General features: G+C 61.6%; 206 protein-coding genes, 1 tRNA gene and 7 pseudogenes (1 of these 214 cut by a window edge). 119 read left to right on the forward strand and 95 right to left on the reverse strand.

Translation table 11 applies throughout. The annotated features are described in order from the left end of the window. On the reverse strand, nt 1-94 hold a 94-nt coding region (locus P3T22_RS15595; RefSeq protein ID WP_429324700.1), incomplete at its 3' end, for a P-II family nitrogen regulator. A 400-nt stretch (nt 95-494) separates the two neighbouring features. On the opposite strand from P3T22_RS15595, the gene P3T22_RS15600 reads away from it, so the two are divergent. The 5 genes and pseudogenes from P3T22_RS15600 (at nt 495) to P3T22_RS15620 (ending at nt 4,112) form a co-directional block, all read left to right on the forward strand. Continuing rightward, complete coding sequence (locus tag P3T22_RS15600) at nt 495-752, forward strand: accessory factor UbiK family protein (protein ID WP_063494636.1); 258 nt, start codon at nt 495-497, stop codon at nt 750-752. A gap of 121 nt (nt 753-873) precedes the next feature. Continuing rightward, nucleotides 874-1,626 (forward strand): annotated as a pseudogene (locus P3T22_RS15605) (magnesium chelatase domain-containing protein); the annotation flags it as partial. A 255-nt stretch (nt 1,627-1,881) separates the two neighbouring features. Then, a complete protein-coding gene (locus P3T22_RS15610; RefSeq protein ID WP_429325398.1) occupies nt 1,882-2,907 on the forward strand; it encodes a hypothetical protein in 1,026 nt (341 codons plus the stop codon). Further along, nucleotides 2,864-3,229, forward strand: a complete 366-nt coding sequence (locus P3T22_RS15615; protein ID WP_429325399.1) for a hypothetical protein — start codon at nt 2,864-2,866, stop codon at nt 3,227-3,229. Before P3T22_RS15610 ends, P3T22_RS15615 begins: the two co-directional genes overlap by 44 nt. Then, a complete protein-coding gene (locus tag P3T22_RS15620; protein ID WP_429325400.1) occupies nt 3,219-4,112 on the forward strand; it encodes a hypothetical protein in 894 nt (297 codons plus the stop codon). Before P3T22_RS15615 ends, P3T22_RS15620 begins: the two co-directional genes overlap by 11 nt. Before the next feature lie 59 nt (nt 4,113-4,171). Here the strand turns inward: P3T22_RS15620 and P3T22_RS15625 are convergent, their stop codons facing one another. After that, nucleotides 4,172-4,519: a helix-turn-helix domain-containing protein gene (locus tag P3T22_RS15625; protein WP_429325401.1), complete on the reverse strand. Its 348-nt coding sequence runs from the start codon at nt 4,517-4,519 to the stop codon at nt 4,172-4,174. A 274-nt stretch (nt 4,520-4,793) separates the two neighbouring features. On the opposite strand from P3T22_RS15625, the gene P3T22_RS15630 reads away from it, so the two are divergent. Then, the gene (locus P3T22_RS15630; protein WP_429325402.1) at nt 4,794-5,132 is read left to right on the forward strand and encodes a hypothetical protein; all 339 of its coding nucleotides are present in this window, start codon (nt 4,794-4,796) and stop codon (nt 5,130-5,132) included. Nucleotides 5,133-5,304: 172 nt separating this feature from the next. Here the strand turns inward: P3T22_RS15630 and P3T22_RS15635 are convergent, their stop codons facing one another. After that, a complete protein-coding gene (locus tag P3T22_RS15635) occupies nt 5,305-5,487 on the reverse strand; it encodes a hypothetical protein (protein ID WP_429325403.1) in 183 nt (60 codons plus the stop codon). A gap of 133 nt (nt 5,488-5,620) precedes the next feature. On the opposite strand from P3T22_RS15635, the gene P3T22_RS15640 reads away from it, so the two are divergent. From P3T22_RS15640 to P3T22_RS15655, 4 genes are all read left to right on the forward strand, one after another. Continuing rightward, entirely contained in the window at nt 5,621-6,556 is a 936-nt protein-coding gene (locus P3T22_RS15640) for an FG-GAP repeat domain-containing protein (RefSeq protein WP_429325404.1), read from the forward strand. A 182-nt stretch (nt 6,557-6,738) separates the two neighbouring features. Further along, a complete protein-coding gene (locus tag P3T22_RS15645) occupies nt 6,739-6,927 on the forward strand; it encodes a hypothetical protein (RefSeq protein ID WP_429325405.1) in 189 nt (62 codons plus the stop codon). A gap of 222 nt (nt 6,928-7,149) precedes the next feature. Next, nucleotides 7,150-7,479 carry a hypothetical protein gene (locus P3T22_RS15650; RefSeq protein WP_429325406.1) on the forward strand — a complete coding sequence of 110 codons (330 nt, stop codon included), beginning with the start codon at nt 7,150-7,152 and terminating at the stop codon, nt 7,477-7,479. A gap of 19 nt (nt 7,480-7,498) precedes the next feature. After that, complete coding sequence (locus P3T22_RS15655; protein ID WP_429325407.1) at nt 7,499-8,317, forward strand: SIR2 family NAD-dependent protein deacylase; 819 nt, start codon at nt 7,499-7,501, stop codon at nt 8,315-8,317. 41 nt (nt 8,318-8,358) lie between these two features. Here P3T22_RS15655 and P3T22_RS15660 read toward each other — a convergent pair whose 3' ends face one another. The 8 genes from P3T22_RS15660 to P3T22_RS15695 all read right to left on the reverse strand — a co-directional run bounded on the left by P3T22_RS15660 (nt 8,359) and on the right by P3T22_RS15695 (nt 18,185). Further along, a complete protein-coding gene (locus P3T22_RS15660) occupies nt 8,359-8,700 on the reverse strand; it encodes a hypothetical protein (protein ID WP_429325408.1) in 342 nt (113 codons plus the stop codon). Nucleotides 8,701-8,775: 75 nt separating this feature from the next. Beyond that, nucleotides 8,776-9,588, reverse strand: coding sequence for a hypothetical protein (locus P3T22_RS15665; RefSeq protein WP_429325409.1), 813 nt, complete (start codon nt 9,586-9,588; stop codon nt 8,776-8,778). Nucleotides 9,589-9,624: 36 nt separating this feature from the next. Further along, a complete protein-coding gene (locus tag P3T22_RS15670) occupies nt 9,625-10,380 on the reverse strand; it encodes a DUF4145 domain-containing protein (RefSeq protein WP_429325410.1) in 756 nt (251 codons plus the stop codon). Between the two features lie 137 nt (nt 10,381-10,517). Continuing rightward, nucleotides 10,518-11,597: a PIN domain-containing protein gene (locus P3T22_RS15675; RefSeq protein ID WP_429325411.1), complete on the reverse strand. Its 1,080-nt coding sequence runs from the start codon at nt 11,595-11,597 to the stop codon at nt 10,518-10,520. Between the two features lie 331 nt (nt 11,598-11,928). Further along, nucleotides 11,929-12,522, reverse strand: coding sequence for a tyrosine-type recombinase/integrase (locus tag P3T22_RS15680; RefSeq protein ID WP_429325412.1), 594 nt, complete (start codon nt 12,520-12,522; stop codon nt 11,929-11,931). Between the two features lie 594 nt (nt 12,523-13,116). Further along, entirely contained in the window at nt 13,117-16,026 is a 2,910-nt protein-coding gene (locus P3T22_RS15685; protein ID WP_429325413.1) for a plasmid replication protein, CyRepA1 family, read from the reverse strand. 192 nt (nt 16,027-16,218) lie between these two features. Beyond that, complete coding sequence (locus P3T22_RS15690) at nt 16,219-16,821, reverse strand: phage replication initiation protein, NGO0469 family (protein ID WP_429325414.1); 603 nt, start codon at nt 16,819-16,821, stop codon at nt 16,219-16,221. A gap of 593 nt (nt 16,822-17,414) precedes the next feature. After that, nucleotides 17,415-18,185 (reverse strand): hypothetical protein, encoded by a 771-nt coding sequence (locus tag P3T22_RS15695; RefSeq protein ID WP_429325415.1) that lies wholly within the window; start codon nt 18,183-18,185, stop codon nt 17,415-17,417. 545 nt (nt 18,186-18,730) lie between these two features. Here P3T22_RS15695 and P3T22_RS15700 point away from each other — a divergent pair. After that, nucleotides 18,731-18,961 (forward strand): hypothetical protein, encoded by a 231-nt coding sequence (locus P3T22_RS15700; RefSeq protein WP_429325416.1) that lies wholly within the window; start codon nt 18,731-18,733, stop codon nt 18,959-18,961. Nucleotides 18,962-19,204: 243 nt separating this feature from the next. Here P3T22_RS15700 and P3T22_RS15705 read toward each other — a convergent pair whose 3' ends face one another. Further along, nucleotides 19,205-20,596 carry an SIR2 family protein gene (locus P3T22_RS15705; RefSeq protein WP_429325417.1) on the reverse strand — a complete coding sequence of 464 codons (1,392 nt, stop codon included), beginning with the start codon at nt 20,594-20,596 and terminating at the stop codon, nt 19,205-19,207. 337 nt (nt 20,597-20,933) lie between these two features. On the opposite strand from P3T22_RS15705, the gene P3T22_RS15710 reads away from it, so the two are divergent. After that, nucleotides 20,934-21,440 carry a hypothetical protein gene (locus tag P3T22_RS15710; RefSeq protein WP_429325418.1) on the forward strand — a complete coding sequence of 169 codons (507 nt, stop codon included), beginning with the start codon at nt 20,934-20,936 and terminating at the stop codon, nt 21,438-21,440. A 29-nt stretch (nt 21,441-21,469) separates the two neighbouring features. On the opposite strand, the gene P3T22_RS15715 is transcribed toward P3T22_RS15710, so the two are convergent. Together P3T22_RS15715 and P3T22_RS15720 are read right to left on the reverse strand one after the other, a co-directional pair. Further along, nucleotides 21,470-21,682 carry a hypothetical protein gene (locus tag P3T22_RS15715; protein ID WP_429325419.1) on the reverse strand — a complete coding sequence of 71 codons (213 nt, stop codon included), beginning with the start codon at nt 21,680-21,682 and terminating at the stop codon, nt 21,470-21,472. Nucleotides 21,683-21,855: 173 nt separating this feature from the next. After that, a complete protein-coding gene (locus P3T22_RS15720) occupies nt 21,856-23,673 on the reverse strand; it encodes a recombinase family protein (RefSeq protein ID WP_429325420.1) in 1,818 nt (605 codons plus the stop codon). A gap of 383 nt (nt 23,674-24,056) precedes the next feature. Between P3T22_RS15720 and P3T22_RS15725 the strand changes: the two genes are divergently transcribed. The 3 genes and pseudogenes from P3T22_RS15725 to P3T22_RS15735 form a co-directional block, all read left to right on the forward strand. Continuing rightward, nucleotides 24,057-24,545 carry a hypothetical protein gene (locus P3T22_RS15725; RefSeq protein ID WP_429325421.1) on the forward strand — a complete coding sequence of 163 codons (489 nt, stop codon included), beginning with the start codon at nt 24,057-24,059 and terminating at the stop codon, nt 24,543-24,545. Nucleotides 24,546-24,771: 226 nt separating this feature from the next. Continuing rightward, nucleotides 24,772-25,431: a hypothetical protein gene (locus P3T22_RS15730; RefSeq protein WP_429325422.1), complete on the forward strand. Its 660-nt coding sequence runs from the start codon at nt 24,772-24,774 to the stop codon at nt 25,429-25,431. A 74-nt stretch (nt 25,432-25,505) separates the two neighbouring features. Continuing rightward, nucleotides 25,506-26,372, forward strand: a pseudogene (locus P3T22_RS15735) (YifB family Mg chelatase-like AAA ATPase); the annotation flags it as partial. Nucleotides 26,373-26,535: 163 nt separating this feature from the next. Here the strand turns inward: P3T22_RS15735 and P3T22_RS15740 are convergent. Then, nucleotides 26,536-29,457, reverse strand: a complete 2,922-nt coding sequence (locus P3T22_RS15740) for an autotransporter outer membrane beta-barrel domain-containing protein (RefSeq protein WP_429325423.1) — start codon at nt 29,455-29,457, stop codon at nt 26,536-26,538. A gap of 1,031 nt (nt 29,458-30,488) precedes the next feature. Beyond that, nucleotides 30,489-31,142, reverse strand: a complete 654-nt coding sequence (locus tag P3T22_RS15745; protein WP_063494629.1) for a hypothetical protein — start codon at nt 31,140-31,142, stop codon at nt 30,489-30,491. A gap of 195 nt (nt 31,143-31,337) precedes the next feature. Between P3T22_RS15745 and P3T22_RS15750 the strand changes: the two genes are divergently transcribed. Continuing rightward, nucleotides 31,338-31,868, forward strand: coding sequence for a TlpA disulfide reductase family protein (locus P3T22_RS15750; protein ID WP_063494628.1), 531 nt, complete (start codon nt 31,338-31,340; stop codon nt 31,866-31,868). A gap of 76 nt (nt 31,869-31,944) precedes the next feature. Here the strand turns inward: P3T22_RS15750 and P3T22_RS15755 are convergent, their stop codons facing one another. From P3T22_RS15755 to ugpQ, 8 genes are all read right to left on the reverse strand, one after another. Further along, nucleotides 31,945-33,297: a sigma-54-dependent transcriptional regulator gene (locus P3T22_RS15755; protein ID WP_181448395.1), complete on the reverse strand. Its 1,353-nt coding sequence runs from the start codon at nt 33,295-33,297 to the stop codon at nt 31,945-31,947. A 16-nt stretch (nt 33,298-33,313) separates the two neighbouring features. Beyond that, nucleotides 33,314-35,314, reverse strand: coding sequence for a sensor histidine kinase (locus tag P3T22_RS15760; RefSeq protein WP_429325424.1), 2,001 nt, complete (start codon nt 35,312-35,314; stop codon nt 33,314-33,316). Nucleotides 35,315-35,372: 58 nt separating this feature from the next. Beyond that, nucleotides 35,373-36,653 carry a dicarboxylate/amino acid:cation symporter gene (locus P3T22_RS15765; RefSeq protein WP_063497788.1) on the reverse strand — a complete coding sequence of 427 codons (1,281 nt, stop codon included), beginning with the start codon at nt 36,651-36,653 and terminating at the stop codon, nt 35,373-35,375. Between the two features lie 481 nt (nt 36,654-37,134). Then, the gene (locus tag P3T22_RS15770) at nt 37,135-38,205 is read right to left on the reverse strand and encodes an ABC transporter ATP-binding protein (protein ID WP_063494626.1); all 1,071 of its coding nucleotides are present in this window, start codon (nt 38,203-38,205) and stop codon (nt 37,135-37,137) included. 32 nt (nt 38,206-38,237) lie between these two features. Beyond that, the gene (locus P3T22_RS15775; RefSeq protein WP_063494625.1) at nt 38,238-39,029 is read right to left on the reverse strand and encodes an ABC transporter permease; all 792 of its coding nucleotides are present in this window, start codon (nt 39,027-39,029) and stop codon (nt 38,238-38,240) included. Continuing rightward, nucleotides 39,026-39,964: an ABC transporter permease gene (locus tag P3T22_RS15780; protein WP_063494624.1), complete on the reverse strand. Its 939-nt coding sequence runs from the start codon at nt 39,962-39,964 to the stop codon at nt 39,026-39,028. Before P3T22_RS15780 ends, P3T22_RS15775 begins: the two co-directional genes overlap by 4 nt. A gap of 24 nt (nt 39,965-39,988) precedes the next feature. Further along, on the reverse strand, nt 39,989-41,101 hold the full coding sequence (locus P3T22_RS15785) for an ABC transporter substrate-binding protein (protein ID WP_063494623.1): 1,113 nt from the start codon (nt 41,099-41,101) through the stop codon (nt 39,989-39,991). 98 nt (nt 41,102-41,199) lie between these two features. Further along, complete coding sequence (gene ugpQ, locus P3T22_RS15790) at nt 41,200-41,988, reverse strand: glycerophosphodiester phosphodiesterase (protein WP_429325425.1); 789 nt, start codon at nt 41,986-41,988, stop codon at nt 41,200-41,202. Nucleotides 41,989-42,554: 566 nt separating this feature from the next. Between ugpQ and P3T22_RS15795 the strand changes: the two genes are divergently transcribed. After that, nucleotides 42,555-43,325 carry a DeoR/GlpR family DNA-binding transcription regulator gene (locus tag P3T22_RS15795; RefSeq protein ID WP_063494621.1) on the forward strand — a complete coding sequence of 257 codons (771 nt, stop codon included), beginning with the start codon at nt 42,555-42,557 and terminating at the stop codon, nt 43,323-43,325. 68 nt (nt 43,326-43,393) lie between these two features. Here the strand turns inward: P3T22_RS15795 and P3T22_RS15800 are convergent, their stop codons facing one another. Beyond that, nucleotides 43,394-45,061, reverse strand: coding sequence for a Na/Pi cotransporter family protein (locus tag P3T22_RS15800; RefSeq protein WP_063494620.1), 1,668 nt, complete (start codon nt 45,059-45,061; stop codon nt 43,394-43,396). 223 nt (nt 45,062-45,284) lie between these two features. Here P3T22_RS15800 and P3T22_RS15805 point away from each other — a divergent pair, with 223 nt between their 5' ends. Beyond that, nucleotides 45,285-45,968: an HAD family hydrolase gene (locus tag P3T22_RS15805; RefSeq protein WP_429325426.1), complete on the forward strand. Its 684-nt coding sequence runs from the start codon at nt 45,285-45,287 to the stop codon at nt 45,966-45,968. 244 nt (nt 45,969-46,212) lie between these two features. Continuing rightward, nucleotides 46,213-46,347 (forward strand): hypothetical protein, encoded by a 135-nt coding sequence (locus P3T22_RS15810; protein WP_256390471.1) that lies wholly within the window; start codon nt 46,213-46,215, stop codon nt 46,345-46,347. A gap of 120 nt (nt 46,348-46,467) precedes the next feature. Here the strand turns inward: P3T22_RS15810 and lipA are convergent, their stop codons facing one another. The 3 genes from lipA to P3T22_RS15825 form a co-directional block, all read right to left on the reverse strand. Then, nucleotides 46,468-47,475 (reverse strand): lipoyl synthase, encoded by a 1,008-nt coding sequence (gene lipA / locus P3T22_RS15815; RefSeq protein WP_063494618.1) that lies wholly within the window; start codon nt 47,473-47,475, stop codon nt 46,468-46,470. A gap of 13 nt (nt 47,476-47,488) precedes the next feature. Beyond that, entirely contained in the window at nt 47,489-48,214 is a 726-nt protein-coding gene (gene lipB, locus P3T22_RS15820; RefSeq protein WP_429325427.1) for a lipoyl(octanoyl) transferase LipB, read from the reverse strand. Between the two features lie 152 nt (nt 48,215-48,366). Next, complete coding sequence (locus tag P3T22_RS15825) at nt 48,367-48,693, reverse strand: DUF2917 domain-containing protein (RefSeq protein ID WP_063494616.1); 327 nt, start codon at nt 48,691-48,693, stop codon at nt 48,367-48,369. A gap of 98 nt (nt 48,694-48,791) precedes the next feature. Between P3T22_RS15825 and P3T22_RS15830 the strand changes: the two genes are divergently transcribed. Beyond that, nucleotides 48,792-49,760 (forward strand): transcriptional regulator GcvA, encoded by a 969-nt coding sequence (locus P3T22_RS15830; protein WP_063494615.1) that lies wholly within the window; start codon nt 48,792-48,794, stop codon nt 49,758-49,760. Nucleotides 49,761-49,784: 24 nt separating this feature from the next. Here the strand turns inward: P3T22_RS15830 and P3T22_RS15835 are convergent, their stop codons facing one another. The 9 genes from P3T22_RS15835 to P3T22_RS15875 all read right to left on the reverse strand — a co-directional run bounded on the left by P3T22_RS15835 (nt 49,785) and on the right by P3T22_RS15875 (nt 57,864). Beyond that, the gene (locus P3T22_RS15835) at nt 49,785-50,054 is read right to left on the reverse strand and encodes a DUF493 family protein (protein ID WP_063494614.1); all 270 of its coding nucleotides are present in this window, start codon (nt 50,052-50,054) and stop codon (nt 49,785-49,787) included. Between the two features lie 172 nt (nt 50,055-50,226). Beyond that, a complete protein-coding gene (locus P3T22_RS15840; protein ID WP_063494613.1) occupies nt 50,227-51,456 on the reverse strand; it encodes a D-alanyl-D-alanine carboxypeptidase family protein in 1,230 nt (409 codons plus the stop codon). Nucleotides 51,457-51,782: 326 nt separating this feature from the next. After that, entirely contained in the window at nt 51,783-52,427 is a 645-nt protein-coding gene (locus P3T22_RS15845) for an alpha/beta hydrolase (RefSeq protein ID WP_063494612.1), read from the reverse strand. A gap of 8 nt (nt 52,428-52,435) precedes the next feature. After that, nucleotides 52,436-52,759, reverse strand: coding sequence for a (2Fe-2S) ferredoxin domain-containing protein (locus P3T22_RS15850; protein ID WP_063494611.1), 324 nt, complete (start codon nt 52,757-52,759; stop codon nt 52,436-52,438). Nucleotides 52,760-53,014: 255 nt separating this feature from the next. After that, nucleotides 53,015-54,172 carry a VanZ family protein gene (locus P3T22_RS15855; protein ID WP_063494610.1) on the reverse strand — a complete coding sequence of 386 codons (1,158 nt, stop codon included), beginning with the start codon at nt 54,170-54,172 and terminating at the stop codon, nt 53,015-53,017. Between the two features lie 31 nt (nt 54,173-54,203). Continuing rightward, entirely contained in the window at nt 54,204-54,830 is a 627-nt protein-coding gene (locus tag P3T22_RS15860; RefSeq protein WP_063494609.1) for an ABC-type transport auxiliary lipoprotein family protein, read from the reverse strand. A 34-nt stretch (nt 54,831-54,864) separates the two neighbouring features. After that, nucleotides 54,865-55,839 (reverse strand): MlaD family protein, encoded by a 975-nt coding sequence (locus tag P3T22_RS15865; RefSeq protein ID WP_063494608.1) that lies wholly within the window; start codon nt 55,837-55,839, stop codon nt 54,865-54,867. 16 nt (nt 55,840-55,855) lie between these two features. Next, nucleotides 55,856-56,734: an ABC transporter ATP-binding protein gene (locus P3T22_RS15870; RefSeq protein WP_063494607.1), complete on the reverse strand. Its 879-nt coding sequence runs from the start codon at nt 56,732-56,734 to the stop codon at nt 55,856-55,858. Next, nucleotides 56,731-57,864, reverse strand: coding sequence for an MlaE family ABC transporter permease (locus tag P3T22_RS15875; RefSeq protein WP_063494606.1), 1,134 nt, complete (start codon nt 57,862-57,864; stop codon nt 56,731-56,733). Before P3T22_RS15875 ends, P3T22_RS15870 begins: the two co-directional genes overlap by 4 nt. A 106-nt stretch (nt 57,865-57,970) precedes the next feature. Here P3T22_RS15875 and P3T22_RS15880 point away from each other — a divergent pair, with 106 nt between their 5' ends. Genes P3T22_RS15880 through P3T22_RS15890 form a run of 3 tightly spaced genes read left to right on the forward strand, consistent with a single transcriptional unit; the run spans nt 57,971 to nt 59,981 of the window. Next, the gene (locus tag P3T22_RS15880; RefSeq protein WP_063494605.1) at nt 57,971-58,876 is read left to right on the forward strand and encodes a biotin--[acetyl-CoA-carboxylase] ligase; all 906 of its coding nucleotides are present in this window, start codon (nt 57,971-57,973) and stop codon (nt 58,874-58,876) included. Then, on the forward strand, nt 58,873-59,688 hold the full coding sequence (locus tag P3T22_RS15885; RefSeq protein WP_063494604.1) for a type III pantothenate kinase: 816 nt from the start codon (nt 58,873-58,875) through the stop codon (nt 59,686-59,688). The genes P3T22_RS15880 and P3T22_RS15885 overlap by 4 nt, the downstream gene beginning before the upstream one ends. Before the next feature lie 53 nt (nt 59,689-59,741). After that, a complete protein-coding gene (locus tag P3T22_RS15890) occupies nt 59,742-59,981 on the forward strand; it encodes a hypothetical protein (RefSeq protein ID WP_063494603.1) in 240 nt (79 codons plus the stop codon). 98 nt (nt 59,982-60,079) lie between these two features. On the opposite strand, the gene rfaE2 is transcribed toward P3T22_RS15890, so the two are convergent. The 6 genes from rfaE2 to P3T22_RS15920 form a co-directional block, all read right to left on the reverse strand. Beyond that, nucleotides 60,080-60,562, reverse strand: coding sequence for a D-glycero-beta-D-manno-heptose 1-phosphate adenylyltransferase (gene rfaE2 / locus P3T22_RS15895; protein WP_063497787.1), 483 nt, complete (start codon nt 60,560-60,562; stop codon nt 60,080-60,082). A gap of 189 nt (nt 60,563-60,751) precedes the next feature. Beyond that, nucleotides 60,752-61,624: a hypothetical protein gene (locus P3T22_RS15900; protein ID WP_063494602.1), complete on the reverse strand. Its 873-nt coding sequence runs from the start codon at nt 61,622-61,624 to the stop codon at nt 60,752-60,754. A gap of 581 nt (nt 61,625-62,205) precedes the next feature. Further along, the gene (locus P3T22_RS15905; RefSeq protein WP_063494601.1) at nt 62,206-63,009 is read right to left on the reverse strand and encodes a PhaM family polyhydroxyalkanoate granule multifunctional regulatory protein; all 804 of its coding nucleotides are present in this window, start codon (nt 63,007-63,009) and stop codon (nt 62,206-62,208) included. 178 nt (nt 63,010-63,187) lie between these two features. Continuing rightward, nucleotides 63,188-64,084, reverse strand: a complete 897-nt coding sequence (locus tag P3T22_RS15910; RefSeq protein WP_429325428.1) for an enoyl-CoA hydratase/isomerase family protein — start codon at nt 64,082-64,084, stop codon at nt 63,188-63,190. A gap of 128 nt (nt 64,085-64,212) precedes the next feature. Next, a complete protein-coding gene (locus P3T22_RS15915; RefSeq protein ID WP_429325429.1) occupies nt 64,213-65,430 on the reverse strand; it encodes an ABC transporter substrate-binding protein in 1,218 nt (405 codons plus the stop codon). A gap of 249 nt (nt 65,431-65,679) precedes the next feature. After that, on the reverse strand, nt 65,680-66,663 hold the full coding sequence (locus P3T22_RS15920; protein WP_429325430.1) for a fumarylacetoacetate hydrolase family protein: 984 nt from the start codon (nt 66,661-66,663) through the stop codon (nt 65,680-65,682). A 353-nt stretch (nt 66,664-67,016) separates the two neighbouring features. Between P3T22_RS15920 and P3T22_RS15925 the strand changes: the two genes are divergently transcribed. From P3T22_RS15925 to P3T22_RS15955, 7 genes are all read left to right on the forward strand, one after another. Next, a complete protein-coding gene (locus P3T22_RS15925) occupies nt 67,017-67,904 on the forward strand; it encodes an IclR family transcriptional regulator (RefSeq protein ID WP_063494597.1) in 888 nt (295 codons plus the stop codon). A 161-nt stretch (nt 67,905-68,065) separates the two neighbouring features. Next, a complete protein-coding gene (locus tag P3T22_RS15930; RefSeq protein ID WP_429325431.1) occupies nt 68,066-69,394 on the forward strand; it encodes a DUF3108 domain-containing protein in 1,329 nt (442 codons plus the stop codon). 160 nt (nt 69,395-69,554) lie between these two features. Further along, the gene (locus P3T22_RS15935) at nt 69,555-70,343 is read left to right on the forward strand and encodes an alpha/beta fold hydrolase (protein ID WP_063494595.1); all 789 of its coding nucleotides are present in this window, start codon (nt 69,555-69,557) and stop codon (nt 70,341-70,343) included. A 118-nt stretch (nt 70,344-70,461) separates the two neighbouring features. Then, nucleotides 70,462-70,719, forward strand: a complete 258-nt coding sequence (locus P3T22_RS15940) for a BTH_I0359 family protein (RefSeq protein ID WP_007179533.1) — start codon at nt 70,462-70,464, stop codon at nt 70,717-70,719. Between the two features lie 269 nt (nt 70,720-70,988). Next, nucleotides 70,989-72,059 carry a homocysteine S-methyltransferase family protein gene (locus P3T22_RS15945; protein ID WP_063494594.1) on the forward strand — a complete coding sequence of 357 codons (1,071 nt, stop codon included), beginning with the start codon at nt 70,989-70,991 and terminating at the stop codon, nt 72,057-72,059. A 75-nt stretch (nt 72,060-72,134) separates the two neighbouring features. Next, nucleotides 72,135-74,852 (forward strand): methionine synthase, encoded by a 2,718-nt coding sequence (gene metH, locus P3T22_RS15950; protein WP_082854906.1) that lies wholly within the window; start codon nt 72,135-72,137, stop codon nt 74,850-74,852. A 156-nt stretch (nt 74,853-75,008) separates the two neighbouring features. Further along, complete coding sequence (locus P3T22_RS15955; protein WP_063494593.1) at nt 75,009-75,203, forward strand: hypothetical protein; 195 nt, start codon at nt 75,009-75,011, stop codon at nt 75,201-75,203. A 152-nt stretch (nt 75,204-75,355) separates the two neighbouring features. Here the strand turns inward: P3T22_RS15955 and P3T22_RS15960 are convergent, their stop codons facing one another. Then, complete coding sequence (locus P3T22_RS15960; RefSeq protein WP_063494592.1) at nt 75,356-75,682, reverse strand: DUF1840 domain-containing protein; 327 nt, start codon at nt 75,680-75,682, stop codon at nt 75,356-75,358. Nucleotides 75,683-76,120: 438 nt separating this feature from the next. On the opposite strand from P3T22_RS15960, the gene argS reads away from it, so the two are divergent. From argS to P3T22_RS15990, 6 genes are all read left to right on the forward strand, one after another. After that, nucleotides 76,121-77,911, forward strand: a complete 1,791-nt coding sequence (argS, locus tag P3T22_RS15965) for an arginine--tRNA ligase (RefSeq protein ID WP_063494591.1) — start codon at nt 76,121-76,123, stop codon at nt 77,909-77,911. A gap of 61 nt (nt 77,912-77,972) precedes the next feature. Beyond that, the gene (locus P3T22_RS15970) at nt 77,973-78,788 is read left to right on the forward strand and encodes an SPOR domain-containing protein (RefSeq protein ID WP_063494590.1); all 816 of its coding nucleotides are present in this window, start codon (nt 77,973-77,975) and stop codon (nt 78,786-78,788) included. A 184-nt stretch (nt 78,789-78,972) separates the two neighbouring features. Next, entirely contained in the window at nt 78,973-79,611 is a 639-nt protein-coding gene (locus tag P3T22_RS15975; RefSeq protein ID WP_063494589.1) for a thiol:disulfide interchange protein DsbA/DsbL, read from the forward strand. A gap of 16 nt (nt 79,612-79,627) precedes the next feature. After that, nucleotides 79,628-80,401, forward strand: a complete 774-nt coding sequence (locus P3T22_RS15980) for an SDR family oxidoreductase (protein ID WP_429325432.1) — start codon at nt 79,628-79,630, stop codon at nt 80,399-80,401. 3 nt (nt 80,402-80,404) lie between these two features. Next, nucleotides 80,405-81,298, forward strand: coding sequence for a cobalamin-binding protein (locus P3T22_RS15985; RefSeq protein WP_429325433.1), 894 nt, complete (start codon nt 80,405-80,407; stop codon nt 81,296-81,298). Between the two features lie 356 nt (nt 81,299-81,654). Beyond that, complete coding sequence (locus tag P3T22_RS15990; RefSeq protein ID WP_429325434.1) at nt 81,655-83,241, forward strand: ABC transporter substrate-binding protein; 1,587 nt, start codon at nt 81,655-81,657, stop codon at nt 83,239-83,241. Nucleotides 83,242-83,323: 82 nt separating this feature from the next. Here the strand turns inward: P3T22_RS15990 and P3T22_RS15995 are convergent, their stop codons facing one another. After that, on the reverse strand, nt 83,324-84,394 hold the full coding sequence (locus P3T22_RS15995) for an MBL fold metallo-hydrolase (protein WP_063494586.1): 1,071 nt from the start codon (nt 84,392-84,394) through the stop codon (nt 83,324-83,326). A gap of 188 nt (nt 84,395-84,582) precedes the next feature. On the opposite strand from P3T22_RS15995, the gene P3T22_RS16000 reads away from it, so the two are divergent. The 12 genes from P3T22_RS16000 to bioB all read left to right on the forward strand — a co-directional run bounded on the left by P3T22_RS16000 (nt 84,583) and on the right by bioB (nt 98,731). After that, nucleotides 84,583-84,987 carry a MerR family transcriptional regulator gene (locus P3T22_RS16000; RefSeq protein WP_063494585.1) on the forward strand — a complete coding sequence of 135 codons (405 nt, stop codon included), beginning with the start codon at nt 84,583-84,585 and terminating at the stop codon, nt 84,985-84,987. Nucleotides 84,988-85,060: 73 nt separating this feature from the next. Further along, entirely contained in the window at nt 85,061-86,890 is a 1,830-nt protein-coding gene (gene aceK / locus P3T22_RS16005; protein WP_429325435.1) for a bifunctional isocitrate dehydrogenase kinase/phosphatase, read from the forward strand. Nucleotides 86,891-86,993: 103 nt separating this feature from the next. Continuing rightward, nucleotides 86,994-87,770 carry a carbonate dehydratase gene (gene can, locus P3T22_RS16010; protein WP_063497785.1) on the forward strand — a complete coding sequence of 259 codons (777 nt, stop codon included), beginning with the start codon at nt 86,994-86,996 and terminating at the stop codon, nt 87,768-87,770. Then, the gene (locus P3T22_RS16015) at nt 87,763-88,971 is read left to right on the forward strand and encodes an acetyl-CoA C-acetyltransferase (RefSeq protein WP_429325436.1); all 1,209 of its coding nucleotides are present in this window, start codon (nt 87,763-87,765) and stop codon (nt 88,969-88,971) included. The genes can and P3T22_RS16015 overlap by 8 nt, the downstream gene beginning before the upstream one ends. Before the next feature lie 39 nt (nt 88,972-89,010). Then, entirely contained in the window at nt 89,011-89,688 is a 678-nt protein-coding gene (locus tag P3T22_RS16020) for an SDR family oxidoreductase (RefSeq protein WP_063494583.1), read from the forward strand. 36 nt (nt 89,689-89,724) lie between these two features. Continuing rightward, nucleotides 89,725-90,855 (forward strand): acyl-CoA dehydrogenase family protein, encoded by a 1,131-nt coding sequence (locus tag P3T22_RS16025; protein WP_063494582.1) that lies wholly within the window; start codon nt 89,725-89,727, stop codon nt 90,853-90,855. Nucleotides 90,856-90,862: 7 nt separating this feature from the next. Then, nucleotides 90,863-91,312 (forward strand): YchJ family protein, encoded by a 450-nt coding sequence (locus P3T22_RS16030; RefSeq protein WP_429325437.1) that lies wholly within the window; start codon nt 90,863-90,865, stop codon nt 91,310-91,312. A 595-nt stretch (nt 91,313-91,907) separates the two neighbouring features. Further along, nucleotides 91,908-93,182: a dienelactone hydrolase family protein gene (locus P3T22_RS16035; RefSeq protein WP_429325438.1), complete on the forward strand. Its 1,275-nt coding sequence runs from the start codon at nt 91,908-91,910 to the stop codon at nt 93,180-93,182. 1,179 nt (nt 93,183-94,361) lie between these two features. Continuing rightward, a complete protein-coding gene (gene bioA / locus P3T22_RS16040; RefSeq protein WP_429325439.1) occupies nt 94,362-95,711 on the forward strand; it encodes an adenosylmethionine--8-amino-7-oxononanoate transaminase in 1,350 nt (449 codons plus the stop codon). Then, nucleotides 95,711-96,895 carry an 8-amino-7-oxononanoate synthase gene (bioF, locus tag P3T22_RS16045; protein WP_063494579.1) on the forward strand — a complete coding sequence of 395 codons (1,185 nt, stop codon included), beginning with the start codon at nt 95,711-95,713 and terminating at the stop codon, nt 96,893-96,895. Before bioA ends, bioF begins: the two co-directional genes overlap by 1 nt. Next, nucleotides 96,892-97,611 carry a dethiobiotin synthase gene (gene bioD / locus P3T22_RS16050; RefSeq protein ID WP_429325440.1) on the forward strand — a complete coding sequence of 240 codons (720 nt, stop codon included), beginning with the start codon at nt 96,892-96,894 and terminating at the stop codon, nt 97,609-97,611. Before bioF ends, bioD begins: the two co-directional genes overlap by 4 nt. A gap of 34 nt (nt 97,612-97,645) precedes the next feature. Next, a complete protein-coding gene (gene bioB, locus P3T22_RS16055) occupies nt 97,646-98,731 on the forward strand; it encodes a biotin synthase BioB (RefSeq protein WP_429325441.1) in 1,086 nt (361 codons plus the stop codon). Between the two features lie 118 nt (nt 98,732-98,849). On the opposite strand, the gene P3T22_RS16060 is transcribed toward bioB, so the two are convergent. The 7 genes from P3T22_RS16060 to P3T22_RS16090 form a co-directional block, all read right to left on the reverse strand. Beyond that, nucleotides 98,850-99,605, reverse strand: a complete 756-nt coding sequence (locus P3T22_RS16060; RefSeq protein ID WP_063494576.1) for an alpha/beta fold hydrolase — start codon at nt 99,603-99,605, stop codon at nt 98,850-98,852. 75 nt (nt 99,606-99,680) lie between these two features. After that, nucleotides 99,681-100,883, reverse strand: a complete 1,203-nt coding sequence (locus tag P3T22_RS16065; protein WP_429325442.1) for a hypothetical protein — start codon at nt 100,881-100,883, stop codon at nt 99,681-99,683. A gap of 23 nt (nt 100,884-100,906) precedes the next feature. Further along, a complete protein-coding gene (locus P3T22_RS16070; protein WP_063494574.1) occupies nt 100,907-102,256 on the reverse strand; it encodes an ATP-grasp domain-containing protein in 1,350 nt (449 codons plus the stop codon). A 71-nt stretch (nt 102,257-102,327) separates the two neighbouring features. Beyond that, complete coding sequence (locus tag P3T22_RS16075; RefSeq protein ID WP_082854903.1) at nt 102,328-103,881, reverse strand: carbamoyltransferase C-terminal domain-containing protein; 1,554 nt, start codon at nt 103,879-103,881, stop codon at nt 102,328-102,330. A 266-nt stretch (nt 103,882-104,147) separates the two neighbouring features. Continuing rightward, on the reverse strand, nt 104,148-105,242 hold the full coding sequence (locus tag P3T22_RS16080; RefSeq protein ID WP_063494572.1) for an SGNH/GDSL hydrolase family protein: 1,095 nt from the start codon (nt 105,240-105,242) through the stop codon (nt 104,148-104,150). A gap of 293 nt (nt 105,243-105,535) precedes the next feature. Further along, a complete protein-coding gene (locus tag P3T22_RS16085) occupies nt 105,536-107,377 on the reverse strand; it encodes a carbamoyltransferase family protein (RefSeq protein ID WP_063494570.1) in 1,842 nt (613 codons plus the stop codon). A 37-nt stretch (nt 107,378-107,414) separates the two neighbouring features. Further along, a complete protein-coding gene (locus tag P3T22_RS16090) occupies nt 107,415-109,580 on the reverse strand; it encodes an iron-containing redox enzyme family protein (protein ID WP_429325443.1) in 2,166 nt (721 codons plus the stop codon). Nucleotides 109,581-110,213: 633 nt separating this feature from the next. Here P3T22_RS16090 and P3T22_RS16095 point away from each other — a divergent pair. Beyond that, a pseudogene (locus P3T22_RS16095) lies at nt 110,214-110,768 on the forward strand (biotin synthase BioB); the annotation flags it as partial. Between the two features lie 56 nt (nt 110,769-110,824). Further along, nucleotides 110,825-110,968, forward strand: coding sequence for a hypothetical protein (locus tag P3T22_RS16100; protein ID WP_429325444.1), 144 nt, complete (start codon nt 110,825-110,827; stop codon nt 110,966-110,968). Nucleotides 110,969-111,095: 127 nt separating this feature from the next. Here the strand turns inward: P3T22_RS16100 and P3T22_RS16105 are convergent. After that, nucleotides 111,096-111,276, reverse strand: a pseudogene (locus P3T22_RS16105) (alpha/beta hydrolase); the annotation flags it as partial. Nucleotides 111,277-111,519: 243 nt separating this feature from the next. Here P3T22_RS16105 and P3T22_RS16110 point away from each other — a divergent pair. The 6 genes from P3T22_RS16110 (at nt 111,520) to P3T22_RS16135 (ending at nt 115,759) form a co-directional block, all read left to right on the forward strand. After that, the gene (locus P3T22_RS16110) at nt 111,520-112,461 is read left to right on the forward strand and encodes a 2-hydroxyacid dehydrogenase (RefSeq protein WP_429325445.1); all 942 of its coding nucleotides are present in this window, start codon (nt 111,520-111,522) and stop codon (nt 112,459-112,461) included. 152 nt (nt 112,462-112,613) lie between these two features. Next, a complete protein-coding gene (locus P3T22_RS16115) occupies nt 112,614-113,540 on the forward strand; it encodes a hydroxymethylglutaryl-CoA lyase (protein ID WP_429325446.1) in 927 nt (308 codons plus the stop codon). A 30-nt stretch (nt 113,541-113,570) separates the two neighbouring features. Next, the gene (locus tag P3T22_RS16120; protein WP_063494565.1) at nt 113,571-114,092 is read left to right on the forward strand and encodes a YbaK/EbsC family protein; all 522 of its coding nucleotides are present in this window, start codon (nt 113,571-113,573) and stop codon (nt 114,090-114,092) included. Between the two features lie 4 nt (nt 114,093-114,096). Continuing rightward, nucleotides 114,097-114,324: a DUF1289 domain-containing protein gene (locus tag P3T22_RS16125; RefSeq protein WP_063494564.1), complete on the forward strand. Its 228-nt coding sequence runs from the start codon at nt 114,097-114,099 to the stop codon at nt 114,322-114,324. After that, the gene (locus P3T22_RS16130; RefSeq protein WP_063494563.1) at nt 114,321-114,842 is read left to right on the forward strand and encodes a MaoC family dehydratase; all 522 of its coding nucleotides are present in this window, start codon (nt 114,321-114,323) and stop codon (nt 114,840-114,842) included. Before P3T22_RS16125 ends, P3T22_RS16130 begins: the two co-directional genes overlap by 4 nt. Beyond that, the gene (locus P3T22_RS16135) at nt 114,839-115,759 is read left to right on the forward strand and encodes an MBL fold metallo-hydrolase (protein ID WP_429325447.1); all 921 of its coding nucleotides are present in this window, start codon (nt 114,839-114,841) and stop codon (nt 115,757-115,759) included. Before P3T22_RS16130 ends, P3T22_RS16135 begins: the two co-directional genes overlap by 4 nt. Before the next feature lie 461 nt (nt 115,760-116,220). Here the strand turns inward: P3T22_RS16135 and P3T22_RS16140 are convergent, their stop codons facing one another. Further along, nucleotides 116,221-117,120, reverse strand: a complete 900-nt coding sequence (locus P3T22_RS16140; protein ID WP_429325448.1) for a DMT family transporter — start codon at nt 117,118-117,120, stop codon at nt 116,221-116,223. A gap of 114 nt (nt 117,121-117,234) precedes the next feature. On the opposite strand from P3T22_RS16140, the gene P3T22_RS16145 reads away from it, so the two are divergent. Beyond that, entirely contained in the window at nt 117,235-117,375 is a 141-nt protein-coding gene (locus P3T22_RS16145) for a hypothetical protein (protein ID WP_429325449.1), read from the forward strand. 44 nt (nt 117,376-117,419) lie between these two features. Here the strand turns inward: P3T22_RS16145 and P3T22_RS16150 are convergent, their stop codons facing one another. Beyond that, the gene (locus tag P3T22_RS16150; protein WP_429325450.1) at nt 117,420-118,310 is read right to left on the reverse strand and encodes an alpha/beta fold hydrolase; all 891 of its coding nucleotides are present in this window, start codon (nt 118,308-118,310) and stop codon (nt 117,420-117,422) included. 312 nt (nt 118,311-118,622) lie between these two features. On the opposite strand from P3T22_RS16150, the gene P3T22_RS16155 reads away from it, so the two are divergent. Continuing rightward, nucleotides 118,623-119,582 carry an NAD(P)H-dependent flavin oxidoreductase gene (locus tag P3T22_RS16155; RefSeq protein WP_063494559.1) on the forward strand — a complete coding sequence of 320 codons (960 nt, stop codon included), beginning with the start codon at nt 118,623-118,625 and terminating at the stop codon, nt 119,580-119,582. A gap of 7 nt (nt 119,583-119,589) precedes the next feature. Here P3T22_RS16155 and P3T22_RS16160 read toward each other — a convergent pair whose 3' ends face one another. From P3T22_RS16160 to P3T22_RS16180, 5 genes are all read right to left on the reverse strand, one after another. Continuing rightward, complete coding sequence (locus P3T22_RS16160; RefSeq protein WP_429325451.1) at nt 119,590-123,201, reverse strand: methylmalonyl-CoA mutase family protein; 3,612 nt, start codon at nt 123,199-123,201, stop codon at nt 119,590-119,592. A 119-nt stretch (nt 123,202-123,320) separates the two neighbouring features. Further along, nucleotides 123,321-124,259 carry a LysR family transcriptional regulator gene (locus P3T22_RS16165; RefSeq protein ID WP_063494557.1) on the reverse strand — a complete coding sequence of 313 codons (939 nt, stop codon included), beginning with the start codon at nt 124,257-124,259 and terminating at the stop codon, nt 123,321-123,323. 257 nt (nt 124,260-124,516) lie between these two features. Beyond that, complete coding sequence (locus tag P3T22_RS16170) at nt 124,517-125,605, reverse strand: porin (RefSeq protein WP_063494556.1); 1,089 nt, start codon at nt 125,603-125,605, stop codon at nt 124,517-124,519. A gap of 554 nt (nt 125,606-126,159) precedes the next feature. Then, nucleotides 126,160-126,816: a hypothetical protein gene (locus tag P3T22_RS16175; RefSeq protein WP_429325452.1), complete on the reverse strand. Its 657-nt coding sequence runs from the start codon at nt 126,814-126,816 to the stop codon at nt 126,160-126,162. A gap of 89 nt (nt 126,817-126,905) precedes the next feature. Further along, on the reverse strand, nt 126,906-127,265 hold the full coding sequence (locus P3T22_RS16180; RefSeq protein WP_148662073.1) for a hypothetical protein: 360 nt from the start codon (nt 127,263-127,265) through the stop codon (nt 126,906-126,908). On the opposite strand from P3T22_RS16180, the gene P3T22_RS16185 reads away from it, so the two are divergent. From P3T22_RS16185 to P3T22_RS16225, 9 genes are all read left to right on the forward strand, one after another. Beyond that, nucleotides 127,264-128,292 carry a bile acid:sodium symporter family protein gene (locus tag P3T22_RS16185; RefSeq protein WP_429325453.1) on the forward strand — a complete coding sequence of 343 codons (1,029 nt, stop codon included), beginning with the start codon at nt 127,264-127,266 and terminating at the stop codon, nt 128,290-128,292. The two genes, P3T22_RS16180 and P3T22_RS16185, sit on opposite strands and share 2 nt — an antisense overlap. Before the next feature lie 277 nt (nt 128,293-128,569). After that, the gene (locus P3T22_RS16190) at nt 128,570-130,423 is read left to right on the forward strand and encodes an EAL domain-containing protein (RefSeq protein ID WP_063494553.1); all 1,854 of its coding nucleotides are present in this window, start codon (nt 128,570-128,572) and stop codon (nt 130,421-130,423) included. 229 nt (nt 130,424-130,652) lie between these two features. Further along, on the forward strand, nt 130,653-131,639 hold the full coding sequence (locus tag P3T22_RS16195) for a LacI family DNA-binding transcriptional regulator (RefSeq protein ID WP_429325454.1): 987 nt from the start codon (nt 130,653-130,655) through the stop codon (nt 131,637-131,639). After that, nucleotides 131,636-132,910: an AGE family epimerase/isomerase gene (locus P3T22_RS16200; RefSeq protein ID WP_429325455.1), complete on the forward strand. Its 1,275-nt coding sequence runs from the start codon at nt 131,636-131,638 to the stop codon at nt 132,908-132,910. Before P3T22_RS16195 ends, P3T22_RS16200 begins: the two co-directional genes overlap by 4 nt. 5 nt (nt 132,911-132,915) lie before the next feature. Continuing rightward, a complete protein-coding gene (locus P3T22_RS16205) occupies nt 132,916-133,833 on the forward strand; it encodes a carbohydrate kinase family protein (protein WP_429325456.1) in 918 nt (305 codons plus the stop codon). Between the two features lie 133 nt (nt 133,834-133,966). Next, the gene (locus P3T22_RS16210) at nt 133,967-134,197 is read left to right on the forward strand and encodes a hypothetical protein (protein WP_429325457.1); all 231 of its coding nucleotides are present in this window, start codon (nt 133,967-133,969) and stop codon (nt 134,195-134,197) included. A gap of 59 nt (nt 134,198-134,256) precedes the next feature. After that, nucleotides 134,257-134,502 (forward strand): hypothetical protein, encoded by a 246-nt coding sequence (locus P3T22_RS16215; protein ID WP_429325458.1) that lies wholly within the window; start codon nt 134,257-134,259, stop codon nt 134,500-134,502. A 230-nt stretch (nt 134,503-134,732) separates the two neighbouring features. Beyond that, a complete protein-coding gene (locus tag P3T22_RS16220; RefSeq protein WP_429325459.1) occupies nt 134,733-135,704 on the forward strand; it encodes an ion channel in 972 nt (323 codons plus the stop codon). Between the two features lie 317 nt (nt 135,705-136,021). Further along, a complete protein-coding gene (locus P3T22_RS16225; RefSeq protein WP_429325460.1) occupies nt 136,022-139,609 on the forward strand; it encodes an indolepyruvate ferredoxin oxidoreductase family protein in 3,588 nt (1,195 codons plus the stop codon). A 116-nt stretch (nt 139,610-139,725) separates the two neighbouring features. Here P3T22_RS16225 and P3T22_RS16230 read toward each other — a convergent pair whose 3' ends face one another. The 6 genes and pseudogenes from P3T22_RS16230 to P3T22_RS16255 all read right to left on the reverse strand — a co-directional run bounded on the left by P3T22_RS16230 (nt 139,726) and on the right by P3T22_RS16255 (nt 146,535). After that, nucleotides 139,726-140,469, reverse strand: a complete 744-nt coding sequence (locus tag P3T22_RS16230) for a copper homeostasis protein CutC (protein ID WP_429325461.1) — start codon at nt 140,467-140,469, stop codon at nt 139,726-139,728. 212 nt (nt 140,470-140,681) lie between these two features. Beyond that, entirely contained in the window at nt 140,682-141,950 is a 1,269-nt protein-coding gene (locus tag P3T22_RS16235; protein ID WP_429325462.1) for a sensor domain-containing phosphodiesterase, read from the reverse strand. Between the two features lie 279 nt (nt 141,951-142,229). Continuing rightward, on the reverse strand, nt 142,230-143,537 hold the full coding sequence (locus P3T22_RS16240; RefSeq protein WP_429325463.1) for a solute carrier family 23 protein: 1,308 nt from the start codon (nt 143,535-143,537) through the stop codon (nt 142,230-142,232). A gap of 134 nt (nt 143,538-143,671) precedes the next feature. Beyond that, a pseudogene (locus tag P3T22_RS16245) lies at nt 143,672-143,923 on the reverse strand (methyl-accepting chemotaxis protein); the annotation flags it as partial. A gap of 309 nt (nt 143,924-144,232) precedes the next feature. After that, nucleotides 144,233-144,847 carry a DUF2239 family protein gene (locus tag P3T22_RS16250; protein ID WP_429325464.1) on the reverse strand — a complete coding sequence of 205 codons (615 nt, stop codon included), beginning with the start codon at nt 144,845-144,847 and terminating at the stop codon, nt 144,233-144,235. A 176-nt stretch (nt 144,848-145,023) separates the two neighbouring features. Next, nucleotides 145,024-146,535, reverse strand: a complete 1,512-nt coding sequence (locus tag P3T22_RS16255) for a sensor domain-containing diguanylate cyclase (protein WP_429325465.1) — start codon at nt 146,533-146,535, stop codon at nt 145,024-145,026. Nucleotides 146,536-147,226: 691 nt separating this feature from the next. Between P3T22_RS16255 and P3T22_RS16260 the strand changes: the two genes are divergently transcribed. The 4 genes from P3T22_RS16260 (at nt 147,227) to P3T22_RS16275 (ending at nt 151,303) form a co-directional block, all read left to right on the forward strand. After that, entirely contained in the window at nt 147,227-148,960 is a 1,734-nt protein-coding gene (locus P3T22_RS16260) for a methyl-accepting chemotaxis protein (RefSeq protein ID WP_429325466.1), read from the forward strand. Between the two features lie 832 nt (nt 148,961-149,792). After that, the gene (locus P3T22_RS16265; protein ID WP_429325467.1) at nt 149,793-150,140 is read left to right on the forward strand and encodes a hypothetical protein; all 348 of its coding nucleotides are present in this window, start codon (nt 149,793-149,795) and stop codon (nt 150,138-150,140) included. Nucleotides 150,141-150,341: 201 nt separating this feature from the next. After that, entirely contained in the window at nt 150,342-150,470 is a 129-nt protein-coding gene (locus P3T22_RS16270; protein ID WP_429325468.1) for a hypothetical protein, read from the forward strand. 32 nt (nt 150,471-150,502) lie between these two features. Then, entirely contained in the window at nt 150,503-151,303 is an 801-nt protein-coding gene (locus tag P3T22_RS16275; protein ID WP_429325469.1) for a hypothetical protein, read from the forward strand. Between the two features lie 171 nt (nt 151,304-151,474). On the opposite strand, the gene P3T22_RS16280 is transcribed toward P3T22_RS16275, so the two are convergent. The 6 genes from P3T22_RS16280 to P3T22_RS16305 form a co-directional block, all read right to left on the reverse strand. Then, nucleotides 151,475-152,266 carry a CsgG/HfaB family protein gene (locus tag P3T22_RS16280; protein WP_236720876.1) on the reverse strand — a complete coding sequence of 264 codons (792 nt, stop codon included), beginning with the start codon at nt 152,264-152,266 and terminating at the stop codon, nt 151,475-151,477. Nucleotides 152,267-153,063: 797 nt separating this feature from the next. Continuing rightward, a tRNA-Ala gene (locus tag P3T22_RS16285) sits at nt 153,064-153,139 on the reverse strand. Nucleotides 153,140-153,227: 88 nt separating this feature from the next. Then, nucleotides 153,228-153,578 (reverse strand): c-type cytochrome, encoded by a 351-nt coding sequence (locus P3T22_RS16290; protein ID WP_082854901.1) that lies wholly within the window; start codon nt 153,576-153,578, stop codon nt 153,228-153,230. Next, complete coding sequence (locus P3T22_RS16295; RefSeq protein ID WP_429325470.1) at nt 153,575-154,372, reverse strand: BON domain-containing protein; 798 nt, start codon at nt 154,370-154,372, stop codon at nt 153,575-153,577. The genes P3T22_RS16290 and P3T22_RS16295 overlap by 4 nt, the downstream gene beginning before the upstream one ends. A gap of 26 nt (nt 154,373-154,398) precedes the next feature. Continuing rightward, the gene (locus P3T22_RS16300; protein WP_063494532.1) at nt 154,399-154,986 is read right to left on the reverse strand and encodes a phosphoheptose isomerase; all 588 of its coding nucleotides are present in this window, start codon (nt 154,984-154,986) and stop codon (nt 154,399-154,401) included. Nucleotides 154,987-155,214: 228 nt separating this feature from the next. Beyond that, nucleotides 155,215-155,658, reverse strand: a complete 444-nt coding sequence (locus P3T22_RS16305; protein WP_429325518.1) for a YraN family protein — start codon at nt 155,656-155,658, stop codon at nt 155,215-155,217. Nucleotides 155,659-155,695: 37 nt separating this feature from the next. On the opposite strand from P3T22_RS16305, the gene rsmI reads away from it, so the two are divergent. Next, nucleotides 155,696-156,574, forward strand: coding sequence for a 16S rRNA (cytidine(1402)-2'-O)-methyltransferase (gene rsmI, locus P3T22_RS16310; protein ID WP_429325471.1), 879 nt, complete (start codon nt 155,696-155,698; stop codon nt 156,572-156,574). Nucleotides 156,575-156,786: 212 nt separating this feature from the next. Here the strand turns inward: rsmI and P3T22_RS16315 are convergent, their stop codons facing one another. Continuing rightward, nucleotides 156,787-157,389: a septal ring lytic transglycosylase RlpA family protein gene (locus P3T22_RS16315; RefSeq protein WP_420488455.1), complete on the reverse strand. Its 603-nt coding sequence runs from the start codon at nt 157,387-157,389 to the stop codon at nt 156,787-156,789. 639 nt (nt 157,390-158,028) lie between these two features. On the opposite strand from P3T22_RS16315, the gene P3T22_RS16320 reads away from it, so the two are divergent. From P3T22_RS16320 to P3T22_RS16330, 3 genes are all read left to right on the forward strand, one after another. After that, nucleotides 158,029-158,673, forward strand: a complete 645-nt coding sequence (locus P3T22_RS16320; protein WP_063494528.1) for an MBL fold metallo-hydrolase — start codon at nt 158,029-158,031, stop codon at nt 158,671-158,673. Continuing rightward, nucleotides 158,670-159,299: a hypothetical protein gene (locus P3T22_RS16325; protein ID WP_063494527.1), complete on the forward strand. Its 630-nt coding sequence runs from the start codon at nt 158,670-158,672 to the stop codon at nt 159,297-159,299. The genes P3T22_RS16320 and P3T22_RS16325 overlap by 4 nt, the downstream gene beginning before the upstream one ends. A 90-nt stretch (nt 159,300-159,389) precedes the next feature. Beyond that, nucleotides 159,390-159,848 (forward strand): Lrp/AsnC family transcriptional regulator, encoded by a 459-nt coding sequence (locus P3T22_RS16330; protein ID WP_063494526.1) that lies wholly within the window; start codon nt 159,390-159,392, stop codon nt 159,846-159,848. 149 nt (nt 159,849-159,997) lie between these two features. On the opposite strand, the gene P3T22_RS16335 is transcribed toward P3T22_RS16330, so the two are convergent. The 3 genes from P3T22_RS16335 to P3T22_RS16345 form a co-directional block, all read right to left on the reverse strand. Beyond that, nucleotides 159,998-161,233, reverse strand: a complete 1,236-nt coding sequence (locus P3T22_RS16335) for a cation diffusion facilitator family transporter (RefSeq protein WP_082854898.1) — start codon at nt 161,231-161,233, stop codon at nt 159,998-160,000. 262 nt (nt 161,234-161,495) lie between these two features. Further along, entirely contained in the window at nt 161,496-161,798 is a 303-nt protein-coding gene (locus P3T22_RS16340) for an H-NS family nucleoid-associated regulatory protein (RefSeq protein ID WP_054037926.1), read from the reverse strand. A 395-nt stretch (nt 161,799-162,193) separates the two neighbouring features. After that, entirely contained in the window at nt 162,194-162,856 is a 663-nt protein-coding gene (locus P3T22_RS16345; RefSeq protein WP_429325472.1) for a HugZ family protein, read from the reverse strand. 124 nt (nt 162,857-162,980) lie between these two features. Here P3T22_RS16345 and P3T22_RS16350 point away from each other — a divergent pair, with 124 nt between their 5' ends. Further along, nucleotides 162,981-164,192, forward strand: coding sequence for an MFS transporter (locus tag P3T22_RS16350; protein ID WP_429325473.1), 1,212 nt, complete (start codon nt 162,981-162,983; stop codon nt 164,190-164,192). A 255-nt stretch (nt 164,193-164,447) separates the two neighbouring features. Continuing rightward, nucleotides 164,448-165,845: pseudogene (locus P3T22_RS16355) on the forward strand (collagen-like triple helix repeat-containing protein); the annotation flags it as partial. 428 nt (nt 165,846-166,273) lie between these two features. On the opposite strand, the gene P3T22_RS16360 reads toward P3T22_RS16355, so the two are convergent. Next, nucleotides 166,274-167,290, reverse strand: a complete 1,017-nt coding sequence (locus P3T22_RS16360; protein WP_429325474.1) for a cupin-like domain-containing protein — start codon at nt 167,288-167,290, stop codon at nt 166,274-166,276. A gap of 141 nt (nt 167,291-167,431) precedes the next feature. Next, a complete protein-coding gene (locus P3T22_RS16365) occupies nt 167,432-168,577 on the reverse strand; it encodes a branched-chain amino acid ABC transporter substrate-binding protein (protein ID WP_063494522.1) in 1,146 nt (381 codons plus the stop codon). Nucleotides 168,578-169,390: 813 nt separating this feature from the next. Between P3T22_RS16365 and P3T22_RS16370 the strand changes: the two genes are divergently transcribed. Together P3T22_RS16370 and P3T22_RS16375 are read left to right on the forward strand one after the other, a co-directional pair. Beyond that, nucleotides 169,391-170,089, forward strand: a complete 699-nt coding sequence (locus P3T22_RS16370; RefSeq protein WP_063494521.1) for a dienelactone hydrolase family protein — start codon at nt 169,391-169,393, stop codon at nt 170,087-170,089. Nucleotides 170,090-170,242: 153 nt separating this feature from the next. Next, the gene (locus P3T22_RS16375; RefSeq protein ID WP_181448393.1) at nt 170,243-171,763 is read left to right on the forward strand and encodes an amidase; all 1,521 of its coding nucleotides are present in this window, start codon (nt 170,243-170,245) and stop codon (nt 171,761-171,763) included. A 122-nt stretch (nt 171,764-171,885) separates the two neighbouring features. Here P3T22_RS16375 and P3T22_RS16380 read toward each other — a convergent pair whose 3' ends face one another. Both P3T22_RS16380 and P3T22_RS16385 read right to left on the reverse strand, forming a co-directional pair. After that, nucleotides 171,886-173,178 carry an MFS transporter gene (locus tag P3T22_RS16380; RefSeq protein WP_429325475.1) on the reverse strand — a complete coding sequence of 431 codons (1,293 nt, stop codon included), beginning with the start codon at nt 173,176-173,178 and terminating at the stop codon, nt 171,886-171,888. 274 nt (nt 173,179-173,452) lie between these two features. Then, complete coding sequence (locus P3T22_RS16385) at nt 173,453-173,764, reverse strand: high-potential iron-sulfur protein (RefSeq protein WP_429325476.1); 312 nt, start codon at nt 173,762-173,764, stop codon at nt 173,453-173,455. On the opposite strand from P3T22_RS16385, the gene P3T22_RS16390 reads away from it, so the two are divergent. After that, nucleotides 173,727-173,945, forward strand: a complete 219-nt coding sequence (locus P3T22_RS16390; RefSeq protein ID WP_429325520.1) for a hypothetical protein — start codon at nt 173,727-173,729, stop codon at nt 173,943-173,945. The genes P3T22_RS16385 and P3T22_RS16390 overlap by 38 nt on opposite strands. A gap of 18 nt (nt 173,946-173,963) precedes the next feature. Here the strand turns inward: P3T22_RS16390 and P3T22_RS16395 are convergent, their stop codons facing one another. Beyond that, nucleotides 173,964-175,070, reverse strand: a complete 1,107-nt coding sequence (locus P3T22_RS16395) for an NAD(P)/FAD-dependent oxidoreductase (RefSeq protein ID WP_063494516.1) — start codon at nt 175,068-175,070, stop codon at nt 173,964-173,966. Nucleotides 175,071-175,500: 430 nt separating this feature from the next. Further along, nucleotides 175,501-176,478, reverse strand: coding sequence for an AAA family ATPase (locus P3T22_RS16400; protein ID WP_429325477.1), 978 nt, complete (start codon nt 176,476-176,478; stop codon nt 175,501-175,503). 294 nt (nt 176,479-176,772) lie between these two features. Here P3T22_RS16400 and P3T22_RS16405 point away from each other — a divergent pair, with 294 nt between their 5' ends. From P3T22_RS16405 to P3T22_RS16470, 14 genes are all read left to right on the forward strand, one after another. Next, nucleotides 176,773-177,276 carry a hypothetical protein gene (locus P3T22_RS16405; RefSeq protein WP_429325478.1) on the forward strand — a complete coding sequence of 168 codons (504 nt, stop codon included), beginning with the start codon at nt 176,773-176,775 and terminating at the stop codon, nt 177,274-177,276. 73 nt (nt 177,277-177,349) lie between these two features. After that, nucleotides 177,350-178,147, forward strand: coding sequence for an endonuclease/exonuclease/phosphatase family protein (locus P3T22_RS16410; RefSeq protein WP_429325479.1), 798 nt, complete (start codon nt 177,350-177,352; stop codon nt 178,145-178,147). Nucleotides 178,148-178,625: 478 nt separating this feature from the next. Then, nucleotides 178,626-179,396 carry a ferredoxin--NADP reductase gene (locus P3T22_RS16415; RefSeq protein ID WP_007179649.1) on the forward strand — a complete coding sequence of 257 codons (771 nt, stop codon included), beginning with the start codon at nt 178,626-178,628 and terminating at the stop codon, nt 179,394-179,396. A gap of 432 nt (nt 179,397-179,828) precedes the next feature. Then, the gene (locus P3T22_RS16420) at nt 179,829-180,665 is read left to right on the forward strand and encodes a sensor histidine kinase (RefSeq protein ID WP_429325480.1); all 837 of its coding nucleotides are present in this window, start codon (nt 179,829-179,831) and stop codon (nt 180,663-180,665) included. A 10-nt stretch (nt 180,666-180,675) separates the two neighbouring features. Further along, entirely contained in the window at nt 180,676-181,332 is a 657-nt protein-coding gene (gene rqpR, locus P3T22_RS16425) for a response regulator transcription factor RqpR (protein ID WP_063494511.1), read from the forward strand. A gap of 132 nt (nt 181,333-181,464) precedes the next feature. Then, entirely contained in the window at nt 181,465-182,856 is a 1,392-nt protein-coding gene (locus tag P3T22_RS16430) for an amino acid permease (protein ID WP_429325481.1), read from the forward strand. Between the two features lie 429 nt (nt 182,857-183,285). Continuing rightward, a complete protein-coding gene (locus tag P3T22_RS16435; protein ID WP_429325482.1) occupies nt 183,286-183,573 on the forward strand; it encodes a hypothetical protein in 288 nt (95 codons plus the stop codon). 601 nt (nt 183,574-184,174) lie between these two features. Further along, entirely contained in the window at nt 184,175-184,687 is a 513-nt protein-coding gene (locus tag P3T22_RS16440) for a (2Fe-2S)-binding protein (RefSeq protein WP_429325483.1), read from the forward strand. 10 nt (nt 184,688-184,697) lie between these two features. Beyond that, a complete protein-coding gene (locus P3T22_RS16445; RefSeq protein WP_429325484.1) occupies nt 184,698-187,079 on the forward strand; it encodes a xanthine dehydrogenase family protein molybdopterin-binding subunit in 2,382 nt (793 codons plus the stop codon). Nucleotides 187,080-187,101: 22 nt separating this feature from the next. Further along, nucleotides 187,102-187,899 (forward strand): FAD binding domain-containing protein, encoded by a 798-nt coding sequence (locus P3T22_RS16450; protein WP_063494507.1) that lies wholly within the window; start codon nt 187,102-187,104, stop codon nt 187,897-187,899. Nucleotides 187,900-188,042: 143 nt separating this feature from the next. Next, nucleotides 188,043-188,930 (forward strand): AAA family ATPase, encoded by an 888-nt coding sequence (locus P3T22_RS16455; protein ID WP_429325485.1) that lies wholly within the window; start codon nt 188,043-188,045, stop codon nt 188,928-188,930. Between the two features lie 83 nt (nt 188,931-189,013). Then, the gene (locus P3T22_RS16460; RefSeq protein ID WP_063497781.1) at nt 189,014-190,267 is read left to right on the forward strand and encodes a vWA domain-containing protein; all 1,254 of its coding nucleotides are present in this window, start codon (nt 189,014-189,016) and stop codon (nt 190,265-190,267) included. Continuing rightward, nucleotides 190,258-190,854 (forward strand): CoxG family protein, encoded by a 597-nt coding sequence (locus P3T22_RS16465; RefSeq protein ID WP_063494505.1) that lies wholly within the window; start codon nt 190,258-190,260, stop codon nt 190,852-190,854. The genes P3T22_RS16460 and P3T22_RS16465 overlap by 10 nt, the downstream gene beginning before the upstream one ends. Next, nucleotides 190,827-191,849, forward strand: a complete 1,023-nt coding sequence (locus P3T22_RS16470) for an XdhC family protein (protein WP_063494504.1) — start codon at nt 190,827-190,829, stop codon at nt 191,847-191,849. The genes P3T22_RS16465 and P3T22_RS16470 overlap by 28 nt, the downstream gene beginning before the upstream one ends. A gap of 8 nt (nt 191,850-191,857) precedes the next feature. Here the strand turns inward: P3T22_RS16470 and P3T22_RS16475 are convergent, their stop codons facing one another. Beyond that, entirely contained in the window at nt 191,858-192,598 is a 741-nt protein-coding gene (locus P3T22_RS16475) for a PepSY-associated TM helix domain-containing protein (protein ID WP_063494503.1), read from the reverse strand. A 337-nt stretch (nt 192,599-192,935) separates the two neighbouring features. On the opposite strand from P3T22_RS16475, the gene P3T22_RS16480 reads away from it, so the two are divergent. Continuing rightward, nucleotides 192,936-194,837 (forward strand): DUF3857 domain-containing transglutaminase family protein, encoded by a 1,902-nt coding sequence (locus P3T22_RS16480; RefSeq protein ID WP_082854896.1) that lies wholly within the window; start codon nt 192,936-192,938, stop codon nt 194,835-194,837. Between the two features lie 136 nt (nt 194,838-194,973). On the opposite strand, the gene P3T22_RS16485 is transcribed toward P3T22_RS16480, so the two are convergent. Next, the gene (locus P3T22_RS16485; RefSeq protein ID WP_063494502.1) at nt 194,974-196,002 is read right to left on the reverse strand and encodes a serine/threonine protein kinase; all 1,029 of its coding nucleotides are present in this window, start codon (nt 196,000-196,002) and stop codon (nt 194,974-194,976) included. 100 nt (nt 196,003-196,102) lie between these two features. After that, nucleotides 196,103-196,315, reverse strand: coding sequence for a hypothetical protein (locus tag P3T22_RS16490; RefSeq protein ID WP_063494501.1), 213 nt, complete (start codon nt 196,313-196,315; stop codon nt 196,103-196,105). 421 nt (nt 196,316-196,736) lie between these two features. On the opposite strand from P3T22_RS16490, the pseudogene P3T22_RS16495 reads away from it, so the two are divergent. From P3T22_RS16495 to P3T22_RS16505, 3 genes and pseudogenes are all read left to right on the forward strand, one after another. After that, nucleotides 196,737-197,231 (forward strand): annotated as a pseudogene (locus P3T22_RS16495) (efflux RND transporter permease subunit); the annotation flags it as partial. An 81-nt stretch (nt 197,232-197,312) separates the two neighbouring features. Next, nucleotides 197,313-198,602, forward strand: coding sequence for an MFS transporter (locus P3T22_RS16500; RefSeq protein ID WP_063494499.1), 1,290 nt, complete (start codon nt 197,313-197,315; stop codon nt 198,600-198,602). A 501-nt stretch (nt 198,603-199,103) separates the two neighbouring features. Next, complete coding sequence (locus P3T22_RS16505) at nt 199,104-199,289, forward strand: hypothetical protein (RefSeq protein ID WP_063494498.1); 186 nt, start codon at nt 199,104-199,106, stop codon at nt 199,287-199,289. A 164-nt stretch (nt 199,290-199,453) separates the two neighbouring features. Here the strand turns inward: P3T22_RS16505 and mgrA are convergent, their stop codons facing one another. Next, complete coding sequence (gene mgrA, locus P3T22_RS16510) at nt 199,454-200,497, reverse strand: L-glyceraldehyde 3-phosphate reductase (RefSeq protein WP_429325486.1); 1,044 nt, start codon at nt 200,495-200,497, stop codon at nt 199,454-199,456. 221 nt (nt 200,498-200,718) lie between these two features. On the opposite strand from mgrA, the gene P3T22_RS16515 reads away from it, so the two are divergent. Beyond that, nucleotides 200,719-200,925: a DUF3185 family protein gene (locus tag P3T22_RS16515; RefSeq protein WP_063494496.1), complete on the forward strand. Its 207-nt coding sequence runs from the start codon at nt 200,719-200,721 to the stop codon at nt 200,923-200,925. A gap of 72 nt (nt 200,926-200,997) precedes the next feature. Here the strand turns inward: P3T22_RS16515 and P3T22_RS16520 are convergent, their stop codons facing one another. Then, on the reverse strand, nt 200,998-201,759 hold the full coding sequence (locus tag P3T22_RS16520; RefSeq protein WP_063494495.1) for a phytanoyl-CoA dioxygenase family protein: 762 nt from the start codon (nt 201,757-201,759) through the stop codon (nt 200,998-201,000). 463 nt (nt 201,760-202,222) lie between these two features. Here P3T22_RS16520 and P3T22_RS16525 point away from each other — a divergent pair, with 463 nt between their 5' ends. Beyond that, entirely contained in the window at nt 202,223-202,591 is a 369-nt protein-coding gene (locus tag P3T22_RS16525; protein ID WP_063497779.1) for a hypothetical protein, read from the forward strand. A gap of 89 nt (nt 202,592-202,680) precedes the next feature. Here P3T22_RS16525 and metK read toward each other — a convergent pair whose 3' ends face one another. Then, on the reverse strand, nt 202,681-203,868 hold the full coding sequence (gene metK, locus P3T22_RS16530) for a methionine adenosyltransferase (RefSeq protein ID WP_063494494.1): 1,188 nt from the start codon (nt 203,866-203,868) through the stop codon (nt 202,681-202,683). 277 nt (nt 203,869-204,145) lie between these two features. On the opposite strand from metK, the gene P3T22_RS16535 reads away from it, so the two are divergent. From P3T22_RS16535 to hslU, 9 genes are all read left to right on the forward strand, one after another. Further along, nucleotides 204,146-205,030, forward strand: coding sequence for a lipid A biosynthesis lauroyl acyltransferase (locus P3T22_RS16535; protein WP_063494493.1), 885 nt, complete (start codon nt 204,146-204,148; stop codon nt 205,028-205,030). Between the two features lie 105 nt (nt 205,031-205,135). After that, complete coding sequence (gene dapF / locus P3T22_RS16540) at nt 205,136-205,999, forward strand: diaminopimelate epimerase (protein ID WP_429325487.1); 864 nt, start codon at nt 205,136-205,138, stop codon at nt 205,997-205,999. A gap of 196 nt (nt 206,000-206,195) precedes the next feature. Further along, nucleotides 206,196-206,915: a DUF484 family protein gene (locus P3T22_RS16545; protein WP_429325488.1), complete on the forward strand. Its 720-nt coding sequence runs from the start codon at nt 206,196-206,198 to the stop codon at nt 206,913-206,915. Nucleotides 206,916-206,948: 33 nt separating this feature from the next. Continuing rightward, complete coding sequence (gene xerC, locus P3T22_RS16550; RefSeq protein ID WP_429325489.1) at nt 206,949-207,872, forward strand: tyrosine recombinase XerC; 924 nt, start codon at nt 206,949-206,951, stop codon at nt 207,870-207,872. Between the two features lie 110 nt (nt 207,873-207,982). Next, a complete protein-coding gene (locus tag P3T22_RS16555) occupies nt 207,983-209,185 on the forward strand; it encodes a class I SAM-dependent rRNA methyltransferase (RefSeq protein WP_429325490.1) in 1,203 nt (400 codons plus the stop codon). Between the two features lie 281 nt (nt 209,186-209,466). Further along, entirely contained in the window at nt 209,467-210,570 is a 1,104-nt protein-coding gene (locus P3T22_RS16560) for a CobW family GTP-binding protein (RefSeq protein ID WP_063494488.1), read from the forward strand. Between the two features lie 655 nt (nt 210,571-211,225). Then, a complete protein-coding gene (gene dksA, locus P3T22_RS16565) occupies nt 211,226-211,645 on the forward strand; it encodes an RNA polymerase-binding protein DksA (protein WP_012431412.1) in 420 nt (139 codons plus the stop codon). A 308-nt stretch (nt 211,646-211,953) separates the two neighbouring features. Then, nucleotides 211,954-212,490 carry an ATP-dependent protease subunit HslV gene (hslV, locus tag P3T22_RS16570; RefSeq protein WP_028197737.1) on the forward strand — a complete coding sequence of 179 codons (537 nt, stop codon included), beginning with the start codon at nt 211,954-211,956 and terminating at the stop codon, nt 212,488-212,490. 9 nt (nt 212,491-212,499) lie between these two features. After that, on the forward strand, nt 212,500-213,846 hold the full coding sequence (hslU, locus tag P3T22_RS16575) for an ATP-dependent protease ATPase subunit HslU (protein ID WP_429325491.1): 1,347 nt from the start codon (nt 212,500-212,502) through the stop codon (nt 213,844-213,846). 148 nt (nt 213,847-213,994) lie between these two features. On the opposite strand, the gene P3T22_RS16580 is transcribed toward hslU, so the two are convergent. Continuing rightward, on the reverse strand, nt 213,995-214,537 hold the full coding sequence (locus tag P3T22_RS16580; RefSeq protein WP_063494486.1) for a response regulator transcription factor: 543 nt from the start codon (nt 214,535-214,537) through the stop codon (nt 213,995-213,997). Further along, on the reverse strand, nt 214,534-215,844 hold the full coding sequence (locus P3T22_RS16585; RefSeq protein WP_063494485.1) for an ATP-binding protein: 1,311 nt from the start codon (nt 215,842-215,844) through the stop codon (nt 214,534-214,536). Before P3T22_RS16585 ends, P3T22_RS16580 begins: the two co-directional genes overlap by 4 nt. Nucleotides 215,845-215,975: 131 nt before the next feature. On the opposite strand from P3T22_RS16585, the gene P3T22_RS16590 reads away from it, so the two are divergent. Beyond that, nucleotides 215,976-217,613, forward strand: coding sequence for a tetratricopeptide repeat protein (locus P3T22_RS16590; protein ID WP_429325492.1), 1,638 nt, complete (start codon nt 215,976-215,978; stop codon nt 217,611-217,613). Nucleotides 217,614-217,656: 43 nt separating this feature from the next. Here P3T22_RS16590 and P3T22_RS16595 read toward each other — a convergent pair whose 3' ends face one another. Next, complete coding sequence (locus P3T22_RS16595) at nt 217,657-217,881, reverse strand: cysteine-rich CWC family protein (protein ID WP_082854895.1); 225 nt, start codon at nt 217,879-217,881, stop codon at nt 217,657-217,659. Nucleotides 217,882-218,155: 274 nt separating this feature from the next. On the opposite strand from P3T22_RS16595, the gene argB reads away from it, so the two are divergent. The 9 genes from argB (at nt 218,156) to P3T22_RS16640 (ending at nt 226,538) form a co-directional block, all read left to right on the forward strand. Beyond that, nucleotides 218,156-219,055 (forward strand): acetylglutamate kinase, encoded by a 900-nt coding sequence (gene argB / locus P3T22_RS16600; protein ID WP_063494482.1) that lies wholly within the window; start codon nt 218,156-218,158, stop codon nt 219,053-219,055. Between the two features lie 210 nt (nt 219,056-219,265). After that, nucleotides 219,266-220,069: a pyrimidine 5'-nucleotidase gene (locus tag P3T22_RS16605; RefSeq protein ID WP_063494481.1), complete on the forward strand. Its 804-nt coding sequence runs from the start codon at nt 219,266-219,268 to the stop codon at nt 220,067-220,069. After that, complete coding sequence (gene slmA, locus P3T22_RS16610; protein WP_429325493.1) at nt 220,036-220,746, forward strand: nucleoid occlusion factor SlmA; 711 nt, start codon at nt 220,036-220,038, stop codon at nt 220,744-220,746. The genes P3T22_RS16605 and slmA overlap by 34 nt, the downstream gene beginning before the upstream one ends. A 299-nt stretch (nt 220,747-221,045) precedes the next feature. Next, complete coding sequence (gene metX / locus P3T22_RS16615; RefSeq protein ID WP_429325494.1) at nt 221,046-222,191, forward strand: homoserine O-succinyltransferase MetX; 1,146 nt, start codon at nt 221,046-221,048, stop codon at nt 222,189-222,191. Continuing rightward, entirely contained in the window at nt 222,188-222,796 is a 609-nt protein-coding gene (metW, locus tag P3T22_RS16620) for a methionine biosynthesis protein MetW (RefSeq protein ID WP_063494478.1), read from the forward strand. Before metX ends, metW begins: the two co-directional genes overlap by 4 nt. A 14-nt stretch (nt 222,797-222,810) precedes the next feature. Beyond that, entirely contained in the window at nt 222,811-224,205 is a 1,395-nt protein-coding gene (locus tag P3T22_RS16625; RefSeq protein ID WP_429325495.1) for an AmpG family muropeptide MFS transporter, read from the forward strand. A gap of 29 nt (nt 224,206-224,234) precedes the next feature. Continuing rightward, a complete protein-coding gene (locus P3T22_RS16630) occupies nt 224,235-225,488 on the forward strand; it encodes a M48 family metallopeptidase (RefSeq protein ID WP_420488484.1) in 1,254 nt (417 codons plus the stop codon). Between the two features lie 261 nt (nt 225,489-225,749). After that, nucleotides 225,750-226,229, forward strand: coding sequence for a DUF3304 domain-containing protein (locus P3T22_RS16635; RefSeq protein WP_063494476.1), 480 nt, complete (start codon nt 225,750-225,752; stop codon nt 226,227-226,229). 21 nt (nt 226,230-226,250) lie between these two features. Further along, nucleotides 226,251-226,538, forward strand: a complete 288-nt coding sequence (locus tag P3T22_RS16640) for a hypothetical protein (protein WP_429325496.1) — start codon at nt 226,251-226,253, stop codon at nt 226,536-226,538. A 112-nt stretch (nt 226,539-226,650) separates the two neighbouring features. On the opposite strand, the gene P3T22_RS16645 is transcribed toward P3T22_RS16640, so the two are convergent. From P3T22_RS16645 to gatA, 4 genes are all read right to left on the reverse strand, one after another. Further along, nucleotides 226,651-227,430 carry an exodeoxyribonuclease III gene (locus tag P3T22_RS16645; protein WP_429325497.1) on the reverse strand — a complete coding sequence of 260 codons (780 nt, stop codon included), beginning with the start codon at nt 227,428-227,430 and terminating at the stop codon, nt 226,651-226,653. Between the two features lie 54 nt (nt 227,431-227,484). Then, the gene (locus P3T22_RS16650) at nt 227,485-228,324 is read right to left on the reverse strand and encodes a PPK2 family polyphosphate kinase (protein ID WP_429325498.1); all 840 of its coding nucleotides are present in this window, start codon (nt 228,322-228,324) and stop codon (nt 227,485-227,487) included. A gap of 155 nt (nt 228,325-228,479) precedes the next feature. Then, entirely contained in the window at nt 228,480-229,955 is a 1,476-nt protein-coding gene (gene gatB, locus P3T22_RS16655) for an Asp-tRNA(Asn)/Glu-tRNA(Gln) amidotransferase subunit GatB (RefSeq protein ID WP_063494472.1), read from the reverse strand. A gap of 5 nt (nt 229,956-229,960) precedes the next feature. Then, nucleotides 229,961-230,686 carry the final stretch of an Asp-tRNA(Asn)/Glu-tRNA(Gln) amidotransferase subunit GatA gene (gene gatA, locus P3T22_RS16660; RefSeq protein WP_429325499.1) on the reverse strand. 762 nt of this gene lie beyond the right edge of the window, so only the last 726 of its 1,488 coding nucleotides appear in the window; the start codon falls outside the window, past its right edge; the stop codon is at nt 229,961-229,963.

Here is a 230,686-nt window from a genome sequence, read left to right on the forward strand (position 1 = left end):
CGGTGACCGTGATCCCTGAGACGCCGATGGCCGACAAGGCTTCGCGCGCCTCATCGAGCTTGAACGGCTTGATGATTGCGGTAATGAGTTTCATGGAATCCCCTCGCTAAGTTGCGTAACCCGTTGCGTAACCCTGTTTGCGTACCCTGTAACCCGTTCGTATGGTCTCGTTCCGCTGCCGGCAAAAAGCACCCGGCAGTGCGCGCCGGGCAGTAACAGCAACTCGCGTGCCATGTTGTGTCAGACTTCGCCCGCTGCACGTTGCAAAAGGGGCGCAAGCGGCCCTGGCCGGATGGCCAGCGTTGGCAGAGCACGGTGGCGCGGCGTATGGATCGTTGCTAGAGTGTTCGAAGGCTTTTAACGTTTGAGCGCGCACCAAACGGGCTCATGCGGCAGCGGCAGGCAACCGGTCATGCACCAAGGCAGCCCATCCGCCGTGACAAAGCACAGACGTAACGAAACATGCACATTTTTTGTGCATCAAGGGGATCACCATGAAACAACCGAACGATGTCTTTAACGATTTTCAGGCTCGCATGAGCGAGCTATTCAAGAACTCGCCGGCCAAAGATGTCGAACGCAACGTGAAAGCCATGCTGTCGCAGGGCTTTTCCAAGCTCGACCTGGTCACGCGTGAGGAATTCGATACGCAGACCCAGGTGCTGGTGCGCACCCGCGCACGCCTCGAAGAGCTGGAGCGCCGCGTCGCCGAGCTGGAGCAGAAACTGCCGGTCACGGCGCAAACATCCTAAGGCTTTGCTCGCAGCGCTTTAGCTGCGCAGTGCTGCGCATCACTGGCAAGCGAGCCGTGACGTCATCAGCGTTTTAGGGGACTCGCGCGCGCCCTCGGCGCGCCGTCCGACGGGAGAAAACATGTCGCTTGCCGTGGTGCGCAGTCGCGCGCCGGCCTCTGGCCGCGCGCCCGAAGTAACCGTCGAGGTCCACCTCGCGAACGGATTACCCTCTTTTTCGATCGTCGGCCTTCCGGATCTGGAAGTGCGCGAAAGCCGCGAGCGCGTGCGCGCGGCGCTGCAGAACTGCAGCTTCGATTTCCCCGTGCGGCGCATCACCGTCAATCTCGCGCCAGCCGATTTGCCGAAGGAGTCCGGCCGCTTCGATCTGCCGATCGCTTTGGGCATTCTGGCGGCGAGCGGGCAGATTCCGGCCGAGTCCCTCCTGCATCGTGAATTCGCCGGCGAACTGTCACTGACCGGCGCGCTGCGGCCGATGCGCGGGGCTTTCGCGATGGCCTGCGGGACGGCCCGCAGCGGCGCTTCTCATGGTGACCCTGGCAGCGCTTCCAGTGTTGCATCAGCGTTCACTACGCCGGGCGAGCAGACAACGCCCGTGGCGTGCGTTCAGCACACGCCGCAGCTTTACCTGCCTGCGGCAAGTGCGGCCGAGGCAGCGCTCGTGCCCGGTGTCGATGTCTACGGCGCCGCCGATCTGCCGTCGCTATGCGCGCATCTTGCCGGCGCGCCTGACGCCCGGCTCTACCCAGTTGCGGCCCCCGAACTCAGCGAGACCGCGCCCGCCGCCGCTCCTGACATGAGCGACGTGATCGGCCAGCGCGGCGCGCGCCGCGCACTTGAAGTCGCCGCGGCCGGCGGACACCACGTCTTAACCTGTGTCCAAATAAACCCATACTCGCCACGAGCTGGGGATGTTCGGTACGCGAAGCGGCCGAAAACGCCCTCCCCGGGCAGCGTAAAAAGACGTTCCCGAAAATTAGCGGCCATTTATCTACATTCACATCAATCGGGCAAAACGACACAACGTGCCGGTCAGACACCTCTATCTGCAAAATGAATCGGCAAAACGTTCTGCTAGAATGCTTCGCGCAGTAGCATTGCCAAACACTAGAAGAATCGAGAGGGCAGCTTGGCTGACGATTTGAACGATACCAAGAGGATCGCGGAGCTTATTCGGGAGGCAACGAGCCTACCTGTAGTAAGCGCCTTTCTGAAAAAGCGCGGGTTGACGTCGTCAGCGGGCACTTGGGACGATATGCTCAGTAAGCGTCTCATTCCGGCCGTCGAAAAAGGCGAACTTTCCAACGAAGAGCTTTCTAATCTGTTGCGATCGGTCGAGGAGTGCGGCCGCCAGCACGTCTTTCTGTATTTTTGTACGAAAGCGCGGGCTGCCGAGCTTATTGATCGAAAACGCGTTGCGCAGGCGGCGAAGAAGAAGAAATGCGAACACCTATTGGATGGACCACAAGCACTGGCGAAGCCTGCCGCCCCTGAGCTAGTAGACATCCGATGGGACTCCGCGAAAATTGATCTAAGTTTGACGATCAAAGAAGTTGAGACGCGAACCTATCAGAAGTACATCGGGACAAAGCCGTACGGCGACGAATTGCATAAGATCTATGCGAAAGTGCAGGAACGCGCAGTCAACCTTGTACGCCTCCATCACGATGGGTTGCTGGAGCTACGCATCGCGGCACATGCAAACAGCACGAAATACGAAGCGGACGTTGTACGGTTCTGGAATCATGTGGCTGAGTTCATACCGAAGCACGACTTCAAGGAAATGTCGCTTTCGACCGCGAAAGACCGACTCTGGGGGGAACGCGCCGAACTAACGGAGACGATTCGGTACACCGATTCCACAATCCGAAATGAGGCTGGCAACTTGCTTCGGGGAGCAACTGGCAACATCGGCAGCGATCTACTTGCCGACGCGGCCGTCAGTCAGAGCCTAGACTACTTGTTAGATCACGATGCCGCAGCTTATTGTGAAGGCGCTAACATTTGGTTCAAGGAAACGTCCGGCCTGTCCACCGATGTGCATGTGCTGCTTGGCGGAGAAGTAAATGAATATGCTCTCCCGGCGAGTTGTACAGAGGAGGATTATCAGTATGTCCTCGATCGACTTAGAGGCCTTAATCGACGAGTTTCCTGAGGAAGCTGCGAGCATAGGACGTTTGGCGTCCTACCTCGATGATGCGGTGCGGGAGCGCGGAACGAAAGAACTGACGATTCAGCGGCTATTCGACATCGCACAGCCTTCTTCCCAATCGGCATTGGTAGTAATACTGCAGCGGCTCGTTCAGCAAGGCGTACTGCAAAAGCTGATAAGGGTCGAATCCGACGCATTGGGCGGCATTGGCGACTATCGATCGGTGACCGAGGTGCCGCTGATGCTCTTCGATTCACGCATGGGCCGCGAAATAGAAGTCCGTTCGGACCAACTAAAACTACTGTATCGACTCGATGCCCACTAGTTTGAGCCAGCCATCGTTTAAGCGTATTGCCGAACAACTGCCCGCGATGCCGACCGAGGCACGACTACCGTTCATTCAAGCTCAACTTTCAGCAATTGAAGATCCCGAACAAAGAGAGCTTGTAGAGGCTGCCCTACTGGTCGGAATGCAACTCGGCTTCCAGCGGCCTCCGTCAAGTGTAGTTGTTCTGGTCCATGGCATTCGTACGTATGCCGAATGGCAAGAGAGGCTCGCTGACACCTTAACGGCCGGTGGCTGCGACAAGGTCTACCCAATTGGCTACGGCTTCTTCGATGTACTAAGCTTCCTATGTCCATTTTTCACGAGAAGGCGGCCCATCGAGCGCGTATTGCGAGAATTGCGAACAATTCGCTCTATCCACAACGACGCGGAGATTTCGGTCGTGGCGCACAGCTTTGGCACCTACGTACTGTCGAAAATTTTGGACGATGCTACCGATCTACGCTTCCATAGAGTTGTGCTTTGCGGCTCGATCGTTCCGCTTAGATACCGGTGGGACAAGGTAGTCGCCCGGGTAACAGGAAACATCGTAAATGACGCCGGGACACGGGATTACTGGCCGGTCGCCGCGTCCAAGGCGACTTGGGGCTACGGACCCAGCGGAACATTCGGATTCAAAACCGCCGTGATAAAGGACCGATTTCACAACTGCGGCCATAGTGATTTCTTCGCAGACGACCTGATGCAGCAATATTGGGTGCCATTTCTTCTCAATGGACAGCTAGTGCCATCGACGTGGGCGCGTTCGCGACCTCGCGCAAATGCGGTCCTGTCGTTTGTCTCGTGGTTTCCGATTAAAAGCGTGATCGCCATCGCAGTGATCGTGCGTACAACGTTTGTCTTGACCGGCCATGTCCTCTGACACGCGAACAGCGCGACGTTGATGCGTCGGCTACTCGTGTACGCTTGCTTTAGACACTTCTATCTTTCCGCGAGTCCGTCTGAGAGGATTCGCAGCATCTTCATAACCATGTCCCGCCGCTCATCCGTTAAGTTGTCGAGCAACTCTACGATCCGCTGCGCTTGATCAATTTTTCGGCTGGACACGCCCGTTACCAGCTCTTCAATTGCGCATTCGAAGATTTCGGCTAATTCTGCGAGCCGCAGTACGGTCGGAACAGCAACGCCCGTTTCCATTCGAGAAACGGCTTCCCGGGTGATTCCCAGCGCTTCCGCGACTTTTTCCTGAGATAGCCCTGCGGTCGCACGCCTTGATGCTATCGCTTGCCCGACTGCCCGTACTAACGCTGTCTTGTTTAGCTCGTCCATATGTGACCTTTTACGCACGGACGTAATGGTCTGCTGAGCGCTAAAGAAATCCTATGACGTTCCGTATTACAATGTGACGCAAAACATCACACACAAGAGAAATGCGGCAAATATCGAACTCCTGAGTTTCCGAGTGCTGCTTCGTGAGGTATGCCGTACAAGATGGCGATGGAATTCACCGTAACTCATTGAATTTTCGAGAAAAAATATGTACGAAAGCCAAAACTCTAGATAGTATTTAACTGTCGATGTGACGAACTATTTGGAGAAATCTATGAGCACGAAACCGGAAGCGAAGACCTCCTCTGCCCCTGCTACCACCGCCGAAGCACCGGCGAGCACGAACGCGAAGCCTTCCCGCAAGGCGCCCGCGACCGATACGCCGGAGAAATTCCGCGCTGCATTACAGGAACTGGACGCGGAACGCACGGCGCTCGCGAAGTCGGCAATCGAAGATTTGAAGCCCGGACGCCCGTTCGATCCGAAAGTCATCCGTCAGATCAACAAGATCGAGACGACGAAGAATCGCCTGCTCATTTCCCGGTTTGCATCCCTGCTTCGGAAGAACGATCCGGAAGTGCAAGCCATCGTCTATCAGCTTGTCCAGCTCTGATCGCGAACCGTGCCTGATGCATTGAATAACCGGGCGTACAAAGATGCGCCCGTGCTCCGAATATGCGCTGCCTTGTCAAGGACGTGGCGGCGCGTTTGGCCGTTGGGTTTGGCGACATAGCCATCGATGCGCAGTCCGTCGAACTCAACGTAATCGAAGAAGCAATACCAACTCAGACGAGAACAAAAATGACGTTGAAAGTTGCAACAGCACTAGCTATCGGGGTATGCGCAATATTGGTTTCGGCTTGCGGAGGAGGCGGCGGCGGCAATTCAAATAGTCCGCCGCTTTCGGCGTCCGCGCCCGTCTCGTCGTCAGCACCGGCCGTATCGGCACCAACACCGGCTACGCCCATTGCAGTCCAGAAGTCGTCGTATCTGAATAAAGTCACTGCGGCACAAGCCATTGGGCCGCAAACTGTTCCGCCCGAGGTCACATCGGGAAATGCCGTTGCATTTGCAGACTTCTTTCAGGACGGCACGTACTCGATGGTCACGCACACCCTCGAATACAATTCATCCGATCCTTCAACCGCGAACGACTTCGGCCACATCCACTTCTACAAACGTGTGAATGGGACGTGGGTCGATCACACGGCCGATATCCTGTCGAACAACGTCGGCTGCCTCCACCCTCGCAAAGCAATCGTTGCCGACTTCAATGGCGACGGCAAACCCGATGTACTTTTCGCCTGCCACGGTTTCGATGCGTCGCCGTTCCCAGGCGAACAGATGCATATGCTACTGAGTCAATCTGACGGCACGTACAAAAACGTCACGTTGCCTTTTACCGGTTTCTTCCACAGCGCGTCTGCTGCGGATTACAGCGGCAAGGGCTTCGCTGACATCGTCGTGGTCGATCCACTCATAGCAGCAACGCCGTACTTCCTCGTCAACAACGGCGACGGAACGTTCACGAAGAACACTACCCGGCTTCCGTCCGTCATCAAATACGGCACGAATGGATCGCAACCTGACCTCACGTGCACATCGAACTGCGGCGCTCAGATCTATACGACTGAACTGATCGACTTCAACAGCACCGGCAAATACGATCTGTTCCTCGGTGGTACTGCACCGGATGGCAATCAGGGCAACTGGGTTCCGACGATCTTGAAAAATAACGGCAACGATACGTATAGCCAAACGAACGTCACCGAGTTGCCCTACAACCCGACATACGAACTGACTCTTGATGTCCTATCTGTGAACGGCGCGATCTACACGACGAACGTCCACCTCAACACGTCCGGTCCGCTGTATGGCTTCAGCGACATCGAGAAGGATGTCGGTTCCAGTTCGTCGCAGATTTATGTCGGCAACGCGAACTTCCCGAATGGTTCGTCGTGGATCAACTGGATCATTCCGTACCAAGGAAAAATTAACGCCATCAATTCGACGTACGACGTTTCTGTCGCCCAGTAACGCCGCAACCCCATCAGTAGTTGTAGAGAATGTCGCGCTATCCGTAGGGTAGCGCGACATCAATGTTGAGCTACCCATGGAAGGCCCCACAGTACAAACATGAGAATTCCTTTTCACATCCTGTTCTTTTTTGCGCTGCTCTACCTCGTCGTTGGCATCAACAAACCAGCATGGGTCATCACATGAAACGTCACATTACGTCTGCCGCTATCGGTGGAATTCTCGGCTTTGGGTTTGGTTTCTTACTGGAAGTGTTCTTCTGGCGGTCGATCAGCGATGACATCTTTTCGTGGTCAATGCCAAAATTCCTCGGCTTGTTGGGCGCATTCTGCGGTGCGTTGGAGCCGTTGCGAGAACAGAAGAGACAGTGACACCGAATGACCGCGCAATCCACATTTGAGACCGTGATCGGCGGGACGCAGGATATCCGGTCATGAAGCCGATGCTGCTGCAATGTACGGCGCGGTGGCTTCGACCAGAGACAGCCGCCAGCGCGAAAAGCCGTCATAGATCCGACCAACGAACCAGGGCACCCCGCCCTGGTTTTTTTTCGCCCGTCGAAACCGCATTACCGCTCGCAAGGAGTAGTCCAAATGTCCGACACCAACGACCGCGCCACGCCCGCAACCAATGATCCGTTCGCGGGTTTCGCATTTCCGTTGATCGAACTCGGGAGGGTCGTCGTCACCCGCGCTGTACTTGAACACCTCGAACACGAAGGCATTGCTATTGACCCTTACCTGAACCGTCATGTGCACGGTGATTGGGGCGACGTTACGCCGAAGGATGCCGAAACGAACCTGCTCGCAGCAATCCACGGCGCACGAATCTTTTCGGCGTATGAGGTAGTGGGCAAGCGCGTATGGATCATCACGGAAGCCGATCAAACCTCGACCGCTGTATTATTTCCGAGTGAATACTGACGCGATGATGGCAACGCGAATGGAACTGACCGAACGGTTGAAGATCGCCGCAGAATGGTTACGTGACGCTGACGGAATCCTGATTACAGCCGGCGCAGGCATGGGCGTCGATTCGGGACTGCCGGACTTCCGTGGCACACATGGCTTCTGGAACGCGTATCCAGCATTGAAGGCCGAAGACATCGGTTTTCAGGACATCGCTAACGGCGAAGCATTCCGAAATCATCCGATACGGACGTGGGGATTCTACGGCCATCGGCTCAAGCTCTATCGCCGAACCGTTCCGCATGCAGGCTACGACATCCTTCTGCGCTGGTCATCGACGAAAGAACGCGGCGCGTTCGTGTTCACCAGCAACGTGGACGGACATTTCCAGAAGGCAGGCTTTCCGGAGAATCGCGTTCTCGAATGTCACGGCTCGATCCACTTTCTTCAATGCACGCGAGCCTGTTCGCACGATGTCTGGTCGGCAGGTGAATTCCAACCCGAGGTGGACGAAGAGCAATGCTTCCTCACGTCACCACTTCCGCGTTGCCCGAAGTGCGACGGCGTAGCTCGACCGAATATTCTGATGTTCAATGACTGGAACTGGATCGAAACTCGCGTGAAGCGGCAGCGATTGCGGTTCGAAGCGTGGGTGTTGAGCGTCGAACGGTTGGTGGTTGTCGAACTCGGTGCAGGCCGTGCTATTCCGACCATTCGGAACATGAGCGAGAGAAATGGGTCTCGCGTCATTCGGATCAATCCACTCGATTACGCGATTGATCCGAGTAGCGGAATCGGCATCAGTGGCGGTGCGCTCGACATGCTGTGGCAGTTGGACGAAAGCATCGGCTGATCAACGCGAAGGACAGGCGACTCCTAAGAACTTCGCATGGCCTACCAAGGCCGTTCTCCACCATGCTTCTGCCATTGCTTAACCTTATGTGCCATTTTTTTTAGTTTCATCGCATCATCCATTCGTCCCTGGGCCAGCAATTTGTTTACGGTTGACTGAACCATTTCATCTTGGCTATTCGGTGCCGGTTCCTGACGAATTTTCTCAAGTGCGTCAGCCTCCTTTTCTTTCCCCTGCGCCCGAAGTGCCTGAATAAGACGCTGGGCGTCGAAGGTCTTCCATTTCCAATGCGCAAACTTGATTACTAATTTAGATAACATTCTGCAATCCCCTGTTTGGTTAATGAGAGGTCCACCGTATTGCAGACAGCATAGTTGTTGCATTGTCGCGTCCACGAAGCAACACGGTGCGTTCGTGTTCACCAGCAATCTCGACGGACATCTCTAGGAAGCGATCTGCTAAATTCGACGCTTGACGACACCAAAGTACTCTTTAGGAATGCATAGACCGACATAGCGGCTGCCCGTTATCGGTCGGGTATTACTGGGGTCAAGGAGGCGCACCGGAACATCGATTCGTTGCACCCCAGCAGCCGTAACCAGTTGCATGGACACTGATGAAATTATCGGATATTCCACCGATGCGGCCTGAATGAGGGCAATGACAATCGCCCCGTTGAAGTCCGAAAGTGAACTGAACTGGCTTTGGGTATTTGGACCGCGATCGAGGCGCATTTGCACTCGAGCATTGCCAAGAGGGCCACGAACCGTCTCCTTTCCCAGGTACATTAGGTGTTCGATGCCAGCCTCTTTCTCCGTGTTGAGATAGATGGAACCATCAGGGCGTGCGAACGCACGGAATAGTTTTTCGGCATCCTGGGCGGACATGTACCCGAGGCCCTGTTGTGGATCAACAATGCACGAGCGCCGGATTGCATCTAGGTCAATTGCGCTATTCGGTGGCAATCGAAGTTGAGTCGGCGCGAGAAGCTTCACTTGAACTGAAACCGCCCCAGCAGGCACCATTTCAGCTTCGTTCAGAAGTTCGACCGAAACGTCTGTATCTCGCCAGTTGACGCGAGTCCCGATCTGTTCAAGGCTAGTGATATAGAAGTCTCGATCCTTGTTTTGCTCATATACGTTCCAGATGGACAAGGCAAAGAGCAGAAGGGAGAGTCCTTTTGCAACCTGCCACCCAAGCCGAGACTGTTTAAGATACTGGAACAGGGTGAGCGTAATGGAAACTGCAAAGATCGTGATGGAAAGCATCATAAGCGAATGAGCTGCTAAGTTAGCCCCAAGTCGGGTTTAATACTTGCCTTTCGAAGCGATCAGTTTCTGGCGGAGGCTGTCTATCCGGGCTCTACGATGTCCACACAGTTCAGCGAGCGCATGTTCGTAAATTTCGAGCGCATCGAGTAGCGCCTCACGGCTAACCTCATCGCCGTGAGAACCGAGGTTTCCGATCATTCTCAGCGCAGTAAGGGTAGGTGCGTGCTCAGGCTCGATTTTCGCGAACAAATTGATTCGTGCGTTGAGATCCAGCTGGACAGACTTTGCCTTTACGTTTATAGCAGAGCGAGAGACCTTAAAGTAATCTAGCAAAAGTTCGACACTGACGCGTAAGCGGTTCGCGCATGAACTGAAATCAGTCCAGTAAAGTTCAAAACTTTTTTCGATTTGGGCCTCAACCTCTCTCGGCATCTCCTTAGGCAAGGCCATCATTGGAGGCGCAGGAAAAAAAGCTCTAGGCCGAAGCAAAGATACGAGCGCCCAAGAATTCAGTTCCTCGTCATAGTATTCAGATATCGTCGTGTCGCCAACGACACAAACCACCTCTGCACAGCCCGAGTTATCGCACAACAGCTTCAGGTTGAATCGCTCAACATCCCAGTCCGGCTCCCAGTCAGGGTGTTGTGCCTGTGTTTTCGAATATTCTGGCTCAACGACTGACAGTGAATCAGCAGCCTGCGCCAAACGGCCCGACCCACACCGCGGGCACGAGAAGCGAGGCAATTCGTTTCGGGAATACTCACCAGACCACAATTCACGCTCAAAGCTCACTTTAGTTTCTCCGAAATATGTCGCGTTTGCCCATCGACACAGGCTCCATTCCTTGGTCGGCCTGTGCACACCTTCATGCATTGGATATCGGCATTGGCCGCGCCCGACTTTAGAGCTATCAGTCGGTTTTAGTGAACCTATGTACGCAGATCCGTCAAGCCTAGGGCAATTTCGCGCACATCTTCGTTTCGCGCGTCGTAGAGTAAGCTGGCTTCGAAATAACAGCGCACCCACATGCTCATATCTACGAAATCCCCGTCGGGCGTGACGGTTTGGAACGTAGCGTCAATTTCGTGCTTCTGCGCGCGGTAAACGTCTGCAGCGACCTTTAACGATACGCTGACTATTCGGAGGTTGAAGCGAACGCCCACATAGGAAAGCGTCGGGGATATATGCTGGCACTGGACAACAGTGAAATCCTCAATGCCCTCAATGACTTCCCAATCAGAATTCTGGGTCACTAGCCCTGATAGACACAGCATCGTAAGGAACTTCCTAGTTCCGTCGCCCTCAAGGTAATCGCCAATATCCAAAGATACGGCAGTCTCGATCGTGTCTGCATGTTGCTCAATGAACGCAACCAGATCAATGTCGTGACCGGCCGGTTGCATCTGAACATCGTTGAAGTCAGAAAGCTTGTTGTACAAAAAAAGCTCGTTGTCGAGCTTCTCTGTATCCCAATCCGCTTGCAAGTGATGGTGAAGCCTCAGGCGGTCGCCGCCCTTCTCGAAAAAATCGTTCTTATTCTCGTTGATGAACACAACGTAGCGATCCGAGTTCGATCCCTTGATGAAAGCCAGCAGCGTCAGCCACATCAGCGCGTCGCGATATCCCTTCTCGTTTGACTGAAATGGCATCTCCTTCCGAATCGCTTTATCGACAAGACGCTGATGACCAACATGATCATACGAAGCAACCGCGACGTCTTGGAAGCGAGAACGCAAGATTTGGACAAAATCGTAGCTGTCGGGCGCGGTGATTTCCGGCCAATCGAAAGGCGCGAATGTCAATCTTGCACAGGCATCCTTGAGCTTCTTTTCGTCCGCCCGGAAATTGCTGGCGTGCTCCTCGAACTTAGCACTAACTTCATCAACGACGACCTGAGAAACCACCAAGGTTGCCGCCACACTATTTGCATGATGGACAAGACGCTCGAACTCTGCGCTGCGCAAATACCAGTTGTTGAAGAAAATATTTGAGTCTAGGATGATGTACATATATTTTAGTAACTTCCACGCGCGAACGGACAGACGTTTAGCGTCGTCACGAAGCAGGAAGTCTAACGTCTTTGACAGACATCGTCACGTTTCGGCATCTATGGATGCAAGCATTTCTTCGACAGAAGTGTATTCAGTCCACGGACCATTCTTCGCTCGCAAGATAGATAGCACCACCCCATCATCAAGGCCGGTATCGTTCGTTTTCGAGATTCTGGCGAGCAATACGCGGTTATGTTGAACTCTTGCGTCGCTGGCCCTCTTGATACGCTTCCGCACCTTCACGATATGTCGCCTTGTTCATACCCCCACATAGCTCGCGTTGGCATCCTCAAAACAGGTCAGCGCTGATCTGCTTCAATCGTACCGGATTGTCTTCGACATAACGAGCCGTCATGCCGATTGAAGCATGACCCATCAGTGTCGACACGGCCTTGATGTCTACGCCCTTCTCGATGAGGGTCGTCGCAAACGTGCGCCGCCCCGAATGGCTCGATGCGCCCTGCAATCGGGCCTTCGAATACATTCGATGGAATAGCTGTTGCAACGTGTTCGGCGAAAACTGTCCGGCCTTCTGCGAACGAAACAACGGCGCATCGTAGTTGAACAGGATGCCGTCCGAGTTACGTCGTTCGTCCAGATAGTTGCAAATCGCATCGGCAACTTTCGGATTCGTCAGGTACGCATGGCGTTGCTTGTTGCCTTTCGTCATCGAACCATCGAGATTGATTTCATCGAGCAGTTTGCCATCTGCGTCGAGGATATGACGGATTCGAAGCGATGCCATCTCTTTCGCGCGCAGGCCGAGGCCGAACGAGCAATATAGCAGGGCGACGTTTCGCTTCGGGTGCGCCTCTTTCTTTACTGCATTTACGACGCGACGGAACTCCGATTCCGTCAGCACCTTAGCTTGACCTTCGCGCATGGATTTCCTCTTTAATGTTTATTAATTTCGTTATCCAAATAATTTATAAACATTGTATCCAGCCCTTTGGGCTTCGTACACTGGCAGGATGGCTTCAGGCATCGGAATGTTTACTAGATGTATTTAGTAAACATTCCTGCCGGGATGCCAGTCATACATGGACTGGTCGTAGGCCAGCCGCCCTGATCGCCGCTAGGACCACTTCTTCGGGTCGGGCCAAGTATTCATATCATGTGAACCAAGCCCAGCCCTGACGGACTCCCTCTTCGAACATGCTGGAAGCTAAATAGTGCAAACCGAATGGATTTCTCGCACAACAAATCGCTCGGCAGTTACGCAGCCCGACATGGAGCAAGCCGTTGAGGACAATACACATGCCTGTAGCTATATACATCGATGCGATGTGTTGTCCTAGCTGGTTCACGCCGTCACGACTCATTCCTCGATCCCACACTTTTTTCATCGACTGGAGTTGAACTGGCGCTGCCCTGCTAGTTCAACTCCACCAATACCTGAACGCATCGCGTTCAGGCTGGGGACAACACACACTCGCTATCGTTATACACATAGAAGTGATGTGTTGTCCCCACCAGCTCATGCCACCAGTTGACCCCAGTCCTCGGCTTCCGTTTCGTCGTTCCGCATCCGCCGCTCGACGTAGTACATGGCCGTATCGAACTCCTCTCCGTCGATCTGGTAAACGTTGATCTTCTTCTTGTCGGGAGTCGTCTTTCGATCAACCTTCACCGTTGATAAGCCCATCAGCCCGAGAATCAAACCTAGCTGCGTGACCGGTTTTCGGTGCAAGTCCGCGCGAAGATCCATTTCGAACAGATCTTGCAGCCTCGCAGCATTTTTCCTGCACGCTGCGATGAACGGCCCAAGTTCGCCTGTCGTGATCGGTACATCGTGCTTGATCGGATAATGCTCGTCGGCAAGCCCGGCAGCAGTCAGAATTTCTCGAAGCACTTTTTGTCTCAGCGATCGTTTTTGCCGATCGGTCACTATGGTCGGGAACCGCGCGTCTACCAGATCACGCCGCATCAGCTCATCGTCCGGCGATAGATATGTTTCCAACAACATCAGCTTCTTCTGGTAGATACCCCGGTCGTCGAGAAGTACCAAATCTTCACTAATGTCTTCACGATAGAACTTCTCCAGTTCGAAACGGTCCACTGCAGCGTCTTCATCCTGCGTCCGTGGCACGCGACTATCGGCAAGAACGTCGTAGTCTTCCGGCGAAAGTTTTTCCGCCTGCGATATTTCGGTTGCGGCGGCTTGCGCTACAGCAACTTTCGCCTCGCGCTGCACCTCCTTACCGGCGTCGGCCTCCTTCTCGTTTTTTTCGACGTAAATCACGTTCCAGCCGTTTCGCCTGCGCAGTTCGGCAAGGTTGGCTCGTAAATTATTCTTCGACGCACGCGCTACGCTCATCACCTGCGCATAGACGTTCAGATACGTGTCGTCGATCTCGTTCGACGCGTCTCGCCTGATCCTGATGATTGCGTCGTTTAGTGCGCCGCTCAACTCGGCCTCCCGCAAAATGACTTCCGGCTCGGTTTCGAAGCTGTAGCGTTCTGGCGACACCCACACCTTGATCGCTTTCGGGTGACGTACACGCGAAATCTGTTGATCGATGTCGAAGTGCGTATTGATGCGTCCGACGAAGAAGCCGAATACCGTGTCGATGTGCTGCGCATCACCATCAAAGGTGATGTCAATGCCAGTTCCGATGGTCGGCGATGCTATCAGCACGTCGTAATCAAGTATCGCCGATTTGATGTCTGACATGAACGCCTGCACCGCTTCCAGCTTGGTTGTCTTGGCTGTAACCAGCATGATCTTTGGTTTATCCCCGACCTGTTGCCTGATCGCTTCGTGCAGTTCGTTCGCCTTTCTCAACGAATTCGTCGCGATATAGTGACGTCCACCCTCGCCGATCGTTTTCAACATATCGCGCAGCAGATGCGCATCGTCGCCATAGTGGTGAAAGTCGCGAAACTGTTCGCGGTTCTCGTTCAGGTAGAAACGGTAGTCAGGATGCCGCTCACTCGGTTCGATCGCCTGGATCACGCCTTCGATGGTGATTGGCCCCAGGTCTGCATCGCAAACGATGACCGATTCCGCCGCAGCCAGATAGTGAAACAATCGCATGTAACAGAGCCGACGACTTTCTCCAAGCGTACCGCCCGTCAAGTGCGAAAACACCTGCTCGGACTCATCGATTATGACCACGTCGTACTTGTTGTAGCGCGGCTCAAGAAGTTTCCCCATGCTGTTGACGCAGATCGCGTAGTTTGTCGTGGGTCGCCTGTTCCTGGATTGTCCATCGTCGTTGAAAAAGTAGCACACCAGTCCAAGCCGTTCCGCCAACGATTCAATGAGAATCCGTCGATGGCCGACCAGGAGTACCGATTTTCCGGCCAGTCGAAACGCTTCGACCTTTTTTTTCAGCAATTCTGTCTTGCCTGATCCCTTCGGACTGCGGATAAACGTGATGCCATCGCGGATCGAAACTTCATCCGGAGGCAAGTGTGACTTCGCGAGCAAATATGCCGAACGCTCAGGATCATCGGATGCACGCAGGCTAACCGGGTCTTCTTCCTCGTACCAGTTGTTCGGGTTCTCGTCGTGCTCCAGTTCACGGATAACTTCCTCGACACGATAGAAATCGTAAGGCTGCGAGGCGCGTTCACCACTCGTTCTCATCCAGAAGGTTGCCGCACATGTATGGCAATACACACCTCTTCCGCCAGTTCTGCCCTGAACAACAAATGCGCTCGGATTGTCATCTTCGTGCACTGGACAATGCAACGACGACCTGAATGGCGCGCGATAGAACGGCACGGTGACTCCAGAATCCAGTGTAACGTCGGTTTCCGGTGCGATGTAACGGCCAGACCGTCGCGCTGCCACCGTATATTTTTTCTTGCTATCTGGATCAACTCTGTCGGGAACGGATGCAGGATCACGACCCAACGCAATGATTTCGTCCAGCTTGTCGTTCGGCAACACATTACCGAGCAGCATCGGATTGCAGCCCTTCGAACCATAGAAGGCGCGACACGCGTCCTTGCACGATTTGTCACCGGCAAACTGCCGGATTATTCCCGTATATGCCGCCTGCATCTCTTCAGGATCAGCAATAGTTCGCTCCAGTTGAAAGACTATGCGGAGGCGATGGTGATCTTCAGTATGAGAGGCCGTGGTGTAGACAAAGCCCCCATGTTGCTGAACGAAGGGTTTCATTAGCGCCTGCTCTAACCGCAAACCGTCGTCGATATCCACTGCCAGTATGTCGGAGCAAATGAAGTTTGCGTTTCGCCGAGTGTCGTGGTGTTGAGAGCAGAACGGATAGCCAGCGTCAACACTCTCTGCCAGTTCAGCTAGCGAGACTTCCACGTTTTCGAACTCGCGCGCGAGCGCGCCAAACAGTTCTTTGTTGTCTTTTTCGATCTTGTTGATGATGCGCCGGTTCACGGCGACTTTTAATTTTCGCGACATGGTGACTCCAATTTTTCTTGTTGTACGGAATCACTGATATAGATTCCGCTTCGCTGTTATGGTCGGGTTACCGAGCCGACCGAGGCATCAGACAGGGGATGAAACGCACAGAAGGGAGGTAACTCTTGCGCGAAGCGGGTGCGCTACGCCCCGCTGTCTTCAGCACTCGGTTTTATTTATTCGATTTTTCGGCTAGATCTGAGCGAATTGCACCATTTGGTGACGTGCGTCTCGTATCGAACCGCCTTTCGCGGCGAACTTCTGCCACTCGGGGCTTGCTTCGATCATCCGCTGCACGCCTGGACTCAGCGTTTCGAAAACGTCGAGATCAGGATCAGCGAGCGAAAACGTGACAATATCGTTCACCGCATCGGGCTTAGACGCATCGTCGGGCAGTGGGGCGAGTCGTTCAATACCGGCCCGAACATTCCCGTTTGCTTCCGCGTGAGTCACCGTGACCCGGCAATAGCGGTCGAGCATCCAGTCGGCGTTGAAGGAAGCGACTTCTGCCGAACTTAGCGGTGCGCCGTTCCACCACTCGACGTCTTGCCGAAGCGTAGCCTTCGGGTGCATCGAAACAGTGTAGATCTTCGACGCCACGAACGGCGCACCATCTGCGCGGCGATGCGCCCCGAGCAGCTCCCAGTACACCATGAGCTTACGCGCACGCGTGATGCGCCCGTTGAACTTACCAGACTGTGTACCGAGATCGATCAGTTTGACGCACCGAGCGACGTGTTCGCCAGCGGGAGCGATTTCATATCCAGTGCTGGACATTGCGGAGATGTTAAACATAATTTGTAGTCCTATTCATAAAAAGAGTTGTCAAACGCTGGCCTTCGGCAATCCGGTCGATGCGACCCGGCCTAACGTCGAATTGAAATACGCGCGCGCCGTCAATCAAGTCAAAGACGCGGCAAAGCTTTACTGTGAATTTGCGCGATGAACCGACTCCCGGTCCATACACGCGATAAAACAGATTCCGCCAGTTTACGGTCGGTGGTGCTTCCCCTCATTGTCGGGCTCATACACCCGATGATCAGTCAGAGAAACACACTGGGCGCCAGGCCCACATTTGACGCGAGACGGTCACCCCGCCCCGGGACGCAACATCGCCTATGCTGCGACAGGCGACGAAATACTCTTTGTCGGCTTCAATCCACCGACAGACAAAATGATACGCACGGCATTTTCAGAATGGAAGGGCATGCTAGAAATTTCACGTTTTACAGCGGCCTTACGTCGCGGAGAGGTTTTGGGTGCCCCTGTGCTGCGACATGTCGCCACTACTGCGCCGTCCCTCTCCGAAGAGGACAACACACACCATCGACACTTATACATATAGAGATGACGTGTTGTCCCCGACCCGAACGGATACGGCGTGTCGATTACGCCGGTTCGACTTGTTCCAGATCACGTCGTAGGCTCGTTATCGTGCCGATCAATTCGCTCTCGCTGTAGTCGTGTGAGCAATACTTGTAAAAGGCTCGTGCCGTGCCGCCGCCGTGGACTTTCCGAAACAGTTCAGCAGCTTCGTCCCGCAACTCTTCCCAGCGCTGCTCTGCGGAGCATCGCTCAATGCGATCGCCGATGTGGTACATGTTCGACGACAACACGGCCTCAACGATGCGCTTGAAGTACTCGCGGTTCAGAACGATCTGCTCTTCGGTCATTGGCCGGTGGATGTCGGTGTAAGCACGCTCAACACCGAGCGCCATATGGAGCAGGATCTCCAGACTGTATTGCTCCAGCGGCCTCTTACACTCCGGACTCCGGTGCTCATGGTCTGCACCGCAGAGATCGCAAAATTCGGTCTCACCCAACCCCAGCCAATCGGGGAGAGTTCGGGGTTCTTTCTGATGTTCTTCACGCGCTCCACACTTGGGGCAGGGACGCTCACGCTCTTCTTCGGTCTGCTCCACTCGCATTTTCGCGGACCGCGCTAGCAAATAGCGAATCTTTTCCGAGGCCGCTCCCTGAGCGGGATATCGATCGCCGTGGTCGGTGTGCACCTCTTCGATGACTGGCGCGCCGCCATCAGGATTGATCACGTGGGCGGACAAAGCGGTTACGTTTTCAGAAGACTGCGAAAGGCAGAGCGGCAAGTCAGCCACTTGGGTAGCTACGGGGGTTTGACGCGACGAGAAAATTGCAGACATAACAACTCCAATAAAAAATCTGAACCCACCTTGGGTCCAGAAAAATGCACATATCAGTGCGATTGGAGTGCTACGCTGCCTTCGATGGCTACGCTCCCTGCTGGCGCAGGAGCGGCGAACTCTTTGCCAGAGACAGTGCTCCAGCCATTACGGGCGGCACGCAATTTATGCCCAGCCCACCCGAGAAATTTAGCACGGCCTTATAGCCGCATGCACGTGAATTTTTGATCCGCGCGGAACAATCCGTGCGTCATCTAAGGCTGCCCGCCTTTTGCGCCACCACAAACGTGAATTTTTGTCGGCAGCCGGCGCTAAATTCATTCAGTCGGCGGCAATGTAGCACCAGATATCGGCGCTCGTCACGTGAATTTTTACTGCCCGCGACAGCCCGAGAACAACACGCGCCACGCACTGTATACTTGTAGTGTGAGCGTGTTGTCCTCAGCATGCATGTCGCCGGCGACGCAGTGAAAAACAACAGCGATAAATACCGACGAAGCCCGGAGCCCGCACAACAACCAAACCGGGTGCGAAGTGGAGAAGACATGGACAGATTCGAACGACTACAAGCGGCTATCGCCGAACACAAGAGACGCTGGACGGAAAAGTATGGCTGGGTGCCGCGCGAGGAGTGTCGCCATCCGACGATGGAAGAAGAAATGCGCCGTGAGGTTGAAGCAGAATGGACGCGAGAAGCTAACGCCTACATTCGCATGCACATCGCAAACGCAGAGCGAAAGGTCGCCGCGAATAAAACGACAACGGATGGTGACTGACCTGATTCGGATAAAGAAGCTAGACCGAGTAACAATGTGATGCGCGGTCTCTGTTCGACGTTCGTCAACCGCTCCAACGTGTGTATTCCGTCTGCTACGCGCTATGCAGCTGGCAACGTCATCGAAAAGAGAGCAGCGGTTGCGATGCCGGACTTCCGGCGGTGATTAGGTTGCCTGACCGACACCATCTTGCTGCAATATCCCAGCGGGACAGACTCCGCCGCCCAAACCCGCACATTCGCGTTATAGGCCGGCCGGTTTTGCTGGCAATACGTATGCAGGAATCTCGTAAGCGTCGCCGTCGCGGACCTTTTTCAACAGCGCAACGGCAGCGTCAGAGTATTTTCTCGTGCGGCTCGTTGCTGCCTGTCCGATTTTGATATGAACGTGATAGATATTGTCCGAGCCTTTCATATCGAATCCAGTGTCCGCCTTGACCCGGGCAATAAGTCTGTTCGTGGCCGTCCAATGCTTATAACCAAGCTGAGTCGCAAGCATTTCGGATGTGTACGGATGTGCCGCGTTGGCCGCAGCTGGGTCATTGAGGCTCGTAACACCGAACAGCTTCGCAAACGCCTCCTCGTTGGAGATTGCGTGCTCCAGCGCTTCGTAGTTGACTTGGACGTTCTTCGTCGGGATATCGGTGCGGATGAGGTTAAGCATACGATGGGCAAGCGCACGTAGCGCTTTCAAATTCACTTTCTCCATCGTGCCTCCGATGCCGAAGGCCTCATACACCCACTTGTACGAACTAGCTGAAATACTCTTGATGCGGACTGTAATACCTTCGCCCACCTCTAGAACGTGCTCACGTGCAGGGTAGCTGGCTTCGTTCTGGTCTTCGTCCCATTGCAGAATATAGATGTTAGGGATGAGCGCCGTGGTCGGCGTGAACATGCGGCTCATGTCGTAGAGCACGTTTTTTATGTTCGGATCACTGGCGCTGTAGCCGATGAACAGTAGCGGATGCTCGGCGAAATACGTCAGCAGCTTAGCGCTCAGATATTTCTTGTCCCGGTTAAAAACGTCGTAGTCCTCCTTGGTCAGGACCATGGAGTGGGGGTCCGAGATCGACCCGTGGATTTTGAATATCTCCCCAACCACCAGTGAGGACTGGCGGAACACATTCTGGCCTACAACCACCTCGTACTCGGGGAAAAGCGGCTCCAGCAAGTTGTCGTAGTTCGTGGTGATTACCGCATGGGGACCAAGGCGCTTAAGCTCTACAAGTTCGTCTTGCAATGCCTTATCTGCGGCGGTCGTATTGAGCGCGCCGAGGCGTTGTGCAGCGATATGCTTTAGATAGGCATCCTTCGGAACATTCGCTTCAAACAGTTTGTCCGGGAAGTGTATCTTCCCCTCTTTCGACCACGCCCATTCAAAATAGTGTTGAGCGAATACCGACCCGATCATGGTGAGATCGCCGTCGTATTTCTGCTTGAAGTATGCGAGCCCGTGCTCGATGAGCGGGCACGTATCGGCAAGCTCGGTGAGTAGCGCCTCCCAAGAGGGGCCCTGAGCGTACCGCTTCGAAAAGCCGGAACCGACGAATATTATCGGTTGACATTGTTGGCGCTTCAAAACGTCCGCCACGTCGGCTCTTACTTCATCCTGGTACTGCGCGTAATTCGGCATGTGCGCCCCCGGCCTATCGAACTCTCCGTATTAGAGCATAGGGACAGACCAGCCGGTTAGTTAGCAATCAGCCAACATGGATTGTTGTTGACGAATCGGTATGGTTCGACTGGAGCGAACGTTCCGCAGCCAACGTTCAAAGACGAAACTGCGTGAACGTCGCTATTCATCAGTTATGGATTTCATAGCTGCATTCGCTGCGTCGGAAAAGCCAGCCCGTCCGCTTCGTTTCGAGGGGCACCACTTTGCCATCAAGCACACAACAAATTACTTAGAGTTTGCTTGACAAAAACTCTAAGCAAAATTAAAGTTGACTCACACTATCGCGGAGTGAGCCATGGAAACCGTTTCGCTGACGATCAGCGCCGAAACATTCGCGCGCCTGCAGACCTATGCGGTGCCGCTCGTCGACACCAACGACACTATCCTGAAGCGGCTGTGTGACCACTGGGATGCGTCGCCTCCGGCCAAGGAAGGCTTCCGGCGTCACGTCATCGACACTCCACTGGTTCCGCCCGAACCGACCTGCTTCAAGACATCCCGGGGGGTTGAACTGCCGATCCCGCTATCTCTGTACGCCGAATACGCTGGTAAACGGATCGACGTGACCGTCAGCAAGCACGGCTTCGAATATGACGGCAAGTACTTCAACGATCCGTCCTCGGTTGCGGTAGCCGTCAAGAAAGACTTGGGCGCAAGTGACACAACAGCATCTACCAACGGCTGGACATTCTGGATGTTAGGCGACCGAGCCGGAGTGCCGCAGAACCTCGACACTATCCGTGAGGCATGGCGCGCTGACCAAGGCCGCAAACGGAAGGCCCTCGTCAGTCGCTTGGCTTGAGCAAGTTATCGGTCAAACACCTCGGCCCGCTATTTGTTTCTCTCGGGCCGTCCAAACAGCCGGCCCGTCTGATCGCCGGGGCCAACTCGCCGACCATCCGATTCGTACGTGTTCTTCGACGGCGCGCTGTAGAAGCCGAGCCGCCGACGTTGCGAATCGTATGCGACAGTGCTTCCGTTGCTGGTCTTTTCTTCGAAGCCGATGATGCGGCCCATCCCGTTACGCACAGGTTTCGTCGCCATGAAATCTCCTCGTAGTGAAATTGCAAGGAAATTCTATCCAGCCTGCATGGGATGGGCGCGGAAATTTGCGGCCGAGGATGCGACGGTGATAACACTCAGCAAACAACAGTAAATACCAGAGGGCGCGTGTTGACACCACACAGGCAGGACGAACGTCAGGCGCGCTCTTGAGTTCAGCCATGGGCTCTCCGTGCAAACTCCGCCAGCTTCTCGACCATCGCGATGCCCTCAGCAGCATAAGCAGCCAGACCTAGCACGCCTTCTTCCGACTGGAGATGCAATAGCTCGGGATTTTCGAGGTTAGGCCGAATCATCCGGACTGCATCGCTTCGCGAGACCATTGTAAAAAATCGCTTGCTGACGTTCGGAGTGAGACGCAGGTTACTCACGATGTGCTCGTTCGCTTCATCGACGCTTGCGCCCTTTCCAACCAGATGTGCTCTCAGTCTTTCGACGAAGTATGGCTTCTCGATATACCCGCCGGGATACATTACGACTCGAACGATGAGCCGCTTGATATGCTGGCTCAACCGCGCTCGCACATCGTATAGCTCGTCACCTTCCAGTTCGCTGATCCGCTGTAGTAACTCGTCAATCGATGCGCGCACCGCCGTTACGTCAACCGTGGCATTCGCGCGGACATCATATTTCTGCCGTGTCTCTTCCAGTTCGGCACTGATCTTCGTCCGATCCTTCTCCAGTTGATCCATACGCGCCAGCAACTGCGGGAACTTAGCGCCCGATTCGATAGCTTCGAGAATGTTCGCCTGCTTCTGCTCGTTGTCAGTCATTGACGATTCGAGCACCGCAATGCGCGCGCTCAGTGCTGCAAGTTCCGACTTGACCGTATCGCGGGTCTGGAGGAATGCATCGAAGTCCAGCCCCTTGCAGTACGTGAGAACACTACGTTCGAATTGCGGATATTCCCACGGCACATAGTGGCAACCGTTTCCCGCTTTCGCTCGCGCGCAGACCAGCAACTTGGCGCGAGGCCCGCTGTGCCCTTTGTTCACATACACCATTGACCCATTGCAGTAACCGCAGCGAAGGAAGCCAGAGAACAGATTCGAGAAAGTCAGTCCCTTCCGTCCGGCACTATTCGTTCGGCGCGATTGCCGAGCCGTCTTCGCAAGAACAAACTCTTCGTCCGAGACGATTCGCGGAAAATAGCCGGGAGCCGGATCGCCCTCGGGAATACGCTTCCCGTTGACGAGCGTATGCGGCTGGAATTCGCCGAGCACGGCCCGGTTATCGAGAATCTTTTTGATGTACGACGCGTGCCACTGGTCGGCTGATCGTGTTCCCCACGTGAGCAAGCCTTGCTGGTTCAATCGCCGGGCGATGGTTTCTGAACCGATCCCGTCTTTCGACCACTCGAACATACGCTGAACAAGTTCGACGCGATCTGGTATCAGCGAATAGGCTGTCCTGTCGTCATCCAGTTTCAGCCACGCCGGAGCCATTTCGGTCAGTTTTGTATCGCCGATCCTGCCGCGCTTCGCCTTCCACGCCTCCTTCAATCGCCTACTTTTGGTTAGCGATTCTTCGTGCGCGCGAGACATAACGACAATCGAAACGATCAAGTCCGTGAATTGCTCGTTTATCTTTTCCTTGCTGTACTCCTTGCCGTCCGCCAAAGTCACGATGCGGATTCCGCTACCGATGATCGACATGAAAATCCCGAGCGCATCGGTGACATTTGCTCGGGAGAGCCGATCTAGCGACTCGACAAGTAAATACGATCCCGGTTCGACTGCACCCGACTTGACTGCGCTGAGAAACGCTCCGAGCTGGCCGCTTGTGATGTTCGACTTATCGAATGCCGATACGCCAAGGTCTCGATACGTCAGGTTTTCATCAAGGATCAGCCCATGGGCCTCGGCGTACTTCTGCGAGAGTTCAGTCTGCCTACGGGATGAGTCGCCCTTCTGTTGCTCGGGCGTCGAAAAGCGGATGTACGAATAAGCCTTCGGGGTCGGGATAGGAGGCACGGCACTGATAGCAGGAGCAGGGAGGGCTAATCTATCACAAGGCTATATGTCATAGCCACCCGGCTTGGCTTAATTGGCTGACTGGGTTTATTTGGCCCCATGTGCTCACGAAATAGCCCCGAGTAACCGTAGCGTCCAGCCACATTCCACTGACACCGACGGGATGGCTCATATCGCGGACGCGTCTCTCTGCTCTCGGTTAGCGTCGTTACCATCAGATGCGCGTGTGCATCCAATTCTTGCCTCTCGCAGGCGCGCTGAATCAGTCACTCATCTGCGGATAGTCGTCCACCATACAGGCCAATTATTACCAGTAGTTAATTTGCTATTGGCGCATAACTGCATTACTATCAGCTCATACCATTCAAATAGACAGGCGAACGATGAGCGAAAAAGACACGATGTTGGTGCTGACGAGCAAGAGCATCGACACGATGATCAACGAACGGGGATGCGGACACTGGCGGGCGAACGCACGGTCGATCACAAAATGTAAATACGTGGTTGCAACTCGAAACCAGCGTTCAAATTGGAAAGAAGGCGGTGAAGAGCACGGTGCGGCGTTCTTGATCGGCGAAATCAGCGGCGTGATTCCTGATGGTGATCGGTTCATCGTAACGATGACCCGTTTTGCACGGATCAACGTCCCCGGTGTCTGGACGAGTGGCGGGGCCAATCCGGTGCATTACGAACCATTCCACGCGCTCGGTATCGATATCAAAAAGGTGAAGTGGGAGCCTTGGCCGACAATCGGCGAATCGGCTCGCGATGAACAACGGGGGCGGTCACTGACCATCGCGGACGCCAAACGCGGCTTGGCCTTGACCTTTGGAGTGGAAGCCGATCAGGTCGAGATCACGATCAAAGGATAGCGTGACAGATAGCTTGATTTATTTAGGCGTGAGTCCTGTTTGAATGAGATCTGCTGTGAGCGGGTTAGCCGTCCGTAGCCGTTGGCATCCTTACCGCTATAAGCCGTAGCATTCAGCGTGGATTCTCAATCGATTAGCGTTCCATTCTTACAAGTAACGGGCGCGCTCAGACATAACGCCCTCGCGCCGTTTGGAATCTTCAAACACCTTATCCTAGGAAAAATCCGTGCCGCTTCGTGGACTCACAAATGAATTGTTTGACGTGTACAAACGAGTGCTTGATCAAGCAGAACTTGCTTCCGTGGTCGGTTTTGAGCGCCTTTTTAGAGAGCACCCGCCATCCGCAAATGCTGCGGGATACAAGTTCGTCAGAATCAGCTCTTCGGCGAGCTTCGCCGCCATCGGACGTACAAGCGGCTTATACATGATTGCCTCGGATTTTGTGCCGGACTTGAAGCGGAGGGAAGGATGTAGTCTACGGATAGACGACTTACCTGTAATCTACAGAGGTCAAGCTCACAACGTTGGCGAGCGCGTTCGAAGTCATCTCGACAATACGCGATACAAGGACCTGAAGAGAGAAAAGAAGCAGGACATCTGGACTCGGTGCCTTAAGCTTGATCGAAACCCCGGGAATGGCGGGATCGATTTCGACGCCGTACCTTACCGCGAACACCGCTGGGTAGTGCTCGTGCTGCCGTTGCAGAACAGCAGGACCGAGTTTCGCAATTACGCCGAGTGGGGATTCGACGAAGTTTTCGGCAGGCCGATTGCCTCCAACGAAAAATCCAGACACCCTAGCAAATCAGGCTTAGATGAGGCGCGGGAAAAGTTGGGGTACGCGACCCTGAATGGCACCACGGTCATACAGGGCGCTGCTGCGTAAAGTTTATCGACCCACGAGAGTCCAATTTTGCACGCGGTTAACATCGCTGACTGGGTTTAATTGGCCCTATGTCCTTGCTGGTCGGGCCGCCCGGCGCGGGCAAATCGATGCTCGCCGCTCGCCTGCCGGGCCTGCTCCCACCCATGACCGATGACGAAGCGCTCAGCTCGGCCGCGTTGCTGTCCGCCAGCCGGGCCGGCTTTACCCCCTCACAATGGCGGCAACGGCCGTTTCGCGCGCCGCATCATTCGTCGAGCGCTCCGGCGCTGGTCGGCGGGCGCAACCCGCCGCAACCCGGCGAGATCACGCTCGCGCATCTGGGTGTGCTGTTTCTGGACGAACTGCCGGAATTCGACCGCCATGTGCTCGAAACCCTGCGCGAGCCCCTCGAGGCCGGCCGCATCACTATCTCGCGCGCTGCCTTGCAAGCGGATTTTCCGGCCGCCTGCCAGCTGATCGCCGCGATGAACCCGTGTCCCTGCGGCTGGCGCGGCGACCCCAACGGCCGCTGCCGCTGCACGCCGGAAATCGCGGCGCGCTATCTGCGCAAGCTGTCCGGGCCACTGCTCGACCGGATCGACATCCAGATCGAGATTCCCGCGCTCACGCCGGCGGAGTTGTCGGCGCGTTCCACTGCCGCCGGTGAAACCAGCGCGTCGATCGCACTGCGGGTGAATGCCGCTCGCGAGCGGCAACTGGCCCGGCAAGGCAAAACCAATCGGGAACTGGGCGGACGGGAAGTGGACGAGGTCTGCCGCCCCGACGCAGCCGGTGAGGCTTTGCTGCGTCAGGCCGGCGAACGCTTCGGCTGGTCGGCGCGTGCTTACTACAGAGTCCTGAAGGTGGCGCGGACCATCGCCGATCTGGCCGGCACCGCCATGCCGAGTGCCGCGCAGATCGGTGAAGCCATTCAATATCGGCGCGTGATGACCCCGACTTGACACGACCGGGCAGTGTAAGGACGCTGCAGCCGTTCTGCCCGATCATCGTGAAACCGCGCCGCACGGAATCAACGGTGTGGGAGGGGGCCAGGTTCGCGAGATCGTGCTGCAGCTACGCACGTGGCGCAACCGCGAGGCCACGCCACGCCACGCCACGTGCATCTCACCACGAATATTTCACGCCGGCCATGCCCGTCAGTCGTTGATAACTGCTCCCGGCAAAACCCCACGCGACATTGCCCCAGGTCTGCCAGCGATGTGCAAACCTGTATTGCACGCCAGCTTTCAACTCGCCCGTGCTATTCGGCACACCATTGAGCGCGATTGATATATCGTCCACGACGATCGAGTTGCGCCGGTTGTTGTACCACCAGTTAGCCTCGAACGACGCCCGGATCATATTTCCGGCGCTGGTTCCAAAATCGCGGTAGAGACGCGCGCCCAGCCGGCTCGTCAAGCCGCCGGAACCGTTATCCCCGACCTGTGTGCCGTTGACCTCGGTATGCGTGCCCGCGCTGTAGTCCGCGTAGAGGATCTGGCCTTGCGGTTCGATCACCCAATCGCTGTTGAAGGGATTCATCGCGTAGCCGACTTCCAGGGAACCCGTCCAGCTGTGCGAGCTGTACCGTTCTCCGGGCAACAAATCGCCCTCCACCTGATTGTCGAAGTTGCCGTATTGGAGCCAGCTGTCCACGTAAGCGCCGAGCCGGGTCTTCTCGTCGGCAAACCAGCTCGCATAGCCACCGACTGCGTATCCGCTGACAGTGCCGTGCGCTGAGAACGGATTGCCGTCCGCGCTCGCGTCGGTGCGCATATTGCCGTAGGCCGCCATCAGACCGACATGCACGCGGTCGATGCTCTGCATCCCTGACCATTGCGCAATGTCACCACCGGCCTGCAGCACCTCGCCTTGTGTATTCACGCCGAGTTGACCGTCGGCGCCGTGACCGCGCAGGCCGGAGCCGGCCACGCGCACCCAACCGGCCCCCGTTGGAGCGCGTCCGGCTGCATCGTCACCCGTCTGATGCGGCGGATCGCCCAGACGGTCATGCAAGGTCTGAATGAACATAGTCTGCGCCGCATACTGGTTGCCGAGATATGCACCGACCTCGGGCCGCAGAAGCTTCGGCGGAACTGGCGTTGGCGTTGGCGTTGGCGTTGGCGTTGGCGTTGGCGTTGGCGTTGGCGTTGGCGTTGGTGTCGGTGTCGGCGTCGGTGTCGGTGTCTGCTCGGAGCGCAGATACCACTGACCACTGTTCGGATCGCCCACCCCGCCCTGGAAAAGCCGGTACTCGTACGGACCTCCTACCACCCGGCCGTCGAGCGTGAACGCCCCGCCAGCAGAACGGCTGGCATCCGCCACCTGCACGACCTGAATGCCGTCCGTCGGCGTGAACGCGCCCACGCCACCCACGCGCTGCACGCTCAGATGCGTGGCGCCTCCCGCACCGATGCTCGTCGCGTCCGCCACCAACATATCGCTCTGCGAACTCGCACCGCCTTCATTCAGCACGCTGTCGATCAGCAGCCGGCCGCCATTGGAAATATAGGTGCCCCCCGTCACGATCAGGCGGTCCCCGGCAACGCCGTTGGCCATCGTAATCGTGCCATGGTTGTCGAGATTGCCGGCAATCGTGAATACAGCGTCCGGGCCGTTGGCGAACGCCGGCAGCGCATTGCCGACGCCAATCAGACCCATGTTGAGTACAGACGTGCTCACCTTGCCGTAGCCACCGAATGAACCGGCCGCGTCGACAGTGACCTCCCCGCCGCCGGTGAGTTCGGCGCCAGGATGGGACGCGTCGCCAATCGCCAGGGTGCCGCTACTGATTGTGGTGCCCCCGGTATAGGTGTTGCTGTTATTCAGAATCAGCGTGCCGGAACCCGCTTGGGTAAGCCCGCCGTTTCCGCTGACAATATTGCCGTAAACCACCGTATCAGACCGGCTAAACCGCAACTGCCCGCCATTGCTGACCGACACATCGCCACTCACACTGCCGGAGGCTCCACCATTGCCAATCTGCAATGTGCCGCCGTTCGAAACGCTGGATCCGGCGCCAGTGCCGCCATTAGTAAGCTGGCCCGTGACAATCAATGTGCCATTTTGCACATTGAGTGCCGAGGTACTAGCTGCCGTAGTGCCCACCGTACCACCCAAGGTCCAGGTCCCGGTATCCAGAGCGGAGATTGTGGACAGCCCGCTAAAGCTATTATTGGCCGTACCATTGCCCTGCAGTGCCAAAGTATTGTTTTTGCCCGAACTGGTGATCGAACCATTCAGCACGCTTCCGGTTTGCAAAACTAACTGGTTGTTGCTGCCGCTCATACTGACAGCGGTACCGCCTGATCCGGTGATGGTGCCCGAGTTCGTGAGCAAGCCTCCTGAACTGCTGTTCATCTGCACGCCGGTGGTACCCGATATGCTGCCGCTATTGGTGATCGTTCCGTTACTCGTACCGCGCACGATCATGGCAGGACCCGAAATTGCGGTAATCAAGCCCGCGGAGTTAACCGTATAAGTCCCGTTATCGATCACCAGCCCCGCGCCGCCATCGTTGCCGATGATTCGCCCAGTGCTGCTCTGTGTGACTGAGCCCCCTGAGCCCAATCTGATGGCTGACGAAACGCCAGAAATATCGCCATCATTCACAATCGTCGTAGTCACTCTCCCTGATAAAATCCCGTAAAACAGTTCGCTATTGATGCTGGCGCCGCCATGATTGCGAATGGTTCCCCCGTTGATGAGCTGAACACCGTACGCCAAGACAAAATTCTCGCCGCTAATGCGGCCGTAGTTGTCTAGCTGAACACCGTTGGCGGTAGCGGCACCAAGCTGAACTCCGCCGCCAATCGCGCTGACAGAACCGTAATTGGTCAATTGCCAGTTCTTCGAGGCATCGCCAGATATGCCGACGTTGGTGCCGGTGTTATTGATAACGGTGGTGACCGGCGCCACGAAAACACTGGAAGAGGGGTCCAGTATTTGCAGAAAGACCGTGGCCGTTGAGCTATTGATTGTCGTGGCTGCGCAAATTTTTCCGGCCGGTAGCCACACTGCCAGCCAGGGCGAACTGAAGGTCAACATCCGGATAACGCCGCATATCAATGGATAGCGTAAGTGCGCATTGAGTGGTTTTGCGGCGTGAGGCGACCGACGCATACTAGCGACCTCGATATTGGTTAGCTGTGGCCTGGATCAGTGCGTGGCGCCGCCGAAAAACATCACGTTTGCCCTGCCTGAATCGCTTGCGGATACGCTTTGTCGCTGCAGTCAGATCAAAGTGGCCGTGCCTCCGTTTTGAAGGAGAGCCCGTCACCGTCAATTGATCGGCAGTCGCAAAAATCGGAAGAGCGGTCTGAATATTTTCGCAAGGTTTTCACTGCGATGTCCGATCAATTTAAAAGGGCAAGGAAATTCTGCCATTCAAAAATGCATAAAATGAGCACGGCTTCACGAAAATTTATCAGAAAATAAAGAAACCACAAAGACGCGAATTGCCGCCGGCGCGACCGCTCGTTACATGCATTAACAGTCAGTCAACCTAATAATGCATCTTGAATCGGATGGATTTGCGTTGAATGCCTCCGAATATATTTCCGCAAGCACTACCACCCCGCAACTAAAAGATCAGTTCGGCCCTACAGAAACAGACTTTGCCGTTCCTGATTCCCTTTCCTGCGGATGTGCGCACGGGAAGATCCAATAGCAAGGCCACCGGTGCGGCGTCATCGTTGAGCGCTGACGAAATCTGGCCACTCCGCATCGTCTGCGCGCCGCCGAACTGGCAAAAAATGCGTGTCAAGACTTGACTTATGCACACGTACGCGTTCCAGAGAGATTTTGAAACATCTGAAAGGCACACGGAAGCCCGCATCTAAAAGGCATTGATTCGATTGGTTTTTTTCGCCTGCCCGGAGCGGACTCCACCTGACAGAATGCCCACGGGATGGGCATCTTCGGTAAAAACCGCGAAGTTCTCAACAGAGTTATCCACAGCACCTGCGAGTAATCAGGAAACTTCAACGTAAACCGAGAATTAGCATGCAATGCTGCGAAGGAACTTTCACTGTGCACTGCGATCTGGCGGCACGCCGAATCCGCCAAAGCGCCCCCTTTCAATACAGTTGGAACGACGAAAAAAACTGGTCGACCTGTTCCTGCTGGAGGGGCTTGGAAGCAATGATGGCCGCCTGATACACATGCCGGCCACGCGCGACCAGACGCGCATAGACGGTTCGCGTTTCGTGTTTCGAACCGGCCTCACCGGTCAGCTTCATTTCCAGCCCCATCACCCGACCGCCGGCGGCGAGCGGGATTTGCACCGCATGAGCGTCCGGTGCGGCGCCCACATTGCGGGCGAGGCCGGTGCGCAGGAATTCGAGCGCGGCGCGCTGCGTCTGCGGATCGTCGTTCGGCAGCATCACCGTGCCGACCGCGAACACCGCGTCGCCGGCTTCGGCTGTCTGCATCGCCATCTGCATCGGTGTGCCGTCGATCTGGACCGCGCGCTGATCGTTGTCCGGCTTGGCCGGCAGGTCGACCGTGTAGCCGTCGTCGTTGTTCATGATGGTGCGCCAGTCGAAGGTCGGCGAACACGCCGTCAATGCGCCGCCCAATGCCAGCGCGCAAGCCATCGTGCCGAGTACTGCGCGCGCACGCGGCAAGCGAAAAGCGGCGCCGGCCAGGGCGAAACTTGGGGAACGGCTGACAGGACGGCCAAACGGGATTATCGAAATCCGGGCGAGGAAGCGAAAAACGGTTCGAAGCATGGGACAGAAGATTGGGCTGACAGGAACGTAAAGTCCTATTATCCCCTCCCCGGCCACCTGCTGCCGCGCGGCCGGAATGGGGCTACAATAGCGACGCTTGGCAGCACCGGATTTAATAGTCGCAAAGCAAGACCAAACGCAGCCCATACCAACGCACTGTCCCGCGCGCTCCGCGCGACTCTCGAGGTTCCGTTCATGAGTTCCACCCCGTCCACCGCCGCACGGCGCGCGAATCCGATTCGCACCATCATCATCGCCGTCGTGGCCATCGCGATTGCGATTGCTGGCTATTTCGCGTTCGCCGGGCAGCAGCGCGTGCCCGATGCGACCTTCACGTTGCTGTCAGGCCAGAAAGTCTCGACCGCCGACCTGAAAGGCAAGGTCTACCTGATCAACTTCTGGGCGACCAGCTGCGACACCTGCATGAAGGAAATGCCGCAGATGGTCCAGACCTATAACCGCTTCAAGGGCAAAGGGCTCGAATTCGTCGCCGTCGCAATGAACTACGACGCGCCGATGTACGTGACCAATTACACAGAAACCCGCCAGTTGCCGTTCAAGGTTGCGATGGACGACGGCTCGGTCGCCAAGCAGTTCGGCAACGTCCAGCTCACGCCGACCACCTTCCTGGTCGACAAGGACGGCAAGATTCTGAAGCGCTACGTGGGCGAGCCGCAATTCGCGGAACTCGACCAGTTGCTGGAAAAAGCGCTGAACGCGGTCTGATTGCCACGGAAAGCCTGAAGCAAAGCACCCTGATTCAAACGCCGGCGTCGCACCTCGCCGCCGGCGCTTCAAATCCTCACCGCTCCCCTTCCCCTTTGGCCGCAAGGCCATATCGCTTGATCTTCTCGTAGAGCGTCGCCTTTCCAAGCTGCAGCTTGTCCGCCGCGACCGCGACGACACCGCCGGCCTGCTCCAACGCCTCCGCGATCACCGCCCGCTCGAACTGCTCGACACGTTCCTTCAACGGTTGCGTCGCTAAGCCGTCGTCGGCGAAAGACATGACCGGATCGTCGGCCACGCCGAGCACGAAGCGGTCGGCGGCATTGCGCAGTTCGCGCACATTCCCCGGCCATTCCCGCTGCATCAGGCTGGCACGCTGCCGGTCCGTGAGAATCGGCGCAGGGCGTTGATAACGCACCGCCGCATCCAGCAGGAAGTGCTCGAACAATGGCACGATGTCCTCGCGACGCTCGCCCAACGGCGGCAGCGCGATCGTCACCACGTTCAGCCGGTATAGCAAGTCGCGACGGAACGAGCCGTCCGCGACATGCTCGGCCATGTCGCCCTTTGCGGCGGCCACCACTCGGCAATTCACGCGAATCGGCTGATTCGAGCCGAGCCGCTCCAGCACGCCGTCCTGCAACACACGCAGCAGCTTGACCTGCAACGCGAGCGGCATGCTCTCGATTTCGTCGAGGAACAGCGTGCCGCCCGAAGCATGTTCGAGCTTGCCGATGCGGCGTTTTGCCGCGCCGGTGAATGCGCCGGGCTCGTAGCCGAACATTTCCGACTCGAACATCGGCTCCGGTAGCGCGCCGCAGTTCACCGCGATAAACGGTTTGTCACGCCGCGGCGACAGTTCATGCAGACTGCGCGCGATCAATTCCTTGCCCGCGCCGGTGTCGCCGTTGATCAGCACCGACGCGTCGGTCGGCGCGATATTCGCGATCAGCCGCCGCACCTGCTCGATCGCCGGGCTACGGCCAATGATGCGTGGCGCCACCGTATTCTGGCCGGCCAGCTCACGGCGCAGCGCGAGGTTCTCCAGCACCAGCTTGCGGCGCTCCAGCGCGCGTCGCACGGTTTCGATCAGACGCTCCGATGCGAACGGCTTTTCGATAAAGTCATACGCGCCGTCACGCATGGCCTGCACGGCCATCGAAATATCGCCATGACCGGTGACCAGAATCACCGGCACATCGGGCGCGCGCTCGTGGCACTGCGCGAGCAGTTCGAGACCGCTTGCGCCAGGCAAGCGAATATCGCTGACGATCACGCCTGAGAAATCCGCGCTAATCATCTTCGCTGCGGATTCCGCCGACGCATGGCCGATCACGTCGAAACCCGCCAGTTGCAAACTCTGCACGCTGGCGCGCCGCACTAGCTCGTCGTCTTCGATGTACAGCACTTGCAAGCCGTCGTTCAGCATGTTGTTCTCGTCTGATTCAGGAACCCGTGGTGAGCGGATCCGATGTGTGACTCGTCTGCACGCGCGCGCGGCGCAGCGTCAATACGAATAATGCACCGCCGTCCGGCGCGTTGCGCGCCACCAATGTGCCGCCGCAATCGCGCGCAATCGACGACGAAATCGCAAGGCCGAGCCCCAACCCTTGGCCCATTTCCTTCGTCGTAAAGAACGGTTCGAACAGGCGCGGCAGCACGTCGTCGGGAATGCCTGGGCCGTTGTCGCGCACTGCGAACGACACACTCGACTCAGCGGCTTCGATCTCGATCGAAATGCGCGGCGGCGTCATCCCCGCCGTTGCGTCGAGCGCGTTGCCGAGCAGATTGATCAGCACCTGTTCAAGCCGAAGCTCGTCGCAATTGGCGACCAGATCGGGGGGATCGTCGGCGAGATTCAGAAGCCCGCGCGCGCCGGTGTCGGCATCGAGCAAAGCGAACTCGACTTCGACGCCTTGCAGGCGCTTTTGCAGCAGCGCGATCACATTGCGCAACGCTCGCATGATCGGCGCACGCGCGCTGCGCGGCCGCGCGCGGCCGACGAAGAGCTTCAACTGATTGGTGATCTTGCCCATGCGCTCGGTGAGCGCCGCGATCGCTTCGAGATTCTCGCGCGCCGAGGCCTGGTCGCCGCGTTCGAGCAGCACGCGTGTGTTGTCCGAAAAGCCGCGCAACGCCGCGAGCGGCTGATTCAATTCATGCGTAATGCCGGCCGCCATCTGACCGAGTGCGGCGAGTTTGCTCGCCTGGATCAGCTCATCGTGCGCGGCGCGCAGTTCCTGTTCGGCGCGCGTTCGCTCGGCGACTTCCTTCTGCAACTGTTCATTCGCCTGCGAGAGATCTGCGGTGCGCTCGGCCACTCGCTGGTTCAGTTCCGCGTAGGCCTTTTGCAGCAGCGAACGGCTGCGCATCACTTCACGCACCCGGGCGCGGCGCATTCTCCAGTAGAACGCGAGCAGCACCACCGACACGTATCCGAAGCCGGTAACAATGGTCGCATTGCGCGCGTCGGCATCGACCGGACTAACGGGCGACATCGTAATCAGATGCCAGTCCGGCTCGCCCATGCCGCGCCGCGACGCAAGATAGCGCGTTGCATAGCGGCCACCGCCGATACGCACGATCTGCGCGTCGCCTTCGAGGGTGCGCTCGATCGTCACCGGCAGCGGCGCGATCGGCTGTTGTGCGTACTGGCGCGCCTGATAGATCGAATCGGCGACCTGTCCCGACAACGGCTGGATCGTGTGATATTTCCACGCCGGCATCGACGACAGAAAAATTACGCCGTGGTCGTCGGCGACAACCAGGGGCTCGGACGCATCCGCGCCCTGAAACCATTCAAGATCGAGTTTGACGACCGCCACGCCGACGATCTTGCCGTCCCGCCGCACCGGCTGCGAGACGTAGTAACCCGGCGCCTGCGAAATCGTGCCGATACCGAAGAAGCGGCCCACGCCCCCCTTCACCGCATCGAGAAAATACGGCCGGAATTGATAGCCCGCACCGATGAAGCTGCCCGGTCCGCGCCAGTTGCTCGCGGCGACACAATAGCCGTCGACCGGAATAATGTAAGTGACCGTTGCCCGCGCATGGCGGTTGAGGTCGTCGAGATAGAGATTGGCGTGCTCGACGTTAGCTGGACTGGGATTGACCAGCACGTCCTGCACGATAGGATGTTCGCCCAGCAGATAAGGCAGCGATTCGTAGCGCTCGAGTGTGCTTTTCAGCGCGCTCGTCGTGCGATCGACCCGCACCGCGGCGTTGCGCCGCAAATTGTCGATGCCGCTCTGCCAGGCGATGCTGTACGTGAACCCGCACGCCGCCACGAGCCCGGCGACGAGCGCGAAGAGGATCAGCAGGCGGCGCGTCACGTTGGCAATTCCCGATCGGTGAGGATCGGATATTGTGGCATAAGGCGGCGCGCCGTCGGCGCGAGCTGCGTCGGCCGACAGCGTGGGGGCACGGCGCGCGGCTGCCGTTTTCATACGCGGGTATCCGCTGCCGTGATCGGATTGCTGGTGGGTGTCGTAGCCGGTACGCGGCTTAAACGCTAGCCGGCTCTTTGACCGTCGCTTCACCCCGCAACGCGGCGTTCAGCTTGTTGCGGTCCAGTTCCTTTTCCCATGCCGACACCACCACCGTCGCCACACCGTTGCCGACGATGTTCGTCAGCGCGCGGCATTCGCTCATGAAGCGGTCGATACCGAGAATCAGCACCATGCCCGACAGCGGAATGGTCGGCACCACAGCGAGCGTGGCGGCCAGCGTGATGAAGCCTGCGCCCGTCACACCGCTTGCGCCCTTCGAAGTCAGCATCGTCACCGCCAACAGCGTGAGCTGCTGCGTCCACGTGAGGTCGGTGTTGGTAGCCTGCGCGATGAACAGCACGGCCATCGTCATGTAGATGTTGGTGCCGTCGAGGTTGAACGAGTAACCGGTCGGCACCACGAGGCCCACCACCGAGCGCGAGCAGCCGAGCTTTTCGAGCTTCAGCATCAGTTGCGGCAGCGCGGCTTCCGACGAGCTCGTGCCGAGCACGATCAGCATCTCTTCCTTGATGTAGCCAACAAAGCGCAGGATGTTGAAGCCCACCGCACGCGCGATGATGCCGAGCACGACCACCACGAACACGATCGAAGTCAGATAGAACGTGCCGATCAGCTTGAGCATCGGCAGCAGCGAGCCGATGCCGTACTTGCCAATGGTGAAGGCCATCGCGCCGAACGCGCCGATCGGCGCCAGCTTGGTGATGATGCGCACGATGCCGAACAGCACGTGCGAGAGCCCGTCGATGAAGTTCGTGACGACCTTGCCCTTCTCACCGGCCGTGGCGAGCACCGCACCGAACAGCAGCGCGATCAGCAGGATCTGCAGGATTTCGCCTTGTGCGAAAGCCGACGAGAGCGTGTCCGGAATGATGTGCATCAGGAAATCGACCGTGGTCTGGCCGTGTGCCTTGGCGGCATACGACGCGACAGCCTTGCCGTCGAGCGTGGCCGGATCGATATTGAAGCCGACGCCCGGCTTCAGCACGTGCGTGGCGATCAGGCCGAGCAACAATGCAAACGACGAGACGATTTCGAAGTACAGCAGCGCCTTACCGCCGACGCGCCCGACCTTCTTCATGTCTTCCATACCGGCGATACCCGTCACCACCGTACAGAAGATAATCGGCCCGATCACCATCTTGATCAGCTTGATGAAGCCGTCGCCGAGTGGCTTCATGTCGATAGCGAAGTCCGGCGAATAGTGGCCGAGCGCGATGCCGATGATGATCGCGACGATCACCTGGACGTACAGCACTTTGTGGATAGGTTTCTTCACGATGTTTCCTGCGATATGGGTGAGCTCAAGGCCTGCCACGCTGCGCATCATGCGAACGAATAGTCGTCACGCCTGTGCACGGCATTAGGCCGCGACAAGACGACGAATTCAGAAATACCGGGAAGGGAAATCAGACATCGTTGTCTCCTTGCTTTAGTTGTCGGTCCATTGCGGCCGCAGGTTCTAAATTGCAAGGTCGATGCCAGCTTGATGCGACGCGAATCGCTTTGATTTTTATAGGTTTTTTGGTGTGCTACGACGCCCGCCGTCCGGGATTCCGGAAATCCGGACGAGGTGTGTCGGGGAATCCGGAATCCGTACAGGCGCGAATTCGGGAAAACCCGGGGCGCCTTTTGGGCTGCGGCTTTCGCCTGTTTCAGCCGAAACCGCCCAGCTTGCGCGCCGGCTTTCGCACGCGTCAGCAGAAACCGCCTAGCCGTACGCGCGGCCCTCGCCCACGTCGGGCACGGCTGTCCGGCTTCTATGCGCCGCCTTCTTCAAGCACCAACAAGTTCTCGTGCGAGAAACCCAGCGACACCGGTTGGCCTCGTTCGGGCAAGCCGCGATTCGGGTCGTTGAATACATCGAGTGAAATGACCGCATCCTTCACGCGCGTTCTGATGCGCACCACCGCGCCGAGGAAATTCACTTCTTCGACGGTCGCGTTCAGCGTGTTGCGGCCCGGCGCGGCCGGCTCCAGCACAATGGCTTCGGGCCGCAGCGCGAGCATGCGTTTCTTGCCCGCGTCGTCTGGCGGCAGTTCTTGCGTGGTGGTCAGTTCCTGACCGTCGACGGCCATCTTGCCGGTTTTCGGGTCGATCACATGGCCCGCCAGAATGTTCAGCGTGCCGACAAACGACGCGACAAAGCGCGTGCGCGGATAGTTGTAGATCTCCGAAGGCGAGCCGATCTGTTCGACACGCCCCTCGTTCATCACCACGATGCGGTCCGAAATCGACAGCGCCTCTTCCTGATCGTGCGTGACGAAAATCGACGTGATACCCAACTCACGCTGCAACGCCCGAATGTCTTGCCGCAGCGAAATGCGAATCTTCGCGTCGAGCGCGGAGAGCGGCTCGTCGAGCAACAGCACCTGCGGCTTGCCGGCAAGCGCGCGCGCCAACGCCACGCGCTGCTGCTGACCACCCGACAATTGCCACGGATAGCGCTCGCCGAGTTGCGGCAACTTGATCAGTTGCAACATCTCCTCGACGCGCTTGTTGATCTCCGTCTGCGGACGATGCGTGATCTTCAGTCCAAAGCCGATGTTATCGGCCACGGTCATGTTCGGAAACAGCGCGTACGACTGAAACACCATGCCGACCTTGCGCTGCCGCGTGCGCAAATGCGTCACGTCCTTGTTATCCAGCCGGATGACGCCGCGCGTCGGCGTTTCGAAGCCGGCGATCATCCGCAGCACCGTGGTCTTGCCGCAGCCGGATGGTCCGAGGAACGTGATGAACTCGCCGCGTTCGATCTTCATGTCGAAGTGATGCAGCGCGGTGTTCGCCCCGAAGGCCTTATGCAGATTTTCGATCTCAAGGAATGCCATGATTCGCTGCCTTAGTCGGTCAAATGAGTCCGTCAAATTTTCTGGCCGCTAAGCGCGCGTGCCGAGCCGAATACCTGAATCAAACCCATCGACGCCCATGTGATCACGAACGCGATGATCGCGAGCGCCGACGGTTCGTACGCACGGTTCGCACCGATCAATTGCAGATACGGGCCAAACGCGGGGCGGTCGAGCAGACTCGCCAGCGTGAACTCGCCGATCACCACGGCAAAGGTGAGAAACGCGCCGGACAGAATGCCCGAGCGGATATTCGGGAAGATCACCTTGAACAGAATCGTCGCCCAGTTCGCACCGAGACATTCGGCGGCTTCGGTCAGCGAACGCACGTCGACGGCGCGCAAACCGGCGTCGACCGCGCGATACATGTACGGCAGCGAAAGCGTGACGTAGCCGAACACCAGCAGCAGGTCGGTCGCGCGTTCGTTGCCGGTGAGCGGCAGAATCGAACTGCTGTTATAGATGCGCAGATACCCGAACACGATCACGATCGCTGGCACCACCAGCGGCAACAGCGTGATGAATTCGACGACCGGCCGCAGTCTCGGCAGCCGCAACTGCACGTAGTACGCAGTCGGCACCACCAGCAACACGCCGACAATGATCGTCAGCACCGCCATCAGGATCGAATAGCCGAACGAGGCCTGAAACCGCGGATCGCTCAGCACGACGCTATACGCCTCGAAGCTGTAGACGCCACGCTTCATGCGCAGGCTGAATTCGAAGGTGGCGAGCAAAGGAATCAGAAAGTACAGCGAACCGACGATCATCGCAGTCCACGCGCCGACACGCGATTGGCTATTCATCGACGCCCCCTTTCAGCGCGTGAACGCAACCAGATGTACCCGCCGTTCGACAGCCCCGTGACAAGCACCATGCCAAGCGCGAGCGCATAGCCCAGGTTCTGGTTGTGCATCACATCGCCACGAATCTGCGCGTACAGCAGGATCGTGACGATGTTCAGCGAACTGCCGGTCAGCGCGTAAGCCGTGGCGACCGCACCGAACGAATTGGCAAACAGCAGCAGCGTCGCGCCGAGCACGCTCGGCCACAACACCGGTAACGCTACGTGGCGCCAGTATTGGAAGGCCGTGCCGCCGAGGCAGTCGCAGGCCTCACGCCATTCGCGCTTCAGGCCGTCGAGCGCGGGCGTGACGATCAGCACCATCAAAGGAATCTGAAAGTACAAGTAAGTCAGTGTCAACCCGGAGAAGCTCAGAACGCTGAAGCCCGTCGAGTACAGATTGAAGCCGAGGTATTTCTTCAGCAATACGGTCACGAGACCGACGCGTCCCAGCGTGCAGATGAAGGCGAACGCGAGCGGCACGCCGGCAAAATTCGAGGCGACGCCGGAGAACGTCATCAACGTCGGGCGAATCCAGCCCGGCAATTTGCCTTGCACCGCCGCCCACGCGAGCAGCGAGCCGATCACCGCGCCGCCGAGCGCGGAGGCGGCGCTCACCTTGAAGCTGATCCAGTAGGCATCCATCACCGTGGGCTGGAGCAGGTCGCGGAAATTGGCGAGCGTGAAATGGCCTTGCGAATCCTGGAATGCGCCGACCATCAGAAAACCGGTCGGCAAAATCAGGAACAACAGCGCGAAGGTGAAAAACGGCACCACGCCGATCCAGGCGAGCAACTGCGACGCGCGGCCCGGACCGTCGACGCGAGGCGTTGGAGTAGGCGCAGGCGGAACCAGTAATTCCGGCTGCACCGATCCGGCATCCGATGAGGCGCTCATAGTTCACCTTTGGTGCTTTCTGGCTTACTTGACGTTCGCGCCGACCGCTTCGTCCCAGTGCTTCGTGATGGTGTCCTTGTAGGCGTCCTGTTGGGACAGTGTCGGGAACACCACATTCTTGTATGACGACGGCGCCGGCAGCTTGTCGAGCAGCGCTTGCGGGACCTTCTTCGCCGCCACCAGTTCGTTATAGCGCATCGGATGGCAATAGCCGGTGAGCCAACCGATCTGGCCTTCATCCGAGTACAGATATTCCATCCACAGCTTGGCGGCATTCGGATGCGGCGCGTAGGCGCTGATTGCCTGAACGTACACACCGGCGACCACGCCCGTCTTCGGAATCACCACCTGCACCTTCGGATTGCCCTTCAGTGTGTCACGGTCGGCCAGCGCGTTGTAGTCCCAGCGCACGACGATCGGCGTAGTGCCCTGAGCGAGCGACGCGGCCTTGCCGATCACCGGCACAAAGTTGCCGTTCTTGTTCAGAGCGGCGAAATATTGGAGACCGGCCTTGTCGGCCTTGCTCACATCGCCCTTGCTTTGCGACAGGCCCGCCGCGAACACGGCCTGGATCGCCTGGTTGGCCGAGCGCGGGTCGCCGGCCAGCGAAACGGCGTTCTTATAGTCTGACTTGAGCAGATCGCTCCAGTCGGACGGCGCCTTGTCGATCATGTCGGCGTTCACTTCAAACGACAGCACGCCGTAGTAATCGCCATACCAATAGCCTTCGGCATCTTTCGACTCTTTCGGAATCGAGTTCCACGAAGCGACCTTGTACGGCTGCAGCAAACCCTCGGCCTTCGCGGTCGGACCGAACGACAGACCCACGTCGATCACGTCAGGCGCCTGCGGACCCTTGTTGCCCTTATTCGCCTTGATGGCTTCGACTTCGTCGCCGGAACCCGCATCCGGGTTCAGTTCGTTGATCTTGATACCGTACTTTTTCTGAAAGCCGGCCACCAGCTGACCGTAGTTGCACCAGTCATGCGGCAACGCGATCACGGTAAGTTGGCCTTCCTGCTTCGCGGCTGCGACCAGTGCATCGAGCGGCGCGGCCGAAGCGCTGCTCACGCCGGCTGCGGCGACACCCGCAGCGGCCGACATCGAAAGTATGCGAGCTAACACGGTGCGCTTCATAGTCTTCCCCATCCTCTGCCGAAATTGCTACGTTTGGAAAATTTCTAATTTCTGGCCCTATGAGCACGCGCCTGTGCAAACTCGCACCCGCGCCATGCTCAGTCCGGATTCGCCGGCGCTGAAAACATGTCCTCGTGCTCAAGTCTATCGATGCGATCTGTACAAATCATGTCCACGCCCCATTGCGCGAGCAGCTTTGCACGCACCGGGTCATTCACCGTGTAGGCCAGTACACGCAAACCGGCTGCCTTGATCTCGGCGACCAGCCGCTCGGTCAGATACCGGTGGCTCGCGTGCAAAGACACGCAATCCAGTTCCCGCACGATGCGCAGCCAGTCCGCCGGGACCTCTTCGAACAGCATGCCGCGTTGCAATGAGGGCGCCGCATCCCGCGCAGCAGCGAGCGCCTCGAACGAAAACGATGACAGCAGCGGCGGCGTCTGCCCTTGCCACAAAGTCAGCGCGCCACCTGCGACCAGGCGCCCGGTGATCTCGTCACGACCCACGCAGGGTTTGATTTCGATGTTGGCGGCGATGCCATCTCGTGCGCAACGCCCCGCCGCCTCGGCGAGCGTCGGCAGGCGCGTGCCAGCAAACTGCGGCCCGAACCAGGCGCCGGCATCGAGCACGGCCAGTTGGTCCCACGTGTGTTCCGCCGCGGCACCATGGCCGTTAGTCGTGCGTTCCAGCGTGTCGTCGTGCAACAGAAAGAGCTGGTTGTCGGCAGAGAGCTTGGCATCGAATTCGACCATGCGGTAGCCGTAGCGCACGCACGCGTCGAAACCGGCCAGCGTGTTCTCCGGCGCCAATGTGCCGCCGCAGCGATGCGCAACCCGCCTCGGATACGGCCAGTCTGCGGATAAAGTGCGATCAATGCCGTTTGCCACGTCTCGTTACCTTCCAGATAGAGCGGGTTAAGTATGCTCCCGACACGTTCCCAGTTGCCCGTACCGCCATGACGCACTGCGTCATGCAGCCTTTACGCGTGGGCCCCGCGCGTAGTATCGCGCCAATGGGCGACGCTGCGATAGCAGGCCACACGGCCAACGCCGAGACCCATTCCGCCCCGTGTTGGCTCAGCGATTTTATTGTCAGGATGCCAAACCGTGCGGCCTCCTGGCAGCGCCGCATGCAGCAGTGAATGGTTCAAGCGGCAGATCCCAAGATCCATTATGGCAACGGCATGGGTCAAGCAAATTGCCAAAAATTGCCACAAAATGCTCGAAATTGGGCATTTCAATTCCTTTCCGAACATTTGATGTTCGAAATCGGCGCAGCACTTCGATCTGCGAAGGCTAAGGTTAAATACACAAAGTTGCAAGCTGCCAAAAAAATACAACACAATTCGGCTAAAGTAGTACGCTTGACATCCTCCGGACACACATCCGTGTCCACGATGACACTTTAAAAAAGCAAGCCGTGTGAACGAGCGTTCGCACTCAAGGAAAAATGCATGTGGCAGGAAGACCGTCATCAGAGAATTCGCGCGTTGCTGTCCACGCTTCAACGCGTGTCGACTGAACGGATCATGGCGGACCTCGGGGTGTCGCGCGAAACGGTGCGGCGCGATCTGCTCGACCTGGAAGCACTCGGTGAATTGCGGCGCGTGCATGGTGGCGCGATCAAACCTGCCGACGAGGCGCCGATCGCCGAGCGCGCCCACATGCGCGTCAAATCCAAAACGGCAATCGCCAAGGCGGCCACCGGTTTGATCGCGAGCGGCCAGACACTTTTCATCGACGCGGGCACCACCACCGCAGCGCTCGCCGAAGAGCTGGCGAAACTGGCGAACCTGACGATCGTCACCAATTCCATCGACGTCGCGCTGAAAATGCGCGGCGCCGTGGATCAGACGGAAGCAGCCAACGAAGTGATCCTGCTGGGCGGTTCGATCAGCGATCGCGCAATGGCGACCACCGGCGCCACCACCGTGCTCGACATCCAGCGCTATCGTGCGGACATGGCCTTGCTCTCGCCGGTCGGCATCGATCACCGGCATGGCGCGACCAACTACGATCACGCTGAAACCGAAGTGGCGCGCGCCATGGTCGCCAACGCAGACCGCGTGGTGATCCTCGCCGACTACAGCAAGATCGGTCAGCGCAGCAGGATTTCCTACTGTCCGGTCGATAAGATCGATGTGCTGGTCACCAACAAAAAGGCGGCCGAAGCCGCCGACTTTGCGGCGCTGAAAAAGAAGCTGGAAGAGATCGTTCTGGCTTAGGGCGCCGGCGTGTTCGGGGCTTCGCACGAATGCTTCAGGAAGCGCTGCAAGAGCGCCGCGCGACCCGCTTATTCCTTCACATGCATCGTATCGAGCACGCGCTTGCGCAAGCGCGTGTCGTGCAGCGCGCCGGCTGCGTCGAGCACCGGATAGGCCGTCGAACAGAACAGTGAATTGAGCCGCTTCATGTCGCTGATCAGATCCAGATGCAACGCGCTGGTCTCGATGCTGCGCAGGGTTTGCCCCGCGAGCCGGTCCAGGTGCTTGTATGAATACGCGCGCTCCAGATCGCGAAAGCGCTCCTTCTCCGCCAGCAGCCGCTCGGCGCAACGCAGGTCGTTAGTCAGAAACACCGACAGGCCAAGCTGCAGATTGCTGACGAGCCGTGCCTGCAGGTCGTCCAGCTCGCCCAGCCCCTCCTCCGAAAACGACAGCCGGTGCGCGATCTTCTTTTCCTCGATATCGCCAACGATCCGCTCGATGATGTCGCCCGCATGCTCCAGATTGATCGTCAACGCGATGATGTCGGTCCAGCGGCGGCTGTCAGCTTCATCGAGTTGCTCGCGGGAGATCAGTGTCAGATAGCTTTTGACCGCGGCGTAGAGTTGGTCCACGTCGTCGTCCATACGGACCGTTTCGCGCGCCTTGTCGAGGTTGTTGTCATGAATCAGGTCCGCGATGTTATCGAGCATGGTGCGCACGATGTCGCCGATGCGCAGCACCTCGCGGGCGGCGTGCGCGAGTGCGAGCGTGGGTGTGGGAAGCGCGGCGGCATCCAGATGCAGCGGCCGCAGTTCGCCGTTGGGCTGCGGCCGGTCCGGCAATACCCGCGTGCAGATGCGCGCCACCGGATCGATCAGCGAAAGGCAGGCGCAGCAACGCAGTGTGTTGTAGATCACGTGAAAACCGACCACCGCTTCGCGTGGATTCGCGATCAGCACCGGCAGCCCGCGTGCAAGCAACGGCGCGAACGGCAGGATCAGCAACGCGCCGGTCAGCTTGAATGCGAGACTGCCCAAGGCCAGACGCCGCGCCGCCGCGTTCTGCGCGAGCGTACCCATCAGCGCCAGCAAGCCGCTGCCGAGATTCGCGCCGATCACCAGACACAGCGCCACCTTCAGCGAGATCACGCCGGACGAGGCAAGCGTCGCAGTCAGCAGGACCGCCGCGAGACTCGAATAGGACAGCATCGCGAATGCCGCGCCGACCAGCGCGTCGAGCATGGTGTCGCCGGTCAGCGCGCCGAACATCACGCGCACGCCGGCGCCTTGCATCATCGGCTGGGCGGTTTCGACGATCAGGTGCAGCGCCAGCAGGATCAAGCCTAGCCCGATCAGCGTACGGCCGACCTGGCCGAGGCGGGTTTGCTTGCGCGACAGAAAGAGCGGCACGCCGAACAGAATCAGGATCGGCGACAGCCATGACAGATCGAGTGTCAGCACCCGCGCCATGAGTGCGGTGCCGACGTCGCCGCCAAGCATGATCGCGAGGCCGCTGGTAAGCGGCAGGAGACCTTGCGCAGCGAAGGACGTGACGATCACCGCCGTTGCATTGCTGCTCTGCACGAGGCTTGTGACGCCAACGCCCGCGAGGAAGGCACGCCAGCGACTGCTGGTGCTGCGCCCGAGGACGCTGCGCAGATCGGCGCCGAGCACGCGCAGGATGCCGGTACGTACGATATGCGAGCCCCACACGAGGAGCGCCACACCAGCCAGAAGGTTAAGAAGAATCAACATAAGGCACTGCGCACCCGTTCCTGCTGCCAAGACCCGAACCGCATGCCGCGCGAACCGGCACCCGGGGCGTTTATGACACTAGTGTTGCACATTTTTGCCTTATTGTAATTTTGTGCTTTTGAATATACGCTCGTGCCAACCTGTGGATTACGGTGTGCCGGCTCATGGCCCGGCACGCGATTCGCTCAACTACTTATTTTTCTCACTCTCACAAGGACGCTGGATGAGCCGCAACCTTGCGCTGTTCGACCTGGACCACACGCTGCTGCCGCTCGACAGCGATCAGGCGTGGGCCCATTTCATCGCCGGATTGGGCATAGAAGGCGCTGCGCAGCACGCGGAGGAAATCGACGACTATTACCGCCAGTATGTGGCCGGCACACTCGATATGACCGCCTACCTGAACTACACATTGGCGCCGCTGGCTCGCCACTCGCGCGAGCAGCTCGACGCGTGGCACGTGCAGTTCATGGAGGAGGTGATTGCGCCGGCCATTCTGCCCGCTGCGCGGAAACTCGTGCAACGTCATATCGACGCAGGCGACCTGTGCTGCGTCGTCACAGCCACCAATGTGTTCATTACGAAACCGATCGCCAAGGCACTCGGCTTCGAACATTTGCTGGGGATCGATCTCGGCACTGAAGACGGCGATCCGTTGGCACGCTTTACCGGAAATTCGGTCGGCGTGCCGACCTTCCGCGAGGGCAAGATCACGCGCACCGAGGACTGGCTAGCTTCGCTCGGCCAGCGCCTGCAGGATTTCCCGCAGAGCCGGTTCTATAGCGATTCGATCAACGACGTGCCTTTGCTCGAGCGTGTCACGCATCCGGTCGCGACCAATCCCGACCCGCGTTTGCGCGCCGTTGCCACGGAACGCGGCTGGCCTGTGATTGAATTGTTTGCTTGAGCGTGCGCGGGCTGGCGGCTAGACGCGCCCCTTCACAATACTGGTGTGCCTGGGTGCGGCCGATGCAGCGGCTCGTCCAACGCGTCACGCAAGAGAACAGGAGCGTGATGGATGGTTGATGTGGTTTTCGCTGCTCATAACCGGCGTCGTCGCGGCCTCCTTTTCCGCATCTCATTATTCGCTTACCTAACTGATTTAGGCGCGCTGAGCTGCACTTTTCGACCTGGTTTCAAGGAGATCCAGCATGCCCAATTTGATCTACCGCCTCATCGAAGACCGCGCGCTGCGCCATCGTTTTATCGGCTTTCTCTATCCGTTCACGATTATCGGCGGAGTGATATCTGTTACTTGCAGTCTGCTCGCGCGCCACTACCGCTAAGCAGCACAGGCAGATCGCCGCGCGGAACTGCTGAACCGCCCGCTCCAGCGCCCCAAAAAAGAACAAAGCCCGCAACACGTGCGGGCTTTGCATTTTCAAACTGACAACACACTAAACCGTTCAAACCACCCCGGCTCCATGCGCCTGCAGATCGGCGTGGTAGCTCGAGCGAACCATCGCGCCTACCGCCGCGTGTGTGAAGCCCATCTTGTACGCTTCTTCTTCGTACATCTTGAACGTGTCCGGATGCACATACGAGCGGACCGGCAGGTGGTGCTCCGACGGCTGCAGATACTGACCGATCGTCAGCATGTCCACGTCGTGTTCGCGCAGATCGCGCATCACTTGCAGAATCTCTTCTTCGGTTTCGCCGAGGCCGACCATCAGGCCAGACTTGGTCGCGACGTCCGGATGCAGCGCCTTGAAATCCTTCAGCAGTTTCAGCGAATGCGCGTAGTCCGAACCCGGGCGCGCTTCCTTGTACAGGCGCGGTACCGTTTCGAGGTTGTGGTTCATCACATCGGGCGGTGCGGCGTTCAGAATGCCGATCGCACGATCCAGACGGCCGCGGAAGTCCGGTGTCAGAATTTCAATGCGTGTTTCCGGCGACAGTTCGCGTGTCTGACGGATACATTCCACGAAGTGAGCCGCGCCACCGTCGCGCAAATCGTCACGGTCGACGCTCGTGATCACCACGTACTTCAGCTTCAGTGCGGCGATGGTGCGCGCCAGGTTGCCCGGCTCATCCACATCGAGCGGATCGGGGCGGCCGTGGCCGACGTCGCAGAACGGGCAGCGGCGCGTGCACTTGTCGCCCATGATCATGAACGTCGCGGTGCCCTTGCCGAAGCATTCGCCGATATTCGGGCAGCTCGCTTCTTCGCACACCGTGTGCAGGTTGTGTTCGCGCAGAATCTGCTTGATTTCGTAGAAGCGCGAATTGCCGGTGGCCGCTTTGACGCGAATCCAGTCCGGCTTTTTCAGCTTTTCGATCGGGACGATCTTGATCGGGATACGGGCGGTTTTGGCTTGTGCCTTCTGCTTCGCGGTGGCGTCGTAGGCAGCGGCGGAAGCCGGCTCGGCGGCAGAAGCGGCAGAAGCAGCGAGGTTCGCGGTAACGTCAGTCATTCGTTCGGTCCAGTCAGGCGGTGAGAGCACCAGCCTGCGGTTGGGCGACGGCTGCGGGACTGCCGTCGAGGTTTGCGGTGAGGCGTGCTGCAAAGGTACGGGCCACGTCGTCCCAGCCGGCGGCAACACCCAGCGTTGCCATATCGACTGTTTCGAGCCCCGCGTAGCCGCATGGGTTGATGGCCAGAAACGGCCGCAAGTCCATGTTCACATTCAGGCTCACGCCGTGATAGCTGCAGCCGTTGCGGATTTTCAGACCCAGCGCGGCGATCTTGGCGCCGGCATGCAGCCCGGCATCCGGCCCGGGCGCCACGTAGATACCAGGGGCGCCCGCCTTGCGTTCTCCCGCGAGATTATACGCCGCGAGGGTGTCGATCACAGCCTGCTCGATCCGCGTGACCATCTCGCGCACCATCAGCTTGCGCCGGCGCAGATCCAGCAGCAGGTAGGCAACCACCTGCCCGGGTCCGTGATAGGTGATCTGCCCCCCCCGGTCGACCTTGACGAGCGGAATACCGCTATCGGCGGCCAGGAGATGCGCCGGGTCGCCGGCCTGGCCAAGCGTAAAGACGGGAGGGTGTTCGACCAGCCAGATTTCGTCGGATGTATCGGCAGTGCGCGCGTCGGTGAACGCGCGCATCGCTTCGAAACTGGCTTCGTAAGGTTCGTTGCCAAGCCAGCGCAGCGTAAGCGGCGCCATGGCGGGCAAAGGAGACGGGGAAACCGGGGCGGCGCACATAATTCCCACAGTTTACCGAAATCTGGGCATCCCCGCCGGACGCACCTGCTTAAGGGCATGGCGCCGCCTCGTATCGCGCCGGAGCGCCGTTTAGCCTGAGCGCCGTTTTGCCTGAGCGCCGATGCGCGATCACGTCGCGGCGCTCCCTGCGTTCACACCGTGCGCCAGCCCCCACGCATGCGGGCCGCCAGCCGTTCGCCGACCCGCGCGAGCCAGTTCAGTGCACGCTCATCGCAGCGCGTCGGCACCGAAAACGCGACCTTCGCGTGCGTGCTGCCCTCCGCGCTCAACCACAACCGTTCACCGCGCCGCAGCCGCAGCGTGTGGCCAGGCTGCAGCCAGTAGTCGTCCGTGTCGTCGCTGCGCGTAACCCACACCGCGCCACCGTGCACAACCAGCTTGGTGCTGCGCGCCACCTTCATAGGAATGGTTTCGCCGTTGCGGATTTCAAACGCGATGCTAGAGGAAATTTCTCGCATAATGCCCTCGCAAAAGTTCGTTTCGTGGCTACAATCGTAGGCGTAGCAAGGGTTTACGCAAAACGATCTATTTTCACCTCTATGTGAGAAATATTGCGATGGACCTCCGGCAATTACCCCCACTGAACGCCATCAAGGCGTTCGAAGCCGCCGCCCGCCACGAGAGCTTCTCGCGCGCCGCTGACGAACTGTTCGTCACGCACGGCGCTGTCAGTCACCAGATTCGCGCGCTTGAGGCGGAGTTGGGCGTCACGCTGTTCGCCCGCGACGGCAAACGCGTACGGCTCACGGACACGGGCCGGCGCTATGCCACGCGCGTGCGCAGCGCGCTGACGGCGCTTGTCGACGCCACCCGCGAAATCCGCGCCGGCGACCGCGAGCGGCGCCTTGTCGTGTCCATGCTGTCCTCGTTTGCGGCGCGCTGGGTGACGCCGCGCATTGGCAGCTTTATCGAGGCGCATCCCCAGTGGGACCTCGAACTGCTGTCCACCAATGCGTTGACCGACTTCGCGCGCGACGACGTCGACGTGGCGATCCGCTTCGGCTACGGCAAGTATTCGGGGCTGCACGCGGAGTTGCTGCTGGAGGAGATATTCTTTCCGGCCTGCGCACCGAATTTCAACGGCGGCAAGCTGCCGCAAACGCCGGCCGATCTGGCCAAGGTCCCGCTGCTGCGTTCGGACGACGAACTCTGGCGCCCGTGGTTCGACGCGGCCGGCCTCACCGACTGGCCGGAGCCGAAGCGCGGCGTGCTGTATCAGGATTCGTCGAATTTGCTGCAGGCGGCCATCGACGGTCAGGGGATCGCGCTCACGCGCCGTTCGCTGGCAATGCACGAGATCGCAGCAGGCCGCCTTGTGCGGCTATTCGATGTGGATGGACCAAGCCCATGGCAGTACTACTTCATCTGCCCGCCGCAGATGCTCGAAACCGCGCGCGTCAAGGCGTTCCGCGCCTGGGTATTCGAAGAAGTGGGACGGTTCAGACAGCTTTTCGAGCGGGCTTGCGAGGCGGGGCCTGCAGCAAGCGCCGATCTGGCGGCGGACGCATTGCACGTCACGCCGTAAAACCGAGACACACAGCGCCAGGCTTTAAAGCACCACTTTCACCATCGGATGGCCGGTGAGCGCGCGATAGATATCGTCGAGCTGCGCCTGGCTCGTGGCGCGCACTGTGACCGTCAAACCGGTGTAATTGCCGCCGCTGGACGGCCGCGTTTCCACGCGCTCGGGGTCCACTTCGTTATCGAACTGCCGAACCACCGAGACAATCGTCTCGGCGAACTCTGGATGCGACTTGCCCATGATCTTGATGGGAAAGTCGCACGGAAACTCAAGCAACGATTCTTTCGCGGGATTCACTTTCTACTCCTTGCAGCGCTTCTAGCGCTTCCTTGGCCTTGGCACGCTGATAGGCCGCGTACAACACGCCATCCTTCACCAGCGCGCTTCGGACAAGGGCACCAGCTCGCCGTTCAGATAAACGATCGGATCGAGCGAAATATCGGCAACAGCGGTCATCGCAATCGGGCTCTTACTTCTTCTTGTTGAACATCAGCATCAGCGAATCCCATACGCGGCCGACCACGCCGGCTTGCGGTACAGCCTGCAACGCGACAATCGGGAATTGCGCCAGCACCTTGCCGTCGGCCACCAGCTTCGCCGTGCCGACTCGCTGACCATTCGCGATCGGCGCGATCAGCGGATCGATCTGCTCGATCTGCGGCTTCACCTTGTCGCCCATGCCCTTCGGCACGGTGATGGTCTGATCGCCCTTCACGCCGATCTGCACGGTGTCCTGCGCACCCTTGTAGACGCGCGGCGTGCCCACCACCTGATTCGCCTTGTACAGACGCACCGTGTCATACGCGGTGTAGCCGTAGTTCAGCATCTTCAGGGCGTCCTGCACGCGGTCGTGTTCCTTGGTCTCGCCCATCATCACCGCGACGAGGCGGCGCGAGCCGTCGGTCGTGCCCGGCAGCGAACGCTTCGCGCTGGCGATCAGGCAGTAGCCGGCGGCCTGCGTGTGACCGGTCTTCAGGCCGTCCACCGTCGGATCGATCCACAGCAGACGGTTGCGGTTCGGCTGCTTGATCTTGTTGTACGTGAATTCCTTGACCGAGAAGATGTTGTAGTAGTCGGGGAAGTCACGAATCAGACGCGCCGACAGAATCGCGAGGTCGCCCGCCGTGGTGTAGTGCTGCGGGTCGGGCATACCGTTCACGTCAGCAAAATGCGTGTGCGTCATGCCGAGTTTCTGCGCTTCGGTGTTCATCATGTTGACGAACTGCGCTTCGCTGCCGCCCACCAGTTCGGCCAGCGCGATCGCCGCGTCGTTACCGGACTGGATGATCATGCCGTACACCAGATCGTGCACGGTCACCGGCTTGTTCGCTTCGATGAACATGCGCGATTCGTCGGTTTTCACGCGGCGCACCGCTTCGCTCGGCTCAATCGTCTGGTCCATCGTGATCTTCTTCGTCTGCAGTGCTTCGAAGACGAGGTACGCGGTCATCAGCTTGGTCAGCGAGGCCGGCTCGGCGCGTTCGTCGGCATTTCCCGAGGCGAGCACCTGATTGCTGGTGGCGTCGACGAGCACCCACGAGCGCGCGTTCACCGCGGGCGGCGGCACCTGCGCGAACGCCGTGCTGGCAACGAGGGTTGCCGGCAGCACCATGCCGAGGGTCACGGCGCGGCTAAGCGCAGGGGGAACGAAAGAAGCAACTGACGGGAATGACGTGCGGCCGGAGGTGGAGAAACGCATAGGGTCGGTTCGTGCGAAAAAATACATCGCGCGCAGGGCGCACAGTTTGGAGGAGCCGGTCGGCGAACGTCAGGCCGTAAAACGGCGCGGCGCCCATTGGACTTCCGGCCACGCGATCGGTTCGCGCAGCACGCCTCGCATCCGGCACCGCTGCGCGCGCAAAGCTACGCGTCGCGCGAACTGCCGGGTGGGCGATGCTGCGCCCAAAAAAGAGCGCCTATTATACGCGCGCTATCCTGGTATCTTTGACCAAAGGGCGGCGATTAATTTGCGTTTGCACGTACCTGTACCCCGGAAAACACGCGCGGCGCGTCCCCCGCACCCCATTAACGCCACGCGTCGACAATGATCCGTTTCAGAACGTGCAGCTTGCGATGCAGAAAATGCTCTGCCCCCGGAATCACGACGATCGGCAATTCCTGCGGCCGCGCCCAGTCGTAAACCGACTGAATGGGAACGGTCTCGTCGGTTTCGCCGTGAATCACAAGCGTATTTTCCGGCACGGGTGCGACCTCCCAACGGCTCGCCGCCGTGCCGACGAACACGATCCGCTCGATCGCCTGACCTTCTTCGCGCAGCTTCGCAGCCACGTGCGACAACACGAAGGTGCCGAACGAAAAACCCGCCAGTACGAGCGGCAGATCGCCCTGCCCGGCTTGCGCGCGCATGTGATCGAGCACGGCGCGCAGATCGTCGCGCTCGCCGATGCCGGCGTCATGCTCGCCTTGCGTTTCGCCGACACCCCGGAAATTCGAGCGGTACGTCACGTAGTTCAACTGCACAAGCGTGCGCGCGAGCGTCTGCGCGACCTTGTTGTCCATCGTGCCGCCGAACAGCGGGTGCGGGTGCGCGACCAGGGCGATGCCGCGCGGCGCGGCGCCGTTCTCGCGCATGTCGTCGGGCAGATCCTGCGCGACCTCGATCTTGCCGACCGGGCCGTCGATCAGATACTTCTTCGTATGTACGTTCATGGCGCGGTTTATTGATCGATCTTCAGGCGCTCGACAATCTTGCCGTTCACGAGGTGCGAATCGACGATTTCGTCGATGTCGCTCTCGTCGACATACGTGTACCAGACGCCTTCCGGATACACGACGAGCGCCGGGCCGAGCTCGCAACGCTCGAGACAGCCTGCCTTGTTGATGCGCACCTGGCCCGGACCTGCAAGGCCGAGTTGCTTCACGCGTTTTTTCGCGTGTTCCTGCATCGCCTGCGCGTTGCAATTCGCGCAGCTCGGGCGCTCCGCGCCGGGATCGCGCTGATTGAGGCAGAAGAAGACGTGGTACTTGTAGAAGGAGTCCATGATGTCCGGAAGCGAGACTGTGAGAGTGGGAATGGCGCTGGAAGCGCTGCGGCGCGCCTGTTGTGCGGACGATTATAGCGAGCGGGGCTGACGGTCGCTGAACGACGGACTGACGGCGGCCCGCGGCCCGGCCGGGTATGCAGCGCATCTTGCGGCGTGCGCCCTGTGCGCCCTGTGCGCCCTGTGCGACCCCGTGCGGCCCTGTGCGGCCGGGCGCGCCGCCCCATCCGGCCGCGCGCATGCGCCGCCCGTGCTTCATGCGCGTTTCACGCGCCGCCTGAGCCACACCTGTTCGACGCGATAGGCGAGCCACACCAGCGCCGCATACGGCCAGCTCCACGCGATCCAGTGCGCGAGACCGTTGAAGTGCAGATACCGCCCCTGGCGCCAGTCGGCCAGCACGGCATCGAAATACGGATTCACCGGCAGCAGATTGACGAACACCAGCGCGACTGTGAGCGCGCAGGCCGCGAGCGCCGCACGCGACCGGCGCCGCAAGCGCAGCGCCAGGAGTGCCGCGACGGCGCCGCACACAAGCCCCGCCAAGGCGCCGGGCGTCGCCCAGTCGAACGCAAGACCGGATTGCGATTGCAGAAAGGTCGCGCCCGCCTTGACGCACAAGGTCGTGACGATAAACAGGATCAACAGGCGCACGAGCGGCGCATGGCGGCGCACCGGCAGCGAAGCCAGGGCGAGTGCGGCGAACAGATCGAGCGTCGTGATGACAGCTTCCCAGGTGTCGTCCGGCAGCCAGGCGGCAACCAGCGCCGGCCACGCACCGACGTGCCAGGTCGGCGGCGTCCATGCGAGCAGGGCATCTTGTGTCGTCGAATCGAAACGCAGCCAAAGTTCGCGCGGCCAGTTGCCGAGACCGAAGAGGCGCGGCGCCGGGTACATCGTCGCGAACGGCCACAAGGCGACGAGGCACGCGAGCGCCGCCGTGTCGCGCTCGAACCAGAGAAGCCGCAAACGCCGCAGCAGACCGCGATCGAGCAATGCGCCAGTGGCCGGCGACATGATCGCCGCGCCGAGCAGCGCGCCGAGCGCATTGGCGGCCAGATCGAGGTTGGAGGCAACGCGCGTCGGCAGATAGGTTTGCACCGCTTCCATCACACCCGACAGCAACCCGCCGAGCACGAAGGCCAACGCGACCGCCAGCGTACCGCGCCAGCGCGGATACACCGCAAGCACCACCAGCGCGCCGAACGGCATATAGCCGAGCACGTTCGTGACGACGTCGAACGCCGTCAGGTACTGCGGCATGGGATCGGACAGGTAGGCAAACGGAGCGAGGCCGAGCGAACGCCAGCCGGAAAACGGATACCACGAACCGTAGACGATCAGCGCCGCGTACAGCCCCAGCGCCTGCCGGGCAAGCGCCGACGGACGGCGCTGCCAGGGTTTAACGCTCATGCAGCGCTCCGTTCTTTGCGCTGCATGCCGGTCATTGCGCGGCGACCAGCGCCTGCACGCCGAGCCATGCGCCGATCTGCGCGACGAGATCGTCGCTGGCCGCAGCGAGGGCTTGCGCGCCGCCGGCGGCGTCCGCCGAACTGGACGGCGCGCGCGCGATGAAGGTGCGCTGGCCGATCACCTTGCCGCCTTGCGTCAACGTAGCGCGCGCGGTAACTGCCGCATGGCTTTCCGACCGGCTATCGAAGACCTGTTCGAACTCGCTCAGATCGACCTTCAGGACCGCGGCGTGCACGCCGTCAGCGCCCGTCAGCACGGTGCCGCGCGAACTGAGCGCACCGCGCAGACGCTGGGTCAGCAATTGCGACGGCGCCATGGTCCAGTGGCTATTCGCGTACGACGCCGTCTGCTGCGCGTCGGCGTAGCTGAGCCGGTAAATCAGCTTGTCGGATTCGAGGTTGTCGGGCGCGGTGACATCCAGCACCTTCACCGCCGGCAGCGTGCCGGCCGAGGCCGCCGGATTCGGCGGCCCGAAGTCGTAGCGGATGTCCGAGATCGCCGCGGGGTTACCGGCACAGCCTGCAGCCAGCACGCCGAACGCGAGCAGCATCGCAAGCGCGGCGCTCGAGGACAACAATCGGTGAATCGAGCGTGACATAACCATGTTCCTTCTTCAAAACCTGCGAATCATTTCATTGAGGAGCGTGCGCAGCGGCGCGGGCCGCCGGCCACGTGAAGCCAGCTTCGCCGGGGCCCGGCGCCGCACCCGGCGCACCGAACAGCACGCTGCGCGGATTGGTGCTGAACGTGTCGGCAGCGCGGTCCACCGAACGGGCCGCGGAGCGCACGTCTTCGGCGAGCGAATTGACGCGCGGCAGCGTGTCGTAACCGACGCGCGCCGACAACTCCTGGATCGAACTGTCCATCGACACCAGCGCGTCACCCGCTTGCTGCGCCGCCGTTCCGACCTTGTTCAGGTTGGTTTCGAACGGCCCGTCCGGGCGGTTCAGACTGGTGATCAACTGATTGGTCGATGCCAGCGTGCGATCCAGTTCGTTGATCGTGGCGGGCAGCTTGCCGGCTGCGGGCGCCATCTGCTGGGTCAGCGTGGCGACGCCGTCGGCGGCCTTCTGAAGGCTCGCTGCGGTGCCCTGCAACTGGCTGACCATTGCCGGCGACAACAGATTGTCGACGTCGTCAGTGACTCTTTCGAGTTTGCGCAGCAAAACGTCGCCGCGCTGCTGCAACTGATCGAGCAAGCCCGGATGCATCGGCAATTGCGCCACCGCTTTAGCCGACGACGCGAGCGGTGTCAGATCGCGCCCAGTGTCATCCAGCTGGATGAAGGCGATACCCGTCACGCCCTGAAACCCCAGGCTGCCGAACGTGGAGTGCGTAATCGGCGCGTGCGTGTCGACGAGGATACGAATCAGAATCTGTCCCGGATGATCGCGGTCGAATTTGATCGACTGCACCTTGCCGACGTCGAGCCCGCGATAGCGCACGGCCGCGTCGGTATAGAGCCCCGTGACGTTGGTGCGCGCGATCAGATCGTACGGCACCCGTACGGAACGGTCGACGTTGAACAGAAAAGCCGCCACCGCGATTGCAGCCAGCAAGGCCACCGTGAAGATCCCTGCCCAGAAGGCATGTGATTTGTTTTCCATTGTCAGGTTCCCTGGTTCACAGCGGCAATTCGGACGATGCCGATTCGAGCGCCGCGCGCGGCAACTTTGCGCGGCGTTCCGGCGGCAGCGCCTGCAGCGCACGACGCCCGCGCAGGCCGAGGAAATATTCGCGGATAAAAGGATGATCGACGCCCGCCGCCTCTTCGACCGGCGCGGCGACCAGCACCTTGCGATCCGCCAGCACGGCGACGCGGGTGGACAGCGCGATCATCGTATCCAGATCGTGCGTGACCATGACCACCGTCAAACCGAGCGCGCGATGCAGCGCGGAGATCAGTTCGACGAATTCGTCGGACGCCTGAGGATCGAGGCCGGCGGTCGGTTCGTCGAGAAATAGCAGCTCGGGTTCGAGTGCGATGGCGCGCGCAATACCCACGCGCTTGATCATCCCGCCCGAGAGCGCGGATGGCATCTTCGATGCGTGCTTGCATGGCAGGCCGACCATCTCGAGCTTGAGCATCACGATGTCGCGCAGCAGGTCCGCGGGCACCTGGCCGAGCTCGCGCAAGGGCTGCGCGACGTTGTCGAACACCGAGAGCGACGAGAACAGCGCGCCGCGCTGAAACAGCATCCCGGAGCGGCTGCGCATGAGCAGCGCGTCTTCAGGCGAAATGGTGGCAATGTTCTCACCGAACAGCTTGATGGTCCCCGACGACGGCCGCTCCAGGCCGAGAATCTGCCGCACCAGCGTGGTCTTGCCCGAGCCCGACCCGCCGACGACCGAGACGATCTCGCCGCGCCGCACGTCGAAATTCAGATGCTGATGCACGATGTTGCGGCCGTAGCGCTTGGTGATGTCGATCACTTCGATCACCGGCTCCGCAATCTCGGGCATCGGTTGGCCGCGTACGGCCTGAGTGAGTGGCGCGATCATCCTAGCCCCACGTTCTGGAAGAGGATCGCGAACACCGCGTCCGCGAGAATCACGATAGTGATCGAGGTCACCACCGAGGTCGTCGTGCCTTCGCCGAGACTTTGCGAATTGGCCTTGATACGGAAGCCGAAGTGACAGCCGACGATCGCGATCAGCATGCCGAACGCGATGCCCTTGCCGAGGCCGATCCACAAGTTCGCAACCGGCACCACGCTCGGCAAGGCGCGCGCGAAGTAGCTCATGTCGATGCCGAGGACGATCTTCGCGGCGAGCGCGCCGCCCGTCAACGCGATGATATTGGTCCACATCACGAGGAGCGGCATGGCCACGCCAAGCGCGACCACGCGCGGCAGGATCAGCCGCAAGCCGTGCGGGATGCCCATCACGCGCATGGCGTCGAGTTCTTCGGTGACGCGCATCACGCCGATCTGGGCGGTAATCGCCGAGCCCGAGCGGCCCGCCACCAGAATCGCCGACAGCACGGGCCCCAGTTCGCGAATCACCGACAGCCCAAGAATATTGACGATGTACTGATTCGCGCCAAAAAGCCGCAGTTGCTGCGCCGACAGATAGCTCAACACGATGCCAATCAGGAACGCGACCAGCGCGGTGATCGGCAAGGCCTTGGCGCCGGCGTTATAGACGTTCGCGGAGATTTCGGTCCATGGCGTGATTTTCGGTTTGCGCAGGATCGCGAGGAGATCGATCACGACCTGCCCGAACATGCCGAATCCGCCGTACAGGTGCTCGAAGAACGAGAAGATCCCGAGGCCGAGCCGGGTGAACGGATCGAACTTGATCACCGGCTCGACCTTTTCGCGCGCCGTATCGAGCAGTGCGATGCGCTCGAAAATGTCGCGTTGCGTATCGGTGAGCGTGGTGTCCGGGGGCAGCCTGTGGCCCCACACGCGCCACAGTGCCTGACCGCCGACGTGGTCCATCCGGTCGATACGCGACAGGTCCCATTGGCGGATGCCCTCAGCGCCGAGCAGCGAGTGCAACAGAGGAATCACGTGGCCGGTGGCCTTGTCGCGAGCGAGCGCGAGCGCTGTCCACTGGCCCGAGAGCCGGACGATCTTGCCTTGGCTGCCAGCCGCGACTTCAAGGCCGGGCGGAGTGTCGTAGTTCAAGGATCGCTGCAATCTGGTTATCGGATTAGGGGTCATTGTAGCGAAGGCGCGGCAGATGAACCGTGCTCGCGGGCTCACAGCGTTCGCTATCGCTACAATATGAGACATGAACGCCTCCAAGACCCCACCCCAAGCCGCCGCGGCTTCCGACTGGCGCATCGACCGCGAGCGCGCCATCGCGCTATTCGGTCCGCACGCGCATGACTGGCCGATCGAAATCGTCGAGGAAACCGGCTCGACCAACGCCGACCTGATGACGCGCGTCAAGGCATTGCCGCGCAAAACCGGCGCGCTGCCGCGGCCGATCGTGCGGGTCGCGTATCTGCAAACCGCGGGCCGCGGCCGCCGTGGCCGTCCATGGTATGCGGAGCCGGGCAATGCGCTGCTGTTTTCGGTGGCGTGCGTGTTGCCGCGGCCGCTCGAAGGGCTGGCGGGCTTGAGTCTTGCGGTGGGCGTGGCGCTGGTCGACGGGCTGCGCTCGTTGCCGGTCGCAGGCCCTGGGCAAATCGCGCTGAAGTGGCCCAACGACGTCCTGCTCGAAGGCGACAAGCTGGCCGGCATCCTGATCGAAACCGCGTGGAGTACCGATGACGCAAGCGCCGTGGTGATCGGTATCGGCACCAATGTGAAGGGCGCTGAGGAGCTTGCCGCCAAGGTCGGCGCGCTGAACGCGGACGTGCCGGCGCAGGCGCGCGGCACCGTGCCGACCGCGCTGCAACGCGCGCTGCCGAATGCGAACCTCACCGATACGCTGGCGGCGGAACTGAGCGCGCTCGAACCCGCGTTGCAGCGCTTCGGCGCTGAAGGCTTCGCGCCGTTCCAGTCGCGCTGGAACGCCGTGCACGCTTACGCAGGCCGCGAAGTCGTGCTGCTGGAGCAAGGTCAAGAGCTGGCGCGCGGCGTGGCGACGGGTGTCGACGAGCGCGGACAACTGCTGCTCGACACGGCGGCGGGCCGCCTGACCGTCGCGACCGGTGATGTCTCGCTGCGTCTGGCCGATGGTGCTGCATGACGAGCGGTGCGCCTTATCTGTTGATCGACGCAGGCAATAGCCGCATCAAGTGGGCGCTGGTGCAGCCGGACGGTATGCAAATCGCGGCCGGCGCGCTGGCGCACGGCGGCGCTGACCAACCTGACTGGTCGAATTTGCCGGCGCCGGGCGGCGCATGGTTGTCGAACGTCGCGGGCGAAAGTGTCGCGGCGCGGATTGCCGCACTACTCGACGCTCACTGGCCGCAACTGCCGCGCGCGACGATCCGCGCCTCTGCGCAGCAATGCGGCGTGACCAATAGCTATACGACACCGCATGCGCTCGGCAGCGATCGCTGGGCCGGGCTGATTGGCGCGCACGCAGCGTTTCCCGGTGAGAATCTGCTCATTGCGACGTTCGGCACGGCGACCACGCTTGAAGCGTTACGTGCGGACGGCTGCTTTGTCGGCGGCCTGATTGCGCCGGGCTGGACCTTGATGATGCGCTCGCTGGGCGAGCACACGGCGCAACTGCCGACGCTCGACGCCAACGCGGCGCGCGGCTTGCGCGACCCGGGCGCCACATCTGATCGAGATCGGCGCGGCCCGTTCTTTGAGACTGATACGCCGCGCTCGCTGTCGGCCGGGTGCACGTTGGCGCAAGCTGGTTTGATCGAGCGTATGTGGCGTGATTTGCAGGACGAATGGCAGGTGCCGGTGCGCCTGGTGGTGAGCGGCGGCGCCGTGGACGAAGTGACAAGTGCGCTAAAAGTGCCGCATACTCGCCACGATTCGCTGGTGCTGTCAGGGCTTGCGCTGATTGCTGCCGAACGCACGATGGAACGCGACGCCTGAGTCCCGGCCCGACGAAAAACGGCGGCTGAACTTATCGACGGGGAATACTAACGATGCTGCGCTGGCTGATCGCCATATTGTTTCTTGCCAACATGCTGGCATTCGTCGTGGTGCGCGGCGTGTTCGGCCCGGCGCCCACGGCCGGCGGCCGCGAGCCGAACCACCTGAACCGCCAGTTCCATGCGGAATGGTTGAAGGTGCAACCCGTCACGGCAGCCGAAGCCGCCGATCAGGCGATCGTAGGCGGCCCGGCGCCGACGGTGCCGATAGCGGCATCAGCGCTGCCGCAGTGAAGAAGCGGCGGCTGGTGCTGGAGTAGCGCCGTGCCCACCCATCTGCCAGTAGTGCGCTTAGCGTTGGAAGAGAAGAAAGCGCCGCCCGGACAAACACATCACCCTTGCGCGCGAACCTTCTTCAATAACGCAGTGGTCGAACGTTCATGCTCGAAGGGAATCGCCAAAGCCTTGCCGCCCCATTCCCGCACAATGGCCGATTCGGGCAAAGCATCCATGTCGTAGTCGCCGCCTTTGACCAGCACATCCGGCCGCAGCGCCGAAATCAACTCCACGGGCGTCTTCTCGCCAAAGCAGACCACGTAATCGACGCTCTCCAGCGCTGCCAGCAAAGCCATCCGATCGGCCTCGTTATTGATCGGCCGGTCATCCCCTTTGCCTAGCATGCGCACCGATGCATCGCTATTGACGCCCACAATCAGGCAAGCGCCGAGCGCTCTGGCGTCGGCAAGATAAGTCACATGTCCGCGATGCAGAATGTCGAACACTCCATTGGTAAATACAACCGGCGCAGGCATAGAGGCGCGAAGTTTCACCAACGCATCGCGCGTAAAAATCTTGCGTTCAAAAGTGGCGGCCATGATGGAGTCGCGAAGAAAAAGAAGTGCCGCCACGATACACGGCGAACGGCGTGAAGCAAAACGGCCCAGCAAGCTCATGCCTGCCGGGCCGTTCTTGAAACTGTAAAACCGGTTCGTGGCGCACGCGCTGAATCGGACTCAAATTCGCGGACTCAAACCCGCAGCGTGAAGCCCACGAACCGGAACCGATCAAGCCGGCTGTTCAGCCGATTTCTGATCGGCCTGCAAGCGCGCAACGACTTCCTTGCGATAACGGTTCAATTCCTGCGCCGTATTGAACGTGCGCTCGAACAGAATCGACAGGTTATGCAGAATCCGCTCGACCACTTTCTTTTCCCAGCCGTCGTCGAAACGGATCTGATCGTCGAGCCAACGCTCGAGCCATTCCGGATCCGGCAGACGCGATTGAATCGTGTCGCGCGGGAATAGCGCCTGATTCACGTGCAAATTGGTCGGGTGCAGCGGCTTTTCCGTGCGGCGCGCCGATGCCATCAGGACGCCGATCTTGGCGAACGCTGCACGCGCGATGTCGCCGGTTTGCACCATCGCTTTCTTCATATAGCGCAGATACGCGCCGCCATGACGCGCTTCGTCACGCGAGATGGTTTCGTAGATGGCCTTGATGACCGGTTCGGTGTGCCATTCGGCCGCGCGGCGATACCAGTGATTCAGGCGGATTTCGCCGCAGAAGTGCAGCATCAGCGTTTCGAGCGGCGGCGCCGGGTCGAATTCGAAGCGCACCGCGTGCAGTTCTTCTTCGGTCGGGCACATTTCCGGCTTGAAACGGCGCAGATATTCCATCAGCACCAGCGAATGCTTCTGTTCTTCGAAGAACCACACGCTCATGAATGCGGAGAAATCGCTGTCGTGATGGTTGTCACGCAGGAACATTTCCGTGGCGGGCAACGCCGACCATTCGGTGATCGCGTTCATCTTGATCGTCGCGGCCTGCTCGTCGGTCAATAGCGATGCATCGAACTTGTCCCAGGGAATGTCTTTCTCCATGTCCCATCGAACGGATTCGAGCGATTTATAAAGTTCCGGATAAAGCATGGTGTTCATAGTCCCACCCCTGTTCTGCGCATACTGTCTGTGTCTGTCACTATTACGTGTAGTACTTTTGCTGATGACGAACGAAACGCACCGTTTTGGGCATCGTTTATCGGCCAAGCCTTCAATTTTACGCGGTAATCGGCCGCCTAGATGCATCGGGCAGCAAAGAAGTCCAGCCGTTTGCGCGGCGCCGCTAACCAGAAGTTACGCGCTACGCGGCCAACCGTGGGTGAGGGATACCCTATGCCTGAGGTCGAGCCAGTTTGCGATGAATCCGCACCGCCCAGCCCTGCGCCGGGATACCGGCGGCGAATACAGCAAGGGCGGCTGGATTGGTTGTTTTCAGCGCACGCCCAAAAGCCAAGTGAAGCTTACACAATGATAGCACGCTGACTTTACGGATCCCGTGCACTATCAGACGCCATTCCGGCGTCTGATTGACCTCTCTCAATAAACGGCCCGATTCGTGGAGTGTGGCCGACGATCGAGGTCAAAACCATGACAGGCGGCGAATTCGCTTTGTTTGCACCGCCGGTGCGTCGGGCATCGCGCCCTCGTATGGGTCGCGCTGCCCGGGTTCATTCCTGCCGTCAAATGGCCTTTTTCGTCGCTCGCGGAGCGGCGCCCGAACTGCCTGCGCGCTTCGCGGACGTTGAAGCCGACGTCGCTGCCCGCTTTGCTGCCGGGCGTTTGGTTGCGGGCCCGGTGGCGTCTGCAGCGGCCTCATCCGGCGCGTCAGCCGCGTCCCTCGCCGACGCCGAAGCGCTCGCCGCTTCGGGCGCGCCCGGCGCCGAACCGCCTGATGCGGCGGCGGTGGCAGTTGGCTGCGTCATCGCAAACCGGGCGATCTGATTGAACTGCGATTGCAGCAGATTCCACCAGGCGGAGGCGTCGAACGACGGCGTTGCGGCGGCCTCGCCTTCGTCGGTTGCCGATTCGGCGGCGGCCGACGCGCTCGCACTGCTCGAAGCCGAAGCAGTCTCCGGATGCGGCCAGCCGCTCGGCGCGGGGCTCGGCGCAGCCTCCGCGGAAGCCGGCTGCGCCATCGACGACTGCGCGAACGCGCCGAACGCACGCAACGTCGCGAGCGTGGCGCGCTGCACTTCGAGCGCCTGAATAGCGGACTGCAACATGTTCAGATTGAGCTTCAGCCACTGCTCGACTGCGCGCATATCCGTAATGCGCTTGTCGAGTTCTTCGACGTTAGTCAGCGGCGCCATCATGTCGGTCATCATCGACAGCGACGGCCCGAGGCTGCTGCCAGGCTGCGCGCCCGAAAACGCCGAGCCGAACGGCGAGAGACGCATCATGCCCCACATCTGTTCGAGCATTTCAGCGGGCGGAAAACCGGGAAAGCCGGGGAAGGGCGGCGTGGTGCCAGGTGTATCGTTCATGCTTGTCGCCTCGCTGCATAAAGGGAAGAAAATAGCGCCATCCCGCGCGCGTCTGATTCGATCATACCGCGCGTGGCGCTGCGAACCGCGCTTAGTTTGGGCTGCTGTTTGCCCCGCTCGCGCGGCACCTCAAGTGCCGCCCGGCTGGGTTTTGTGCAATACACATCAGTCTCCAGTTTCAGGAGCGCTCACCGCCCGAGGCGCCGCCGCCCGGGGTCTGACGCGGCGGCCCGCTCCACGGGTCCGCGCCGCCAAAAACCGGCGCGCGCCGCTCGCGCAGCGAGTTCACGCCTTCGCGGACATCCGGCCCGGCGAAGCCCATGAATTCCAGTGCCAGCGACGTGTCGAACGCCGGCCCCGCCGAGCGCAGCCAGTTGTTCAGCGCGTACTTGGTCCAACGAATCGCCGTTTGCGAGCCGTTGGCCAGTTTTTGCGCGACTTCGAATGCTTTGGGCCGCAGATCGTTTTCGTCGACGGCGAGCGACACGAGGCCGATCCGCTCCGCCTCTTCGCCGCTCACCGGTTCGCACAGCAGCAGGTAATACTTGGCCTTCGCCATGCCGCACAGGAGCGGCCAGACAATGGCCGCGTGATCGCCGGCGGCCACGCCCAGGCGCGTATGGCCGTCGATAATGCGCGCCGACTTCGCCGCAATCGAGATATCCGCGAGCAGTCCGGCCACGAGCCCCGCGCCGACCGCCGGACCGTGCATCGCCGAAACGATCGGCTTGCTGCAATTGATCACGTTGTAGACCAGATCGCGCGCCTCGCGCCACACGCGTGCGCGGACGTCGAAGTCGGTCGCCATGTCTTCGACCAGTTGCAGGTCGCCACCGGCCGAAAAGCCCCGGCCCTCGCCGCGAATGATCGCGACACGCGTGTCGGGATCGCGATCGATATCGCGCCAGATTTCGGCGAGCTCGAAGTGCATCCGCGCGTTAGCGGTGGCGAGCCCGCTTTTGTTCGCGCCCTCGCCGCTCATCACGACTTCGAGCACACCGTGCGGGTGGCGGTGCAATTGCAGCGACTGGTAGTGCGCGTAGAACGCGTCGTTACTGTGTGGTGCGTGAGACATGGTGAGCAATCCGTCTATCGGTATATCTGTTGAACTCGTCGCCCTTGAGGGCACATTCGGCACATTCGGCACATTCGGCACATTCGGCACATTCCGCGCTCTGTCAGCACACCCCCCCTGCAAACTCGCTACGGCTGATAAACCCATTTTGCATTCTTGATTTCGACCATCACGCGCGCCCGTTGGTCGAGTCCGAGGTGATCCGTGGCGCTCATGTTGACCACGCCATTGGTATCCGCAAGACCACGTGTCGCTTCCAGCGCGTCGCGCAGCGCACGGCGAAATTCCGGCGTGCCGGGCGCGGCCGCCTTAAGCGCGACCGGTACCGCATTGCCGAGCAGCATGCCGGCGTCCCACGTGTACGAACCGAACGCCGACACGCTGCCCGGTCCGCGCAATGCCTCGAAGCGCGCGATGTAGTCGAGCGCGAGACGTTTGGCCGGATGGTCCGCCGGCAATTGCGCGGCGACCAGCACCGGGCTCGCGGGCAGGAACGTGCCGTTGCAATCGGCGCCGCACACGCGCAGGAAGTCGTTATTGCCGACCCCATGATTGTGATAGATCAGCCCTTTGTAGCCGCGTTCCCTGAGCGTCTTCGGCGGCAGCGCGGCGGGCGTGCCGGCCGCGCCGACCACCACCGCATCCGGATGGGTCGCGAGAATCTTCAGGACCTGGCCGGTCACACTCGGATCGGTACGGTTGAAGCGCTCGCTCGCCACCATGTCGATGTGATGCAACTGCGCGAATTTGGCGACTTCAGTGTAGAAGGTTTCGCCGAGCGCGTCGGCCTGGCCGATGAACGCGATCGTTTTGACGCCGTGCGCGCTGGCATGCGCGGCGATCGCCGAGGCCATCATCGCGTCGGTCTGCGGGGTCTTGAATACCCAGTGGCGTTTTGCATCCACGGGTTCGATGATTTTCGCCGACGACGCGAGCGAGATCATCGGCGTTTCGCCTTCGGCAGCCACGTCGATCATCGAGAGCGAATTCGGCGTGATCGACGATCCGATAATCGCGTCGACGTGATTCTCGGAGATCAGCTTCTTGGTGTCCTGCACGGCCTGCGTGGTGTCGGATGCGTCGTCGAGCACGATATATTCGACGCTCTGGCCGCCGATCTGTTTGGGCAGCAGCGCGACGGTGTCGCGCGCGGGGATGCCAAGCGACGCTGCCGGCCCGGTCAGCGACAGCACGAGGCCGATCTTCACCTGCGCGAGGGCGATGGCGGGTAGCGCGGCACATAGCGCCGCGGCAAGACGGGCGAGCCCGCGCCGCGATGGTGTTACGCGCTCGCTCGATGCGCGAGCGCGCGGGGTTCCTCGTGCAAAGGATTCAAATCGCGGCATGCCGTCTCCTCACGTCTGTTTTTCGTTTTGATGTACCGTCGATATGCTGCTTGTGCCCTGCTCACATGGTGCTTCGCGTTGGTTTCACGTTGGTTTCGCCATCGACGGACAGCCCCTACCCCGAGGCCGCCGCCGCGCCAGCCAGTGTAGCGGCGCGTTATGGCGCCGGCATCGGGCGAAACCCTTTCGTAAGCGCTAAAGCGCCTGCGGGCGCGCTCCTGACGACGCGTCCCGCACCGAACCGGCGCCTCAATCCAGCGGCGCGATGCCCTGATCGATCGAACCGAAAATCGACTTGCCTGCTTCGTCGAACATCTCGATCTTCACTGTATCGCCGAACTTCATGAACTCGGTTTGCGGCGCGCCGTGCTCGATGGTCTCGAGGCAGCGCTTCTCAGCGATACAGCAATAGCCGCGCTTCGCGTCCTTGTTCGACACCGTGCCCGAACCGACAATCGCGCCGGCGCGCAGGTTGCGCGTTTTCGCCGCGTGCGAGATCAGTTGGCCGAAGTGGAACACCATGTCGGTGCCGGCGTCGGGCTGGCCGACCTTCTTGTTGTTCCAGTGGACGATCATCGGCCGGTGCACGCGGCCTTCGCGCCAGCTCTCGCCGAGTTCGTCGAGCGTCACCGCCACTGGCGCAAACGACGTGGCCGGCTTGCTCTGGAAAAAGCCGAAGCCCTTTGCGAGTTCGCCGGGGATCAGATTGCGCAGCGAGACGTCGTTGACGAGCGTCACCAGCCGCACACTTCTGAGCGCCTGATCGGGGGTGGCGCCCATTGGCACGTCCGTGGTGATCACGGCGACTTCCGCTTCGAAGTCGATGCCGAATTCTTCAGATGCGCACAACACATCGTCTTTCGGGCCGATGAAGTCGTCGCTGCCGCCCTGGTACATGAGCGGATCGGTCCAGAATTCCGGCGGCATTTCCGCGCCACGCGCGCGGCGCACCAGCTCCACATGGTTCACGTACGACGAACCGTCGGCCCACTGGAACGCGCGCGGCAGCGGCGCCATGCATTCTTTGGCGTCGAACGCGAAGGTGTTGCGCGCGCGGCCCTGGTTGAGCGCGTCGTACAGGTCCTGCAGTTGCGGCGCGTAGAAGGCCCAGTCGTCAAGCACCCGCTGCATGGTGGGCGCGATCGCGTCGGCGACGGCCGCGGTGTGCAGGTCGCGGGACACGACGATCAGCTGACCGTCGCGCGTGCCGTCCTTCAGCGTGGCAAGTTTCATAGAGGAGTGAACCGTTAGTGACGATAGAAGGAATCTATTCTACGATGGTGAATCGACGCGGCCCAAGTGGCGGTGGCCGGCGGCAGTTTGCGCAACCTGGCGGCACGGCTGGCGGAGCCGGCCTTAACGACCGGCTGTCAGGCCCGGTTGCCGGGTCTGATTGTCAGGCCTGATTGCCGAGTCTGATTGTCAGGCCCACTTGCCGGGTCTGATTGTCAGGCCCCGGTTGCCGAGTCTGATTGTCAGATCAGGTTGCCGGGCCGATCGCATAAGCTGTTGCAGGGCTCGGCTGGGAACCTCGTTGCCCGCCTCTTTTCTCACTGTTTTTTCAACGCGCTCCATACGCCCCGCTCATGCCTCCAATTGCCCGCTCCGGCGCGATCCGTACCGACACCGACACCACTGAACCGCACGACGCGCACGAATCCGACGACGAAAGCATCGAGACCGGCGAGGAGAAGCTGCGTTCCGGCATCCAGTCCATCGAAGTCGGGTTCAGATTGCTTGACGTGCTGACCCACGAACCGCGCGCGATGATGCTGCGCGATCTGGCGCAGCGTGCGGGCATGAGTCCGGCGAAAGCGCACCGCTATCTGGTGAGTTTCCTGCGCCTCGGCGTGGTGGCACAGGATCCGCTGTCGGGCCGTTACGAACTGGGCGGCTTCGCATTGCAATTGGGGCTCGCGCGGCTTGCCCGCGTCGATGGCGTGAAACTCGCGCGCATTGCGCTCGCCGAATTGCGCGACCAGCTCGATCTGACCGTGGGCATCGCGGTGTGGGGCAATCAGGGGCCGACGATGGTCCACTGGATGGAATCGAGTCATCCGGCCAAGGCGTCGCTCAAGCTCGGCGACGTGATGCCGCTGCTCAGTTCCGCCACCGGTCTGCTGTTTGCCGCCTACCTGCCGTCGAGCAAGACCGCCGCGATGCTGGAGCGCGAACTGGCCGATTCGCGCCGCTCGTCACACACGGGCGGCCCGCGCACGCCGGAAGAGGTCGAACGGCTGCTTGCGGAAGTGCGTCAGCACGAAGCGGCGCGTGTGGAAGGCATGTTGCTGCCGACCATCCACGCGTTCTGCATGCCGGTGTTCGACTCGACCGGCGATCTCGCGCTCGGCCTGATCGCGCTCGGTCATGAAGGCGCGTTCGATATCCGCTGGGGCGGCGAGATCGATACGGCGCTGCGCGAATGTGCGCAAAAGCTCTCGTACGAGCTCGGGTATAGTGCGACGCCACGCTGATGAGCTGAGTTCAGGAACATCGTTCGCCAGTGGGTAGTCGAAACCGTGCGCCGCCCGTTCAGGACCCGGGCCTGACGGCGTTCACCGTTGCCGCCACGCACGGACGCTGGACGTGCCTCCGCCCATCCCTTTACCGTCCTCCCGTTCGAATTCACTCGCAAATGTCCTCACCTTCTGCCACAAGCCGCTCTGACCGCACGCCGCGCGCTGGTTTACAGGTGTGGCGATGGATTGCGGTTCTGCTGGTGGTGGCCATCCTGCATTGGATTGCAGCTCAATGGGTCGAGCGTAACCGCGCGACGCTGAATCCATCGGACAACGAGCATGTCCCCGTGCAAGTCGCACTGCTGACACCCGAACGTATCGAGCGCAAACCCGCCGCCGACGCGCGGCAAGCAGCGGCGCCTGTCCCGGCGCACAAGGCAGCCGCGAGCAAGCCACGCGAACATGTGTTGACGGCAACGCAACCGGCAACGCATGCGCCCGCGGTGACGGCCGCATCGGCTGCCGCGGCGAGCGCATCGGCCGCAGCGAGTTCCCCTGAGGCCAATAGCAATACCAATACCGGCGCCAGCGCCACCGGCACGGCCAGCGCCCCCGCCGCCGCCAGCGCACCCAAAGCTGCCACGGGCGTGAAATTCTCCGTTCCGCCATCCGGGGAGCTGCAATACGACACGTTCTACAACGGCGTGCGCAATCAGCCCGGCACCATCCACTGGACCAGCAACGCCGAGAGCTACGAGATGGTCGTCTCCGTGCCGGTGCCGTTCGTCGGCACGTTCGTGTATTCGAGCCATGGCCGCATCGACGCATTCGGCCTCGCGCCGGATCAGTACATCGAAAAGCGCGGCCGCCGCCCGGAAGACGTGGCGATCTTCAATCGCACCGGTAAACAGATCGCCTTCACGCGGACCCCGGCCACGCTGCCGCTGCCCGACGGCGCGCAAGACCGTTTCAGCATGGTGATGCAGCTTGCCAGCCTCGTGCGCGGCGACCCCGCCGCCTACAAGCCGGGCGTGACGCGGCAATTCTTCGTGGTCGATAACGACAGCGGCGAGAACTGGCCAGTCGAGACGATCGGCGACGAGACGATCCGTACCGCGCAGGGTTACCTCGAAACGCGCCACTTCAAACGCTTGCCTCGCCATGAGGGTGATTTGCGCCGCATCGACGTATGGCTCGCGCCGTCGCTCGGCTGGCTGCCCGCGCGAATCATGCAGACCGAGCCAAACGGCACGCAAGTCGAACTGGTTTGGCGCGGCAAGCTCAGTGCAGACGGCGCCGGCAGTCCGGCCAACAGCACCGGCGGCACCGGCGGCACCGATGGCTCTGGTGGCTCCGGTGGCTCCGGTGGCGGCAGCGGCAATACTTCATCTGACAATTCAGCAGACCAGTCGCCCGCCACCAACGCACCCGAAATGGCGCCTGCAACCACCCCATCTTCACCGATCGATTCGACTGTTCCAGGCAACCTGCCCGACAAGCCCTAAACCCGAGTAGGGTCTCAAACAAGTCGCTGAAACTTCTGCGACGGGGCTCGCTCGCACGTTGAGCTGTAACCGTTCGAGCGGCCGCCATGTATGTATAGTGAAGGTGGGAGAAGCACGCGCAAACGGCCCTTTCCACTGCGTTCCCTTCCAAGGAGTCCGCATGCAAGTGAAAATCAACGGCATCGAGACACGCTATGTGCTGAGCAATGAGGGCGGCGGCCCGTGGCTGACGTTCATTCACCAACTCGGCGGCGATCTGTCTGTGTGGGACCAACTCGCCGGCTATTTCCGTGACAACTACACCGTGTTGCGCTATGACCTGCGCGGCCACGGCAAGACCGCGGTCTCGAGCGAGCCTTTCCGTATTGCCGATCTGTCACACGATCTGGCCGCACTGCTCGATGCGCTCGGCGCGCCCACCACGCATCTTGTCGGCATGTCGATGGGCGGCATGATCGCGCAGCAATTCACGCTGGACCACCCGTCGCGCGTCGACACGCTGACCGTTGCCGACACCGCGGGCGGCACGCTGCCCGAAGGCCGCGCAGTGTGGGATCAGCGCGCGGCGGCGGCACGCACGGAGGGCATGGCATCCTTGGCGCCTGCGACGTTGAGCCGCTGGCTGACACCCGATTTTCGGGCAGCGCATCCCGAAGCAGTCGAGCAGATCCGCGACGTGCTGACCCATACGTTGTCAGAAGGCTACGCTATGGCGTGCGCAGCGCTGCGCGATTTCGACGTACGCAGTAAGCTGGGAACAATCCGGTGCCCAACATTGACCGTGGCGGGCCGTCACGACACGGGCACGCCGCCTGCTGCAACGCAGGCGATAGCAGACGCCATCGAAGGCGCACAGTTCGAACTGCTCGATGCCGCTCATCTCGCGCCCATCGAACAATCTCACCGTTTTGCTGCACTGCTTGAAACGTTTCTTGAAAGGCCGGTCTAACCGGTAGGTTCGGAGCTTTTACGAGCGTCAATCCGGACCCACCCCTTGAATTCCACACCACAAGCTCCACTTATGGCGCAGGAATGGCCAGGAGCCAACGGAAATAAGGAGTGTCGCCATGCAAATGATCTACAACAGCCCCAACTATTGTGTCGTCGAGTTTCCGCCGCAGGAAGGTCCGCTGGCCATGAAATCAGGAGGCTACGAGATCGTCGACAAGAACATGCAGCGCGAAATCTACATAGACGGTGCAATGGCAGCGCGTTTTCGCGAGCATGTGCAAAAGCTGATCGAAGAGGAACCGTCGCTAGATGAGGTAGACGAATTCCTCGGGCAATTCGACAGCCTGATGCATCAACCGGTGATTCTTCACTAACCGAAGGGTTTGACGTAACGGTTTGGCGACATACATCGACCGCGCCGACCGGCATAGCCGGCGGCCTTTACAAGTCGGTCAGCAGTAGTAACGCGGCCCAGCAGGCTTTCACCTGACTGGGCCGTTTTGTTTCCGCCGTTTTGTTTCCGCTGCAGCCGCAGTCTCCGCAGTACGCGCACCCGCCAGCTCGGCCCGTGCCCGGCGGGACCGGCCGGCAGCGGCTACAATGACAGGTTTCCCGAAAAAGCCGGCGCAAGCCCACGTCCGCCATGAACCAGCCTGCTCAATCCGCCACGCCAGTCCGCCCCGACGCCGCCTACACGCGCGGCACGGCGCTGCCCGCGCTGCTCAAGTCGCGCATCCTGATTCTGGACGGCGCAATGGGCACGATGATCCAGCGCTACAAGCTCGACGAAGCCCGCTATCGTGGCGAGCGCTTCAAGGACTACGGGCGTGACATCAAGGGCAACAACGAGTTGCTGTCGATCACGCAGCCGCAGATCATCGGCGAGATCCACGAGCAATATCTCGCGGCGGGCGCGGACATCATCGAGACCAACACGTTCGGCGCCACCACGGTTGCGCAGGCCGACTACGGGATGGAAAACCTCGCCATCGAGATGAATCTCGAATCGGCGAAGCTGGCGCGCGCCGCCTGCGACAAATACTCGACGCCCGACAAGCCGCGCTTCGTCGCCGGCGCGATCGGACCGACGCCGAAGACGGCAAGCATTTCCCCTGACGTGAACGATCCGGGCGCGCGCAACGTGACGTTCGACGAACTGCGCGCGGCGTACTACGAGCAGGCGAAGGCATTGCTCGACGGCGGCTGCGATCTGTTCCTCGTCGAAACGATCTTCGACACGCTCAATGCAAAGGCCGCGCTGTTCGCGCTGGACGAGTTGTTCGAAGACACCGGCGAGCGCCTGCCGATCATGATATCGGGCACCGTCACCGATGCCTCGGGCCGGATTCTGTCGGGACAGACCGTCGAGGCCTTCTGGAACTCGCTGCGTCACGCGAAGCCGCTCACGTTCGGTTTGAACTGCGCGTTGGGCGCGGCGCTGATGCGCCCGTACATCGCCGAACTGGCGAAGCTGTGCGACACCTATGTGTCGTGCTATCCGAACGCCGGTTTGCCGAATCCGATGAGCGATACGGGCTTCGACGAATTGCCGGCGGATACGTCGGGATTGCTGAAGGAGTTCGCGCAGGCAGGCCTCGTGAATATCGCCGGCGGCTGCTGCGGGACGACGCCGGAGCATATTGCGGCGATTGCCAAGGCACTGGCTGAAGTAAAGCCGCGCCAATGGCCGACTCAATACCGCGACGCAGCCTGAGTCTGGCGGCTCGCCCCTGACCCTCCGCTCTTCCGCTATCGAACCCGACGCACGCAACCGAACCTCACCTACGCCATGACCGATCACACCATGCGCCTTTCCGGCCTCGAGCCGTTCAACGTCACGTCCGGGACGCTCTTCATCAACGTCGGCGAACGCACCAACGTGACCGGCTCGAAGGCGTTCGCGCGAATGATCCTGAACGACCAGTTCGACGACGCGATCGCGGTCGCGCGGCAGCAGGTCGAAAACGGCGCGCAGATCATCGACGTCAACATGGACGAGGCGATGCTCGATTCGAAAGCGGCGATGGTCCGCTTCATGAATCTGATCGCGTCGGAGCCGGACATCGCGCGCGTGCCGATCATGATCGACTCGTCGAAGTGGGACGTGATCGAAGCCGGTCTGAAGTGCGTGCAAGGCAAGGCAATCGTCAATTCGATCTCGCTGAAGGAAGGCGAAGAAGCGTTCCGCCATCACGCGAACCTGATTCGCCGCTACGGCGCGGCCGCGGTCGTGATGGCCTTCGACGAACAAGGCCAGGCCGATACGTTCGAACGCAAGACGCAGATCTGCAAGCGCTCCTACGATTTCCTCGTGAACGAAGTCGGCTTCCCGCCGGAAGACATCATCTTCGATCCGAATATCTTCGCGATTGCGACCGGCATCGAAGAACACAACAACTACGCTGTCGACTTTATCAACGCGACACGCTGGATCAAGGAAAACCTGCCGTACGCGAAGATCAGCGGCGGTGTGTCGAACGTGTCGTTCTCGTTCCGCGGCAACGATCCGGTGCGCGAGGCGATCCACACCGTGTTCCTCTATCACGCGATTCAGGCGGGGATGGACATGGGCATCGTCAACGCGGGTCAGCTCGGCGTGTATGCCGATCTCGATCCGGAGTTGCGCGAGCGCGTTGAAGACGTCGTGCTGAACCGCCGTGAAGACGGCACCGATCGTCTGCTGGAAATCGCCGACAAGTTCAAGACCGGCGCCGCGAAGAAAGAAGAGAACCTCGAATGGCGCAACCAGCCCGTCGAGAAGCGTTTGTCGCATGCGCTGGTGCACGGCATCACCAACTTCATCGTCGAAGACACCGAGGAAGTACGCGCGAAAATCGCCGCTGCCGGCGGCCGTCCGATCAACGTGATCGAAGGCCCGCTGATGGACGGCATGAACATCGTCGGCGACCTGTTCGGTCAGGGCAAGATGTTCCTGCCACAGGTCGTGAAGTCGGCCCGCGTGATGAAGCAGGCTGTCGCGCATCTGATCCCGTACATCGAAGAAGAAAAGAAGCTGCTCGCCGAAGCCGGCGCCGACGTGCGCGCCAAGGGCAAGATCGTCATCGCTACGGTGAAGGGCGACGTGCACGACATCGGCAAGAACATTGTCTCGGTCGTGCTTCAGTGCAATAACTTCGAAGTGGTCAACATGGGCGTGATGGTGCCGTGCAACGACATTCTCGCCAAAGCGAAGGTCGAGGGCGCGGACATCATCGGCTTATCCGGTCTGATTACGCCGAGCCTCGAAGAGATGGCCTACGTCGCCTCGGAAATGCAGCGCGACGACTACTTCCGCGTGAAGAAGATCCCTTTGCTGATCGGCGGCGCAACCACCTCGCGCGTGCACACCGCCGTGAAGATCGCACCGCATTACGAAGGCCCGGTGGTGTATGTGCCGGACGCATCGCGCTCGGTCTCCGTGGCCTCGAGCCTGCTGTCCGATGAGGGCGCGGCGAAGTATGTCGACGACCTCAAGGCCGACTACGACCGTATCCGCGACCAGCACGCCAACAAGAAAGCCCTGCCGATGGTCACGCTCGCCGAAGCCCGCGCGAACAAGACCAAGGTCGATTGGGCCGGCTACCAGCCGGTCAAGCCGAAGTTCATCGGCCGCCGCGTGTTCAAGAACTTCGACCTGAGCGAGCTGGCGAACTACATCGACTGGGGTCCGTTCTTCCAGACCTGGGACCTCGCCGGCCCGTACCCCGCGATCCTGAACGACGAGATCGTCGGCGAATCGGCCCGCCGCGTATTTTCGGACGGCAAGTCGATGCTCGCGCGCCTGATCCAGGGCCGCTGGCTGCAGGCTAACGGCGTGATCGCGCTGCTGCCGGCCAACACGGTGAACGACGACGACATCGAGATCTACACGGACGAATCGCGTTCGGAAGTGGCGCTCACGTGGCGCAACCTGCGCCAGCAAAGCGTGCGGCCGGTGGTGGACGGCGTGATGCGCCCCAACCGCTCGCTCGCCGACTTCATCGCGCCGAAGGATTCGGGGGTGGCCGACTACATCGGCATGTTCGCGGTCACGGCGGGTCTGGGCGTCGACGTGAAGGAAAAGCAGTTCGAAAAGGATCTCGACGACTACAGCGCGATCATGCTCAAGGCGCTCGCTGACCGCTTCGCCGAAGCCTTTGCCGAAGCGATGCATGCCCGCGTGCGCCGTGATCTCTGGGGCTACGCGAACGCCGAAACGCTTTCGAACGACGACCTGATCGCCGAAAAGTACCACGGCATCCGCCCGGCGCCGGGCTACCCGGCCTGCCCGGACCACCTCGTGAAACGCGACATGTTCGACGTGCTGCAAGCCACGGAAATCGGCATGAGCGTGACCGAATCGCTGGCCATGCTGCCGGCGGCTAGCGTCTCCGGCTTCTATCTGGCCCACCCGGACAGCACCTATTTCTCGGTCGGCAAGATCGGCCAGGACCAGCTGGAAGACTACGCAAAACGCATGTCGTTGTCGAAAACAGACGCCGAACGGGCTCTCGCGCCGTTGCTGTAAGCCTTGCGGGGCGGGAAACCTACTATATCGGACACGCTAGGCTGAATATTTGCGGCAGTGCAATTTTCGGCTTTGTAGACTGAAATGGCTTCAACCCGCCAGACGCGGCCAAACGCGTCGGCTTATCAAATTGCAATCGTCAACGGAGAGAATCGTATGAAGAAGCTGACGCTGTTATTGACGGCTGTTTCGCTTGCAGCAAGCGCCTCGGTGGCGCTAGCCCAGCCTGCCAGTTCGGTGAGTTCCTATTCGCCGCCTACGGAAAAGCACGTCAAGAAGCCCAAGAAGCAGAAAATGAAGAAGGGTGCGTCGGCACCGATGGCCGCATCGGCGGATGCCGCCAGCCAGTAAACGGGTTCGGCAGACGGGCCGCCAAGGCCCGTGAAGGCCCGCACAAGACGAAGAGCCCGCTGATGCGGGCTCTTTTCATTGATGCGTCACAGTCTGCGCAGCGCAGCGCTGCGAGGCGCTGCGAACGCCACCGCTGGCGGACCGCTCCGGTATCAGAGACCCCAAACGATATCCGCGTTTTCTTTCTGCGCGGCGCGCAGCATGTCGAGGAACGGATACGCGCGCTGGGCAAGTCCCGGCGGAATCTCATGATGCTCGTGACCGTCTTCGCCTTCGTGGAAATGGCCCTCGTGCTCGGCACGTTCCTGTTTGTCGACGCTGATCGCCGCTTCGAGTTTCGTGATCGCGACACTCAGTTCGTCGTGGGTGATGACACCTCGCTCACCCAAGCGCTTGCCGACAATGCCAACCAGGTACTGAGCGAGATTCTCCAGCATCATCACGTCCGGCGCGGCGCGACATTTGAAAGTAATCAGCATGACTGTTCCCTTTTTCGTTATGTTGGATTGACGCTCGAACGGCTGTAAGCCCGCCGTCGGCGCGCGTTTCGTTGACACGCCGATCAGGCGCGGCGGCCACGGCCCTTGGTGGGCATCTCATTGAACATATTAGCACCTGCTAAAATCCGTCTGGACGGAAAAGCACGCCGCAAAGCGCCGCGCGCGGCATTGCGCAGGCGACATGGCTGGCCCGGTTGGCCGAAACCGCATGCGGCTGCGCCAAGCCGCAGTTGCAAGCGCCTCGGCATGCCGCTGCGAACCGCGTTGCCCGCGACGTGCCTGATGGCGCCCCAGGTGCCAGGCGCGTCCCGGCCGGTGCATCGCCGCTTTCCACGCTTCTAACGAATCGGCTGCGCTTCGCGCGCGGCCGCCGCTTCTTCCGCATCACCGGATTGCCTCACTGGACTCGCAACAAGCATGCTGCCTGCACATAAACATACCCTCGAAACACTGCTCGCCGACACGGTGAAGCAGGTTGCTGAAGCAACTCAGGGCGCGAACGAAGCCGCCTTTGTCTCGCCCACGATCACGCTGGAGCGGCCCAAGGTGGCCGCGCACGGCGACGTCGCCTGCAACGTGGCGATGCAACTCGCCAAGCCGCTGCGCGCCAACCCGCGCCAGCTGGCGCAACAGATCGTCGACGCGCTGCTCGCGCAGCCGCGGGCCAAGGGTCTCGTGGATGCCGCCGAAGTGGCCGGCCCCGGCTTCATCAACTTGCGCCTCGCGCCCGCTGCCAAGCAGGCCGTGATCGCCGCCGTGTTCGCCGAACAGGATGCCTTCGGCCGTTCGCAGCGCGACGCCGGCAAGCACGTGCTGATCGAATTCGTCTCGGCCAATCCGACCGGCCCGCTGCACGTCGGCCATGGCCGCCAGGCGGCGCTCGGCGACGCGCTCTCGAACGTGCTGGCTAGCCAAGGCTATGACGTGCATCGCGAGTTCTATTACAACGACGCCGGCGTGCAGATCCACACGCTTGCCGTGTCGACCCAGGCGCGCGCCCGCGGCCTCGCCCCCGGCGACGAAGGCTGGCCCGCCTCGGCGTATAACGGCGAGTACATCGCCGACATCGCGAAAGACTATCTGAGCGGCGCGACGGTGGCCGCAAGCGACGGCGAGCCGGTCACCGGTGCGGGCGACATCGAGGACCTCGACGCGATCCGCCGCTTCGCGGTCGCGTATCTGCGCCGCGAGCAGGATATGGACCTGCAGGCGTTCGGCGTGAAGTTCGACCAGTACTACCTGGAGTCGTCGCTATACAAGGAAGGCCGGGTCGAGAAGACCGTCGAGGCGCTGATCGCCGCCGGCAAGACCTACGAACAGGAAGGTGCGCTGTGGCTGCGCACCACCGACGACGGCGACGACAAAGACCGCGTGATGCGCAAGAGCGACGGCACCTACACGTACTTCGTGCCGGACGTCGCCTACCACGTCGCCAAGTGGGAACGCGGCTTTACCAAGGTGATCAACATTCAGGGTTCGGACCACCACGGCACGATCGCGCGCGTGCGCGCTGGCCTGCAAGGTCTCGGCGTCGGCATTCCGAAGGGCTATCCCGACTACATCCTGCACAAGATGGTCACGGTGATGCGCAACGGCGAAGAGGTGAAAATCTCGAAGCGCGCCGGCAGCTATGTGACGGTGCGCGACCTGATCGAATGGTCTGGCGGCGCGACGCCGGGCTCGGAAGCCGCCGTCGACCTGATCGACGAAGAGACAATTCGCCGCGGCCGCGACGCCGTGCGTTTCTTCCTGATTTCGCGCAAGGCGGATACGGAATTCGTGTTCGACATCGACCTGGCGTTGAAACAGAACGACGAAAATCCGGTGCACTACGTGCAGTATGCGCATGCGCGGATCTGCTCGGTCATCGCGGAAAGCAAGGCGCGCTACAGCACGGACGAAAGCACGCTGGACCAGGTGGACGTGTCGCCGCTCACCAGCGAACGCGCCATGGCCTTGCTGAACAAGCTCGCCGAGTTCCCGGACATGCTGCAACACGCGGCCGACGAACTCGCGCCGCACGCGGTCGCGTTCTATCTGCGCGACCTCGCCGGCGAATTCCACTCGTTCTACAATGACAGAGCCGAACGCGTGCTGGTCGACGACGCTGCCGAGCGCAACGCGCGCGTCGCGCTGCTCGCGGCCACGCGTCAGGTGCTGGCCAACGGTCTCGCGACGATCGGCGTCTCCGCTCCCGTCAAGATGTAAGTCCTCAGGCGCAACATGCACGCGGCCGTCGTTATAATCGACGGCCGTTCCAGGATTCTTTTTGCAGGTGATTCATACGATGGCAAAACCACGCCGCACAACAAAGCAATCGCAATCGAAGCAAACCGGGGGGACTTTTCTCGGCATCGTGCTGGGCCTGATCGTCGGTCTCGCGATCGCGGTAGTGGTGGCGCTGTATATCACCCGTGCGCCTACGCCATTTGTCTCGAAGGTCGCACCGCCCGCGGCGCCCGACACCGGCGCGAGCCAGGGGCAGCAATACGACCCGAACCGTCCGCTGCAAGGCAAGACGCCGGGCCAGCCGGTACCGCAAGCCGCGCAACCGGCGCCGCCGAACACCGCACCGGGCCAGACCAACTCGCAAACGCAGTCCGGCATGCTGGAAGAACCGCAGATCGTCGAAGTGCCGCCATCGAATGGCAACGCGAACGGCGCGGCAGTCGCACCAAAGCCGGCGCAGGATAACGACAACGGCACCGCCGCCGCACCGGCTAAAAAGCCGCAAGGCTCCAGCACACCGCCGGCCACCGCGGCAGGCTCGGTGCCGAAGAGCACGGCCACCACGGCGGCCAACGCCAAGCCGGGTTCGAGCGCCGCGCCGACAGCGGGTGACGCGAACACGGGCTATTTCCTGCAAGTGGGCGCCTACAAGACCTCGGCCGACGCCGAGCAGCAGCGCGCGCGCCTCGCCTTCCAAGGCTTCGAATCGAAGGTCACGCAGCGCGATGCAGGCGGCGTGACGTACTACCGTGTGCGTATCGGCCCGTTCTCGAAGTTCGAAGACATGAATTCTAGCCGTCAGCGTCTGTCCGACGCGGGCGTGGATACCGCCGTGATCCGCTTTACGAAGCAATAAGCAAACAATAAACAAACGGTGATTTGCCGGAACGCGCCGCCGCCGAACTATCGGCATGCGGCGCGAGTCACAAGTACAACCGACAAGCACAACAGACGACCAGAGCGTCTAACGCCGACATTGAAAACGGTGACGGGCATTTGCGTGGCGCCACCGCTTTACCGCCTACTTGGGTCAACAAAACATGAAAAAACTGCTGAGCATTCTGTTCCTCTCGCTGGGCCTGGTTGCCGCCACGGCGCATGCATCGCCTGCCGCGCCGGTTTCCGGCAAGGACTACACCGTGCTGTCCACGCCGCAACCTACGGACGAGCCCGCCGGCAAGATCGAAGTCACCGAATTCTTCTGGTACGGCTGCCCGCACTGCAATGAATTCAACCCGTACCTCGAGGCATGGGTGAAGAAGCAAGGTCCGGACGTGGTGTTCAAGCGCGTGCCGGTTGCCTTCCGCGACGACTTCATCCCGCACTCGAAGATGTTCCACGCGCTCGACGCACTCGGCCTTGCGACGCAGCTCACGCCGAAGGTTTTCAATGAAATCCACGTCAACAAGAACTACCTGCTGACGCCGGAAGATCAGGCCAAGTTCCTTGCGAAGAATGGCGTCGATCCGAAGAAGTACATGGACGCGTACAACTCGTTCTCGACGCAAAGCGCGTTGCAAAAAGACAAGAAGCTGCTGGACGACTACAAGATCGACGGCGTGCCGACGCTGGCCGTGCAGGGCAAGTATGAGACCGGTCCGGCGGCGACCAACAGCCTGCCGGGCACGATCCAGGTACTCGACTACCTGGTGCAGCAAGTCCGCGCCAAGAAGATGTAATGTTGAAGGCGCCGGAATGAGTTCCCCCCTGAAGGTTTTCATTACCGGCGCTTCGAGTGGCATCGGCCTCGCGCTCGCCGCCGAATATGCGCGGCGCGGTGCGATTCTCGGCCTGATTGCCCGCCGCGGCGACGCCCTCGCCGCCTTCCAGCAGTCCCATCCGCAAAATTCCATCGCCGTTTATTCCGTCGACGTTCGCGATGCCGAGGCGCTCGCCGATGCGGCCGCGCAATTCATCGCGCAGCACGGTTTGCCGGACGTCGTGATCGCCAATGCCGGCATCAGCCGCGGTGCGCTCACCGGGCACGGCGATCTGCGCACGTTCCGCGAAGTCATGGATGTCAATTACTTCGGCATGGTCGCCACCTTCGAGCCGTTCGCCGCCGCGATGGTTGCCGCGAAGAAAGGCACGTTGGTCGGGATCGCCAGCATCGCCGGTGTGCGCGGTCTGCCGGGGTCCGGCGCGTACAGCGCGTCGAAGTCGGCCGCGCTCAAGTATCTGGAAGCGTTGCGCGTCGAGATGCGGCCGCTGGGCGTCGGCGTGGTCACCATCGCGCCCGGCTATATCCGCACGCCGATGACCGAACACAACCCGTACCGCATGCCGTTCCTGATGGACGCCGACCGCTTCGCCGTGAAGGTCGCAGGCGCGGTCGAACGGCAGACGGCCTTCGCGGTGTTCCCGTGGCAGATGCGCATCGTAGCAATGCTGCTGCATATGCTGCCGCGCCGGCTCTACGACCGCGCCTTCGAACGCGCGCCGCGCAAGCCTCGCGCGGTCGCCGAGTAAATCATGCAGCCGCGTGCGATCGATGCAGCCGGCGTCGCGCATGAAATGGGGGGCGTCCATGCGTCGGGCGTCGATACGCGGGGCGCCCATGCGTCGGCCGCCAGTGCGCCGGGAGCCGACACGTCGGGCGTCGATACACGCATCGTCTCGCTGGTGCCTAGCATCACCGAATTGCTGTTCGCTTTGGGGCTCGACAGACAGATCGTCGGGCGCACCGGTTTTTGCGTGCATCCACGTGACAAAGTGCGGCAGGTGCGCAAGGTCGGCGGCACCAAATCCGTGAATATCGACGCGATTCGTGCTTTGCGCCCCACCCATCTGATCGTCAATATCGACGAAAACGAGCGCGATACCGTCGAGCAGTTGCGCGCGTTCGTGCCGCATATCGTCGTCACCCATCCGCAGACGCCGCAGGACAATCTCTCACTGTATGCGCTGCTGGGCGCCATCTTCGGCCGCGAGCAAGAAGCGCAGCGCTTGAGCGAGGCGCTCGAAGCGCGTCTGCGCGAGGTCGCCGCGCAGGTGTTTCCCAAACAAAACGTGCTGTATCTGATCTGGCGCGAGCCATGGATGACGGTTGCCCGCGATACCTACATCGCCGCGATGCTGCGGCTCGTGAACTGGCAAACGCTGCCTGACGTAGAAGGCGGAGCGGCAGGCGCCGCGCGTTATCCCACGCTCGACTTTGGTGACGCGCCATGGCTTGCCGGTGTCGATCGCATACTGCTCTCAAGCGAGCCCTATCGCTTCACACAAGCACATTGCGACGCACTGAAACGCGATCCTCGTCTGGCCGGCAAGCGTATCGAGTTGATCGATGGCGAGCTGGTGTCGTGGTACGGCGTGCGGGCGATTGATGGCGTCGCTTATCTGCTCGGGCACGCGGCCGCGCCGTAGGCGCCCGCGCAAAGCCCAGGTCACCGGGTAGCGTCGCCTGATGCTCGCATGAGCCGCGTGACTGCCGCACGCAGCCTCGAGACTGCCCCGGACGACGCCATCGTGCGAGGCCGTCCCCCTGCGCACCGACTCTCGCTGTCCATATGAATATGCGGATTAAATTGTTGTCGGCGCAACCACCCTTCGATAAGCTTTCGCCGAGGCCGAGACGCGCGTGTGCGGTACCAGCCAAACCATGCGCTAGCGCCCGAAACGTATCACAATAAAGACGACGGCCAGAACGGTCGCCGCCCGTCAACGGAATACAACTACACAACCAGACGCACTGCCTGACTGCGCTTGTTATGGGAGATCCTATGCGCTTCAAACTGCTCGCAGCCGCCGTACTGTTCACGGCGCCCGCGCTCGTGCTCGCCAAACCGTTGACCGTCTGTACCGAGTCGAGCCCTGACGGCTTCGACGTCGTGCAGTTCAACTCGCTCGTTACGACCAATGCGTCGGCCGACGTGATCTTCAATTCGCTGGTCTCGTACGACGAGGCTGCGAAGAAAGTCGTGCCCGCGCTGGCCGACAAGTGGGACGTGAGCCCCGACGGCCTCACCTACACGTTCCATCTGCGCCCGAACGTGCAGTTCCAGACTACCGATTACTTCAAGCCCACCCGCGCGCTGAATGCCGACGACGTCGTCTTCACGTTCGACCGCATGCTCAACGACAGCAATCCGTGGCACAAGGTGGCGGGCGCAAGCGGCTTTCCGCACGCGCAATCGATGGGTTTGCCCAAGCTCATCAAATCGGTCAGCAAGGTCGACGACAACACCGTCAAGTTCGAACTGAACGCGCCGGACGCGACCTTCGTGTCGATCCTGACAATGGGTTTTGCCTCGATCTATTCGGCTGAATACGCCGACCAGTTGCTCAAGGACGGCAAACAGGCCGACCTGAATTCGAAGCCGATCGGCACCGGTCCATTCGAATTGAAGAGCTACACCAAAGACGCGGTGATCCGCTACGACGTGAACCCGACGTACTGGGGTGCAAAGCCGAAGATCGACCGCCTGATCTACGCGATCACGCCGGACGCCACGGTGCGCGCCCAAAAGGTGAAGGCGGGCGAATGCCAGATCGCGCTGTCGCCGAAGCCGCAGGATCTCGCCGAAGCGAAGGGCGACAAGTCGCTCGCCATCGTGCAGACACCGGCCTTCATGACCGCCTTCGTCGCACTGAACACGCAGAAGAAGCCGCTCGACAATCAGAAGGTGCGCGCCGCCCTGAACATGGCATTCGACCGCACCACGTACCTGAAGGCGATCTTCGACAACACTGCGACGCCGGCCGTCAATCCGTATCCGCCTAACACCTGGAGCTACGACAAGGCAGTGAAAGCATGGCCGTACGATCCGGTGAAGGCGAAGAAACTGCTCGCGGACGCAGGCTATCCGAACGGCTTCGAAACAACGATCTGGGTGCGTCCGAACGGCAGCGTGCTGAATCCGAATCCGAAAGCCGGCGCCGAACTGCTGCAAGCCGACTTCGCCAAGATCGGCGTGAAGGCGGATGTGAAGGTGATCGAATGGGGCGAGTTGATCAAGCAGGCAAAGCAGGGCCAGCACGACACGCTGTTCATGGGCTGGGCCGGCGACAATGGCGATCCGGACAACTATCTGTCGCCGCTCTTCAGTTGTAACGCGGTGAAGTCAGGGATCAACTTTGCACGCTTCTGCGATCAGGATCTGGACAAGCTGATCGCCGACGGCAAGACAACGCCCGATCAGGCCAAACGCGCGAAGGCGTATGAACAGGCGCAGCAGATCATCCACGATCAGGCGCTGTGGATTCCGCTGGGTTACCCGACGGCAGCGGCCATCACGCGCGCGACGGTGAGCGGCTATCACGTGAGTCCGTTCGGACGGCAGAACTTTGGGACGGTGGCGGTGCAGTAGAGCGGTGCAATAAGCGTCAGCCACGCCGCTTGCAAAAAAGCCCGGTTGCGCACCGGGCTTTTTTATCGATGGACAAACTCGCTTACGCCGAAAACCGGATCACCCCATCCGCATCCTGCGTGCGCTTCAACTCACCCCCGAGCCACAGCAGATGCAGGTGCGCCAACGCTTCGCCCATCGCGAACGTCATCTGATGGATGTCGAGCTGGCGCTTGAACATGAGCGGCACGATATCCGCGGCGCTCTGCGGCTTCTCCGCACATGCCTCGCGCACCTCGGCCAGACGCGCGTCATGATGCTCACGCAATTGCCTGATGCGCGTGCGCACGCCACGAAACGGCTTGCCATGCGAGGGCAGCACGAGCGTGTCATCCGGCATCGTCTCATAGCGGCCGAGCGATTCCAGATATAGCGCGAGCGGCGTGCCTTCCGGCTCCATGTCGAACACCGAGACGTTAGTCGAAATGCGCGGCAGCACCATGTCGCCGGAGATCAGCGTGCCGGTCTCTTCGCAATGCAACGCGCAGTGTTCCGGAGAGTGGCCGAAGCCGGTCACCACCCGCCACGTCTTGCCGCCGATCTTCACGCCATCCGCTTCGCGCAGGCGGCGGTACTGACCAGGAATTGCCGGCACGAGGCTCGAGTAGTAGCTCGTGCGATTACGCAGCTTCTCAAGCGACACCTGATCGTTCAGACCATGCCGCGCAAAGTGACGTGCCGCGCCCTCGCCGCCCGCATTCGAGCCGTCGCCGGCCGCCATCACGCGTGCCTGCATGTATTCGCCGAGCGTCATCCACAAGCGCACGTCCCAGCGCTTCTTGTCGCCGCCGGTGCAAATCCAGTGCGCGAGGCCGATGTGGTCCGGATGGCAATGCGTGACGATCACGCGCAGCACCGGCAGGCCGTCGAACACGGAGTCGAACACTTTCTCCCAGCTCTCCTTGATCCCGTCCGATGCAATGCCGCAGTCGACTACCGTCCAGCCTTGCTGACCGTCGATCTCATCGCGTAGCAGCCACAGATTGATGTGATCGAGTGCGAACGGCAGCGGCATGCGCAGCCAGAACACGCCGGGCGCGACTGCCATCGCATGGCCCGCTTCGGGCAAGGTGTCGTTGAACGGGTAGTCGAGTTGATGTTCGAGTGCATTCATTGTGGTTGTCTTCCTCCGTCGGCCGTCCGGCATGGCGAGGTATGCGATGCCGGACGACGTGGTTGCGGCCCGGTCAGGACATACCGGTGCCGTATTGCGCCGTAGTTGCGTTTCGATCAAGTTGACGATAACGTAAACGTCGATTCTATCGTTCAATCCGATTTTCTGCCCGGTCACGGAATGCCCCGATGAACACGCAATACACGATCACCGAGCTCGCGCGCGAATTCGACGTCACGCCTCGGGCGATCCGCTTCTATGAAGACCAGGGTTTACTCTCGCCCAGCCGTGAGGGTTCGAGCGGCTTGCGGCGCGTCTATTCGGGCCGCGACCGAACCCGCCTGAAGCTCACCCTGCGCGGCAAGCGGCTCGGCTTCACGCTGTCGGAAATCCGCGATCTGCTCGATGTCTATGAGTCGCCAACCGACACCGTGCCGCAATTGCACGCCTTCCTTGCCACGGTGGCGCGCCATCGCGACGTGCTCGAACGTCAACTGGAAGATCTGAACGCGACGCTCGAAGACCTCGCGCAATACGAAGCCCAGGCGCGCGCGCTGCTGGAAAGCGGCGCACGCGAAACCAGGTCCGCTTAAGAGGTCCGCCTAAGCCCACCCGGACGATACAATCACGGGTGTCTTCACGACATGGGATGAATGCACGGTCGACATGAATCACTTCCCCAAACTGTTGTCGTCGCAGATCGGCTTTGACGTCGCGCAGACGATGCTCGAAGGATTCGATCGGCACTACCGGATCTTCCGCGACGCCGCGATCCATGCCAAATCGCTCTTCGAAGCTGCCGACTGGCATGGCCTGCAAACCCTGGCGCGCGAGCGCATTACCTCATACGACGATCGCGTCGAGGAATGCGTCGAACTGCTCGAAGACGAATACGACGCCGAGAATATCGACGACGAAGTATGGCAGCAGATCAAGCTCCACTACATCGGCCTCCTGACCACGCACCGCCAGCCCGAGTGCGCGGAGACGTTCTTCAATTCGGTGTGCTGCAAGATCCTGCACCGTTCGTACTTCAGCAACGACTTCATTTTCGTGCGTCCGGCGATCTCGACTGAGTACATCGAGAACGACGAACCGGCGGCGAAGCCGACCTATCGCGCGTACTACCCCGGCAAGGACGGTCTTGCCGCCACGCTCGAGCGCATCGTCACCAATTTCCAGCTGGAACCGCCGTTTGAGGATCTGACGCGCGACGTTGCATGCGTGATGCAGGCGATCTACGACGCGTTCGGCGTGTTCGACGAAGCGCCCAACTTCCAGATTCACGTGCTCTCGTCGCTGTTTTATCGGAACAACTCGGCGTATATCGTTGGACGGATCATCAACGGCGATATGCTGTTGCCGTTCGCGGTGCCGCTGCGCCATGTGAAGCCCGGCGTGCTTGCACTCGATACCGTGCTGCTCAAACGCGATCAGTTGCTGATCATCTTCAGCTTCTCGCATTCGTATTTCCTGGTGGACATGGAAGTGCCCTCCGCCTACGTCGAATTTCTCGGCACGATCATGCAGGGCAAACCGAAGGCGGAAATCTATACGTCGGTGGGTTTGCAGAAGCAGGGCAAGAATCTGTTCTATCGCGATCTGCTGCACCATCTGAAGCATTCCAGCGATCAGTTCATCATCGCGCCCGGCATCAAAGGGCTCGTGATGCTGGTGTTTACATTGCCGTCGTTTCCGTACGTATTCAAGCTGATCAAAGATCACTTCCCGCCGCCGAAGGAAACCACGCGCGAGCAGATCAAGGGAAAGTATCAGCTCGTCAAACGGCATGACCGGCTGGGCCGCATGGCCGACACGCTCGAATATTCGAGCGTGGCGCTACCCATTTCGCGGCTCGACGAAGCGCTCGTGCGCGAACTCGAAAAGGAAGTCCCGTCCTTGATCGAACACGACGGCGACAACCTGGTGATTCGCCACATGTACATCGAACGCCGGATGGTGCCGCTCAATCTGTTCCTGCAAAGCGGCAGCGACGACGACATCGATCACGGCATCAAGGAATACGGCAACGCGATCAAGGAATTGATGCAGGCGAACATCTTCCCTGGCGACATGCTGTACAAGAACTTCGGCGTGACGCGTCATGGCCGCGTCGTGTTCTACGACTACGATGAAATCGAATACCTGACGGAATGCAACGTGCGCGCGGTGCCGGCGCCACGTAACGAGGAAGACGAAATGTCGGGCGAGCCGTGGTACTCGGTCGGCCCGCACGACATTTTCCCGGAGACCTACGGCACGTTTTTGCTCGGCGACCCGCGCGTGCGCCGATCCTTCATGCAGCATCACGCGGACTTCTTCGATCCGGCGCTATGGCAACGGCACAAGGATCAACTATTAAAAGGCGAACTGCCCGACTTTTTCCCGTACGACAGCAGCGTGCGCTTCCGCATCCGCTATCCGGAACGATTCGCCGATACGGCGTCCGGACAATCGGAGAACCAGGCAGATGAACGCACCGTGCGCGTGGCTTAAACCTCATGCGCCGCATGCGCCGCCCGCATCGTTGAATGCATCGTCCGAACCTTATGTAACGACATCGACCGGTCAATCGGTCGAGCAACCGCCCAGACTCACCATGAATACGAACGCTTCTCCCGCTGCCAATCCGCTTGCTCATCTGTTCGACAACAACGACGCATGGGTGACCCGCAAGCTGTCCGAAGATCCTGAGTACTTTTCGCGCCTCGCGCACCAGCAGACACCCGAATATCTGTGGATCGGCTGCTCCGATTCACGCGTGCCGGCCAATCAGATCATCGGCCTGCCGCCTGGCGAAGTGTTCGTGCACAGAAATATCGCCAACGTGGTGGTGCATACGGATCTGAACTGCCTGTCGGTGATCCAGTTCGCCGTCGATCTGCTGAAGGTCAAGCACATCATGGTGGTAGGTCATTATGGCTGCTCGGGTGTCGCCGCGGCGCTGCATGGCCGACGCGTGGGTCTCGCGGACAACTGGCTGCATCACGTGCAGGACGTGCGCACCAAGCACGCCGCGCTGATCGAAGAGTGGCCGCTTGGCGAGGCGCGCCATCGGCGTCTGGTCGAGTTGAACGCAATCGAACAGGTCATGAACGTATGCCGGACCACCATCGTCAACGACGCGTGGGCGCGCGGCCAGGAACTGACCGTGCATGGCTGGGTGTATGGCGTGCACGACGGCAAGGTGCGCAACCTCGGCATGACGATTAGCGACCCTGCCGCGCTAGATGCGGCCTATAAGAGCTGCGTCGCTGCCGTGTCGGCCAGCGGCGCGCACAAAGCGGACAACGACATGGTCGCCGCCGATGCGGCCCAGCTCGGCGAGGTGCCGGCCATCGTCGAAGGTGTGATCAATGAACTTAAACATGAGTGAGGCAAGCATGAGTGAGACAAAATCTGATCCGATCGTGATCGTCGGTGTGGCCCGCACGCCGATGGCGGCATTTCAGGGCGATTTCGCTTCGCTCACCGCGCCGCAGTTGGGCTCGATTGCAATCGAAGCCGCGGTGCAACGCGCCGGGTTGAAACCCGAGCAGATCGACGAAGTGGTGATGGGGTGCGTGCTGCCCGCCGGCCTCGGTCAGGCGCCCGCGCGCCAGGCCGCACTCGGCGCCGGCTTGCCGCTCGCCACCGGCAGCACCACGGTCAACAAGATGTGCGGCTCCGGCATGCGCGCGGCGATGTTCGCGCACGACATGCTGGCCGCGGGCTCGGCCGACGTGATCGTCGCGGGGGGCATGGAGAGCATGAGCAACGCGCCGTACCTGCTGCCGAAGGCGCGTAGTGGCATGCGCATGGGCCACGGCCAGGTGATCGACCACATGTTCTGCGACGGTCTCGAAGACGCCTACGAAAAGGGCCGTTTGATGGGTACCTTCGCCGAGGAGTGCGCGGCGTCGTTCGACTTCACGCGCGAAGCGCAGGATGCGTTCGCCGTCGAGTCCCTGAATCGGGCGAAGCGCGCGAATGAAGACAGCTCGTTTACATGGGAAATCGCGCCGGTGAAGGTGGAAAGCCGCAAGGGCGACGTGACCATCGATCACGATGAACAACCGTTCAAAGCGAACCTCGACAAGATTCCGACGCTCAAGCCCGCGTTTAGCAAAACCGGCACGGTGACGGCGGCGAACTCGTCATCGATTTCCGACGGCGCCGCGGCGCTTGTAATGATGCGTGAATCGACCGCGAAGCGTCTCGGTGTCGAACCGCTTGCTCGCGTGGTCGGCCACTCCACCTTCGCGCAGGAACCGGCGAAGTTCACCACCGCGCCGGTCGGCGCGATTCGCAAGCTGTTCGAGAAAAACGGCTGGCGCGCCGACGAAGTGGATCTGTATGAAATCAACGAGGCGTTCGCGGTGGTGACGATGGCCGCGATGAAGGAACATCATCTGCCGCATGACAAGGTCAACGTGAACGGCGGCGCCTGTGCACTCGGCCATCCCATCGGCGCATCGGGCGCGCGCATTCTCGTCACGCTGATCGGCGCGTTGAAAAAGCGCGGTCTCAAGCGCGGCGTCGCGACGCTATGCATCGGCGGTGGCGAAGCGACCGCGATGGGCATTGAACTGGTTTGATGCACAGTTTTTCGGCGTTGGAGAGCTTGAGGTGATTCGATGAAGACAGTGTTGATCGTCGGTGCATCGCGCGGCATCGGCCAGGAGTTCGTGCGGCAGTACAAGAAAAGCGGCTGGCGGGTGCTCGCCACCGCGCGCGACAGCGTCGCGCTCGACGCGCTGAAGGCGCTCGGCGCCGAGACCTTTTCACTCGACGTCACCGCGCCCGAAGAAATCGCAGCGCTCGGCTGGAAGCTCGACGGCGAACAGCTCGACGCGGCGGTGCTGGTATCGGGCGTGTACGGCCCGCGCACCGAGGACATCGAAACGATCACGGCCGAAGACTTCGACCAGGTCATGCACACCAACGTGCGCGGTCCGATGCAGTTGATGCCGATCCTGCTGCCGCTCGTCGAACAAGCCGGCGGTGTGTTCGCGGTGATTTCGAGCAAGATGGGTAGCATCGGCGACGCAAGCGGCACGACCGGCTGGCTGTACCGCGCGAGCAAGGCGGCGCTCAACGACGCACTGAAAGTCGCCTCGCTGGATACCATGCGCGCAACGTGTATTTCGCTGCACCCTGGCTGGGTGCGCACCGACATGGGCGGCGCTCAGGCGGCAATCGATCCTGCACGGAGCGTGACCGGCATGCGCGAAGTGCTCGCACAGGCTGCGGCCGCGCGCGAAGCGTTCAACGGCCGCTTCTATCAATACGACGGCACGGCGCTCGACTGGTGAGGAAACAGATGGGGAGACTAACGAGGAGACCGAACCATGGTGCTTGATCAGGATCACCTGATGGTCCGCGATGCGGTGCGCACATTCGTCCGCGAAGCGGTCACCCCGCATGCGGCGCAATGGGACCGCGAGCGCATCTTTCCAAAGGACGTGCACCACCAGCTCGCCGAACTCGGCGCCTATGGCGTGCTGGTGCCCGAAGCGTACGGCGGCGCCGGCATGGACGCGCTGGCGCTCGCGCTGATCCTCGAAGAAATCGCGGCGGGCGACGGCGGCACCTCGACCGCGATCTCCGTCAACAACTGCCCGGTGTGCAGCATTCTGCTGACCTATGGCAACGACGCGCAGAAACGCGACTGGCTCACGCCGCTCGCGCGCGGCGAGATGCTCGGCGCGTTTTGTCTGACCGAACCGCAAGCGGGTTCTGACGCATCCGCGCTGCGCACCACCGCGACACGCGATGGCGACACCTACGTGTTGAATGGCGTCAAACAGTTCATCACGAGCGGCAAGAATGGCAACGTCGCGATCGTCATGGCCGTGACCGACAAGGCGGCGGGCAAGCGCGGCATCAGCGCGTTTATCGTGCCGACCGACACGAAGGGGTACATCGTCGCGCGAGTCGAAGAGAAGCTTGGCCAGCATTCGTCGGACACGGCCCAGATTATTTTTGAAGATTGCCGCGTACCGGCCACGAATCTGATTGGCGCGGAAGGTGAAGGCTATCGGATTGCGCTATCGGGGCTCGAAGGCGGGCGCATTGGTATCGCGGCGCAGAGCGTCGGCATGGCGCGCGCCGCGTTCGAGGCGGCATTGGGCTATGCGAAGGAGCGCGAAAGCTTCGGGCAGCCGCTGTTTTCGCACCAGGCCGTGCAATTCCGTCTCGCCGATATGGCGACCCAACTCGAAGCCGCGCGCCAGTTGATCTGGCACGCGGCTTCGCTGAAAGACGCCGGCCAGCCTTGCCTGACCGAGGCCGCGATGGCCAAGCTGTTCGCCTCGGAAGCCGCCGAGAGAATCTGCTCGGCAGCCCTGCAGATTCATGGCGGCTACGGCTATCTGAGCGACTTCCCCGTGGAGCGCATCTACCGCGATGTCCGCGTGTGCCAGATTTACGAAGGCACCAGCGACATCCAGAAAATTTTGATCGCACGCGGTCTCGGCTGAAAGTTTGATGAATAAGCCATTGTTGTCAATGCAACGACCGTCCGACTGCCCATGTGGCGCCGCCGCGCCCGATCGGCGAAGCGGCGCCAAACCGCCCCGCTTCGCGCAATGTTGCGGCCGCTACATTGATGGCGGCGAAACCGCGCCGCGCGCGCTCGAACTGATGCGCTCGCGTTACAGCGCGTATGTTGTGGGCGCAACGGATTATTTGCGCGCGACCTGGGCGCCGCACACCTGCCCCGCGGATCTCGACGCCGACCCTGGCGCCCCCGACGCGCCGCGTTGGCTTGGACTGCAGATCAAGGCCTTCACTGAAACCGACGCCGATCACGCGACCGTTGAATTCGTCGCACGATACAAGGTAGGGGGCCGCGCCCACCGGCTGCACGAGTTGAGCCGCTTTCTACGTGGCGAAGACGGACACTGGCGCTATGTGGATGGCGACGTGAGCGAATAAGCCAAACCTTTCGCAGGCTTACACAACGCAGCGACGCTGCGACGCACATAGCACGGCACTCACATATGGCCCTCAAACGAGGGCTTTTTTTTCGTGTTGGCTCGATACCACAAGGCGTGTGTTGCGACACATTACTTCGTGCAACCAAGCACCGTGCGACGGGCACTTTGCGGCCTCTCGGGAGGACAAACGCGCTTCGATCCGCACGCGGCAATTATTGCGCCGCGGGTTCTCCTTTATTGCGCAAAACAAAATTGTCGTGCCAGGATGAGGCCGTAGGTTTGTGACGTCACATTGCGAGAGTAGGTCCATACCGATCCGCAAGATGCGCAGGCGCCCTGCCGATTGCCCACCAGTAAGGGTTCGACAGCGGTTCCGGGTAGCATGTGTGGCGCTCATCATCGGCGCGTGGGGTCGCGTCGGCCGTTTGGGTTCATCCCGTGCGATCTCGATTAGCGTGCGTGCGCTTTGCGCACTACGTACGCGAGTGTGTTTTTGTTTGTCGAAAACGCCGATGAAAGGCAAGTGTCAGAAATGACATTCGGCAAACATAGCGTCACGGTGTTCAGGGCAGGCTTTTAAGGCAGGTGCGTGAATGGTGTTCAGCAAGGTTCTGACGAAGTGTGCGGTGACGTGTGCAACGGCGATATGCGCTGTCGCACTCGCGCATGCCGACCCGCTCGCCGACCCCCAGGCAGGGCCCCTCACCCGCGCGCACGTGCCGCGCATCGCGCTCGACGACGACATCTATCTGCCCACCGCCGGCCTCAACGAACAGATCATCCGCGTGCCGGTCGACGCTGCCGGCACGGTCACGCTCGAAACGACGATCTACAAGCCGGACGGCGCAGGTCCGTTTCCGATGATCGTTTTCAACCACGGCAAGATTCCTGGCGACCCGCGCATGCAGGAACGCAGCGACCCGTTGCCGTTCGCGCGTGAATTCGTGCGCCGCGGCTACGTGGTGGTGGCGCCGAACCGCCAGGGCTTCAGCCATTCGGACGGCACGTATCAACAGGATGGCTGCGACGTCGAACGCAATGGTGTCGGCCAGGCTGGCGACGTGGCTGCGACGATCGATTTCATGTCGAAGCAGCCGTATGTGGACGCGACGCACATTGTGGTGGCGGGCACCTCGCACGGCGGCTTGGCAACGATGGCTTACGGCCCCGAGGCTGCATCCGGCGTGCGGGCCTTGATCAATTTCTCGGGCGGTTTGCGGCAGGACGCTTGCACCGACTGGCAAGGCAACCTGACGCGCGCATTCGGCGCATATGGCGAGAAAACGAAGGTGCCGTCGCTGTGGTTGTATGGCGATAACGATTCGGTATGGAATGCGCCGCTGGTGGCCGGCATGTATGTCGCGTATGCCGCGCACGGCGCGAGCGTGAAGATGGTGGATTTTGGCAACTACAAGAATGACGCGCATCGGCTCGTGGGCGATCGCGATGGCGTGCATGTGTGGTGGCCTGCGGTCGAGGCTTTCCTCGCTCGGGCGGGGATGCCTACCGGAGTGCAGTATCGGGTCGATGATCCTTCAGCACCGAAGGCGAGCGGCTTTGCCGCAGTCGACGCAGTCAACGCTGTCCCGTTTGTCGATGAAGCCGGGCGTAACGGCTATCGCAACTTTTTGCATCAGTATCCAAGCCGGGCTTTTGCTGTGTCGGATACGGGTGCGTGGTCGTGGGCCGAGGGTGGCGACGATCCGATGTCGGTTGCTATTGCTAATTGCCAGAAGCAGAGTTCGGCACCTTGCCGGTTGTATGCGGTGGATAACGCCGTTGTGTGGGGAGCTCAGTCTTCGCAGACGGCGGATTCTTCTTCGGCTGGTTCTGCCGGTGATCGGCGGGCTATTGCTAGTCGGAATTAAGGGTAGGGTTTTTGCCTGCTCGGCGCTTTGTTGTCTGTTTGCTTACGGCGTTGGCCTTTCCTTGAATTGATATTGGTTTATTAGCGTTCGCCCCTGTGCGGGGCAGGCACTCACTTTCTTTGCCGCCGCAAAGAAAGTAAGCAAAGAAAGCGGCTCAAACCGCTAATGCTAAGTGGGCACCGTGGTCTGCACGGGGTAGTGGTGCATCTGGAATCCGGGCCCTCGCACCGTCCCGCCTGAGTGACTAGGGTGTCATCAGCTCCCACTCCGCACTGCGTGCGTCGCGGACGGGTCTGCATGGGAAACCCAGGGGCTTCAGTTCGAGTCTGTGGGGGCTATCGGCTTCGCCTCAGCGAGGTGCCCAAGTGTCCCAACGACGAGTTTCGCAAGTGAATGAAAGTGCAAACTCGCAGACCGGATGAAACGGGGTGCAGCGCGGTTTCAGTATCGGCAGCGAAACAGGTTCCGTGCAAAAAATGCAAGTGCGGAAACGTAGTGGTCGGTTTTGTGAAGTACTCTTCGGCGCGCGCAGCGCCGCCGGAAGTATGACGCCCTTGTCACTGACGCTTGAGGGTGCGCGAACACCGATTCCAGATGCACCACTACCCTTTGCAGACCACGGCGCCCGCTTAGCATTAGCGGTTTGAGCCGCTTTCTTTGCTTACTTTCTTTGCGGCGGCAAAGAAAGTGAGTGCCTGCCCCGCACAGGGGCGAACGCTAATAAACCAATATCAATTCAAGGAAAGGCCAACGCCGTAAGCAAACAGACAACAAAGCGCCGAGCAAACAAACAGATCAAGAAAAGGCCACCACCACAAAACCCCAGACAAATCCCACCGAGCAGGCAAAAACCCCAAACCACACACCGCCGGAGGCAAACCCCACCTTAAACCCCCAATTCCCGCCCATAAGGTCCAACTACTTTGTCGTCGCCAACTCCGCCGATTAGCAACCTTCAGAACGAAACTTAAACCACCTGCATCCAACAGCACCAAACCCCAGCGCCGCAGGCAAAAACCCAACTCTCGCCCCTAGTGCACAGCACGAAATAAACCGCTAATCTCGACCCCGCACGCCATTTCAAGGCCGCGCGCAGCGCAAAGAAAAACCCGCACCACGAATGAAAAGGCCCTAAAAAAGCCAGCCGTGCAACGGCAAAAAAGCACCCCGGAGCACCCTTTGGAAAAGTCAGCATCCCCTGAAGACTGGATCACCCGCAGCCTGCGTGCCGTCTGGCACCCCTGCACCCAGATGAAGCACCACGAGCGCCTGCCCCTCGTGCCGGTCGCGCGCGGTCAAGGCGCGTGGCTCTATGACCGCGCGAACAACCGCTATCTGGACGCGATCAGCTCCTGGTGGGTCAACCTGTTCGGCCACGCCAACCCCCGCATCAACACGGCACTGAAAGACCAGCTCGATACGCTCGAACACGCGATGCTCGCCGGCTGCACGCACGAGCCCGCCATCGAACTCGCGGAGCGCCTCAGCGCCCTCACCGGCAACACGCTCGGCCACGCGTTCTTCGCATCCGATGGTGCATCCGCCGTTGAAATCGCGCTGAAGATGAGCTTCCACTCGTGGCGCAATCGCGGCTTCGCCGACAAGCAGGAATTCGTCTGCATCGCCAACAGCTATCACGGCGAAACCATCGGCGCGCTCGGCGTCACCGATGTCGCGCTCTTCAAAGATGCCTACGACCCGCTGATCCGCCACGCGCATGTCGTCGCATCGCCCGATGCTCGGCTCGCGCAAGCCGGCGAAACAGCAGCCGACGTCGCACGCCACGCGCTCGATCAGGTTCGCTCGCTGTTCGAAGCGCGCGCCACGAAAATCGCCGCGCTGATCGTCGAGCCGCTGGTGCAATGCGCGGCCGGCATGGCAATGCACGATCCGTCGTATATCGCCGGCCTGCGTGCGCTGTGCGATCAGTACGGCGTGCATCTGATCGCCGATGAAATCGCAGTCGGTTGCGGACGCACCGGCACCTTCTTCGCGTGCGAACAAGCCGGCATCTGGCCGGACTTCCTGTGTCTGTCGAAAGGGATCAGCGGCGGCTATCTGCCGCTCTCGATCGTGCTGTCGCGCGATGAAATTTTTGAGGCCTTCTATCACGACGATATCGCGCGCGGCTTCCTGCACTCGCATTCGTACACGGGCAATCCGCTCGCATGCCGCGCGGCGCTCGCCACGCTCGATCTCTTCGCAAGCGACAACGTACTCGCCGTCAACGCGCAGAAATCCGCAAAGCTGAAGGCCGCACTCGCGCCGCTCGCCGAGCACAAGCAGGTGCGCAATCTACGTCAGTGCGGCACGATCTTCGCATTCGACGCAGTGATCGACGACGCTCAGCAAGCCAAAACATTTTCGCGCCGCTTCTTCGAAAACGCGTTGCAGCGTGAACTGTTGCTGCGTCCGATTTCGACGACGGTGTATCTGATGCCCCCCTACATCCTGGACGACGAAGAAATCGCGCTGCTTGCCTCGCGCACGCGCGAAACCTTCGAAACAACGCTCGCGGAGCCCCGCTAATGCACCTGCTCGACACCCTCACCGAAGGCCTCAAGGACATCGACGAGCGCGGTCTGCGCCGTCGTCGCCGTACTGCCGACACGCCGTGCGCCGCGCACATGACGGTCGACGGCCGCGCAATCATCGGCTTCGCCAGTAACGACTATCTCGGTCTCGCCGCGCATCCGCAACTGATCGCGGCGATCGCCGAAGGCGCGCAGCGTTATGGCGCGGGCAGCGGCGGTTCGCATCTGCTCGGCGGCCACTCGCGCGCGCATGCACAGCTCGAAGACGATCTGGCCGAATTCGTCGGTGGCTTCGTCGACAATGCACGGGCGCTCTACTTCAGCACCGGCTACATGGCGAATCTCGCGACGCTCACCGCGCTCGCGGGCCGCGGCACGACGCTCTTCTCCGATGCGCTGAATCACGCGTCGCTGATCGACGGTGCGCGCCTGTCGCGAGCCGACGTGCAGATCTATCCGCACTGCGATATGGAAGCCTTGAGCGCGATGCTCGACGCGTCGAACGCCGAGGTCAAAGTCATCGTCTCCGATACCGTGTTCAGCATGGACGGCGATATCGCGCCTCTCGCGCGTTTGCTCGAACTCGCGGAACGGCATGGCGCATGGCTGATCGTCGACGATGCGCACGGTTTCGGCGTGCTCGGTCCGCAAGGCCGCGGCGCAGTTGCAGAAGCCGCATTGCGCTCGCCGAACCTGATTTCGATCGGCACGCTCGGTAAGGCGGCGGGTGTATCGGGCGCATTCGTCGTCGCGCATGAAACCGTGATCGAATGGCTCGTGCAGCGCGCCCGGCCGTATATCTTCACGACCGCTTCGGCGCCCGCTGCGGCGCATGCGGTGTCGGCGAGTCTGCGGATCATCGGCGGCGAAGAAGGTGACGCGCGGCGCGCCCATCTCCAGCAACTGATCGAACGCACGCGCGCGATGCTAAAAGCCACGCCGTGGCTGCCGGTCGATTCACACACCGCCGTGCAGCCGCTGATCATCGGCTCGAACGAGGCCACGCTCGATATCGCGGCCACGCTCGATCGCGCGGGTCTCTGGGTGCCGGCTATCCGTCCGCCGACCGTGCCCGCGGGTACGTCGCGGCTGCGCATTTCGCTTTCCGCCGCGCATGCGCAAGCGGATCTGGACCGGCTCGAAGCGGGCTTGCAACAACTCGGGGCGAAGGCGGCATGAGTCGGGCGCTGTCGCTATTCGTCACCGGCACCGATACGGAAATCGGCAAGACGTTCGTGTCCGCAGCGCTTCTGCGTGGCTTCGTTCGCGAAGGCCTGCAAGCCGCCGCGATGAAGCCGATCGCCGCGGGCGCGTTCGAAGTGAACGGCGTGTTGCATAACGAAGACGCGGATCAACTCGACGCCGCGTCGAGCGTCCTGCTGCCGCCGGCGATTCGCACGCCGTACCTGCTGAAAGAACCCGCCGCGCCGCATATCGTCGCCGCGCTGGAAAACGTAACGTTCGATATCGACCACATCGTCGATTGTCATGCGCAGGCTTTGCAGCAAGCGGAGATCGTCGTGGTCGAAGGGGTCGGCGGTTTTCGCGTGCCGCTGACCACCACGCAAGACACGGCCGATCTCGCCGTCGCGCTGAAACTGCCGGTCGTGCTGGTGGTTGGCATGCGTCTCGGTTGCATCAGTCACGCGTTACTCACCGCCGAAGCGATCGCCGCGCGAGGGCTGACGCTTGCCGGCTGGGTGGCGAATCGCGTCGATCCGGACATGACGTTCCCCGATGAAAACATCGCCTCGATTCGAGAGCATCTCGCGCGCGAATACGACGCGCCCTTGCTCGGCATCGTGCCGCATTTGAACCCGGCTTCGCCCGAGCTCGCGGCGGATCAACTCGACATCAACCGACTCCTGCAGACGCTGCGCCACGCGCAGCGCTGAAAACCCATTACATCCATCCATGAGGATTGACGACATGACGCAATTGAACATCGCTCCGACGCCAGCCGACGCGGCCGCCTCGAACCACGCCAACAACGCCGCCGCAGGCGCCAAGCCGGTGGCCAAATGGCGCGTCGCCGACATCGTCGCGTTGTACGAACTGCCGTTCAACGACCTGATGTTCCGCGCGCAGCAAACCCACCGCGAACACTTCGACGCGAACACGGTGCAACTGTCGACGCTGCTGTCGATCAAGACCGGCGGCTGTGAAGAAGATTGCGCGTACTGTCCGCAGTCGGTGCATCACGACACGGGCCTGCAGGCCGACAAGCTGATGCCGGTCGATGAAGTATTGGCCGCCGCCAAGGTCGCCAAGGAAAACGGCGCGACGCGCTTTTGCATGGGAGCGGCGTGGCGCAATCCGAAGGACCGCCACCTCGAGCCGATCAAGGACATGATCCGCGGCGTGAAGGCGATGGGTCTCGAAACCTGCGTGACGCTCGGCATGCTGGAAACGCATCAGGCGCAAGGTCTGCGCGAAGCGGGCCTCGATTACTACAACCACAACCTCGATACGTCGCCGGAGTTCTATGGCCAGATCATTTCGACGCGCACGTATCAGGACCGTCTCGACACCCTGGAACGCGTGCGCGATGCGGGCATCAACGTATGCTGCGGCGGGATTGTCGGTCTGGGCGAATCGCGCCGTGAGCGCGCCGGCCTGATCGCGCAACTGGCGAACATGGAGCCGTATCCGGAATCGGTGCCCATCAACAACCTGGTGCAGGTAGAAGGCACGCCGCTGACCGGCACCGAAACGATCGATCCGTTCGAATTCGTCCGTACGATTGCGGTTGCACGCATCACGATGCCGCGCGCGATGGTGCGTCTGTCGGCCGGCCGCGAGCAGATGGACGAAGCGTTGCAGGCGCTGTGTTTCCTGGCTGGCGCAAACTCGATTTTCTACGGCGACCAGTTGCTGACCACCAGTAATCCGCAAGCCGAAGCGGACCGCAAGCTGCTCGAACGCCTCGGCATTCGCGCGGAAGCGGCGCAGCAGATGCCGCTGGATCAGAGCGGCTGCGAGCACGGCTGTGACAAGCACGCTGCGCCGAACTAAAAAGCGACGCGTACCCGGCACGCGTGATGAAACGCGCGCAATAAAAAAGGTCACCTCGTTTCGGAGGTGGCCTTTTTACTTCCAAGCAAAGATTAACTTCGTGACATGACGCCACCGGTCAGGCCGCGATCTGGGCGACCATCCCGCCGACGATCCGGCAAAACCCATCGGGCTCCTCGAGCATCATCATGTGGCCGACATCCGGCTGGACCACGTAGGAGCGCGCCGCAGCGCGCGCCCAGTCCGGCGCGTCCCATCCGGACGCCGACCGTTCGCCGGCGAGCATGAAGAGGGGAGTGCCCCGTTCGACGACCATGCGAATGTGCGAAAGGAAATCGGGTGCGCCGGTTTCCGCCACCACCGCGCGCGCCATCGCCTGAATCGTTTCGCGCGGTTGGTTCGCGAGTGCGGTGCGCGCCCACTCGAGACGCTGCGGCGTGACGGCAATACCACCGTTCTTCAGCCAGCCCTCCGGATCGGCGACGAGGCGCATGTGCTCCGCTTGCCACGCGGCGGCGTCGAGACCGGCGATTTTCCGGCACCAGAATGCGTCGTCGAGCGTGAAATTGCCTTCGACATTAATCACCCCGCACACAAGGTCGGGCGCGGACGCGGCGGCGAGCATCGCGACCGCGCCGCCGACACTGTGTCCGAGCAGGATGCTCGGTGCGCCGACGTGCTCGTGCACATAGCGGATCACATGCGCCGCTTGGCCGGCCAGCGTGATCGGCTCAACCGCGCTGTCTTTCAGCGCGCCGTAGCCGATCAGATCGGGTGTATGAACATCGACGGCGACAATGCGCCGGCTCGGTGCATAGAAGCTTTGTGACCCGAACAGGCCGTGGATCATGACCAGCGGCATAGCTTTATTCATGGTGTTTCACCTGGTAATGGACATGCAGCGATGTCTCCGGCAACGCCGGCCTGAACCGAACGATGGAGGTCTGTTTCAGCGGCCATAAGCCGATTCGCGCACAGCGCTGATGTCTCGCATGGCGTTCCATGTCATGCTCGCCACGTAGAACACGACGAACGCGAGCGCTGCGACGAACAGACCGTACCCCTGCGCGATCCAGCTGCCCGCGAATCCAGCGACGATCATCCCAAGATAGACGCTCGCATACTGGAACGTAGCGACGAGCGCCATATGCTCGGGCGGTGTCGCCGCGACGACGTCCGCCTGATGCTTGAAGAACAGCACCTCCCAGAAAAACATGTAGACGAAGTAGAGTGTGTAGCTGACCGTCACGTCCCGGAACGCCGCCGATCCCGCCATCGCGCCGAGACAGATCACGTTCATCGCGAACATGGCCACCTTGCCGGGCGTGACGCCACGCCGGCTCGCAAACGCAAACATCAATGCAGCGATCAGAGCTGACGTCGCGCTGATAATCTGCAGATAGCCGACATGGGTCTGCGACAGGCCAAGCACCGAGATTGGCAGCGTCACCCGCGACACGTTGAAGAAACCCTGGTAGACCGACACCAGCAGGATGAACGCGATAAAGTGACGCTGCAACGCGGGCGAAGTCCGCAGCACTTGCACGAGCGTGCCGAAAGCGCCGGCCGACGCGGCGGGGGCGGGCTGGGCCGGCGCGCGGGGCAGCAACACCGCTGCCAGTGTGCCTAGACCGTATGCCGCGATCGTGATCGCTCCGGCCATCGTCGACGTGATCTCGCTCTTGTACAACGACAACGCGACACCCGCAATCGCGCCGGCGATGAACTGCGCGGTCAGCGTGATCGGCAACGCATAGCGAATGTCGTCGTTCGAGAAATAGCGTTTGATCGCGACGGTTCGCGCGATCCGCTGCGTCGCATCAAGGAAACCGATCACCAGCGTGCCGGCAACCGCCGCAGCGACAAAACGGTCGACCAGCGCGTAGGTCGCCGCCGCGACCAGCATGCCCGCGAAATTGAACCAGACGAGGATAGCCTTCGGCGAGCGCCGGCCAGCCGCCGCGTTGATGACAAAGCACAGCAAGACCGGAATCACCATCGGCGCCAGCAGAACCGCCTCGGACAGCAACATCGAGCCGGTCTTCTGATACGCACTGTACGACAGATAGACATAACTGAAGACGCTCGCCGCGATGGACGAAAGATTGACAATCCAGAGCAGCAGGCTGACTCTCGGGGGGGTCGGGTTCATTGTGTGCAGTCTCCGCTCGGTGCTCACGCGTGGTCGGGCAAACGCGCCTCGAGCCCGTCGATCAGGCTATAGGCCGCACGCTTCAGATCGGCCGGCGTGGCGCTGACGAGGAACGCCTGCCCGGCATAGTTCAGCAATCCGCCTGCACCGTCGTAGGGCATCATGCGGCTGCCCGGTTCCACCGACTGAGCGGCTTCTATCCCCACGTTGGCGCGCTCGTCGACGAGCGCGCGCCAGTCCACCTGTGCTGGCTCAAAGGTCTTCGCGCCACGCCACGGGGTGCCATTGCTGTCGCAGCCGACCAGCGCCACTGACGCCGCCGCGCAGCGCGGCGGGTTCTGCTCGAACGAAGGAATCGGCGCCCGCTCGCCAAGCATCACATCGAGGAACAGGTTGATGTAGTCGATGCCGAACACCTCAGCCACTTCCTTTGCGATCGCGACGCCGCCCATCCGCGCAGCAGTTTCGAGGAACGACACGCCGCCGTTCGCCATCAGCTTCATCTCGGTGTGCGTCGCGCAGTTCTCGAAACCGAGCGCATCGATCGCAGTCCGGACCAGCGCGACGATCTGCTCCTTCTTCTCGCGACTCAGCACACACGGCGCTACGTTGCCCAGTTCGGTGAACGGCTCGATGGTGCGCAGACGGCCCGTCATCGCAAGCGGGAAATACTCGCCGTCGCGCACCAGCCCCTCGACGCTCAGATAATCGCCGTATCCGTCCTCGGCGTACCACGACTCGGTAGTCGACTCGATGATCTCCTCCGCGACCAGTTGCGGAAAGCCAGACTGCTCCGAGAACTCATGCTTTCCGGCGCGACGCGCCGCCTCGGTGGCCTCTAGCAGACGCGCGACGGCGCTGTCGAGTTCATGCATGCCGTGGATGATCTGCTGGCCGATCGAACCTGCGCCATAGGCGAGCTTGACGAGCACCGGGAAGCGCAATTCCGCGACCCGATGCAGATCGTCGCGCCGCCGGATCGCGCGGAACGCCGGCTGCGGCACGCCCGCTTCCTGCCAGCGCTTGCGCATCAGTATTTTGTTGCGCGCGAGGTCGATATTCGGGCCTACGCCGCGCACGCCCAACTGCGCCGCGAGCTCCGACACGGACTTCAGCAGGAACTCGGAAAACGTGAACACGACGTCCGGCTTCAGTGCATGCGCGATTTCGGCGACACGCGCGAAACCGTCGTCCGGCCGCAGCCCACTGAAATCGTGCAGCGTGGTGCTGTGCTTGCACAGAATCTCGAGGTTGTAGGCGGATGGCTTGCTGACGATGCAGGTGTGCACGTCGCCGCGGCTCGCGACTTTCGGGAAGAAGTAATCGAGCGGCGGCCCAGCCGGCGCATAGACGTAGAGAATCTTCTTGGTCATGGTTGCGGAATGTCTCAGGGGTATACGATTCGGGAATTCGGCGGGCGACCCTCTGGCGGCCCGGTGGGAGCTTACTTGCGGATCACGCAGAACCGGTCGTCGTAGACGAAGCCGTCGATCCCCGTGGTTTTGCAGTACTGGTAGAGGTCGCTCGTGCGGTTGATGAAACCAGTGCCGTTGAAGTTCAGCGACGTGTTGCACAGCACGCCCGAGCCGGTCTGAGCACGGAACTGCGTGAGCAGCGCGTGCATCCGTGGGTTCTGCTGCGCGTTCACGGTCTGCACGCGCGCGGTGCCGTCGACGTGCGTGATCGCAGCTAGTTCGCGATTACGCACTTTTTGGAAATACAGCATGTGCGGCGAAGGACCGGCCCAGTCGAAATGACGCGACACCTCTTCCTCCATGCAGATTGGCGCTACAGGACGGAACCCTTCGCGCTTCTTGATGTGGTTCAGGCGATCGCATGTCGAGCGCGCGAAAGGCGCGGCGAGAATCGAGCGGTTGCCGAGTGCGCGCGGGCCGATCTCGCACCGTCCCTGGGTCCAAGCGACGATGTTGTCCTGTGCGAGAAAGCCGGCGACGCACTCCAGATCCAGCGGATAGGTGTCCACGTCCGGCATGTCCGGCTGATCGTCAATGAAGGCACGGTCGCTATAGACGGTCCACTCGAGCTTCGCGCGGCCCGTGAACTCCCGCATCGCGTCGACCGCGGTGCCGATCGCAGAGCCCGTGTCGTTCGTACACGGCGGTACAAATACGTCCTCGAACAGTCCGCTGTTGCGCCACATCGTGTTCCAGTCACAGTTGAGCCCGCATCCTCCGGAAATCAACAGCGGATAGCCATCCGTCAGATGCTCTTTTGCGTACTGATAGAAGTGGTTGAAGATCTCATCGGAGTAACGCTTCGCGAGCCGGGTGAAATCCGGATGCTGCAAACCGATGTTGTGATACTTCGATTCGCTTAGATCGTCCTTCGACAGCGTCGCGAGGATGCTGTCGCGCTTCAGCAGAAAATCGGTGATCTCGCGCTCGTCGGGCGTCATTTCGCCGGATTCCCCGTACGCGCACAGCGCCATCAGTTTGCCCGGGTCCTCGTTGCGTAGCTTGCCTTTCGGCAGCGTGAACGTGGGGTCCGCGAGCGCGTACAGAAATGCGTACTTGTTGCCCGGCGTAACCATCACTCGACCGACGTGATGCACGTCCAGCTTTTCGTCGACCCGATAGAAGTCGCCGAGCGCGCCTTCCCATGCGAGCACATAGCACGGCTTGCCCTGCTCGAAAGGCGACAGGCCATACGTGCACCAGATGTGCGAGCGTTCATGGCTGCTGGTGAAATAGTTCACGTTCGCGCCGAACATCGTCGTGCGGTGATGTTGGACCGCTCCGCTGCCGTGTCCGTAGTAGCCGGCACCGATGGGCGCGTTCGCGGCCATCGAGCCCTTGCCCCAGCCACTCACGGCAAATACGTCCGGCATCGCGCCAAGCTGCTCGGCAGCAAACACGAACTGCGACGGATTGAACACCTCGTAGCGCGGAAAGCTGTCCTTCTCCGGTTCGAACGACCATTCCAGCTTGCCGCTCGCAGCATCCACCAGCGCGATGGCGCCATCATGGCCCGGCTTCATAGAAAAGATCTTCACGAAACTCCTGTCCTTATTGACATGGGGCGCTCACCGTCCCCAGATGAAATGAACATCGCGGCGCCCCGTCGGTTGCGGAGGCACCTCGGCCGCTTGTTCTATGCCTCAGCGAAGCGGATAGATCGAACTCTCCTGCTTCTTCTTTTTCTTCCGGAACAGCTTGCGGAACAACGCGGCGATGATCGCGAGCGGGCCAGCTTTCTTCGTCTGCGGTTTCATGAATTCCTCCAGTTGCCACTTTAGGCAAGTCGTTAAAGCATCTTGTCGGCGATCAGGCGCGCCACCTCGTCGTAGCCCTTGTCGTTGAAATGAACACGGTCGACAAACAGGTAGTCGTCGATGACCGGCGAGTCGCGCAGTAGCACGTTCATGTCCGCGAAACCGATCTTCCGCTTCTCGCAGACCTCGCGTATGCCGTCGGCAAACGGGGCATGAATCTCTTTGCCGAGGATCCCCGCAAACAGTCGCCAGAAGTTATTCGGACAACTGTCGATCGCGTGAAATATTGCCGCCTCGTCCAACGCCAGGTGATCACGGGTCCAGAACGACATCGGTTGCAGCACGAAACTCAGCTTCGCGCCCGTTCCGGTCAGTAACTGCTGCCACTGCTTCATCGCGTTCGACACGACCCAGGCCGCGCGCTTGACCCGCGCATCGGTGTCGGTACCGTCGTCGGTGATCACGACGTCCGCAGGGTTGTCCTCCGACAGAAACCGGTTGATATATCGGGAGATGAAGCTCTTCTCACGGCCGTCCAGCGCCGACGCGTAAGTTCGCGCGCGCCGTTTCAGGTCGTCGTTGTACCGGTTCATGTAGTGCGGGTACTCGAACGAGTAGTAGTAACGTCCGTGGTCGGTGGCGAGTTCGTCGGGCTGCCCTTCGAGCGCGAGTGTATTGATGCCGCTCAGCACCACGACGTGATTAATTTTCTCGAAGCGGTGCTGATGCATCATGTACATCAACACCTCCTGGACCGCGTTATAGCCGCGCCCGCTGAAATTCAGCCATGGCTCGCCGGTCCACGCCGCGAGCCGTGAGGCGACCGTATGCGAATCTGCCGTCGCGCCCGTGCCCAGCGCGGTCGAGCCACCGACCAGCAGGTTGACCGGTCGCCCCTTCGGCGGGTTAACCACGCTCACGTCGCGGGCGTCGCCAAATGTGCTGAGCCGGAAGCCCTGATCGTCCGTGTTAATCACGTCGGACCGGTAGTTCTTATGATGAAAGAACATCGTATACGGCAACCAGCGCACGCCAAGATACATGAACTGGTCATACTCGCGGATCTGCGGCGTCAATCGGTACACCTCACGAACTGCCTCATCGTGCGTCAATGCGCGCCTGTCCATTCAGCCTCCTCGTCTCGACGTCAGGAATTGCGGCTCGTGAACTGCTCCACGCTGCCCCGGTGAAGGCGCCCACCGTTCATCCGGGCGGTCGGAGACAGATGAAAGTAGGTTGACGCCCGTTCGTGCCTGCGCAAACGAAGCTTGTCCGAGACGAGCCGCGCACATGCACCGAACGGAACGACGAAGATGAAAAACGACAACGTGAGAACAGCAAGCAACGCAAATCTGAAGACCATTTTCATGGACGTCCCGATGAATAAAAGTGTGTCGATGCAGGGCGACATCGCCCCGGTTCAGTCGAGTGCGAATTCGGTGCGCCAGTCGCCCTCCTCCGCCAGTTCCGGCTGATTGGCCTTGCGCAGCACGTAGTTGCCCACCACGAGGTAATCCATCTGGGTGCGCATGAAGCAGAGATAGGCATTCGACGGCGTCTCGACGATCGGCTCCCCGCGCACGTTGAACGACGTGTTGACGAGGACTGGACAGTTCGTCTGTTGATGGAACGCTTCGAGAAGCTGCCTGAAGCGCGGATTCGCTTCCTTGCCGACCGTCTGCACGCGCGCCGAGAAATCGACGTGCGTAACGGCGGGAATCGACGAGCGCGTGCAGTTCAGCAGTTCGATGCCGGTCAGCGTTTGCTGCGACGCGCTGACCGGCTTGCGATGCGTGGGCTGGACATCGACGACGAACAGCATGTACGGGCTCGCGCTGTCCAGTCTGAACCACTCCTGCGCGTGTTCCTCGAGCACCGCCGGCGCGAACGGCCGGAACGACTCGCGGTTCTTGATTTTGAGGTTCATCACGCTTTGCATGGTCTGGTTGCGCGGATCACCAAGAATCGAGCGCGCGCCCAGTGCGCGCGGCCCAAATTCCATGCGACCCTGAAACCAACCGACCACATTGCCTTCCGCGAGAAGCCCAGCAACATGAGCCGGCAGAGCTTCATCGGAGAGCCGCTCGAACACCGCACGATGGCCGGTGAGCACGACCTCGATCTCCGTATTGCTATACGACGTGCCGAGCAGCGTCGCTTTCATCCGGTCCGTCGTTCCGAGCGTGCGAGCGTGCCCCATCTGCACGTGCCAGCCCGCGAGCGCCGCGCCAAGCGCGCCGCCTGCATCGCCGGCGGCGGGCTGCACCCAGATTCGGTCGAAGACCCGCGCCTCGAGCAGCCTGCCGTTCGCGACGCAATTCAGCGCGACGCCGCCCGCAAGACACAGATTGCGCTGGCCCGTCTGCTTGCGCATCGTGCGGCCGATGCGCAGCATCGCTTCCTCGAGCACGCGCTGCACCGACGCGGCGAGGTCAAACTCACGCTTCGTGATGCGGCTCTCGGCTTCGCGGCGGGGTCCGCCGAATAGCGTCGCGAACTCGTCGGTGATCATGCAGTTGCCGACCGCGTAGTCGAAGTACTTCATGTTCAGCCAGAAGCTACCGTCCGGCTTCAAGTCGATCAGGTTGTCGAGGATCGTGTCGTAGTAGACCGGCGTACCATACGGCGCGAGTCCCATCAACTTGTATTCGCCCGAATCGACCTTGAAGCCACAGAAGTAGGTCATCGCCGAGTACAAAAGGCCAAGCGAGTGGGGAAAACGGATCTCCCAGACCGGGTGCAGTGTGTTCCGCTCGCCGACCCACGCGCTGGTGGTCGCCCATTCGCCGACGCCATCCACGCACAGCACGGCTGCCTCCGAGAACGGACCGGGGAAGAACGCCGCCGATGCATGCGACATATGGTGATCGATGTAATGGACCGCCGGTATACACGCGGACACCCCAAAGCCGCTCTCCAGTTCCCGGCGAATCAGCTGTTTGACGAACACCTTGCCGGTAAGCCAGTCCGGCACGTCCGAAATGAACGCCCCGAAACCGCGCGTACCGAAGGCGAAGTAGGTCGACACGATGCGACCAAGCTTCTTGACCGGATTCTCGTAGTAGAAGATCGCGGAGACATCCGCTAGCGTGACGCCGGCCTCACGCAAACAGTAGCGCAGCGCGTTCAGGGGAAAGCCCGGATCGTGCCGGACCCGCGTGAAGCGCTCCTCCTGCACCGCAGCGACGATCTCGCCGTCGCGGACTATCGCAGCCGCGCTATCGTGATAACCGAACGAAACGCCAATGACATATGAACTCACTCTCAGATCCCTTTTTCAATGTGCGGCGCGTGAATCGTCAAACGGTGTAAGTCGGTTTCGCGAACACTTCCTTCCAGCTGCGTCGAGGAATTGCGAGCGCACGGAAGCCGGTCCATACGCGTCGCCACTGCGTGCGTGATGCTGCCGGGCTGGCCATGGCCAGCGCTGCGTCCATATATACTTCGATCGCTTGCAGCGCCATGGCGGAGTGTCCGGTGGAGGCGTTGTCGATCGTGTTGTGCAGATCGACGAAGCGGGTATCGAACTGGTAGTGGCGAAGTTCGTCGCGCGCGGTGCGGTACGCACCTCCGACGCCCGACAGCTCCATCGCCAGATTCAGCCCGAGCGTTTCCGGCAGAAAGCGGCGCGGAAACTGAGAGATCGACAGCCAGAACGCTGGCACTTCGAAAGCAGCGTCGCTGAACAGCTCGCTCATTGCGAATGCGCGGCTCCTGAAATCCGGCAGTTCGATACCCATCTGCCGCATCAAGTCGCGATAGATGTTCGGATGATTAAGTTGCGTGTCGCCGTTGCCGATCTCGTCAGAAAATATCTTGTACAGCAGCGTGCCAATGCCGGTCTCCACATACCCGGCGTTGGTCCAACGCTGCACCCAGCCGCCGTCGATAAAGATCATCGGGCAGAGCTGTACTGCCTCCTCGATCACCTGCTCGCGCGGCTTGTCGATGTTCTGTCCGGGGCCTGCATACGACTGCGTCTGACGCAGCGCCCGGTCTTCGAACCAATGCCGCAGGCGTTCATGCGTGTAGTCCGCGAATGGCAGCGCGTCCGGACCGCGCTCGGCGACCTCGACTGCACGCGCCAGCCACGTTTCCGCAAATGCGCCGGCGTAGTCGAAGACGGTCGGGTTGTTCTCGTGGTTGAGCAGCCGGTGATATAGCTCGCGCGGCCCCACGTTGCCGCTCGCGGCGCGCACGGGTTCCGCTTCGGTGCGAGTATGCGTCGCGGGTTCGGCAACGCGATGCTCGCTCGGCACAGACGGGACGGATGGTGCTGATGTTGTAACCCACGAGTTATTCGTGGAGGGTCCTGCCGATGCGCCGGCAGGCAGCGATGCAATCCAAGCGCGCATCACATCAAGTTCTTTATTAGAAAACACACGAAACATCGGGCCGCCGAATGCGACTAGCCTGGTCAGCAACAGGCTCTGTTCGGGATGGCCGCGCACGATCCAGCGCGAGTGTGCAAGATCGCGGACAAAATGCTCGGGATCCTGCACCACGTAGTCGTCGAATGGGCGGTCGGCGAGCGTGAGCCGACTGTGGTAGCCCGCCGCGAAGCGGGATTTTCGGCGGATCAGTTCGACCATGGCGACCGTCGGATCGAGCAGAAGCTCGCGCACGTGGCGAGCGATCGCGGCGTGCCAGGCGCCTTGCAGATGCATCGACATGCGGTGTCCGCGTTCGATGCGCGCCGCCGTGGTCGACGAGTCGATGCCCGGCTCGCCGAGCATCCCACCAATCGCCTGCTCGATGTGGCGTTGCGCGGCCTGCCTACATGCGTCATGCCGCGCCGTCAGGTACGGGTGTCCGCGTGTGATGTCGCTGGTGCGCAGCAAGGCCTCGACGACCGGGGAAACCGCGACCTGCAACTCAAACAGCGCCGCGCCGAGAATTTCCGGACCATACGCGCCGGGGCTCAGCGACAACGCCAGCCAGCAAGCCGCGAGCTCCGGCGATGTCGGCAGCAATCCGGCCTGCTCCGCGAACATCGGCGAATCGATCGTCGGCAGATACTGACCGGTATGTTCGAGCAACTGACGGTACAGGCAAGCATGATTGCGCGCCGGAGAAAAATCGCCGACATGCCACAGGTGTGCAGCGTGCGCGTGCGCGGGCACCGGCTCGTGACAGTTTGCTGCGTGCACCACGTTCTGCAGCGCGCAGCCCGGCGCGAGTCCCACTGGCGCATATTGCGCTGCGACGAAACGCACAGTAGCAGAGGTGCACGCGACCGGATGGCGGGCCAGTTCATCGGACTTCCAGTGTTCAGCGAGCGCGTTCAGTCGCGCGACCAGATCGCTGACATCCACGCACGGAAATGCTGTGTCTCGAGAACCGGATTGCAGCGCCACATCGTCATCCGCAAAAAGCGATTCGATATATGCTTTTGCTGCACGGCGCACGTCGATATGCGCCTCCTCCAGATTCATAATGCGATAATAGAGCCGTGCGACCATCATGTTCCCACCCGTCGAAAACCGAATACGACCCGATTGTTAATTTTTTACTGGGCATTCACGGGACGACGAAAACCGTCCGGGTCTTATGGGCGCTTTTTGAAATGGGAGTACGCCGACACCATTCAATTCAAAGGTGGGAGCCCTCCTCACCGAACCGGTGATCCTCTACCGCCCTCAATACAATCAATCCATAAATGCAGCAAACCCGCTGAAGGGATGACTAGCGCAGAATTCGTCGCCCTCACTAAAAGCGGTATTAACACTTTCCGCGGGAACATCAGTCACATGCTGCCGTGGCGCCACGTGGGGAGTGCCCGCTGCGTTCAGTCGACTATCGGATCGAAAAAATTCGCTATCGGCGAAGTGCTCTGGATGACCCACAAGCTGCTCTCGAACATTCACGTCTTTTCTCCGTCGTCGTAACAGAAAATCCCTTCTCCTTGCACCACCACGCCAAACAGAACATCCACGAAAACCTTAAGCACGTGCAGCGACAGGTAAAATGGATGCTTGACGTACAGCGACGTCATAAAGAAAGCCCAACAAAGGTTTGATTGATCATCAGATAAAATAGAAACATCCAATACCAGGGGAAGCGACAGGATAGATTTCAGACTTATCCGATATCTATGAATCAATTTTTATGAATCCAACCACGCCGCAGGAGACGCCAAGCCGGTGGCCAAATGGCGCGTCGCCGACATCGTCGCGTTGTACGAACTGCCGTTCAACGACCTGATGTTCCGCGCGCAGCAAACCCACCGCGAACACTTCGACGCGAACACGGTGCAACTGTCGACGCTGCTGTCGATCAAGACCGGCGGCTGTGAAGAAGATTGCGCGTACTGTCCGCAGTCGGTGCATCACGACACGGGCCTGCAGGCCGACAAGCTGATGCCGGTCGATGAAGTATTGGCCGCCGCCAAGGTCGCCAAGGAAAACGGCGCGACGCGCTTCTGCATGGGCGCGGCGTGGCGCAATCCGAAGGACCGCCACCTCGAGCCGATCAAGGACATGATCCGCGGCGTGAAGGCGATGGGCCTCGAAACCTGCGTGACGCTCGGCATGCTGGAAACGCATCAGGCGCAAGGTCTGCGCGAAGCGGGCCTCGATTAATACAACCACAACCTCGATACGTCGCCGGAGTTCTACGGCCAGATCATTTCGACGCGCACGTATCAGGACCGGCGCCAGCGAGGAAACACAGCGCCTGCAACGCAAACTCGATTTTCTACGGCGACCAGTTGCTGACCACCAGTAATCCGCAAGCCGAAGCGGACCGCAAGCTGCTCGAACGCCTCGGCATTCGCGCGGAAGCGGCGCAGCAGATGCCGCTGGATCAGAGCGGCTGCGAGCATGGCTGTGATAAGCACGCCGCGCCGAACTAAAGAGCCAGGCGTACCAAGCGCGCGTGATAAAACACGCGCTCAATTGGGCGCTCGGCCATCCGTCTGGTCACGCGATCACTTGCCCGGCGCTCGACGCCCAAGCGCCGGGTGAAGCACTCAAACCCACTCAAACGAACGCATGCTGCGCGACCCTCGAACGCCTCCTCGCGAAAGCGCAGCGGCGCCGCGCAATGCACCAACGTGTCGATGAAATACCCGGCACGCGGCCAAGGGCCGAATCCCGCCGCGGTGTTGATGTGTCCCGCATCGCCAAGATTGACGAACGCGCTGCCGAAACGCTGCGCGAGCAAATCGTGCAGCGACTTCGCCCAGACTGCGACGTCCGGGGCGACCCAGAGGCCGGCCAAGCCAAAACCGCATGCCCGTGCGCAAACGCGCGCGATTCGCCTCGAAAAAGTAGAATGAAGCCTGTCCATAAAAGGAGGAGGCACCATGCCGCAAGCGTCGTCTGAAGCGCCGCAGGCGTTGCAGCCGTTCTACCGGGCCTTTCCCGCCATCGGACCCGACAACGCACGCGCCTTCCGGACCGTATGAAAATCCTCTTCTACATGCCGCATGCCGACGCCGCCGCGTGGCTTCACGGCTTCGCCCGCGCGCTGCCGGAAGCCGAACTGCGCGAATGGCAGACCGGCGACATCGACCCTGCCGATTTCGCGGTCGTGTGGCGCCCGCCGCGTGAGATGCTGGCCGGCCGCGACAATCTGCGCGCGATCTTCAATCTCGGCGCGGGCGTCGATGCGATCCTCGCGCTCGAACACGAGCACCCCGGTACGTTGCCGCGCAACGCGCAGTTGATCCGGCTCGAAGACACCGGCATGGCCTCGCAGATGGCCGAATATGTGACGCATGCCGTGCTGCGCTACCTGCGCCGTTTCGACGAATACCAGACGCTGCAAAACGAACGCCGCTGGGAAGTGCTCGATCCGCACCCACGCGAGACCTTCACGGTTGGCGTGCTCGGCCTCGGCGTACTCGGCGCGCAGGTCGCGCAAACGGTCGCGTCGTTCGGCATGCCGGTGCGCGGCTATAGCCGCAATGCGCGGCAAATCGACGGCATCACGGCCTTCGCCGGTGAAGCGCAGTTCGATGCATTTCTCGACGGCGTGAAGGTGCTGGTGAATCTGCTGCCGCATACGCCGGATACGGGCGACGTGTTGAACCAGCGCACCTTCGCGAAGCTCGCGAAGGGTGCGTATCTGATCAACGTCGCACGCGGCGGGCATCTGGTCGAACAGGACCTGCTCGAAGCGCTCGCAAGCGGCCAGCTCGCCGCCGCGACGCTGGACGTGTTCCGCGAAGAGCCGTTGCCGCCCGATCATCTGTTCTGGAGGGAGCCGCGCATCACAATTACGCCGCACATGTCCGCGCTCACCTTGCGCGAAGAGAGCGTCGCGCAGGTCGCACGAAAAATGGCGGCGCTGATGCGCGGCGAAACCGTGAGCGGCGTGGTCGATATTGAGCGCGGATACTGAACGTGGATACTGAACACACCTATCGCGTGCGGATTTTGAACGCCACCGGATCCAACCGAACAACTGAAGAAGCGCCGCCACGCGCGGGCTCATTGCATGGGACCGGAGTAACGCGCTAAAGCGCAAACTCCGGTCAACACAGGAGACACATCATGGCCTTGCCCCAACACGTCAAAATCGTCGAAGTCGGTCCGCGTGACGGACTGCAGAACGAGAAAGAATTCGTCCCCACCGCGATCAAGATCGAGTTGATCAACCGCTTGTCGGCGGCGGGTTTCCGTAATGTCGAAGCGGCCTCGTTCGTCTCGCCGAAATGGGTGCCGCAAATGGCCGACGGCGCCGACGTGATGGCCGGCATCGAGCGCCGGGCGGGTACGATCTACTCGGTGCTGACGCCGAACCTGCGCGGTTTCGAAGGCGCGCTCGCCGCGCGCGCGGACGAGATCGTGATCTTCGGCGCCGCCAGCGAAGCGTTCTCGCAGAAGAACATCAACTGCAGCATCGCGGAAAGCATCGATCGATTCGCGCCGGTCGCGCAGGCGGCGAAGGATCATGGCGTGCGAATTCGCGGCAGCGTGTCGTGTGCGCTCGGTTGTCCGTATCAAGGCGAAGTGCCGGTGGCATCGGTGGTCGATGTGGTCGAACGTTTCGCGGCGCTTGGCTGCGACGAGATCGATATCGCCGATACGATCGGCGTCGGCACGCCGAAGCGCACGCGCGAAGTGTTCGAAGCGGTCACGAAAGTGTTCCCGCGTGAACGTCTGTCGGGACACTTCCACGACACCTACGGCCAGGCGCTCGCGAACATCTACGCCGCGTTGCATGAAGGCATCGAGATCTATCACGCTTCAGTGTCAGGTCTCGGCGGCTGCCCGTATGCAAAGGGCGCAACCGGCAATGTCGCGACCGAAGACGTGCTGTATCTGATGAACGGTCTCGGCATCGAAACCGGTATCGACCTCGCGCAAGTCGTCGCGATTGGCGATTTCATTTCGACGTCGATCGGCAAGCCGAACGTCTCGCGCGCCGGCAAGGCACTGCTCGCCAAAGCGCGCAGCGAACAAGCCAGCTGCGTTTGACGCCTGCTCATCCTTGAGGACCCTGAAACAATGACGGACCAAGTTTCTCTCGAATCCGACGATCTCGCCGCGTTGCCTGACTCGGCGCGCCGCGTCGCGCAGTTGTTGCGTGAACGCGGCCACGCGGGCCGGATCGTAATGCTGCCGGAAACCGGCAAGACTTCCGCCGAAGCCGCCGCCGGCCTCGGCTGTTCGGTTGCTCAGATCGCCAAGTCGATCCTGTTTCGCCGCCGCGAAGACGACGCACCGGTACTGGTGATCGCGAGCGGCGCAAATCGCGTCGACGAAAAGAAGGTCGCGGCGCAAGTCGGCGAGATCGGCCGTGCGGATGCGAAGTTCGTCCGCGAGAAAACCGGTTATGCGATCGGCGGCGTGTGCCCGATCGGCCACGCCACGGATCCGGTCACGCTGATCGATGCCGATCTGCTGGAACTCGACAGCCTGTGGGCCGCCGCGGGTCATCCGCATGCAGTGTTCAATCTGACGGCGCAAGAGCTGATTGCGCTGACGGGCGCCCCGGTGATCGACGTGGCGCTGCGCGAGACGGCGTGAAGCGATGACAGCGGACATCGATAACGAAGACGACGAGGCCGCCGTGCCGTCACCGTGCATCAGCGTGTGCAGGATGGACGCCTCGACCGGTTGGTGCGAAGGCTGCTTGCGCACCATCGACGAAATCGCCGGCTGGTCATTATTCGACGACGACGCGAAGCGCGCGGTCTGGGACGCGATCGAGGAACGTCACGCGGAGTTCATGGCAAAGCAGGCAAAGGGACAGCGATGAACGCCGCGCCGCGCATCGTGACGGTCGGCGAGACGTTCAGCTCGACGCTCGAACTATCGGCGGAATCGGTGAAATCGTTCGCCACGCTCGTCAACGACTTCAATCCGCTGCATCACGACGACGCCTATGCCGCGCAAAGCCGCTTCGGCGGTTTGATCGCGTCCGGCACGCAACCCACCGCGTATTTCATGGCGCTGCTGGCCACGCATTTCTCGACCTACGCGCAACCGCTTGGGCTCGAGTTCGACATCAAGCTGAAGAAAGCCGTCCACGCGAACGATACGCTGACGATCACCTGGCGCGTACGCGACGCTTACTGGAAGCCGAGTCTGAACGGCGATCTGGCGCATCTCGAGGGAAGCGTGGTGAATCAGCGCGGCGACACCATGTTGATCGGTACGTCGACAATTCTCGTGATGCCGAAACCTGAAGCATTAGCGAATTCGGGCGCGGACATAAACTCGGATACAAGCGTGGATACAAGCGCGGGCACGAATCCGGGCACAAGCGCACCATGATCACGCTACCGGAATCGATCCGAGTCTTCGAACGCGGCTGGCTTTCGTCGAACAACGTGCTGCTGGTCGACGACACGTGTGCCGCGCTCGTCGATACCGGTTACGCGACGCACGCGCCGCAAACCGTCGCACTGGTAAAGCAAACGCTCGGCGCGCGCCCGCTCGATCTGATCGTCAATACCCATCTGCATTCGGATCACTGCGGCGGCAACGCGCTCTTGCAGTCGACGTGGCCGTGCCGTACCGCGATTCCCGCATCCGAAGCCGACTCGGTGCGCAGCTGGGACGAAACCCGTCTGACGTTTCGCGCCACCGGCCAGACCTGCGAGCGTTTCACCTTCACCGAGACGATCACACCTGGCGCGCAGCTGCGGCTCGGCGCGCTCGACTGGCAAGTGCTCGGCGCACCGGGGCACGATCCGCATTCGTTGATGCTGTATTGCGCGGACGAACGCGTCCTGATCAGCGCGGACGCGCTGTGGGAAAACGGCTTTGGCGTGATCTTTCCCGAGCTGGAAGGCGAAAGCGGTTTCGCCGAGGAACAGGCGGTCCTCGAAGCCATCGCGAAGCTCGACGTCCGGCTCGTGATTCCCGGCCACGGCTCACCCTTTACGGATGTCGAGCAGGCGCTTGAACGAGCGTTTTCACGCGTTGCGTGGTTACGCGCCGATCCGGCGCGAAATGCGAAAAATGCGCTGAAGGTGTTGATCGTGTTCAAGCTGCTCGAAGTTCGCGCGATGAGCTTCGACACCTTGCTGCGGATGCTCGACGATGCCGCCGTGATGCGCGCCGCCGCAACAATGCTCAAGCCACGGGGCGAATGGTCCACGTTGGTGCACACGATCGTTGAGGAACTGGCTGCCAGGAACGGGCCATTGGAAATAGATGGCGAGCGCATCGTCGCGCGCAAGGGTTGATGCGCGCGGGGCAGGTGGTCGGGTGGTCGGGTGGTCGGGTGGTCGGGCGGTCGGGCGGTCGGGCGGTCGGGCGGTCGGGCGGTCGGGCGGTCGGGCGGTCGGGCGGTCGGGCGGTCGGGCGGTCGGCAGGTTGTAAGCGGTAAGCCGCGTAGGACACGCAAAACACCAAAACCGTCGCCACAAAAAGAAAGCCGCTCGACCATCAAGGCGAGCGGCGGAAATTCTGTCGGACGTGATCAGCGTCGCTATGAATGATACGCGCGCCGGTTTTTCGACCGCATCAGTGATTTCCCTACAGAAGCATGACGCCGCCTTTTAAACCCGCATACAGACCATGCTACGAGGCCTCGTAGCCGTGCGAATTGAATATTATTGATCCGTCTATATAAACAATGTAGCGCGCCGGTTGCTCCGGAATCCGTACTAATACAGTCCGATTCATCGGCATGGCAAGCATCACATCAGGTCGAGGACAGACGTTTCTGCGGCACGATCCGCCAGCCGAGATTCACGCCGGCCGCCGCGAGCAGGATCAGCACCGCACCGAGCACCTGAATCCACGCGAGCGTCTGCCCGAACGCGACCCGGTCGACAATGATCGCCACCACCGGATAGATGAACGACAACGCCCCTGTCATCGAGGTCGGCAGCTTCTGGATCGCGCCGTACAGCAGCACATACATGAGCCCCGTATTGATCACCCCGAGCACGATCAATTCAAGCCACTGCACGCCGCTAGTCGGCAGCGCATCGAAGCGCACGAACGGCGCCAGCATCACGACGCCGAGCGACACCTGGATCAACGCAATCAGATGCGGGGGCGTGCCCTTCAGCCGCTTCGTGATGATCGACGAGACCGCATACATCGCCGCCGCGCCCACGGCATAGGCGACACCGACCAGATACTGGCCCGGCACCGCCAACACCGCCGGCTCGACCTTCACCACGAACACAAGGCCGACAAACGCGACCGCCAGCCAGGCGAGCGTCGAGGCGCTGATGCGCTCGCGAAACACCAGTGCGCCGAGCGCCACCAGCATGAACGGCTGCGTGTTGTAGACGGCGGTTGCCATCGAGATCGAAGCCCGTGAATAGGCCGCGAACAGCAACACCCAGTTGATGACGATCGCCGCACCGCCGAGCAGCGCGAGGCCGAGCATCTTCCACGAAAAGAGTTTGCGCCTGAACAGGCCGAGCACGGCGCACACGAGCGCCAGCGTCGCGCCGCCGAAGATGCAGCGAAAGAACACCACATTGAACGGGCTCTGCTGCGACGACACCACCAGCCAGCCGATGCTGCCGGACATCAGCATGGCCATGGTCATTTCAGCCGCGCCGCGGCGAATCTCATTTGACGCCATGATTCGATCCTTGAATTGATTCCTGCATGAGAAGCAGTGTAATTAATCCAACCGCCCGAATACATGGCTAAACTTAAGTCTTCCTGCGAAGGAGCCTAATATTTGAAGGCCATCATGACCAAACGCCTTGCTGCCGCCACGCCCGCCGCACTCGATGAAACCGACCGCGCGCCGCTTGCCGCCGCTAGGCTAGGCGAAACGCTCGACCGCGCAGCCTCGTCACCTCGTCACCGCAGCCTCGTCACCTCGCGCTGAGCGGCCAGCGACCGGAGGCCGCCATTGCGCATGAACAAAGCCGCTTACTGTTCGACCGCTTCGAAAAACGACAGCATTTCCGTGACCAGTTCCTCCGGCGCCTCTTCAGGAATGTAGTGCCCGCACGGCAATGAACGCCCGCTCACGTCCCGCGCGACGTGACGCCATTCCGCCAGCGCGTCGAAGCACTTCTCGATCACCCCCTTGTCGCCCCACAGCACACGCAGCGGACAGCCGAGCTTGTGGCCGCGCTCGATGTCGGCACGGTCGTGTTCGAGGTCGATGCTCGCCGACGCCCGGTAGTCCTCGCACATCGCATGCACGGCGCCGGGTTGCGCCAGCGCGCTGCGGTAAGCGTCGAGCGCTTCGGGCGTGAACGGCGCGAGGCCCGCATGGCGGCTCCCCATCACCGCATCGACATACGCAGCCGGGTTCGCGCCGATCAGCGTCTCCGGCAGCGGCTCCGGCTGGATCAGGAAGAACCAGTGGAAGTAATGGGTTGCGAAGGCGCGGTCGGTGGCTTCGTACATCGCGAGCGTCGGCGCGATATCAAGCAGCATCAAGCGCTCGACGGCATCGGCATGATCGAGCGCCATCCGGTGCGCAACCCGGGCGCCGCGATCATGTGCGCACACCAGGAATCGTTCGAAGCCGAAGTGGCGCATCATGGCTACCTGATCGGCCGCCATCGCGCGTTTGGAATATGGCGTGTGGCCGGCGTCGCTCGGCGGTTTGCCCGAGGCGCCGTAGCCGCGCAAGTCGGTGGCGATGACGGTGAAGTGCTCCGCCAATTGCGCTGCGCACCGCCGCCAGATCAGATGCGACTGCGGGTGACCGTGCAGCAGCAGAAGGGGCGGCCCTGCCCCGCCCTTCACTCCGAAAATATCAACGTCGCCCACGGCGACGCGAAAGGGCGTGAAATCCTCGAAGGCCATAGCGGGTCTCTTGTCGTTTGGGAGTCAACGCATTGTAGGAGCGCAATGTGTCGACGCGGGGTGGGATAGCCCACGCAAGCATAGAAACTGAACACTCCTTCCAACTGTTCCTAACGGGCACGGCGCGGCAGCTTCGCCTATAATCGAACGACCGTTCATAAAATTTCCGGGCGGTCATGGCAAATACGGGGCGAGATCGTGACGTCAGCATGACACCGGTCAGCCTCGACGCATCACAGGCCATGTGCCGCTAAACTCACTATCGCCGGGCGCTCTACACCGCACCGGTCCGTTCATCAGGAGACTCGCACCATGGCATTGCCCGCCGTCCTGCAAAAACTCGCGCTGCCCGTTGTCGCTTCGCCGATGTTCATCGTCAGCTATCCCGAACTCGTGTTGGCTCAATGTAAGGCCGGCATCGTCGGCTCGTTCCCCGCGTTGAATGCTCGCCCGGCCGAACTGCTCGACGAATGGCTCACGCAGATTCAGGCCCAGCTCGCCGAGCACAAGGCAGCTAACCCCGACGCGATCATCGGCCCGATCGCCGTCAACCAGATCGTCCATCAGTCGAATACCCGGCTCGAGCACGACGTGCGTGTGTGCGTCGAACACAAGGTGCCGATCTTCATCACCAGCCTGCGCGCACCGGCGCGTGAGATCGTCGACGCGGTGCACAGCTACGGCGGCATCGTGCTGCACGACGTGATCAACCTTCGGCATGCGCAGAAGGCGCTGGAAGCGGGCGTCGATGGGCTGATCCTGGTGGCGTCGGGCGCCGGCGGCCATGCAGGCACGACCTCGCCGTTCGCGCTGGTCGGCGAAGTGCGGCGCCTGTTCGACGGCCCGATCGTGCTGTCCGGCTCGATCGCCAACGGCGGCTCGATTCTCGCCGCCCAGGCAATGGGCGCGGATCTCGCCTACATGGGCACGCGTTTCATCGCGACCAAAGAAGCACACGCGGTCGACAGCTATAAGCAGGCGATCGTCAATTCCACGGCGTCGGACATCATCTACACGAACCTGTTCACCGGCGTGCACGGCAACTACATCCGCGAAAGTATCGTGAACGCGGGGCTGGACCCGGACGCACTGCCGGAATCGGACAAGACCGCGATGAACTTCGCCAGCGACAAGGCGAAGGCGTGGAAGGACATCTGGGGCGCAGGCCAAGGCGTCGGCCTGATGGACGATGTGCCGAGCGTGGGTGAGCTGGTCCGGCGTCTGACGCAGGAATATGACGACGCGAAAGCGCGGCTGGGCATCGCGCGGTAAGCGGGCCTCACATATTGCGGCGGTACTGCCCGCCCACTTCAAACAACGCGTGCGTGATCTGCCCAAGCGAGCAGACGCGCACGACGTCCATCAGCACCGCGAACACGTTGTCATCGTCGATCACCGCGCGCTTCAAGCGCTCAAGCGCCGCGGGCGCGTCATCACGATGCCGCGCCTGAAAATCGCGCAGACGCTTCAACTGGCTCTGTTTTTCTTCGTCGGTGGAGCGGGCCAGCGCGATCGGCTGCGGCGCTTCGTGCGGATGCGCGCTCAAAAACGTATTCACGCCGACGATCGGATACGAGCCGTCGTGCTTGCGATGCTCGTACAGCATCGACTCGTCCTGAATGCGCCCGCGCTGATAACCCGTTTCCATCGCGCCTAGCACGCCGCCGCGCTCGGTGAGCCGATCGAATTCCGCCAGCACCGCTTCTTCCACCAGATCGGTCAGTTCCTCGATCACGAAGCTGCCCTGATTTGGATTCTGATTTTTCGCCAAGCCCCATTCGCGGTTGATGATCAACTGGATCGCGACCGCACGGCGCACCGAATCCTCGGTGGGCGTGGTGATCGCTTCGTCGAATGCATTGGTGTGCAGCGAATTGCAGTTGTCGTAGATCGCGATTAGCGCCTGCAGTGTGGTGCGGATATCGTTGAAGTCGATTTCCTGCGCGTGCAGGCTGCGACCCGAGGTCTGCACGTGATACTTGAGCTTCTGGCTGCGTTCGTTCGCGCCGTAGCGCTCGCGCATGGCAATGGCCCAGATGCGCCGCGCGACACGGCCGAGCACCGTGTACTCCGGGTCCATGCCGTTCGAAAAGAAGAACGACAGATTCGGCGCGAAATCGTCGATCGACATGCCGCGCGCGAGATAGGCTTCGACATAAGTGAAGCCGTTCGCGAGCGTGTAGGCGAGCTGCGAGATCGGATTCGCGCCCGCCTCGGCGATGTGATAGCCGGAGATCGACACCGAATAGAAATTACGCACGCCGTGATCGACAAAGTACGCCTGAATATCACCCATCACTTTCAGGCTGAACTCGGTCGAAAAAATGCACGTGTTCTGGCCTTGGTCTTCCTTCAGGATGTCGGCTTGTACCGTGCCGCGCACGTTTTCCAACGCTGTGCGGCGAGCGGTGGCGAGTTCTTCGCCGGTGGGCTTGCGTCCTTCCTGTTGCAGCCTTTCGTTTAGACGCGCGATCTGCTGATCGATCGCGACGTTGAAGAACATGGCGAGAATCGTCGGCGCCGGGCCGTTGATCGTCATCGACACCGACGTCTCAGGTGCGCACAGATCGAAGCCGTCGTAGAGCGTTTTCATGTCGTCGAGCGTCGCGACGGAGACGCCCGAGTTACCCACCTTGCCGTAGATGTCGGGGCGCTCGTGCGGCTCTTCGCCGTAGAGCGTGACCGAATCGAACGCCGTCGAAAGACGTTTGGCCGGCATGCCCTCGGAGAGCAATTTGAAACGGCGGTTGGTGCGGAACGGATCGCCTTCGCCAGCGAACATCCGTGTCGGGTCTTCGTTTTCGCGGCGGAACGGAAACACGCCTGCGGTGAACGGAAAGTAGCCAGGGAGATTGTCGAGCATCAGCCAGTGCAGGATTTCACCATGGTCAGCGAATTTCGGCAGCGCGACTTTGCGGACCTTGGATCCGGATAGTGTCGTGACGGTGAGTGCGGTATGAATTTCGCGGCCACGAATACGGACGATGTGTTCGTCGCCGGAATAGGCGCTCACCGTTTGCGGCCAGGCTTCGAGGAGTCTGCGTTCGCGCTCGCCGAGGGCGGCGGTGCGTTGGGCGATGAGTGTGTCGAGTTCGGTGTGGAGGTGAATCGCTGCCGCTGCACCTGTAGTTGTTGCGGCGCTCGCGCCCGGACCTGTTCTCGTGCCTGTGCCTGTTCTCGTGCCTGTGCCTGTGCCTGTGCCTGTGCCTGTGCCTGTGCCTGTGCCTGTGCCTGTGCCTGTGCCTGCATCAGCTTCGCCGAGCATCCGCCGCGCTTCAGTGAGGTGCCAGCGTTCACGTGCCACACTGGCTTGCGCGTCGGCACGCTCGCGGTACGCGTGGACGGTCTGTGCGACATCCGCCAGATAGCGCACGCGCGCGGGCGGCACAATGGCATTGCGGCCGCTCGAAAAGCGCAGGTCGTCGAGCCTGGGCAGACGGCCGCCGCCTGAACGCAGGCCGTGCGTGCGCAGCGCCCCGGCTACGTGCTGATAAAGCGCGGTCACGCCGTCGTCGTTAAAGCGCGAGGCGATTGTGCCGAACACCGGCATCGCGTCGGGCGCCTTCGCGAAGTCGCCGCGATTGCGCTGCACCTGCTTGGCGACATCGCGCAACGCGTCCGGCGCGCCTTTACGGTCGAACTTGTTGATCGCGACGAAGCTGGCAAAGTCGAGCATGTCGATCTTCTCCAACTGGCTCGCCGCGCCAAACTCCGGCGTCATCACATACAGCGATTCGTCGACGAACGGCACGATCGCCGCATTGCCCTGCCCGATCCCGGACGTCTCGACGATGATCAGATCGAAGCCGGCGGCCTTGCACAGCGTGAGCACGTCGGACAACGAATCGGTGATTTCACCCGACGCTTCACGTGTCGCCATCGAGCGCATGTAGACGCGCGCGCCGCCGCCCCAATCGCCGATTGCGTTCATGCGGATGCGGTCGCCGAGCAGCGCGCCGCCGGATTTGCGGCGCGACGGGTCGATAGCCAGCACGGCAATGGTGAGGGCGTCGCCATAATCGAGGCGAAAGCGGCGGATCAGTTCGTCGGTGAGTGAGGATTTGCCGGCGCCGCCGGTGCCGGTGATGCCGAGGACGGGAATCTCGGTCGCCTCAGCGAGGACCGCTAGTATTTCCGGTTCGGCCGATTTGACGCGGCCCGCTTCATACGCGCTGATCAGTTGGGCCAGGCGGCGGAAAGTGAAGGCTGCAGGGTCTGGCTGCTCGGCGGTGTCGTCGATCTGGCTGGCGTAGAGGGCTCCGCCCGCTTGCCGTGCCGTGCCGGAAAGATCGCGCGCGTTGGCGTGATCGTCGGCACGCGCCTCGACATCCGACTCTGCACGCGGCTCGAAACGCGGCAGCCCACACGCCGACAAATCGGCCACCCACTCGCCAACCGGACTTTCCCGTACGGCTGCAGCGGCGCGCGCCACTTCAGCGCAGCGCGCAATCATGTCGTCGATCATGCCTTGCAGGCCGAGCCGCTGGCCGTCATGCGGCGAATAGATCTTCTCGACGCCGTACCGTTCGAGTTCGGCAATTTCTTCGGGGACGATCACACCGCCGCCGCCGCCGAACACCTTGATGCGCTCGCCGCCGCGCGCGCGCAGCAGGTCGACGAGATAGCGGAAGTACTCGTTGTGGCCACCCTGGTAGCTCGACACGGCGACGCCGTCGGCGTCTTCTTGCAGCGCGGCGGTGGCGACTTCATCGACGGAGCGGTTGTGGCCGAGGTGGATCACCTCCACGCCGCTCGCTTGCAGAATGCGCCGCATGATGTTGATCGACGCGTCGTGGCCATCGAACAAGGCGGCGGCGGTGACGAAGCGCAGGCGCCGACCCGCGGGCAGCTTGTGGCCGCCGGCGCGCTGCGGCGTGGACAGATCGGTCATGTCTCCCCCAGATCGTTACGCGTATGGGTGCTTCCAACCAGTATAGCGAAACGAGTGCTGGCGCCTGCTCGGCCTGCTCAACATGCTTGCGCACCGGCTGGCGCGGTCGCGCAACACACCTATCGCGCCGCCAGCGCCTTGATCTGTTCCAGCGAAGGCCATAGCGATTCGTTCGCAAACCGGTCGGCCAGGAAGTCGACAAACGAACGCACCTTGGCCGACAGATGCCGACGGCTCGCGTAGACCACGTGGATGGGTAACTCGCGCGGCGGCACCTCGTCCACCAGCAGCGGCACCAGGCGCCCCGCCGCCAGATCGTCGCCGATCACCTCGGTGCCGAGCATCGCGATGCCCGCGCCTTGCAGCACGATCACGCGCTGCGCCTCCAGATGGTTGACGATCAGATTGCCGGACAGACGCACGCGCGGCGAGGCATCGCCGGTCGCGGGAACGATTTCGAGCGCGGACACGCCCGCATACTGCAGATAGTTGTGGCGCGCCAGATCGGCGACGGTCTTCGGCGTGCCGTGCCGGCGCAGATAAGCCGGCGACGCGCATAGCACCAGATGAGCGGTCGCAATCTGCCGGGCGATCAGCGAAGACGACTTCAGTCCGCTCGGCGAAGCCCGGATTGCAACGTCGAACCCTTCGTCGATCAGTTCGACCACGCGGTCGGACAGGGTCATGTCGACGGTGACCTGCGGATACTGCGCGGCGTAGTCGGCCACTGCGGCCATCACGTGGCTCAAGCCGAACGCCGACAACGACGACACCCGCAAACGCCCTTGCGGCACGACGCTCGCCGCGCCGACCACCTGCTCGGCTTCTTCGAGCTCGGTGAGCACCTGGCTCAGGCGCTCGTAGTATTCGCGGCCCGCCTCGGTCGGCGCGACACGGCGCGTGGTGCGGTTCAGCAAACGCGCGCCGAGCTGCTGTTCGAGGTGCATCACATGCTTGCTCGCCATCGCCGCCGACATCTCCATCCGTTCGGCCGCGCCGACAAAGCTACCGACTTCGACTACATGGCGGAACACTTTCATGCTGACGAGGGTATCCATCTCAATCGCTCGCTTCAGGAATCAATCGACGCCATTTTGCCGGGTTTATCAAAAACTGGGCGGCAAATCAGGCAGAAGCGGACACCGAAAGCGGACGCAAGAAACGGCAAAGCCCACCTTCCGGGGAAGGTGGGCTTTGCAGATGTTGCCGTGTACGGCAGCCTTGGCAGTGGCTGTGGCGGCGCGTTCACGTTGACCGCTACGCGGCAGTGACCCGGCACCTGTTCGCAGGCGCCGACCGCCATACCCCCAGACGCCTAGAACTTCGCGCGCAGGCCGACGCCGTACGTATTGCCGCTCGACTGGCTGGTGATCTTGTCGTACATATAAGCCGCGTAGATATCCGTGCGCTTGGACAGCGGATAGTCATAGCCGAGCGCAGCCGTCTGACGGGTCTGGTCGAGGCCGCCACCGTCGCGCGAATAGGCGTACGACGCCATCACCGTGCCCGGGCCGGCCGGTACCGACACGCCGCCCTGCGCCGTATTCACGTGCCAGCTCGAAATGGTCTGCTGGTTATACGTGTACATGTACTGCCCAAAGAACTTCACGAACTTCAGGTCGTACGAGACGCCGGCTTGCGCCACGCTCTGGCTCTTCAGGCCCGGAACGCCCGACGTATTGAAGCTGCCGAGGTCGCCCGGCACGTTGTTGAAGTTCACGTACTGGTACACCGCGGTCGCCGCGAACGGGCCGTGGAAGTACAGCACCTGGCCGCTCCACTTCTTCGCGCCGTTTTCGCCCGCCGTGTTGCCGAGCGCGTACATCGCCGTCGCGGACAGGCCGTTGAAATTCGGCGACGAGTACGACACCGCGTTGTTCCAGCCCGAGTCGCCGGTCACGCCCTGATCGGTGTTGTAGGTCGGGAACGTGCCGAGGCCGAGGTACACGTGGGCCACCATCGGCGAGAACACATACGAGTCGATGAACGGGTTGAACAGAATCGTCGACACGAACAGCGGCGTGGTCAAACGGCCTGCCGTCACCGTGCCGTACGGCGACTCGATACCAACGTACGCGTTGCGCGAGAACATCGTGTCGCCCTTGAAGCGGCCGTACTCGCCGTTCTGCGCGAGGAAGAAGCCTTCCAGCGCAAAGATCGCCTTGTAGCCGTTGCCCAGATCCTCCGCCCCCTTCAAGCCCCAGTACGACGTCGACATGCCGCCGCCGGACACCTGCACTGCCGTCTTGCCGCCCGGGAATTTCTGCGCGCCAACCCATTCGTCGACCTGACCGTAGAGTTGTACGCTCGATTGCGCAAAAGCAGACGATGCACTGGCCAGCAGAGCGGCACACGCGGTTGCCTTGAGGGTGGTCTTCAGCGCACTGCTGATGCTTGTTTTCATGGGTTCTCCTGTCTTTGTCAAAAGGGGTGCGGCTGTGCGAAAGGGGGAACTCGCGCGAACCGTTGTTGTTGTCCGTTCGATCATCGAGCCAATCTGGGCGGGACCATCTTTGCGGACCATTTTTATGGACAAAAATATCTTGGCTTATTGCGGGTATAGCGGTCTGATTAGTTTTGCCACTTATCGGCCGGATAGAGGCATGGCCGTGTGTGTCGTCACCGCATCGCCGCGGACCTCGCGGTTGGGCGCAAAACGTTACTGACAGTGCGCCCGACTGGGAGATAACGGCTCAGACGACGTGCGGAAGACGCGCCGCGGCAAGACCGACCAAATTTGACGACGAGAGGTGGTGTGCTGCCGAGTGTTTTCAAAAAAGTGTGGTGTCGAAACGTCACATTGACAGGGGCGTTCTGGACGGCAGCGACGCGCCATGCCGCAGCAAACCGGTTTGAAAGCCGGAAAGGCGGATTTGGCGAAGCGTGGGGAGGGAAATTCGGTGAGACGAGGAGCGGCGCGGGATCGCATTTGGCGCGAGCCCGATTGCCGCGCTGCCGCTAGTTACGGTACGGCGAACCTTCCGGCTGACGCGGGTCGTCCCCTTGGCGCTGCATGGCACGCGAGGCGCCGCGCTCTTCGTTGTAGCGGGCGACATCGGCACGAATCGAGCCGGCGCGAACCGGTGCGTTGGGCGGCGGCCGGGGCACCGCGCGCGATTCGGCGCTGACCGGGGTGATAGCGCCGGCGTACTGCATGCTGCCGCGGCCATCGTTAGCATATCCGGCCTGTCCGGCGACACGGTGCATGCCGGGGGTGTAGCCGCCAAAGCCGTTGGCGTAGCTGCCGACGGCGAAGTTCACGCCGCCATGCGGCAAGCGTGCGTTGCTGTCGGCCATGTTGTTGCGAGCCGGTCTTACATTGGCCGCGCCGTAGCGATAGCCGCCGTTGCGCGCCTCGCCGCGCATGGCGCGGCCCGCAGCGGCATGCGAGTAACCGCCGCCACCGCCGCCGTGCGGTATGCCCAGCTCTTTTGCGTAGGCGAACGAGCACAACGCAGCGATAACCGCGCCCACTGCCCAGTGCTTCGTTCTCGACAACCCGTCCACCCAGTAACTCACATGCCCGAAGACCTGCCTGAAGCCCACCGTTCGAGCTGCGATGGACTTGTTCTGGGATCGGCGCGAGCGCTGCGTATCTGTCGCGGCGCGGGGCATCCCGATGGCCTTTGAGCGTAATTTATGGGTGCCGGCAAAGGGTGTCGAGCCAAAAAGTGTTAGGCCTCGACCGCTGTTGTAACACCTTGTTACTGCGACGTTTTTCCGAGACAGTGTCCTTGCGCGAAAGCCTTGAAACAGCTTGGTTCGACGGCATTATCGAGATTGGCCGAGGGTGCTTGCATATGACGAATCCCACGCGGATTTTTCGCCGGATTGTCAAAAGGGCAGTAGACCAAACAAATACGGTCGCCAATACTGGAACTGACCGTGGACATCGGCTGAAGCTCAGCCGATGCAGCAATTTGATGCGCGAGGCTCATTAATCGATTCGGCAAATGAATTTGCATTTTCAATCGGTTTTCAATAACAATAGGCGTTTTCCATAGCCTCAGGCGGGCGTATTCGCGCGCCGTGCTTTCCGCATCACCGAATCGAGATTCCGCCATGGCCCGCCCGAAACTGCTCCCCGACAATTTCACCTTGTGCCTCGTGAGCACCGTGATCCTTGCCAGCTTTCTGCCGGTTCACGGGCAGGCCGCTGCCGGGTTCAACTGGGTGACAAACGTTGCAGTCGGCCTGCTGTTTTTCCTGCACGGCGCCAAGCTCTCACGCGAAGCGATTATTGCGGGCGCGACGCACTGGCGCCTGCATCTGGTAGTGCTGCTCAGCACGTTCGCGCTGTTTCCGCTGCTCGGCCTCGCGCTTAAGCCGCTCCTTTCGCCACTTGTCACGCCGGCGCTCTACGCGGGGGTCCTCTTCCTCTGCACGCTGCCGTCGACGGTTCAATCGTCGATCGCGTTCACGTCCATTGCCAAAGGCAACGTGCCGGCCGCCGTATGCAGCGCGTCGGCCTCGAGCCTGCTGGGCATCTTCATCACGCCCGCACTCGTCAGCCTCGTCGTCACCAGTCAGGCTGCGAGCGGGGGCGCCTCGCCGTGGCATACGGTGGGTAACATCGTTCTGCAATTGCTGGTGCCGTTCGTGGCCGGGCAGTTGCTGCGCCCGCTGATCGGCAAGTGGATCGAGCACAACCGTGGCGTACTGAAGTTCGTCGATCAGGGCTCGATCCTGCTGGTGGTGTACGGCGCGTTCAGCGAGGCCGTCAACGAGGGCCTGTGGCACCAGATCCCGTTGTCCGCGCTCGGCGGCCTGGTGTTGATCAGCGTGGTGCTGCTCGCGCTCGCGCTGGCCGCTACGATCCTGGTCAGCAAGCGGCTTGGATTCAACCGCGCCGACCAGATCACGATCATTTTCTGCGGTTCGAAGAAAAGCCTCGCTGCCGGCGTGCCGATGGCCAAGGTGATTTTCGCCTCGCATGCGGTGGGTGCCGTGGTCTTGCCGCTGATGCTGTTCCACCAGATCCAGCTGATGGTGTGCGCCGCGCTCGCGCAGCGCTGGGGGGCTCGCGACACCAGCGGCGAAACCCGCGCTGCCTCGCGCGAGCGGCCCGCCGCCGCCGTCGCGCGCCGTTGAATACGCGCGCAATGCAAACAGGACATTCATAAGCGCCCTCCCTGAGCGTCATTTGAAGAAAGCCGCCTTGTGCGGCTTTTTTGTTATTTCACGCTCAAACGCCGCCGCTGTCGCCTCAGCCGGATGGCATAGGCAAAGTCCTGGCCGTGGCAAGGCCAGCCGGCAGCGGGCCCAAGACCAAGACGCACCATTTTTGTGCAACGCTTCACTAAAAATTCACTTAATTTCAAGCAGAATGGGACGATAAGACGAATGTCGATCGCTACGCCTAACTGCCATGCAACCTCGTTCGCCCTCCCGATCCGCTACGCCGCGCATCGAGGAATTGATCGCCCGGCGTGCCTTGTCCGCCGTATTCCAGCCGATCATCGATTTCGACGACGGCGCGATCCTCGGTTACGAAGGTCTGATCCGTGGCCCGGCCGGCACGCCGCTCGAAGCGCCGTTCGCCCTGTTTTCGCAGGCACTCGCCGAGGGCTGCGCGCTTGAGCTCGAGCAGGCCGCCGCGCGCACTTGCATCAATGCGTTCACGAAGCTCGATTTCGACGGCAAGCTGTTTCTCAATTTCAGCGCGGGGGCGATCCGTCAACTAGCCGAAGCACGCGACGACGCACTCGCGCTGCTGCACCGCCGCGACATCGACCCGCAACGGATCGTGATCGAGCTGACCGAGCAAAGCACGATTGCGGATATCGCCAGTTTCCTGCCGGTGATTTCGGCATTGCGCACGGCCGGCGCGCAATTCGCGCTCGACGACTACGGCACCGCGAACGCCAGCATGAATCTTTGGGTGCGCCTGCAACCGGACATCGTGAAGATCGACCGCTTCTTTATCCACGGCATCTCCAGCGATTCGCTCAAGTTCGAAGCCGTGCGCGCCATGCAGCACTTCGCCAACGCGAGCGGCGCGAAGCTGGTGGCCGAAGGCATCGAGGACGAAGCGGATCTGATCGTGGTGCGCGATATGGGGATCGGCTGCGGGCAGGGCTATTTCTTCGGCAGGCCGCATGCCCAGCCGGCCCGCAGGGTCACCGACGACGCCCGCGCCGCACTGCGCGCCGGCCACATTGCCGTGTTCCCGGAGACCACGCGCACGGTGAGCAGCGCATCGCCATCGGGCGGCATGGCGTCGGCGAAGATGATGGTGCATGCGCCCGCGCTGCCGCGCCATGCCACTAACAACGACGTGCTCGACCTGTTCAACCGCATGCCCGATTTGCACGCGGTGGCGGTGGTCGAGCACGGCGACCCGGTCGCGCTGATCAATCGCCGCAGTTTCATGGACCGCTACGCGCTGCCTTACCACCGCGAACTGTTCGGCAAGCGGCTGTGCCTGCAGTTTGCGAACGCATCGCCGGTGATCATCGAGCAATCGATGACCGTCGAACAAATGGCCAAACTGCTTGCAAGCGACGACCAGCGCTATCTCGCCGACGGCTTCGTCATCACCGACAACAACGGCAAATACGCCGGTCTCGGCACCGGCGAGAATCTGGTGCGCGCGGTGACCGAAGTGCGCATCGAAGCCGCGCGCTACGCGAACCCGCTGACCTTTCTGCCGGGCAACATCCCGATCAGTTCGCACATCGCCCGCCTGCTGGGGAACGACGCGGGCTTCTACGCCTGTTACGTCGATCTGAACCACTTCAAGCCCTTCAACGATCAGTACGGCTACTGGCAGGGCGACGAAGTCCTGAAATTCGCCGCCGCCGTGCTCGCCGACGTCTGCGACCCGACCCGCGATTTCCTTGGTCACGTCGGCGGCGACGACTTCCTGATCCTGTTCCAGAGTGAGGACTGGCAGGACCGCGCGCTGCGCGCGATTCACCTGTTCAACGAAGGCGCGCAGCGCTTCTATGCGCCCGCCGACCGGCTGGCCGGCGGCATCCATGGTGAAGACCGGCGCGGCAATCCGACCTTCTTCGGCTTTGTGACAATGGCGATCGGCTGCGTGCACGTCGAGTCGGACGGTGGTCCGTCCTTTTACAGCAGCGAGGAAATTGCCTCCGTCGCAGCGCTGGCGAAGCGGCGTGCGAAGCACGAAACAAGCGGGTTCGTGCTGATCGATGCGGATGAGAGCGTGGCGCTGCTACGCGGACAGGCCGACATGTCGGCTAAGCCGTTCGACTGAATGCACCGGCGCGCCAACGCCAACGCCAACGCCAACGCCAACGCCAACGCCAACGCCAACGCCTTGTTTAGCATATTTTACTAAACAACATAAACCAGGCCAGCGTCACTGCCTACGGGTATTTCCGGGTACCGATCACTTGTTCACGAGGCGGTTTCGGTCGCGGTTTACTATACAATCGCCCGAACCCAAACACCGCGCGGCCGCCCTCCTGCGGCCGCTTCATTCGATGGCCACAACCATCCGCGACGTCGCCCGCGCTGCCAGCGTGTCGATCGGCACCGTCTCACGCGCATTGAAGAATCAACCAGGCCTGTCCGAGGCCACCCGCGAACGCGTCGTCGAAGCGGCGCGGCAGCTCGGCTATGACGCGGCCCAACTGCGTCCGCGCATCCGCCGCCTCACTTTCCTGTTGCACCGCCAGCACAACAACTTCGCCGTGAGCCCGTTCTTTTCGCACGTGCTGCACGGCGTGGAAGACGCGTGCCGCGAACGCGGCATTGTCCCGTCAGTGCTGACCGCCGGTCCGACCGAAGACGTGATCCAGCAGATGCGCCTGCATGCGCCGGACGCGGTGGCGATCGCCGGTTTCGTCGAGCCTGAAACGCTGACCACGCTGGTGGCGATGCAACGCCCGCTTGTGCTGATCGACCTGTGGGCGCCCGGCCTGCGCTCGGTGAATCTCGACAACGCCACAGGCGCCACGCTCGCCATGCGGCATCTGTTCGACCAGCAGCGCAAGCGCGTCGCGTTCATCGGCGGCTCGCTCGCGCACTTCAGCATCGCCCAGCGCGCGCTCGGTTACCGGCGCGCGTTTTTCGAAGCGGGGCTGTTGTTCGACCCATCGCTGGAGGTCACGATCGACGCCGGCCTCGATCCCGACAGCGGCGCGGCGCGCGCCATGCATCATTTGCTCGATGCGCCCGGCCCGCGGCCCGATGCCGTCTTCGCCTACAACGACGCCGCCGCGCTCGCCGCGCTGCGCGCGTGCCTCGTGCGCGGCATCCGCGTGCCCGAAGACATCGCGATCATCGGTTTCGACGACATTCCCGCCGCCGCTCATTCCACGCCGCCGCTGTCGACTATTTCGGTCGACAAGGAAGCGCTCGGCCGGCGCGGCGTCGAGCTGCTGCTTGAAGACGCACCCGCCGAACTCGCAGTCCGCTTGCCCGTCCATCTCATTGCCCGTGCCAGTACTTTGGTAAAAACGCCATGACGCAATCCGATCCGCTTCCCCCCGTCAACGGCGCCGCCGCGGTGCCGCCCGTCGAAAGCTTCCGCAGCCGCGACTTCCTGCTCTCGCATGTGCAAGACACGCTGCGCTTTTACGCGCCGAACGTGCTGGATCCGAGCGGCGGCTTCTTCCATTTTTTCCGCGACGACGGCTCCGTCTACAACAAGACGACGCGGCATCTGGTGAGCACGTGCCGCTACGTCTTCAACTACGCGATGGCGTATCGCCAGTTCGGCGACCCGCAGCATCTCGAGTACGCGCGCCACGGTTTGCGCTTCCTGCGCGAAGCGCATTGGGACGCCGAGCACGAAGGCTACGACTGGGAACTCGAATGGCGCGACGGCAAGAGACGCACGCTCGACGCAACGCGCCACTGCTACGGTCTCGCATTCGTGCTGCTCGCGTATGCGCATGCGGCGATGGCCGGCATCGAGGAAGCGAGGCCAATGATCGGCGCAACCTTCGAGTTGATGGAACACCGCTTCTGGGATGCGGCCGCAGGTCTCTATGCCGACGACGCAACACCCGACTGGCGCGTCAGTTCGTACCGCGGCCAGAACGCGAACATGCACACCACCGAGGCGTTGCTGGCCGCGCACGAGGCGACCGGGCACCTCGTCTATCTCGATCGCGCGGAACGGGTGGCGTCGAACATCACGCTGCGTCAGGCGAAGCTCTCGCAGGGTCTCGTGTGGGAACACTTCCACGCGGACTGGTCGGTCGACTGGCATTACAACGAGGAAGACAGCTCGAACATTTTCCGTCCGTGGGGCTTCCAGCCTGGGCACCAGACCGAGTGGGCCAAGCTGCTGCTGATTCTGGAGCGCTATCGCCCGTTGCCGTGGTTGCTGCCGCGCGCCATCGAGCTATTCGACGCCGCGATGACCCATGCATGGGACGAGGATCACGGCGGCCTCTATTACGGCTTCGGCCCGGACGGCACCGTATGCGACCACGACAAGTATTTCTGGGTTCAGGCAGAGACGTTCGCGACCGCGGCGCTGCTTGGCCAGCGCACCGGCAACGAGCGTTTCTGGGACTGGTACGACGAGATCTGGCGCTACAGCTGGGCGCATTTCGTCGATCATAAATATGGCGCGTGGTACCGCATCCTCACATGCGACAACCGTAAGTACAGCGACGAAAAGAGTCCCGCCGGCAAGACCGACTATCACACGATGGGCGCGTGCTATGAGGTGCTGGCGCACGCGCTGCCTGACGGCGCGGCCGCTGCGTCCGAATCCGCGGAGTAAGCAAAATGAACAGCTTGAGCGCGAACACCGAATTCCCCTTTTTCGTCTCCGCCGGCGACATCCTCACCGATCTCGTGCGGACCGGCGCTTCGCAATGGCTCTCACGTCCGGGCGGCGCCGGCTGGAACGTCGCGCGCTGCGTGGCGCGGCTCGGTTTGCCGACGGCGTGCGCCGGGTCGCTGGGCGTCGATAACTTCTCCGACGATCTGTGGAACGCGAGCGTGGCCGCGGGGCTCGACATGCGCTTCATGCAGCGTGTGGAGCGGCCGCCTCTGCTGGCAATCGTTCATCAGACCCATCCGCCTGCGTACTTTTTCATGGGCGAGAACGGCGCCGATCTGGCGTTCGATCCGGCTCGTTTGCCGGCCGGCTGGATCGGGCAGGTGAAGTGGGCGCATTTTGGTTGCATCAGCCTCGTGCGTCAGCCGCTGGGCGACACGCTTGCCGCGTTGGCAGCCGAGTTGCGCTCGCGCGGCGTGAAGATCAGTTTCGATCCGAATTACCGGAACCTGATGGAGCGCGGTTACGAGCCCACGTTGCGAAAAATGGCGGCGCTGGCCGATCTGATCAAGGTGTCGGACGAGGATTTGCGGATGCTCTTCAAGACAGACGACGAAGCCGGCGCACTTGCGCAGTTGCGGGCCATGAATCCTGCCGCCACCGTGCTGGTGACGCGCGGACCGGAGACGTCCATGTTGATCGACGGCGCCATGGTGATGGAGGCCCGGCCGCCTCGGGTCGAAGTTGTCGATACCGTTGGCGCCGGAGATGCTTCCATCGGCGGCCTGCTGTTCAGCCTGATGACCGCACCGCAGCGGGCATGGCCGGAGCACCTTGCCTTTGCTTTGGCCGCCGGCGCCGCGGCTTGCCGCCACGCCGGCGCGCATGCGCCTTCTTTGGATGAGGTTGTGGCGCTGCTGTAGTTTTTTTGCCTTATGCGGCGCGTATTGTCTTAGCCATCGGTCGTAGACATCGAGCGCCGCGCAGGCGAAAAACCGAACCTCGATCATCGTGCTAGGATGAAAAACCCAACCCTTTGGAAGAAGGAGCGTCGCCATGGATGACATCACCTACACCAAAGGCATCTACACGGCCACCGCGTCGATGAGAGAAGTACAAAGCGACACGTGGCAGGGCCTGGTCACGCTTTCCCGCGACGAAGGCGAAGCGTCGGAAGACCAGGAGACTACGGTCTACGAAGTCGAAGCCACCTCGTCCACGCCGGAGGAAGCCCTCGAGGAAGCCAAGGCCCTCGCGCACCGCATCCTCGGGGAAATCGAACTCTAGACAAACCGGCGCCGCGCCCATCGCACGGCGCCCCCTGAATCAACCGGCTGGAGGCGACCATGGCTGAACAGCTCTTCCTCTACGGCGTGTACTCGATTCACGTCCGCCCTCTCGAACTCAACGGCGCCCGCTGGGACGCGGAATACGAAATCCGGCATCGCGAGAAAGCCGTCCAGTCGTGGGCCACCGTGGGCGGCGACAACGGCTATGGTGACGAAGCCGAAGCCGTCGCCGCAGCACACCAGCAGGCCGTCGACGACATCGAACACGGCGCCGGCATTCCGAAGCCGCGGGCCTTTCCGTAGACCCACGGCGAGTGTGCCCGGCACCGCGTGCGCGCCAGCGAACGTAGTCGCGGCGCCCCGGGCGCGTTCGCCCGAAACACCGCAGGCGCGCGTTGGAAACGCCACGCTGAAGCCCCTGCAGGCCACAGTAGAGACACGACTTCCACCGCCCCTGCAGCGCGCCGAAAATCAGCTTCTGCGCGCTAACCGGCGTGCTACGCTTTGCGCGTTTTCATCTCCACGGGCACGCGATGGCTACTGAACCGTCAAACCGCTTTTCCGGCATCGGCGACGACGAAACGCGGGCGCAGAAGCATCGCGCGCGCGGCAGCCGGGAATTGCGCCTGGACGATCGCGTAGTCATCGCCCACGGCATGCCGACGCCGCTCTGGCAGGATCTCTATCACCGTGCACTGGTCGTCCGCTGGCCGACGTTCTTTGTCTCGCTCGGGGTTTTGTTCCTGCTGCTCAACACCGTGTTTGCCGCGCTCTACATGCTCGGCCAGGGGCCGATCGCCAATCAGTTTCCGTCGGGCTTCGGCGGCGCATTTTTCTTCAGCGTCGAAACGCTCGCGACGGTCGGCTATGGCGACATGCACCCGCAAACCGTCTACGCCCATTGGATCGCGACGCTGGAGATCTTTGTCGGCATGTCCAGTATCGCCTTGGCGACGGGGCTGATCTTCGCGCGCTTCTCACGCCCGCACGCGAAAATCATGTTCGCGCGCTACGCGGTCGTGCGGCCGATCGATGGCCGCATGACGCTGATGGTGCGCGCCGCCAACGCGCGTCAAAATGTGATCGCCGAAGCGCGTGCGAAGCTGCGCATCATGCGGCTGGAGACCACCGTCGAAGGTTTTACGCTGCGCAAGCTCTACGATCTGACGCTGGTGCGCGACCAGCATCCCGTGTTCAAACTGGGCTGGGTTCTGATGCACGTCATCGACGAAAGCAGCCCGCTATTTGGCGAGACCGCCGAAACGCTCAAGGACCGTGACGCGTCGCTGCTGCTCACGCTCGAAGGGGTCGACGAATCGACCTCGCAGACCATGCAGGCGCGTCACATGTGGAGTTGCGAGCAGATCCGCTGGCAATACCGGTTCGTCGACATCATGCGCGAGGAAGACGGCGTGAGTCACATCGACTACTCGCATTTCGACGAGGTCGTGCCGCTCGACTCGGCGCCGGTCGCCGCGCCTATGGCGAAGGCGCCGGCATCGTAAAAACAGGACTAAAACGCACCAGGGCATACCCGAATCCGCCCGTTGCGTGGAAGATCCATCTCAAAACCTCATTAAAACGAGTGAGCCGTCGCGCTGTTTCGCGGAACGCCTCGCTAAGTAGAAAAAATTCACTCCAATTGGCGCTAAAAAATAGAGTCTCTTTCGTCGCGTCACCTTTTGGGGTCCCCACCCCACCGCGCGCGGATGCAAAACCGCAATTAATTGCATGGGATCGGAGTAAGCATGGGACCAGAGTAAGCGCTAAAGCGCCAACTCTGGTCGACACGCTAACTCCGATCGACAACGGAGACTCCCCCATGACCGCTCGCCTGCCCATCGACGGCACGCCCGCTCTCGCCGACTACAAGCTATCCGACAATCTCACCGCCACCCGCGGACGGATTTTCCTCACCGGTACCCAGGCGCTGGTGCGCCTTGCGCTGATGCAGCGCGCAGTCGACCGCGCGCACGGCTTGAACACGGCCGGCTTCATCAGCGGCTATCGCGGCTCGCCGCTCGGCATGGTCGACCAGCAGTTGTGGAAAGCGAAGAAACTGCTCACCGCGAGTGATATTCGCTTTTTGCCGGCGATCAACGAAGAACTGGGCGGCACCGCGGTGCTCGGTACGCAACGGGTGGAATCGGACCCGGAGCGTACGGTCGAAGGCGTGTTCGCGATGTGGTACGGCAAGGGCCCGGGCGTGGACCGCGCGGGCGATGCGCTGAAGCACGGCAACGCGTACGGCTCGTCGCCGCACGGTGGCGTGCTGGTGGTGGCGGGCGACGACCACGGCTGCGTGTCGTCGTCGATGCCGCATCAGAGCGACTTCGCGTTGATGGCCTGGCATATGCCGGTGGTGAATCCGTCGAACATTGCCGACATGCTCGAGTTCGGCCTGTATGGCTGGGCACTGTCGCGTTTCTCCGGTGCGTGGGTCGGCTACAAGGCGATCTCGGAAACGGTTGAATCCGGCTCGACGGTGGACCTCGATGCGCTGCAAACCGAATGGGCGATTCCACAGGATTTCGAAGCACCCACCGGCGGTTTGCATAACCGCTGGCCCGATCTGCCCAGCCTGACGATCGAATCCCGGATGCACGCGAAACTCGATGCGGTTCGTCATTTCGCGCGCACCAATAGCATCGACAAATGGATCGCGCCGAGTCCGCATGCGAATGTGGGTATCGTCACCTGCGGCAAGGCGCATCTCGACTTGATGGAAACGCTCCGCCGGCTCGATCTGACTGTGGCCGATCTGGACGCGGCCGGTGTGCGCATCTACAAGGTCGGCTTGTCGTTTCCGCTGGAAATGACACGCATCGACGCGTTCGTGTCCCGCTTGTCCGAAGTACTGGTGATCGAGGAGAAAGGCCCGGTCATCGAACAGCAGATCAAAGACTATCTGTACAACCGCACGCAAGGCACTCGGCCGATCGTGGTCGGCAAGAACGCCGAAGACGGCACGCTGCTGCTGTCGTCGCTCGGTGAATTGCGGCCGTCGCGCATTCTGCCGGTGTTCGCGAACTGGCTCGCGAAGCACAAACCCGCGTTGGATCGCCGCGAACGTGTGGTCGATCTGGTTGCGCCGCAAATCCTCTCGAATGCGGCGGATAGCGTGAAGCGGACGCCGTATTTCTGCTCGGGCTGCCCACACAACACGTCGACCAAAGTACCTGAAGGTTCGATTGCGCATGCGGGGATCGGCTGTCACTTCATGGCGTCGTGGATGGAGCGCGACACCACCGGCCTGATTCAGATGGGCGGCGAAGGCGTCGATTGGGCCTCGCATTCGATGTTCACAAAAACGCGCCACGTATTCCAGAATCTCGGCGACGGCACCTACTTTCACTCGGGTATTCTCGCGATCCGCCAGGCGGTGGCCGCGAACACCACCATCACCTACAAGATCCTCTATAACGATGCGGTCGCGATGACGGGCGGCCAGCCGGTCGACGGCAGCATCTCGGTGCCGCAGATCGCGCGTCAGGTGGAAGCCGAAGGCGTGTCGCGTTTCGTCGTGGTCAGCGACGAGCCGGAGAAATACGACGGCCATCACGACCAGTTCCCGAAGGGCACGACGTTCCACCATCGCAACGAAATGGACACGGTGCAGCGCGCGTTGCGCGATATCGACGGCGTGACCGTGCTGATCTACGACCAGACCTGTGCGGCGGAAAAACGGCGTCGCCGGAAAAAAGGCGAGTTTCCCGATCCGGACAAGCGTCTGTTCATCAACGAGGAAGTCTGCGAAGGCTGCGGCGATTGCGGCGTGCAATCGAACTGTCTGTCGGTCGAACCGGTTGAAACCGCGTTGGGACGCAAGCGCCGCATCGATCAATCGTCCTGCAATAAAGACTATTCCTGCGTGAACGGTTTCTGCCCGAGCTTCGTCACCGTGGAAGGCGGCAAGCTGAAGAAGGCCGCGGGCGCCGCGTTCGATCCAGCCGCGCTCGCCGCACGCGTCGACGCCTTGCCGATTCCCGCGACACATCTCGATGCCGCGCCGTACGACATCCTGGTGACCGGCGTTGGCGGCACGGGGGTCGTGACCGTCGGCGCATTAATCAGCATGGCCGCGCATCTGGAAGGCAAGAGCGCGTCGGTGCTCGACTTCATGGGCTTCGCGCAAAAGGGCGGCTCGGTGCAGTCGTTCGTGCGCTTCGCCGCGCGCGACGAGTGGCTCAATCAGGTGCGCATCGACACGCAACAGGCCGACGTGCTGCTCGCCTGCGACATGGTGGTGGGTGCGAGCGCCGATGCCTTGCAAACGGTACGTCATGGCCGCACGCGCATCGTCGTCAACACGCATGCGATCCCGAATGCGACCTTCGTGCAGAATCCGGACGCGACGCTGCATGCCGATGCATTGATCGACAAGATGCGCCACGCGGCAGGCGACGATCGCATGTCGACGTGCGACGCCCAGGCGCTCGCCACGCGTTTTCTCGGCGACACCATCGGCGCGAACATTCTGATGCTCGGTTATGCCTGGCAACTCGGTCTGGTGCCGGTGTCGTTCGCCGCGATGATGCGCGCGATTGAATTGAACAACGTCGCGGTGCAGATGAATCAACTGGCGTTTTCGATCGGGCGTGTGGCTGCGGAAGACCCGGTCGCGCTGGAATCGCTGTGGCAAGCACGGCATCTGGCGAAGCAGGCGGTGCGCGTCGATACGCTCGACGAATTGATCGCGCATCGCGAGGGCCGTCTCCAGACATACGGTGGCGCGAGCTATGTGAAGCGATATCGCGCGCTGGTCGATGCGGCGCGCCGTGCCGAAACCGCGCTCGATGCAAAGAGCGAGCACATCACGCGCGCCGTGGCGACGACGTTCTATCGTCTGCTCGCGGTAAAAGACGAGTACGAAGTCGCGCGGCTGCATACGGATGCGGCCTTCCGTGAAGCGTTGGAAGCGCAATTCGAAGGCGTGGCGGGCAAGGACTTCGGCATCAAGTTCAACCTCGCACCGCCGACGCTCACGCGTCCTCAACCGGGCGTCAATCCGACCAAGAAGACGTTCGGTCAATGGATGTGGCCGGTGCTCGGCGTGATGGCGAAATTCAGCGGTCTGCGTGGCACGATGCTCGATCCGTTCGGCCGCACGCTGGAACGCAAAATGGAGCGCGAACTCGCCGACGACTACGAAACCACATTGCACCGCGCGCTCTCGAAACTCAACGCGAACAATCTGGAAGACGTCGCGAAACTCGCGGATCTGCATGCTCGTGTACGCGGTTATGGCCACGTGAAACTGGCGAATCTGGCGGGCGTGAAGCGCGGCGAGCGCGATCTCGCGGCGCGCTTGCAGATCGAAGCAGCGACGAGCCCGTCGGTGAAGAAGTCGCTCGATGAAGTGAAGGGCGCCGGGCAGTTGCGAGGAATTCCGGTGGTCGTTGCGAAGTAGTTCTTTTGCTCCGTGAATGAAAAATGCCGCTTCGGGTTGAACCTCGAAGCGGCATTTTTTGCCTGATGGATTTGTCACGCGTTGCGTCTGGTAGCGTTGCTTATCTTCCTGACTAATCAGCTACGCTTTGCGTCCAGTAGCGCTCTCACCTGCGCGACTTTCGCCGCGTCAACGGGCGCAAGACTGTTGCCGCCAACGCGCACACCCGACCCGAAGTGAACCGCTTGAACTTGCGTCTCGCTCACGAAGCCGGCAACCGCATCGATGGTCAACCCCGCGCCCGCCAACACCGTGCAATGTGAGCCGGACGCTTGCCGTACCAGCTCGCGCACGATCGACTCCGCCTGCAGCACCGAAGGTTTTCCGCCCGAGGTCAGCACATTCGTCACGGCGCCGAAACCGAGCAGCACATCGAGCGCTTTTTGCAGATCGCGCGTTTCGTCGAACGCGCGGTGAAACGTGATGGCCATTCCATCAGCCGCATCGATTGCGCGCGCGAGGCCTTCGCGATCGATCTCACCGTCTGGCGTCAGCATGCCGATCACCACGCCGTTCGCGCCGGCCGCTTTGACTGCACGCACGTCGCGCAGCATCACGGCGTAGTCGTCGGCGTCGTACACGAACGAGCGGCTATGCGGCCGCACGATCACGTTGACCGGCACGCCGGCCGCCGGAGCGCCGGCCGCCGCGTTGGCAGCGCGGAAATCCGCCGCGGCAACCACCGCCTCGATCAACCCAAGGCTCGGCGTTAAACCACCCTCGCCCATCGCGGTGACGAGTTCAAGGCGGTTCGCGCCCGCCTGCACGGCAAGCCGGGCGTCGGCAACGGTCGTGGCGATGACTTCGAGTAGGACTGGCATAGCGCGGCTGTGTGTCGTTAAAAGCGACATGATCTCAGAACCGCCACGCGCCCTTCCCATCTGAACGATGAGGACCGCCGCTCGCGCTGCCAATTTGAGCCACCGGTGCCGCCACTCACCGTTCCGATCTATACCATCAGAGCCGCTACTCGCCCTTCCAATCTAAACCACCAGGACCGCCGCTCATCCTCACGAGCGAACCATCGGAATCGTTATTCTTCGACCCAATCGATATCGCCGCACAGCACACATGTCTGCTCGCCAACACGCGTCGCGACCGAAAGCGTCACGCACGGCAAGGCCTCGTTGATCGACAGATACGGACGCGTCACGTGCACACGTTCCGGCGCGCTGATCGCCGCGCGGAAATACGGACGACGCAGCCAGTTCGCCCCTTGCGCGTCGGCAAGCGGCAAAAAGCGCGTCTCAGGCGCCGCGCGATCGACGCGCAACACGACGTTGCGGCCCGCCTGCTTGCCCCTCGCGTCGAGCAAAAAACAGCGCGCGGCATGGTCGAGCCCGAGGAAATTCCAGCAGACCTCCTCGAGTGGTTCGCCGGCGGCGAGCCGTTCCGCGGCGCGCTCGAACGCCCGCAGGTACGGTGTGAGACGGCTCGCATTGCGGCGCTCGCGCGCTTCGGCCTGATCGCGATAGCGGTCAGTGACTTCGCTGATGCAGGTCATGGCGTGCGCCGCGTCGGCCGCGCCGGGATTCGGCCGGCCGAAGAAAAAACCCTGCACGAAGTCCGCGTCGCAAGCGAGCGCCATCTGCGCTTCATGCTCCGTTTCTACGCCTTCGATCAGCACCAGCTTGCCCGCTTCGTGCAGCAGCGCCACCAGCCCCGGCAGGATCGCCGCCATATCCGCACGATGCGCGGCATGCGACAGCATGATGCGGTCGAGCTTCACGATATCGGGATTCAATTGCCAGATCCGTTCGACATTCGAGTGGCCCGCGCCGAAGTCGTCGAGTGCGATCAGGAAGCCGCGCTCACGGAACTGGCGCACCGCGTCGGCAAGGCGTTCGAGATCGTCCGCGCGTTGTTCGAGCACCTCGAGCACGATCCGCCGCGGCGGCAGATCGAGCCGCCGGAGATTGGCGAGCAAGGCGGCGGCGAGATACGGATCGGTGAGCGCGCCGGGATGGACGTTCAGGAACAGCCATTCGTGCTCGGCGCCAAGCACCTTGAAGTTCTCCAGATGCAGCGTTTGAGCGAGCCGGTCGACTTGCAGCACGTCGCCCAGACGCGCCGCCTCGCCGAAGACGTCGAGCGGCGACACGGGCCGGTCGAGCGCGTCGTGCGCGCGCAGCAGCCCTTCGTAGCCGACCGCCCGCATATGCGACAGGCTGAAAATCGGTTGAAACACGCTGGTCAAAGTCAGCTCGCCATGCTGCGCCGAAAAACGTTCGAGCCCCGACGTCACTTCGACATCGAAACCATGCGGCGCGCTGGCCATCCTTTCCTGTTGCGCAATCGTCATGCAATCCTCTCACGCGAGGGCCGGGCCGGTCCGAACGCGGAAGCGAACAACCTCGGCACCGATCCTCAAAATGTGCGTCATCGATATTCCTTAAGCAAGGTCCATGCGCACGGTGGCGCACATTCGAATGGTATTTGCGTGTGGAGTTGCACCGGCGAAAGGGGCAGTGCGCCGCCCGCGGGCGTGGCGCGCACCGTTGAGGTGCATTGCCGGCGGCGTTGGTCTTTTTTGAAAGTGCCCGCCCCGCACTGGGGCGACGCTAATAAACCAAAACTACTCTTAAGCCACCGGCCCTTGCGCCGGCTTCCTCCTCAGAAGAGCATAAAGAATAATCGCCCCAAAGGTAGCGGTACCAATCCCCCCAAGCCCAAACCCGCCAAGCTTCAAAGAAAAATCCCCAGCCCCCAGCACGAGCGTCACCGCCGCAACAATCAGATTCCGATTGTCAGAAAAATCCACCTTATTGACGACCCAAATTCGCGCACCCGTCACGGCAATCAACCCAAACACAACAATCGAAACACCGCCCAGCACAGGCCCCGGAATAGTCTGAATCACCGCCCCAAACTTCGGCGAAAAGCCAAGCACAAGAGCAATAAGCGCGGCAATAACAAACACCAGCGTCGAATAGATCTTGGTCACCGCCATCACGCCGATGTTCTCGGCATACGTCGTCACCCCCGTGCCGCCGGCAAACCCGGACAGCATCGTCGCAAGTCCATCGCCGAGAAACGCGCGGCCGACATAGCGGTCGAGGTTCTGACCGGTCATCGCGCTCACTGCCTTGATGTGCCCAAGATTCTCAGCAACCAGAATCACCGCAATCGGTGCAAGCAAGGTCATCGCCTGCATGCTGAAAACCGGTGCGGTGAAATGCGGCATACCGAACCATGCGGCATTCGCCACAATCGCAAAGTCGATCGGCTTGCCCATGCCGAGACCATTCGTGACGATCGCGTAAATCACATACGCCATCAACAAACCAACCAGAATCAGCAATCGCTGCAGCATGCCGCGCGCGAACACCGCGACCGCACCGACGCACAGCACCGTCACCAGCGCCATCCACGAATCGAAGTTGCTGTCGCTCACGCCATGCACCGCAATCGGCGCCAGATTCAGCCCGATCACGCAGACAATCGCCCCGGTCACGACCGGTGGCATCAGCGTTTCAATCCACCGCGTGCCGACCGCCGACACGATCAGGCCAATGATCCCGTACACCGCCCCGCAAGCAATGATCCCGCCCAACGCCACCGGGATGTTCATATTCGGACCGTGACCGCCATATCCCGTCACCGCGATCACCAAACCGATGAACGAGAAGCTCGAGCCGAGATAGCTCGGCACGCGCCCCCCCACCAGCACGAAGAACAACAGCGTGCCGATCCCCGACATGAAGATGCACAGGTTCGGATCGAAGCCCATCAGCAACGGCGCAAGCACGGTCGAGCCGAACATGGCGACGACGTGCTGAACGCCCATCGCAAACATCTGCGGCCACGCGAGCCGCTCGTCCGTGGCGACAATGCGGCCCTCGGCAGCGTTCGGCTGAACGCGCCAGCGTGGGAAGTAGGAATCGGCCATGGCGGGGGTTCTCCTCTATCGGCGTTTTAGTGGACGGTGCAACGAAACTGCGCCGTCTGGGAATTACGCGCGAGTGTACGGAGAGCCACCAGGCCTGGCAAGGGCGGCTGAAACTGCGCTAAGTGCGCTACTCACGCCGCGCCATGCGCAACACCGCCCGCCTGCTGCGCGTTCTCGGCATTCATCTTCACCGTCGAGGTCGATTGCTGCATGCTCGACGCGGTTTCCTGCCACGCGGCCGCCTGTTCTTCGGTGCGTTGCGACAGATCGGTGTTGCCCTGCGCGATCTCGCCCGAGGCCATCAGGATCGATTCGCTCGATTCGCTGATGCACGAGACGATGCCCGCCAGCCACTCACGCATGTTGCGTAGCGCGAACAGCATGCTGCCGGCGGCGTAGCCGAGATTCGCGGCGGCAAGATCGGAATCGATCTTGTGGCGGTTCGCCTCTTCCATCCAGTAGAGGCCGCGCCGGGTCGCTGGGTCCATGCGCCTTTTTGCGTCGGCGCAGTGATTGGGATTTGTCTGATATATGGGGATGAGCTGAACTCTTAGACTTTGTTTGCTGCGTTCGCCCCCATGAGCGCACGCGATGTTGTAACTCTCCGACTTTCCGCTCACGCTCCCCCGGCGTGAGCGGATTTTTTTTCGTCCATGCGCTTCGTCGGCGGCGCACTCGTCAGTACGCGTTCGAATTTACGGATGCCTGAAGAAAGCGTCTGCGGCAAGACGGAGCGTGTGGTTGCGCACGTCCTCTGGCCATGCCACAACGATGTCTTCAAAACGCACCCGATCGTCTGCGTAGAGCGCGCGCGTCGCATCTTCATAATCAGGCAGATTGCCGGCGAGTGCGGTCATGAAGCGATACACCGCTTCTTGCGCGGCGCGTTGGCGGTCCTTGTCCTCGCCCGCAAGCCGCGCCGCTTCGACTAGTTTGCGCAGCGCAACCGAAGCGCCCCCTGATTGCCCGTTGAGCCAATCCCAATGACGCGGCAGTAACGTGACCTCTCTCGCCACCACACCGAGCTTGGGCCGACCACGGCCACGGGGGGCGTCGTCCTCCCCGGCATCAGCGATCGGAGCCGGCTGCTCGGCGGGCGCCTCGCTGGTCAGCCGCGCGAGAATTTCTTCAGGCGTGCCGCGCAAATCAAACTCGACCGGGCGGCTCGTGATGTTGTCGAAAATCAGCACAGGCGCCCGTTCGCCGCGCGCCAGCACCTCGCGTACAGCGAGCGCAACCTCGGGCAACGGACCCGAGGCGATGCGGCGGTGCCCCTCGAAGGCAGTGCAGGTAGCAGGAAGGGGGATCATGACAAACTCCAGAAGAATGGATCTGTCGAATTATACCCGGGTATAAATTAAGCGCAATATATTGCCCGGGTAAAATTACCCGGAGCGGCACCCGATGAGTCCTGCCCCGCCAGCGGTAGCCTTCTGCCTGAACTCGACGCGATCGGCGGACCGGCACCTGGCGAAATGGTCCTGCCTTATCCCGCCGGTGACACGACGTCGCTGCGTCGATCCGCCCGCGCCGCCGCCGGATAACACAGCACGCGGTTGCGTCCCGCGTCCTTCGCTTCGTAGAGCGCCTCGTCCGCGGCGTTGACGAGTGCGCGGCTCGTCGCGAATCTCTGGCTCCTGGTGCATGCAATGCCGATGCTGATGGTCAGCACGTGGTGTGAACTCGCGACATGGCGAAGCTCGAGTGCCTGAACCGCGGCGCGAATTTTCTCGGCGATACACGCCGCCCCGGCTTCGTCGGTTTCCGGCAGCAGCACGGCGAATTCTTCACCGCCATAGCGCGCCGCAGTATCGCCCGGACGCCGCACACTCTGGCCAATGCAGCGCGCCACGGCAATGAGCGCGTCGTCGCCGGCCGAATGGCCGTATAGATCGTTGAAGCCCTTGAACGTGTCGACATCGATCAGCAGCATCGACAATGGCCACTCGTTGCGTTGCGCCCGGCGCCACTCCTCCTCCGCATGTTCCTCGAAAGTGCGGCGATTGTTCAGGCCGGTCAGCCCGTCGGTGCTCGCCAGCACGCGCAACTCTTCTTCGGCAGCGCGGCGCTGCCGCAGTTGTTGCGAGAACAGGATGGCAAGCGCAATGATCGCCGCGTCGAGCGCCGCGATCAGCGTGCCGAAGATCCACGCGCGATGCCGCCACTGCACATAGATATCGTGCGTAGAGAGCGCAACGTCGAGAATCATCGGATACATATCGATATGGCGGAACGCGTACCAGCGCTCGACACCGTCGATCGCCGCCGTGCCGAAGAAGTCCCCGCTTGGCTGCAGGAGGAAGCGTGTGTAGTTCGCGGTGCCGGCCAGACTCCGGCCGATGACTTTTGGATCGTAGGGGCGCCGCATCAGCATCGTGCCGTCGCTCAGCATCAGCGCCATCGAACCGCCCGCGCCGAGATTCATGCCGGCGAACAGGCGTCTGAAGTAAGTCAGGCGCATCGTGCCGACGACCACGCCGCCAAAGCTGCCGTCCGGCCGCGAGATGCGCCGGCTCAACGCAATGCTCACGTCCTTGCCGGTCACCTTGGGCATGAACGGGTGGCTAACATACAGGCCGACATGGGGGGAATCGCGCTGAACCTGGAAATAGTCGCGCTCGGCGAGATTGAGTTGGCGCGGAGGCGTGGATTGCGAAGCGAAGATGACGTTGCCGGCGGGGTCGAGTACGAAAATCGAACCCATGTCTTTTGCGCTGGCGGAGCTGTCGAACAGCACCATCTGGCGAATCGCCGGCGGCAGGTCCAACACGCCGGGTTGGTTCAGGCCGTCGACGACGGCCCGCAGCGACAGATCGTAGATCTCGAGATTGCGCGACACGTCGCGTTCGACCAGCAGCGAGACGTTGAAGACGGAATCCTGTGCACGCCGCAGTGCGTCATCGCGCATCTGCGCCAATACCCACACCGTAATCGCAAGTATCGCGCCGGCTAGCACGATGCTGATCGCAATCACGATGTTCGGTCGACGCGTCACCATAAACTGTTCATTCGAGCATGCGCTGACCTACGCGCGTGAAGAAGTTGGCCGCGTCCGGAAGCCGCGTCTCGTGAAACGGTAGCCTACCAGAGGCTGAGGCGTATCAAAGCGGGGAAAGACAGGTTTTTCGTGGACTGGGCGAAAATTTAGCGATGGCGTGCTTCAAGCCGCTGGCGCCGGCGGCCAATTTCCGAAACGGCACGGACGTTAGATTCTGCGCCTGCGTTTTGCACCTGCGTGGACCTTCGCCCTACAACCAGCGGGGCAGCGCGCGGACGCCACGTCGATCCGGCTCAGCCGGCGCGCAGATCGACCGCCGGCTCGGATGCGGTGCGGCTGAGCGCGCGGATATCGGCGACTTCGAGCACCGCTTTGGCAGCGCCAGGTGGCCGAAGCCCGCATTGTTCACGACTACATCGAGCCGGCCGAATGCATCTGACACGCATCGCGTGCAAGCCAGGTAAAAAAATACGCTCAATGCCTTCAGTACATGGGAATCCAATCCGATAACCGATAAATGGGATACCCATTTATTGGCTGACGTGCGACACGTCTTAGCCGGTGCGCCTTGCGGGAGGCGAAGGGTCAAGCGCGGGACTGCCGCGCTGATCGGCAGCCAGATAGACGCCCCATGCCCGGACCTGAGAGTCCATTGCGAACGCTTTAACGTTTCGTTATTGGAGAAGAAATCGTGACACTCAAGAACCTCACCATCAAGACAAAACTCATTGCTGGTTTCGGCATGCTGTCTTTCATTGTCGTCGCGGTTTCCGGCCTTTCCTTAAAAGCGCTGAGCGATTCGACCGATGGGTTTTCCAACTTCGTACACGGCATCAACGCACGCGCCGACATGGCGGTGCAGGTCCGAACCGCGGTAGACCGCAGGGCGATCGCGGCGCGCAACCTTGTGCTTGTGACCAAACCCCAGGATCTCGAAATAGAGAAAGCCGACGTGACGCGTGCGCACGAAGACGTGCAAGCCGACCTGAAAAAGCTCAACGACATGATCGCGAACGCGACCGATACGACGGAGAAAGCGCGCAGCCTTGTCGCTGAGATCAATCGGGTCGAATCGGCTTATGGTCCGGTTGCACTCAACATTGTCAATCTCGCGCTCACCAACAAGCGTGACGAGGCGATCGTCGAGATGGACGATCATTGCCGGCCGCTGCTCGCCGCGCTGGTTCGCGCGACCAACGCGTATGCCGACTACACGCGCGCACGCCAGGATCAACTGGTCAACGAGTACACGGCGCATTACGAGAACCAGCGCAATCTGCTGATCGCGATCTGTCTCGTCGCGCTGGGGCTCGCCGTCGGCGCGTGCGTGGTGATCACGCGTGCTGTGACCGGACCGCTGCGATTTGCGATCGGCGTCGCACGCACCGTGTCGGAAGGCGATCTGCGCACGCGCATCACCGTCGACGGCCGCGACGAAACCAGCAAACTGCTGAGCGCCCTGCGCGAGATGAACGAACGGCTGACGGCGATCGTCGGACGCGTGCGCGACAGCAGCACCAGCATCGCCGGCGCGGCACGCCAGATCGCGGCGGGCAATATGGACCTGAGCCAGCGTACCGAGCAGCAGGCAGCGTCGTTGCAGGAAACCGCTTCCAGCATGGAGGAACTCACCTCCACCGTTAAGCAGAATGCCGACAACGCGCAACAAGGCAGCATGCTGGCTGCGAATGCTTCGTCGGTGGCGCAAAAGGGTAGCGAGGTCGTCAGTCAGGTGGTGAACACGATGCACGACATCAGCGATAGCTCGATCAAGATCGCGGACATCACGGGCATCATCGAAGGCATTGCGTTCCAGACGAACATCCTCGCGCTGAACGCAGCCGTCGAAGCCGCGCGTGCGGGCGAACAAGGGCGGGGTTTCGCGGTGGTCGCGAGCGAAGTCAGAAGCCTGGCGCAACGTTCATCGAGTGCGGCAAAGGAGATCAAGGACCTGATCGCCAACTCTGTGGGTAAGATCCGCGATGGTTCGGCGCTTGCCGGCGAGGCGGGGAAGACGATGGCCGAAGTGACGCATGCGGTCGCGCGAGTGACCGATATCATGTCGGAGATCGCGGCGGCATCCGTTGAACAAAGCCGCGGGATCGAGCAGGTCAATCTTGCGATTACCCAGATGGACAACGTCACGCAGCAGAATGCAGCGCTGGTGGAGGAGGCGGCGGCGGCTTCGCGGTCGATGGAAGACCAGGGGCAACAATTGAATGAGGCCGTGGCGTTTTTTCAGGTGAAGGACGGTGCGCCGGCGGTAGCGGCGATGGCGCCTGCTCCTGCCCGGCGGGAAGCGCCGCGGCGCGAGGCTGCGGTTGCTGCTGCCCCTAAGCGCGTTGCGCGGGCTGCCGCAGTTGCGCCGGTTGCTGCGCTTGCTACTGTTACGCCTACTGCGGCTGACGGATGGGATAAGTTCTGATCGAGGTCTTTCGGATGGCGCGTCGCTCACGGGCGACGCGTTGGCAAAGTCACCCGCAATGCTCAACGTAGCGGGCTGTAGGACGACCGCAGCACCGGGTGTAAAACCCGAAAGCCAGAAACGCAAAACGTTCCATCTCGTCGTCCGTTCATCAACGTTAAGTTATCGGGTTTGTGCAGACCGCGGGCGCACGCCAGAGTCGGGAACTGCTTCCATGTCCCACGAATTCCGTGCTTCCCCGACGTCCGGCGCTTCTTAGCCCGGCATCAATCGACGTACCGTTCGTCTTCGCCCGCAACTCGCTGTGCCAGCCCATTCCGGTGCTGACGTCGACGCGGCCACGGACGTCACTGTCAGCCCACGCACCAACCATCCTCTTTGCGGCATGACGAAACGAAACTTGAGGGTGAGGAATTCGCCCGCAGCGCGTGCATACGCGCGCCGCGCGCCGCGTGATGCGTGATGCGTGATGCGTGATGCGTGATGCGGGTTGCGGGTTGCGGGTTGCGGGTTGCGGGTTGCGGGTTGCGGGTTGCGGGTTGCGGGTTGCGGGTTGCGGGTTGCGGGTTGCGGGTTGCGGATCGCCGACGCGAAGAATTCCAGGAAGCGCATTCCGGCGCGGTCGCCGGCGGCAACGACAAGCACGGGCAACCGGCCCGGTGGGACAGGCGCGATCGCGGCAAGGGGCAGATGACATATAAAGATCGTGCCCTTATTGCCGATAAAGCGTCTTTAACAAGATCGATTAACCACCGAGGGGAAACAGATGCGCGGGAAATACGTACTTGGATTGACTGTCCTTGCTTTGAGCTTGAGCGGATGTGCTCCTGTGATGGAAGCGAATCGTCCGGACCCCGTTAACCTGAAAAAATTCGTGCTGGGAGAGACTTCGCGGATGAATGTCATCGCCGAAGTGGGTAGTCCAGCTAGCACCGAGCAAGACCAGGCCAACTCCTGCGACGTGTACAAACTCTATACGCACGGCCCAAGCGGAGCCGGCAAAGGTGCCATTGCAGCGGGAGAAGTTCTGGCCGATGTAGCCACCTTGGGACTCGCCGAGATCATTTTTACCCCTACGGAAGCCGCTACCAAGAGTTCCAAGCACACAGTCATGTTCTGCTATGGCTCTGACGGCAAGCTCGCGTCGATCAAAGAGTCGGACGCCGCGTCGGGAAGCTAATCTTCGTTAGTTCCACGCCCCCGCAAGCGGGAGCCGCAAGGGCCTGCGGCGCACCGGTCTTGGCGCTTTAGCGCCAAGACCGGGATAAAGCGTGAGGATCGTCGCCAACGGCATACCGAGGAATACAACGCACGCTCGACAGCCGCACGTCTGCTGCTCGGCGTGCTCGCGAGCGGCGATCGCATTAAAGCAGGCGTGAACGTGGGCGCCTCGAGCCTCGTGGTCGAAGACAGCGCGAAGACCACGATCAACGGCACCGTGGCGAAGAACGTGGGACTTGAAGCGGCCAACGGCGTGGTCACTCTCGCCGGACAACCCGTCGCAAACTGACCTATCTCTGCCAACATATGACCAAGACACACATGAAAAAACTTACTCTCATCGCCTCGGCCGTGCTCGTCGCCGCGTTGCTCGCCAGCTGCGCCGATATTTCGCAGAATCCGCTTGCCAAGGCCATCAACCCGCCCGCCGACGTGACGCCGATCTCGTATCCGCCGGTTACCTTCATCGTGCCGCATGACCCGCATATCTTTGCGAACGGGCAGGTCGCGGGGCTCGTACCCGGCGGGGCAGGCCTGCGTCCGACAATTGGCAGGACTGACTATGCACTCCAGCTGCGCGACATCACGGCCGATTCGTTTGTCATTCACGCCTACTACAGCAATGGCTATGTCGGCTCGGGAGTCAAGTACACCATTGACTATTCAAAGACGGACAATGGCAGCTACTCAACGGTGACAATGAAGCCAGTCAAGCGCGCCACCTACCAGCAGGGGCTGGTGGGCAAGTTCCCGGTGCCGGGTTTTAACGAGGCGCTAGTGCATCGGTACATCGAGGCATCGAGCTTCTGGTACAAGTTTGAGATCGACACGAAGTACGACACGGCTTCGGTCTACTCGAGCTTCCGGCGACTTGCACCGTCGGCGAATATGGGACAGGGCTCGACGGACCCTGTCACCGGCAAGATTATCTCTGAGTGGTTCGTGGGCAACTACCGCGGCGTGGAGTATGAGTACTCCCTTGAGGTCTTCCCGTATCGTAACGGTAGCAAGGCAGTCATCGGTCTCGGCATCCCTGCGGTCGAAACCGCGCCTAACGTCGTCGACTATCGCGTTATCCTCAACGACATCCGCAAGCAACTCGACGGCATCGCAAACAGCTAATGCAGCGAAAATGGCACGTGCCCATCTCGCTGATGGGGCAGGCAATTTTTTTGGAACAGGGTCTTTGACTTTCCTCGCGCGATCGGCCAGGCACGCTTGACATGGGGTGCCCGGCCGGCGGACCCTTTTAACGATGGGCTCCGCTCCGGGCGCTATGAGCCGAGCCGGCGGTCAGTTGACCCTCAGGTTGCCGCCGTTACCGAGACCACCATTGACGCTCTGGGCTTTGTATTGCTTGACGGAGCCAACAAGGTTGTTTAGCGAATCGGTGAAGGCTGCGACCACGACCTTACCTTGCGGCGTGTTCGAGTAAGCGCCGACCGTGCCGCCGCTCTTGGTGGTGACAAAGCTCGCGAGCATGCCGAAGTCGATGTTGCTCGCCGAACCGGTTGCCGCCGCGAGTTGCACACTTGAGCGGGTATCGACTAGCGTAAGCACCGTCGACGCTTCCTTGGTATTCATCGAGCCAGCGACGCCAGCGAGCGCGCTGCCAACTACCGGCACGTAGGCAAGCAGGCTGGATGCGCCACCCGTGTTCTGCGTGGAGAAGGTGATGCTCGGGCTCATCTCATAGTCGGCAGCGACCATCTGCCCTTTGTGCATCTTCGAGGTCTTGCGCAGTTCGCCCGACTCGTTCAACTGGCGTTCCGCGAGAGCGGCATTCAGCGCGCGGCCGCGGTCGACGATGACAAAGCAGTTCGATTGCTGGACCAGCATCTTGAGCACCGGGACGGTACTGCCCAACTGGTATTGCCCAGTCAGGATGCTATACCACGGTGCGGCCGTGTCTTCAACGATCGACACGGTACCAAGCGGTGCCGCGCAGTGCTTCAGCCCATCGTCCGCGTCCTGGCGGGTAGCCCCAGCCACCGCCGTGCTATCCGGCGTCTTTCCCCCGCCACCGAGTTGCATTTGAGCGCACGCCGAAAGCAGGAGCAACGACGTCCCAGCGATAGCTGTCATTTTCGCAATCATGGAAATGGTCCCTTTTTTTGATATTCACTTCTGGTACGGTCGCCAACCGGCGTCTCGAGGAGACACGTCATCAGACGACTAAGGTTCCACGTTTCGACGCCGACCGGAAATAGGTTCATACAGCGATGCCGCCTGTATATCGGCAAACTGGCGGTGCAATTGAAGGTGCGATCAAATTTGACGTGCAACGCCTTGCTCACTGTGGTCAGCGCGTGATCGCTTATTCGCGTGACATAACGCCTGCCCCCCCGGTTGATGGGGAAACGGCCGAAAGCCGCGTCCGGGGCGTGCGGTGACTGGGCGTCTCGCTGCCATACCTCAATTGCAATGCTGCGACCCACTCCTTGCGTGTCGTCATGCTGATTCGCCTCGTCACCTCGTGCCGCCCCTGCTGGACGATCCGGCTGGTAGCAAACTACGTGAGGCAACAGGTCAGCGCGAGTTGCAATCCTGATAAGTCAATGCGCCGGATATCGTAGTTGACGATATCCACACATTGCGCAAGTTGATCGGCCTGAGTAATGCTTGCATGGACAATGGCCTTTTTGTGCCATGTCACGTTCGTGCACACAGCGGCGTTGGTTAGCTGATGCATGCAAGATTGCGTTTTAGGGTCGGTGAAGTCTCGGTAGAGTTGCGAAGTTTTTTCTACCAATGCCTCGCGCTTGATGTGGAAGACGTGTGGCGCCACAAATTTGCCACACCGAGTGCGCAAAAACCTGCGCCAGAATGCAAAACAACGCACTACATCGCAAGACGTAGTGCGTTGTTTCTCAAGCAGAACCTGGTGGAGAGGAGGAGGATCGAACTCCCGACCTTCGCATTGCGAACGCGACGCTCTCCCAGCTGAGCTACCCCCCCAATGTGCAAACAATTCTAGCACAGGCATTTTCCGTTTTGCCAAGCCCCCGGGGAGGCAAAACCCGGCGGCAAAACGAGTGGCAAAACATCACTTCGACGGCGCGCCAGCCAGCACCCAATCCACCACCGTGCGGATGTCCGCATCGCTCATCGACTGATGCGCCGGCATCGGAATCATGCCCCACACGCCTGAGCCGCCTTCCTTCACCTTGCGCGCCAATTTGGCCGGCGCTTGCGCATCGCCCTTGTATTTTGCAGCGATCTGCTGGAACGACGGGCCGACCAGTTTGCGGTCCACGGTGTGGCATCCCATGCAGGCATTCGAGTTCGCAACGATCTGCCCACGCGGCGCATCGGCTGCCCGCGCGGAAGAGGCAAAAGCACCCACCCACGCAGTAACCGTCAACATCACGGCAACGAAAGCAACGCCCCGTTTCATGGCGTCGTCGCCTTCGGATTACCCGGATGCACCGAGTTCGAATTGCTGACCGGCGCCGGCGGCTGCTGATCGAGCGGACGCGAACTCACCGATGAATCGGGAATCGCACCGACGGTCGGCGCACTCGCGTCAGGCTGCGACGCCGCTGCCGGCGTGCTCGCGGCGGCAGCGGCAGCGGCCGCCGCCGCTTCCTGCGGCTGAATGTACTGGAACACCTTCACGACCTGCGTCACACCCGGCACGCGGCTCGCGACATCGGCGCCGCGATTGCCTTCGTCCATCGTGACAAGACCCATCATGTACACCGACCCACGCTCGGCCACGATCTTGAAGTTGTTCGCCGAAATGTTCTTCTCGGCGATCAGCGCGGTCTTCACCCGCGTTTCCAGATACGTGTCATTAGTGCGCGACGAGAACGAACTCGCCGGCATAATCGCCAGTTCGTTGACGATCGTGTTAACGTTGTTCAAGCCACGCACGATGGTCTCGGCCCGTTGCTTCGACACGTCCCCCGCTACTTCGCCGGTCAGCAGCACGCGGCGGTTGAACACCGACACGTTGACATGCGCACTGTCGGGCAAGTTCTGGCTGATCTGCGACAGTGCCTTCACCTGCAACTCGCGATCCTCGGTCTGCGCGCCGAGCGTGCGCCGGTCGGTTGCCACCAGCGCGCTGCCGCCCGCCGCGCCGGCAACGGCCAGAAAGCAACCCTGCAGCGTCGCGGACAGCCCCGCCGCGAACCCGACCACCAGCACGGTTCTCACCAGTGTCTTCTTGACGCGGAATACGCTCATCAACTAGCTCTCCTTCGGAATCAGTCTCAGTCTTCGCCCAGCAACATGGCATCGATGCCGTCGCACAGACAATGGATGGTCAGTAAATGCACTTCCTGAATACGCGCAGTGCGATCGGACGGCACGCAAATGTGGATATCGGTATCGCTCAGTACTTCCTGCATACGGCCGCCACCCTTGCCGGTCAGCGCGACCACGATCATTTCGCGCTCGTGCGCGGCCTCGATCGCGGCCAGCACATTGGCGGAATTGCCGGACGTGGTGATAGCCAGCAGCACATCGCCCGGCTGGCCAAGAGCCCACACCTGCTTCGAAAAAATCTGCTCGAACGAGTAGTCGTTGGCGATGGCGGTAAGCACGGACGTGTCGGTGGTCAGCGCGATCGCCGGCAAGCCCGGGCGCTCGCGCTCGAAGCGGCCGATCAGTTCGGCGGCGAAATGTTGCGCGTCGCCCGCCGAGCCGCCGTTGCCGCACGCCAGAATGCGGCTGCCGTTGGCAAGCGCAGCGAACATCGTGTCGATCGCAGCGGCGATCGGCATCGACAGGGTTTCGAGGGCTTCGAGTTTGACTGCCGCGCTGTCGCGGAAGTGTTGTTGAATGCGTTCGACTGACATCGAGTCTCTATTTTCTGCCGCGAATGGACCGCAATGCGCGGCCGTGTTGTGAAGTCGTATTGCGAAGTCGTACCGCGCTGATTAACCGTGCCGGCAACACAGTGCAGATGCGCAAAATCATCGCGAAATGCGCTGCTTCCTCGCTGCATCCCGTATGCCGGCGTCGTCCACGAGGCCCGCACGCGAGCGCAAGTTTATCGCACTCACGAGCGTTCTCCGTGCACTGCGTCAGACTTCGTCGGCGCGAAATGCATCGCGCAGCCACACGAGCCGGCCCGCCTCGAACGCAATCACGTCGAAACGGCACGCAGGCTCATCATGCGAACGCCTGCTGCGGGTCGCCAGATAATGCCGCGCGGCACGCACGATGCGCTGCTTCTTTTGCCACCCGATACTCGCCGCCGCGCCGCCGTAATGCTGCTGCGCTCGCGCGCGCACTTCGACAAACACCAGCGCGCCGTCACGGTCGCGCATCACCAGATCGATCTCACCGCCCCGGCACAGCACATTGCGCGCGACGAAGCGCAAACGCTGCCGCTGCAAAAACTCCATCGCACGCGCCTCGAACGCTGCGCCGACGAGTTTGGACCCGGTTGGTCTCGAAAAGTTGTGACCATCGGCCCGCGCACTCGCCTGTCCGCCAACCGGCTCACGCGCCGCTGCGTGGCACAATGGCGGCCTCGTTCTGTCTGTCTGCGTCTTCTGCCTCATGACTCCTCTCTCCGAACTCGCGCAAGGGCAGCAGTACCCTGCCGCCGCGCTCTATGTGGTGGCCACGCCGATCGGCAACATCGCCGACATCACGCTGCGCGCGCTGCATGTGCTCGGACTGGTGGATCGCATCGCCGCCGAAGACACCCGCAACACGGGCCAATTGCTCGCGCGCTACGGCATCTCGAAACCGCTCGTCGCGGTTCATCAACACAACGAGCGGGCCGCGGCGCTGCGCCTGATCGAACATCTGCAAGCGGGCGAACGCGTGGCCTACGTGTCCGATGCGGGCACGCCAGGCATCTCGGACCCCGGCGCGAAACTCGTCGACGCGGTGCGCGAAGCCGGCTTCCCGGTCATTCCGCTACCCGGCGCAAGCGCGCTCGCCACCGCGTTGAGCGCGGCGGGCGACTGGGTCGCGACGTTCTCGTTCCTCGGCTTCCTGCCGCCGAAGGCAAAAGCACGCGCCGCGGCACTGCAAGCGCTCGTGAATCACCCGCACGCAATGGTGTTTTACGAAGCGCCGCACCGGATCGTCGAAACGGTGCAGGCATTGGCCGACGCATTCGGCGGTGAGCGCAAGCTGCTGATCGCACGGGAATTGACGAAGTTACACGAAGCGCTGCATCGCGGCACCCTGGCCGAAGGGCCAACGTGGCTCATCGCCGATCCGAACCGGCAACGCGGTGAGTTCGTACTGGTGGTGGAAGGCGCGCAGCCGGAAACCGCCGGCGAACACGATCACGACGCGTTGCTGGGCATCCTGCTGGAAGAGTTGACGGTGAGCAGCGCGGCAAAAGTTGCGGCAACCCTCACCGGCGCGTCGCGCAATGCGCTCTATACGCGCGCTTTGGCGCTGAAGAACGACGAGGAATGAAGCAGACGGAGACGGGATGTCCGCCAGCGGATCAGGCTCGCAGCGCGAACCAAGGCCGCAAGGAATGAGCGGTTGCGTCCAGCTACGGTTGATGAGTAAAGGAAAAGGGCCACGTGAAGCGGCCCCTTTTCCATTCGGCGAACAACGGCGTGAGTTAGCGCCATGTCGCCCGGCGTCACGAACGCGCTTGCAGCGCGCCCGCTGCCGTCACATTACTTTTCTGCAGTCGAAATCGAGTTCGATGCCAGCATTTCGTCACGCGCAACGCGTGCTTCCTGCTGCGTCAAACCTTCGATCTCGACCCGCGCCGTGCCGGCATGGCGCATGTGGAGCGCAGTTGCGGCAGCCATCGAAAGGTCAATGATCCGGCCACGCGCATACGGGCCGCGGTCGTTGATGCGCACGACCACGGAGAGCGAGGTGGCCGGATTGGTCACGCGAACGTACGAGCCGAGCGGCAGCGTACGATGCGCCGCGGTCAGCGAGTGCATATCAAAACGTTCGCCGTTGGCGGTGAGGCGGCCATGGAAGGCGCGGCCGTACCACGAAGCGCGACCGCTCTGATGAAAGTCCGAAATGCTGGAGCCATCGTCAGTGAGCGGCGTGGCATCGGCCAGCGGCGTGCCCTTGGCGTCTGCATCGGAGGCCGGTGCGCTACCAAAAGCTTGCGGGGCGGAGGAACTTGCCTGCGCATTCGTCGTGCTCAGCGGTACGTCGCTTTCAGACGTGCTGCTCGCGCCCGGAGGCGTGGCACAGCCGGCCAGCAAAAAAAAGGCAAAAAGAGTCCCCAGACCACGGGATAACCGAGTTTTCATAAGACGTGCAATCAAATTGTCGAGCCGCATCACGCGAACAGTTGGGCGTGTTGCCTGCGACTCCGGCGGCAATGGACGACAACGCGCCGCGCAGAAAAGCGCAGTACGTCAAAGCCCGGACGCGGCTTACCCAGCCGCTACCGCACGGTTAATTTTCACGTCTGGCGCAACCTGTCCCCGGCAGCCTGACCAGACCCCACATGCCGCCATCGAACGTGGCAAACACGTTCTTGCGCGCGGAACTCAGCGCGCAGGAACAGCGGCGTAGGCCCCACCCAGCGTCACGGCAGTTAAGTCCGTTGCAGGCGCGCGGCGCCTGGCTGGGTAAGACGTGTGCATCGAATACATCGATACCTGATGGCCGCCAAAAACCGCGGCAGCCCATACTTGAATAGCAATCCGCGTGCCCATTTTTGATGGGGACGCATCGCCTTGTGGCATGCACAATTCCTTGTGCATGGGGGCCATTATACCCAAAAGAAAATTTCGGGATGACAACTGACTGAAAACCTTGAAGAATTTTCACTCCTGCTGCAAAAATGGGTAGCCGAAAGCCCGCTGGAGCGGGGCCTCCACGCCCTCGACGAGCGTCGACGAGACGCCGGTACAATCAACGTTTTTCCAGCGGCGCCGTCACCCATGAAAGTCACCTTGATCCCCGTCACGCCGTTCCAGCAGAACAGCTCGCTGCTCGTTTGCGAGGCAACCGGACGCGCGGCCGTCGTCGATCCGGGCGGCGACCTTGATATCATCCAGGCTGAAATCGCGCGCCAGAACGTAACGGTCGAAAAAGTGTTCCTCACGCATGGCCACATCGATCACTGCGCCGGCGCGAAGACGCTCGCCATACATTACGGCGTGCCGATCGAAGGCCCGCATCCCGACGAAAGCTTCTGGCTCGACAAGCTGCCGGATCAAAGCACGCGCTTCGGCTTTCCTGCTGCCGAGGCGTTCGAACCGGACCGTTGGCTGCAAGATGGCGAGACCGTGCAATTCGGCGACGAAACCCTCGATGTCTATCACTGCCCAGGCCACACACCGGGCCACGTGGTGTTCTTCAGCCGCGCGCATCGGCTCGCGCTGGTGGGCGACGTGCTGTTCGCAGGCTCGATCGGCCGCACGGATTTTCCGCGCGGCAATCACGCCGATCTGGTGCGTGCGATTCGCGAAAAACTCTGGCCGCTCGGCGACGACGTCACCTTCGTTCCCGGCCACGGTCCCACTTCGACGTTCGGCGCCGAGCGCCGCACCAATCCGTATGTCGCCGACGGAGTAGAAGCATGAGCGGCGAAATCTACGTGAGCACCGATGTCGAAGCGGACGGCCCGATTCCCGGCCCGCATTCGATGCTCAGTTTCGCCTCCGCCGCGTACACGGAGGACAAGCAGCTGATCGCCACTTTCTCGGCGAATCTCGACTTGCTCGAAGGCGCCAAGCCGCATCCGGTGCAGGAAGCATGGTGGAAGACGCAGCCGGAGGCATGGGAGGCCTGCCGCAAGGATTTGCAGGATCCGCAGGCCGCGCTCACGGCCTATGTCGAATGGGTCGAGGCGTTGCCGGGCAAGCCGGTGTTCGTGGCAATGCCGGCCGGTTTCGACTTCACCTATATGTTCTGGTACATGATGCGGTTTGTCGGCCGCTGCCCGTTTTCGTGGTCGGCGCTCGACATCAAGACGCTAGCCTTCGCACTGACCGGCCTGCCGTACCGCAAGAACATCAAGCCACGCTTCCCGAAGCACTGGTTCGACGAACATCCGCATACGCATGTCGCGCTGGACGACGCGATCGAGCAGGGCGCGCTCTTCTGCAACATGCTCAAGGATCTGCGCGCGGTCCAGGCGGCCACGCTGGCAGCCGGTAAAGATGGGGACGACTCAGGACAAAACACCACTGAGGAACCGGCAAATTAGGTAATCTCCCTCGCCGGAGCCGTTTTGCATTGCGTTTCGTTTTCGAGACCTCTACCATGCGTTGATACGGCGACGCCAACGGAGGCGCAGTTGACACTCGATACGTTCTCTCAAAAAATCCTGCGCCTGCTGCAGCTCGACGCACGCCGGTCCGTGCAAGAGATTTCTGACCAGGTCGGCCTGTCGAGCACCCCATGCTGGCGCCGTATCAAGGATATGGAGCAATCGGGGGTGATCCAGCGCTACACGGCATTGCTGGATCGCGAAAAGCTGGGCCTGCACGTCTGCGCGCTCGCGCATATCCATCTCACGCGCCACACCGAGGGCGGGGTCGAGCAGTTCGAGCGGGAAATCGCCATCTGCCCGGAAGTCACCGAGTGCTACAGCACGACCGGCGAATCCGACTACATCCTCAAGATCGTCGCGTCGGATATCAAGGCGTATGACAGCTTTCTACACGAGCGCATCTTCAAGATTCCCGCCGTCGCACAGGTACGCACGAGCGTCGTGCTGCGCGAAATCAAATTCGATACGCAATTGCCGCTGTGAGACGGTGAAGCTGTGAGGGCGTGAAGCCGTCTCACCGTGACGCTATACCATCTTAACTTCAGGCTGGTGCCGCCGTAACGCCTTAGAGCTGCGGCTTGTGCGCGCCCGGCTGATTCGGCTCGAGCTCGAGTAACGACACTCACGTGGCGCTATGCGGTTCCGCAGCCTTGGCGCGGGCGATGGGCCTCGCCGCCCCCGGCTTCCGTCGAGACGCCGCTTTCGGCGGCCAGTGTGTCCAGTCCTTGCAGCACGTTGAGCTTCCGGGCTCCCAGGCTGCGCCTGAGCGCTTCCAGATCGACACGGGCAAGACATGGCGCATCGCTTTGGGCCGTGCGCGAGCCCGCCGCCGGCAGCACCACTTCGACATCAAGCCCCGTGCTCAAGTAGTGCATATTGACCGACACGGCCTTCACACCGCCCGCGGCCAACGCCGCGTTGACTTCGGCGACGACCCGCTCCCGGGTCGGCAGATTGACAGGCGGGCGCGCAACCGCGTCGTTCTCCGGGTCGACATGGATCAGCGCGTCGAGCACGCGACTGTCGCCCAGCACGCGCAAGCGCGCCGATTCGGCGATGTAATGCCCCTCCGACACCGAGATCAGCGGGTCGACCAGAATGTGCGCATCGACAAGAGCGAAGTCACCCATCTTGCGGGTGCGCATTTCGTGCACGTCGCGCACGCCGGGTGTCGCGAGCAAGAGCGCGCGCACGTCGGCGGAAGCGGCTTCGTCGAGCGCGCGGTCGGAAAGATCTTGCAGTGCATCCCAGCCAAATGTCCAGCCCATGCGCGCCACCATAAAGCCGACGATCGCCGCGGCGATCGGGTCGAGCAGGCGCACGCCTGCGAGGCTGCCGACAATGCCAAGCGCGACGACCAATGACGAAGCGGCGTCCGAGCGGGCATGCCATGCGTTCGCAATCAACATCGCTGAACGCACACGTTGTGCTTCGCGCAGCATGTAGCGAAACAGGCTCTCTTTGGAAATCAGCACCAGCACCGCGACCGCGAGCGCGCTCATATGTACGGCGGGGATGCTTTGCAAATCGGCGAGACGCGTCCCGGCGCGCCACAACATACCGACGCCGACCACAATCAGCAGTGCGCCCAAAAACAACGACGCAACCGTCTCATAGCGGCTGTGCCCGTAATTGTGATCGGCGTCGGGCTTGGCGCCGCTGTGCCGATTAGCGATTAGCACGACAAAATCGGAAATCAGATCGGCAAGCGAATGGATACCGTCGGCGACCAGCGCCTGCGAATGGGCAAACACCCCTATGACGATTTGCAGCGCCATCAGCACCGTATTGAGCGCAATACTGACAAAGGTACTTTTGCGCGCGACACGATGTTTCTCGACGGACTGGACGGCGGCGGTGGAAGGCATCTCTGAAACGACGTGAAGAGTTTAATACCTGTATTCTACCCCGCGCATCTCGATATGCGCTGAAGAAACCGCAAAAAATCCTTTAAAATCAGTTGCTTATCTAAACGAAAAGCATTCGTGTTCCAGTTTCATGGAGCGCGTGTAACAAAGAGGCACAGAAATTTTCAGAGACAATAAAAAACCGCGCCCTTGACGGTACGCGGTTTTTTCTGGTAACAGCGGGGACTACACGCGCCGCTGATTGACCGTACTAGTACTAGTATTACTTCTGGATCAGAAACTTCTCGCGATCCAGACCTGCGATCCAGCGCGGCGGCTTGCCGCGGCCCGACCACGTGCTGCCGCTATCCGGGTCACGATACTTCGGCGCGACACCTGCACGCGGACGACCGGCTTTAGCCGCTTTGGCACCACGGCCGCCGCCGAGTTCAGTCAGCGAAATGCCGTAATCGGCCATTTTCTGCTTGATCTCATTCAACACTTCTGCGTATTCGCGCGACTTTGCTTCTTCGATCTGCTTTTCGAGCTTCTCGCGCTGAGCGAGTAGTTCCTTGTAGGAAGACATAGGTTCCCTTGTGGTTTGGATAAATGACTGCCAGTCTTAAGCCAGCTTGCCCTTTGAAGTGATCATGCCTCGGAATTTGAGGGCGAGATTAACACAAAATAGAAAGACTACAAAAGCGCCATCGTAAAATTAATCCCAATTCGTTTCAAAAGGTTTCACTTAAAGGTAACGTTACGCCGATCCTTTCAAATAGCCAATTTTTACATTTCGCCGAAAGGCGTGGCCGCATATCAGCAATTACTGAATCAACTATCAAAAAATGAAATTTAAGATAAGAAATTCGCATCAACATTTCATGCCATGAAAACTTTAGCGTGAAACATCGGAAAATATTGCGACACATGCGCTGCATCATTATTGCACCACGAGTGTTTTCCCGAAACAGCAATCAAAACCTAATTAGCATGGTGCTGGATGCAATCTTCGAGCGCGACATGCAAGGTTTCAATATTGCGTTTGGCGTCGTCGAAGGCGAAACGGGAGCGCTCACCGTCTAGCTTCAGATCGGCGCCATAGCGATCGACGCCGAGCAGCTGGAGTCCCCTGCCACCTGAGGAATGACCGGCGAAGTGCCTGATCAGCGCATTTTCCTCATCGAAGCCGAGTGGCGGCAGTGGATCGAGTTCGGCGCCGGCGAGCCAGCCCATCGCGCCGAAGCCGCCGATGTAGCGCAGCCGTTCAAGCCTCATTACCCAGAACGTGAAATCGCCGAGAGCCAGGTACCGTTCCGCCTCCGCGTGATAGCGCAGATAGCGCTGCACGACTTCGGGAGTCGAGTCGACCGGTTCGAACGTGCCGAGCAAGGTGACGCGCTGGCCGCTCAACACATCGCCGTCGGGTGTATCGACTACCAGAAAGCCGGCGCGCGGGTCGGCATGGAGGTTGTGCGTATGCTCGGCGAGCCGGCTCACAAGGATCGTCGGACGGTGCTGAGGGTCGGGCGCGAACGGCAGCACCGTAGGATAAGGAAAGCCTTCCGGCTGACGCGCGTGGGTCGCGAGCGTACCGATGGCGGCCCTATGCAGCAGATGCAGCGGAGCGTGAGCGGGAATGTTCAAGTGCGCGGTCCTCGATGAATGAGCGTTGGATCAGTCCGCTTCAAGCATAAGACAGCGCGCTTCGTTAGAATCGAAAATTCGCTTTCAAGGCGCTTTCTTCCGCGTCCCCCTCCTCGAGATCTCCGTGTCCGACCGCTCCTCCGAATTCCCCACCCTCCCTGCTGCGCATCGCGATCTCTCCGACACCGCACGGCAACGCGCCCGGATCGCCACGATGGCGGTGTTCTTCATCGCCGGCATGATGTACGCGTCGTGGGGGGTGCATGTGCCGACCGTGCGCGACCGCTTCCATCTGAATGCGGCGATGCTCTCGTTCGCGTTGCTGGCCGTGGCCGGCGGTTCGATCGGCGCAATGGCGGCGAATGCACCATGGATCGCGCGGGTCGGCACGCGGCGCGCCTGCCTGACGGGTGGTCTGGTCATGACGGTGTGTGCGGCGCTAATCCTGATCGTGCCGGCTTACTGGATGCTGCTGATTGTGCTGGCCGTCTTCGGCGCTGGCATGGCCACGCTCGACGTTGCGATGAACGCGGAAGCCAGCGCGGTCGAGAAGACGCTCGGCAAGCCGATTATGTCATCGCTGCACGGCATGTTCAGCGTCGGCGGGATGTTCGGCGCGGCAGTGGGCGGCGCCTTGCTGGCGCGCGGCATGGCGCCGGCCATACATCTCGCGCTAGCCGCGGCAGTCAGCGCGCTGGTGCTGATCGCGGCCTGCCCTTCCGTCCTGCCACACGTGCCGCACGCCGATCATCCCGACGCCGCTACGCCTCGCGCCAACCGCTGGCGATCGCCGGCCTTGTGGGCGCTCGGCGCGATGGCGCTGGTCGCGCTGATCGCCGAAGGTGCGATGTACGACTGGGCCACCGTGTACATGCGCGACGTCGTACTGTCCACGCCGGCTCTCGCGAGCGCAGCCTATGCGGCGTTTTCGGGCGGCATGGCAGCGGCGCGTTTCGCGGGCGACGCCGTGCGTGCCCGCTTCGGCGCACCGCAACTGGTGATGGCGAGCGCGTCGCTTGCCTGTGCGGGGATGGTCGGCGCACTGCTGCTGCCGAATCCGGTCGCCGCGCTGATTGGCTTCACGCTGATGGGTCTCGGGCTCGCGAACATGATGCCCGTGCTGTTCGCGGCAGCGGCGAGCGTCAAAGGTATTCACGCCGCCGAAGGACTCGCGCATGTTGCCGGGCTGGCGTACTTCGGGCTGTTGCTTGGGCCGGTGATCATCGGCGCGGTGACGCAGGCGACCAGTTTGCTGATCGGGTTGTCCGTGGTGGCCGTGTGTTCGGCGCTAATCGCGATCGCGGGTCCAAAGGTGCTGCGGCGTTTGAAGATCTGACGCGGACGCGCGCGGCTGTTGCATCGGCGGACGTCACGCCATATGAAGCCCTGCGCCCTTACGTTACGTTACGCGAAGCCTGCACGCTGATGTGTTTCCCGTCACATCGGCCACATCGACACTTTCACCGGCCCATGCGAACGCCCTCAACCTATTGATTTTTATTAATTTATTCCGCGCACCGGTCATGCAAACAGAAATGGCATAGGCCTTGCAGTTAGCTCCCCAGCAATTTGCAAATTACGGGGGAGCATTATGAACAGCAATTTCAAACTGTCGGCGATCGCCATGTGCGTGACGTCGATGATCTTACTGACGGGATGTGGAAGCACGTTGGTCATGCCGGGTGTCTCAAGCGGGTCGGATAGTGGTTCCGGCAGCGGTTCGGGAAGCGGCACGCCTACTCCGACACCTACTCCCACACCCACGCCGACTCCGACGCCTACACCCACACCCACGCCAACCAGCGCCAAAAATCCAATCGGCGTCGTCGCCCAGAACACGGGCAATGTAGTCACTGCAACCGGCCAAACCGTTTCCGCGATCGGCAGCCAGATCGGTCTCACGCCGATCCCCGGCGCGAACCCGGCCACCACGACTGCGCTTGGCGACGTTGTCTCGCATCTCGGCGCCGGCGTCACGGCGCTCGGCACAGGCACGGCGAACGGCCTCGGCCAGCTCGGCAATTCCACCGACCCGCTCGGCACGACGCTGGCGAGCAGCGGCAACCTGGTTTATGACGCAGGCCAGGCCGTCAACAGCGCCGGCCAGCTCGTGACGAGTCTCGGCAGCGGCCCCACCGCGCCGCTCAGTCCGCTGACCACACCGCTTGGCAGCACGGTCTCGACGCTCGGCAATGCAGTCGGCGGCCTCGGCACGCAACTGGGCTCGCAGCTGACGAGCGGCCCGATCCAGCAAGTGACGCAATCCCTCAGTACAGCGATCACGCCGATCACCGCCACATTGGCGCAGACGACCCAAACCGTCGGCGATACGACGGCTCCCGGTGCACCGCAGAACGGCCTGCTGTCGACCGTCGGTCACGGCCTCGACAGCGCGGGCAACCAGGTTAGCAGCGCGACCAACGACCCGGTCGGCCAGAACCTCGGCAATGTCGTGACCAAGCTCAGCGACACCGTCACGTCCGCCGGCGGCCTGCTTACCGCGGGCGGCTCGAGCAGCGGCAACCCGCTCGGTGGCCTCACCGGCATTCTGAATCCGGGCGGCAACGACGGTACTGGCGGCAGTCCGTTGGGCGGCAATCCGCTGGCGCCATTGACCAGCATTCTCACCGCGTTGCCCAGCACCTTGAGCAGCGGCCTGACCGGCGGCAGCGACTCGGGCAGTCCGCTTGCGCCATTGACCAGCATCCTCAGCACGGTGACCGGCGGCCTCGGTGGCAACGGCGGCGACTCGGGCAGCAGCCCGCTTGCACCGCTGACCAGCATCCTCAGCACGGTGACCGGCGGCCTCGGTGGCAACGGCGGCGGCTCGGGCAGCAGCCCGCTTGCACCGCTGACCAGCATCCTCAGCACGGTGACCGGCAGCCTCGGTGGCGTCTCCGGCGGCTCGGGCAGCAGCCCGCTTGCACCGCTGACCAGCATCCTTAGTACGGTGACCAGCAGTCTCGGTGGCGTCTCCGGCGGCTCGGGCAGCCCGCTTGCACCGCTAACCAGCGTGGTGAACTCGGTCACCGGTGCATTGAGCGGCGCGACTGGCAGCAGCGGCAATTCGCTGGGCGGCAATTCGCTGGGCGGCAATCCGCTGGGCAGCACTCCGCTCGCACCGGTGACGGCGGCCGTGTCGTCGCTGACAGGGGCACTCGGGTCGGCGGGTTCGGGTGGCACCGGCGGCACCAGCAACCCGCTTGCGCCGATCACAGGTCTACTGAACACCGTCACTGGCACATTGACCGGTACGACGAACTCTGCGGGCGGTACCACGGGCGGCGGCTTGCTCGGCGGTCTGGGCAGTCTGACGACGAAGAAGTGACGAATACGAATAACGGCGGCAAATAACGGCGCGGCAAAACAAGCGTCGAAGGGGGGCGGCGAGCCGGGTCAACCGGCTCGCCGTTTTTTTCACAGTTCGTGATACGTCACGTAATCACGCGAGAAGTCGTTACGTTGCAGAAAATTGGTGAACGTCATCGTCACCGATGCATCGAGTCCTTCCACGTAATGCCACCAGCCGATCGGCAGGAACAGCAATTCACCGGGTTCGAGCGTGCATTCCATCAAATGCGCATTGCGCATCGACGGGAAGCGCTCGTAGTCGATTGCACTGCCGTCCACCTGCGAAAAGCAATGCAGCGTGTTCACCATATGCGGCGTATCGGACAACGGAACCAGCTTGATCTGTTTGCGGCCGATCACCTGCGCCATGAAGTTATTGGTCAGATCATGGTGAAACGGCGTCTTTGTTCCAGCCGGTCCCATCCAGAAAAAGCCGGTATCGGGCGATCCGGCATCGAGATATTCGCCGATGGCTGGCACAGCCGGCCATAACGCCGCGAGTGCCGCGCGATTGTGCGAGGTGTTATTGGCGGTCATATAGAAATCGTTAGTCGGACCGCTGCGCTCGACGAGATCGACATAATCGGCAAAGCGCATCATGCGCTTGAGCTTCGGCTGATTGATCTCATAGTTCGCATCCGACTCGCGGCCGAACTGCACTTCGACTTCGCAATCCCCGCAACGCTCGCGAAAGTAGTCGAAACTCCACTGCGTGCGTGCCGGCCAGAAATCGAAAGCACCGGTGATGACGACCGGCCGGTTCTGAAAGTAGTACTGCTCGAAGAACTCGCCACGCGATAAACGCTCGCGCCTTTCGATCACACCGCTTCCAGCACGCATGCGATTGAGGGTGCCGTACACCGACAACATCCATTCGCGCTTGCGCAAACGATTGCGCAAGCGCACCGCGCCGTCAAAATAAGGACTCGCGAGCGCTGCCTCGATTTCGCGGGCGGCTTCGTCCGGGTCGAAACCATGTCCGACCAGCGCACCGTGCACGGCCGGCGGCGGTGCGTCGAGCAGCAGATTCTCGGCAATCCAGCGGCGCCAGCCGTTATCGATCGAACGGATCACAGGGGTCAAGGCATTCTCCCAAACGATGTTCTCAAACCCGTCAGCCTCTCACGCAGATACCCAAAAGAAAAGGCACGCGAGCCTTGCGGCGCGCGTGCCTTTTAACTGCATGATCGAAGACAAACAAAGCTGTCTTCGATCATGCGGCCTTTACATCTTCACTACGTCGAGCAGCGTCTTCTTGCCGCCCTTGTAGTTGTACAGCGAGATCACGCCGTGCTGAAGGTCGCCCTTCGAGTCGAACGTGGTTTCACCGATCACACCCTTGTAGTCGGTGCTCGGCATAGCGGCCAGGATCTTCGCCGGATCAGTCGAGTTAGCACGCTTCATAGCGTCGACGATGATGTACACAGCGTCATACGTGAACGGAGCGTAGATCTGGATCGGCTGACCGAAACGCTTCTGATACTTGGCGAGGAACGCTGCACCGCCAGCCATCTTCTCGAGCGCCATACCGGCTTCCGAGCAGACGATGTTGTCGGTTGCGTCGCCAGCCAGGTCCGACAGCTTGTCGGTACACACGCCGTCGCCAGCCAGCACCTTCGCGCGCAGGCCGAGTTGCTTGGCTTGCTTGGCGAACGGGCCGCCGGTTGCATCCATACCGCCGTACATGATCGCGTCCGGGTTTTCGCCCTTGATCTTCGTCAGAATCGCGCGGAAGTCGACGGCCTTGTCGTTCGTCGCGTCATGCGACATCACGTTCAGGCCCAGCGATTTCGCGGTCTTTTCGAATTCGTTTGCCAGACCCTGGCCGTAAGCGGTCGAGTCATCGACGATCGCGACGCTCTTCATCTTCATGGTCTTGGCTGCGTAGTTAGCCAGTGCCGGACCTTGTTGCGCATCGGTCGCCACGACGCGGTACGTCGTCTTGAAACCTTGTTGCGTGTACGCCGGGTTCGTTGCCGACGGCGAGATCTGCACGATGCCAGCATCGCTATAGATCTTCGAAGCCGGGATCGAGGTGCCCGAGTTCAAGTGGCCGACCACTGCGACGACCTTATCGTCAACCAGCTTCTGCGCGACTTGCGTAGCCGTACGCGGGTCAGCTGCGTCGTCTTGTGCATCGAGTTGCAGCGTGATTTTCTGACCGCCGATCGTCAGGCCCTTGGCGTTGATTTCTTCAACTGCCAGGCGCGCGCCGTTTTCGTTGTCTTTACCCAGGTGAGCGATACCGCCGGTCAACGGTGCAACGTGGCCGATCTTGACGACCTCGTCCGCCACCGCGCCCGTTGCCAACGACGCAAACAACATGGCCGCAGCGCTGATCGGCAACAGCTTTTGAATCTTGATGTTCATATAAGTCTCCAGTTTCGGTCCCAAAAACAACGTAATCGCCCTGTGCCCCCGCTTCCCTACACGTGTCGCTCAGTCCCGTGGACGACCACGCCGGTTGCATCGTTCATGCACTTGGCCAGCACGTTCACCAGACTGTTTGTGGCAGACGGCAAACCGTACTTGCGCGCAAGTGTAGGCCATCAAATTAAATTGTGGGACTTTTTTGAGGAAGTGGGATGAACACCAATAGCGTTTATCCAACAGGAGCCGATTCCGGCTAAAAAGACGGGCTGGAAAGCACCAGCCCATGCGGGTTTCCGCTAGGTGAGCCTTTCGTCTAACGGCGCGGCCTAAAGCTTTTAGCATGTTAAACCGTTAATATTTCGAATCGGCTTTGTGCTTAAAAACAAGGCGCGCCGCAGGTTGTTGCGAAGCGCGCATGAGCCATGCTGAATCAACGTTCGAGCGCGGCGATCCGTGCCGCCCGAGTCAATGCGTTTTGCAGCGGATAAGGCGCGGCCTGATGCGCCGACTCGCTCTAACACGGCATCAACGGATTGCGTATGCCGCGCGCATGGCAATACGCTCGCAGCATCGCTGAGCCAGGTCGCTGGACTTTATCGAGGCGGCTGCGCGCGAAGAAATGAATGATCGAGAATGTTTCAATCGTCTTACGACATACGCGCCGCGCTGCGGGCCTCGTCAGGCCGCACGCGGCCTCGCTGCAAGGCGTTTCTTTTGATGGCAAACTGACCGCCCGCCTCAGGCATTCAGGCCGCGGGCATTCATTCGGACCGACCCCGCGCATCAACGCACTGGTAAATGGAGAGCAACATGAGCACGACTTCCCGCTGGATCGACATTCCCGCCGGCAACGACAGTTTCGGCGGCTATCTGGCGCTGCCCAAAGGCGGCAAGGGACCGGCCGTCATCATCATTCAGGAAATCTTCGGCGTGAACAGCCATATCCGCTCGGTCGCGGATCAGTACGCGCAGGACGGCTACGTCGCGCTCGCACCGGACGTGTTCTGGCGCGTGCAGCCGCGCGTCGAATTGACGTATGACGGCGCGGATCGCGAGAAAGGCATCGAGTTGATGCAGAAGACCAACGTCGATCAGGCGGTGGCCGACATCGGTGCAGCCGCCGCGGCGTTGCGCGCGATGCCGGAAGTGACCGGCAAGGTTGCCGCGATCGGCTTTTGCTTCGGCGGTCAGCTCGCGTATCTGGCAGCCGCGCAAGGCTCGCTCGACGGCGCGGTTGCGTACTACGGCGGCGGCATCCAGAACAAGCTCGATCAGGCCGCGAAGATCAAAGTGCCGATGCAATTCCACTACGGCGAACTCGACGCGCATATCCCGCTGTCGGCTGTCGGCCAGATTCAGGAACGCTTCGCCGGCCGCACCGACGCGGAATTCAACATTTATCCGAACGCCGATCACGGCTTCAACTGCTCGGACCGCGCGTCTTATAACCAGCGTGCTGCCGCGCTGGCGCATGGCCGCACACTGACTTTCCTCGGCGAACGCCTGTAACTCGGTTACGCTCTCAAAGACGGCGCGTAATGCTCGCGCCCTCCTCTGCATTGTGCTTCCATGAATCGGGGCGACGGGACGTCCAGCGCAGCCGCTCATCGGCGCCGATGCAACATGCAGAGTCCAACATCCGATAGAGAGGCCCCGTCCGTCGTGCAATCAGACTATCTCGCCCATGACGCCATCGGCCTCGCCGATCTGGTTCGACGCCGCGAAGCAAGCGCGCGCGAGTTGCTGGACATCGCGATCTGCCGCACCGAGGCCGTCAATCCCGCGATCAATGCGGTCGTCCTGAAGGACTACGACGCCGCGCGTCAGCGCGCCTCGCGCGATGATGCGACGAGGGCAAATGGCGCGAACCATGCGGATGGTGGAAGCGCGCAAGCGGCGCTCGCGGGCGTGCCCTATCTGATCAAGGATCTGGGCGCAGCGGTCGCCGGGTTGCGCATGTCGATGGGCAGCCGTCACTATCGCCATTTCATTCCAGCTGAGGACGCGCCGGTCGTCGCGCTTGCGAAAGCGGCCGGCCTCAATATCTTCGCGAAGACCAACACCTCCGAACTCGGGCAGATGCCTTATACCGAGCCCGAATTGTTCGGCGCGTGCCGCAATCCGTGGAGTCTCGATCACACGCCTGGCGGTTCAAGCGGCGGTGCGGCCGCGGCGGTCGCCGCGGGCATCGTGCCGCTTGCGCATGCGGCGGATGGCGGCGGCTCCATCCGCATTCCCGCATCATGTTGCGGACTGTTCGGCCTCAAGCCTTCCCGCGGACGCGTGCCGCTCGCAACGCCGACCGCTGCGGCCGGTGAGCTCGGCGTCGATCACGCGGTATCGCGCAGCGTGCGCGACAGCGCCCTGCTGCTCGATCTGCTGGCGGGCAACGCGGACCGGCCGCTCGGCGCGCCGGGCACTTTCCTTGGCGCAAGCCGCGAGCCATGCAAGCCGCTGAACATTGCCTACGTCACCGATCCGATGCTGGCACTCTCGCTCTCCGCCGACTCGCGCGCCGCCCTCGAAGACGCCGCGCAACTCGCCAGTTCGCTGGGCCATAACATCGAACCGGTGTCGCTCGGGATCGATTTCGCGGCAGTCCGCCATGCGTTCCTGATGCTCTGGTCGGTGACGGCGGAAGAAATGGTGCTCAACGCGGACCGCATCACCGGCCGCAAACCGCTGCGCGACGAATTTGAAATCTCGACGTGGACCATGGCGCACGTCGGCCGCAAACTCGGCGAGCGCGGCCTGCCCGGCGCACTGGAAGAACAGCGCCGCATCACTGAACGCCTCGCCGATTTACTGAGCCGCTACGACGTGCTCCTGTGCGCGACGCTCGCCGGCGCACCGATCAAGATCGGCGAAATGCATCCCTCCTCCGCGGAGCGCATGCAGATGCGCGCCGTCACGGCGATGCCGCTCGAAACCCTGATGAAGAAGGTGCTGACCGAAGCATCGAACAAGGCGTTCGCCTGGGCGGGGTGCACGGAGTTGTTCAATCTGACTGGACAACCGGCGATGTCGGTGCCGCTTTACTGGAACGCACGCGGGCTGCCTATCGGCGTGCAGTTCGCCACGCGTAACGGCGGTGAAGCAACGCTGTTGCGACTGGCCGCGCAGCTCGAGGCGGCGCGGCCGTGGTTCGACAAGCGGCCACCGTTGATACAGGCACGCAGCTAGACGCGGGGGCGTCCAGCGTATCGACTCGGGCGCCTGCTTAAGCGCCCACTCAGGCAAGAACTCGGGCAACAACTCGGGCGACAACAGACGAATCAACTCGAACAGCGGCGTCCACTGGACACTCAAGCCGGTTTGCGCCGCGCATCGAGATCCGCATGGCGCTTGCCGGGGATGCACGCCACCGCGACGATCGACAACGCCAGTCCACCCATCACGTAATAAGTCGGCGCGAGCGGCGAACCTGTGGTGTTGATGAGCCACGTCACGGCGAAAGGCCCGAAGCCGCCGAACAGCATCACCGCGACGTTGTACGCGAGCGATAAACCAATCGAGCGCACGTTCGCCGGAAACAGTTCGGCGATCAACGCGCCGAACGGTCCGTAGTATCCGGACAGCGTAATCGACAGGAGCGCCTGCACGAGAATCAGTTTCGACACGCTCGGCTCCGCCGCGAGCCACGCGAACAGCGGGTAGATGATCACGAGCGTCAGGACCAGCGACCACAGCGAAAGCCCCTTGCGTCCGATCCTGTCCGACCATGCGCCCGTCAGCGGCGAGAGCACGGTCAACAGCAGATTGCCGACGATCACCGCGTAAAAGGATTGCGCATAGGGCAGCTTCAGTTGCTTGACCGCAAAGGTCGGCAGATAGCTGATCAGTACGTAGATCGTCACGGTGAGCGCGATCACCGCGCCGAGTCCACACAGCACGTCGCGGCTATGGCTCCTGAACACTTCGCCGAGTGTCGCGCGCCGCGCCGTTTTTTGCGCATGCAGAAAGGCTTCCGAATCGGAGAGATGCCGGCGGATATAAAAGCCGATCGGCCCGATGATCAACCCGAGAATGAACGGTACGCGCCAACCCCAGGACTTCAGCGCCTCCGGCGAGAGGCCATGCGTGATCAACGCGCCAACCACAGCACCGAGCAGAAGCGCCGCCGCCTGGCTCGCCATCTGCCAGCTGCCGTAGAGGCCGCGCTTCGAGAACGGCGCCGCTTCGATCAGCAAAGCCGTCGAACTGCCGAATTCACCGCCAGCGGAAAAACCCTGCAGCAAACGTCCAAGCACGATCATCAAAGGCGCGCCGATGCCGATCGCCGAATACGGCGGGGCGATCGCCAGCAGCAGAATGCCGAGCGTCATCAGCGCGATGACGAGCGACAGCGCCGCCTTGCGTCCCGCGCGATCCGCGTAAAGTCCAAGGACGATTCCGCCGACCGGCCGCATGACAAATGCAACGCCGAAGGTCGCGGTGGTCAGCAGCATCGACGCATAGTCGTTGCCTGCCGGAAAGAACAATTGTGCGATCACCACCGTGAGGAAACCGAACACGGTGAAGTCGTACCATTCGAGCGCATTGCCGATCACAGCCGCCACAACAGCGCGTGTGTGGAGGCTCCTTGACGCTGGTGCCATTCGAATCTCCAGCCTGCGAAAGGTGTCGCGTAGTAAGGCGTCTCAACGCAGATGTGCTTCAGCGTGCTTTAGGGCGTCTTGGCGCGAGCGAGAAAAAACAATGCCGCCCGCAGCAATCGCATGGAGTGTAAAGAGCGCGCAAGCTGTTTTCAAGCAGCAAAAAGGCGTCTGTCGCGCAGGGCGGCAGACGCCTCGATGATCGGACCGCAGTCCGGCGCCGGCATGTTGCAGCGCATTTACCGCGCCACTGAGCGTGTGCGCGGCGTGAACGAAATCAGGCCTTCTTGTTATATGCGCTGCACCAACCCGTGCTCGCGACCTGCTTGCCCGCGAACATCGGGCAGCCGGCGTACGCGTCGGTCGGCTTGCCTTGGTAGAAGCTGCAGTTGCCGCAGTCCTGGCCTGCTACATACTTCGCGAACTTGGCCTTGTCGACCTTGCTCGCATCAGCCTTGTAGCCGAGCGCTTGTGCGGTCGGATCGGTTTCGGCAACCTTCGGTGCGTCGGCGAAAGCCTGGCGCGACAGCGCGAAAGTGGATGCCACACCAATGCTGGTGATCAAAAACGTACGACGGGAAGATTTCATGGGGACTCACTCCATTTATATTGAACTGATCGCCGTTCTGATGACAGCGGTCCCCAAGGATAGCAACGAAGCCGTCGCGCGTGACGGCTCAAATGATAGAGATAAGCGAATTGGTACGACGCCGCGCTCGAATATCGAGCGCGGCACGCCGGTTGATCGCGTGGCGCGAGAACCCGGGTGAAAACCCGGGGTGCGACGATCAGGCGCGCCCGCTCAATTCGCAGACGCGCTGCGCAATCGCCAGCGAGGCCGTCAATCCCGGCGACTCGATACCGAACAGATTGACGAGCCCGCGCACGCCATGGGCGGCTGGACCTTGAATCACGAAGTCGGCGGCGGGCTCGCCCGGGCCGGAAAGCTTCGGACGAATCCCTGCATAAGCGGGCTGCAAGGCATCGTCGGGAAGCGCGGGCCAGTACGCGCGAATCGCCGCGTAGAAAGACTCCGCGCGATGCGGATCGACGTCGTAATTGATCGCATCGACCCATTCGACGTCGGGACCGAAGCGCGCCTGGCCGCCGAGATCGATCGTCAGATGCACGCCGAGGCCGGCTTCGTTCGGCATCGGATAGATCAACCTGCTGAACGGCGCGCGCCCCGAGATGCTGAAGTAGTTGCCGCGCGCGAGGTAGAGCGGCGGCACATGGCGCGCGTCGAGGCCGCGAATCGTGCGCGCCAGCGCGTTCGCGTACAAACCGGCGCTGTTGATCACGCAGGCGGCGCTGATCGTGGTCGGCGCGCTGCCGCCTACCTTGATGACGAAGCGGCCGTTGCTCGCCTCGATCGCCTCGACCGGCGCATGGAACGCACACACCGCGCCGTCGCGCTCGGCGTCGCCCTGAATCGCCAGCATCAACTGGTGACTATCGACGATGCCGGTCTGCGGCGAGAACACGGCCTCCACACATTCGAGCGCGGGCTCGAGCGCTTGCGCCTGGTCGCCGTTGATCCGCATCAGGTCGAGCACGCCGTTCTCACGGCCCTTCGCCATGATGCTTTCGAGCTGAGGAATCTGATTGCGCGAGGTGGCCACCAGCAGTTTGCCGCAGCGCGAATGCGGCACGTTGTGCTCGACGCAGTAGTCGTAGAGCATCTCGCGGCCGAGCACACAGAGCGCCGCCTTCAGCGAGCCGCGCGGATAGTAGATCCCCGCGTGAATCACTTCGCTATTGCGCGAGCTGGTGCCCACGCCGATCGCTTCGGCCGCTTCCAGCACGATCACCTCGCGCCCGCGCGCCGCCAGTGCGCGCGCCACCGCAAGCCCGATCACGCCCGCGCCGATCACTACACATTCGATTTGATCCATGTCCCTTGACGCGGCTGACCTCGCCGCGCGCTGCCTCGTTCACCCGATATACATGAAGACAGCGTACGGCTATCGAGGACCGCACACCGCTCGCTGTCGAACGCACCTGGCCTTACGCAACCGCTTTGCAAAATTGTACGACGCTGCACAGACAGAAATGCCCGCAGTCGAACGACTGCGGGCATTTCTGTCTTGAGCCTGTCTAAAACATATGGGCCAGACAAGATTAGTGTACGCCGTCGACGGTCGTCGCGCTCGACTCTTCATGCGGGCGGGACGCCATACGGTGCCGTGCGGCGACATGCAATCGCACCTCACAATTAGCAACAATTGCCAAAGCATTCATCATACTTTCAATATAGGTACCCGTCTCGTCGCCATAAAGAAGTCGCCCGAAGATGGATTTCAGGCAAAAAAATGACAAAAAGCCTCAAAAACCGATCGGTTTACGGCGATTTCCGTAATCCAGCCGGATGTCACGGGCATCGATCCAATCGCGCCCGTCGATCCGCGCCGCACCGAAGCCATTGAGAATCGCGCGCCGCATTTCACGGGGCGATGCCAGCTTCAGCGCGTCGAGCGCGGCGTCGCCGATAGTTTCGGGAAAGCGCAGTCCCCAGTTATGCGCCGAGCGAATCTCATCGTAGATCGATTGAGCGATACGGCGTGCGCCGTCATGATCCGGCGGCGGAATCTCGTACACGTTCATCCGGTTCAGAATCGGCTCCGGGATCGAGCGCTCGTCGTTCGCCGTCGCGATCCAGATCACGTGGCCGGCATTGATTGGAATCTCGGCGAATTCGTCGATGAAGGTCTGCGCCGTGTCGTGTTCGAGCAGCGCGTAAAGCGCGCCGAGCGGATCGTATTGCGAATCGCCGGTGGCCTTGTCGATTTCGTCGACCGCGATCACGGGGTTCGCGTAGCTGCCGTTCACGAGCGCATCGAACACCTTGCCCGGCTTTGCATTCTTCCACTGCGACGACGCGCCCGACAGAATCCACCCCGCCGTCAGCGAACTCATCGCCACGTATTGATAGGCGGTGCCGAGCAGCCGCGCCAACTGCTTGGCAAAGTGGGTCTTGCCGATGCCCGGGTCGCCGAGCAGCAGGATCGGCATCAGTTCGAGCCGGTCTTCAGTCTCGAGACACAGGGCAACCTGCTTGCGGATATCGTCGAGTGGCGCTGAAAAGTTGGGCAGCGCGTCGATCAGATCGTCGATCGACGGCATCCGGTTCGGCTTGACGCAGAAGCGCAGATTGCCGGTTTTCAGCATCTTTTCGTAAGTGGCGCGCAGCGCCTCGTTCGCGCCTTCGCCGAGATCGTTCAGCGCAGTCTCGACCTGATCGAGGTCGTACACCCGGCTGAAAGACGCCACGGCGATTTCCTGTTTGACCATTGCTGTTGTCATGACTCACCCCGTCTGACTGGTCCCGCTACTGCGGCACCTGGCGGGTGCCGTTTCAAGTCCAGTGTAACGAGGACATATTCGTGCGCAAGCCAGCAGTCGTGCGGCTCTGCTGCTAACAACGGCCCGTTTTCGTCGCCCCCCGAAGGAAGTCCCCCTGGGGCATTCCCACCTCACCTGAAATAGTGTGTTGCCGAACCCGGTCCCGTTTGAAGTGTCAGAAAAACGTTCAGCCCATCAGGCGTAAGATGGCCCTCTGACTACTCTGCCGGACGCAGTGACCGGAGACTCTTTTTTATGTGGAAAACCCGTATCGCCGCCGTGCTGACCGCTGCGCTGTTCAGCACCTCGCTGCTTGCGAACGCACAAGGGTCAACGCAGCAAGTCGTGCAATGGCAATTGCAGGTCATGCGCGACGGCCAGCAGATCGATTCATTCGATGGCACCACCACGGTCGGCCAGGCGCGTACGGACACGCATCACAAGGTGGTGCAGCATAACGTCGGCTGTAAAGACCAGCCCGGCGGCAGCATCGATCTGGCGCGCACGTTGACGGTCTCGCCGCTGCAGGCGGACACGAAGGCGGTCACGCTGTCGATCGAAGCCCAGGAAACGCTTGAGGAAGACACTTCGAAGCAAACCGATACCGGCTGCAAACTGCCGCCGCAACCGCGTCAGGTGAATGCGAGCCATCCCGGCCTGAAAGTGCCGGCCGGCCAGTGGACGAGCTGGACGATCGTCGACAAGGATCCGAACCTTGTCTATCGCGTGCGTGCGAGCCTTGCGAACAGCCCGAGCTAAGGCAACCCGGCGCAGTTCAAAGCAAACTCAAGCGAATAACCGAAGCCCCAACAGAACACGTGGACAACGCGGCATGCGAAACCCCGAAGAATTGATCCGCGAGAGCGTCGCGTCCAAGGATTTCATTGCGGTAAGCTGGAATCTTCATAAGGGCCGCACGCCGCTCGGCTTTCAGGCCTGGCAGGCCATGCAGCGCTGGGTTCAGTCGACCCATGCGGACGCCTATTTTTTGCAGGAAGCGATGGCGCGGCGCATGCCCTCGCCAATCCTGGCAAGTAGTTTTGGCTCGCCGCTCGCCGATCCGTTGAGCGATGTCTGGCATTGCCAGGCCACCGAGATCGCACGCGCGGCCGAACTCGAAATCGCGCTTGGGCCGAACGTGTTCAAGCCGTCGTGGCGGCATGGCAATGCGATATTGTCGCCGCATCCGCTCGATCTCGGCGGGCGCTGGGATATCTCCGCGCATCGCTTCGAAAAGCGCGGGCTGCTAGTGGCGCGGGCGACCTTCAGCGGTCATTCAGTCACGCTGCTGTGCGCGCATCTCGCGCTCACGCGTTCGGCGCGCTTGCGGCAGATGAACTGGATCGCGCACTGGATCGCGAAAGAAGCGCCGGAGGGCCCGCTGGTGCTGGCCGGCGATTTCAACGACTGGCGCAACGACTCCGTGCCACTCTTCGCCGAACACGGTCTGCAGGAAGTGGCCACGCTGCTCGGCGAATCCGCCCGCACGTTCCCGGCCTTCTCCCCTGCGCTGGCGCTCGACAAGATGTTCGTGCGCGGAATGAAGCCGGTCGAATGGATCCAGCCGACGCAGGAAACCGCGTGGCTGTCGGATCACTTGCCGTATATGGCGCGGTTGCGGGTGGAGTGAGCCAGGTTGAAGGGACGGCACGCAACTCGCCCGAGCGGCCCAATATTCCCCGCTTTCGCGCGGATTCCCTCTGCCTTTGCCAGTTTTATCAGCAGGGTCAATGCTGCGGTGCACGGCAGGTTTCGGTATCATCCTGAAAATGTTGCCCGCGCGGCGCGCCTATCCGGCGCATGCCGGACAGCCGATGGCAGCCGCGCTGCGCGGTTTTCGCCCATCGCCGTACCCTTGCTGAAGCGCGGCAGCAACCACGCCAACGTACTTCGCGGCGCCGATCGTATCGATAACCGGCACCGGCGCTTCCAGGTCCGGTAACCCGCTTCACCACGCTCAACCGCCGCGCGGCAGCCCTCGGGCAGCGGGCGCGGTAAAATAGCGGATTGCGCGTGATTCCCGACCTCGGGTTAGCGCAGCATCGCCCTTGCCGTGCCGGCCGGCTAAAACGACTGGCCGCCTTTGTTTTCGCACTATCCAAGAAGCCATGAGCAACCTGAATTCACAAACCGTCCTGAGCGTCCATCACTGGACCGATACGCTTTTCAGCTTCACTTGCACGCGCGATCCGTCGTTCCGTTTCGAAAATGGCCAGTTCACGATGGTGGGCCTCGAAGTCGACGGCAAGCCGCTGATCCGTGCCTACAGCCTTGCGAGTGCGAACTACGAAGAGCACCTCGAATTCCTGAGCATCAAGGTGCAGGACGGCCCGCTCACGTCGCGCTTGCAGCATTTGAAGGTCGGCGACGAAGTCCTGATCGGCAAGAAGCCGGTCGGCACGCTGATGGCCGACAACCTGCTGCCGGGCAAGACCCTGTGGCTGCTGTCCACCGGCACGGGTCTCGCACCGTTCATGTCGATCATCAAGGATCCGGACATTTACGACCGCTACGAGCGCGTGGTCCTGACGCACACCTGCCGTTTCGTCGACGAGCTGGCGTACAAGGAATACATCACGGATCACCTGCCGGCACACGAGCATCTGGGCGAGCTGGTGCAGGAAAAGCTGCTGTACTACCCGACAGTCACGCGCGAAGCGTTCCAGAACCGCGGCCGCATCACCGAACTGATCGAAACCGAAAAGCTGTTCGCCGACCTCGGCGTGCCGGGCTTTTCGCTCGAAAACGACCGCGTGATGCTGTGCGGCAGCCCGCACATGCTGCGCGACACGCGCAAGCTGCTCGACGACCTGGGCTTCCAGGAAGGCAGCAACAACGCACCAGGTCACTACGTGGTCGAAAAGGCGTTCGTGGGTTAAGCGGACACCCAGATTGAGCGGCTCACGCCGCATCATCAGCAGAAAGGAGCCTTCGGGCTCCTTTTTTGTTGCTCAGTTACAGATTGCCGCCATCGTGCTGACATTTGGCGTCAGCGTTCTTCCTACAACAGCGGCGTTGTAAAACGTCACCCGTTGCATCAAATTCCCGCGCTAACCCTTGGTGTGCCTGCACTCATTCTTTTTTTGAGATATCATCGCGGCGCACGAACGGTCGTTTAGCATGCATGTCATGGCACGACCGGTATGTTACTGAATGTAAATTTCGTTACGTCGTACCGTAGCAATGTGTCCGTCGCGCACAACGCGTCAAGGACATCACTGGAGGCCAGAGAGTCGCATGCGTTCTTTTGTCTTCGCGCCGCCGATGCGCACCCGCTTCGCCGTCCACCTTGCTTCCTGAGAGGGAAAGTCATGGATACGTCGACCGTCGTCCCGTTTAGCTCCCACACTCTGCCTTCACTTGCACACGCTGCGCAGCAATCCGCTGCTGAGCGCGAACTCGCGCTGCTGCGCGCCCGCGTGCGCGAACTGTCGGCGGAACTCGTTCAGGCGCAGGAAGCTGCCTGCCGCCATGTGGCGCGCGAGCTGCACGACGGCGTGGGCGCCGAGCTGACCGCGACGCGGTATGCCCTTGCCGGCATCGAAACCTGGCTGCCCGCCGATGCGCCGCCGCAATGCGCCGCCGCGCTCGCCGTGGCGAATCGTTCGCTCGACGCCGTGTGCGCCGCCAGCCGCCAGGTCGTCGCGGAACTGCATGCGCCATCGCTCGAGGCGGGGATCGCGGGGGCGCTGGCGCAATGGACCCGCGAGTTCGCCGCCCGCACGAACCTGCGCACGAGTTTCGTCTGCGCCGCCGACGTGCGGCTCACCCGCCTGCCCGCCGACGCGGCGCTAGCCGTGTTCCGGGTCGCGCAGGAAGCGCTGAACAATATTGCCAAGCACGCGCGCGCCGAATCCGCCGATGTGCGGATCGAAACCGGCCGCCACCACCTGACGTTGATCGTCAGCGACGACGGCATCGGCGTGACGCGCAACGCCCGCAGCCGTCGCGGCCATTTCGGCCTAAGCGGCATGCAGGCGCGCTGCGCTGCGTTCGACGGCACCTTGCAGGTCAGCGCCCGGCGGCTCGGCGCATGCTGCGGCGACAGCGGCGACGCAGCGCGCGGCACGCTCGTGCAAGCCCGCTTTGCATGGGATGCGATGCTGGCGAGCGCACCGGGCGCCGAGCGTCGCGCGCTGCAATCGTGAGCGCGCCATCATGAGCCTGCGCATCCTGCTCGCCGACGACCACGCGGTGGTTCGCCAGGGCGTCCGTCAGTTGCTGCTCGACCGCGGCGTGGCGCGTGAAGTCACCGAGGCGCAATGCGGCGCGGAAGCGCTCGACGCCGTCGCCCAACACAGCTACGACGTGGTGCTGCTCGACATTTCGCTGCCCGACATGAACGGTGTCGAAGTGCTCAAGCGCTTGAAGCGCAAAGCGCCGCGCGTGCCCGTGCTGATGTTCTCGATGTACCGTGAGGACCAGTACGCCGTGCGCGCGCTGAAGGCGGGCGCTGCCGGCTACCTGTCGAAGACGGTCGACGCCGCGCAGATGATCGCCGCAATCCAGCAGGTCGCGGCGGGCCGCAAATATGTCAGCCCGGCCATGGCCGAAGCGCTGGCGGACTATGTCTCCTTCGACGGCGAACAATTGCCGCACGAAAAGCTCTCGGACCGCGAATACCAGACGCTGTGCATGCTCGCGTCCGGCAAGCGGCTGACGGACATCGCCATGGCGCTATCTCTATCGGTGAAGACGGTCAGCGTGTATCGCACCCGGCTACTCGAGAAAATGAAGCTGCGCAATAACGCCGAGCTGACCTTCTATGTAATGAGCAACCGTCTCGTCGATCTGAATCCAGCGATGGCCGGCTGACATCGGTCTGCGATCGCTGCACGGCCGGCAAACACCGTCCCAAAATGGTGCGGAAGCGCGCATCCGTTAAAATCGCGGGTTTCCCCGACATTCGGCGCGCAAGATGCGTGCACCACTGGAGACCCACCGCCAATGTCCCTGTTCCGCAAGAAGAGCGTCGAGCACATGATCGCTGCGAGCGCCCAGAACGCCGGCTTGAAGAAAGCGCTCGGCGCGCTCGATCTGACTTTCCTCGGCGTCGGCGCCATTATCGGCACCGGCATTTTCGTGCTAACCGGCACGGGCGCCGTCCAGGCGGGCCCGGCGCTGATGGTGTCGTTCCTGATCGCGGCGATTGCCTGCGGGTTCGCCGCGCTCGCCTATGCCGAGTTCGCGTCGACGATTCCGGTTGCCGGATCCATTTACACGTATTCGTACGCGACGCTTGGCGAACTGGCCGCGTGGATCATCGGCTGGGACTTGATGCTCGAATATGGGCTGGCGACGTCAGCGGTGTCGGTCGGCTGGTCGGGCTATCTGCAATCGCTGCTGTCGGGCTTCGGCGTCAGCCTGCCGGTTGCGCTGACGGCGGCGCCGGGCGCCTTGCCGGGTCACGAGACATGGTTCAACCTGCCCGCTTTCCTCGTGATGATGGCGATCACGGCGCTGTTGTCGCTTGGCGTGCGTGAATCCGCGCGGATCAACAACATCATGGTGGCGATCAAGGTGGTCGTGGTGCTGCTGGTGATCGGCGTGGGCGTCTTCCACGTGACGCCGGCGAACTGGCATCCGTTCATGCCGAACGGCTGGAACGGCGTGTTTGGCGCGGCGGCGGTGATGTTCTTTGCGTTCATCGGCTTCGATTCGGTGTCTTCCGCTGCGGAAGAAGTGAAGAATCCGAAGCGCGATCTACCGATTGGGATCATTGCATCGCTGGGCGTGTGCGCGGTGCTGTACGTTGCTGTGGCGGCTGTGGTCACCGGTATCGTGCCGTCGGCGCAGTTCGCGAACATTTCGCATCCGGTGTCATATGCGTTGCAGGTAGCGGGTCAGAAGTGGGTCGCGGGTTTTATCGACCTTGGCGCTGTGCTGGGCATGCTGACGGTGATTCTGGTGATGGCTTATGGCCAGACGCGCGTGATCTTCGCGATGTCGCGGGATGGTTTGTTGCCTGCCCGGCTTTCTCGTGTGCATCCGAAGTTTGCTACGCCGTTCTTTACGACGTGGCTCGTGGGGATTTTCTTCGGGCTGATTGGCGCGCTGGTGCCGTTGAATGTGCTGGCTGAGCTGATCAATATCGGCACGTTGGCCGCGTTTTCGATGGTGTCGATTGCGGTTCTGGTTTTGCGCAAGACGCATCCTGAGTTGCCGCGGGCGTTTCGGTGCCCTGGTGTGCCGGTGGTGCCGGTGTTGGCGGTCGCCTCTTGTCTGTTTTTGATGGTTAATCTTCAGGCTGTCACCTGGGTGGCGTTTGTTGTCTGGTTGCTCATTGGGATGGTTATTTATTTTGGCTATTCGCGGCGGCATTCCAAGTTGGCGAAATAAAGGTTCTGGTTTTTTTGCCTGCTCGGCGCTTTTTGTCTGTTCTTCTGGCTTTGGTGCCTTTCCTTGAATTGATATTGGTGTATTAGCGTCGCCCCTGTGCGGGGCAGCACTTACTTCTCTTTGCCGCCGCAAAGAGAAGTAAGCAAGAGAAAGCGGCTCAAACCGCCAATGCTAAGTGGGGGCCGTGGTTTGCACAGGGTAGTGGCGCATCTGGAATCAGTGTTCTCGCACATTCAGCGTTAGTGACAAAGGAGTCATCAGCTCCCACTCCGCACTAAGTGCGTCGCGGACGGGCCTGCATGGGAAACCACAGGCTTCGGTTGACGTCCGTACGGACCATCGGCTTCGCCTCGGCGACGCGCCTCTGCACTCACCCGGGAACCCCCACTTCAAATGATATGTCGGTGTGCTGAATCACCGCCCCTGCCGTTGCCCCTGCCGTTGCCCCTGTCGTTGCCGTTGCCGTTGCCGTTGCCGTTGCCATTGCCATTGCCATTGCCATTGCCATTGCCGTTGCCGTTGCCGTTGCCGTTGCCGTTGCCGTTGCCATTGCCATTGCCGTTGCCGTTGCCGTTGCCATTGCCGTTGCCGTTGCCGTTGCCGTTGCCGTTGCCGTTGCCGTTGCCGTTGCCGTTGCCGTTGCCGTTGCCGTTGCCGTTGCCGTTGCCGTTGCCATTGCCCTTGCCATTGCCGTTCCAATCGGAATCGGGGTGGTGATGGCGGAGCGATGACGGGCCACGCCCCGTTGGCGAGGCATGAGCGTCAAAACGTAGGGGGTGGTTTTGTGAAGTACTCTTCGGCGCGCGCAGCGCCGCTGGAAGTATGACGCCCTTGTCACTAACGCTGAATGTGCGAGAACACTGATTCCATATGCACCACTACCCTGTGCGAACCACGGCCCCCGCTTAGCATTGGCGGTTTGAGCCGCTTTCTCTTGCTTACTTCTCTTTGCGGCGGCAAAGAGAAGTAAGTGCCTGCCCCGCACAGGGGCGACGCTAATAAACCAATATCAATTCAAGGAAAGGCCAACGCCGCAGGCAAATAGACAAAGCGCCACGCAGGCAAACAAATCAACCCAAGCCCAACGCCGTAGGCCTACAAAAAACCAACCGCCGCACAGGCAAACAAGCCAAACAACCGCCGAGCAGGCAGACAACCCAATAGCGCGCCCACGCAATTTGTGCTTTACTTTTCGGCAGCCCCATAAAAAAGCACCGCAAAAGCGCCAAACCCGCAGCCCCCTCATCGGACCCCACGAACAGGCAGCTGAAGGCAGGAAAAACAAAGGTCCGGTTTCACCCCATAAGGAGACAACTTCATGGCGATCAGCATCAGTCTGACGGTGAACGGCGCGCCCATCAGCGCCTCAATCGACCCTAACACCCTGCTTGTCCAGTTCCTGCGCGATCAACTTCGCCTCACGGGAACGCACATCGGCTGCGACACCGCCCAGTGCGGCGCATGCACGGTCCACCTGAACGGCCGCGCAATCAAATCCTGCAACATCCTCGCAGTCCAGGCCGAAGGCGCCGACATCACCACCATCGAAGGACTCGCCAAAGACGGCGCCCTCCACCCGATGCAAGCCGCCTTCAAACACTGCCACGGCCTGCAGTGCGGTTTCTGTACGCCTGGCATGGTGATGAGCGCGGTCTCGCTCGTCGAGCGCCAACCCAATCTCACCGGCGACGACGTGCGCGCCCAGCTCGACGGCAATCTCTGCCGCTGTACGGGCTATCACAACATCGTCAAAGCCGTGCTCGAAGGCGCCGAAGGCATGAAGTCCGCCAGCACGGCCAGCGCCGCGGCCACTGCGCCAGCCACCGCCTGAGGAGCCGACGATGAACGCACCCGACACCCACCTCATCGGCGCTTCCGTCGAACGTAAGGAAGACTATCGTTTCCTCACCGGCAACGGTCAGTACACCGACGACATCGTCCTGCCGCAGCAAACCTACGCGGTGTTCCTGCGCTCGCCGTACGCGCACGCAAGGATCAAAAGCATCGACACCACCGCTGCGAAAAAATCGCCCGGCGTCGTCGCGATCTTCACCGGCGCGGACATGGCCGCGGACAACGTCGGCGGACTGCCGTGCGGCTGGCTGATCCACAGCACCGACGGCAAGCCGATGAACGAGCCGCCCCATCCGATCATCGCGCACACGAAAGCGCGCCACGTCGGCGATCAGGTCGCGCTCGTCATCGCCGGCTCGGTCAAGGCCGCAAAAGACGCGGCCGAACTGATCGAAATCGATTACGACGTGCTGCCGGCCGTGGTCGACACCGCGCACGCGGCCGATCCGGGCCAAGCCGCGGTGCACGACGAGGTGCCGGACAACGTCTGCTACAACTGGGGCCACGGCGACAAAGCCGCGACCGACGCCGCCTTCGCCAAAGCCGCGCACGTCACCACGCTCGACATCGTCAACAATCGCCTGATCCCGAATGCAATCGAACCGCGCGCGGTCAACGCGAGCTACTCGGTGCAGGACGACAGCTACACGCTCTACGTCGCGAACCAGAATCCACACGTGGAACGCCTGTTGATGGCCGCGTTCGTGCTGTCGCTGCCAGAATCGAAACTGCGCGTCATCGCGCCGGATGTCGGCGGCGGCTTCGGGTCGAAGATTTTCCTGTACGCCGAAGATGTCGCGCTGACGTGGGCTTCAAAGAAGATTCGCCGCCCGATCAAGTGGACAGCGGAGCGCTCGGAAGCTTTCGTGTCCGACGCGCACGGCCGCGATCACGTGACCAAAGCCGAACTGGCCATGGACGCCGACGGCAAGTTCCTCGCGATGCGCATTCATACGATCGCCAACATGGGCGCGTATCTATCCACCTTCGCGTCGAGCGTGCCGACCATCCTGTATGCGACGCTGCTCGCCGGCCAATACGCGACGCCCGCCATCTACGCCGAAGTAAAAGCGGTCTTCACCAACACCGTACCGGTCGATGCCTATCGTGGCGCAGGCCGTCCGGAAGCGACGTACGTGGTCGAGCGTCTGGTCGAAACCGCAGCACGTGAGATGAATCTCGATCCCGCCGAAATCCGCCGCCGCAATTTCATCCGCGCGTTTCCGTACGCGACGCCGGTCGGCCTCACCTACGATACCGGCGATTACGACGCCACGCTTGACCGTGCGCTCGAACTCGCCGACGTAAAAGGGTTCGCCGCGCGCAGGCAGGAATCCGAAAAGAACGGCAAGCTGCGCGGCCTCGGCTACTCCTGCTACATCGAAGCCTGTGGTTTGGCGCCGTCGAACATCGCCGGAGCATTGGGCGCACGAGCCGGGCTCTTCGAAGTCGGCCAGATTCGCGTGCATCCGACGGGTTCGGTCACCGTGTTCACCGGCTCCCACAGCCACGGCCAGGGGCATGAGACGACCTTCGCGCAGGTCGTCGCGGACCGGCTTGGCATTGCGCTGGAAAGCGTGGAGGTCGTTCACGGCGACACTGGCCGCATTCCGTTCGGCATGGGCACGTACGGCTCGCGCTCGATCGCGGTCGGCGGCTCGGCGATCATGAAGGCGCTCGACAAGATCGAAACCAAGGCGAAGAAAATCGCCGCGCATCTGCTCGAGGCCGCAGCGGAAGACATCGAGTTCAAGGACGGCGTGTTCCGCGTCGTAGGCACCGATCGCACCAAAGCATTCGCCGACATCTCGCTCGCCGCTTACGTGCCGCACAACTATCCGCTCGACGTGCTCGAACCGGGTCTCGATGAGTCCGCGTTCTACGATCCGAGCAACTTCACGTATCCCTCGGGCTCGTACGTCTGCGAAATCGAGGTCGATCCGGAGACGGGCGTGTGCCGCATCCAGCAGTTCACCGCGGTCGACGATTTCGGCAACGTGATCAATCCAATGATCGTCGAAGGCCAGGTGCACGGCGGGCTCGCTCAGGGCATCGGGCAGGCCATGCTGGAGCGCTGCGTGTACGACAACGAGAGCGGCCAGTTGTTGTCCGGCTCCTACATGGACTACGCGATGCCGCATGCGTCCGATCTGCCGAACTTCACCGTCGAAACCGTGAAGGGCACACCGTGCACGCACAACCCGCTCGGCGTGAAAGGCTGCGGCGAGGCGGGTGCGATCGGTTCGCCACCGGCGGTCATCAACGCGATCCTCGACGCGCTCGCGCCGCTCGGCGTGACCGACCTGCAAATGCCGGCGACGCCGCATCGCGTGTGGTCCGCGATCCACGCGGCCAAGCAACCCCACTGAGATCCTGAGCGGAGCATTCGACATGTATTCATTCGAGTATCAACGCGCGACGGATCCGCAAGCGGCCGCCGCAGCCATCGCCGCCGACAGCGAAGCGAAGTTTCTTGCCGGCGGGCAAAGCCTGCTGCCGACCATGCGCCTGCGTCTCGCGCAGCCCTCGCAACTGATCGACGTGACGCGGATTCCGGCGCTTAAATCGATCGCCGTCGATGCCGGCAAGGTGACAGTCGGCGCCGCCGTCTGTCACGCGGACGTCGCTGATCACGCCCAACTTCGGCGTGTGCTGCCGGCGCTTGCAGACCTCGCCGGGCACATCGGCGATCGCCAGGTGCGCGCGCTCGGCACCATCGGCGGCTCGCTCGCGAACAACGATCCAGCTGCCTGCTATCCGGCCGCGGCGATGGCGCTCGACGCGACCATCGTCACCGATCGGCGACGGATTTCGTCGAGCGATTTCTTCGTCGGCATGTATGAGACCGCGTTGGCGCCCGACGAGTTGATCGTGGCCGTCGAGTTTCCGGTGCCCGAACGCGCGGCGTACGTGAAATTCGAGAATCCGGCTTCGCACTTTGCGCTGGTCGGCGTGTTCGTCGCGAAGTTCGCGAGCGGCGTGCGCGTCGCGGTGACGGGCGCGGCGGCTTCGGTTTTTCGCGCGCCGGAACTGGAAAGCGCGCTATCGGCGAATTTCACGCCCGAGGCTGCGCGAGCGGCGACCGTATCCGACACCGACCTGAACACCGACATGCACGCGAGCGCTGAATATCGCGCGCATCTGATTCCGGTGCTGACCGCACGAGCGGTGACGAAGGCGAACGGTTAGCGATCCCTGCGGTTGGCGGCTGACGTGACGTGCCCCGGCATGGCACGTCAGCCGCGTTCCCGGCCCGCGCAGTCCGTCGCCGCCGCGCCGCGGCCGCGCTGCCCCGCGCGTAACCCGTTTCATCGTGCAGATTCAGGAACACCATGCAGCCTGCTTCAATCGACGACACCCTCGCGCAACTCGCAGCCCAGGACTACTTCGCCAGCCGCGAACTCGCGACCGCGTTGTATCTCGCACTGCGCATGGAGCGGCCGTTGTTCGTCGAAGGCGAGCCGGGTGTCGGCAAGACCGAACTCGCCAAAGCCGCGGCGGGGATGCTCGGCACCTCGATGCTGCGGCTGCAATGCTACGAAGGACTCGACACCGCCAGCGCGCTCTACGAATGGGACTATCCGCGCCAGATCATGGCGCTGCGTCTGGCCGAAGCCGCCGGCGAACGGCCGGGCAACGACACGCTGTATCGCAGCGAATTTCTGCTGAAGCGTCCGCTGCTGCAAGCGCTGATGCCCGACGAAAATCATCCGGGCGCGCGCCGCGTTCTACTGATCGACGAAATCGACCGTGCCGACGAACCGTTCGAAGCCTTTCTGCTGGAACTGCTTTCGGACTTCCAGGTATCGATTCCCGAATACGGCACGGTGCGCGCGGAGCAGCCGCCGCTCGTCGTGATGACGTCGAACCGGACGCGCGAAGTACACGACGCATTGAAGCGTCGATGCCTGTATCAGTGGATCGGCTATCCCGAGCGCGATCGTGAACTGGAAATCGTCGCCGCGCGTGCGCCGCAAACGTCGGCGGAATTGCAACGGCGTGCCGTCGATTTCGTGCATCGGCTGCGCGGTATGGATCTGTTCAAGGCACCCGGCATCGCCGAAACGATCGACTGGTGCCGCGCGTTGGAAGCGCTGTCGGTGACGGAACTCGACCCGCAATCGGTGCAGAACACCTTGGGTGTGCTGCTCAAGTATCAGGACGATCTGGCGCGCGTCGATGCCGCGCAGATCGCACAATGTCTCGCGGTGCGGGAGTAACGGCGATGACGCTGGCAACGGACGGTGACCACGATGCGTCGGCTGGCGGCGGAGCGCCCGCAAGCGAGGCCGGCGCGCGTCCGATGAATGCCGCAATCGACAGGTCAGCCGCGCAGGCCGATACGCCCACCCTGGCCCGCAACGTCGTGCACTTTGTGCGCGTGCTGCGCGGCGCGGGCTTGCCGATGTCGCCGGCGCAAGCCGTCGATGCACTCGCCGCGTTGCACTGGATCGACCTCGGCCGGCGCGACGATGTGCGCGCCGCGCTCGCCACACTATTGGTCTGCGCGCCGGACGAACGCGACCTCTTCAATGCCGCCTTCGATCTGTTCTGGCGCGACCCGGATTGGGAAGGCAAGCTGCGCGCGCTGCTGCTGCCGAAAGTCCGCGATGGTCTGCCGCCACCCAAACGCAACAACCGTCTCGCCGACGCGCTTGCCGTGCGCACGCCGCCTTCGCCGCACCGCAAAGCGCCGCAGGAAACCGAACAACACGAACTGCATGCGCACGTCACCTTCAGTGCTGAAGAGCGGCTGCGTCATCGCGATTTCGACACGCTTTCCGCTGACGAATGGCGCACGTTGCGTCATCTGATCCGCGGCCAGCGTCTGCCGCTCGCCACTGAACCGACGCGCCGCCTGAAGGCGGCCTCGCACGGCACCCACGCCGATTTGCGCGCGAGCGCCCGGCACGCAGTGCGCGCAGGCGGCGACTGGACGGTATGGAAATATCGCGCGGTGGCGGAACGCAAGCCACCGCTCGTGTTGCTGCTCGATATCTCCGGCTCGATGAGCAACTATTCGCGCGCGGTCCTGTACTTCTGCCATGCGCTTCTGCAATCGCGTGAGCGCCTGCAGGTGTTCCTTTTCGGCACACGCCTGACCAACGCGACGCGCGCGCTACGCGAGCGCGATCCCGACGTCGCAATCGCGACGCTCACCGATCAGGTGGTCGACTGGTCGGGCGGCACACGGATCGGCGCGGCGCTCGCCGAATTCAACCGACGCTGGGCGCGCCGCGTGCTGACGGGCAGAGCCACCGTGCTGCTCGTCACGGACGGCCTCGATCACGAAGCGATCGAGGTGCTCGACACCGAAATGGCTCGCCTGCGCCGCTTCGCGCACCGTATCGTGTGGCTCAATCCGCTGCTGCGTTTCAGCGGTTTTTCACCGAAAGCGCGCGGCGTGCAGGCGATCCTGCCGTATGTCGACGCGCATCGCCCGGTTCACAATCTAGACAGTCTGGCGGCGTTTGGCCGCGATCTCGCGCAACTCACGCGCGCGCCTCGCGTCACCCTATCCGCCACGACAACCGCAGGAGCAACGCCATGGAATTAAGTGAAACCCATACGCTGCCGGTTTCTCAGCAGCACGCCTGGGATGCGCTGAACGATACGGAAATCCTGCGCGCATGCATTCCCGGCTGCGAGAGCATCGACCCGGATGGCGAAAATGCATACGCGGTGGTGATGAGCGCGTCGGTCGGTCCGGTGAAGGCACGCTTCAAAGGGCGTATGGAGTTGACCGACATCGAGGCGCCGAACACCTACACCATCGTTTTCGAAGGCCAGGGTGGCGTGGCAGGCTTCGGCAAGGGCAATGCGCACGTCACGCTCGAGCCCGAGGGCGACGCTGCGACGAAGCTCACGTACACGGCGACTGCGCAGGTGGGTGGCAAGCTCGCGCAGATCGGTTCCCGGCTGGTCGACGGCGCGGCCCGTAAAATCGCGGGCGAATTTTTCAAGCGCTTCGGCGCGCAGGTCGGCGGCGACGCTGACGGCGCACCGGCCCCGGATGAGGGTGGCACTGCAGCAACTGAAGCGGCGGCGCAAAATACAGAATCGGATGAGGCCGCGGACACTGAGTCCGGCGGCGACGGAACCAAAAGGAAGAAATCATGGAAAGCGTGGATCTCGAAGTTCTGAAGTCCAGCGCACGCTGGCTAGGAGAGGGACATCGCGCGCTGCTGGTGACGGTGGTGAAGACGTGGGGCTCGTCGCCGCGTCCCGAGGGCGCGATGCTCGCGGTGCGTGACGACGGACTCGTGGTGGGTTCGGTATCGGGCGGCTGCATTGAAGACGACCTGATTGACCGTGTGCGGCAAAGGGGCATTGAGCAGACGCGCCCGGAAGCGGTGAAGTACGGCATTACGGCTGAGGAAGCGCATCGCTTCGGCCTGCCGTGCGGCGGCACGATCCAGCTGGTGCTGGAGCCTTTGACACCGCAAAGCGGTATTGCCGAGCTGTGCCATGCGGTCGAGGACGGTCGTCTGGTAGCGCGCGAAGTCGACATGGTGACGGGCGCGGTGCGGCTCGATGCGGCGCAGGCGACGGACGGCGTGCATTTCGACGGCGAGCGTCTGCTGACGATTCACGGCCCGCGTTACCGGATGCTGGTAATCGGTGCGGGGCAGTTGTCGCGCTATCTGTGCAACATCGCGGTCGGGCTCGACTATCAGGTTACCGTGTGCGATCCGCGCGAAGAGTACACCGAGGAGTGGAGCATTCCCGGCACGAAGATCGTGCGGACGATGCCGGACGATACGGTGATCGAGATGAAGCTCGACGAGCGGTGCGCGGTAATTGCTTTAACGCACGATCCCAAGCTGGATGATCTCGCTTTGATGGAGGCGTTGAAGACGCCGGCGTTTTATGTCGGCGCTTTGGGGTCGAGAAGGAATAACCAGGCGCGGCGCGAGCGGTTGAAGGAGTTTGATCTGAACGATGTCGAGTTGGCCCGGTTGCATGGGCCGGTTGGGATTTATATTGGTAGCCGGACGCCGCCTGAAATTGCTGTTTCTATTCTCGCTGAGGTTACTGCGGCTAAGAATGGTGTTTCGTTGCCGACTTTGTTGCAGGTTGAGGGCGCTAAGGCCGCGCGGGAGATTGCTGCTTCTGGGGGCACTGCTTGTAGTGTCTAGTCGCTTTTTTACATCAATCCACAAACCACGGCGGCAACCACCGAGCCGCCAACCAACACGACACCGACGACACGCCGCTTATTCAGTTCGGTCCACAGCAAGACGCCAGTCAAAGAAAGCAAAATCATCCCACCAGCAATCGTATCGATCAGCAAAACCCACCCAACACTCAACCCCACGCCGCGATGCAGGTTATTCATCGTCGTAAGAAACGAGTTCTGCGTGCGCTTCACCGCAACAAACCCATTCCCAACCCAATACTCCGCCTGCACATTCTGAGCAGGCCCAACAATCCCGACTTGCCAGAACTCCGGCTGCATCGTCCTGCGATCGCCCCACGCCACCGGGTGCGCCGGCTCGCGCTTCACCTTTCCCGGCTTGCCGTCGATCTTCAACTCGCCCTTGAGCCATTTCGCCATCTCCATCGGCGACTTCAACTGCCGTTGCGGCACAGGAATCTGCAGCTCCTCCACCTGCGCCTCACCAGACGACACCTTCAACGGTCCGCCCCGATGGTTCAGCAAAAAACCGGTCGCGCCGAACATCAGTCCCAACACCGCGCCCCACAAACCGACCCAGCCATGCACCTTGCGCAACCACTTGATGAAATTCGCCCGCCGCGAACGCTGGCGCCGCGCCGCCTGCTCGGCGTCGTCCATCGGATGACGACCGCGCTCCGGCGTATGAGCGGTGTCTTGCGTGCCGCCACTAGCAGCAGGTTTCATATCGATCGAATCAGGCGCGTTCACATCCAGGCTCCAGGCGCAGCAAGTTAAACCCTCGCCGACCGGCGAAGGGCAACGACGAGGCGCCCGCTCACACCAGCGGTAAAGGAAAGTCGAAAGGAAGAACGGGACAAACCCGGCTTGCGGTTCGGGCCGTCCGGCTGAGAGGCTGGCTGGCAGTCACAGAAGAGGAGCAATGCGACAAAAAGCTGTCGATACCTTTCAATTGAGAATGGCTATCATTACATAATTGGGGCATTTGCTCAATCGCAAAGCGTGGTATCCGCTTGACATCCAGGCGGCGCAAACCGACTCTAATTGGCGATCCCGTCAACGTTGCCGTTCCGGATACCTGCCCGCCATGCGCCTCGCCTCTTTGGTTTGTCTTGCTTGTCTCGGCTGGCTGGCGTGCACTCACGCCGCGAGCGCGAGTATCGCGGCCAAACTGGACGACCCCTATACCAACGAAGGCGAAACGCAGACCTTCACCGTCAACGCCGACGGCTCCTTCTCGAAGCTCGATTCGATGACGCTGCACGTGAACAACGAAGCAGGCGTCGCGCGGGTGGCGCAGCAGTACGTCTGGTTCAACCGCAATATGGCGGACGTGCAGATCATCGAGGCGTATACGATCACTGCCGACGGCGTTCGTCACGACGTGCAGCCCGAGCAGATCCGCGACGTGCAGGAAGCCCGCTCGTTCGACGCGCCGATGTTCCAGGACATCCAGGAAAAGGTGATCGTGTTCCCCGCCGTCGAACCCGGCGCGCGCGTGCACCTCACCTATCGCAAGACGCAAAAGCAGCCGATCGTTCCGGGCGAGTTCAGCGACTTCACGCCGCCCGATCTCGCGCCGACGCACAACTTTCACCTCATCTACGACCTGCCCGCCGACAAGCCGCTCTATGCCGATGCACGCGGCTTCACCGCGCTGCAACCGGTCACGCGCGACGGCCGCACGCGCTACGAATATCGTTACGACAAGGCGCATTTCAGCCGGCTCGAGCGCGGCTCGATCGCGTACGTATCGTATGGCGACCGGCTGATGGTTTCGACCTTTCCGGACTACGCCGCTTTCGCCGCCAGCTACCGGGCGTCCAGCGCCGACCCGAGCGCGCGCGACGCCGCCGTCACGCGTCTCGCGCACAACCTCACCGCGCGTGACCACACCCCACGCGACGAAGCCAAGACGCTGTACGACTGGGTGCGCCGCAACGTCCGCTACGTGGCGATCTATGTCGGCCGCGGCTCAGTGGTGCCGCACAGCGCAAGCGCGATCCTCGCGAACCGCTACGGCGACTGCAAGGATCACGTGGCGTTATATGGCGCGCTGCTCGACGCGCTCGGCATCCGCAACGAGCCGGCCTTGATCAGCAGCGGCTCGATCTATACGCTGCCGAGCGTGCCGGGTTACGGCGTCATCAATCACGCCATTACGTGGCTGCCGGATTTGCAGCAATACGCCGACTCGACGGCCTCGAATGTCGAGTTCGGTTTTCTGCCGTCGTCCGATATGAACCGGCCCACCGTCCTCGTCAATCAGGGGGTGGTCGCACAAACGCCGGCCACGGAGTTGACGACGCGCAGCAGCGACCTGTCGATCAAGGTCGAACCGGACGGCTCAGCAAGCTTCACCTATCGGCTGGAAGCGTCGGGCGCCACGGCCGAACAGGCGCGCGCGATGTTGCGCACACAAACGCCCGCGCAACGTGAGGACTCGATCCAGGCGGAATTGCGCAGCGCCAACCTGCGCGGCACGGCCACGCTGACCACCAACGACCTCGACGTGGCCGACGGCCCGCTGACGATCACGATGAAAGGCACGCTCGAAAGTCTCGTGGTGCCGGGCGCAGCGGCCTCGATTCCGGCGCTGACAAGTCTGGCCGGCGGCTTCGAAGCGGACACCCGATATTGGCTCGGCGAACGGCAGCGCACGCAGCCCTTCGTCTGTCACAACCTGGCCTTGCATGAACACGCGCGCATTGAATTACCCGCGAATTTCCACGTGCTCGAGATGCCGGAAGCGAAACAAACCCAGGACCGCTTCGTCGATTTTCAGTCGCAGTACGCGTTCGATCCGCTCAGCAATGTGATGACGATGACGCGCGACGGCGCCACCCATTTCGGCAGCGAGGTCTGCACACCCGACGACTTCGTGCAGATGCGCCCCGCGCTCGAAGCAATCGGGCGCGACGTGCGCGCCGAAGTGATCGTCAAATCGACGCTGGTGGAATCGTCGAGCGTGGCCGCGCAGGCGCCGTGAGACATCGTCGACGTGCCGGACGGCGCCTTGGAGACATCGTCGACGTGCCGTGACGGCGCCTTGGAGCTAACGGCCCATGCGCTGCGCAGTATCACCGGCCGCCACAGACCCGGCGAGCGCACGGAAGCGCCAACGCTCAAACCGGCCAGAGCGGCCCTTCCTGCATCGCGCCAAGCTGCTCGCGCAGTTCGAGGATGCGGTCTTCCCAGTAGCGCTGCGTGTTGAACCACGGAAACGCCGCCGGAAACGCCGGGTCGTCCCAGCGGCGCGCGAGCCATGCCTGATAGTGAATCAGCCGCAGCGTGCGCAACGCTTCGACGAGATACAGTTCGCGCGGCTCGAAGTCGCAGAAGTCTTCATAACCGGCGAGCAGATCCGCCAGCGCACGCGAAGCCTCGGCGCGCTCGCCCGGCAGCAACAGCCACAAATCCTGCACCGCCGGCCCCATGCGGCTATCGTCGAAGTCGACGAAATGCGGGCCCGCGTCGGTCCACAACACATTGCTCGGATGACAATCGCCGTGCATCCGCAGCATGCGAATATCGCCGGCGCGCTCGAATGCGCGTTCGACGCCCTCAAGCGCGAGATTCACCACGGCTGCCCACGCGGGCCGTACGTCGTCAGGCACGAAGCGGTGCGACAGCAGGAAGTCGCGCGGCTCGTAGCCGAACGTGTTGATGTCGAGCGTGGGACGTTCGGTGTAGTTCTGCGTCTGCCCGACCGCATGGATGCGGCCGATAAAACGCCCCAGCCATTCGAGCGTATCGCGCCGGTCCAGATCGGGCGCGCGGCCGCCGCGGCGTTCGAAGATCGAGAAACGGAAACCGTCGAAGGTATGCAGCGTGCGGCCTTCGAAAACACGTGCAGGCACGGCCGGAATCTCGCGCGCGGCGAGATCGGCGACAAAGGCGTGTTCTTCGAGAATGGCGGCGTCGGTCCAACGCTCGGGACGGTAGAACTTGGCGACCACCGGCGGGCCGTCTTCCACGCCCACCTGGTACACGCGGTTCTCGTAGCTGTTGAGCGGCAGCATGCGACCGTCGGTGTACACACCGACGCTGCTGAGCACGCTGTCGAGCGCGTCGAGCACGATTTCCGGCTTGAGCCGGGCGAAAGGCACGGCGCCATCGGCGCCGTCCTGTGGGTCGAAATTGTCGTCGTTCATGTCCGCATTGTGCGCCGCGCCGCCATCAAAGACGAGGGCGTCGGCTCACTTTGCGGTTGACTGCCTCCTTGTCACTACCTGAATCGGAATCAAACGAGTGTCAATGCACCTGCGCGCTCGCCGGGCGCACTTGCTCGCCCGTATCGATCAGATCTTCAAGGAAAAAGGGTTCAGTGTTCAGATGCTCCGATGTGCCGGGTTCGCCGGCATACCAAGCCACCATCGCCATGTCGCCAAGAATGCGCATGACGATCCCACGTGCGTCTTTCGGCACGGCGATATGCACCGATCGGACAATGGAACCGATTTGCATGATGTTTCCCCGTTTCTCCTATAGCCGGCTTTATGGTTTCCACGCCGGTCAAGGTGATGATAAAAGCGCCGCTTCGCCAATAACGTTGCGTACGCACCCAATCTGCTGCGCGTAAGACGCGTGAGAGGTTCGAGTCATTGTTCCCGTTTTGCGGGGCCATGAAAAGCGCGAACACAAGGCTGTTCACCCGTCGTTTCGCCCTATTCCCATTACAGCGCGCCGGGCCGATGATCTGGGCGTAAAGCGTCGTAACGAGACCATCATAAACCCAGCCGGGGCGATATATCAAAATCATGCACCGCCAGAACGACCCGCCTTATCCGCCCATTCGGGCTCCTGGCCGGCGCCGCGGCATGCGCCATGGCCGCTATGCGTGCCGCGCCGGCGGCTCTGGCTTTCAGCGACCTCGCTAGCCATGTGGATCGTCGGGCGCGACGTGGCCGGCAATCGCGCCTTCGCCGCGCAGTTGCTGAACCGCCTGCGCACGGTGCCGGGTCTTGCCGATGCGCGCGTCCAGCAGCCCGCCGATTTGCCGCGCATCTTTATCGATGTGGACCGCACGCGCGCCCAGCAAGCAGGCTTTTCGCAACGCGACATAGCGAGTGATCTGCTGATTACGCTGTCTGGCAACCAGCAGACTACGCCGACGTTCTGGCTCAATCCGCGCAACGGCGTCAGCAAGATCATCGACGATGCCAAGGCCGATCTGCCCAAAAGCTCGACCATCGAAGTGCGCGGTCAGGTGCAGACGATGAACGAATCGTTCTCAGGTCTCTTCGCCGGTCTCGTGTTCGCGATCCTGCTGGCGTACCTGCTGATCGTGGTGAATTTCCAGTCGTGGCTCGATCCCATCATCATCATCACGGCGCTGCCGGGCGCGCTGGCGGGCATCGTGTGGATGCTGTTTCTCACGCACAACGGTTAGCGCATCCGTCCGGATTTATCAGCGTATCCTTAACTCCTTTGAGTACTTCCCGCGCCCCAAGGAGATTTTTTCGTGACCGCATCGCCGGAATCCCACCGGACTGCTACTTCGGCTGTTCCTGCTTCGTCTGCTTCTTTCACCTCCGCTGCCGTGTCTGACGTCCTCGACATTCCCTATCTCGAACGCGGCACGCGTGTCTATTGGCGCGCCAGCATCGCGCTGCTGTTCGCCGGCTACGCCACCTTCTCGTTGCTGTATTGCGTACAGCCATTGCTGCCCGCGTTCTCTACGGCGTTCAGCGTGACGCCGGCACAGAGCAGCTTGTCGCTTTCGCTGACGACAGCCGCGCTCGCGCTTGCCATATTCGTGGCCGGTTTCGTCTCGGAAGGCTGGAGCCGTCACAAGCTGATGACCGCGTCGCTCACGCTGTCCGCGCTCTTGACGATCGGCGTGTCGATCGCACCGCATTGGCATCAATTGCTCGTGTTGCGCGCACTCGAAGGCCTCGCGCTCGGCGGCGTACCGGCCGTTGCGATGGCGTATCTCGCGGAAGAAGTGCACCCCGATGGACTCGGTCTCGCGATGGGGCTGTATGTCGGCGGCACGGCGATCGGCGGGATGGCGGGGCGTGTGATTACCGGCGTCGTCGCGGATCTGTTTTCGTGGCGCGTGGCAATCGGCACGATCGGCGTGCTCGGCATTCTCTCGATGCTCGCGTTTCGCGCGCTGCTGCCGCCGTCGCGCCATTTCGTGCCGCGTCGCGGGCTCGGCTTCGCCCATCACCGCACCGCCCTGCTGAAGCAATTCACGCGGCCCGGCTTGCCTCTGCTGTTTCTACTCGGCTTCGTGCTGATGGGCAGCTTCGTCACGCTGTACAACTACATCGGTTACCGGCTGCTCGCGCCGCCCTACCTGTTGAGTCAGACGGAGATCGGCGCGATTTTCATCGTGTATCTAACGGGCGTGGTTGCCTCGCCGTGGTCGGGCCGCATGGCCGATACCTTCGGCCGGGCGCGCGTGTTGACCGGCAGCCTGCTGCTGATGGCGCTCGGACTCGCCCTCACGATGCTCCATCCGATCACGGCAATTGCAATCGGGATCGCATGCGTGACGTTCGGCTTCTTCGCCGGACATTCGGTGGCAAGCGGCTGGGTTGGACGCCTCGCGAAAGAAGCCAAGGGGCAGGCGGCCGCGCTGTATTTGCTCGCGTATTACATCGGCTCAAGCGTGGTCGGTTCCTATGGCGGGCATGTCTGGGCGGGTTATGGCTGGAATGGCGTCGCTGCACTGGTGAGCACGCTGCTCGTCATCGGCATCGTTGCGGCCACGCGCTTGGGTCAACACGAACGGACCGCGGGATGAGGGAGCACTGCTGTTCAGCCTTGGGGAACCAAGCGTGGACGCAGCATGGAACCTGTCTTATCTTGGAGGTGCCTGAGCTTCGGGCGTACTTGGGCTTTGGGCGTGCCTGGGCTTTGGGCGTACCCGGGCTTTGGGCGTACCCGGGCTTTGGGCGTGCCCGGGCTTTGGGCGTGCCTGGGCTTTGGGCGTACCCGGGCTTTCGGGGTACCCGAACCTATGAACACCTGAATTAGGCGACAACAATCCGCCGTGCATCGAACCAGGCTGAAAAGTAAGGGCCGTGTAAGCAACCCCTTCACCCTCTACTACGCTTTTGCTGCAGCGCGCCAATCGCGGCGCCCCTTGCAGCACTGGGTTCAGCGGCCTGCGAAGACACGCTGCAGCGCCGCAAAGCGTGGCTACGTCGATCTAATCGTCGCCTATACTCGATTCGAGCGTCTGCAGCGCATGACTCCAGAAATAGAGCCGCTGCCTTCGCCAGTACTAAAAAAGGAGACGGGTATGACGACCTACTTCACGATCGGCGATTTCATCCTGGTCATTCCGATGGCGCTGGCCGGGGCTTTGTTTGTCGGCGCGCTTCCCTGCAAGACGGAGTTGCGTCACAACGCACTGCGCGTGCTAGGTGCGCTGATCGGAGTGATGTTCGCGGTCGTGTTGGTCGAGGGCTTGCCTGCGCTGGTTTAGCGCGGTCTGGCGAAGCCGGCCTCTACGCTTCGCCGATGGTTCGGTTGCCTGAACATAGTCGCGTCGGCCACTGTGCGGGAAGCGTGTGCGCTTGAACTGCATCGAAAAAGAAAGCCGCCTCATGGGCGGCTTTCCTTGTTTCTACCACCTGAAACACCGTGCGATCAGATCGCCTGGTCCGTCGACGGCTTTTCCCACAGATTGATGCCACCTTCAGTCGCGTAGCGGTCGATCTCCGCCAGCTCTTCCTTCGAGAACGCGAGATTCTTCAGCGCACCGACGTTCTCGCGCACCTGTTCCGCGCGGCTTGCGCCGATCAGCACGGACGTGACGCGAGGATCGCGCAGTGCCCAGGCAAGCGCCATCTGTGCGAGGCTTTGTCCGCGACGCTGCGCGATGTCGTTGAGCTTGCGCACGTGTTCGATGTTTTGCGGGCTCAGATGCTCCTGCTTCAACGAACCGCCGCCCGGCTTGTTGACGCGCGCGTCTTCCGGCACGCCGTTCAGATACTTGCCCGTGAGCAAGCCCTGCGCGAGCGGCGTGAACGCGATGGCGCCCGCGCCGACTTTCCCGAGCGTGTCCAGCAGTTCCCGTTCGATCCAGCGGTTGAGCATGTTGTACGCCGGCTGATGGATCAGCAGCGGCACCTTGTACTCGGCGAGCAGCTTCGCCATGTCGAGCGTCTTGGTTGCCGAGTATGACGAAATACCGATGTACAACGCCTTGCCTTGCTGTACGGCACTCGCCAATGCACCGGCGGTTTCTTCGAGCGGCGTATCGGCATCGAAACGATGCGAATAGAAGATATCGACGTAGTCGAGGCCCATGCGCTGCAGGCTCTGATCGAGACTCGCGAGTACGTATTTGCGCGAGCCGCCGCCCTGTCCGTACGGACCCGGCCACATGTCCCAACCCGCTTTCGACGAGATCAGGAGTTCGTCGCGATACGGCTTGAAGTCGTCTTTGAAGAGCCGGCCGAAATTGGTTTCGGCGCTGCCGTACGGGGGGCCGTAGTTGTTGGCGAGATCGAAGTGAGTGATGCCCAGATCGAAGGCCGTGCGCAGGATATCGCGCTGCGTGGAGATCGGCGTGGTATCGCCAAAGTTGTGCCACAGGCCCAGCGACAGCGCCGGCAGTTTGAGCCCCGACTTGCCGCAGACGCGGTATTGCATGTCCGAATAGCGTTCTGAAGCTGCTTCGTAAGCCATTGCTAGTGTCCTTGATGTTGAAGTCGCCCGGCGATCACGGGCGTGAGGAAATCACGTGCTGCGCGAGGCGTGCAAGTTTTATGTCTGGATATGGGCGGGACCAGAACGGTATGGTAGCCAATCGTCGTGCTGCCTGCAGAGGCCCACTATGCGGGATGGACGACTGCCTGCGGCTCCCCTACACTTTGGCCGATCAGAGCTTATCGAAGGGAGGCGGATTCATGACGAAGGCGATTTCAATCGCGCTGATTGTCGGCGGTATTGTCTTGTTGTATTTCGGCGGGCAGGCGTTCAACTCGGTCAGCAGCGAGGTGTCTCGCGTGTTTACCGGGTCTCCGACTAATAAGGCGATCATGTTGATTGCGGCAGGTGTAGTGGCGACAATCGCCGGCCTCACGGGCGTGGCACTTTCCGGTCGCAAGCGGTAGAGAAGCGTTAGGGCGCTGATTGCCCGCGCGGCGCGAGTCCAGCAAACATCCGCGCCGCGCAGGGCAAAAAAACTAAAAGGCAATTTCAGGCTTGGCTGCCGAGCGGGATCCCGGCAGGGGCACATTGCTCGCACCGTGATAGGTAAACACCAAAGAAAATTTCACCTGATCGCTGAGGTTCTTGCCAGCCGAATGCAGCGTGTTGCAATGAAAGAACACCACGTCGCCGGCATTGAGCTCGGGCGAAACCGCGGTGCGAATCAACGCCTGATTCTCTTCCAGATCGGAGCGGAAAAACTTGGCCTCGTCGAAACGGTCGGAAGTGAAGGTAGCGCTGTGCGACTTCGGCACTAACCACAACGCGCCGTTATCGACCGTCTCCGGCCCGACCGCAAGCCACACCGACACCAGATCGTCACGCTCGAACGACCAATACCTCACGTCACGATGCCAGCCGGTCAAGCTGCCATAAGCAGGGTGCTTGGTCATCATGCAATTGTGATGCGCCCGCGATAAGCGCGGTTCCTCACCGAAATACAGTTCCATCCAGCCGCGAATTTCCGGTGCGGTCGCCCACTGCGCAAAATCCGGATGGCGCCCGTACGCATCCAGCAGCCGGCGAACCGTATGGCCGCCCGGCGCATGCTTTGACTCCGGCGCGCCCGGATACCGTAGATCCGCTTCGAACTCGATCGGCGCCACCGCTTCCTGCAACTGCCGCTCGGCAATCTGCTTCAGTTCGCCGCAACGCTCGGGCGACACCAACCCAGGTACAACGACAAATCCTTGCTCCCGCAACGTTTGAATCTGCTCTTTCTTCGAGTGAAGTGACATGGTGTTCCGTTACTTTCGACTGGCTGATGCTCGATTGTAAAACGGGCGCGATCGGACCGTGCGCTGTTTCGCCTTTCGAGAAGCCAAGGCCTTACGCACTACTCTCACGCGAAATGGCAGTTTGCACGGCACCCTGGCAGGGCAAGCACGCACGAAAATCGACCGCAAAGGGCTCGACCCCGCAAGCGTGGCATATCGCGTTTACCCCGTAAAAACCCGTATTCGCAGGGTAAAAACCGACTTTCTGACGTCATGAATCGCGTGTAGCCTGCACACATGTTGATCGCTACTCCCGCACTTTTGCGGCGCGCAAGCGCCGCTGTGACCGGCTCCACCGGCCTCCGCGCCCTTTTCCCTCGAATTCCGGGCTTCCGCGCTATCCAGCGCGACACCGCCATTGGCACATTTGGTGCTCTTTCTGGCACACACTCCGTCGCGCGGCACGTTGCCCACTTGTGAAGCCATGCATACTCTTCTGAGCACCCGTCTTACTCGCGCCGCGTTGAAAGCGGCGCGTCCGGCGCGCCGCCATGTCGTGCGTGCGCTGCGTCACCATGCCACCCGCACTCGCGCATTGGGTGAACAATGGCGCGAAGCCAAAGCGGTCGACAGCATTCGCACGTGGTTCCACACCTTCTTCTCCGCGCTGCGCCTGAAAGGCAGTTCGCGCCGTTTTTCTCTGCGCACGCTGCTGCGCAAACCGACGCCGCTGCACCTCACCGCTACGCGCAATGCGCCGGTCGCCGCACCGCAAAGCACGAGCCGCCGACCGCGCCGTATGTCGACGAACGGCAGCACCGGCTGGTTTGCGTTCGCGTTTGCGAGCCGCTGAATGAGCTGCCACACAATTCGCAGGCGATAAAAAACCCCGCACAGCTTGCGCCGGCGGGGTTTGGCTGAAGCGGACCGCGCGCCTGTTTATCAGGCGATCGCAGCGACCGGTTCGGTGCCGGCTGCTTCGGCGAGCGCCATAGCCCTGTCCGTGGCTTCCCACGTGAATTCCGGCTCTTCGCGGCCGAAGTGACCGTAGGCCGCGCTCTTCTCGTAGATCGGGCGCAGCAGGTCGAGCATCTGGATGATGCCCTTCGGACGCAGGTCGAAATGCTCCAGCACAAGCTTCGTGATCGTCGCATCCGACACACGGCCCGTGCCGAACGTGTTGACCATCACCGAAGTCGGCTGGGCAACGCCGATCGCGTACGACACCTGAATCAGGCAGCGCGACGCCAAACCAGCAGCCACGATGTTCTTCGCGACATAACGGCCGGCATAAGCTGCCGAACGGTCGACCTTCGACGGATCCTTGCCCGAGAACGCGCCGCCGCCGTGCGGCGCTGCGCCGCCGTACGTATCGACGATGATCTTGCGGCCCGTCAGACCGCAATCGCCTTGCGGGCCGCCGATCACGAACCGGCCGGTCGGGTTCACCAGGAACTTGATGTTGCCCTTGATCAGGTCAGCCGGCAGCGTCGGCTTGATGACTTCTTCGATCACGGCTTCGCGCAGCGTGTCCAGGTCGATGTCCGGCGAATGCTGCGTGGACAGCACGACCGTGTCGATCGCGTGCGGCTTGCCGTCGACATAACGCACGGTGACCTGCGACTTCGCATCCGGGCGCAGCCACGGCAGACGGCCGTCGCGGCGCAGATTCGCCTGGCGCTCCACCAGACGGTGCGACAGGTGGATCGGCAGCGGCATCAATTCCGGCGTTTCTTCGCACGCGTAACCGAACATCAGGCCCTGGTCGCCGGCGCCTTGATCGAGGTTGTTGTCGTGCGCACGGTCCACACCCTGAGCGATGTCCGGCGATTGCTTGTCGTATGCCACCAGCACCGCGCAGCCGCGGTAATCGATGCCGTACTCAGTGTTGTCGTAGCCGATGCGCTTGATCGTGTTGCGTGCGACCTGGATGTAATCGACGTTCGCGGTCGTGGTGATTTCCCCGGCCAGCACGACGAGACCCGTGTTACACAGCGTTTCGGCTGCAACACGCGAGTACTTGTCCTGGGCCAGGATGGCATCGAGGATGGCGTCCGAAATCTGGTCCGCGACTTTGTCGGGATGGCCTTCGGAGACGGATTCGGAAGTGAAGAGATAGTCGTTTGCCACGTTGCGGACTCCTGTTGTGTGGTTACGGTTGAGTTTCACGTAGCCAACTTCGGGAGACCTGAAGCGGCGACGCTTTAGCGGATTACCTTACCGGCAGGGGCCTATCCTGTGGATCGCACCCGCCAGCTTCGCCCCGCAAGTTGTCTATTAACTCGGCGAAGCCCTTATTATAGCGATTTCCTTTGAATGTCACAGGGCGTCCACGAGTGCGGTATCACGTCAATTTCTCCGCTTTCCTGACAACAGCCTGGCAAGGCACCCCGCAGCGGGGTGCCTCATGCTGAGCCGCTATGGCGCGATGCTCGCAATCGGGCTGCTGAAATTGTTTGCACTGTTGCCGTATGGTTTCGTCGCCCGCGTGGGCGACGGACTCGGCTGGCTGCTGTACCAGATCCCGAGCCGGCGCAAGCGCATTGTTCATATCAATCTGAAACTGTGCTTCCCCGAATGGAATGACGAGCGCCGCGACGAAGTCGCCCAGAAGCACTTCCGGCATGCGATCCGCAGTTATGTCGAACGCAGCGTGCAATGGTTCGGCTCGGCGGAAAAGCTCGAAAAGCTGATCCAGCTCGACAGCGAAATCGACCTCACCGACCCGAATCTGCCGCCTACACTGTTCCTCGGCTTTCACTTCGTCGGTATCGAGGCGGGCTCGATCTTTCTGAATTACTCGCTCAAGCGCCAATGCGGCTCGCTGTATCAGCCGATGTCGAACCCGGAGCTCGAAGAAGTCGCCAAAGCGGCGCGCGCGCGCTTCGGCGCCGACATGGCGAGCCGTGCCGACAGTGCGCGCATCGTGCTGCGCTGGCTGCGCGACCGCAAGCCGGTGATGCTTGGCGCGGATATGGACTACGGCGCACGCAATTCGACATTCGCGCCGTTCTTCGGCGTGCCCGCCTGCACGCTGACCGCGGTCGGCCGTCTGGCCAAGGTCGGACATGCGCAGGTGGTGCCGTTCATCGGCGAGGTACTGCCGAACTACAAGGGTTATCGGCTGAAGGTGTTCAAGCCGTGGGAAAACTACCCCACCGGCGACGACGACGCCGACGCGCGCCGCATGAACATCTTCCTCGAAGAGCAGATTCCGTTGATCCCCGAGCAGTACTACTGGGTGCACAAGCGCTTCAAGACCCGGCCGCCGGGCGAGCCGAGCGTCTACTGACCGGCCGTCGAAAAAAGCGCCTGAACGAGGAAATGAAGCGGCAAACAAAGCAGCAAATAAAACGGCGTTCGGCCCGCCTGCAGGCGCGTCACTTACAATAGCGCGATGAAACTGAAATTCACCAAAATGCACGGCGCGGGTAACGACTTCGTCGTGCTCGACGGCTACACCCAACCGGTCAACCTGACGCCGGCGCAGGTGCGCGCGCTCGCGGACCGGCATTTCGGCGTCGGCGCCGACCAGTTGCTGCTGGTCGAGAAGCCCACCGTAGACGGCGTCGATTTCAGATACCGCATCTTCAATTGCGACGGCGGCGAGGTCGAGCACTGCGGCAACGGCGCGCGCTGCTTCGTCAAGTTCGTGCGCGACAGCGGCCTGACCGACAAGCGCAGCGTGCGCGTGCAGGTGCAGAACGGCACCATTCTGCTGACCATGCAGGAAAACGGCGAAGTGCTGGTCGACATGGGCGCGCCCGTGTTCGAACCGGAGCGCGTACCGTTCGCCACCAAAGGCCTCGAAGGCCACCGCGAGGGCACGGACACGCTCTGGCCGCTCGACGTGAACGGCGTGACGCGCTGGATTTCGGTGGTGTCCATGGGCAATCCGCACGCCGTGCAAGTGGTCGACGACGTCGAAGATTTTCCGGTACTCGTCGAAGGCCCGGTGATCGAACGGCATGCACGCTTTCCGCAACGGGTGAACGCGGGCTTCATGCAGATCGTCGGCCGTAGCGAGATCAAGCTGCGGGTCTACGAACGCGGCGCCGGTGAAACGCTGGCGTGCGGCACGGGCGCGTGTGCGGCAGTCGCTGCCGGCATTCGCCGCGGGCTGCTGGATGCGCCCGTGCTGGTGCACACGCACGGCGGCAAGCTGACCATCACGTGGGACAGCACGCAAGAAGGTGCGCCACTGCTCATGGCCGGCCCTGCGGCAACCGTCTTCGAAGGCGAGATCGAACTGGCCGACTGACCCGCGCCAGTGGAATACCCGATTCAGCGGCCGAGCGATCGGTCGAGGAAGTACCCGACACATGGCCTCGAACAGGCCGATGAAGTAGCCGATGAACAGCCCGATGGAGAACCAGAACGGCTCTTTCACCGGCCGACCGAACTCATGACCGATGCGCCGCCCGAAGGCGTCGTCCCGTAGTCCTTTAGCCGAAACCATGAACGATCGCGAAGTCGCCGAATATCTGCTCGCCAACCCCGAATTCTTCGCCGAACACGCGGAAATGCTCGCGACGATCCGGCTTGCGAACCCGCACGGCAAAGCCGCGGTGTCGCTGCAGGAACGGCAAATGGAAATGCTGCGCGACAAGAACAAGCATCTCGAACGGCGCCTGGCCGAGCTGCTGCGCTACGGTCACGAAAACGACAGCATTGCCTCGAAATTCAATCGCTGGACCATCCGCGTGATGGCCGAGCGCGATCCGTACGCGCTGCCGCGCACGATCTCCAACGGCTTGCGCGATATTTTCGATGTGCCGCAAGCCGCGCTGCGCGTATGGGACGTCTCCGAGCCGTATGCACAGGCCGAGTTCGCGCGCCATGTCGGCGAAGAAGTGCGAATCTTCGCGAACAGCCTCACCACGCCGTACTGTGGCGCGAACACCGGCTTCGAAGCAGCGCAGTGGCTGGCGCCGGCGGTGTCGGCGGTGAGCGACGGCGCGTCAGCGGGCGGTGCGAGCGAGTCCGCACACGCTACCGAGTCGATTGCGCTGCTCGCGCTGCGCGACCCCGAAGGCAAGGAAGAAGAGCCCACCTTCGGCCTGCTGGTCATGGGTTCGGCTGACGCACGCCGCTTCCACGACGGCATGGCCACCGATTTCCTGACGCAAATCGGCGCGTTGGCCAGCGCAGCGCTGAGCCGTCTGCTGCCGCGCTAAGCCGCTGATCCGCCGATCCCGCCAAAGGCCATCGTGACCGACGCCGACCCGATCGCCGCCTATCTGTCGAATCTCGAACATGAGCGGCGACTATCGGCGCATACGCTGCGCGGCTACACCCACGAACTCGACGAGCTCAAGCTGCTGGCCAAAGGTCGGCCGCTTGAAAGCCTCACCGCTGTCGATATTCGCGGCGCGGTTTCGCGGGCGCATGCCGGCGGCCTGACGGCGCGCTCGATCAGTCATCGGCTGTCGTGCTGGCGGGCGTTCTACCGCTGGCTCGCGGGCCGCGTCGATCTGCCGGCCAACCCGGTCGCCACCGTGCGGGCGCCGAAACAGGCCAAATCACTGCCCAAAGCGCTTTCCGTCGACGACGCCACGCGCCTGATGGAGAGCCCGCCCGCCGCGACGCCCGAAGGTCTGCGCGACCACGCGATGCTCGAGCTGTTCTACTCGTCGGGCCTGCGTCTGGCCGAACTCGTCGGCCTCGACGTCCGTTTCGCCGACGCCGACGGCTACCGCTCCGCGGGCTGGCTCAAGCTCGACTCCGCCGAGGTCGAAGTGCTTGGCAAGGGCAACCGGCGTCGCATCGTGCCGGTCGGCAGCAAAGCTATCGACGCCTTGAACGCGTGGCTCGCGGTGCGCGAGCAGATGGTGAAGCACGATCCGCATCCGCTGTTTCTTTCGACGCGCGGCAATCGGCTGTCGCCGAATGTCGTGCGTGAGCGTGTGAAGCGCGCGGCGCTGGTCGCCGGCATTCCCGCCAACGTCCATCCGCACGTGCTGCGGCATTCGTTCGCCACGCACGTGCTGCAGTCGAGCGGCGATCTGCGGGCCGTGCAGGAGCTGCTCGGGCACGCCAGCATCACCGCCACCCAGGTCTACACCGCGCTCGATTTCCAGCATCTTGCGCACGTCTACGATCAGGCGCATCCACGCGCCAAAAAACGCGACTGATTCCGCTCTTTGCTTTTTGTTTTGCTTTTTGCGGCTTGCGGTCTGAACCTTCGCTTCACCTGCCGTGTGCCTCTTTGTCCACGCGGCCTACTGCTCCTGCTGACACCCTGATGAATACCGTTACGCTCAAACCGTCGAAAGAAAAATCGCTGCTGCGCCGCCATCCGTGGGTCTATGCCAACGCGATCGATCGCGTCGACGGCAATCCCGCTCCCGGAGCGACCGTGCTGGTGCGCGCGCACGACGGCCGCTTCCTCGCGCGTGCAGCCTACAGCCCGCATTCGCAGATTCGCGCCCGCGTGTGGAGCTTCGACGAAGCCGAACCGATCGATCATGCATTCTTCAAGCGCCGCGTGCAGCGCGCGCTCGCGCATCGTCAAACGATGGTGCACAACACGGGTGCCGTACGGCTGATTTTCGGCGAAGCGGACGGCCTGCCCGGCCTGATCGTCGATCATTACGTGGCCGAAGACGAAGGCCAGCGCAGCCAGCTGGTGTGCCAGTTCATGGCGACCGGCGTCGAAGCATGGAAGGAAGCGATCGTCGCCGCACTGACCGACGCAACCGGCTGCCCGAACGTCTACGAGCGCTCGGACGTGTCGATCCGCCAGAAGGAAGGGCTTGAGCCGATCACCGGCGTGCTGGCGGGTGAAGCTCCGTCGGAAGCGCTGATTGCGAGCGAAAACGGCGTGCGTTACCACGTCGACGTGCGCAACGGCCACAAGACAGGCTTCTATGTCGACCAACGCGACAACCGCCTGCTGGTGCAGGAACTTGCGAAAGATCGCGACGTGCTGAACTGCTTCTGCTACACCGGCGGTTTTTCGCTGGCGGCATTGAAAGGCGGGGCGAAGCGCGTGGTATCGATCGATTCGTCGGGCGACGCGCTCGCGATCGCGCAACAGAACGTGGCCGCCAACGGTTTCGACGCCGAGCGCGCCACCTGGCTCGACGCCGACGCGTTTAAAACGCTGCGCCGCCTCTACGACGAAGGCGAGCGTTTCGACCTGATCGTGCTCGACCCGCCGAAATTCGCGCCCTCGCGCGAACACGTGGACCGCGCCTCGCGCGCCTATAAGGACATCAACCTGACCGGCCTGAAGCTGCTGCGCCCGGGCGGCCTGCTGTTCACCTATTCATGCTCCGGCGCGATCGACTCGGAGTTGTTCCAGAAGATCGTCTCCGGCGCGGCGGCCGATGCACGCGTCGATGCGCGGATTCTCAAGCGCCTTGGCGCCGGAGTCGACCACCCGTTGCTCACCGCATTCCCGGAAGGCGAATATCTGAAAGGCCTGCTGTTGCAAATTGCCTGATCGCCCATAGCTTCAGGGCTATTTCCCGAGTGCCGCGGAGGGGTTCGCCCCCGCCGTCAGCGCCGGCTTGACAGATATGTTTCAATATCCGCCTAGATCGGGCCGCGCGCCGTCAGGCTGCCGTGCCCGGCAAACCGGATTCGCAGACGCATTCGCTGCAGCTTGCGCGCTGCGCATTTCGCGCTGCAGATCCGGCGCTGCACATTTCGCGCTGCACATTTCGCGCTGTAAATTCGCGCAGTAAATTCGATTACGCACAGACTCACGTAAAGGCGACCAACATGATCCCAGTCACCATCCTGACCGGCTTTCTCGGCAGCGGCAAAACCACCCTGCTCAAGCGCATCCTGAACGAAAAGCACGGCATGAAGATCGCCGTGATCGAGAACGAGTTCGGCGAAGAGAACATCGATAACGAAATCCTCGTGCAGGACACCAGCGAGCAGATCATCCAGATGAGCAACGGCTGCATCTGCTGCACGATCCGCGGCGACCTGTCGCGCGTGCTGGGCGATCTGGCGGCGAAGAAGCAGTCCGGCGAACTGGATTTCGACCGGGTCGTGATCGAAACCACCGGTCTCGCCAATCCAGGCCCGGTCGCGCAGACGTTCTTCATGGACGACCAGATCGCCAACGAATTCCTGCTCGACGCAATCATCACGCTGGTCGACGCGAAGCACGCGAACCATCAACTGGACGAGCATGAAGTGGTGCAGCGCCAGGTCGGCTTCGCCGATCGCCTGTTCATCACCAAGGCCGACCTGGTCGATGAACAGCATGTGGACGATCTGCGCCATCGCCTGTTGCACATGAATCCGCGGGCGGCGATCAAGTTCGTCAATTTCGGCGAAGCGGACATCAAGGAAATCTTCGACTTGCGCGGCTTCAACCTCAATTCGAAGCTCGAAATCGACCCGGACTTCCTCGCTGAAGACGAACACGCGCACAGCCACGCTCACGCGCATGACGAGCACGGCCACACCCATGCCGACCACGACGGTCACGATCACGAAAACTGCGATCACGACCACGGCAAGTGCGACCACGAAGGCCACGACCACGCGCATCACCATCACGCGCACCACGACGACAAGATCAAATCGTTCGTCTACCGCAGTGACCGCCCGTTCGATCCGAACAAACTCGAGGACTTCCTTGGCGGCATTTTGCAGATCTATGGCGAGCGCCTGTTGCGCTATAAGGGCGTGCTGTATATGAAGGGCGTCGACCGCAAGGTGGTGTTCCAGGGCGTCCACCAGATGATGGGCAGCGACCTGGCCGCGAAATGGCAGCCGATCGAGAAGAAGACCAACAAGATGGTGTTCATCGGCATCGAACTGCCGCAAGACCTGATCACCGACGGCCTGGACGCCTGCCTGGCGTAAACGTCACACCTGTCGTGCCGCGCCGGTGGTACGGCACGCAGCGTGCCAGCGCACCGGAGCGCTCTAACGACGAGCGTACGCCCCGCAGGCGCCGGGTCAATCGTCTGCAGAATACGCAGGGGAGCGGCTGAAAGCCCGCTGAAATGTCGGTCGTGTGAAAAACACGTGAAAACCCTGCTGTATTCAACCGTGCACGACCATCGCTTTTTGATCGTGCGCGCGTTATATTTTCGGGATATCAATGCGCCGCCGGGGGATTTTCACTAGTTGCGGTGCTGGATTGTGATTCAGTTACAATACGTGCCCACTGGAGAATGATAACGAATTGCCCGGTCAGTGCGTATTCCGCGCCGGGCCTGAAACGGCGCCGGAAAATCTTATCCGGAAATCACGCCGACAATGCCGGCTGGCACAGCGCACAAGGCATGCTGCCGGCAAGCAATGCCTCAGGAACAATTGAGAATCGGTTTCCAGAGGAGTTCGGCCCCGCAATGGCGTAGGCGCGCCCGGCGCGTGGGCGCAAGGCGCTTCGGCGTCACCGACAGCCCATCGTCCGTGCCTGCTAGCGCTCAGCGTCCTCGTGGCGCCTTTGCGGGCAATACGAAATTGCGGGCACTATGTAAGAGTTTTGCCTCACATTGAAGAAGCAAGCCAGATGACGACGAAACGACTCTTGACTGAAGCCGAAATCCTGAAGATGAGCGACAAGGATTACATGAATGAGGATCAGCTCGCTTTCTTCAAGAACAAGCTCGAACAGCTGCAGGCGGACATTCTCCGCAATGCCGGCCAGACGACCGAGAACCTGCGCGAAACAGTAATCGTGCCGGACCCGGCCGACCGTGCAACGATCGAAGAAGAGCATGCGCTGGAACTGCGCACGCGCGACCGCGAACGCAAGCTGCTGAAGAAGGTGCAGCAATCGATCGCGCGCATCGATTCGGGCGATTACGGCTGGTGTGAAGAAACCGGCGAGCCGATCGGCATTCCGCGTCTGCTCGCGCGGCCCACGGCCACCCTGTCGCTCGAAGCACAGGAACGCCGCGAACTGCGCCAGAAGCTGTTCGGCGACTGAACGCCTGCGGCGCGGCTTCGGCTCCGCGCCCTTTTTAGCTGCTTCGTCAGAGGCGCACGGTGATCTGTGCGCCTTTTTTCTTTTGTGCGCCCTTCCGCACAGTCCTCCGCTCTGAATCCCGTGTTTTTGTCTTATGCCATTTGCCGGCTCTTGATATGACCGCGCACGCCCTAAAATAAGTCGAACATGCGTTGTACGAGCGCACGCCAACCGGTTGATCGTTTCAGCGTTGCGCGCCGTCCGCTTTCAGGATTCATGCGGTGGTGCTGCACCACCGTGTCCTACCCGTTTTGCAAAGAGGAACGCATATGGAGCAATTTCACGGCACGACGATCGTTTCCGTGCGCCGCGGCGACAAGGTCGCGCTTGGCGGCGACGGTCAGGTGACGCTGGGCAACATCGTCATGAAAGGCGGTGCGAAGAAAGTCCGGCGCATCTATAACGGCAAGGTGATGGTCGGCTTTGCCGGCGGCACGGCCGACGCCTTCTCGCTGCTCGACCGCTTCGAAGCGAAGCTGGAAAAACATCAGGGTAATCTGACCCGCGCCGCCGTCGAACTCGCCAAAGACTGGCGCACCGACCGCATGCTGCGCCGCCTCGAAGCGATGCTGATCGCCGCGGATGCCACCACCACCCTCGTCATTACCGGTAACGGCGACGTGCTGGATCCGGAAGGCGGTATCTGCGCGATCGGTTCGGGCGGCGCTTACGCGCAAGCCGCCGCGAAGGCGCTCGTTGACAATACCGAACTGTCGCCGCGCGAGATCGTGGAGAAGTCGCTGGAGATTGCCGGCGACATGTGCATCTATACGAACCATAACCGCGTCATCGAGACGATCGAGTAAGGACCCACGATGAGCACCATGACCCCTGCCGAGATCGTCTCGGAACTCGACAAACACATCATCGGCCAAGGCCGCGCGAAGAAAGCGGTTGCCGTGGCGCTGCGCAACCGTTGGCGCCGTCAGCAGGTTGAAGACCCGCTGCGTCAGGAAATCACGCCGAAGAACATTTTGATGATCGGACCGACCGGCGTCGGCAAAACCGAAATCGCGCGGCGTCTGGCGAAACTGGCCGACGCGCCGTTCATCAAGATCGAAGCCACCAAATTCACCGAAGTCGGCTACGTCGGCCGCGACGTCGACAGCATTGTGCGCGATCTGATGGAGATCTCAATCAAGCAGACGCGCGAAACGGAAATGCGCAAAGTACGGACCAAGGCGGAAGATCAGGCCGAAGACCGTATCCTCGACATCCTGCTGCCGAGCGCCCGGCCGGTTGGTTTCGGCGCGAGTTCGAGCGCCGTCGACACAGCGGACGAAGGGAGCACCACGCGTCAGACTTTCCGCAAGCGTCTGCGCGAAGGCCTGCTCGACGACAAGGAAATCGAACTCGACGTCGAACAGCCGCAAGTGGGCATGGACATCATGGGACCGCCGGGCATGGAAGACATGACTGAGCAGATCCGTTCGATGTTCGCGAACATCGGCGGCGGCAAGAAAACACGCCGCAAGCTGAAGGTGAAGGAAGCGCTCAAGGTCCTCACCGACGAAGAAGCCGGCAAGATGCTCAACGACGAAGAGGTGAAAGCCAAGGCGGTGCAGAACGTCGAGCAGAACGGTATTGTTTTCCTCGACGAAATCGACAAGATCGCGTCGCGTAGTGAAGCAGGCGGTGGTGAAGTGTCGCGTCAGGGCGTGCAGCGCGATCTGCTGCCGCTCGTCGAAGGCACCACGATCAACACCAAGTACGGCATGGTGAAGACCGACCACATTCTGTTCATCGCAAGTGGCGCGTTTCATCTGGCCAAGCCGAGCGATCTGATTCCGGAACTGCAAGGCCGCTTCCCGATTCGGGTCGAACTGGATTCGCTGTCGGTGGGCGATTTCGAATCGATCCTGGTGTCGACCGACGCGAGCCTCGTCAAGCAATACCAGGCACTGCTGGCTACTGAGGACGTGCACCTGGAATTCGCCGACGACGGCATTCGCCGTATGGCTGAAATCGCGTACTCGGTCAACGAGAAGACCGAAAACATCGGCGCGCGCCGTCTGTACACAGTGATCGAAAAACTGCTCGAAGACGTCTCGTTCGCAGCCGGCAATCACTCGGGCAAGACGGTGCAGATCGACGCGGCGTATGTCGATCGCGCGCTGAACGACGTGGCGGAAGACGAAGATCTGTCGCGTTACGTGCTGTGATGCCGACGCCGGCGCCGACGCTGATATCGCCTTAAAGCCGCGCGCCTCGCATGCAGCCAATCATGCGTGAGGCGTAAAAAAACGGGCCGTCTTGTGAAAGACGGCCCGTTTTGCTTGACGGCTCACAAGCGCGCGCAAGCCCCAGCGCTTACTGCTTGACCGGCCGCTTCGCCAGCTTGCGTTGCAGCGTTCGACGATGCATGTTCAACGCGCGCGCAGTGGCCGAAATATTGCCGCCGTGCTCCGCGAGCACGCGTTGAATATGCTCCCACTCCAGACGCGCAACCGACAACGGCATGGGATGCTCAATCGCCTCTTCAGCTTGCAGCGAACTCGCTTCGCTTTGCAGCGCCGACAAAATCGTCTCGACATTGGCGGGCTTCGCCAGGTAGTTATCGGCGCCGTCTTTCACCGCCTGCACCGCCGTGGCGATGCTGGCATAACCGGTCAACACCAGCATGCGCGCGTCAGGCTGCAAATCACGCAAGGGGGCCACGAGCGTAAGACCGGAATCGTTGCCGAGATGCAGGTCCACCGTGATCTGGTTGAACTTCTGCTGGTTCGCCAACTTGATCGCCTCATCCGCATTGTGCGCTTCGGCCACCGTATAACCGCGCCGCGTCAAACCACGGGCGAGGATGCCGGAGAACACTTCATCGTCGTCGATCACCAGAAAATTCATATCGCTCATGCCTGTTTCTCCGTGTTGGATGGCGTAGTGCCTTGACGGCCCGCACCTGATGATTTGCGCGCTGCAAGCGGCAGCCTCAACACTGCACGCGTGCCACGCGGCTTGATCTCGCTGACATCGGCCAGCTCGATCGATCCCTTCAGACGTGCCGCCGCTGAAAATGCCAGATACAGTCCCACGCCGTGCCCCCCCTGTGTGCTGTCGACCGGCATCGCGCCGAGCGACCCGCGCAACGCGGCAGGAATGCCAGGGCCCGCGTCAGATACCTCGAATACGATCTGGTCGCCGCGGGCGGTGAGCGTGCACGACAGCGTGACGTGATCGCGGCTCGCACGCGCGGCGTTGTCGAGCAGAATCGTCAGAATCTGACTGACGGCAACCGTATCGTCAAGACTGACGCCTGCGGGCGGCACACCGATCCGCTCGAACTTCACATGCGGATGACGCAAGCGCCATTGCTCGCCAAACGACCCGAGCCATTCGCTGACCGTTTGCCGGTTGGTCGCGGTCGTTGCACGGCTGCGCAACCGCGCAAGCGCCGAAGTACACAGCGTCATTTGCCGTTCGAGCAGTTCCAGATCGGCGCTGTACGGCGCGAGCCCCTTATCGGTTCGCGCGGCGTCGCGCAATTCTTCGGACAACATTGCAATTGTAGACAGCGGCGTGCCGATTTCGTGCGCGACAGTGGCGGCCTGCACGCCGAGCGCGACGGCGCGTTCGTCGTGAAGCAAGCGCTGCTGCGCGTCTCCGAGCGCTGCGTCACGTAGTCGCAGAGCGCGTGACATGCGCGCGACGAACCACGCAATCAGGCCGACGCTGACCATGAAGTTCACCCACATGCCGGCGCGAAAGTAGTCGAACAGGTTCGCCGGGTTGTCGAGATTGAGCGGTACGGAATCGAAGCCGAGCACGGCGTAGCAGGCCACGGCGAAAGCGGCGAGCCACGCCATCAGATGCCATGGCAACACGGCGGCGGCAATCGCGAGCGATGGCAGGTACAGCGAAACGAATGGGTTGGTGGTGCCGCCGGAGAGGAACAGCAGCGCCGACAACGCGCCGAGATCAACCCAGATCTGGCCGAACAGCTCCAGATTGGACTCGGGCCGCTGCTGCGAGACACGCCACCACGTGAGTCCGTTGAAGATCACTTCGAGCGCGATCACGAGCAACATGGCGGGCAACGGCAGATGCACGCCGAAGAAGGTCTGCACGAACGCGATCGTCACCAGCTGGCCGATGATGGCGAGGCTGCGCAGCCAGAACAGATGACCGAGGTTGACCCGGCCGGTGTTGGTTATACGATGCATGACTTAAGTTTACCTGTTCGGACTAGTCCGACTGACCTCGCTAACTCGCGCCGGTAACATGGAATTTTTGCGATAGCGCGTTGCCTAGGCCGATCACGCATCACCGGTTCTTGCGCCGCCCAAAACCATCCATGCTGCCTATCTCTGATAGCGAGACGCTCGCCTCGTCAGCTTTCCTGACTTTTCTGCGGCATGCCGCCGCAGCCCGACAAAACGGTACTGCAAAAGCGGAGGCCAGCTGGCTCGATGCCGCCGCGCAACACCACCCACTCGACGACGAGTCGATCGAATCGCTCTTTGCCACGCTGCTCGAGCAACATCGTCACAACGACGCGATCGAACTCGCCGCCATTATTGCCCAACTCGATCCCCGTCGCGCTCTTGCACACTTCCGTGTCGGCTACGCGCTGCAGATGGCAAACCGGCATGGCGAGGCAATCGCACCCTATCGCCGCGCTCTCGCCATCGATCCGGCCTTGCCGCAGTTGCGCAACAATCTCGCTGGCGCCCTCACACTCACTGGCGGCGATCTCAACGAGCAACTCGCTCTACTGGAAAGTGCAGTTCACGACGAACCCCGCAACGGCGACGCATGGACCAATCTCACTCAAGCAAGCCGCGTCAATTTAGATCTGCCGCGCGCGCTCGAAGCCGGTGCAAGCGCTGTGCAATGCGCGCCGGATAGTCCGCTGGCGCATAACAACTATGCGCTGGCGCTGCGTGAAGCGCAACGCTGGGACGAAGCCGAGCACGCCACAAGAACTGCCTGTGCATTAGCACCCAACGACGCAACCATGCGCTCCAATCTCAGCATGCTGCAGCTCATGCGTGGCGATTACGCGCACGGCTGGCAAACCCATGAAGCGCGCTGGGACGGCTCGTTTGAATTGGGCGGCAACCGCCCCGCCATGCCCGCGCCGACCTGGCAAGGCGAATCGCTCGCCGGCAAAACGCTGCTGGTGTGGGGGGAACAGGGCATGGGCGATGTCTTGCAGTTCAGCCGCTATGTCCCTCTGCTGGCCGCGCGTGTTCATCGCGAGGGCGGCCGCCTCGTCTGGAATTCATTTCCGCAAATGGGCGCGCTGCTCGCGCGCAGCCTCAGCGATCATGTGGACGGCTATTCAGCCGGTGGCCGCGTCGAATCTTTGCCGCCGTTTGATTACGAAATTCCGTTACTCAGCCTGCCTTTGATATTCGACACGCGCGAAGAGACCATCCCCGCTGCGATTCCGTACCTGCATGCGGACGCCACAGCCAGCAAGTCGTGGCGAAAGAGGCTTAGCGGAGAAACGAGGCTCAAAGTGGGACTGACATGGACCGGCAGCCTGGGCCATCAGCGCAATCCATTCCGGCGGGTCGGTTGGGAGCGCTACGCGGAACATTTCGGCGGCATGCACGACATGGCGTTCTATTCGCTGCAACCCGGTGCGGAAGCGGACGTCGCTGCCGCCCGAGCGGCGGGTCTGCCGATGTCGGACTACACCGCCGAATTCGCCGATTTCGACGACACTGCGGCGTTTGTCAGCGCGCTCGATCTCGTCATCACTGTTTGCACGTCCGTGGCGCATCTGAGCGGCGCACTCGGCCGGCGCACATGGGTGCTGCTCGACGTCAATCCGCATTGGGTCTGGCTGCTCGACCGGCCCGACAGCCCATGGTATCCGAGCGCGACGCTCTACCGGCAGCCACAGTTCGGTCAATGGGATCCAGCACTGGAGGCCGTTGCCCGCGATCTGGGTATGCTTGCGGCCCGGCACCACGCGGCGTAGGCCGGCAAGGCGGCCGCCAGAGCCGCACCGCGCCGCGCCGCGTTCAAGGCGAACCGGCTCCCTGCGCCGATTGCACGGCTCGCGCGATTTCTGCTGCGAGACATTCAGGACACAGACAGCGGCCCGATGGATCAAGCCTGTCTGCCGCCAAGGCCGGCATCTCGCGGCACCAGCAGTCGAACGGCACCCGGTGCATGGCGCAATCGAACGCCTGACCGCAGCGCGGACAAAGCGCGCTGCTTGCGGAGCGGGAAGTTGACGATTTCATGACGGGCCGGTGGTTTCACTTCAGCCTGGATCAGGAAATGATGCCACGACTGGCGCGCCGCCGTCGGTCGGCAATCGGCCGTTCGGCCAATTCTCGGGCAGTTCTGAACGGCGATAGGCTTGCTTGCCGGCCGTCGCTGCGAAAAGCCGCCCATTGCGCAGTGCGCAAAGCCGGCGCCGCCCGCCACCGGCGCCGCTATGGAAAACCCTGTTGCAGCGCGCCAGTCCTGTACAATTCGCCCTGTTTTAACTGTTCCGTGCCTGAGCCTGCCGCCATGTCCGAGATCCCTGACCTTTCGCAGATCGCGCCCACCCTGAAGGCTGAAATTCTGGCCGAGGCGCTGCCCTACATTCGCCAGTATCACGGTAAGACCGTGGTCATCAAATACGGCGGCAACGCCATGACCGAAGAGCGGCTGAAGCAAGGCTTCGCGCGCGACGTGATCCTGCTGAAGCTGGTCGGTATCAATCCGGTTATCGTGCACGGCGGCGGTCCGCAAATCGACCAGGCGCTGAAGAAAATCGGCAAGCAGGGCACATTCATTCAGGGCATGCGCGTCACCGACGAAGAGACGATGGAAGTCGTCGAATGGGTGCTCGGCGGCGAAGTGCAGCAGGACATCGTCACGCTGATCAACCATTTCGGCGGCCACGCGGTCGGTCTGACCGGCAAGGACGGCGGCCTGATCCACGCGCGCAAGATGCAGATGCCGGATCGCGACAATCCCGGCCAATACGTCGATATCGGTCAGGTGGGCGAAGTCGAGGCGATCAATCCCGCGGTCGTGAAAGCGCTGCAGGACGACGCGTTCATTCCGGTGATCTCGCCGATCGGCTTCGGCGAAGACGGCCTGTCGTACAACATTAACGCGGATCTGGTCGCGGGCAAACTGGCGGTCGTGCTGAACGCCGAAAAGCTCGTGATCATGACCAACATCCCGGGCGTGATGGATAAGGAAGGCAATCTTCTGACCGATCTGTCGGCACGCGAAATCGACGGCCTGTTCGCGGACGGCACGATCTCCGGCGGCATGCTGCCGAAAATCTCGTCGGCGCTGGATGCAGCGAAGAGCGGCGTGCGTTCGGTGCACATCATCGACGGCCGTATCGAGCACTCGGTGCTGCTCGAGATTCTCACCGAACAGCCGTTCGGCACGATGATCCGCTCGCATTGATTCCTGCCTCAAACCCGGCCCACGGGGTACGCCAGTACAGGCGTGCCAGGTGGGCCGTGCAGTTGCGCCGCCGCGGCGCTCAGTGGTACACAGCGTGCCGCGCTCCGGCGCGACAATACGCTCTCCTCTTCTACCGCCTTGCGCATCGCGAAGCGTCGTCAGCGTTCGCTGTGTGTAGCGGCTGCATGCGCCTGAACGGCGCCCTCCATCATGCGCACCCCCACTTCCCGACGCCGTCGTCCGCACATCGCAGGCGGCAGTCCGGTCTGGCTGTTCGATCTCGACAACACGCTGCACCACGCCTCGCACGCGATCTTCCCCGCGATCAATCAGGGCATGACGCAGTACATCATCGACGCATTGCAAGTCGACGTCGACGAAGCCAACCGTCTGCGCGCCGGCTACACGCAACGTTACGGCGCGGCGCTGCTCGGTCTGACCCGCCACCATCCGCTCGACCCGAACGACTTCCTGAAAGTCGTCCACACGTTCCCCGATCTCGGTTCGATGATCCGTCACGAACGCGGTGTCGCGCGGCTCGTCGCGTCGCTGCCCGGCCGCAAGATCGTGCTGACCAATGCACCCGAGGTCTATGCGCGCGCGGTGCTCGCGGAGTTGCGCATCGAGCGCCTGTTCGAACAGGTGATTGCCATCGAACATATGCGCGATCGCCGCACCTGGCGCGCCAAACCTGACCATTCGATGCTGCGCCGGGCGATGCGCGACGCACACGTCTCGCTCAAAGACGTGATCCTCGTAGAAGATACGCGTTCGCATCTGAAGCACTACCGGCGGCTCGGTATCCGCACCGTGTGGATCACCGGCCATCTGCCGCGCAAACCGCACGCGGACGGCGTACCGACGCGTCTGCCGGGCACCGGCCGGCCGCACTATGTGGATCGAAGCATTCGTTCGTTAAAATCGCTACGACTGGGCAGCCGCTCGGTTCGATTGAAGGGACAGCAGACGGGACGACAGCCATGCAGCCGATCGACAAGCCTGACGAAGCCGTAGCCGAACACGAACCCACCCCGTCGGCCGCCCCGCGTGCGCCGCGCCTGAAGCCGGGCGAGCGCCGCGTGCACATCCTGCAGACGCTTGCCGCGATGCTGGAGGCGCCGAAGAGCGAAAAGATCACCACAGCGGCACTCGCCGCCCGGCTCGGCGTCTCGGAAGCCGCGCTGTACCGCCATTTCGCCAGCAAGGCGCAAATGTTCGAAGGGCTCATCGAGTTCATCGAGCAGACCATCTTTGGCTTGATCAACCAGATCGCCGACAAAGAAAGCAACGGGGTGCTGCAAGCCCGCGCGATTGCGCTGATGCTGCTCAACTTCCCCGCGAAGAATCCCGGCATGACACGCGTGCTGACCTGCGAGGCGCTAGTCGGCGAGCATGAGCGGCTGACCGAGCGCGTCAATCAGATGCTGGAGCGAGTCGAAGCGTCGTTGAAGCAGTGTTTGCGGCTGGCTCAGATGGAGGCAAACGCAAGCGCGGGCGCGGGCGCGGGCGAAACCACAGGTCCGAGCGCAAATGCACACGCCGCCCCGCTGCCCGCCGGCTACGATCCCGCGATCCGCGCGAGCCTTCTGCTGAGCTACATCATTGGCCGCTGGCATCGGTATGTGCGCAGCGGCTTTGCGCGGCCGCCAGCCGAACACGCCGATGCGCAACTGCTGCTGATTCTTCAGTAGTCCGCGCCGCCCGCGCAACGGCAAGGCAGCACCCACGACGCTGCCGCATGAAATTTTCCGCTATACTTTGCGCCTGACTTCGGCACCTCGATACTCCTGAGACCCTGTCCAGAACACGCTGAACACCATCACGCGCCGATTTGCTGACTCGATTGCGGGCGCGCGAACTACCGGGAACATCCGATCCCGCAGTTCACTATAAATGCGGCTAAAGAGGTCGTCAGCCGCGCACACCGCTTCTCCTCCGTGCCTCGCCGACGCCAATCTAGCCGCCCTGTATTTGTTAAATGGCGGAATGAATGGAATCGATCGGTATCGTCGCTCCCCAAAAAATGCATTTCACCGAGCCGCTGCTCATGCAGAACGGCAGCTCGCTGGCCGGTTACGACCTGATGGTCGAGACCTACGGCACGCTCAACGCCACGCGCAGCAATGCCGTGCTGGTGTGCCACGCGCTCAACGCATCGCACCATGTGGCGGGCGTGTACGCCGACAATCCGAAGGACATCGGCTGGTGGGACAACATGGTCGGCCCGGGCAAGCCGCTCGACACCAACAGGTTCTTCGTGATCGGCGTGAACAACCTGGGTTCGTGCTTCGGCTCGACCGGGCCGATGAGCATCGATCCGGCGACCGGCAATCCGTACGGCGCGACCTTTCCAGTCGTCACGGTTGAAGATTGGGTGAACGCGCAGGCGCGCGTCGCCGACGAGTTCGGCATCACGCGCTTCGCGGCGGTGATGGGCGGCAGCCTCGGCGGCATGCAGGCGCTCGCGTGGAGCGTGATGTATCCGGAGCGCGTGGACCATTGCATCGTCGTGGCGTCCACGCCGAAGCTGTCCGCGCAGAACATCGCGTTCAACGAAGTCGCGCGCTCGGCGATCCTGTCGGACCCGGATTTTCACGGCGGCAACTACTACGCGCACAACGTGAAGCCGAAGCGCGGCTTGCGAGTCGCTCGCATGATCGGCCACATCACGTACCTGTCGGACGACGACATGGCCGAAAAATTCGGCCGTTCGTTGCGCCGCGCGGAAGGCGCGGTGGACGCGTACAACTTCAACTTCGACGTGGAATTCGAAGTGGAGTCGTATCTGCGCTACCAGGGCGACAAATTCGCCGACTACTTCGACGCGAACACGTACCTGCTGATCACCCGCGCGCTCGACTATTTCGACCCAGCCAAAGCCTTCGACGGCGACCTGACCGCCGCCGTCGCGCACACCACGGCGAAATACCTGATCGCCAGCTTCTCGACCGACTGGCGCTTCGCACCGGCCCGCTCGCGCGAACTGGTGAAGGCGCTGCTCGACCACAAGCGCACGGTAACCTACGCGGAAATCGACGCGCCGCACGGCCACGACGCCTTCCTGCTCGACGACGCGCGCTATCACAACCTGATGCGCGCCTATTACGAACGTATTGCGAACGAGGTGAACGCATGAACCAGCGAGCACTCGATTATCTGGCGCTGCGCCCGGACTTCCGCGCGATTGCCCGCTGGGTCGAACCGCGCGCCACCGTGCTCGATCTGGGTTGCGGCGACGGCTCGTTGCTGTCGCTGTTGAAGGAAGAACTGGACGTGCAGGGCTACGGCATCGAAATCAACGACGCCGGGGTATTGGCGTCGACGCAGAACGGCGTCAACGTGATCCAGCAGAATCTGGAAGACGGTCTGCGTCTGTTCGAAGACAGCAGCTTCGATTTCGCGGTTTTGTCGCAGACGCTGCAAACCATCCATCAAACGGCCGCGATCCTGCGCGAGACGGTGCGGGTGGGCAAGGAATGCATCGTCTCGTTCCCGAATTTCGGCTACTGGGCGCACCGGCTTTCCGTGCTGCAAGGCCGCATGCCAGTGTCGAAATCGCTGCCTTATCAGTGGCACAACACGCCGAACGTGCGGGTGCTGACGATCAAGGATTTCGAGGCGCTGGCGCCGGAAGTCGGCATCGAGATTCTCGACCGCGTGGTGCTGCACGACGGCCAGGTGGTGCGATGGGGGGTGAACTGGCGTGGTAGTCTTGCGGTCTATCGCGTCAAGAAAAGCTAACGCCACTTATCCACATGTCGAACCCGCCGCACGAGGCGCCTGCACTTACCGCTCACGAAGAACATCCCGGCTGGCGCGCGTTCCTGAATACGCGCATGCTGATTTGCGTCTTTCTCGGCTTTACGTCGGGACTGCCGCTGTTCACGCTCGTCTATCTGGTGCAGGCCTGGCTACGCTCCGAAGGCGTCAATCTGAAGGAAATCGGCCTTTTCGCGCTGATTCAGTTCCCCTACACCTGGAAATTCGTCTGGGCGCCGCTGATGGACCGCTACGTGCCGCGTTTGCCGGGCTGGCGGCCGGGCAGACGGCGCGGCTGGATGCTGGTCACGCAGATTCTGGTCGCGGGCGCGATTGCCACGCTCGGTTTCGTGTCACCGAAGGATGCGATCTGGACGGTCGCGGCGTTAACGGCGCTGGTCGCCTTCTTCGGCGCGAGCCAGGACATCTCAATCGATGCATACCGGCGTGAGCTGCTAAGCGACACGCAGCAGGGCCTCGGCAATGCGGTGCACGTGAACGCTTACAAGATCGCCGCGCTGGTGCCGGGTTCGCTGGCGTTGATTCTGTCCGACCATTTGCCGTGGACCACCGTTTTCATCGCCACCGCCGCATTCATGCTGCCTGGCATGGTCATGACGCTGGTGGTGCGCGAACCCGAAGTGCACGGCACACCGCCGAAAAATTTGCGCGAAGCGATCGTCCAGCCGTTCAGTGAGTTCATTCAACGCGACGGCTGGCGCGGCGCGCTCTTCGTGCTCGGCTTCATCTTTCTTTACAAGCTCGGCGACACGATGGCGACTACGCTGTCCACGTCGTTCTTTCTCGACATCGGCTTTTCGCGCACGCAGATCGGCGTGATCGCCAAGACCACCGCGTTCGGCGCGAGTCTGGCGGGCGGGATCGTGGGCGGGATCTGGATGATGAAGGTCGGCATCGGCCGCGGGCTCTGGATCTTCGGCGTGCTGCAGATGGTGTCGACGCTCGGCTTCGCGTGGCTTGCGCATCTTGGCCCAACATCGCCTGGCCTTGCCGTGATTTATGACATCGCCGTCTGGCTGAGCCAGGGCACCTCGGAACTGCTCGCACTAGTCGGCGTCGACTGGACGGTGCAGCTCGATCCGCGCTCAGTCGCGCTGGCCCTGGTCTACGGCCTGGAAACTTTCGCGACCGGTCTGACGATGGCGGCCTTCACCGCTTACATCGCCAGCACCACCGATCCGCGTTACACCGCGACGCAGTTCGCGCTCTTCACGAGCCTGGCTTCGGTGCCGCGCACGTTGGCGTCGGCGGCAAGCGGCTATGTGGTCGCGCAGATCGGCTGGTTCGACTACTTCATTGTGTGTACCGCGCTGGCGCTGCCCGGCATGCTGCTTCTGCTGCGCATCGCGCCCTGGAGAATCCGGTCGTGACGGTGCTTCAGCCAAAGCGCGTGGTGCGCCTGGAATCGGATGCCGCCAGGACTCCTTCGCCCAAGACCAGCCGTGCGGCGGTGCGTGCGGCGTTGGCGCTCGGTTGCGCAAGCCTGACGTTGACCGTGCCGCTGAGCGCCTACGCGACCGCTATGCCCGCGGTCAGCACCAGTCCAGCAGCGCCGGCCACCGGCACCACGCCGATGCCGGTGCCGGCGCCGGCGGCAAAGTCGGTGCCGAATACGGCGAACCCGGAAAACGCGACATCGGCGGCGGCTGGCGCAACCAGCGCGACGAACGCCGGCAGCGCGCCTGCGGCCGCCACGCCGCCCGCTTCAACACAGCCGCCACCAGTAACGGCCAAAACGCCCGCCGCTACCTCGGCGCCGGCAGCGGCCGCAAAAGCGCCTGCCGCAAATTCAGCGCCCGCTGCAGCCGCCAACACCCCCACACCCCCGACTTACAGTGCTCCGAACACACAGCTGCGCTATGGTGGCTACCTCGTGTTTCGCAACCTGATCCCATCGCCCATGCTCGAGGCACAGGCCGCCGAAGAGTTCAACCAGATCACGTACGGCGCAGAGCACGCGAACCGCCTGTACGGCGACACCGACGCTCATGTCACACGAGTTCGTTCGATCGTCGACAAGCTGATTCCTTACTCGCTGAAGTGGAACGAGCGCGCGAAGGGCTGGAAGTGGGACGTGGCGGTGGTGCGCTCGCCCGATATCCGCATGTACTGCCTGCCGGGCGGCAAGATCGTCGTCTATGGCGGTCTGCTCGATCGCGTACGTCTGAACGACAACGAACTCGGCATGCTGATCGGTCACGAGATCGCACATGCGTTGCGCGAGCATGCGCGCGAGCGGCTCGGCGAACTGCAGGCCAGTCAGCTCGACTCATCCGGCACGATCCCGCAGCTATTCGGGCTCGCCGATCTAGGTGCCGCGCCGCTCGGCATCGGTTCGCGGCTGCTGGAGATGAAGTACGAGAGCACCGACGAAACCGAGGCCGACGTGATCGGCAGCGATATCGCCTCGCGCGCCGGCTTCGATCCGCGTGCGGCAGTCACGCTATGGGACAAGCTCGCCACGGCGACGCGCAGCAATCGCGATCAGGGCTATATCTACGTGCACCCGTACACGCCGGCGCGGCGCAAGGACATCATCAAGCGTTTGCCGGATATGCTGCCGCTCTATGCGAAGGCAATCGGCAAGAGCGTCGATGCGCTGCCGGACTATGCCGGCATGGGCCGCCCGCGCCGCGCCGCCTTACGGGATTGATTCACAATAGCTGGCTTGGTCGCGAGTCCGCCCTGGATTCTGGCGCGCCCCCCCTCATCGCTATCCCGCATTCGCTATCAAGCTGACGTGGTTCAGCTTAATAAGATAGCCGATATTAAAACCGGCTTAAATTCCTGTCGACAAAGGTAGCGCGAAGAGCCCTCTCTCTTTGCGCACAGCGGATCCTTGCTGCCTGCACGGTTGCCACACCAGGCAAATGTATGGCGGACGTCCGCTTCGACTACAACAGGAACAGGCGGTATGAAACCCATCTCTCTCCGTTTGACAAGCCTCGCTGCGTGCACGCTGGTCACGCTCTCGGCATGTGCCGGGGCCTCCCACCTGCCGGATGATCCGTTTGCTTCCCGCGGAACCGCCATGGCGATGGTGCCTATCAATCATACGGACCGCTATGCATTTGATGTATTTGTCGACAAATACTGGGCAGGCGATGCGCCGCCACAGAACGATGGCGCAGCCGCAGCTTGCTGCCACCCTGGCCTCGCGGATTGGCACAAACCCACAACCGTCCGATGGAAGTGGGCTGAAGAAGATCCGAAAGGCGACACGCCAGCGCTGAACAGGGAAACGCGCTCAATGATGGTCCGCTTCCCCGGAGGCGGCCCGCACAGCGACCCCGATCCGAACAAGGACGACGCCTACGTCTGCGTGATCCTGCGCGACCTCAACACGGCCGAACTGGCGTTTTCTCCTTCCAGATCGGGTTGTGCCGATAGATAACTCATTTCAATAGGATAACTGATGACTGTTCGCCAAGCCAGCGCACCAACCACCGACAAAGAAATAGACAGGGCCGCCCTTCAGGGCGGAGAAAAGCGCCTCCATGAGCTGTTTTCCTCGTCCAACAAGGACGGGCCGTACACGTCCATGGACGCCAAATGCCGCCTGTATCCCAAGCTGTCGTTCTTCTTTGATGGTACCAACTCCTGGCCATGCGCACTGTACGACCCACGCGGCGTGTACTGCGATGGCGAGAAATATTATGCACACTCGCGGGACATTGATAGCGACACCCCCGAGATCGTGTAAAAGCCGGGGCGCGGAGACCATCGTCGGGGAAAGGCCACTATCGAGTGTGTCACACGAACGCGGCATCGTATGCGAACACCCGGCCGGTGAGACAAACCGATTTACAGCAAACTCACTTCGCCACCTTGTGGTCGTAATCAACCGTCAGCGGCGCATGGTCGCTGAACTTGATATCGCGGAATACGTCGGTGCGTTTCGCCTTGCCGGCGATGCCCTGCGTCGCGATCTGATAATCGATCCGCCACCCCACGTTCTTCGCATACGCCTGGCCGCGATTGCTCCACCATGTGTACTGTTCCGGGCGTTGATCCAAAGTGCGAAAGACGTCGACATAACCCACTTCGTCAAACAGCTTGGTGAGCCATTCGCGCTCTTCCGGCAGGCAGCCTGAATTCTTCTGGTTGCTCTTCCAGTTCTTGATGTCGATCTCTTTGTGGACAATGTTCACGTCGCCGCACACGATCACTTCCCGCTCCGCAGCCAGTTCCGCGAGATGCGGCATGAACTCGGCCATGAACCTGAACTTGGCCTGCTGGCGATCCTCACCGCTCGATCCCGACGGCACATACACCGAGATCACCGACAGTTTGCCGAAGCGCAATTCGACATAGCGCCCTTCCGGATCGAATTCCTCGCTGCCGAACCCGATCACCACTTCATCGGGCTCATGTCGCGTGTACACGCCCGCGCCGCTGTAGCCCTTCTTCACCGCATGCTGGAAATAGCCGGTGAAACCGTGCGGCGACATGAATTCCGGCGTCAGATCGTCCTGTGAGCATTTGATTTCCTGCACGCACAGCACGTCGGCCTTCTGTTCGCCGAACCAGTCGAAAAAACCCTTCTTCGCCGCTGAGCGGATGCCGTTCAGGTTGGCGGTAATCACACGCAACATGTCGTTCCTTTTATGTTCGATTCGTTGTTAGAGCAAAGGGCAAAAAGCATACGGTCACTCGATCTTGAGGCCCTTCAGCGATTCTTTGGCAGGCGGATATTCGAGCTTTAACGCTTCGAACGTGCGCAGCAGCAATTCGGCGACCATCACATTGCGATGCGTCTTCGAATCGGCCGGCACCATATACCACGGCGCGTAGTCAGTCGAAGTCGCAGCCAGCGCGTCGCGGTACGCCGCCTGATATTTGTCCCACTGCTTGCGGGCTTCGAGATCGGAAACGTCGAATTTCCAGTGCTTGCTCGGATCGTCAATGCGTGCCTGGAGACGCACACGCTGCTCATCTTTCGAAATGTGCAACATGCACTTGATGATGGTCGTACCGCTGTCGGCCAACAGCTTTTCGAACTGGCGAATGTGGCAGCAGCGTCGTTCGAACGCTTCGGCGTCCAGATTGCCGAGCACGGTCGGCACCAGCACATCTTCGTAGTGACTGCGGTTGAAGATCGTCAGTTCGCCGGCAGCGGGCGCCTGCGCATGCACGCGCCATAGAAAATCGTGCGCCAGTTCAACGGGCGTCGGCGCCTTGAACGGCACGATGCGCAAACCGAGCGGATCGACTTCATGAAACACCGCGCGGATCGTGCCGTCCTTGCCGCTCGTGTCCATGCCCTGCAGCACGAGCAACACGCGACGCTTCTGCTGCGCGTGCAGGCGCTCCTGCAGTGTGTCGAGCTTCGCGCCGATCTCCGACAAACGCGCCCGGTCGGCATCTTTCGAACCGGTCGAAAAGGGCTTCGCGGCCGGGTCGAAAGCGTCGAGCGAGAATTTGCCGCTCTTCTTCCCGTCTTCGAAATACGGCACGCGGAAATCGTCGAGTTCGGGTTGCTTCGCCATTCACACACTCCAGGATCTGCGTTTAAACGGGCTCGCAAAATGAAACGGGCCGTTGCCCCACTTTCGTTTCCGGCAACAGCCCGCGGTGGCCAAAGCTCGCGCTTCAGCCGCTTTGTTTCAACTGAGCTTCAATCGAAGTTCAATTCGGCTTCAACTCAGGACAGCTTCTTCTTCAGCAGTTCGTTCACCTGTGCCGGATTGGCCTTGCCCTTGGTGGCTTTCATCGCTTGGCCGATCAGTGCGTTGAACGCCTTTTCCTTGCCGGCGCGGAATTCCTCAACCGACTTCTGGTTCGCGGCGAGCACTTCGTCGATGATCGCTTCCAGCGCGCCGGTGTCCGAAATCTGCTTCAAACCCTTGGCTTCGATGATGCGATCGGCAGCGGCTTCGTCGGTGGCCTGCTCTTCCCAGATCGCGAGGAAAATTTCCTTGGCGATCTTGTTCGAGATCGTGCCGTCGGCGATACGTTGCAGCAGTAGCGCGAGTTGCGCCGACGAAACCGGGCTCTCCGCGATGTCCAGGCCTTCACGGTTCAGTTGCGACGACACTTCGCCCATCAACCAGTTAGCCGCTACCTTGGCCTGAGCCGGACCGACCTTCACGACCACCGCTTCGTAATATGCGGCCATGGCCTTGCTCGACGTCAGCACGTTCGCGTCGTACGGCGTGAGACCATATTGCGACACGAAACGCTGCTGAATCGCGACCGGCAGTTCCGGCATTTCGCTTTTCACGCGCTCGACCCACGCCGCGTCGATCACCAGCGGCATCAGATCGGGATCGGGGAAATAACGGTAGTCGTGCGCGTCTTCCTTGCTGCGCATGGAGCGGGTTTCGCGCTTGTCGGGATCGTACAGACGCGTTTCCTGCACCACCGTGCCGCCGTCTTCGATCAATTCGATCTGACGGCGCACTTCGTACTGGATCGCTTCTTCGAGGAAGCGGAACGAGTTCAGGTTCTTGATCTCGGCACGCGTGCCGAATTCCGCTTGACCGACCGGGCGCACCGACACGTTCGCGTCGCAACGGAACGAGCCTTCCTGCATGTTGCCGTCGCAGATGCCGAGCCAGGTGACCAGCGTGTGCAGCGTCTTCGCATACGCAACGGCTTCCGCCGCGCTGCGCATTTCCGGCTCGGTGACGATTTCCAGCAGCGGCGTGCCGGCGCGATTCAGGTCGATGCCGGTCATGCCCGCGAAGTCTTCGTGCAGCGACTTGCCCGCGTCTTCTTCGAGGTGAGCGCGCGTCAGGTTGACGACCTTCTCGTACGCTGGATTGCCCGCCTTTTCGTTAGCCGGGACCTGAATCGTCACCTGGCCGCCCTGCACGACGGGGATTTCGTACTGGCTGATCTGATAGCCCTTCGGCAGATCGGGGTAGAAATAATTCTTGCGCGCGAAGATGCTGCGCGGCGCGATCGTCGAGCCGATGGCGAGGCCGAATTGAATCGCCCGCTCCACGGCGCCGCGGTTCATCACCGGCAGCGAGCCCGGCAAGGCCAGATCGACGGGGCAGGCCTGCGTGTTCGGCGCAGCGCCGAATTGCGTGGCGGCGCCCGAGAAAATCTTCGATTGGGTCGACAGTTGCGCGTGGGTCTCCAGACCGATCACGACTTCCCATTGCTTGGCCATGGTGCTCACACTCCTGCCGGTGCTTTACGGTGCCAGTCGGTCGCGCGCTGGAACGCGTCGGCCACTTGCAGCATCCGGGCTTCATTGAAATAGTTGCCGATGATCTGCAGACCCACCGGACGCTGCGCATTCGCACCCGCGCCAAAGCCGCACGGTACGCTCATGCCCGGCAAACCGGCGAGGCTCACCGACAACGTATAGATGTCGGCCAGATACATCTGCACCGGATCGTCGCCCTTCGCGCCGAGGTCCCACGCCACCGACGGCGCGACCGGCCCCATGATCACGTCGCACTGCTTGAACGCTTCCTGGAAGTCCTGCGCGATGATGCGGCGGATTTTTTGCGCCTGCAGGTAGTACGCGTCGTAATAGCCATGCGACAGCACGTACGCGCCCACCAGAATACGGCGCTTCACTTCCGGACCGAAACCTTCGGCACGCGACTTCTTGTACATGTCGAGCAGATCGCGGTATTCCGCCGCGCGATGGCCGAAGCGCACGCCGTCGAAACGCGACAGGTTCGACGAGGCTTCCGCCGGTGCGATCACGTAGTACACCGGAATCGACAGCTCGGTTTTCGGCAGCGAGACTTCCACCAGCGTGGCGCCTAACGCTTCGTATTGCTTCAAGGCGGCGTCGATCGAGGTGCGCACGTCGTCGGCGAGGCCTGCGCCGAAATATTCTTTCGGCAGGCCGATGCGCAGGCCGGCAAGCGGTTTGTCCGCGCCGTC

This window comes from Paraburkholderia sp. GAS348 (assembly GCF_050434205.1).
GTDB lineage: Bacteria > Pseudomonadota > Gammaproteobacteria > Burkholderiales > Burkholderiaceae > Paraburkholderia.

Bases quoted from the DNA above. Each gene is read 5' to 3' on its own strand.
- P3T22_RS15600 (WP_063494636.1), top strand. From the start codon at position 495: ATGAAACAACCGAACGATGTCTTTAACGATTTTCAGGCTCGCATGAGC.
- P3T22_RS15615 (WP_429325399.1), top strand. From the start codon at position 2,864: ATGTCCTCGATCGACTTAGAGGCCTTAATCGACGAGTTTCCTGAGGAA.
- P3T22_RS15620 (WP_429325400.1), top strand. From the start codon at position 3,219: ATGCCCACTAGTTTGAGCCAGCCATCGTTTAAGCGTATTGCCGAACAA.
- P3T22_RS15625 (WP_429325401.1), bottom strand. From the start codon at position 4,519: ATGGACGAGCTAAACAAGACAGCGTTAGTACGGGCAGTCGGGCAAGCG.
- P3T22_RS15630 (WP_429325402.1), top strand. From the start codon at position 4,794: ATGAGCACGAAACCGGAAGCGAAGACCTCCTCTGCCCCTGCTACCACC.
- P3T22_RS15635 (WP_429325403.1), bottom strand. From the start codon at position 5,487: ATGGGCGTAGCCGGTGTTGGTGCCGATACGGCCGGTGCTGACGACGAG.
- P3T22_RS15640 (WP_429325404.1), top strand. From the start codon at position 5,621: ATGGTCACGCACACCCTCGAATACAATTCATCCGATCCTTCAACCGCG.
- P3T22_RS15645 (WP_429325405.1), top strand. From the start codon at position 6,739: ATGAAACGTCACATTACGTCTGCCGCTATCGGTGGAATTCTCGGCTTT.
- P3T22_RS15650 (WP_429325406.1), top strand. From the start codon at position 7,150: ATGTCCGACACCAACGACCGCGCCACGCCCGCAACCAATGATCCGTTC.
- P3T22_RS15655 (WP_429325407.1), top strand. From the start codon at position 7,499: ATGGAACTGACCGAACGGTTGAAGATCGCCGCAGAATGGTTACGTGAC.
- P3T22_RS15660 (WP_429325408.1), bottom strand. From the start codon at position 8,700: ATGCAACAACTATGCTGTCTGCAATACGGTGGACCTCTCATTAACCAA.
- P3T22_RS15665 (WP_429325409.1), bottom strand. From the start codon at position 9,588: ATGATGCTTTCCATCACGATCTTTGCAGTTTCCATTACGCTCACCCTG.
- P3T22_RS15675 (WP_429325411.1), bottom strand. From the start codon at position 11,597: ATGTACATCATCCTAGACTCAAATATTTTCTTCAACAACTGGTATTTG.
- P3T22_RS15680 (WP_429325412.1), bottom strand. From the start codon at position 12,522: ATGCGCGAAGGTCAAGCTAAGGTGCTGACGGAATCGGAGTTCCGTCGC.
- P3T22_RS15685 (WP_429325413.1), bottom strand. From the start codon at position 16,026: ATGTCGCGAAAATTAAAAGTCGCCGTGAACCGGCGCATCATCAACAAG.
- P3T22_RS15690 (WP_429325414.1), bottom strand. From the start codon at position 16,821: ATGTTTAACATCTCCGCAATGTCCAGCACTGGATATGAAATCGCTCCC.
- P3T22_RS15695 (WP_429325415.1), bottom strand. From the start codon at position 18,185: ATGTCTGCAATTTTCTCGTCGCGTCAAACCCCCGTAGCTACCCAAGTG.
- P3T22_RS15700 (WP_429325416.1), top strand. From the start codon at position 18,731: ATGGACAGATTCGAACGACTACAAGCGGCTATCGCCGAACACAAGAGA.
- P3T22_RS15705 (WP_429325417.1), bottom strand. From the start codon at position 20,596: ATGCCGAATTACGCGCAGTACCAGGATGAAGTAAGAGCCGACGTGGCG.
- P3T22_RS15710 (WP_429325418.1), top strand. From the start codon at position 20,934: ATGGAAACCGTTTCGCTGACGATCAGCGCCGAAACATTCGCGCGCCTG.
- P3T22_RS15715 (WP_429325419.1), bottom strand. From the start codon at position 21,682: ATGGCGACGAAACCTGTGCGTAACGGGATGGGCCGCATCATCGGCTTC.
- P3T22_RS15725 (WP_429325421.1), top strand. From the start codon at position 24,057: ATGAGCGAAAAAGACACGATGTTGGTGCTGACGAGCAAGAGCATCGAC.
- P3T22_RS15740 (WP_429325423.1), bottom strand. From the start codon at position 29,457: ATGTTGACCTTCAGTTCGCCCTGGCTGGCAGTGTGGCTACCGGCCGGA.
- P3T22_RS15745 (WP_063494629.1), bottom strand. From the start codon at position 31,142: ATGCTTCGAACCGTTTTTCGCTTCCTCGCCCGGATTTCGATAATCCCG.
- P3T22_RS15750 (WP_063494628.1), top strand. From the start codon at position 31,338: ATGAGTTCCACCCCGTCCACCGCCGCACGGCGCGCGAATCCGATTCGC.
- P3T22_RS15755 (WP_181448395.1), bottom strand. From the start codon at position 33,297: ATGCTGAACGACGGCTTGCAAGTGCTGTACATCGAAGACGACGAGCTA.
- P3T22_RS15760 (WP_429325424.1), bottom strand. From the start codon at position 35,314: ATGAAAACGGCAGCCGCGCGCCGTGCCCCCACGCTGTCGGCCGACGCA.
- P3T22_RS15770 (WP_063494626.1), bottom strand. From the start codon at position 38,205: ATGGCATTCCTTGAGATCGAAAATCTGCATAAGGCCTTCGGGGCGAAC.
- P3T22_RS15775 (WP_063494625.1), bottom strand. From the start codon at position 39,029: ATGAATAGCCAATCGCGTGTCGGCGCGTGGACTGCGATGATCGTCGGT.
- P3T22_RS15780 (WP_063494624.1), bottom strand. From the start codon at position 39,964: ATGAGCGCCTCATCGGATGCCGGATCGGTGCAGCCGGAATTACTGGTT.
- P3T22_RS15785 (WP_063494623.1), bottom strand. From the start codon at position 41,101: ATGAAGCGCACCGTGTTAGCTCGCATACTTTCGATGTCGGCCGCTGCG.
- P3T22_RS15795 (WP_063494621.1), top strand. From the start codon at position 42,555: ATGTGGCAGGAAGACCGTCATCAGAGAATTCGCGCGTTGCTGTCCACG.
- P3T22_RS15800 (WP_063494620.1), bottom strand. From the start codon at position 45,061: ATGTTGATTCTTCTTAACCTTCTGGCTGGTGTGGCGCTCCTCGTGTGG.
- P3T22_RS15805 (WP_429325426.1), top strand. From the start codon at position 45,285: ATGAGCCGCAACCTTGCGCTGTTCGACCTGGACCACACGCTGCTGCCG.
- P3T22_RS15810 (WP_256390471.1), top strand. From the start codon at position 46,213: ATGCCCAATTTGATCTACCGCCTCATCGAAGACCGCGCGCTGCGCCAT.
- lipA (WP_063494618.1), bottom strand. From the start codon at position 47,475: ATGACTGACGTTACCGCGAACCTCGCTGCTTCTGCCGCTTCTGCCGCC.
- lipB (WP_429325427.1), bottom strand. From the start codon at position 48,214: ATGTGCGCCGCCCCGGTTTCCCCGTCTCCTTTGCCCGCCATGGCGCCG.
- P3T22_RS15825 (WP_063494616.1), bottom strand. From the start codon at position 48,693: ATGCGAGAAATTTCCTCTAGCATCGCGTTTGAAATCCGCAACGGCGAA.
- P3T22_RS15830 (WP_063494615.1), top strand. From the start codon at position 48,792: ATGGACCTCCGGCAATTACCCCCACTGAACGCCATCAAGGCGTTCGAA.
- P3T22_RS15840 (WP_063494613.1), bottom strand. From the start codon at position 51,456: ATGCGTTTCTCCACCTCCGGCCGCACGTCATTCCCGTCAGTTGCTTCT.
- P3T22_RS15845 (WP_063494612.1), bottom strand. From the start codon at position 52,427: ATGAACGTACATACGAAGAAGTATCTGATCGACGGCCCGGTCGGCAAG.
- P3T22_RS15850 (WP_063494611.1), bottom strand. From the start codon at position 52,759: ATGGACTCCTTCTACAAGTACCACGTCTTCTTCTGCCTCAATCAGCGC.
- P3T22_RS15855 (WP_063494610.1), bottom strand. From the start codon at position 54,172: ATGAGCGTTAAACCCTGGCAGCGCCGTCCGTCGGCGCTTGCCCGGCAG.
- P3T22_RS15860 (WP_063494609.1), bottom strand. From the start codon at position 54,830: ATGTCACGCTCGATTCACCGATTGTTGTCCTCGAGCGCCGCGCTTGCG.
- P3T22_RS15865 (WP_063494608.1), bottom strand. From the start codon at position 55,839: ATGGAAAACAAATCACATGCCTTCTGGGCAGGGATCTTCACGGTGGCC.
- P3T22_RS15870 (WP_063494607.1), bottom strand. From the start codon at position 56,734: ATGATCGCGCCACTCACTCAGGCCGTACGCGGCCAACCGATGCCCGAG.
- P3T22_RS15880 (WP_063494605.1), top strand. From the start codon at position 57,971: ATGAACGCCTCCAAGACCCCACCCCAAGCCGCCGCGGCTTCCGACTGG.
- P3T22_RS15885 (WP_063494604.1), top strand. From the start codon at position 58,873: ATGACGAGCGGTGCGCCTTATCTGTTGATCGACGCAGGCAATAGCCGC.
- P3T22_RS15890 (WP_063494603.1), top strand. From the start codon at position 59,742: ATGCTGCGCTGGCTGATCGCCATATTGTTTCTTGCCAACATGCTGGCA.
- rfaE2 (WP_063497787.1), bottom strand. From the start codon at position 60,562: ATGGCCGCCACTTTTGAACGCAAGATTTTTACGCGCGATGCGTTGGTG.
- P3T22_RS15900 (WP_063494602.1), bottom strand. From the start codon at position 61,624: ATGAACACCATGCTTTATCCGGAACTTTATAAATCGCTCGAATCCGTT.
- P3T22_RS15905 (WP_063494601.1), bottom strand. From the start codon at position 63,009: ATGAACGATACACCTGGCACCACGCCGCCCTTCCCCGGCTTTCCCGGT.
- P3T22_RS15910 (WP_429325428.1), bottom strand. From the start codon at position 64,084: ATGTCTCACGCACCACACAGTAACGACGCGTTCTACGCGCACTACCAG.
- P3T22_RS15915 (WP_429325429.1), bottom strand. From the start codon at position 65,430: ATGCCGCGATTTGAATCCTTTGCACGAGGAACCCCGCGCGCTCGCGCA.
- P3T22_RS15920 (WP_429325430.1), bottom strand. From the start codon at position 66,663: ATGAAACTTGCCACGCTGAAGGACGGCACGCGCGACGGTCAGCTGATC.
- P3T22_RS15925 (WP_063494597.1), top strand. From the start codon at position 67,017: ATGCCTCCAATTGCCCGCTCCGGCGCGATCCGTACCGACACCGACACC.
- P3T22_RS15930 (WP_429325431.1), top strand. From the start codon at position 68,066: ATGTCCTCACCTTCTGCCACAAGCCGCTCTGACCGCACGCCGCGCGCT.
- P3T22_RS15935 (WP_063494595.1), top strand. From the start codon at position 69,555: ATGCAAGTGAAAATCAACGGCATCGAGACACGCTATGTGCTGAGCAAT.
- P3T22_RS15940 (WP_007179533.1), top strand. From the start codon at position 70,462: ATGCAAATGATCTACAACAGCCCCAACTATTGTGTCGTCGAGTTTCCG.
- P3T22_RS15945 (WP_063494594.1), top strand. From the start codon at position 70,989: ATGAACCAGCCTGCTCAATCCGCCACGCCAGTCCGCCCCGACGCCGCC.
- metH (WP_082854906.1), top strand. From the start codon at position 72,135: ATGACCGATCACACCATGCGCCTTTCCGGCCTCGAGCCGTTCAACGTC.
- P3T22_RS15955 (WP_063494593.1), top strand. From the start codon at position 75,009: ATGAAGAAGCTGACGCTGTTATTGACGGCTGTTTCGCTTGCAGCAAGC.
- P3T22_RS15960 (WP_063494592.1), bottom strand. From the start codon at position 75,682: ATGCTGATTACTTTCAAATGTCGCGCCGCGCCGGACGTGATGATGCTG.
- argS (WP_063494591.1), top strand. From the start codon at position 76,121: ATGCTGCCTGCACATAAACATACCCTCGAAACACTGCTCGCCGACACG.
- P3T22_RS15975 (WP_063494589.1), top strand. From the start codon at position 78,973: ATGAAAAAACTGCTGAGCATTCTGTTCCTCTCGCTGGGCCTGGTTGCC.
- P3T22_RS15980 (WP_429325432.1), top strand. From the start codon at position 79,628: ATGAGTTCCCCCCTGAAGGTTTTCATTACCGGCGCTTCGAGTGGCATC.
- P3T22_RS15985 (WP_429325433.1), top strand. From the start codon at position 80,405: ATGCAGCCGCGTGCGATCGATGCAGCCGGCGTCGCGCATGAAATGGGG.
- P3T22_RS15990 (WP_429325434.1), top strand. From the start codon at position 81,655: ATGCGCTTCAAACTGCTCGCAGCCGCCGTACTGTTCACGGCGCCCGCG.
- P3T22_RS15995 (WP_063494586.1), bottom strand. From the start codon at position 84,394: ATGAATGCACTCGAACATCAACTCGACTACCCGTTCAACGACACCTTG.
- P3T22_RS16000 (WP_063494585.1), top strand. From the start codon at position 84,583: ATGAACACGCAATACACGATCACCGAGCTCGCGCGCGAATTCGACGTC.
- aceK (WP_429325435.1), top strand. From the start codon at position 85,061: ATGAATCACTTCCCCAAACTGTTGTCGTCGCAGATCGGCTTTGACGTC.
- can (WP_063497785.1), top strand. From the start codon at position 86,994: ATGAATACGAACGCTTCTCCCGCTGCCAATCCGCTTGCTCATCTGTTC.
- P3T22_RS16015 (WP_429325436.1), top strand. From the start codon at position 87,763: ATGAGTGAGGCAAGCATGAGTGAGACAAAATCTGATCCGATCGTGATC.
- P3T22_RS16020 (WP_063494583.1), top strand. From the start codon at position 89,011: ATGAAGACAGTGTTGATCGTCGGTGCATCGCGCGGCATCGGCCAGGAG.
- P3T22_RS16025 (WP_063494582.1), top strand. From the start codon at position 89,725: ATGGTGCTTGATCAGGATCACCTGATGGTCCGCGATGCGGTGCGCACA.
- P3T22_RS16030 (WP_429325437.1), top strand. From the start codon at position 90,863: ATGAATAAGCCATTGTTGTCAATGCAACGACCGTCCGACTGCCCATGT.
- P3T22_RS16035 (WP_429325438.1), top strand. From the start codon at position 91,908: ATGGTGTTCAGCAAGGTTCTGACGAAGTGTGCGGTGACGTGTGCAACG.
- bioF (WP_063494579.1), top strand. From the start codon at position 95,711: ATGCACCTGCTCGACACCCTCACCGAAGGCCTCAAGGACATCGACGAG.
- bioD (WP_429325440.1), top strand. From the start codon at position 96,892: ATGAGTCGGGCGCTGTCGCTATTCGTCACCGGCACCGATACGGAAATC.
- bioB (WP_429325441.1), top strand. From the start codon at position 97,646: ATGACGCAATTGAACATCGCTCCGACGCCAGCCGACGCGGCCGCCTCG.
- P3T22_RS16060 (WP_063494576.1), bottom strand. From the start codon at position 99,605: ATGAATAAAGCTATGCCGCTGGTCATGATCCACGGCCTGTTCGGGTCA.
- P3T22_RS16065 (WP_429325442.1), bottom strand. From the start codon at position 100,883: ATGAACCCGACCCCCCCGAGAGTCAGCCTGCTGCTCTGGATTGTCAAT.
- P3T22_RS16070 (WP_063494574.1), bottom strand. From the start codon at position 102,256: ATGACCAAGAAGATTCTCTACGTCTATGCGCCGGCTGGGCCGCCGCTC.
- P3T22_RS16075 (WP_082854903.1), bottom strand. From the start codon at position 103,881: ATGAAGCCGGGCCATGATGGCGCCATCGCGCTGGTGGATGCTGCGAGC.
- P3T22_RS16080 (WP_063494572.1), bottom strand. From the start codon at position 105,242: ATGGACAGGCGCGCATTGACGCACGATGAGGCAGTTCGTGAGGTGTAC.
- P3T22_RS16090 (WP_429325443.1), bottom strand. From the start codon at position 109,580: ATGATGGTCGCACGGCTCTATTATCGCATTATGAATCTGGAGGAGGCG.
- P3T22_RS16110 (WP_429325445.1), top strand. From the start codon at position 111,520: ATGAAAATCCTCTTCTACATGCCGCATGCCGACGCCGCCGCGTGGCTT.
- P3T22_RS16115 (WP_429325446.1), top strand. From the start codon at position 112,614: ATGGCCTTGCCCCAACACGTCAAAATCGTCGAAGTCGGTCCGCGTGAC.
- P3T22_RS16120 (WP_063494565.1), top strand. From the start codon at position 113,571: ATGACGGACCAAGTTTCTCTCGAATCCGACGATCTCGCCGCGTTGCCT.
- P3T22_RS16125 (WP_063494564.1), top strand. From the start codon at position 114,097: ATGACAGCGGACATCGATAACGAAGACGACGAGGCCGCCGTGCCGTCA.
- P3T22_RS16130 (WP_063494563.1), top strand. From the start codon at position 114,321: ATGAACGCCGCGCCGCGCATCGTGACGGTCGGCGAGACGTTCAGCTCG.
- P3T22_RS16135 (WP_429325447.1), top strand. From the start codon at position 114,839: ATGATCACGCTACCGGAATCGATCCGAGTCTTCGAACGCGGCTGGCTT.
- P3T22_RS16140 (WP_429325448.1), bottom strand. From the start codon at position 117,120: ATGGCGTCAAATGAGATTCGCCGCGGCGCGGCTGAAATGACCATGGCC.
- P3T22_RS16145 (WP_429325449.1), top strand. From the start codon at position 117,235: ATGACCAAACGCCTTGCTGCCGCCACGCCCGCCGCACTCGATGAAACC.
- P3T22_RS16150 (WP_429325450.1), bottom strand. From the start codon at position 118,310: ATGGCCTTCGAGGATTTCACGCCCTTTCGCGTCGCCGTGGGCGACGTT.
- P3T22_RS16155 (WP_063494559.1), top strand. From the start codon at position 118,623: ATGGCATTGCCCGCCGTCCTGCAAAAACTCGCGCTGCCCGTTGTCGCT.
- P3T22_RS16160 (WP_429325451.1), bottom strand. From the start codon at position 123,201: ATGACCGATCTGTCCACGCCGCAGCGCGCCGGCGGCCACAAGCTGCCC.
- P3T22_RS16165 (WP_063494557.1), bottom strand. From the start codon at position 124,259: ATGGATACCCTCGTCAGCATGAAAGTGTTCCGCCATGTAGTCGAAGTC.
- P3T22_RS16170 (WP_063494556.1), bottom strand. From the start codon at position 125,605: ATGAAAACAAGCATCAGCAGTGCGCTGAAGACCACCCTCAAGGCAACC.
- P3T22_RS16175 (WP_429325452.1), bottom strand. From the start codon at position 126,816: ATGCCCCGCGCCGCGACAGATACGCAGCGCTCGCGCCGATCCCAGAAC.
- P3T22_RS16185 (WP_429325453.1), top strand. From the start codon at position 127,264: ATGGCCCGCCCGAAACTGCTCCCCGACAATTTCACCTTGTGCCTCGTG.
- P3T22_RS16180 (WP_148662073.1), bottom strand. From the start codon at position 127,265: ATGGCGGAATCTCGATTCGGTGATGCGGAAAGCACGGCGCGCGAATAC.
- P3T22_RS16190 (WP_063494553.1), top strand. From the start codon at position 128,570: ATGCAACCTCGTTCGCCCTCCCGATCCGCTACGCCGCGCATCGAGGAA.
- P3T22_RS16195 (WP_429325454.1), top strand. From the start codon at position 130,653: ATGGCCACAACCATCCGCGACGTCGCCCGCGCTGCCAGCGTGTCGATC.
- P3T22_RS16200 (WP_429325455.1), top strand. From the start codon at position 131,636: ATGACGCAATCCGATCCGCTTCCCCCCGTCAACGGCGCCGCCGCGGTG.
- P3T22_RS16205 (WP_429325456.1), top strand. From the start codon at position 132,916: ATGAACAGCTTGAGCGCGAACACCGAATTCCCCTTTTTCGTCTCCGCC.
- P3T22_RS16210 (WP_429325457.1), top strand. From the start codon at position 133,967: ATGGATGACATCACCTACACCAAAGGCATCTACACGGCCACCGCGTCG.
- P3T22_RS16215 (WP_429325458.1), top strand. From the start codon at position 134,257: ATGGCTGAACAGCTCTTCCTCTACGGCGTGTACTCGATTCACGTCCGC.
- P3T22_RS16220 (WP_429325459.1), top strand. From the start codon at position 134,733: ATGGCTACTGAACCGTCAAACCGCTTTTCCGGCATCGGCGACGACGAA.
- P3T22_RS16225 (WP_429325460.1), top strand. From the start codon at position 136,022: ATGACCGCTCGCCTGCCCATCGACGGCACGCCCGCTCTCGCCGACTAC.
- P3T22_RS16230 (WP_429325461.1), bottom strand. From the start codon at position 140,469: ATGCCAGTCCTACTCGAAGTCATCGCCACGACCGTTGCCGACGCCCGG.
- P3T22_RS16235 (WP_429325462.1), bottom strand. From the start codon at position 141,950: ATGACGATTGCGCAACAGGAAAGGATGGCCAGCGCGCCGCATGGTTTC.
- P3T22_RS16240 (WP_429325463.1), bottom strand. From the start codon at position 143,537: ATGGCCGATTCCTACTTCCCACGCTGGCGCGTTCAGCCGAACGCTGCC.
- P3T22_RS16250 (WP_429325464.1), bottom strand. From the start codon at position 144,847: ATGATCCCCCTTCCTGCTACCTGCACTGCCTTCGAGGGGCACCGCCGC.
- P3T22_RS16255 (WP_429325465.1), bottom strand. From the start codon at position 146,535: ATGGTGACGCGTCGACCGAACATCGTGATTGCGATCAGCATCGTGCTA.
- P3T22_RS16265 (WP_429325467.1), top strand. From the start codon at position 149,793: ATGGAAGCGAATCGTCCGGACCCCGTTAACCTGAAAAAATTCGTGCTG.
- P3T22_RS16275 (WP_429325469.1), top strand. From the start codon at position 150,503: ATGAAAAAACTTACTCTCATCGCCTCGGCCGTGCTCGTCGCCGCGTTG.
- P3T22_RS16280 (WP_236720876.1), bottom strand. From the start codon at position 152,266: ATGACAGCTATCGCTGGGACGTCGTTGCTCCTGCTTTCGGCGTGCGCT.
- P3T22_RS16290 (WP_082854901.1), bottom strand. From the start codon at position 153,578: ATGAAACGGGGCGTTGCTTTCGTTGCCGTGATGTTGACGGTTACTGCG.
- P3T22_RS16295 (WP_429325470.1), bottom strand. From the start codon at position 154,372: ATGAGCGTATTCCGCGTCAAGAAGACACTGGTGAGAACCGTGCTGGTG.
- P3T22_RS16300 (WP_063494532.1), bottom strand. From the start codon at position 154,986: ATGTCAGTCGAACGCATTCAACAACACTTCCGCGACAGCGCGGCAGTC.
- rsmI (WP_429325471.1), top strand. From the start codon at position 155,696: ATGACTCCTCTCTCCGAACTCGCGCAAGGGCAGCAGTACCCTGCCGCC.
- P3T22_RS16315 (WP_420488455.1), bottom strand. From the start codon at position 157,389: ATGAAAACTCGGTTATCCCGTGGTCTGGGGACTCTTTTTGCCTTTTTT.
- P3T22_RS16320 (WP_063494528.1), top strand. From the start codon at position 158,029: ATGAAAGTCACCTTGATCCCCGTCACGCCGTTCCAGCAGAACAGCTCG.
- P3T22_RS16325 (WP_063494527.1), top strand. From the start codon at position 158,670: ATGAGCGGCGAAATCTACGTGAGCACCGATGTCGAAGCGGACGGCCCG.
- P3T22_RS16335 (WP_082854898.1), bottom strand. From the start codon at position 161,233: ATGCCTTCCACCGCCGCCGTCCAGTCCGTCGAGAAACATCGTGTCGCG.
- P3T22_RS16340 (WP_054037926.1), bottom strand. From the start codon at position 161,798: ATGTCTTCCTACAAGGAACTACTCGCTCAGCGCGAGAAGCTCGAAAAG.
- P3T22_RS16365 (WP_063494522.1), bottom strand. From the start codon at position 168,577: ATGAACATCAAGATTCAAAAGCTGTTGCCGATCAGCGCTGCGGCCATG.
- P3T22_RS16370 (WP_063494521.1), top strand. From the start codon at position 169,391: ATGAGCACGACTTCCCGCTGGATCGACATTCCCGCCGGCAACGACAGT.
- P3T22_RS16380 (WP_429325475.1), bottom strand. From the start codon at position 173,178: ATGGCACCAGCGTCAAGGAGCCTCCACACACGCGCTGTTGTGGCGGCT.
- P3T22_RS16390 (WP_429325520.1), top strand. From the start codon at position 173,727: ATGCTGGTGATCAAAAACGTACGACGGGAAGATTTCATGGGGACTCAC.
- P3T22_RS16385 (WP_429325476.1), bottom strand. From the start codon at position 173,764: ATGAAATCTTCCCGTCGTACGTTTTTGATCACCAGCATTGGTGTGGCA.
- P3T22_RS16395 (WP_063494516.1), bottom strand. From the start codon at position 175,070: ATGGATCAAATCGAATGTGTAGTGATCGGCGCGGGCGTGATCGGGCTT.
- P3T22_RS16400 (WP_429325477.1), bottom strand. From the start codon at position 176,478: ATGACAACAGCAATGGTCAAACAGGAAATCGCCGTGGCGTCTTTCAGC.
- P3T22_RS16405 (WP_429325478.1), top strand. From the start codon at position 176,773: ATGTGGAAAACCCGTATCGCCGCCGTGCTGACCGCTGCGCTGTTCAGC.
- P3T22_RS16410 (WP_429325479.1), top strand. From the start codon at position 177,350: ATGCGAAACCCCGAAGAATTGATCCGCGAGAGCGTCGCGTCCAAGGAT.
- P3T22_RS16415 (WP_007179649.1), top strand. From the start codon at position 178,626: ATGAGCAACCTGAATTCACAAACCGTCCTGAGCGTCCATCACTGGACC.
- P3T22_RS16420 (WP_429325480.1), top strand. From the start codon at position 179,829: ATGGATACGTCGACCGTCGTCCCGTTTAGCTCCCACACTCTGCCTTCA.
- rqpR (WP_063494511.1), top strand. From the start codon at position 180,676: ATGAGCCTGCGCATCCTGCTCGCCGACGACCACGCGGTGGTTCGCCAG.
- P3T22_RS16430 (WP_429325481.1), top strand. From the start codon at position 181,465: ATGTCCCTGTTCCGCAAGAAGAGCGTCGAGCACATGATCGCTGCGAGC.
- P3T22_RS16440 (WP_429325483.1), top strand. From the start codon at position 184,175: ATGGCGATCAGCATCAGTCTGACGGTGAACGGCGCGCCCATCAGCGCC.
- P3T22_RS16445 (WP_429325484.1), top strand. From the start codon at position 184,698: ATGAACGCACCCGACACCCACCTCATCGGCGCTTCCGTCGAACGTAAG.
- P3T22_RS16450 (WP_063494507.1), top strand. From the start codon at position 187,102: ATGTATTCATTCGAGTATCAACGCGCGACGGATCCGCAAGCGGCCGCC.
- P3T22_RS16455 (WP_429325485.1), top strand. From the start codon at position 188,043: ATGCAGCCTGCTTCAATCGACGACACCCTCGCGCAACTCGCAGCCCAG.
- P3T22_RS16460 (WP_063497781.1), top strand. From the start codon at position 189,014: ATGAATGCCGCAATCGACAGGTCAGCCGCGCAGGCCGATACGCCCACC.
- P3T22_RS16465 (WP_063494505.1), top strand. From the start codon at position 190,258: ATGGAATTAAGTGAAACCCATACGCTGCCGGTTTCTCAGCAGCACGCC.
- P3T22_RS16470 (WP_063494504.1), top strand. From the start codon at position 190,827: ATGGAAAGCGTGGATCTCGAAGTTCTGAAGTCCAGCGCACGCTGGCTA.
- P3T22_RS16480 (WP_082854896.1), top strand. From the start codon at position 192,936: ATGCGCCTCGCCTCTTTGGTTTGTCTTGCTTGTCTCGGCTGGCTGGCG.
- P3T22_RS16485 (WP_063494502.1), bottom strand. From the start codon at position 196,002: ATGAACGACGACAATTTCGACCCACAGGACGGCGCCGATGGCGCCGTG.
- P3T22_RS16490 (WP_063494501.1), bottom strand. From the start codon at position 196,315: ATGCAAATCGGTTCCATTGTCCGATCGGTGCATATCGCCGTGCCGAAA.
- P3T22_RS16505 (WP_063494498.1), top strand. From the start codon at position 199,104: ATGACGACCTACTTCACGATCGGCGATTTCATCCTGGTCATTCCGATG.
- mgrA (WP_429325486.1), bottom strand. From the start codon at position 200,497: ATGGCTTACGAAGCAGCTTCAGAACGCTATTCGGACATGCAATACCGC.
- P3T22_RS16515 (WP_063494496.1), top strand. From the start codon at position 200,719: ATGACGAAGGCGATTTCAATCGCGCTGATTGTCGGCGGTATTGTCTTG.
- P3T22_RS16520 (WP_063494495.1), bottom strand. From the start codon at position 201,759: ATGTCACTTCACTCGAAGAAAGAGCAGATTCAAACGTTGCGGGAGCAA.
- P3T22_RS16525 (WP_063497779.1), top strand. From the start codon at position 202,223: ATGCATACTCTTCTGAGCACCCGTCTTACTCGCGCCGCGTTGAAAGCG.
- P3T22_RS16535 (WP_063494493.1), top strand. From the start codon at position 204,146: ATGCTGAGCCGCTATGGCGCGATGCTCGCAATCGGGCTGCTGAAATTG.
- dapF (WP_429325487.1), top strand. From the start codon at position 205,136: ATGAAACTGAAATTCACCAAAATGCACGGCGCGGGTAACGACTTCGTC.
- P3T22_RS16545 (WP_429325488.1), top strand. From the start codon at position 206,196: ATGAACGATCGCGAAGTCGCCGAATATCTGCTCGCCAACCCCGAATTC.
- P3T22_RS16555 (WP_429325490.1), top strand. From the start codon at position 207,983: ATGAATACCGTTACGCTCAAACCGTCGAAAGAAAAATCGCTGCTGCGC.
- P3T22_RS16560 (WP_063494488.1), top strand. From the start codon at position 209,467: ATGATCCCAGTCACCATCCTGACCGGCTTTCTCGGCAGCGGCAAAACC.
- dksA (WP_012431412.1), top strand. From the start codon at position 211,226: ATGACGACGAAACGACTCTTGACTGAAGCCGAAATCCTGAAGATGAGC.
- hslV (WP_028197737.1), top strand. From the start codon at position 211,954: ATGGAGCAATTTCACGGCACGACGATCGTTTCCGTGCGCCGCGGCGAC.
- hslU (WP_429325491.1), top strand. From the start codon at position 212,500: ATGAGCACCATGACCCCTGCCGAGATCGTCTCGGAACTCGACAAACAC.
- P3T22_RS16580 (WP_063494486.1), bottom strand. From the start codon at position 214,537: ATGAGCGATATGAATTTTCTGGTGATCGACGACGATGAAGTGTTCTCC.
- P3T22_RS16585 (WP_063494485.1), bottom strand. From the start codon at position 215,844: ATGCATCGTATAACCAACACCGGCCGGGTCAACCTCGGTCATCTGTTC.
- P3T22_RS16590 (WP_429325492.1), top strand. From the start codon at position 215,976: ATGCTGCCTATCTCTGATAGCGAGACGCTCGCCTCGTCAGCTTTCCTG.
- P3T22_RS16595 (WP_082854895.1), bottom strand. From the start codon at position 217,881: ATGAAATCGTCAACTTCCCGCTCCGCAAGCAGCGCGCTTTGTCCGCGC.
- argB (WP_063494482.1), top strand. From the start codon at position 218,156: ATGTCCGAGATCCCTGACCTTTCGCAGATCGCGCCCACCCTGAAGGCT.
- P3T22_RS16605 (WP_063494481.1), top strand. From the start codon at position 219,266: ATGCGCACCCCCACTTCCCGACGCCGTCGTCCGCACATCGCAGGCGGC.
- slmA (WP_429325493.1), top strand. From the start codon at position 220,036: ATGCAGCCGATCGACAAGCCTGACGAAGCCGTAGCCGAACACGAACCC.
- metX (WP_429325494.1), top strand. From the start codon at position 221,046: ATGGAATCGATCGGTATCGTCGCTCCCCAAAAAATGCATTTCACCGAG.
- metW (WP_063494478.1), top strand. From the start codon at position 222,188: ATGAACCAGCGAGCACTCGATTATCTGGCGCTGCGCCCGGACTTCCGC.
- P3T22_RS16625 (WP_429325495.1), top strand. From the start codon at position 222,811: ATGTCGAACCCGCCGCACGAGGCGCCTGCACTTACCGCTCACGAAGAA.
- P3T22_RS16635 (WP_063494476.1), top strand. From the start codon at position 225,750: ATGAAACCCATCTCTCTCCGTTTGACAAGCCTCGCTGCGTGCACGCTG.
- P3T22_RS16640 (WP_429325496.1), top strand. From the start codon at position 226,251: ATGACTGTTCGCCAAGCCAGCGCACCAACCACCGACAAAGAAATAGAC.
- P3T22_RS16645 (WP_429325497.1), bottom strand. From the start codon at position 227,430: ATGTTGCGTGTGATTACCGCCAACCTGAACGGCATCCGCTCAGCGGCG.
- P3T22_RS16650 (WP_429325498.1), bottom strand. From the start codon at position 228,324: ATGGCGAAGCAACCCGAACTCGACGATTTCCGCGTGCCGTATTTCGAA.
- gatB (WP_063494472.1), bottom strand. From the start codon at position 229,955: ATGGCCAAGCAATGGGAAGTCGTGATCGGTCTGGAGACCCACGCGCAA.